General features: G+C 74.2%; 161 protein-coding genes, 3 tRNA genes, 5 pseudogenes and 1 riboswitch (1 of these 170 cut by a window edge). Of the genes and pseudogenes, 76 read left to right on the plus strand and 93 right to left on the minus strand.

What is annotated here, in order from left to right:
* The first annotated feature begins 288 nt into the window (after positions 1 to 288).
* A complete protein-coding gene (locus ACHZ99_RS15740; protein WP_420305225.1) occupies positions 289 to 1,662 on the plus strand; it encodes a helix-turn-helix domain-containing protein in 1,374 nt (457 codons plus the stop codon).
* Between the two features lies 1 nt (position 1,663).
* Here the strand turns inward: ACHZ99_RS15740 and cutA are convergent, their stop codons facing one another.
* From cutA to ACHZ99_RS15755, 3 genes are all read right to left on the minus strand, one after another.
* Positions 1,664 to 2,005, minus strand: a complete 342-nt coding sequence (gene cutA / locus ACHZ99_RS15745) for a divalent-cation tolerance protein CutA (RefSeq protein WP_420305226.1) — start codon at positions 2,003 to 2,005, stop codon at positions 1,664 to 1,666.
* Between the two features lie 38 nt (positions 2,006 to 2,043).
* The gene (locus ACHZ99_RS15750) at positions 2,044 to 3,000 is read right to left on the minus strand and encodes a pirin family protein (RefSeq protein ID WP_420305227.1); all 957 of its coding nucleotides are present in this window, start codon (positions 2,998 to 3,000) and stop codon (positions 2,044 to 2,046) included.
* A 78-nt stretch (positions 3,001 to 3,078) separates the two neighbouring features.
* The gene (locus tag ACHZ99_RS15755; RefSeq protein ID WP_420305228.1) at positions 3,079 to 3,612 is read right to left on the minus strand and encodes an SseB family protein; all 534 of its coding nucleotides are present in this window, start codon (positions 3,610 to 3,612) and stop codon (positions 3,079 to 3,081) included.
* A gap of 145 nt (positions 3,613 to 3,757) precedes the next feature.
* Between ACHZ99_RS15755 and ACHZ99_RS15760 the strand changes: the two genes are divergently transcribed.
* Positions 3,758 to 5,584: an acyl-CoA dehydrogenase gene (locus ACHZ99_RS15760; RefSeq protein ID WP_420305229.1), complete on the plus strand. Its 1,827-nt coding sequence runs from the start codon at positions 3,758 to 3,760 to the stop codon at positions 5,582 to 5,584.
* A gap of 154 nt (positions 5,585 to 5,738) precedes the next feature.
* Here ACHZ99_RS15760 and ACHZ99_RS15765 read toward each other — a convergent pair whose 3' ends face one another.
* Positions 5,739 to 6,683 (minus strand): sulfotransferase family protein, encoded by a 945-nt coding sequence (locus ACHZ99_RS15765; protein WP_420305230.1) that lies wholly within the window; start codon positions 6,681 to 6,683, stop codon positions 5,739 to 5,741.
* Between the two features lie 170 nt (positions 6,684 to 6,853).
* On the opposite strand from ACHZ99_RS15765, the gene ACHZ99_RS15770 reads away from it, so the two are divergent.
* Positions 6,854 to 8,269 carry a M18 family aminopeptidase gene (locus ACHZ99_RS15770; protein ID WP_420305231.1) on the plus strand — a complete coding sequence of 472 codons (1,416 nt, stop codon included), beginning with the start codon at positions 6,854 to 6,856 and terminating at the stop codon, positions 8,267 to 8,269.
* Between the two features lie 138 nt (positions 8,270 to 8,407).
* Here ACHZ99_RS15770 and ACHZ99_RS15775 read toward each other — a convergent pair whose 3' ends face one another.
* Positions 8,408 to 9,154 (minus strand): hypothetical protein, encoded by a 747-nt coding sequence (locus tag ACHZ99_RS15775; RefSeq protein WP_420305232.1) that lies wholly within the window; start codon positions 9,152 to 9,154, stop codon positions 8,408 to 8,410.
* Between the two features lie 70 nt (positions 9,155 to 9,224).
* Here ACHZ99_RS15775 and ACHZ99_RS15780 point away from each other — a divergent pair, with 70 nt between their 5' ends.
* Positions 9,225 to 9,788: an ArsR/SmtB family transcription factor gene (locus ACHZ99_RS15780; RefSeq protein WP_420305233.1), complete on the plus strand. Its 564-nt coding sequence runs from the start codon at positions 9,225 to 9,227 to the stop codon at positions 9,786 to 9,788.
* Here ACHZ99_RS15780 and ACHZ99_RS15785 read toward each other — a convergent pair.
* Genes ACHZ99_RS15785 through ACHZ99_RS15795 form a run of 3 tightly spaced genes read right to left on the minus strand, consistent with a single transcriptional unit; the run spans position 9,785 to position 12,849 of the window.
* On the minus strand, positions 9,785 to 10,084 hold the full coding sequence (locus ACHZ99_RS15785; RefSeq protein WP_420305234.1) for a hypothetical protein: 300 nt from the start codon (positions 10,082 to 10,084) through the stop codon (positions 9,785 to 9,787). The genes ACHZ99_RS15780 and ACHZ99_RS15785 overlap by 4 nt on opposite strands.
* A 46-nt stretch (positions 10,085 to 10,130) precedes the next feature.
* Complete coding sequence (locus ACHZ99_RS15790) at positions 10,131 to 12,023, minus strand: NHL domain-containing thioredoxin family protein (RefSeq protein WP_420305235.1); 1,893 nt, start codon at positions 12,021 to 12,023, stop codon at positions 10,131 to 10,133.
* 43 nt (positions 12,024 to 12,066) lie between these two features.
* Positions 12,067 to 12,849, minus strand: a complete 783-nt coding sequence (locus ACHZ99_RS15795; protein WP_420305236.1) for a nitrilase-related carbon-nitrogen hydrolase — start codon at positions 12,847 to 12,849, stop codon at positions 12,067 to 12,069.
* A gap of 132 nt (positions 12,850 to 12,981) precedes the next feature.
* On the opposite strand from ACHZ99_RS15795, the gene ACHZ99_RS15800 reads away from it, so the two are divergent.
* Both ACHZ99_RS15800 and ACHZ99_RS15805 read left to right on the plus strand, forming a co-directional pair.
* Positions 12,982 to 13,806 carry a maleylpyruvate isomerase family mycothiol-dependent enzyme gene (locus ACHZ99_RS15800; RefSeq protein WP_420305237.1) on the plus strand — a complete coding sequence of 275 codons (825 nt, stop codon included), beginning with the start codon at positions 12,982 to 12,984 and terminating at the stop codon, positions 13,804 to 13,806.
* Between the two features lie 180 nt (positions 13,807 to 13,986).
* Positions 13,987 to 14,967 (plus strand): annotated as a pseudogene (locus ACHZ99_RS15805) (rod shape-determining protein); the annotation flags it as partial.
* Between the two features lie 81 nt (positions 14,968 to 15,048).
* On the opposite strand, the gene ACHZ99_RS15810 reads toward ACHZ99_RS15805, so the two are convergent.
* The 5 genes from ACHZ99_RS15810 to pdhA (ACHZ99_RS15830) all read right to left on the minus strand — a co-directional run bounded on the left by ACHZ99_RS15810 (position 15,049) and on the right by pdhA (ACHZ99_RS15830) (position 21,310).
* Positions 15,049 to 16,377: an MFS transporter gene (locus tag ACHZ99_RS15810; RefSeq protein WP_420305238.1), complete on the minus strand. Its 1,329-nt coding sequence runs from the start codon at positions 16,375 to 16,377 to the stop codon at positions 15,049 to 15,051.
* On the minus strand, positions 16,374 to 17,036 hold the full coding sequence (locus tag ACHZ99_RS15815) for a GntR family transcriptional regulator (RefSeq protein WP_420305239.1): 663 nt from the start codon (positions 17,034 to 17,036) through the stop codon (positions 16,374 to 16,376). Before ACHZ99_RS15815 ends, ACHZ99_RS15810 begins: the two co-directional genes overlap by 4 nt.
* A gap of 126 nt (positions 17,037 to 17,162) precedes the next feature.
* A complete protein-coding gene (locus ACHZ99_RS15820) occupies positions 17,163 to 18,899 on the minus strand; it encodes a dihydrolipoamide acetyltransferase family protein (RefSeq protein WP_420305240.1) in 1,737 nt (578 codons plus the stop codon).
* A gap of 21 nt (positions 18,900 to 18,920) precedes the next feature.
* Complete coding sequence (locus ACHZ99_RS15825; RefSeq protein ID WP_420305241.1) at positions 18,921 to 19,901, minus strand: alpha-ketoacid dehydrogenase subunit beta; 981 nt, start codon at positions 19,899 to 19,901, stop codon at positions 18,921 to 18,923.
* A gap of 2 nt (positions 19,902 to 19,903) precedes the next feature.
* Entirely contained in the window at positions 19,904 to 21,310 is a 1,407-nt protein-coding gene (gene pdhA, locus ACHZ99_RS15830; RefSeq protein WP_420305242.1) for a pyruvate dehydrogenase (acetyl-transferring) E1 component subunit alpha, read from the minus strand.
* A 353-nt stretch (positions 21,311 to 21,663) separates the two neighbouring features.
* Here pdhA (ACHZ99_RS15830) and ACHZ99_RS15835 point away from each other — a divergent pair, with 353 nt between their 5' ends.
* Entirely contained in the window at positions 21,664 to 22,344 is a 681-nt protein-coding gene (locus ACHZ99_RS15835) for a response regulator (RefSeq protein ID WP_420305243.1), read from the plus strand.
* 127 nt (positions 22,345 to 22,471) lie between these two features.
* Here ACHZ99_RS15835 and ACHZ99_RS15840 read toward each other — a convergent pair whose 3' ends face one another.
* The gene (locus ACHZ99_RS15840) at positions 22,472 to 24,130 is read right to left on the minus strand and encodes a protein kinase domain-containing protein (RefSeq protein WP_420305245.1); all 1,659 of its coding nucleotides are present in this window, start codon (positions 24,128 to 24,130) and stop codon (positions 22,472 to 22,474) included.
* A gap of 371 nt (positions 24,131 to 24,501) precedes the next feature.
* On the opposite strand from ACHZ99_RS15840, the gene ACHZ99_RS15845 reads away from it, so the two are divergent.
* Positions 24,502 to 26,226, plus strand: coding sequence for a protein kinase domain-containing protein (locus tag ACHZ99_RS15845; protein WP_420305246.1), 1,725 nt, complete (start codon positions 24,502 to 24,504; stop codon positions 26,224 to 26,226).
* A gap of 161 nt (positions 26,227 to 26,387) precedes the next feature.
* On the opposite strand, the gene ACHZ99_RS15850 is transcribed toward ACHZ99_RS15845, so the two are convergent.
* The 9 genes and pseudogenes from ACHZ99_RS15850 to pdhA (ACHZ99_RS15890) all read right to left on the minus strand — a co-directional run bounded on the left by ACHZ99_RS15850 (position 26,388) and on the right by pdhA (ACHZ99_RS15890) (position 38,108).
* The gene (locus ACHZ99_RS15850; protein ID WP_420305247.1) at positions 26,388 to 26,951 is read right to left on the minus strand and encodes a bacterial proteasome activator family protein; all 564 of its coding nucleotides are present in this window, start codon (positions 26,949 to 26,951) and stop codon (positions 26,388 to 26,390) included.
* Positions 26,952 to 27,054: 103 nt separating this feature from the next.
* Positions 27,055 to 27,651, minus strand: a complete 597-nt coding sequence (locus ACHZ99_RS15855; RefSeq protein ID WP_420305248.1) for a GNAT family N-acetyltransferase — start codon at positions 27,649 to 27,651, stop codon at positions 27,055 to 27,057.
* A 1,417-nt stretch (positions 27,652 to 29,068) separates the two neighbouring features.
* Entirely contained in the window at positions 29,069 to 30,046 is a 978-nt protein-coding gene (locus ACHZ99_RS15860; protein WP_420305249.1) for an NAD(P)H-quinone oxidoreductase, read from the minus strand.
* 413 nt (positions 30,047 to 30,459) lie between these two features.
* Positions 30,460 to 31,488: pseudogene (locus ACHZ99_RS15865) on the minus strand (potassium channel family protein); the annotation flags it as partial.
* Positions 31,485 to 33,392, minus strand: coding sequence for a molybdopterin molybdotransferase MoeA (locus tag ACHZ99_RS15870; RefSeq protein ID WP_420305250.1), 1,908 nt, complete (start codon positions 33,390 to 33,392; stop codon positions 31,485 to 31,487). The pseudogene ACHZ99_RS15865 and the gene ACHZ99_RS15870, both read right to left, overlap by 4 nt.
* Entirely contained in the window at positions 33,389 to 34,303 is a 915-nt protein-coding gene (locus ACHZ99_RS15875; RefSeq protein ID WP_420305251.1) for a DUF6457 domain-containing protein, read from the minus strand. Before ACHZ99_RS15875 ends, ACHZ99_RS15870 begins: the two co-directional genes overlap by 4 nt.
* A gap of 33 nt (positions 34,304 to 34,336) precedes the next feature.
* Complete coding sequence (locus tag ACHZ99_RS15880; protein WP_420305252.1) at positions 34,337 to 35,833, minus strand: dihydrolipoamide acetyltransferase family protein; 1,497 nt, start codon at positions 35,831 to 35,833, stop codon at positions 34,337 to 34,339.
* Positions 35,833 to 36,870 (minus strand): alpha-ketoacid dehydrogenase subunit beta, encoded by a 1,038-nt coding sequence (locus tag ACHZ99_RS15885; protein WP_420305253.1) that lies wholly within the window; start codon positions 36,868 to 36,870, stop codon positions 35,833 to 35,835. The genes ACHZ99_RS15880 and ACHZ99_RS15885 overlap by 1 nt, the downstream gene beginning before the upstream one ends.
* Positions 36,867 to 38,108, minus strand: coding sequence for a pyruvate dehydrogenase (acetyl-transferring) E1 component subunit alpha (gene pdhA / locus ACHZ99_RS15890; protein WP_420305254.1), 1,242 nt, complete (start codon positions 38,106 to 38,108; stop codon positions 36,867 to 36,869). The genes ACHZ99_RS15885 and pdhA (ACHZ99_RS15890) overlap by 4 nt, the downstream gene beginning before the upstream one ends.
* Before the next feature lie 161 nt (positions 38,109 to 38,269).
* On the opposite strand from pdhA (ACHZ99_RS15890), the gene ACHZ99_RS15895 reads away from it, so the two are divergent.
* Entirely contained in the window at positions 38,270 to 38,800 is a 531-nt protein-coding gene (locus tag ACHZ99_RS15895; RefSeq protein ID WP_420305255.1) for an Lrp/AsnC family transcriptional regulator, read from the plus strand.
* Positions 38,801 to 38,828: 28 nt separating this feature from the next.
* Here ACHZ99_RS15895 and ACHZ99_RS15900 read toward each other — a convergent pair whose 3' ends face one another.
* The gene (locus ACHZ99_RS15900; protein ID WP_420305256.1) at positions 38,829 to 39,443 is read right to left on the minus strand and encodes a TetR/AcrR family transcriptional regulator; all 615 of its coding nucleotides are present in this window, start codon (positions 39,441 to 39,443) and stop codon (positions 38,829 to 38,831) included.
* Between the two features lie 92 nt (positions 39,444 to 39,535).
* Here ACHZ99_RS15900 and paaN point away from each other — a divergent pair, with 92 nt between their 5' ends.
* A complete protein-coding gene (paaN, locus tag ACHZ99_RS15905) occupies positions 39,536 to 41,257 on the plus strand; it encodes a phenylacetic acid degradation protein PaaN (protein ID WP_420305257.1) in 1,722 nt (573 codons plus the stop codon).
* Positions 41,258 to 41,298: 41 nt separating this feature from the next.
* Here paaN and ACHZ99_RS15910 read toward each other — a convergent pair whose 3' ends face one another.
* From ACHZ99_RS15910 to ACHZ99_RS15920, 3 genes are read right to left on the minus strand one after another with little or no spacing between them, the layout of a single operon-like run.
* Positions 41,299 to 42,093, minus strand: a complete 795-nt coding sequence (locus ACHZ99_RS15910) for a TrmH family RNA methyltransferase (RefSeq protein ID WP_420305258.1) — start codon at positions 42,091 to 42,093, stop codon at positions 41,299 to 41,301.
* Positions 42,094 to 42,153: 60 nt separating this feature from the next.
* Positions 42,154 to 43,542 carry an HTTM domain-containing protein gene (locus tag ACHZ99_RS15915; protein WP_420305259.1) on the minus strand — a complete coding sequence of 463 codons (1,389 nt, stop codon included), beginning with the start codon at positions 43,540 to 43,542 and terminating at the stop codon, positions 42,154 to 42,156.
* The gene (locus ACHZ99_RS15920; RefSeq protein ID WP_420305260.1) at positions 43,539 to 44,312 is read right to left on the minus strand and encodes a DUF5819 family protein; all 774 of its coding nucleotides are present in this window, start codon (positions 44,310 to 44,312) and stop codon (positions 43,539 to 43,541) included. The genes ACHZ99_RS15915 and ACHZ99_RS15920 overlap by 4 nt, the downstream gene beginning before the upstream one ends.
* 163 nt (positions 44,313 to 44,475) lie before the next feature.
* On the opposite strand from ACHZ99_RS15920, the gene paaA reads away from it, so the two are divergent.
* Both paaA and paaB read left to right on the plus strand, forming a co-directional pair.
* Positions 44,476 to 45,519: a 1,2-phenylacetyl-CoA epoxidase subunit PaaA gene (gene paaA, locus ACHZ99_RS15925; protein WP_420305261.1), complete on the plus strand. Its 1,044-nt coding sequence runs from the start codon at positions 44,476 to 44,478 to the stop codon at positions 45,517 to 45,519.
* A gap of 350 nt (positions 45,520 to 45,869) precedes the next feature.
* Entirely contained in the window at positions 45,870 to 46,121 is a 252-nt protein-coding gene (paaB, locus tag ACHZ99_RS15930; protein ID WP_344290532.1) for a 1,2-phenylacetyl-CoA epoxidase subunit PaaB, read from the plus strand.
* Between the two features lie 34 nt (positions 46,122 to 46,155).
* Here paaB and ACHZ99_RS15935 read toward each other — a convergent pair whose 3' ends face one another.
* Positions 46,156 to 47,367 (minus strand): RNA-guided endonuclease InsQ/TnpB family protein, encoded by a 1,212-nt coding sequence (locus tag ACHZ99_RS15935; RefSeq protein ID WP_420305655.1) that lies wholly within the window; start codon positions 47,365 to 47,367, stop codon positions 46,156 to 46,158.
* 179 nt (positions 47,368 to 47,546) lie between these two features.
* Between ACHZ99_RS15935 and paaC the strand changes: the two genes are divergently transcribed.
* From paaC to ACHZ99_RS15950, 3 genes are read left to right on the plus strand one after another with little or no spacing between them, the layout of a single operon-like run.
* Positions 47,547 to 48,320 carry a 1,2-phenylacetyl-CoA epoxidase subunit PaaC gene (paaC, locus tag ACHZ99_RS15940; protein ID WP_420305262.1) on the plus strand — a complete coding sequence of 258 codons (774 nt, stop codon included), beginning with the start codon at positions 47,547 to 47,549 and terminating at the stop codon, positions 48,318 to 48,320.
* On the plus strand, positions 48,314 to 48,913 hold the full coding sequence (gene paaD, locus ACHZ99_RS15945; RefSeq protein WP_420305263.1) for a 1,2-phenylacetyl-CoA epoxidase subunit PaaD: 600 nt from the start codon (positions 48,314 to 48,316) through the stop codon (positions 48,911 to 48,913). Before paaC ends, paaD begins: the two co-directional genes overlap by 7 nt.
* Entirely contained in the window at positions 48,910 to 50,016 is a 1,107-nt protein-coding gene (locus ACHZ99_RS15950) for a 2Fe-2S iron-sulfur cluster-binding protein (RefSeq protein WP_420305264.1), read from the plus strand. Before paaD ends, ACHZ99_RS15950 begins: the two co-directional genes overlap by 4 nt.
* Before the next feature lie 46 nt (positions 50,017 to 50,062).
* On the opposite strand, the gene ACHZ99_RS15955 is transcribed toward ACHZ99_RS15950, so the two are convergent.
* The 13 genes and pseudogenes from ACHZ99_RS15955 to ACHZ99_RS16015 form a co-directional block, all read right to left on the minus strand.
* Positions 50,063 to 50,407 carry a rhodanese-like domain-containing protein gene (locus ACHZ99_RS15955; RefSeq protein ID WP_420305265.1) on the minus strand — a complete coding sequence of 115 codons (345 nt, stop codon included), beginning with the start codon at positions 50,405 to 50,407 and terminating at the stop codon, positions 50,063 to 50,065.
* Positions 50,408 to 50,448: 41 nt separating this feature from the next.
* The gene (locus tag ACHZ99_RS15960; protein ID WP_420305266.1) at positions 50,449 to 51,312 is read right to left on the minus strand and encodes a hypothetical protein; all 864 of its coding nucleotides are present in this window, start codon (positions 51,310 to 51,312) and stop codon (positions 50,449 to 50,451) included.
* Positions 51,313 to 51,421: 109 nt separating this feature from the next.
* Entirely contained in the window at positions 51,422 to 51,997 is a 576-nt protein-coding gene (locus ACHZ99_RS15965; protein WP_027756533.1) for a TerD family protein, read from the minus strand.
* 331 nt (positions 51,998 to 52,328) lie between these two features.
* Positions 52,329 to 53,840, minus strand: coding sequence for an FAD-dependent monooxygenase (locus tag ACHZ99_RS15970; RefSeq protein ID WP_420305267.1), 1,512 nt, complete (start codon positions 53,838 to 53,840; stop codon positions 52,329 to 52,331).
* Complete coding sequence (locus ACHZ99_RS15975; RefSeq protein ID WP_420305268.1) at positions 53,833 to 59,874, minus strand: beta-ketoacyl synthase N-terminal-like domain-containing protein; 6,042 nt, start codon at positions 59,872 to 59,874, stop codon at positions 53,833 to 53,835. The genes ACHZ99_RS15970 and ACHZ99_RS15975 overlap by 8 nt, the downstream gene beginning before the upstream one ends.
* A gap of 8 nt (positions 59,875 to 59,882) precedes the next feature.
* Positions 59,883 to 61,106: a beta-ketoacyl reductase gene (locus ACHZ99_RS15980; RefSeq protein ID WP_420305269.1), complete on the minus strand. Its 1,224-nt coding sequence runs from the start codon at positions 61,104 to 61,106 to the stop codon at positions 59,883 to 59,885.
* Positions 61,107 to 61,899: 793 nt separating this feature from the next.
* Positions 61,900 to 69,720 (minus strand): annotated as a pseudogene (locus ACHZ99_RS15985) (type I polyketide synthase); the annotation flags it as partial.
* The gene (locus tag ACHZ99_RS15990) at positions 69,717 to 76,301 is read right to left on the minus strand and encodes a type I polyketide synthase (protein ID WP_420305656.1); all 6,585 of its coding nucleotides are present in this window, start codon (positions 76,299 to 76,301) and stop codon (positions 69,717 to 69,719) included. The pseudogene ACHZ99_RS15985 and the gene ACHZ99_RS15990, both read right to left, overlap by 4 nt.
* A 61-nt stretch (positions 76,302 to 76,362) precedes the next feature.
* A complete protein-coding gene (locus tag ACHZ99_RS15995) occupies positions 76,363 to 87,123 on the minus strand; it encodes a type I polyketide synthase (protein WP_420305270.1) in 10,761 nt (3,586 codons plus the stop codon).
* Between the two features lie 74 nt (positions 87,124 to 87,197).
* Positions 87,198 to 100,061: a type I polyketide synthase gene (locus ACHZ99_RS16000; protein WP_420305271.1), complete on the minus strand. Its 12,864-nt coding sequence runs from the start codon at positions 100,059 to 100,061 to the stop codon at positions 87,198 to 87,200.
* Positions 100,062 to 100,211: 150 nt separating this feature from the next.
* Complete coding sequence (locus tag ACHZ99_RS16005; RefSeq protein ID WP_420305272.1) at positions 100,212 to 101,492, minus strand: cytochrome P450; 1,281 nt, start codon at positions 101,490 to 101,492, stop codon at positions 100,212 to 100,214.
* 54 nt (positions 101,493 to 101,546) lie between these two features.
* Positions 101,547 to 102,839, minus strand: a complete 1,293-nt coding sequence (locus tag ACHZ99_RS16010; protein ID WP_420305273.1) for a cytochrome P450 — start codon at positions 102,837 to 102,839, stop codon at positions 101,547 to 101,549.
* A gap of 406 nt (positions 102,840 to 103,245) precedes the next feature.
* A tRNA-Leu gene (locus tag ACHZ99_RS16015) sits at positions 103,246 to 103,329 on the minus strand.
* A gap of 364 nt (positions 103,330 to 103,693) precedes the next feature.
* Here ACHZ99_RS16015 and ACHZ99_RS16020 point away from each other — a divergent pair.
* The 7 genes from ACHZ99_RS16020 to ACHZ99_RS16050 all read left to right on the plus strand — a co-directional run bounded on the left by ACHZ99_RS16020 (position 103,694) and on the right by ACHZ99_RS16050 (position 111,948).
* Positions 103,694 to 104,581, plus strand: a complete 888-nt coding sequence (locus ACHZ99_RS16020; protein WP_420305274.1) for an FhaA domain-containing protein — start codon at positions 103,694 to 103,696, stop codon at positions 104,579 to 104,581.
* 10 nt (positions 104,582 to 104,591) lie between these two features.
* Positions 104,592 to 105,098 (plus strand): FHA domain-containing protein FhaB/FipA, encoded by a 507-nt coding sequence (locus ACHZ99_RS16025; protein WP_420305275.1) that lies wholly within the window; start codon positions 104,592 to 104,594, stop codon positions 105,096 to 105,098.
* A gap of 26 nt (positions 105,099 to 105,124) precedes the next feature.
* A complete protein-coding gene (locus tag ACHZ99_RS16030; RefSeq protein ID WP_420305276.1) occupies positions 105,125 to 106,672 on the plus strand; it encodes a PP2C family protein-serine/threonine phosphatase in 1,548 nt (515 codons plus the stop codon).
* An 88-nt stretch (positions 106,673 to 106,760) separates the two neighbouring features.
* Positions 106,761 to 108,101, plus strand: coding sequence for an FtsW/RodA/SpoVE family cell cycle protein (locus ACHZ99_RS16035; protein ID WP_420305657.1), 1,341 nt, complete (start codon positions 106,761 to 106,763; stop codon positions 108,099 to 108,101).
* Positions 108,098 to 109,555, plus strand: a complete 1,458-nt coding sequence (locus ACHZ99_RS16040; protein WP_420305277.1) for a peptidoglycan D,D-transpeptidase FtsI family protein — start codon at positions 108,098 to 108,100, stop codon at positions 109,553 to 109,555. The genes ACHZ99_RS16035 and ACHZ99_RS16040 overlap by 4 nt, the downstream gene beginning before the upstream one ends.
* Before the next feature lie 301 nt (positions 109,556 to 109,856).
* Positions 109,857 to 111,803: a Stk1 family PASTA domain-containing Ser/Thr kinase gene (pknB, locus tag ACHZ99_RS16045; RefSeq protein ID WP_420305278.1), complete on the plus strand. Its 1,947-nt coding sequence runs from the start codon at positions 109,857 to 109,859 to the stop codon at positions 111,801 to 111,803.
* Positions 111,804 to 111,875: 72 nt separating this feature from the next.
* A tRNA-Ala gene (locus ACHZ99_RS16050) sits at positions 111,876 to 111,948 on the plus strand.
* Positions 111,949 to 112,092: 144 nt separating this feature from the next.
* Here the strand turns inward: ACHZ99_RS16050 and ACHZ99_RS16055 are convergent.
* Positions 112,093 to 112,749: a hypothetical protein gene (locus ACHZ99_RS16055; RefSeq protein ID WP_420305279.1), complete on the minus strand. Its 657-nt coding sequence runs from the start codon at positions 112,747 to 112,749 to the stop codon at positions 112,093 to 112,095.
* Between the two features lie 453 nt (positions 112,750 to 113,202).
* Here ACHZ99_RS16055 and ACHZ99_RS16060 point away from each other — a divergent pair, with 453 nt between their 5' ends.
* Entirely contained in the window at positions 113,203 to 114,333 is a 1,131-nt protein-coding gene (locus ACHZ99_RS16060; RefSeq protein ID WP_420305280.1) for a ricin-type beta-trefoil lectin domain protein, read from the plus strand.
* Between the two features lie 83 nt (positions 114,334 to 114,416).
* On the opposite strand, the gene ACHZ99_RS16065 is transcribed toward ACHZ99_RS16060, so the two are convergent.
* The gene (locus ACHZ99_RS16065) at positions 114,417 to 115,241 is read right to left on the minus strand and encodes a DUF5324 family protein (RefSeq protein ID WP_420305281.1); all 825 of its coding nucleotides are present in this window, start codon (positions 115,239 to 115,241) and stop codon (positions 114,417 to 114,419) included.
* A gap of 181 nt (positions 115,242 to 115,422) precedes the next feature.
* Between ACHZ99_RS16065 and ACHZ99_RS16070 the strand changes: the two genes are divergently transcribed.
* Positions 115,423 to 115,944, plus strand: a complete 522-nt coding sequence (locus ACHZ99_RS16070; protein ID WP_420305282.1) for a peptidylprolyl isomerase — start codon at positions 115,423 to 115,425, stop codon at positions 115,942 to 115,944.
* Between the two features lie 125 nt (positions 115,945 to 116,069).
* Positions 116,070 to 116,969, plus strand: a complete 900-nt coding sequence (locus ACHZ99_RS16075) for a rhomboid family intramembrane serine protease (protein ID WP_420305283.1) — start codon at positions 116,070 to 116,072, stop codon at positions 116,967 to 116,969.
* A 297-nt stretch (positions 116,970 to 117,266) separates the two neighbouring features.
* On the opposite strand, the gene crgA is transcribed toward ACHZ99_RS16075, so the two are convergent.
* Positions 117,267 to 117,524, minus strand: coding sequence for a cell division protein CrgA (gene crgA, locus ACHZ99_RS16080; RefSeq protein WP_420305284.1), 258 nt, complete (start codon positions 117,522 to 117,524; stop codon positions 117,267 to 117,269).
* Positions 117,525 to 117,652: 128 nt separating this feature from the next.
* Between crgA and ACHZ99_RS16085 the strand changes: the two genes are divergently transcribed.
* From ACHZ99_RS16085 to ACHZ99_RS16115, 7 genes are all read left to right on the plus strand, one after another.
* Positions 117,653 to 118,414, plus strand: coding sequence for a DUF881 domain-containing protein (locus ACHZ99_RS16085; RefSeq protein ID WP_420305285.1), 762 nt, complete (start codon positions 117,653 to 117,655; stop codon positions 118,412 to 118,414).
* Positions 118,415 to 118,495: 81 nt separating this feature from the next.
* Positions 118,496 to 118,744 carry a hypothetical protein gene (locus ACHZ99_RS16090; RefSeq protein ID WP_420305688.1) on the plus strand — a complete coding sequence of 83 codons (249 nt, stop codon included), beginning with the start codon at positions 118,496 to 118,498 and terminating at the stop codon, positions 118,742 to 118,744.
* Positions 118,741 to 119,427: an aminodeoxychorismate/anthranilate synthase component II gene (locus ACHZ99_RS16095; protein WP_420305286.1), complete on the plus strand. Its 687-nt coding sequence runs from the start codon at positions 118,741 to 118,743 to the stop codon at positions 119,425 to 119,427. The genes ACHZ99_RS16090 and ACHZ99_RS16095 overlap by 4 nt, the downstream gene beginning before the upstream one ends.
* A 1,130-nt stretch (positions 119,428 to 120,557) precedes the next feature.
* Entirely contained in the window at positions 120,558 to 121,958 is a 1,401-nt protein-coding gene (locus ACHZ99_RS16100) for a class E sortase (protein WP_420305658.1), read from the plus strand.
* A 41-nt stretch (positions 121,959 to 121,999) separates the two neighbouring features.
* Positions 122,000 to 122,809 carry a class E sortase gene (locus tag ACHZ99_RS16105; RefSeq protein ID WP_420305288.1) on the plus strand — a complete coding sequence of 270 codons (810 nt, stop codon included), beginning with the start codon at positions 122,000 to 122,002 and terminating at the stop codon, positions 122,807 to 122,809.
* Between the two features lie 181 nt (positions 122,810 to 122,990).
* Positions 122,991 to 123,536, plus strand: coding sequence for a DNA-binding protein (locus ACHZ99_RS16110; RefSeq protein ID WP_420305289.1), 546 nt, complete (start codon positions 122,991 to 122,993; stop codon positions 123,534 to 123,536).
* Positions 123,537 to 123,555: 19 nt separating this feature from the next.
* Positions 123,556 to 125,244, plus strand: a complete 1,689-nt coding sequence (locus tag ACHZ99_RS16115) for a protein kinase domain-containing protein (protein WP_420305290.1) — start codon at positions 123,556 to 123,558, stop codon at positions 125,242 to 125,244.
* Positions 125,245 to 125,252: 8 nt separating this feature from the next.
* Here the strand turns inward: ACHZ99_RS16115 and ACHZ99_RS16120 are convergent, their stop codons facing one another.
* Complete coding sequence (locus ACHZ99_RS16120; protein WP_420305291.1) at positions 125,253 to 126,770, minus strand: hypothetical protein; 1,518 nt, start codon at positions 126,768 to 126,770, stop codon at positions 125,253 to 125,255.
* Between the two features lie 477 nt (positions 126,771 to 127,247).
* Positions 127,248 to 127,382 carry a DLW-39 family protein gene (locus ACHZ99_RS16125; RefSeq protein ID WP_018838829.1) on the minus strand — a complete coding sequence of 45 codons (135 nt, stop codon included), beginning with the start codon at positions 127,380 to 127,382 and terminating at the stop codon, positions 127,248 to 127,250.
* Between the two features lie 171 nt (positions 127,383 to 127,553).
* Between ACHZ99_RS16125 and ACHZ99_RS16130 the strand changes: the two genes are divergently transcribed.
* Entirely contained in the window at positions 127,554 to 129,026 is a 1,473-nt protein-coding gene (locus ACHZ99_RS16130) for an MFS transporter (RefSeq protein WP_420305292.1), read from the plus strand.
* Positions 129,027 to 129,090: 64 nt separating this feature from the next.
* Here the strand turns inward: ACHZ99_RS16130 and ACHZ99_RS16135 are convergent.
* From ACHZ99_RS16135 to dnaA, 9 genes are all read right to left on the minus strand, one after another.
* A tRNA-Ile gene (locus tag ACHZ99_RS16135) sits at positions 129,091 to 129,164 on the minus strand.
* 68 nt (positions 129,165 to 129,232) lie between these two features.
* Positions 129,233 to 130,057, minus strand: a complete 825-nt coding sequence (locus tag ACHZ99_RS16140) for a DUF3566 domain-containing protein (protein ID WP_420305293.1) — start codon at positions 130,055 to 130,057, stop codon at positions 129,233 to 129,235.
* A gap of 3 nt (positions 130,058 to 130,060) precedes the next feature.
* A complete protein-coding gene (gene gyrA / locus ACHZ99_RS16145; protein ID WP_420305294.1) occupies positions 130,061 to 132,697 on the minus strand; it encodes a DNA gyrase subunit A in 2,637 nt (878 codons plus the stop codon).
* A gap of 83 nt (positions 132,698 to 132,780) precedes the next feature.
* Complete coding sequence (gyrB, locus tag ACHZ99_RS16150) at positions 132,781 to 134,913, minus strand: DNA topoisomerase (ATP-hydrolyzing) subunit B (protein WP_420305295.1); 2,133 nt, start codon at positions 134,911 to 134,913, stop codon at positions 132,781 to 132,783.
* 291 nt (positions 134,914 to 135,204) lie between these two features.
* Positions 135,205 to 135,816: a DUF721 domain-containing protein gene (locus ACHZ99_RS16155; protein WP_420305296.1), complete on the minus strand. Its 612-nt coding sequence runs from the start codon at positions 135,814 to 135,816 to the stop codon at positions 135,205 to 135,207.
* The gene (gene recF, locus ACHZ99_RS16160) at positions 135,813 to 136,946 is read right to left on the minus strand and encodes a DNA replication/repair protein RecF (protein ID WP_420305297.1); all 1,134 of its coding nucleotides are present in this window, start codon (positions 136,944 to 136,946) and stop codon (positions 135,813 to 135,815) included. The genes ACHZ99_RS16155 and recF overlap by 4 nt, the downstream gene beginning before the upstream one ends.
* A 90-nt stretch (positions 136,947 to 137,036) precedes the next feature.
* Positions 137,037 to 137,915 (minus strand): phosphogluconate dehydrogenase (NAD(+)-dependent, decarboxylating), encoded by an 879-nt coding sequence (gnd, locus tag ACHZ99_RS16165; protein ID WP_420305298.1) that lies wholly within the window; start codon positions 137,913 to 137,915, stop codon positions 137,037 to 137,039.
* A gap of 55 nt (positions 137,916 to 137,970) precedes the next feature.
* Positions 137,971 to 139,110: a DNA polymerase III subunit beta gene (dnaN, locus tag ACHZ99_RS16170; RefSeq protein ID WP_420305299.1), complete on the minus strand. Its 1,140-nt coding sequence runs from the start codon at positions 139,108 to 139,110 to the stop codon at positions 137,971 to 137,973.
* 907 nt (positions 139,111 to 140,017) lie between these two features.
* Positions 140,018 to 142,027, minus strand: a complete 2,010-nt coding sequence (dnaA, locus tag ACHZ99_RS16175) for a chromosomal replication initiator protein DnaA (protein ID WP_420305300.1) — start codon at positions 142,025 to 142,027, stop codon at positions 140,018 to 140,020.
* A 369-nt stretch (positions 142,028 to 142,396) separates the two neighbouring features.
* Here dnaA and rpmH point away from each other — a divergent pair, with 369 nt between their 5' ends.
* The 9 genes from rpmH to ACHZ99_RS16220 all read left to right on the plus strand — a co-directional run bounded on the left by rpmH (position 142,397) and on the right by ACHZ99_RS16220 (position 149,037).
* Positions 142,397 to 142,534: a 50S ribosomal protein L34 gene (gene rpmH, locus ACHZ99_RS16180; RefSeq protein WP_027741629.1), complete on the plus strand. Its 138-nt coding sequence runs from the start codon at positions 142,397 to 142,399 to the stop codon at positions 142,532 to 142,534.
* A gap of 15 nt (positions 142,535 to 142,549) precedes the next feature.
* Positions 142,550 to 142,918: a ribonuclease P protein component gene (gene rnpA, locus ACHZ99_RS16185; RefSeq protein WP_420305301.1), complete on the plus strand. Its 369-nt coding sequence runs from the start codon at positions 142,550 to 142,552 to the stop codon at positions 142,916 to 142,918.
* Complete coding sequence (gene yidD / locus ACHZ99_RS16190) at positions 142,915 to 143,199, plus strand: membrane protein insertion efficiency factor YidD (protein ID WP_420305302.1); 285 nt, start codon at positions 142,915 to 142,917, stop codon at positions 143,197 to 143,199. Before rnpA ends, yidD begins: the two co-directional genes overlap by 4 nt.
* A 3-nt stretch (positions 143,200 to 143,202) precedes the next feature.
* A complete protein-coding gene (gene yidC, locus ACHZ99_RS16195; protein ID WP_420305303.1) occupies positions 143,203 to 144,507 on the plus strand; it encodes a membrane protein insertase YidC in 1,305 nt (434 codons plus the stop codon).
* Positions 144,508 to 144,563: 56 nt separating this feature from the next.
* The gene (locus ACHZ99_RS16200) at positions 144,564 to 145,079 is read left to right on the plus strand and encodes a protein jag (RefSeq protein ID WP_420305659.1); all 516 of its coding nucleotides are present in this window, start codon (positions 144,564 to 144,566) and stop codon (positions 145,077 to 145,079) included.
* Positions 145,080 to 145,177: 98 nt separating this feature from the next.
* Positions 145,178 to 145,906 (plus strand): 16S rRNA (guanine(527)-N(7))-methyltransferase RsmG, encoded by a 729-nt coding sequence (gene rsmG, locus ACHZ99_RS16205; protein ID WP_420305304.1) that lies wholly within the window; start codon positions 145,178 to 145,180, stop codon positions 145,904 to 145,906.
* Between the two features lie 239 nt (positions 145,907 to 146,145).
* Positions 146,146 to 147,189, plus strand: coding sequence for a ParA family protein (locus ACHZ99_RS16210; protein WP_420305660.1), 1,044 nt, complete (start codon positions 146,146 to 146,148; stop codon positions 147,187 to 147,189).
* The gene (locus ACHZ99_RS16215; protein WP_420305305.1) at positions 147,186 to 148,295 is read left to right on the plus strand and encodes a ParB/RepB/Spo0J family partition protein; all 1,110 of its coding nucleotides are present in this window, start codon (positions 147,186 to 147,188) and stop codon (positions 148,293 to 148,295) included. The genes ACHZ99_RS16210 and ACHZ99_RS16215 overlap by 4 nt, the downstream gene beginning before the upstream one ends.
* Positions 148,296 to 148,419: 124 nt before the next feature.
* On the plus strand, positions 148,420 to 149,037 hold the full coding sequence (locus ACHZ99_RS16220; RefSeq protein WP_420305306.1) for a GNAT family N-acetyltransferase: 618 nt from the start codon (positions 148,420 to 148,422) through the stop codon (positions 149,035 to 149,037).
* A 130-nt stretch (positions 149,038 to 149,167) separates the two neighbouring features.
* On the opposite strand, the gene trxA is transcribed toward ACHZ99_RS16220, so the two are convergent.
* From trxA to ACHZ99_RS16255, 7 genes are all read right to left on the minus strand, one after another.
* On the minus strand, positions 149,168 to 149,527 hold the full coding sequence (gene trxA, locus ACHZ99_RS16225) for a thioredoxin (RefSeq protein ID WP_420305661.1): 360 nt from the start codon (positions 149,525 to 149,527) through the stop codon (positions 149,168 to 149,170).
* Between the two features lie 12 nt (positions 149,528 to 149,539).
* Positions 149,540 to 150,517 carry a thioredoxin-disulfide reductase gene (trxB, locus tag ACHZ99_RS16230; RefSeq protein WP_420305307.1) on the minus strand — a complete coding sequence of 326 codons (978 nt, stop codon included), beginning with the start codon at positions 150,515 to 150,517 and terminating at the stop codon, positions 149,540 to 149,542.
* A 120-nt stretch (positions 150,518 to 150,637) separates the two neighbouring features.
* Positions 150,638 to 151,609 carry a hypothetical protein gene (locus ACHZ99_RS16235; protein WP_420305308.1) on the minus strand — a complete coding sequence of 324 codons (972 nt, stop codon included), beginning with the start codon at positions 151,607 to 151,609 and terminating at the stop codon, positions 150,638 to 150,640.
* Positions 151,606 to 152,292, minus strand: a complete 687-nt coding sequence (gene sigM, locus ACHZ99_RS16240; RefSeq protein WP_420305662.1) for an RNA polymerase sigma factor SigM — start codon at positions 152,290 to 152,292, stop codon at positions 151,606 to 151,608. Before sigM ends, ACHZ99_RS16235 begins: the two co-directional genes overlap by 4 nt.
* A 33-nt stretch (positions 152,293 to 152,325) precedes the next feature.
* Complete coding sequence (locus ACHZ99_RS16245) at positions 152,326 to 154,131, minus strand: protein kinase family protein (RefSeq protein WP_420305309.1); 1,806 nt, start codon at positions 154,129 to 154,131, stop codon at positions 152,326 to 152,328.
* 110 nt (positions 154,132 to 154,241) lie between these two features.
* The gene (gene murJ / locus ACHZ99_RS16250; RefSeq protein ID WP_420305663.1) at positions 154,242 to 156,959 is read right to left on the minus strand and encodes a murein biosynthesis integral membrane protein MurJ; all 2,718 of its coding nucleotides are present in this window, start codon (positions 156,957 to 156,959) and stop codon (positions 154,242 to 154,244) included.
* 48 nt (positions 156,960 to 157,007) lie between these two features.
* Positions 157,008 to 159,398, minus strand: coding sequence for a DUF6049 family protein (locus ACHZ99_RS16255; RefSeq protein WP_420305310.1), 2,391 nt, complete (start codon positions 159,396 to 159,398; stop codon positions 157,008 to 157,010).
* Between the two features lie 214 nt (positions 159,399 to 159,612).
* Here ACHZ99_RS16255 and ACHZ99_RS16260 point away from each other — a divergent pair, with 214 nt between their 5' ends.
* A complete protein-coding gene (locus tag ACHZ99_RS16260; RefSeq protein ID WP_420305311.1) occupies positions 159,613 to 161,073 on the plus strand; it encodes a CCA tRNA nucleotidyltransferase in 1,461 nt (486 codons plus the stop codon).
* Positions 161,074 to 161,142: 69 nt separating this feature from the next.
* Here the strand turns inward: ACHZ99_RS16260 and ACHZ99_RS16265 are convergent, their stop codons facing one another.
* From ACHZ99_RS16265 to ACHZ99_RS16275, 3 genes are all read right to left on the minus strand, one after another.
* The gene (locus ACHZ99_RS16265; protein WP_420305312.1) at positions 161,143 to 162,486 is read right to left on the minus strand and encodes an MFS transporter; all 1,344 of its coding nucleotides are present in this window, start codon (positions 162,484 to 162,486) and stop codon (positions 161,143 to 161,145) included.
* Between the two features lie 103 nt (positions 162,487 to 162,589).
* The gene (locus ACHZ99_RS16270; protein ID WP_420305313.1) at positions 162,590 to 163,672 is read right to left on the minus strand and encodes an inositol-3-phosphate synthase; all 1,083 of its coding nucleotides are present in this window, start codon (positions 163,670 to 163,672) and stop codon (positions 162,590 to 162,592) included.
* 47 nt (positions 163,673 to 163,719) lie between these two features.
* Complete coding sequence (locus ACHZ99_RS16275) at positions 163,720 to 164,382, minus strand: PadR family transcriptional regulator (protein WP_420305314.1); 663 nt, start codon at positions 164,380 to 164,382, stop codon at positions 163,720 to 163,722.
* A gap of 410 nt (positions 164,383 to 164,792) precedes the next feature.
* On the opposite strand from ACHZ99_RS16275, the gene ACHZ99_RS16280 reads away from it, so the two are divergent.
* Together ACHZ99_RS16280 and ACHZ99_RS16285 are read left to right on the plus strand one after the other, a co-directional pair.
* Positions 164,793 to 167,498 (plus strand): transglycosylase domain-containing protein, encoded by a 2,706-nt coding sequence (locus tag ACHZ99_RS16280; RefSeq protein ID WP_420305315.1) that lies wholly within the window; start codon positions 164,793 to 164,795, stop codon positions 167,496 to 167,498.
* Between the two features lie 102 nt (positions 167,499 to 167,600).
* On the plus strand, positions 167,601 to 169,169 hold the full coding sequence (locus ACHZ99_RS16285; RefSeq protein WP_420305316.1) for a glycosyltransferase family 87 protein: 1,569 nt from the start codon (positions 167,601 to 167,603) through the stop codon (positions 169,167 to 169,169).
* On the opposite strand, the gene ACHZ99_RS16290 is transcribed toward ACHZ99_RS16285, so the two are convergent.
* The 3 genes from ACHZ99_RS16290 to ACHZ99_RS16300 form a co-directional block, all read right to left on the minus strand.
* A complete protein-coding gene (locus ACHZ99_RS16290) occupies positions 169,166 to 170,197 on the minus strand; it encodes an alanine racemase (protein WP_420305317.1) in 1,032 nt (343 codons plus the stop codon). The two genes, ACHZ99_RS16285 and ACHZ99_RS16290, sit on opposite strands and share 4 nt — an antisense overlap.
* An 85-nt stretch (positions 170,198 to 170,282) precedes the next feature.
* Positions 170,283 to 171,401 (minus strand): lipid II:glycine glycyltransferase FemX, encoded by a 1,119-nt coding sequence (locus ACHZ99_RS16295; RefSeq protein ID WP_420305318.1) that lies wholly within the window; start codon positions 171,399 to 171,401, stop codon positions 170,283 to 170,285.
* A 178-nt stretch (positions 171,402 to 171,579) separates the two neighbouring features.
* Positions 171,580 to 171,885: a hypothetical protein gene (locus tag ACHZ99_RS16300; RefSeq protein ID WP_420305319.1), complete on the minus strand. Its 306-nt coding sequence runs from the start codon at positions 171,883 to 171,885 to the stop codon at positions 171,580 to 171,582.
* Positions 171,886 to 172,179: 294 nt separating this feature from the next.
* Between ACHZ99_RS16300 and rpsF the strand changes: the two genes are divergently transcribed.
* The 4 genes from rpsF (at position 172,180) to rplI (ending at position 173,917) form a co-directional block, all read left to right on the plus strand.
* Positions 172,180 to 172,470, plus strand: a complete 291-nt coding sequence (gene rpsF, locus ACHZ99_RS16305; protein ID WP_018838796.1) for a 30S ribosomal protein S6 — start codon at positions 172,180 to 172,182, stop codon at positions 172,468 to 172,470.
* Between the two features lie 69 nt (positions 172,471 to 172,539).
* Positions 172,540 to 173,142, plus strand: coding sequence for a single-stranded DNA-binding protein (locus ACHZ99_RS16310; protein ID WP_420305320.1), 603 nt, complete (start codon positions 172,540 to 172,542; stop codon positions 173,140 to 173,142).
* Positions 173,143 to 173,214: 72 nt separating this feature from the next.
* Positions 173,215 to 173,451 carry a 30S ribosomal protein S18 gene (gene rpsR / locus ACHZ99_RS16315; protein WP_018838794.1) on the plus strand — a complete coding sequence of 79 codons (237 nt, stop codon included), beginning with the start codon at positions 173,215 to 173,217 and terminating at the stop codon, positions 173,449 to 173,451.
* 19 nt (positions 173,452 to 173,470) lie between these two features.
* Complete coding sequence (gene rplI / locus ACHZ99_RS16320) at positions 173,471 to 173,917, plus strand: 50S ribosomal protein L9 (protein ID WP_420305321.1); 447 nt, start codon at positions 173,471 to 173,473, stop codon at positions 173,915 to 173,917.
* Between the two features lie 228 nt (positions 173,918 to 174,145).
* Here the strand turns inward: rplI and ACHZ99_RS16325 are convergent, their stop codons facing one another.
* Complete coding sequence (locus ACHZ99_RS16325; protein WP_420305322.1) at positions 174,146 to 175,519, minus strand: MATE family efflux transporter; 1,374 nt, start codon at positions 175,517 to 175,519, stop codon at positions 174,146 to 174,148.
* 503 nt (positions 175,520 to 176,022) lie between these two features.
* Here ACHZ99_RS16325 and dnaB point away from each other — a divergent pair.
* Entirely contained in the window at positions 176,023 to 178,260 is a 2,238-nt protein-coding gene (gene dnaB / locus ACHZ99_RS16330) for a replicative DNA helicase (RefSeq protein ID WP_420305664.1), read from the plus strand.
* Between the two features lie 178 nt (positions 178,261 to 178,438).
* Here dnaB and ACHZ99_RS16335 read toward each other — a convergent pair whose 3' ends face one another.
* Positions 178,439 to 178,762, minus strand: a complete 324-nt coding sequence (locus ACHZ99_RS16335) for a hypothetical protein (protein WP_420305323.1) — start codon at positions 178,760 to 178,762, stop codon at positions 178,439 to 178,441.
* Positions 178,763 to 178,877: 115 nt separating this feature from the next.
* On the opposite strand from ACHZ99_RS16335, the gene ACHZ99_RS16340 reads away from it, so the two are divergent.
* The 3 genes and pseudogenes from ACHZ99_RS16340 to ACHZ99_RS16350 all read left to right on the plus strand — a co-directional run bounded on the left by ACHZ99_RS16340 (position 178,878) and on the right by ACHZ99_RS16350 (position 180,251).
* Positions 178,878 to 179,180 carry a hypothetical protein gene (locus tag ACHZ99_RS16340; RefSeq protein WP_420305665.1) on the plus strand — a complete coding sequence of 101 codons (303 nt, stop codon included), beginning with the start codon at positions 178,878 to 178,880 and terminating at the stop codon, positions 179,178 to 179,180.
* Between the two features lie 205 nt (positions 179,181 to 179,385).
* Positions 179,386 to 179,487 (plus strand): annotated as a pseudogene (locus ACHZ99_RS16345) (transcriptional regulator); the annotation flags it as partial.
* Positions 179,488 to 179,732: 245 nt separating this feature from the next.
* Entirely contained in the window at positions 179,733 to 180,251 is a 519-nt protein-coding gene (locus ACHZ99_RS16350; RefSeq protein ID WP_420305324.1) for a YfbM family protein, read from the plus strand.
* A 142-nt stretch (positions 180,252 to 180,393) separates the two neighbouring features.
* Here ACHZ99_RS16350 and ACHZ99_RS16355 read toward each other — a convergent pair whose 3' ends face one another.
* From ACHZ99_RS16355 to ACHZ99_RS16370, 4 genes are read right to left on the minus strand one after another with little or no spacing between them, the layout of a single operon-like run.
* Positions 180,394 to 181,113 (minus strand): ABC transporter permease subunit, encoded by a 720-nt coding sequence (locus ACHZ99_RS16355; RefSeq protein WP_420305666.1) that lies wholly within the window; start codon positions 181,111 to 181,113, stop codon positions 180,394 to 180,396.
* Positions 181,114 to 181,134: 21 nt separating this feature from the next.
* Positions 181,135 to 182,046 (minus strand): ABC transporter ATP-binding protein, encoded by a 912-nt coding sequence (locus ACHZ99_RS16360; RefSeq protein ID WP_420305325.1) that lies wholly within the window; start codon positions 182,044 to 182,046, stop codon positions 181,135 to 181,137.
* Positions 182,043 to 182,966, minus strand: a complete 924-nt coding sequence (locus ACHZ99_RS16365; protein WP_420305326.1) for an ABC transporter permease — start codon at positions 182,964 to 182,966, stop codon at positions 182,043 to 182,045. The genes ACHZ99_RS16360 and ACHZ99_RS16365 overlap by 4 nt, the downstream gene beginning before the upstream one ends.
* A complete protein-coding gene (locus ACHZ99_RS16370) occupies positions 182,956 to 184,020 on the minus strand; it encodes an ABC transporter ATP-binding protein (RefSeq protein ID WP_420305327.1) in 1,065 nt (354 codons plus the stop codon). The genes ACHZ99_RS16365 and ACHZ99_RS16370 overlap by 11 nt, the downstream gene beginning before the upstream one ends.
* 293 nt (positions 184,021 to 184,313) lie before the next feature.
* On the opposite strand from ACHZ99_RS16370, the gene ACHZ99_RS16375 reads away from it, so the two are divergent.
* From ACHZ99_RS16375 to ACHZ99_RS16405, 7 genes are all read left to right on the plus strand, one after another.
* The gene (locus tag ACHZ99_RS16375; RefSeq protein ID WP_420305328.1) at positions 184,314 to 185,222 is read left to right on the plus strand and encodes a M24 family metallopeptidase; all 909 of its coding nucleotides are present in this window, start codon (positions 184,314 to 184,316) and stop codon (positions 185,220 to 185,222) included.
* A complete protein-coding gene (locus ACHZ99_RS16380; RefSeq protein WP_420305329.1) occupies positions 185,219 to 186,988 on the plus strand; it encodes an SDR family oxidoreductase in 1,770 nt (589 codons plus the stop codon). The genes ACHZ99_RS16375 and ACHZ99_RS16380 overlap by 4 nt, the downstream gene beginning before the upstream one ends.
* Positions 186,989 to 187,252: 264 nt before the next feature.
* On the plus strand, positions 187,253 to 188,224 hold the full coding sequence (locus ACHZ99_RS16385) for a MerR family transcriptional regulator (RefSeq protein WP_420305667.1): 972 nt from the start codon (positions 187,253 to 187,255) through the stop codon (positions 188,222 to 188,224).
* A gap of 55 nt (positions 188,225 to 188,279) precedes the next feature.
* Complete coding sequence (locus ACHZ99_RS16390; RefSeq protein WP_420305330.1) at positions 188,280 to 189,503, plus strand: hypothetical protein; 1,224 nt, start codon at positions 188,280 to 188,282, stop codon at positions 189,501 to 189,503.
* 56 nt (positions 189,504 to 189,559) lie between these two features.
* The gene (locus ACHZ99_RS16395; protein ID WP_420305331.1) at positions 189,560 to 190,627 is read left to right on the plus strand and encodes a CobW family GTP-binding protein; all 1,068 of its coding nucleotides are present in this window, start codon (positions 189,560 to 189,562) and stop codon (positions 190,625 to 190,627) included.
* Positions 190,628 to 190,734: 107 nt separating this feature from the next.
* Positions 190,735 to 191,226 carry a hypothetical protein gene (locus ACHZ99_RS16400; RefSeq protein WP_420305332.1) on the plus strand — a complete coding sequence of 164 codons (492 nt, stop codon included), beginning with the start codon at positions 190,735 to 190,737 and terminating at the stop codon, positions 191,224 to 191,226.
* 40 nt (positions 191,227 to 191,266) lie between these two features.
* Complete coding sequence (locus ACHZ99_RS16405) at positions 191,267 to 192,160, plus strand: LLM class flavin-dependent oxidoreductase (RefSeq protein WP_420305333.1); 894 nt, start codon at positions 191,267 to 191,269, stop codon at positions 192,158 to 192,160.
* On the opposite strand, the gene ACHZ99_RS16410 is transcribed toward ACHZ99_RS16405, so the two are convergent.
* Complete coding sequence (locus ACHZ99_RS16410) at positions 192,157 to 193,134, minus strand: serine hydrolase (RefSeq protein ID WP_420305334.1); 978 nt, start codon at positions 193,132 to 193,134, stop codon at positions 192,157 to 192,159. The two genes, ACHZ99_RS16405 and ACHZ99_RS16410, sit on opposite strands and share 4 nt — an antisense overlap.
* On the minus strand, positions 193,131 to 194,114 hold the full coding sequence (locus ACHZ99_RS16415) for a LysR substrate-binding domain-containing protein (RefSeq protein ID WP_420305335.1): 984 nt from the start codon (positions 194,112 to 194,114) through the stop codon (positions 193,131 to 193,133). The genes ACHZ99_RS16410 and ACHZ99_RS16415 overlap by 4 nt, the downstream gene beginning before the upstream one ends.
* An 87-nt stretch (positions 194,115 to 194,201) precedes the next feature.
* Here ACHZ99_RS16415 and ACHZ99_RS16420 point away from each other — a divergent pair, with 87 nt between their 5' ends.
* Positions 194,202 to 195,845 (plus strand): penicillin-binding transpeptidase domain-containing protein, encoded by a 1,644-nt coding sequence (locus tag ACHZ99_RS16420; protein WP_420305336.1) that lies wholly within the window; start codon positions 194,202 to 194,204, stop codon positions 195,843 to 195,845.
* Positions 195,846 to 196,018: 173 nt separating this feature from the next.
* The gene (locus ACHZ99_RS16425) at positions 196,019 to 196,867 is read left to right on the plus strand and encodes a Cof-type HAD-IIB family hydrolase (RefSeq protein WP_420305337.1); all 849 of its coding nucleotides are present in this window, start codon (positions 196,019 to 196,021) and stop codon (positions 196,865 to 196,867) included.
* 37 nt (positions 196,868 to 196,904) lie between these two features.
* Here the strand turns inward: ACHZ99_RS16425 and ACHZ99_RS16430 are convergent, their stop codons facing one another.
* The 5 genes and pseudogenes from ACHZ99_RS16430 to hisC all read right to left on the minus strand — a co-directional run bounded on the left by ACHZ99_RS16430 (position 196,905) and on the right by hisC (position 206,567).
* The gene (locus ACHZ99_RS16430) at positions 196,905 to 198,575 is read right to left on the minus strand and encodes a GAF domain-containing protein (RefSeq protein ID WP_420305338.1); all 1,671 of its coding nucleotides are present in this window, start codon (positions 198,573 to 198,575) and stop codon (positions 196,905 to 196,907) included.
* Positions 198,572 to 202,428 (minus strand): annotated as a pseudogene (gene cydD, locus ACHZ99_RS16435) (thiol reductant ABC exporter subunit CydD). The gene ACHZ99_RS16430 and the pseudogene cydD overlap by 4 nt, the downstream one beginning before the upstream one ends.
* Before the next feature lies 1 nt (position 202,429).
* Positions 202,430 to 203,527 (minus strand): cytochrome d ubiquinol oxidase subunit II, encoded by a 1,098-nt coding sequence (gene cydB / locus ACHZ99_RS16440; protein ID WP_420305339.1) that lies wholly within the window; start codon positions 203,525 to 203,527, stop codon positions 202,430 to 202,432.
* A 16-nt stretch (positions 203,528 to 203,543) separates the two neighbouring features.
* On the minus strand, positions 203,544 to 205,076 hold the full coding sequence (locus ACHZ99_RS16445; protein WP_420305340.1) for a cytochrome ubiquinol oxidase subunit I: 1,533 nt from the start codon (positions 205,074 to 205,076) through the stop codon (positions 203,544 to 203,546).
* Positions 205,077 to 205,433: 357 nt separating this feature from the next.
* The gene (gene hisC / locus ACHZ99_RS16450) at positions 205,434 to 206,567 is read right to left on the minus strand and encodes a histidinol-phosphate transaminase (RefSeq protein WP_420305341.1); all 1,134 of its coding nucleotides are present in this window, start codon (positions 206,565 to 206,567) and stop codon (positions 205,434 to 205,436) included.
* A gap of 394 nt (positions 206,568 to 206,961) precedes the next feature.
* On the opposite strand from hisC, the gene ACHZ99_RS16455 reads away from it, so the two are divergent.
* The 4 genes from ACHZ99_RS16455 (at position 206,962) to ACHZ99_RS16470 (ending at position 211,074) form a co-directional block, all read left to right on the plus strand.
* On the plus strand, positions 206,962 to 208,056 hold the full coding sequence (locus tag ACHZ99_RS16455; protein WP_420305342.1) for a LacI family DNA-binding transcriptional regulator: 1,095 nt from the start codon (positions 206,962 to 206,964) through the stop codon (positions 208,054 to 208,056).
* A 294-nt stretch (positions 208,057 to 208,350) separates the two neighbouring features.
* Positions 208,351 to 209,358 carry a metallophosphoesterase gene (locus ACHZ99_RS16460; RefSeq protein WP_420305343.1) on the plus strand — a complete coding sequence of 336 codons (1,008 nt, stop codon included), beginning with the start codon at positions 208,351 to 208,353 and terminating at the stop codon, positions 209,356 to 209,358.
* 177 nt (positions 209,359 to 209,535) lie between these two features.
* Positions 209,536 to 210,363, plus strand: coding sequence for a hypothetical protein (locus tag ACHZ99_RS16465; protein WP_420305344.1), 828 nt, complete (start codon positions 209,536 to 209,538; stop codon positions 210,361 to 210,363).
* A 72-nt stretch (positions 210,364 to 210,435) separates the two neighbouring features.
* Positions 210,436 to 211,074 (plus strand): HAD family hydrolase, encoded by a 639-nt coding sequence (locus tag ACHZ99_RS16470; protein ID WP_420305345.1) that lies wholly within the window; start codon positions 210,436 to 210,438, stop codon positions 211,072 to 211,074.
* Here the strand turns inward: ACHZ99_RS16470 and ACHZ99_RS16475 are convergent.
* The 6 genes from ACHZ99_RS16475 to ACHZ99_RS16500 form a co-directional block, all read right to left on the minus strand.
* Positions 211,071 to 211,598 carry an NUDIX hydrolase gene (locus ACHZ99_RS16475; protein WP_420305346.1) on the minus strand — a complete coding sequence of 176 codons (528 nt, stop codon included), beginning with the start codon at positions 211,596 to 211,598 and terminating at the stop codon, positions 211,071 to 211,073. The genes ACHZ99_RS16470 and ACHZ99_RS16475 overlap by 4 nt on opposite strands.
* Before the next feature lie 159 nt (positions 211,599 to 211,757).
* Positions 211,758 to 212,453 carry a WGxxGxxG family protein gene (locus ACHZ99_RS16480; protein WP_420305347.1) on the minus strand — a complete coding sequence of 232 codons (696 nt, stop codon included), beginning with the start codon at positions 212,451 to 212,453 and terminating at the stop codon, positions 211,758 to 211,760.
* Between the two features lie 143 nt (positions 212,454 to 212,596).
* The gene (locus ACHZ99_RS16485; protein WP_420305348.1) at positions 212,597 to 213,796 is read right to left on the minus strand and encodes a cystathionine gamma-lyase; all 1,200 of its coding nucleotides are present in this window, start codon (positions 213,794 to 213,796) and stop codon (positions 212,597 to 212,599) included.
* A complete protein-coding gene (locus ACHZ99_RS16490; RefSeq protein ID WP_420305349.1) occupies positions 213,793 to 214,713 on the minus strand; it encodes a fructosamine kinase family protein in 921 nt (306 codons plus the stop codon). Before ACHZ99_RS16490 ends, ACHZ99_RS16485 begins: the two co-directional genes overlap by 4 nt.
* 47 nt (positions 214,714 to 214,760) lie before the next feature.
* Entirely contained in the window at positions 214,761 to 215,282 is a 522-nt protein-coding gene (locus ACHZ99_RS16495; protein ID WP_420305350.1) for a low molecular weight protein-tyrosine-phosphatase, read from the minus strand.
* A 56-nt stretch (positions 215,283 to 215,338) separates the two neighbouring features.
* Positions 215,339 to 215,713: a phage holin family protein gene (locus ACHZ99_RS16500; protein ID WP_420305351.1), complete on the minus strand. Its 375-nt coding sequence runs from the start codon at positions 215,711 to 215,713 to the stop codon at positions 215,339 to 215,341.
* A 57-nt stretch (positions 215,714 to 215,770) separates the two neighbouring features.
* On the opposite strand from ACHZ99_RS16500, the gene ACHZ99_RS16505 reads away from it, so the two are divergent.
* Positions 215,771 to 216,088 (plus strand): cupin domain-containing protein, encoded by a 318-nt coding sequence (locus ACHZ99_RS16505; RefSeq protein ID WP_420305352.1) that lies wholly within the window; start codon positions 215,771 to 215,773, stop codon positions 216,086 to 216,088.
* 125 nt (positions 216,089 to 216,213) lie between these two features.
* Positions 216,214 to 216,438, plus strand: coding sequence for a DUF5326 family protein (locus ACHZ99_RS16510; RefSeq protein WP_420305353.1), 225 nt, complete (start codon positions 216,214 to 216,216; stop codon positions 216,436 to 216,438).
* A gap of 75 nt (positions 216,439 to 216,513) precedes the next feature.
* Here ACHZ99_RS16510 and ACHZ99_RS16515 read toward each other — a convergent pair whose 3' ends face one another.
* A complete protein-coding gene (locus ACHZ99_RS16515) occupies positions 216,514 to 217,845 on the minus strand; it encodes a YibE/F family protein (protein WP_420305354.1) in 1,332 nt (443 codons plus the stop codon).
* A 73-nt stretch (positions 217,846 to 217,918) separates the two neighbouring features.
* A riboswitch (TPP riboswitch) is annotated at positions 217,919 to 218,050 on the plus strand.
* Here ACHZ99_RS16515 and thiC point away from each other — a divergent pair.
* Positions 218,043 to 219,812: a phosphomethylpyrimidine synthase ThiC gene (thiC, locus tag ACHZ99_RS16520; RefSeq protein WP_420305355.1), complete on the plus strand. Its 1,770-nt coding sequence runs from the start codon at positions 218,043 to 218,045 to the stop codon at positions 219,810 to 219,812. Its footprint overlaps the riboswitch before it by 8 nt.
* 30 nt (positions 219,813 to 219,842) lie before the next feature.
* Here the strand turns inward: thiC and ACHZ99_RS16525 are convergent, their stop codons facing one another.
* Entirely contained in the window at positions 219,843 to 220,595 is a 753-nt protein-coding gene (locus ACHZ99_RS16525; protein WP_420305356.1) for a glutamine amidotransferase-related protein, read from the minus strand.
* A 76-nt stretch (positions 220,596 to 220,671) separates the two neighbouring features.
* Here ACHZ99_RS16525 and ACHZ99_RS16530 point away from each other — a divergent pair, with 76 nt between their 5' ends.
* From ACHZ99_RS16530 to ACHZ99_RS16545, 4 genes are all read left to right on the plus strand, one after another.
* Positions 220,672 to 221,571, plus strand: coding sequence for a LysR family transcriptional regulator (locus tag ACHZ99_RS16530; protein WP_420305357.1), 900 nt, complete (start codon positions 220,672 to 220,674; stop codon positions 221,569 to 221,571).
* Between the two features lie 248 nt (positions 221,572 to 221,819).
* Positions 221,820 to 222,671 (plus strand): hypothetical protein, encoded by an 852-nt coding sequence (locus ACHZ99_RS16535; protein WP_420305358.1) that lies wholly within the window; start codon positions 221,820 to 221,822, stop codon positions 222,669 to 222,671.
* Between the two features lie 35 nt (positions 222,672 to 222,706).
* A complete protein-coding gene (locus ACHZ99_RS16540) occupies positions 222,707 to 223,159 on the plus strand; it encodes an ASCH domain-containing protein (protein ID WP_420305359.1) in 453 nt (150 codons plus the stop codon).
* A 332-nt stretch (positions 223,160 to 223,491) separates the two neighbouring features.
* The gene (locus ACHZ99_RS16545; RefSeq protein WP_420305360.1) at positions 223,492 to 224,265 is read left to right on the plus strand and encodes a GNAT family N-acetyltransferase; all 774 of its coding nucleotides are present in this window, start codon (positions 223,492 to 223,494) and stop codon (positions 224,263 to 224,265) included.
* A 171-nt stretch (positions 224,266 to 224,436) separates the two neighbouring features.
* On the opposite strand, the gene ACHZ99_RS16550 is transcribed toward ACHZ99_RS16545, so the two are convergent.
* Entirely contained in the window at positions 224,437 to 225,045 is a 609-nt protein-coding gene (locus ACHZ99_RS16550; RefSeq protein WP_420305361.1) for a Repetin, read from the minus strand.
* Positions 225,046 to 225,339: 294 nt separating this feature from the next.
* Between ACHZ99_RS16550 and ACHZ99_RS16555 the strand changes: the two genes are divergently transcribed.
* A complete protein-coding gene (locus tag ACHZ99_RS16555; protein WP_420305362.1) occupies positions 225,340 to 226,821 on the plus strand; it encodes a VWA domain-containing protein in 1,482 nt (493 codons plus the stop codon).
* Positions 226,822 to 226,911: 90 nt separating this feature from the next.
* On the opposite strand, the gene ACHZ99_RS16560 is transcribed toward ACHZ99_RS16555, so the two are convergent.
* Entirely contained in the window at positions 226,912 to 227,808 is an 897-nt protein-coding gene (locus tag ACHZ99_RS16560; protein ID WP_420305363.1) for an alpha/beta fold hydrolase, read from the minus strand.
* Between the two features lie 99 nt (positions 227,809 to 227,907).
* Here ACHZ99_RS16560 and ACHZ99_RS16565 point away from each other — a divergent pair, with 99 nt between their 5' ends.
* Positions 227,908 to 228,576, plus strand: a complete 669-nt coding sequence (locus ACHZ99_RS16565) for a winged helix-turn-helix transcriptional regulator (protein ID WP_420305364.1) — start codon at positions 227,908 to 227,910, stop codon at positions 228,574 to 228,576.
* Positions 228,577 to 228,811: 235 nt separating this feature from the next.
* Here the strand turns inward: ACHZ99_RS16565 and ACHZ99_RS16570 are convergent, their stop codons facing one another.
* Positions 228,812 to 229,285 carry a MarR family winged helix-turn-helix transcriptional regulator gene (locus ACHZ99_RS16570; protein ID WP_420305365.1) on the minus strand — a complete coding sequence of 158 codons (474 nt, stop codon included), beginning with the start codon at positions 229,283 to 229,285 and terminating at the stop codon, positions 228,812 to 228,814.
* Positions 229,286 to 229,353: 68 nt separating this feature from the next.
* Here ACHZ99_RS16570 and ACHZ99_RS16575 point away from each other — a divergent pair, with 68 nt between their 5' ends.
* Positions 229,354 to 229,731 (plus strand): cupin domain-containing protein, encoded by a 378-nt coding sequence (locus ACHZ99_RS16575; RefSeq protein WP_420305366.1) that lies wholly within the window; start codon positions 229,354 to 229,356, stop codon positions 229,729 to 229,731.
* Here ACHZ99_RS16575 and ACHZ99_RS16580 read toward each other — a convergent pair.
* Positions 229,688 to 230,686: the 3' portion of an MFS transporter gene (locus ACHZ99_RS16580; RefSeq protein WP_420305367.1), read on the minus strand. It continues 423 nt past the right edge of the window; only the last 999 of its 1,422 coding nucleotides appear in the window; its start codon lies off the right edge, out of view; the stop codon is at positions 229,688 to 229,690. The genes ACHZ99_RS16575 and ACHZ99_RS16580 overlap by 44 nt on opposite strands.

Here is a 230,686-nt window from a genome sequence, read left to right on the forward strand (position 1 = left end):
TGACCAGCTCCGACAGCACGGACACCGCCTCGAACTCCAGCTCGTCCATGCCCCAGCCGGCCAGGGTCTTACGCAACTGCGACCGCGCCAACGCCACACATCGGCGATGCCGCCGCCAATGCCACACCACGACTTGCCTGTCTACAAGTGTCTGACGACGTTGCATGGTCGACAGGATGGAAGAGACGGCGCCGGTCTCGATTCCCAGCGAGCGGGATACCCACGGTGGGTACACTCTGACAGTTGAACGACTGATCGTTCCGCAGCGACAGATGTCAGGGAAGTCGCATGTCAGACCACATGTCGCCAGCCGCCTTACCGGCGCGTGTCCTTAACCGCGCCGATGTTCGAGCCGCCTTGCAGTGCCATGATTTCGGCGAGGTCTTCAAGCTGGCTCGGCAATGGGGCGGAATCAGCTTCGTAAAGATCGCGGATGCCTGCGGCATCAAGCCCGAGCGGGTGGGGAAACTGGCCCGCGGCGAAGGTGCGGTCACCTCCTACGAGAAGATCACGCGCATTGCGGACGCACTTGCCGTTCCTGGTCACCTTGTCGGTCTGGCACCACGTCCGTGGGAGCAGGCGCAACCCGTTCCAGAGTCGGCCAGGCAGCAGGAGCGCTCGCCGGTCGCTCCCGAAGCGTCAAGCGCGGTGGGTGTCTCACGGCCCTCCGGGGCGGCAGGAGCCGATCAAGAAGGAGACGACGTGCAGCGGAGGACGTTCCTCGCAGCGACGGGACTCACCGGAGTCGCCGGCATGCTCCCCGAGGGCAGTTCGGGGACTCGTCTCGGGCAGCGGGAGGTGGATTGTCTCAGGGCGCGCTCTTCCCGGCTCCGCCGCCTGGACGACGTCCTCGGAGGAGTGGACACCCGCCACGTCTACCGCGCCGAGTTGGACGCCACCGTCCGCCTGATGCGCTGTGGCAGTTACTCGGAGACAACCGGCAAGCAGTTGCTCACTGTCGTCGCCGAACAGGCGCAGCAGGCGGGTTGGGCCGCCTTCGACGCCGGTGACCAGCGGGAGGCGTCTCTTCTCTACCGTCGCGCGTACGGAGCCGCCAGGGACGCGGGCAACGCGGCTCTGGAGGGCAACGCTCTTGCCTTCCTCGCCTACCAGCAGGTCAGTAGCACAGGGTCGGGTGTGGCCACCGCGGTCGCGTCGTGCAGGGCCGCGGGACCCGACGTGCCCCCCACGGTCCGAGGTCTGCTCTACGAGCGCCGGGCCTGGGCTCATGCTCGTGCCGGAGAGGCGGTGGAGACAGAACGTGCGCTCGCCCAGGCAGAAGCCGCCCTGGGCAGCAATGCCGACACGGCGGGGCCCGAGTGGGCATCCTGGGTCGACGCGCGCGAGCTGCAGATCATGAAGGGACGCTGCTGGGCAGAGTTGCGCCGTCCGCTGCGTGCCGTTCCCGAGCTGGAAGCCGCGCTTGCCGACTTCGACGACGCGCACGCTCGGGACAAGGCCCTCTATCTCTCCTGGCTCGCTCACGCGTACCTGGACGCCGGGGAGGTCGAGCAGTCAGCGAAGGCGATCGGCAGAGCCATCGGCCTCTCCGCCGGGGTCGGCTCAGTCCGTCCCCGGCAGCGTGTCCGCACCTTCCTGACCCGTCTGCACCCGCACCGCCACTCGGAGGCCGTCGCCGAGGTGCTGCACCGGGCGGTATAGCTCAGGCCGGCCCGTCGGCGGGTTCCTCTGCCACGGTTCGCCGTACCCAGTCCAGGTAGGGCCGGGAGCCTGTCGTTATCGGGATGGTGGTGACCTCCGGGTTGTTCCATGGATGGCGCTCCAGCAGATGTGCTTCAAGCGCCGGGTAACGGTCCGCGGTCGTCTTGAAGATCACCTGCCATTCCTCACCCTCCCCGAACTCACCGAGGTGCCAGAACAGCGCCGCCACCGGACCGACCACCTGCACGCCTGCCGCCAGCCGCGCCCGCGTCGCGCTCCGGCCCAGCGCCACCGCTGCTTCGCGAGTCCCGGTTGCCGTGTAGACCTGTACAAAGTCGCCCATGTCCCGAGGCTAACGACTCGTCGTCGACCGCCGGGAGGTCAGAGCGCGTCGGCCGGGATCGTGCCGAGGCGGCCGGACTTGAAGTCCTCGAAAGCCTGGGCCAGTTCGGCGTGGGTGTTCATCACGAACGGGCCGTACTGCCTCATCGGCTCCCGGATCGGCAGCCCGCCCAGCAGGACCACCTCGAAGTTCTCGCTGCGCGAGTCCTGCGCGGGGGCCGCGCGGACCGTCAGGGACTCGCCGGGGCCGAAGACCACCGCGTCGCCCGCGCCGAAGGGGCGGGCCTCGGTGCCTGCCGTGCCGGTGCCGGCGAGGGCGTAGGCGAGGGCGTTGAAGTCCGGGCGCCAGGGGAGGGTGGCCTCGGCGCCGGGGGTGAGGGAGGCGTGGATCATCGTGATGGGGGTGCGGGTGGCGCCGGGGCCGGTGTGGCCGTCGACGTCGCCGGCGATCACGCGGAGGAGGGCGCCGCCGTCGGGGGTGGTGAGGAGCTTCACGTCGCCGCCGCGGAGGTCCTGGTACTTCGGCGGGGTCATCTTGTCGCTGCGCGGCAGGTTCACCCACAGTTGCAGGCCGTGGAAGAGGCCGCCGCTGACGACCAGCTCCTCCGGCGGGGTCTCGATGTGCAGCAGGCCGCTGCCCGCGGTCATCCACTGGGTGTCGCCGTCGGTGATGACTCCGCCGCCGCCGTGGGAGTCCCGGTGCACGAACGTGCCGTCGATGATGTACGTCACGGTCTCGAAGCCGCGGTGCGGGTGCCAGGGCGTGCCCTTCGGCTCTCCGGCCGCGTAGTCGACCTCGCCCATCTGGTCCATCATGATGAACGGGTCGAGGTGGGCGTAGTCGATGCCGGCGAAGGCGCGGCGGACCGGGAAGCCCTCGCCCTCGAAGCCGGCCGGGGCGGTGCCGACCGCCCGCACGGCGCGGGCCTCGGCGCCCGGCGGGGGCGCGGAGACGCGGGGCAGGAGCAGCGGGTTGTCGGCGGTCACTGCGGGCATGGGGCCTCCTCGGTGGGTCCACCCTCCCGGGTGGTTGAGGGTTAAACGACCCCGCGGGTGCCGCTCATTCCCCGCCGCTCAGCCGTACATGCGGCGCATCGCGAAGTCGACCATCTCCTCGACCGCCTTCGCGTCCACGACCATGCGGTGCTCGCCCTCGATGTCGAGCACGAAGCCGTAGCCCGTGGGCAGCAGGTCGATGACCTCGGCACCGGTGACGGTGAAGTACTTCGACTCCCGGCCCGCGTAGCGGCGCAGCTCCTTCAGGGAGCTGAAGAGCGGGATCACCGGCTGCTGGGTGTTGTGCAGGGCGAGGAAACCGGGGTTGTCGCCGCGAGGGCAGTAGATCTTGGAGGTGGCGAAGATCTGCTGGAAGTCCTCGGAGCCGAGGGTGCCGCCGGTGAACGCCTTGACCGCGTCGGCCAGGGACGGCGGGGCGGGCTGGGACGGCTCGGGGTAGAGGGGCTGCTCGGCGTAGCCGCCGGGGGCGGGCTGGTCGTACGGCCCGGGGGGCGGGGCGGCGTACCGGTGCCCCTGGGGGTGACCGGGCGGGGGACCCTGGGGGTGGCCCTGCGGGGTCCCGTAACCGGCGGACTGGTCGTAGCCGTACATGCCTGCAAGCCTAGCCGCGCCACCGGGCCCGCGGCGGGGACTCCGCCAGTCGGACGGATGTGACAAGACGAGGGTTGCGTTTTATTACTGGCGGGTAGCACTATGGGTGGTCGCTGACCCCTTTTGCCTGATACGGAGCCTGCGCATGGGCCACTACAAGTCGAACCTCCGGGACATCGAGTTCAACCTCTTCGAGGTGCTGGGCCGCGGCGACGTCTACGGCACGGGCCCCTTCGAGGACATGGACGTCGAGACCGCGCGGAGCGTGCTCACGGAGATCGCCCGGCTGGCGGAGAACGACCTGGCCGAGTCCTTCGCCGACAGCGACCGCAACCCCCCGGTCTTCGACCCGGAGACGCACACCGCCGCCGTCCCCGCGTCCTTCAAGAAGTCGTACGAGACCTACATGGACGCCGAGTGGTGGCGCCTGGGCCTGCCCGAGGAGATCGGCGGCACGGCGACGCCGTCCTCGCTGATCTGGGCGTACGCCGAGATGGTGCTGGGCGCGAACCCCGCCGTGTGGATGTACGCCTCCGGGCCGGCCTTCGCCGGCGTCCTCCACGACGAGGGCACGGAGGAGCAGCGCCAGGCGGCGAAGCTGATGGTGGAGCGGCGCTGGGGCTCGACGATGGTGCTCACCGAGCCGGACGCCGGCTCCGACGTGGGCGCGGGGCGCGCGAAGGCGCTGGAGCAGGAGGACGGCAGCTGGCACATCGAGGGGGTGAAGCGCTTCATCACCTCCGGCGAGCACGACATGGCGGAGAACATCGTGCACTTCGTGCTGGCCCGCCCGGAGGGCGCCGGGCCCGGCACGAAGGGGCTGAGCCTGTTCATCGTGCCGAAGTACGACTTCGACTGGGAGACCGGCGAGCTGGGCGAGCGCAACGGCGTCTACGCCACCAACGTCGAGCACAAGATGGGCCTGAAGGTCTCCAACACCTGCGAGCTGACCTTCGGCGACCGCCACCCGGCCAAGGGCTGGCTGCTCGGCGGGAAGCACGACGGCATCCGCCAGATGTTCAAGATCATCGAGTTCGCCCGGATGATGGTCGGCACGAAGGCCATCGCCACCCTCTCGACGGGCTACCTCAACGCGCTGGAGTACGCCAAGGAGCGCGTCCAGGGCCCGGACCTGGCGCAGTTCACCGACAAGACCGCGCCGCGCGTGACCATCACGCACCACCCGGACGTGCGCCGCTCGCTGATGACGCAGAAGGCGTACGCGGAGGGCATGCGCGCCCTCGTCCTCTACACCGCCTCCGTCCAGGACACGATCCAGGTCCGGGAGGCCGCGGGCGAGGACACGTCGGCGCAGCACGCGCTGAACGACCTGCTGCTGCCCATCGTCAAGGGCTACGGGTCGGAGAAGTCGTACGAGCTGCTGGCCCAGTCGCTCCAGACCTTCGGCGGCTCCGGCTACCTCCAGGAGTACCCGATCGAGCAGTACATCCGGGACGCGAAGATCGACACGCTCTACGAGGGCACCACCGCCATCCAGGGGCAGGACTACTTCTTCCGGAAGATCGTCCGCAACCAGGGGCAGGCGCTCACCTCGCTGGCCGAGGAGATCAAGAAGTTCCTGGCCGAGGCGGTGGGCGGGGAGCAGCTGGCCGCCGCGCGGGACGAGCTGGCCAGGGCGGCCGTGGACCTGGAGGCGATCGTCGGGGTGATGCTGGCGGACCTCGCGGAGACCGAGAAGGACGTGAAGTCCCTCTACAAGGTGGGCCTCAACACCACCCGGCTGCTGCTCGCCTCCGGCGACGTCGTGATCGGCTACCTGCTGCTCAAGGGCGCCGCGGTGGCGGCGGAGAAGCTGCCGACGGCCGCGCAGAAGGACGTGGCGTTCTACCAGGGGAAGATCGCGGCGGCGCGGTTCTTCGCGCGGAACGTGCTGCCGCAGGTCGGGATGCAGCGGTCCCTGGCGGAGAGCACAGACCAGTCGCTGATGGAGCTGGACGAGGCCGCATTCTGAGGCGGGACCCGCCGGCGTGACGGGTACGGGTCCGTGCCGTGCGGGGCGGGTGACGTACGGGTCGTGCCGTACGGATCGTGAGGTCCCGGGGCCGCTCGGCCCCGGGACCTCTGTCGTGCCTGGTCCGCGACCCGGGTGGGGCGGGGCGGCAGGTTCAGCGGTAGCCCCAGGCGGCGGCGTACTCCGCGAGCCGCGGCGACATGCCGTCGGGACTCTCCCCGAACGTGCGGGCCGACTGGATCCGGCCGGACTTGATGTTGGCGCTGCGGTCCCCGAAGTTGGGCCGGAACCTGCCGTGGTCCTGCTCGCCGTACTCCAGCATCGAGTCCTCGAACTCCACGTCCAGATACGCGCAGACGCCGCGCATGACCCGCTCCGGGTCGGCGGTCAGGTCCTCGTACGTGAGCGTGTGGCCGTCGAGCGTGGTGCGGGCCCGCTCCAGCGGCTCGAAGTACTTCAGCGCGTTCGCCTCCAGCTGGGCGCGGGTGGCGGTGTTGGACCTGCGGTTCTCCAGCGAGGTGACGACGCCCTCGGGGTGGCGCAGCAGGAACAGGAACTTCGCCCGCGGCCAGGCGTGCTTGAGCCGCTCCCAGGCCCAGACGTTGCCCGGGGTCTTGTCGACGACGACGTCCTTGCCGCTGCGCTCCAGCTCCAGGTGCAGCACCCGGTCCCACAGCACGTGCTCCAGCTCCGCCTTGTCCAGGCCCAGTTCGAGCATGGACTGGTCGGAGAAGCCGGGGGTCAGGTCCACCCCGACGGTGCGCAGGTGCAGCTCGTGCGGCGCGCGTATGCGCGAGTGGCTGTTGAGCAGCATGCGCAGCAGCGTGGAGCCGGAGCGTACGGGGGCGAGCACGAACACCGGCGCCTCGACCTGCCGGGGCACGACCGCCACCCCGTACTCCGGCTCGACGGTCTTCTTCGGCGGGCGCGAGCGCTTCGGCCCGGCCTTCGCCGGCGCCTGCTGCGGCGTCGCCGCCTCGGGCGACGTCCGCGCGGCCGGGACCGCCTCCGCTCCCGGGCCCTTCAGCTGCCGCGGCGGCCGGAGCGCCTCGCCCAGCAGCCGGGCCCTGCGCCTGATGCCCGTGTTCACGACTCCCATGGGGTCACTGTCACCCTTCGCTCGTACCGTGGCCTGTCCGTCACTCCCCCCGTGCGGACGGCCGGCACCTCGTTGGCAACAGGCGTCACACACCCGGAAGAACGTAAGACAACGATTCGGCAAAGGCAATGGCTCAATTCCGCTTCACCCCCACGTCTTAGGCTTTGGACATGATGACCGCACCCCCGCCCCGGTTCGACCGCGGCCACACCGACGACCTGGCCGGCTACCTCACCGCCTCCCCCACGCCGTACCACGCCGTTGCGGAGGCCGCCCGACGGCTGGAGAAGGCCGGTTTCACGCAGCTCCACGAGACCGACGCCTGGGACGCGACGGCCGGCGGCCGCTACGTGCTGCGCGGCGGCGCCCTCATCGCCTGGTACGTGCCGGAGGGCTGCGCCCCCGAGACCCCGTTCCGGATCGTCGGCGCCCACACGGACTCGCCGAACCTGCGGGTCAAGCCGGTGCCGGACACGGGCGCGCAGGGGTGGCGGCAGATCGCCGTGGAGGTGTACGGCGGGACCCTGCTGAACACCTGGCTGGACCGGGACCTGGGGCTGGCGGGCCGGCTGACGCTGCGGCCGGGCGCGGCGCGCGCGGGCGCGGGCGCGGATGCGGCGGGCACGGATGCGGCCGGCGCGGGTGCGGGTGGCACGGACGCGGCGGCCGGCGCGGGTGCGGGCCGGGTCGGCGTGGGCGGCGAGACGCGGCTGGTCAACGTCGACCGCCCGCTGCTGCGCGTACCCCAACTGGCCGTCCACCTCGACCGGGGCGTCAACGCCGACGGCCTCAAACTGGACAAGCAGCGCCATATGACTCCGATCTGGGGCCTCGGCAACGCACGCGAAGGCGACCTCGTCGAGTTCCTCGCCGGGGAGGCCGGGGTCGCGCCCGGCGACGTCCTCGGCTGGGACCTGATGGTGCACAGCGTCGAGCCGCCCGCCTACCTCGGCCGGGACCGCGAACTGCTCGCGGGCCCCCGCATGGACAACCTCCTCTCCGTCCACGCCGGCGTCGCCGCCCTCGCCGCCGCGGCGACGGCGGACACCCCGCCGACCGCGATCCCCGTGCTGGCGGCCTTCGACCACGAGGAGAACGGCAGCCAGGCCGACACCGGCGCGGAGGGCCCGCTGCTCGGCAACGTCCTGCGCCGCACCGTCGCCGCCCGCGGCGGCTCGTACGACGACACCGCCCGCGCCCTCGCCGGCTCCGTCTGCCTCTCCTCCGACACCGGCCACGCCGTCCACCCGAACTACCCCGAGCGCCACGAGCCGGGCCACCGCCCGATGCCGAACGCGGGCCCGATCCTGAAGGTCAACGTCAACCAGCGCTACGCCACGGACGGCACCGGCCGCGCGCTCTTCGCCACCGCCTGCGAGCGGGCCGGGGTGCCGTGGCAGTCGTTCGTCTCCAACAACGCGATGCCCTGCGGCACGACGATCGGCCCCATCACGGCGGCCCGCCACGGGATCACGACGGTGGACATCGGGGTGGCGATCCTCTCGATGCACTCGGCGCGGGAGCTGTGCGGGGCGGACGACCCGCACCTGCTGGCGGGCGCGCTGGCGGCGTTCCTCACGGAGTGAGCCGGGCGGGCCGCCTCCTTGCGTAGGTCGGGTGGTGGCCCGGGTCTCGGTCGCGGCCCGCGCGTGCGGGTGCCGGTGCGGGTGCGGGGCGCGGGGGTCACGTGAGCGGCTTCGGGCCGGACCGCCGCCCGCGGGGCGTCACGCGTACTGCCTGATGGCCACCGTCGCGTCGAGTTCGAGCCGGTTCTCCCCCGCGGGCGCCGGCAGGTCCAGCACCCGGTCCAGGATCCCGCCCCCCAGGCGCCCGCAGCCGTCGGTGCGCGGAGCGGCGAACTCCGCGTCCGCGGCGCCGAAGGAGACCACCGTCGGGTCCTCGGATATCACCTCTGTCGGGCGGGTGTCCTTGAGCACGAGGTGGACGGGCCCGGTGGCCGCGCCGCCTATCGAGCAGCCGCGCGGGAGCAGCGGACCGCGGACCGCGAGGGTCAGGTCCAGCTCCCCGCGGCGCTCGTCGTCGGACTGGAAGTCGGCATAGCCCCCGTACCGCGGCGTCAGCGTCAGGGGCGTCCCGCCGACCCGTATCGGCTCGGCCGTCATCTCCCCGAACACCTGGGCGAACTCCCCGTCGACCCGGCCCTCCGCGAACGTCAGCGTCATCGGCCGGTCGATCGGCTCGTCCACCCGCCCCACCCGCAGCCGCCCCGTCGCCCGCATGACCTCGCACCGCCACGTCCCGGGGTCGGCGCCCGCGGGCAGCTCGTCCACCGCCGGACAGGCGCCGAAGTCGAACCCGGAAGCGGGCCCGGAGGCGGGGCCGGGCGGCTTCGCGTCCGCGGCGGCGGGGGCGGCGCCCGCGGTGAGCACGGCGAGCAGGGCGGTGAGCGCGGCGGCCGCGGCGCGGGCGGGGCCCGTTCCGTACGACCGGCGCTTCCAGTTCTTCGTCATGCCCGACAGCATTGCAGAGATTTCTCTGCATAGAAAGCTCTGCAAAGAAACCTGTGGATAAACTGCGGCCATGACGGACGAGCGGCGCAAGGTCAGCAGCCCGGAAGCCCTCAAGGCGCTCGCGCACCCCCTGCGGCTGCGCATCCTGCGCCACCTCTCGGTGCACGGCCCGGCGACCTCCACGACGCTCGCGGCGGCGCTGGACGAGAACACCGGAACGCTCAGCTACCACCTGCGCATGCTGGAGCGCGGCGGTCTCATCGAGGACATCCCGGAGCGGTCGGCGGGCCGCGAGCGCTGGTGGCGCGGCGTGCCGGGGCTGGACATCCGCCGCCCGCCGATGGAGGACGTCACGGCGGGGGAGCGGGCGGTCATAGCGGAACTGGACCGGCTGCGCGGGGCGGAGGACCTGGAGCTGGCGCGGCGGTTCGCGGCGGGGCAGGCGGACGGGGAGGGGGGAGAGGAGGGCTGGCTGCGGGGGTCACGCGGGCTGAGCCATCTGACGAAGGAGCAGCTGGACGCCTTCCACGACGATTACCTGAAGCTGCTGGCGAAGTACCGCCGCACGCCCGAGGACGCGGAACCGGGCGCGCGCCCGGTGCACCTGCGGTGGTTCGGCATCCCGGCGGACTAGGAGGCGGCGGGCTCCTCGGGCAGGCGGTCGGCGAGGGCCTGGACGGCGGCCAAGACGGTGGCGAAGCCATTGGTCACCTTGGCGTCAAGCGCGTCGATCCGCTCACTCTGCTCCAACTGCGTCTCGCGCAAAGCCTGCAGCGACTTCCGGTGCGCCCGCATTTCGAGCCTCAGATCCGCGACGTCCCGATCGTTTATGGCGACCATCGCCTGGGCCTGCGACATCCGGTCGTGGACGGCGTCCACGCGGGCCTCCAGGGTCTCCACGCGACTGCGAAGCTCATCGCGCTCACTCATACGGCCTAGCCTATCTGGCCTGCACCGATGCAGGGTCGTTTCTCCACTAAGCACCTGGTTCTTCCTTTTCCTCCCCCTCGTCCAGCCCTGCCAGGATCAGCGCCAGCCGCCCCGTCCCCGACTCCGTGACCCGGATCGGCACGCCCCAGTCCTGCTGGTGGACGTGGCACGCCGGGTACTCCACCGACGGGTCGTCGTCGCAGCTCGCCGCCATCGCCGAGACGTGCAGCACGCCCTCCCCCGGGCCGTCCGCCGACAGCGCCACCTCCCGGCTCAGGTCCGTGCCCGGGCCCTCGCCGGCCGTCAGCAGCGACGGCGGGGTCGCGCTCACCAGCAGGCGGGTGGCCGGGCCGTAGCGGGTGTCGAGCTTCTGGCCCGGCGGGGCGTGGAAGACGACGTCCAGCGACAGGGTGCCCGGCGCCACGTCCGTCGTCGCGCGCCGCGTGCGGTGCGCGACCGGGGTGACCTGGACCGCCTCCTCCGGCAGCCGGAGGCGGGTCAGGCGGTGGCGGGCGGACTCCACGACGACGATCTCGTCGCCGTCCACCACCGCGTCCGACGGCTCCCGCAGGTCGGTCGCCAGGGTGGTCACGGCGCCGGTGGCGGGGTCGTAGCGGCGGAGGGCGTGGTTGTACGTGTCGGAGACCGCGACCGAGCCGTCCGGCAGGGCGGTGACGCCCAACGGGTGCTGCAACAGCGCCTCACCGGCCGGGCCGTCGCGGTGGCCGAAGTCGAAGAGCCCCGTGCCGACCGCCGTGTGCACCCGCGGCGGCCCACCGCCCGGCCCGCCGTCCGGCCCGCCGCTCTGCCCGCCGTCGCGCTCCAGCCAGCGCAGCGCCGACGTCTCCGCGTCCGCGATCCACAGCCGGTCCGCCGTCGCCGCCAGCCCCGACGGCTGCGCGAACCACGCCTCCGCCGCCGCCCCGTCGACCAGTCCCTCGTTCGTCGTGCCGGCCGCCGCCTCGACGGTGCCGGTGGCCGGGTCGTACGTCCACAGCTGGTGGACGCCCGCCATCGCGATCCACAGCCGCCCGTCGAACCACGCCACGTCCCACGGCGACGACAGGTCGACCTCCCGCGCCCGTCCCGACGCCGGCGCGCCCTGCCACCACTGCCGCCCGGTCCCCGCCAGCGTCGTCACCGACCCGGTGCCGAGGTCGACGGCGCGGATCGCGTGGTTCACGGTGTCGGCGACCGCCACCGACCCCGCCGGGGCGCCGGCGTCCGGCGGGAGCAGCGCCAGCCCCTGCGGCTCGTTGAACCGGGGCTCCGTACCGTCCGCGAACCCCCGCTCCCCGCTCCCGATCCGCCGCACCACCGTCTCGCCGTCCGGCTCCAGTTCCACCAGCCGGTGCCGCGTCGTGTCCGACACGAGCAGGTTGCCGGACGGCAGCCGCAGCGCCTTCCCGGGGAACCGCAGATGGGTCGCCACCGGCTCCGGCGCCACGTACGGCCCGTCCCCGCGCCGCAGCGTCCCCTTCGCCGCGTGCTCCGCCTCCAGCTCCGCGACCAGCCGCTCGATCGCGTGTACGTGTCCTTCCCCGGCGTGCTGCGCGACGACGTACCCCTCGGGGTCGACCACCACCAGCGTCGGCCACGCCCGCACCGCGTACTGCTTCCACGTCGTCAGCTCCGGGTCGTCCAGCACGGGGTGGTGCACGCCGTAGCGCTCGACGGCGTCCACGACGGCCGCGTGCTCGGCCTCGTGCACGAACTTCGGCGAGTGCACGCCGACGACGACCACCGTGTCCCGGTGCTTCTCCTCCAGCTCGCGCAGCTCGTCCAGGACGTGCAGGCAGTTGATGCAGCAGAACGTCCAGAAGTCGAGGATCACCACGCGGCCGCGCAGCGCGGCGAGGCTCAGCTCGACCCCGCCGGTGTTCAGCCAGCCGCCGCTGCCGGTCAGCTCGGGAGCCCGGACCCGGGCACGTTTCGCCATGAGCAGAGCCAACCACACCGCGGCGCCGGCCATTCCCCCCGCGCTACGGCCGTCCCAGCACCCGGTCCCGCAGCGCCGGGAACTCCGCGCGCGTCTTCGTCACCCGCGCCGGGTCCAGCTCCGCGCGCAGGACCTCCTCCCCCTCGCCGGCCTCCGCGAGGATCTCGCCCCACGGGTCCACGACCATGCTGTGCCCCGCCTGCACGACCCCGCCGTTCGTGCCGGCCGTGCCGCAGGCCAGGACGTACGCCTGGTTCTCCACCGCGCGCGCCTGCGCCAGCAGCCGCCAGTGCGCGCGGCGCTTCGCCGGCCAGCCGGCCGGGACGGCGAAGACCTGGGCGCCGCCGTCGGTCAGGGCCCGGAACAGCTCGGGGAAGCGGAGGTCGTAGCAGGTGGCGAGGCCGACGACGGTGTCGCCGAGGGGGGCGGTGACGACCTCGTCGCCGGCGCCCAGGAGGACCGCCTCGCCGCGGTCGAAGCCGAAGCGGTGGATCTTGCGGTACGTACGCGCCAGGGTGCCGTCCGGCGCGTACAGCAGGCTCGTGTTGAACAGCGTCCCCGAGGCGTCGCGCTCCACGACCGACCCCGCGTGCAGCCATACGCCCGCGTCCCGGGCCGCCGCCGCCATCGCCGCCGCGGTGGGGCCGTCGAGGGGCTCGGCCGCGGCCGCGAAGTCGTCGAAGGCGAACGCGCCCACGTGCCACAGCTCCGGCAGCACCACCACGCCGGAGGCGGCCTCCGCGCGGACGAGCGCCGCCGCTCTGGCCCGCCGGCCTGCCACGGTTTCGTCCGGGTCCACCCGGAACTGGATCAAAGAAGCGCGCACTTTACCACCGCTCCCGTCCCACGTCGTCTGCGTCGCCGCACAATCGTCGCCCGAAAGCACTGCCGGGGCGCCCGTGCGCAGCGTAACTTAGGGCCTGCCGTGCATCCCGCGAACGATCCCGTGAGGGGTAGTGTGACCGTCCACTCCAGCCTCCAGCCCTCCGTCGACGCCTGGGTCCACTCGGCCGAGGCCATATCCGAACTCGTGGCACCGCTCTCCGAGGGGGAGTGGAGCGGCCGCAGCGGACTCCCGGGGTGGTCCGTGCGGGACGTCGTCTCCCACATCATCGGCGCCGAGTGCGAGGCGCTCGGCGACCCGCGGCCGATCCACAACCTGCCGGCCGACCTCGTGCACATCACCGGCGAGAAGGCGCGCTACGTCGAGGTCCAGGTCGACGTGCGCCGGCACCACACCGCGCCGGAGATGACCGCCGACCTGGAGTACACGCTGATCCGCCGCCGGCGTCAGCTCCGCGACGACAAGCGCGCGCCGGACACCAAGGTGCGCGGCGCGTTCGGCGAGGAGGTGACCCTCGCGGAGGCCCTGCGCTACCGGGCGTTCGACATCTGGGTGCACGAGCAGGACATCCGGCGCGCGCTCGGCCGCCCGGGGAACATCGACTCGCCCGGCGCCCTCGTCGCGCGCGACGAGCTGCTGGCGCGGCTGCCGGGGGTGGTGGCCGGGGACGCGGGCGCGAAGCCGGGGTCGGTCGTGGTGGTGGACGTGACGGGCCCGGTGGAGTTCATGCGGACGGTGCGGGTCGACGAGGAGGGACGCGGGTCCGTCGACGGCAGCGTCTCGCTCGGGCCGACGGTGACGCTGACGACGGACTGGGAGACGTACCTGTGGCTGGCGACGGGCCGGCTGCGGGCGGCCGCGGCGGCGGACCGGGTGAAGGTGGAGGGGGATCCGAAGCTGGCGGAGGCGGTCCTGCGGCACTTCACGGTGACGGCGTAAGGGAGCCGGTCCGGCGGAGGCGGCGCGGGGCGGGCCCGCGGGTGCCGGGCGTGCGGTACGCCCCGCGCCCCCCGGGTACGGCCTGCGCCCGGCCGCCGTCCTCACCCGTAAGGGCGCAGCCCTCATCCGACCGGCACAGCCCAGGGGGCGGCCCGCGCCCGCCCGCCCCAGGCTGATCGTGTGAGTATCAGCCAGGAACAGCTTCTCCGCTGCAGCGTCGCCGTCGACATCGGGGCCACCCGCACCCGCGTCTACCTCAAGGGCACCGGCCTCGTCGTCGACGAGCCGAGCGCCGTCGCCATCAACGCCCGCACCGGCGCCCTGGTGGCCGTCGGCGGCCAGGCCGAGGCGATGACCGGCCGCACCCCCGCGCACATCCGGGTCGCCCGGCCCGTGGGGCCGAACGGCATCACCGACATCGAGATGGCCCAGCGCATGCTGCGCCACCTCATCCACGCCCGGGTCCGCCGCTCCTGGCGCTTCCACCCGGCGCTGCGGGCCGCCGCCTGCACCCCGCACGACGCCGAGCCGCTGACCCAGCGGGCGATGATCGACACGCTCGCGGGGCTGGGCGCGCGGCGGGTGATGCTCGTCGACACCCTGATCGCCACGGCGGTGGGCGCCGGGCTGCCGGTGCCGGCGGCGGAGGGCACGATGATCGTCGTGTGCGGGGCGGCGATGACGCAGATCGCCGTGCTGTCGCTGGGCAACGTGGTCGCCGCCGAGAAGGTGCCGGTGGGCGGGGAGGCGGTGGACCGGGCGCTGGTGGAGCACCTGCGCATCAACCACGAGGTGATGCTCCGCAGCCACACCGTCGGCCGGGTGCACCGCGAGCTGTCGCTCGCCGGCGCGCAGGGCACGGCGCTGCTGGAGGTGCAGGGCCGCGACGTGGTCTCCGGGCGCCCGCGCGCGGTGCAGGTCGACCCGGCGGCCGTCGAGCAGGCGGCGGGCGCGCCGATGCTGGCGGTGCTGGACGGGATCCGCTCGGTGCTGCGGCGGTGCCCGCCGGACCTGGTGGCGGACATCGGGGACCGGGGGATCGTGCTGGCGGGCGAGAGCGCGACGATGCCGGGCCTGGAGACGATGCTGCGTACGTCCGTGGGGCTGCCGGTGCACATCGCGGAGCGCCCGGACGTGGCGGCGGTGGTGGGCCTCGGCTCCAGCACCGTCGTCGCCGGCGGCGCAGGGCAGCCAGACGGCGGACGTGGCCACGGAGGTCGCGACGGACTAGGCGTCGCCGTCCTACGCCGGTACGTGGACGGCCGACACCCGGCTCGCGACCAGACGTTCGCGCTCGCGCCGGTGGGCCCGCCCGCGCAGCCGGAGGATCTGGCTGATCCCGACGGCCTGAAGGACGAAGATGCTCGCGAACGCGACCCCGTAGCGGTCCCCCGTCGCGTCCAGCAGCAGCCCCACCGCCAGCAGGGTGGTGACGGACGCCGTGAAGCCGCCCATGTTGACGATGCCCGACGCCGTGCCCAGCCGCTCCGGCGGGTTGGCCGGCCGGGCGAAGTCGAAGCCGATCATCGACGCCGGCCCGCACGCCCCCAGCACGCAGCACAGCGCCACCAGCAGCCACCCCGGCGCGTGCGCTCCCGGCCAGGCCAGCACCGTGCCCCACACCGACGCCGTCGCGGCCACCGTGCCCAGCGCCAGCGGCAGCCGGGCGGCGTGGTGCCGGGCGACGAGCTGGCCGTAGACCAGGCCGACCGCCATGGTGGACAGCACCAGCAGCGTCAGCAGCTCGCCCGCCTCCGCGCGGCTCACGCCCTGCGCCTCGACGAGGAACGGCAGCCCCCACAGCAGCAGGAAGACCATCGCCGGGAACTGGGTGGTGAAGTGCACCCAGAAGCCCAGCCGGGTGCCCGGCTCCCGCCAGGCGGCGCGTATCTGGCCGCGGATGCCGGTGTGGTGGTCCTCGGGGGGCGGCGGGACGTAGTCGCGGGGCTGGTCCCGCAGAAAGAGCAGCACCAGCACGAGCATCAGCGCGCCGGCCGCCGCGCTGCCCGCGAAGGTCGGCGTCCAGCCGAACTCCTGGAGCAGCCGGGAGAGCAGGAGCGTGGAGACGAGGTTGCCCGCCATGCCGACGAGCCCCGCGAGCTGCGCTATCAGCGGCCCGCGGCGGGCGGGGAACCAGCGGGCGCCGAGCCGCAGGATGCTGATGAAGGTCATCGCGTCGCCGCAGCCGAGGAGCGCGCGGGAGGCGAGGGCCGTGCCGTACGTGCCGGAGAGCGCGAAGCCGAACTGCCCCGCCGTGTACAACACGATGCCCATCGCCAGCACCCTGCGGGTGCCGAGCCGGTCGACGAGGAGGCCGACGGGGATCTGCATGCCGGCGTAGACGAGGAGCTGGAGGATGGAGAAGCCGGAGAGCGCGGAGGCGCCTACGTCGAAGCGCTCGGCGGCGTCGATGCCGGCGACGCCCAGGCTCGTGCGGTACGTGACGGCGACGAAGTAGACGGCGACGCCGAGGCTCCACACGGCGGCGGCCTGGTAGCCGCCGGGCGGGTCGCCGGGCAGCGCGGGGGCGCGGCCGCGGCCCGGATCGCCGCCCGCGCCGGCGGCGGTCACCGCGCGTCCCCGCGCAGCAGGTCCCGTACGGAGGCGACGTGGCCGTGCACCGCCTCGGCGGCCGTGTCGGCGCTGCCGCTGCGCAGCGCGCGGAGGATCTCGGCGTGCTCGGCGAGCGAGCGGTGCATGCGGTCGGGCTGGGCGTTCATGAGGGCGACGCCCATGCGGAGCTGGCGGTCGCGGAGCTGGTCGTAGAGGCGGACGAGGATGTCGTTGCCGGCGTTGCGGACGATTGTGGCGTGGAAGCACCGGTCGGTGGCGGCCGCGGCGGCGCGGTCGTCGGCCTCGACGTGCCGGCGCTGCTCCGCCAGCAGCTCTGCGAGCCGGGTGAGCAGCGGGCCGGGCGCGGGTACGGAGCGGCGGGCGGCGTGCTCCTCGACGAGCATCCGGGTCTCGACGACGTCGGCGATCTCCTGCGCGGAGACGGGCAGGACGAAGGCGCCCTTCTTCGGGTACAGCTCCAGCAGCCCCTCGGCCTGCAACCGCAGCAGCGCCTCGCGCACGGGGGTGCGGGAGACGCCGACGGCGTCGGCGAGCTCGCCCTCGGTGAGCATCGTGCCGCCTTCGTAACGCCGGTCCAGCACGCCCTGCTTGACGTGGGCGTAGACGCGGTCGGCGGCGGGGGCGGGCTTGGCCGGGGCGGTGGGGCTCGCGGGCATGCGCACAGCATAGATACAACACGTATGCGTACGCTCCACCGTCCGCGATACGGACAGCGGGCTTCTCGGTACAGACGCGTACGCCCCCGGCACCCGTCCGGGTGCCGGGGGCGTACGGACGTACCGTCAGCTCCAGGTCATCAGCCGCTTCGGGCGCTCCAGCACCGCGGCGATGTCCGCGAGCACCTTCGAGCCCAGCTCCCCGTCGACCAGCCGGTGATCGAAGGACAGCGCGAGCGTCGTCACGTACCGCGGCTTGACCTTGCCCTTGTGCACCCACGGCTGCTGCTTGATCGCGCCGAAGGCGAGGATCGCCGGCTCGCCGGGGTTGAGGATGGGGGTGCCGGTGTCGACGCCGAAGACGCCGACGTTGGTGATGGTCACCGAGCCGCCCTGCATCGCCTCGGGCGTCGTCTTCCCCTCGCGGGCGGTGCTCACGAGCCCGGCCAGCTCCGTGGCCAGCTCGGGGAGCGTCCTGGCGTGCGCGTCCTTGATGTTCGGCACGATCAGGCCGCGGGGGGTGGCGGCGGCGATGCCCAGGTTCACGTAGTGCCTGCGGACGATCTCCTGGCGGTCCTCGTCCCAGGCGGAGTTCACCTCGGGGTTGCGCCGGATCGCGAGGAGCAGCGCCTTCGCGACGAGGAGCAGCGGGTTGACCCGCAGCCCGGCGAGGTCGGGGTCCTCCTTGAGTTCGCGGACGAGCTTCATCGTGCGGGTGACGTCGACGGTGACGAACTCCGTGACGTGCGGCGCGGTGAAGGCGCTGGTGACCATCGCCTGTGCGGTGGCCTTGCGGACGCCCTTGATGGGGATCCGGGTCTCCCGGGCGGCGGTCTCCGCGGTCGCGGGGACGGGGGCGGGGGCGGGGGCGGGGGCCGGCGTGGGCCGCGGAGCCGGTTCCACGGGCTGCGCGGGCGCGGCCGGCGCCGGGGCCGCGGCGGCGTGGACGTCGTCGCGGGTGATGACGCCGCCGTCGCCGGTGGGCACGACGGCGGTCAGGTCGACGCCGAGGTCCTTGGCGAGCTTGCGTACCGGCGGCTTGGCGAGCACGCGGCCGCCTGCGGTGCCGCCTGCGGCGGGCGCGGCGGGTGCCGCGGCGGCGGCTGCGGCCGGAGCGCCGCCGGGTCCCGCGGGACCGCCGGGCGCCTGCGGCGCCGGCGGGGCCTGGGCCGGCGCGGCGGCGCCGTGGCCCGCCGGGACCGTGCCCGCCGGCGCCGTGCCCGCCGGGGCCGTGCCCGCCGGGGCCGTGCCCGCCGGGGCCGTGCCCGCCGGGGCCGTGCCCGCCGGGGCGCCGGGCGCCTGCGCCGCCGCCGGCGCCGTGCCGTTCAGTTCGCCCTGGATCGCCGCGGATGCCGCCGCTGCCTCAGCGCCCGCCTGCGGCTTGCGCGGCCGGCGCTTCGTCGAGCTCTGCGCCACGCCGTAGCCGACGAGCACCGGCTCCCGCTTGGCGCCGCCGGCGGCGGCGGTGTCCCCGGCCTCCGGTTCGGACGAGGTTCCGCCGGCGCCCGCCGCTCCGGCCGCAGGCCCGGCGCCCGGGGCGGCCGGAGGCTCCTCCGGTCCCGCCCCGCCGTCCGCGGGGACACCCGCGGCCCCGGCATCCGCGGCGCCCGGCTCCGGGTCGACGGCGATGATCGTCGTCCCGACGTCGACCGTGTCGCCCTCCGCGTACCGGATCTCCCGCACCACCCCGTCGAACGGAATGGGCAGCTCCACCGCCGCCTTGGCCGTCTCCACCTCGCAGACCACCATGCCGTCGTGCACGGCGTCGCCCGGCTGGACGTACCACTTGAGGATCTCCGCCTCCGTCAGGCCCTCGCCCACGTCGGGCAGCCGGAACTCGCGGAGGCCCGCTGTGTTGCTCATGGTCACGGACACGCTCCCTCTTCAGTACGCCAGCGCGCGGTCGACGGCATCGAGCACCCGGTCCAGGTTCGGGAGGTACTCCTCCTCCAGCCTCGCCGGCGGGTACGGCGCGTGGAAGCCGCCGACGCGCAGCACCGGGGCCTCCAGATGGTAGAAGCACCGCTCCGTGATGCGCGCGGCGATCTCCGCGCCGGAGCCGTAGAAGACCGGGGCCTCGTGCACGACGACCAGCCTGCCCGTCTTCTCCACCGACCGCTGCACGGTGTCGAAGTCGATCGGCGACATCGACCGCAGGTCCACGACCTCCAGCGACGTGCCCTCCTCGGCCGCCGCCGCGGCGACCTCCAGACACGTCTTCACCATCGGCCCGTACGCCGCGAGCGTGACGTCCGTGCCCTCCCGCGCGACCCGCGCCTCGTGCAGCGGGCCGGGGATCGCGGAGGTGTTGACCTCGCCCTTGTCCCAGTAGCGCCGCTTGGGCTCGAAGAAAATCACCGGGTCGTCGCTGTGGACGGCCTGCTGCAGCATCCAGTAGGCGTCCGCGGGCGTCGAGGGCGAGACGCACTTCAGCCCCGCCACGTGCGCGAACAGCGCCTCCGGCGACTCGCTGTGGTGCTCCACCGCGCCGATGCCGCCGCCGTACGGGATGCGGATGACGACCGGCAGCTTGACCGTGCCCAGCGCCCGCGCGTGCATCTTCGCGAGCTGCGTGACGATCTGGTCGTACGCGGGGAAGACGAACCCGTCGAACTGGATCTCCACCACCGGCCGGTAGCCGCGCAGCGCCAGCCCGATCGCGGTGCCGACGATGCCGGACTCGGCGAGCGGCGAGTCGATGACCCGCTCCTCGCCGAAGTCCTTCTGCAGCCCGTCGGTGACGCGGAAGACGCCGCCGAGCTTGCCGACGTCCTCGCCCATGACGAGGACCTTCGCGTCGTCCTCCATGGCCGTGCGCAGGGAGGCGTTGATCGCCTTGGCCAGCGCCATCTTCTCGATCGCCATGGTCAGTGCCCCTTCCCGGCGGCGGCGCCCGCCTCGTCGGCAACGTCCGCGTGGTCCGCGAAGGACGCCTGGTAGGCCGCGTACTGCGTGCGCTCCTCGTCGACGACCGCGTGCCCGTCGGCGTAGATGTTCTCGAAGATGGCCATCGGGTCCGGGTCCGCCATGGTCCGGATGGCCTCGCGCACCCGCCGGGCCAGCGCGTCGCTCTCCTCGTCGAGCGCGGCGAAGAACGCCTCGTCGGCGAGCTCCTCCCGCTCCAGCAGGATGCGCAGCCGCAGGAGGGGGTCCTTGGCCTCCCAGGCGGCGCGCTCGTCGTCGCGGCGGTAGCGGGTGGGGTCGTCGGAGGTGGTGTGGGCGCCCATGCGGTACGTGTACGCCTCGACCAGCATCGGGCCCTGGCCGGAGCGGGCGTGCTCCAGCGCCTTGCGGGTGACGGCGAGCACGGCGAGGACGTCGTTGCCGTCGACGCGGACGCCGGGGAAGCCGTAGCCGGCGGCGCGCTGGTAGAGCGGGACGCGGGACTGGCGCTCGGTGGGCTCGGAGATGGCCCACTGGTTGTTCTGGCAGAAGAAGACGACCGGGGCGTTGTAGACGGCGGCGAAGGTGAACGACTCGGCCACGTCGCCCTGGCTGGAGGCGCCGTCGCCGAAGTACGCCACGACGGCGGAGTCGGCGCCGTCCTTGGCGACGCCCATCGCGTAGCCGGTGGCGTGGAGCGCCTGGGAGCCGATGACGATCGTGTAGAGGTGGAAGTTGTTGCCGTTCGGGTCCCAGCCGCCGTTGTTCACGCCGCGGAACATGCCGAGCAGCAGCGTCGGGTCCACGCCGCGGCACCAGGCGACGCCGTGCTCGCGGTAGGTGGGGAAGACGTAGTCGTCCTCGCGGGTCGCCCGGCCGGAGCCGACCTGGGCGGCCTCCTGGCCCAGCAGCGAGGGCCACAGGCCCAGCTCGCCCTGGCGCTGGAGGGTGACGGCCTCGGCGTCGAAGCGGCGGGTGAGGACCATGTCGCGGTAGAGGCCGCGGAGCTCCTCGGGGGTGGGGTCGACGGCGTAGTCGGGGTGCTCGACGCGCTCGCCCTCGGGGGTGAGGAGCTGCACCAGCCCGGTGTCGTCGGCGGCGGGCATCGCCGTGGCCGAAGCCGTGGGGTGGGCGGCCGTCGCCCGGGCCGCCGTCTTCGCCGGGGCCCCGCCGGGGGCCTTCTTGGCGGTCTTCCGCGCGGGGGCCTTCTTCGCGGGGGCCTTCTTGGCCGCCGGCTTCGCGGTCTTCTTGGCGGCGGCCTTCTTCGCGGGCGGCTTCCCGCTCGCGGGTGCCGCTGCCTTCTTCGCGGCCGCGCTCGCGCCTCCGCCGTCGCTCCCGCTGGTGCGCTTGCTGCTGCGGCGCGGTTCGCGCGCGGCAGTGCTCTCGGTCACGGTCTCTCCTGACGTCTCTCCGGCCCCCGGGATCGCCGGTGGCCTTCGGGTCCCCCGCGGCAGCGGAGGGCGGCTCACCCGGTTCCCAGGTGCACGGGGTGGGTGCACCAAGGGGGGTCGGGTGTGACAGGCGCCCGGCAATCCTTCCCACTGGCAGGCACGTTACACAGTGGTCCGCTGCTTCGCGATCCGTCCTGACCTGCGGTTTTGCTTTGATTTCCTAGTAATGCAGGGCCGGGCGCGCCGTCGTCGGCAGCAGGTCCACTGGTCACAGCCTCGCAGGCTGCCGGGACACTGGCACGTTATCCCGGCGGCCGTGAGCGCGGGAAGACCCGGTATGTGAGACTGGGGCCGTGGGCATAGACGGAAAAATCACCGTATTCCTACTCGATGACCACGAAGTGGTGCGTCGGGGAGTGCACGAGATGCTTCAGGCCGAGCCGGACATCGACGTCGTCGGCGAGGCCGGCACGGCGGCCGACGCGCTGGTCCGCATCCCGGCGGTGCGGCCGGACGTGGCGGTGCTCGACGTCCGGCTGCCGGACGGCAGCGGGGTGGAGGTGTGCCGGGACATCCGGTCCCGGGACGAGAGCATCAAGTGCTTGATGCTCACGTCGTTCTCCGACGACGAGGCGCTGTTCGACGCGATCATGGCCGGGGCCTCGGGATACGTCCTGAAGGCCATCCGGGGCAACGAGCTGCTGACGGCCGTACGGGACGTGGCGGCGGGAAAGTCGCTGCTGGACCCGGTGGCGACGGCGCGGGTGCTGGAGCGGCTGCGCGACGGGGGACGCGGGCGGGACGACGAGCGGCTGGCCGGGCTGACGGACCAGGAGCGCAGGATTCTCGACCTGATCGGCGAGGGGCTGACGAACCGGGCGATCGGGGAGCGGCTGCACCTGGCAGAGAAGACGATCAAGAACTATGTGTCGAGCCTGCTGTCGAAGCTGGGCATGGAGCGCAGGTCGCAGGCGGCGGCGTACGTGGCGCGCAGGCAGGCCGAGCAGCAGGGCGGCGGCGAGCGGGAGGGGTAGACGGAACAGGCGGGACACCGGGCCGCCGCCCGGGGGCAGGACCGCCGCCCGGGACCGGGCCCCACCCGGAGCCGGGAACGCCGCTCGGGGCGCCCCGGCGCGGGCGGGAGCGGCCCCGGGGCCGGGGTCAGCCGTCGGTGCCGGCGCCGCCGTTCGCCACGTTGCCGTCGACGGTCTCGCCTCCGGCGCCGCCGCCGGCGGGGTCGCCCGTCGTCTCGCCGGTCGTGTCGGTGCCGTCGATGTCGCCGCCCTCGGCGTCCCCGGTGGTCTCGCCCGTCTCGCCGCCGCCGACGTCGCCGCCGTCGCTGGTGCCGCCGCTGTCCTCGCCCGTCGTACCGCCGCCGACATCGCCCGGCTCGGACGGCGAGCCCGTGGGGCTTGAGGAGTCGGTCGGCAGGTCCGTCGGCGAGTTGGTCGGCGGCGGTTCCTCGGTGTCCTCGTACGTGGGCTCGTCGTCCTCGTACGTCGGCTCTTCCTCCGTCGGCGGCGGCTCCTCCTCCTCCGTCTCCTTGTCCTTCGTGGGAGACGGCTTCTCCGACGACGACGACGGCGGCACCTTCTTCGGGTTCTCCTCCTCGCCGCCGCTCATCGCGAACGCCACGCCCAGCACTATCGCGATCAGCGCCAGCGCGGCCACCGCCCACACCTTCCCGCGCCCGCGACCGCCCTGCCGCGGCCCCGGGTCGAACCCGCCGTCGTCCGGCCCGCCGGCCCGGAGCAGCGGCTGCTGCGGGGTGTCGCCGCCCGCCGAGGCCAGCGCGGCGGTGGCCGCGGTGGCGCCCACGGCCGGGGTGCCCATCGGGGGCGTACCGCCGACGGAGACCGCGCCGGTGTCCCACGTGCCCGTGTGCGGGCCGACGTCGCGCAGCATGCGCAGCGCGTACTGCAACAGGCCGAGCATCTCGTCGGCGGTCTGGAAGCGGTCCTCCGGCTCCTTGGCCAGCGACCGCATGACCAGGCCGTCCAGCTCCGGCGGCGCGTCCGCGCTGATCCGGGACGGCGGCACGGCGTTGTCCTGGGCGTGCTGGTAGACGACGGACAGCGGGGTCTCACCGACGAACGGCGGCCGGCCGGTCAGCAGCTCGTACAGCAGGCAGCCGACGGCGTAGAGGTCGGAGCGGGTGTCGACGGCGCGGCCGAGCGCCTGCTCGGGGGAGAGGTACTGCGGGGTGCCCATGACCATGCCGGTCTGGGTCATGGTGGAGGCCGCGCCGTGCAGCGCGCGGGCGATGCCGAAGTCCATCACCTTCACCGCGCCGGTGGTGGTGATGATGACGTTCGCGGGCTTGATGTCGCGGTGGACGATGCTGTGCTGGTGGCTGTACGCCAGCGCCTCCAGCACCCCCGAGATGATCAGGAGCGCCTGGTCGGGCGGCGGGATCTCGGCGCCGGTCAGCAGCTCCTTGATCGTCCGGCCCTCGACCAGCTCCATGACGATGTACGGCACGGTGCCGCCGGCGACCTGGTCCTCGCCCGAGTCGTACACGGCGACGACCGCGTGGTGGTTCAGGCCCGCGACCGACTGCGCCTCGCGCGTGAAGCGGGCCTTGGAGACCGGGTCCTCGGCGAGGTCGCTGCGCAGCAGCTTGACCGCCACCTCGCGGCCGAGGCGCACGTCCTCCGCGGCGAAGACCTCGGCCATGCCGCCGCGGCCGAGGCGGCGGGTGAGGCGGTAGCGGCCGTCTCCGACGAGCCCGCCCACGCCCCAGTTCTCCGGCGAGTCGGCCATACCGCCGCGGCCCGGCCCCTTCGCCGACGGCTCCTCGGGGGGCTCCGTCTGTGACATCAGTTCCTCGCCGTGGTTCGGTCTCGTCGTCGGTTCGTCGTCGTCTGCACCGGCGTCCGCGTCGTTGTCTTCGCATCCATCCGGTAGGGGCACGCTACCTCGTGCCTCCGACTCACCGGGTCCGCTGAACGGAACATGCAACCGGGTCGGGGGGTTCGTACGCAAATCCCGGGCGGGGGGCGTGCGAGAGGGGCGCAGGCGGGGGCGCATGGCGCCGGTGGGAGTGAGCTTGGGCATACCGCGGCGGGTAAAGGGGGTGCAAAGGGACGCGGCAAGGGGGCAGGTGGTCACGGAACGGGCAAGCCGCTTGACCTCTCCTCTACCTGAGGCAGACTTTCAGCATCAAGTCGGCACCCGGGGGAGAATTCAGCATGACCGAGCACGGCGGCGGCCAGGACGACTACGCCGGTCGATCCGTGGGGGGCGGCCGCTACCGGCTCCTCGACCTGCTGGGCACCGGCGGCATGGCCTCCGTCCACCTCGCCCACGACACCGTGCTGGACCGCCAGGTCGCGGTGAAGACCCTGCACACCGAACTCGGCCGCGAGGACTCCTTCCGCGAGCGCTTCCGCCGCGAGGCCCAGGCCGTCGCCCGGCTGTCCCACCCGAACGTCGTCTCCGTCTTCGACACCGGCGAGGACCGCCTCGCCGGCGCCCCCGGCGAGGCCGGCGGGCCCGTGCCGTACATCGTCATGGAGTACGTCGAGGGCCGCCCGCTGCGCTCGGTGCTCGACGAGGACGTGGCGCGGTTCGGCGCGATACCGACGGAGAAGGCGCTGCGGATCACCGCCGACGTGCTGGCCGCGCTCGACGCCAGTCACGAGATGGGGCTCGTCCACCGCGACATCAAGCCCGGGAACGTCATGATGACGCGCCGCGAGCAGGTCAAGGTGATGGACTTCGGCATCGCGCGCGCCGTGCAGTCCGGCGTCACGTCGATGACGCAGACGGGCATGGTCGTCGGCACCCCGCAGTACCTCTCCCCCGAGCAGGCGCTGGGCCGCGGCGTCGACGCCCGCTCCGACCTGTACTCGGTGGGCGTGCTGCTCTTCGAGCTGCTGACCGGGCGGCTGCCGTTCGACGCGGACTCGCCGCTGGCGATCGCGTACGCGCACGTGCAGGAGCAGCCGCCGGCGCCGTCCGCCATCAACATGACGATCCCGCCGGTGGTCGACGCGCTGGTGGCGCGGGCGCTGGCGAAGAACCCGAACGACCGGTTCGGCAGCGCCGAGGAGATGCGCGAGGAGGTGCGCCGGGCGGGCGGGATGACGCCGCCCGGCGCGATGCCGTCCGTCGTCGGCGGCGACCACGCGCGCGACTCGGGCGCGGGCGTCGGCTCGGCGGTGTTCCCGCCGGTCAACCCGTACCAGTCGCAGCCCCCGGCCGGGGGCGCCGCGACCCCGTACCAGCCGATGCAGCAGGGCGGCTTCGGCCCGGCGCAGCCGGGGGCGGGGACGGGGGCACCGATGGGGCCCGGGGTGCCGGGGCAGCCTCAGCACGGCGGGTTCTCCACGCCCCCGCCGTACACGATCAGCCCCGCGCCGCACGGCGGCGTCCCCCACGCCGGACCGGGCGGCGGCGGGGGCGGCACCGGGGGCGGAGGCAACCGGAACCAGGCCGTCATCGCGCTGACGGCCGTCGTCGCCGTCGTGGCGGTGGCCGCGGTCATCCTCGTCATCGCGCTCAGCGGCGGCGACGACGGCGGCCAGCCCCAGGCCAAGCAGAGCACCCCGACGCAACAGAAGGACCCCACCACCGAACCGGGCGCGGACAGCGGCGGAAGCGACGGCGGCCAAGGCGACGACTTCATCCCGCCGGACCGCTCCCGCACCATCGACAAGACCCGCTGCACGGACCCGCTGACCGACCCCCAGAACGAGAACCTGGTCCGCGTCCCGGACTTCACCTTCAAGGACTACCAGTCGGTGCGCGAGTGCCTGCGCGCGGCGCAGTGGTCGTACGAGGTGGACGAGGAGCCCGACGAGCTGTGGGGCAAGGACACGGTGCTGGAGCAGAACTTCGACAACTTCGACGACTACTTCGACCCGTCGAAGGACAAGATCGAGCTGGTCATCGCGTCGGGGCACCCGGAGTAAGGCGGTCCGGAGCAGCCCGCCCGGAGGGCAGCGGGCCGGAGCAGGGCGGCGGGCCGGCTCCGTACGGGCGGACCGCGCGGGGGCGCATTGCGCGGGGCGCGTATCCGGTACGGAACCGGCCCGGGTGGGACAGGTGACTACCCGATCGGACGGTCGATCGCTCAGAGGTACGGGCCGCCGGTACGGCCCTGCTCCGGACCGGCCTCGCCCTGCTCGTCGCCGCCGAGGCCGCCGGGCGGCAGCGCCCGGCGCATCTGCTCCAGCTGCGCCCGCGCCGCCATCTGCTGCGCGAACAGCGTGGTCTGGATGCCGTGGAACAGCCCTTCGAGCCAGCCGACCAACTGCGCCTGCGCGATGCGCAGCTCCGCCTCGGTCGGCACGGTCTCGTCGGTGAACGGCAGCGTCAGCCGGTCCAGCTCGTCGATCAGGTCGGGCGCGAGACCGTCCTCCAGCTCCTTCACCGAGCTGGCGTGGATCTCCCTCAGCCGGGCGCGACTCGCCTCGTCGAGGGGCGCGGCCCGTACCTCCTCCAGCAACTGCTTGATCATGCTGCCGATGCGCATGACCTTCGCAGGCTGCTCGACCTTGTCCGTCAGCGGGATCTCGCGGGCCTCCTCGTCCGCGCCGCCGTCGGCCGACGCGACTGTCCCGCGTGCCATGCCGTCGGGTCCGACCACCACCACCTGGGGGGTCTCCGGCGGACGCTCGTTGCTCGGAGTATTCATGCGCCCATTGTCGCGCACGGGTCCGGGGGCGGGACGCCCGGGATCTTGAGCGGTGGGGAGAGGGCGGGGAGGAGGTGCGGAGGGGTCGGGTCGGACGGCTGCTTCAGGGGTCACTCCGGGTGCTGCCCCGAGGGCGGAGGTCCAGCATGCAGAAGACCTTGTCGTAGCGGCGCTCCCCGACGGCGACGAACCCGGGGAGACGGCCGTACTCGGTGAAGCCGAGCGAGCGGTAGAGGCGGAGGGCGGCGGCGTTGTCGCCGCGGGCGTCGAGGGTGAGGACCTCGATGCCCGCCGCCCGCGCGTCGGCGACCAGCGCGGCCGTCAGCGCCCGGCCGACCCCGCGGCCGTGCGCGGCGGCGGCCACCGCGAGCTTCTCCAGGTCCGCGTGGGGGCGGTGGGTCGGGCGGGCGTAGCGGAGCCAGTAGCCGAGGCCGACGAGCCGGTCGTCGAGGTACGCGGCCCGCAGGGCGGCGTCGCCGGCGCGGGCGGCGGCGAGCACGTCGTCGAGGAGCGCGGCCACGTCCGCGGGGGTCGGCGGGTCGACCCAGCCCAGCGCGGCGCCGTCGCGGACGAGCGCGGCGAGGAGGCGGTGGGCGGCGGCGGGAAAGCCGGCGGCGAGGCGGGGCGCGGCGGCGAGGGCGGGGGCGTCGAGGACGGCGGGGGTTTCGGTGGGGGCAGGCGGGGGTGTGGCCGGGTCCATTCGCGCAGGGTAGCGGGGCGGTGCGGGGTCAGGTGCGGGCCGGGGGCGGCGGCGGCCGGGGCGCGGGGCGGGCGGGGCGCTGCGGGTGGGTCAGTGGCGGCGGAGGCGTAGGGCGATGTATGCCAGGCCCAGGCCGGTGAGGGCCATGCCGGCGCCTAGGGGCAGGACGCGGTCCGCCGCGCCGGGGGTGTGCCGCGAGGCGCGGTCCGTGGCGGCGCCGGCCTGGGCGTCCGGGACGAAGGTGAGGCTCTGCGCGGGGTCCGGGGTGTGGTCGGTGCCGGGTACGGGGGCGTTGCTGCTGCGGTACGGGCCGGGGGCGCGGTCGCCGGGGTGCGGGTGGTCGTTGCGGTGGGGGGACGCGGTGCCGGGGTGGCGGTCGGCGTCACGGTGCTTCCCGTGGGGGGTCGGGGTGGCGGCGGGGGAACGGTCGGAGCCGGGTGGGCGGGGGCGGCGGGGTGGTCGGGGTGGGCGGAGTGGTCCGGGTGGTCCGGGCGGGGGCTTCGGGCGGTGTCGGGGGGCCGGGGCGGGGGTGCGGCCGGGGTCGGGGGTTGGGGGCGGGGCGGGGTGGGGGGTGCGGGGCGGTCGGCGCGGGGTGGGCCGGGGGCGGGTGCGCCTCGTCCGCCGGGCGCGCCGGGTGCGGTGGCGTGGGGCGGTGGCGTGGGGCGCTCGGGGCGGGGCGGGGCGGGGTGCGGACCGCCGGGGTGGCGGCGGCCCTCACCGGCGCCGCTGCCGGCGAGGCCGCCCGGGGGGCGGCGGCGGTCGGCGTCGCCGTCGGCGTCGTGGGCGAGGTCGCGGGCCCGGGCGCTGCCGACCGCGGCGGCCGGGGGCCGGTCGGCGACGTCGCCGGGGCGGTCGTCTGCGGCGCCGGGGCCGCCGTCCGCGGCGGCGGTGTATCCGGCCGGGGTCACGCGGTGGCCCGCCGCGTCTCCGGGACGCCCGCCTGTGCCGGCGGGGCCACCGACCGCGGCGTCACGGCCACCGGCCCCGGCGCCGGGGCGGCCGTCCGCGTAGCTCGCCGTGGCGACGCGGTGTCCGGCCGCGTCGCCGGGGCGCGGGCCGTCACCGGGAACGCCGACCGCCGCGCCACGGCCACCCGTCGCGGCACCGCGATGCGCACCGGTCTCCGCGCCGGGGATGTGCGCCGCGGCGCCCTGTCCGTACACCGGCGTTCCGCGCTTCCCGTACGTCGCCGCCCCCACGGCCCCGTACGCCGCCGCCTCCTCCTGCGACACCGGCAGCGCCTGCCCCACGACCACCGCCAGCACCCCGGCCGCGAGGCGCAGGCGACGTGCGAGAGCAGCCACGGCGAGGGCCCTTCCGTGCGGGCAGTGCTGACGTGACCACAGTCACATACATCACCAGACCGGACATTCGGGACTACGCCGACCGGTGCCCCGCGCCCCCGCGGCGCCTCGCCTCACGTCGTCAGCAGCAGCTTCCCCACGTGCGCACTCGACTCCATCACCCGGTGCGCCTCCGCCGCCTTCCGGACCGGCAGCGTCCGGTCCACGATCGGCCGCACCCGGTCCGCCTCCACCAGCGGCCACACGTGCTCCCGCACCGCCGCCACGATCGCCGCCTTCTCGCCCGGCGGGCGCCCCCGCAGCGACGTCGCCGTGATCGCCCCGCGCTTCGCCAGCAGCGCGCCGAGGTTCAACTCCCCCTTCACGCCGCCCTGGAGCCCGATCACCGCGATCCGGCCGTTGACCGCCAGCGCCTTCACGTTCTGCGCGAGGTACTGCGCCCCGACGATGTCCAGGATCACGTCCGCGCCCGCGCCCCCGGTGGCCGCCCGCACCTCCTTGACGAAGTCCTGCTCCCGGTAGTTGATCAGCACGTCGGCGCCCAGCTCGCGGCAGTACTCCAGCTTCTCCACGCTGCCCGCCGTCACCGCCACCCGGGCGCCGATCGCCTTGGCCAGCTGCACCGCCATCGTGCCGATGCCGCTGCCGCCGCCGTGGACGAGCAGCGTCTCGCCGGGGCGCAGGTGGGCGATCATGAAGACGTTCGACCAGACCGTGCACGCCACTTCGGGCAGCGCGGCGGCGGTCACGACGTCGTGTCCGCGCGGTACGGGCAGCAGTTGCCCGGCCGGCACCGCGACCCGCTCCGCGTACCCGCCGCCGGCCAGCAGGGCGCACACCTCGTCGCCGACCTGCCGGCCCGCCACCCCCGCGCCGAGCGCGGCGATGCGGCCCGCGCACTCCAGTCCGGGGTACGGGGACGCGCCGGCGGGCGGTTCGTAGAACCCCTGGCGCTGGAGCACGTCCGCGCGGTTGACGCCCGCGGCGGCGACGTCGACCAGCACTTCGCCTTCCGCCGGCACCGGGTCGGGAACCTCGGCCCAGACGAGCGAATCGGGGCCGCCGGGCTCTGAGATGGTGATCGCATGCATGCCCCGGACGGTACCCGTCTTTTCCGCCGTTGCACCGCGCGGCCGGCGTACGCCACCCGGCCCCGGCCGCGGCTTGTTGACCGTCCGCCCGGGCATCCGCGGGGAGGTGCCGTGCGGCGGCGGCCGGCGAGCCGGTGGCCCTCGCCGGGTGGCAGCACCGGCGACGCCCCCGTACGCTCCTACTCCGCGTCGCGCCCGCCGCCCCGGTCGTCCTCCCCCGGGCCGCGGTCGTCGTTGCGGTTCCGGCCGCGCGGACGGTCCGTACCGCCGCCCGGCTCGTCGTAGCCCCCGAAGCCGCGCGCGTCCCTGGCGCCCCGGTGGTCGCCGATGTCGTCGTAGTCCCGGTTGCTGCGCTCCCGGCGGCCGCCGAGGTCCCAGCCACCCTCGCGGGTGACTATGCGGTCCTTCTCCGGGGTCTTCGCCGGCCCGGCCGCCCGGCTGATGGTGATCAGCCGGTCCGTCATCTCCAGCCGGCCGACGTCCTGGTCGTCGTACGCCATCAGCCGGTGCCCGCGCTTGACCGCCACCACCAGGTCCTCCGTCTCGCGCGGCAGCAGCCCGGCCTCCGCCTTGGTCGCCGGGCGCTCGGTGAGGTCGAGGCCCGAGCCCTGCACGATCAGGTCCTCCAGCACCGTGCCGGCGCTGGGGCTCAGCACCGACAGGCCGAGCAGCCGGCCGGCGGCGCTGGAGCTGGTGATCACGGCGTCCGCGCCGGACTGGCGCAGCAGCGGCGCGTTCTCCTCCTCGCGCACGGCCGTCACGATCTTCGCCCGCGGGTTCAGCTGCCGGACCGTCAGCGTCACCAGCACCGCCGTGTCGTCGCGCTGCGGCGTGATGACGAACTGCGCCGCCCGCTGTCCTTCGGCGCGCAGCAGCACGGTGGAGCGCGTCGCGTCGCCGACGACGCCGACGTAGCCGTCGGCGTTCGCCGCCTCGACGACCTTGCTGCTCGGGTCGATGATCACGACCTGGCCCTTCTCCAGCCCCTTGGCGCGCAGTGTCTGGAGCGCCGAGCGGCCCTTCGTGCCGTAGCCGACGATGACGGTGTGATCGCGCAACGCGGACCTCCAGCGATCGAGCCGCCACTGGTGGCGGGTGCGTTCGGTGAGCACCTCAAGGGTGGTGCCGACGAGGATGATCAGGAAGAGCACGCGCAGCGGGGTCACCACCAGCACGGTGGTGAGCCGGGTGCCGTGGGAGACGGGGACGATGTCGCCGTAGCCGGTGGTGGAGAGGGAGACGGTGGCGTAGTACGCGGCGTCCAGCAGGCCGACCTCGCCGTCGGCGTTGTCGCTGTAGCCGTCGCGGCCGAGGTAGACGATGAAGACGGCGAGCGCGAGGACGAAGAGCGCGGCGAGGATGCGGCCGCCGACCTGGCGCAGCGGGGCGCGGGGGCGGCGGGGCAGGGCGACGTGGTGCGCCAGGTGGTCGGGGTATCTCACGCGGGGCCTGCCGGGGCGGCGAGGGATCCGGGGGTTCCGGGGGCGGCGGTCCAGGGGAGGCGGAGGAACCGTACGGGGACGCCGGCGCGGGCGCCGCCGGGCGGGACGACCGCGAGGGCGTCGGCGGCGGCGAGGCCGCGGAGCATGGCGGGGCCGGTGAAGTGGAGGGGGCGGGCGGAGGGGTACGCCGCGGGCTGCCCGGGGGGCTGCGCCGCGCGGGTGCGGCTGGGGGCGGCGTGCTGCCCGGGGGCCTGTGCCGCGGCCGCGTGTCCTCCCCCCGCCTCCACTGCCACCGGCACCAGCCGGGTGTCGGTGGGGTGTCCCTTCGCGTCCGCGGCGAGCACCGCCTCCGGCGGCTCCGGCACGGGCGCGCCGCCGAGCACCCGCACCAGGGGCTCGGCGAGCGTCAGCAGCCCGGAGACCGCCGCCAGCGGGTTGCCGGGCAGCCCGACGACGTGGGCGCCGGTCGGCAGCACGGCGAGCAGCATCGGGTGGCCGGGGCGTACCGCGACGCCGTCGACGAGCAGGTCGGCCTTGAGGCGGCGCAGGGTGCCGTGGACGTGGTCGACGGGGCCCGCGGCGGTGCCGCCGGTGGTCACGACGACGTCCGCGGTGGACGTGGCGACGGCCTCGTACAGCGCCTCCGCGTCGTCCCCGAGGCGCCGCGTGACGAACGGCTCGGCGCCGCACGCCCGCAGCCACGGCTCCAGCATCGGGCCGAGCGCGTCCCGGATCCGGCCCTCCCGGGGCAGCCCGCGGTGCAGCAGCTCGGCACCGAGCACGAGCACCTCGACGCGGGGCCGGCGGACGACGCGCAGGTCGTCGTGGCCGGCGGCGGCGGCGAGCCCGAGGACGGCCGGGGTGACGCGCTCGCCGGCGGGCAGCAGTTCGACGCCGGCGCGGCACTCCTGGCCGCGGGGGCGGATGTCCTGGCCGGTGCGGACGTCGTGGGCGGTACGGGCGCCGGGGGCGCCGGGGGTGCCGGGGGTGCGGGGGGCGGCGGTGGCGAGGAGGGTGCCGTCGTCGCGGAGTTCGGCGTGCTCGGAGCGGAGGACGCCGGTGGCGCCGGGCGGGACGCGGGCGCCGGTGGCGATGCGTACGGCGTGGCCGTCGGGCAGCGGGGGGTGGGCGTCGTGGCCGGCGAGGATGCCGTGGCCGGCGGCGTCGAGCCGCCAGGGGCCGGGGCCGGCGACGGCGTAGCCGTCCATGGCGGAGGTGTCGAAGGGCGGCAGGTCGGCGAGGGCCGCGAGCGGTTCCGCGAGCACCTGCCCGTACGCGGCCGCCACCGGCACGGCGACGGCGGGCAGCCGCCGCCCGGCCCGTACGGCGACGCGGCGGGCGGCGTCCCAGGAGAGCCCGCGGGGATCGCGGGAGTCGCGGGGCGGGCGGCGGGCGGAGGTACGCCCGTCGAGCCCGAGCGCCACGTCCAGCGGGTCGCCGTCGCCACGCCGCCCTTCGGGGGCGCGGCGGGAGGCCGTAGGTGCCGCCGAGGGGTCAGGCCGCTCCACGGGGCGGCGGTGTGCCCCGTCGCGCACCTCGCGGGCGGCGTCGCGGTCCGCGCCTGGCCGCGGCCCGCTACCGCGGCGTGGCGGCACCGACGCATCCGGGGCCGCGCCAGTGCCGTCCTGGTCCGTCAGCGCCAGGGCGTCGCCGGACCCGTCCGTCGACGGCGCTCCCGCCGCGCCGGCGTTTCCCCGCCGCGGTGCCGCCGGCGGGGGCGGGTCGGCGAGGGTGAAGGCGTCGCCGTAGGTGGCGGCCAGGTCGCGGGGTTCGTTGGCCAGCGCCAGCGCGTCCGCGAACTCGTCGCCGCGCGCCCCGGCTTCGCCGTCGCCGCCGCGCCGGGCGCCGTCCTCCGCGCCGCCCGTTCCGCGGGCGCGCCGCTCCCCCCGCCGACCCGGTGTCATGGCTGCGGCCGGCCCTCCCCGGCCGTCTCTTCCGCCCACCGCTCGGTCAGCGCCGTGACCTTGCGCGCCGCCTCCGCGACCGCCTCCGGGCCGCCGCCGGCCCGCCCCGCCGCGTAGCCGACGAGGAACGTGGTCAACGGCGCCGCGGGGCGCGCCACCCCGTGCGCGGCGTCGCGCGCGAGGTCGAGCAGCACACGGGTGTCGACCTCGGTGTCGAGGCCGAGTTCTTCCTTGACCGCTGCCAGCCATTCATCCAGCACGTGCCCATGCTCCCTGATCCGGTCCCTGGCCGTGGCCAGATCCTCCCAGGTGTCGCAGTCGAACGTCTCACCGGCGCCCGGCCGTACGAGCCGCAGCTCCGCCGTGAGCAGCCGCAGCGGCAGCCCGGCGAGCCCGCCGGGACCGCCGTACTCCACGGCCAGCAGCGCCGTGCCGCGCCGCAGCGACTCGCCCCGGTAGGCCGCGACCAGCGGCTGGTCGCGGCCGGTGCCGTCCACGAACATCGCCCCGTCCACGTCGTCGCCGGCCGCCGCGAGGGCGCCGAGGAGGGTGCGTACGGCGGCGGCGTCCAGGAACGGCAGGTCCCCGGAGAGCAGCACGACGGTGTCGGCCGAGGTCAGCGGCAGCGCGGCGGCCAGCGCGGCGACGGGGCCGCCGCCGGGCGGCGCCTCGCGGGTCCACGTCACCGGGTGGACCGTGGGGCGCCGCGGCCCCACGACGACGGTCCGCCCGGCGCCGCGGCACGCGCGCAGCACCCGGTCCAGCAGGGTCCGCCCGCCGACGCGCAGGGCGGTCTTGTCCACCCCGCCGAGCCGCTGCGAGGCGCCCCCGGCGAGCACGACGGCGTCGTACGCCCCGGGCGCCTCCGCGCCGGGGTGCGCCCCGGGTCCCGTGCCGCCGGACTCCTCCATGGCACGGGACCCTACCGGCTCCTCCCCGCTCCGCTAGAGCGCCCTGAGCAGCACCGCCGGGTGCTCGACGCAGTCGGCCACGTACCGCAGGAAGCCGCCCGCCGTGCCGCCGTCGCACACCCGGTGGTCGAAGGTGAACGACAGCTGCACCACCTGGCGGACCGCCAGCTCGCCGCCGTGCACCCACGGCTTCTCCGCTATCCGCCCCACGCCGAGCATGCCCGCCTCGGGGTGGTTGAGGATCGGCGTGGAGCCGTCGACGCCGAAGACGCCGTAGTTGTTCAGCGTGAACGTGCCGCCCGTCAGCTCCGCGGGCGTCAGCGTGCCGGCCCGCGCCGCCTCCGTCAGCCGCGCCATCTCCGCGGCGAGCCGCTCGGCGCTGAGCGCGTGCGCGTCGCGGACGACCGGGACGACCAGCCCGCGGTCCGTCTGCGCGGCGAAGCCGAGGTGCACGGCGGGCAGCCGGACTATCTCCCGGTCCCGCACCGTCGCGTTCAGCTCGGGGAAGCGGGCGAGCGCGGCGGTGCAGACGCGGGCGAGCAGCGCGAGCAGGGACACCGGCGGACGGTCGCCCGCGGCGGCGTTCATGGACCGCCGGGCCGCCAGCAGCTCCGTCGCGTCGGCGTCGACCCAGCAGGTGACGTCGGGGATCTCGCGCCGGCTGCGGGACAGCTTGTCGGCGATGGCGCCGCGCACCCCGCGCAGCGGCACCCGCTCGGCCCCGGCCGGTACGGGTCCGGCCACGGCGCCCGCGGGTACGCCGGGGGCGGCGGCCGCGCCGGCGGCGGCGGTACGTCCCGCGGCCCCGGCCCGTATCGCCGCTTCGACGTCGGCGCGCAGGATCAGCCCGCGCGGCCCGCTGCCGGCGACCGCGCGCAGGTCGACCCCGGACTCCCGGGCGATCCGCCGCACCAGCGGCGAGATGACCGCCACCGGCCCGTCCGCCGCGCGCTCCGGGGCGGCCGCGCCCGGCGCCGCCGGCCCGTCCGCGCCGGTACGAACCGGACCGCCGTCGGCCGCCGCGCGCCCGGCGCCGGCGTCCGGCCTCCGCACACCGTCCACGCCGGTGCCCGCCGGGCCCTCGCCGGGCCCGCCCGGCACCCGGGCCCGGCCGCGGCCGCGGCCCGCCGGGCCGCGCCTCCGCCGCCGCGTGCCCGCGGCACTCGTGCCGTAGCCGACGAGGACGTTGCCGGAGCCGCCCGTCTCCTCACCGGCGAACTCCGCCGCGTCCCGCGCCTCGGCCACGGCGCCGCCGGCCGCACCGCCCACGGCGCCGCCCACGGCACCGTCCACCGCGACCGTGACCAGCACCGAACCCACCGGCACCTCCGTGCCCGGCTCGCCGTGGCGGGCGGTGACCACGCCGGCGTACGGACACGGCACCTCGACCATCGCCTTGGCCGTCTCCACCTCCACCACCGGCTGATCGACGGCGATGACGTCGCCGACGTCCACCAGCCAGCCGACGATCTCGGCCTCCGTCAGGCCCTCCCCGAGGTCGGGCAGCGCGAACTCGCGCACCTCCGGCATCAGCCGCCCTCCGTCCACTCGGCCTCCCACTGCAGCCGCGAGACCGCGTCCAGCACGCGGTCCACGCCCGGCAGGTGGTGCTTCTCCAGCATCGGCGGCGGATACGGGATGTCGAGGCCGGCGACGCGCAGCACCGGCGCCTCCAGGTAGTGAAAGCAGCGCTCGCCGATACGGGCCGCTATCTCGCCGCCCGGGCCGGCGAAGCCGGGTGCCTCGTGGACGACGACGGCCCGGCCCGTGCGCCGTACGGACGCGACGACCGTCTCCTCGTCGAACGGCACCAGGGAGCGCAGGTCGACGACTTCGAGGTCCCAGCCCTCCTCCCGCGCGGCCTCCGCGGCCTCCAGGCAGACCGGCACGGACGGGCCGTACGTGACGAGCGTCGCCGTCGTGCCGGGCCGGCGCACCACCGCGCGGCCGATGCCCGGCACCTGCTCGGGCCGCTCCGGGTCCCAGCCGGCCTTTGACCAGTACAGCCGCTTGGGCTCCATGAAGACCACGGGGTCGTCGGAGGCGATGGCCGCGCGCAGCAGCCCGTAGGCGTCGGCGACGGTGCCGGGAGTGAGCACGTGCAGCCCGGGGGTGGCCATGTAGTACGCCTCGGAGGAGTCGCCGTGGTGCTCGACGCCGCCGATGCCGCCGCCGTACGGGACGCGGATGGTCAGCGGCAGCGGGGTGGCGCCCCGGGTGCGGTTGCGCATGCGGGAGACGTGGCTGACGAGCTGCTCGAACGCGGGGTAGCCGAAGGCGTCGAACTGCATCTCCACCACGGGCCGCAGCCCGTACATCGCCATCCCCACGGCGGTGCCGAGGATGCCGGCCTCGGCCAGCGGGGTGTCCGCGCAGCGGTCCTCGCCGAACTCCTCGGCCAGGCCCTGGGTGATGCGGAAGACGCCGCCGAGCTGTCCCACGTCCTCGCCCATGACGTGAACGGCGGGGTCGGCGGTCATGGCGTCGCGCAGCGCGCGCGTGAGGGCCTGCGCCATGGTGGCGGGCTTGGCCCCGGCCGCGGTGCCGGCGACGGCGGTCGTGGTCATCGGCCCTCCTCCCCGGCCCGCTGCCGCGCCGTCCGCCCCGGAGCCGGCCCGGCCTCCGGGCCGGCCTCCGGGCCGTCCTCCGCGCCGTCCTCCAGCTCGGCCGCAAGCTCGGCGCGCAGCAGGCTCTCCTGGGCGCGGAGCTGCTGCGTCGGCTCGGCGTAGACGTGGGTGAAGAGGTCCACCGGGTCCAGCTCGGCGTCCTCGTGCAGCCGCTCGCGCATGCCCGCGGCCAGCTCCTCCGCCGCCGCGCGGGCCGCGGCCACATCCGCCTCGTCGAGGAGCCCGCGGCCGGTCAGCTCGCGCTCCAGCAGCGCGACGGGGTCGTGGTCGCGCCAGGGCTCGATCTCGCCCTCCGGCCGGTACCGGGTGGCGTCGTCGGCGTTGGTGTGGGCGTCCATGCGGTACGTGACGGCCTCGACGAGCGTCGGGCCGCCGCCGCCCCGGGCGCGCTCGACGGCCTCGGTGAGGACCTCGTACGCGGCCACCACGTCGTTGCCGTCGACGAGGCGGCCCGGCATCCCGTACCCCACCGCCTTGTGGGCGAGGGAGGGGGCGGCGGTCTGCTTGGCGAGGGGGACGGAGATGGCGTAGCCGTTGTTCTGCACGAGGAAGACCACGGGGGCCCGCCAGACGGCGGCGAAGTTCAGCGCCTCGTGGAAGTCGCCCTCGCTGGTGCCGCCGTCGCCGACCAGGGCGAGGGCGACGACGTCGTCGCCCTTGAGCTGGGCGGCGCGGGCGACGCCGACGGCGTGCGGGAGCTGGGTGGCGAGCGGGGTGCACAGAGGCGCGATGCGGTGCTCCGCGGGGTCGTAGCCGGTGTGCCAGTCGCCCCGGAGGAGGGTGAGGGCCGCCACCGGGTCGACGCCGCGGGCGACGACGGCGAGCGTGTCCCGGTAGCTGGGGAAGAGCCAGTCCTGCGGGCGCAGGGCGCGGGCGGCGGCGACCTGGCAGGCCTCCTGGCCGGTGGTGGACGGGTAGACGGCGAGGCGGCCCTGCTTGGTCAGGGTCGTCGCCTGTTCGTTGTACCGCCGGCCGGTGACCAGGGCGCGGTACAGCTCGCGCAGGAGTCCGGCGTCGGCTTCCTCCACGGCCCCGCGGGCCGTGTCCCCGGCCGCGGAGGCGCCGAGCACGCGGTACGGCTCGGGGTCCGGCAGCAGGGGCGCCGCGTCGGTGCGCGGCTGCCAGGCCGGCGGGGGCGCGGGGTGGTAGGCGCGGCCGGACTGCTCCAGAACCGTCATGACGTCCACCTCCTTGTGGGCGTGGTTGAGACCTCGTGTGCTCCCTACCGATTGTTCGGTTGACGGCACAATTTGGCTACAGGGAACCCCGGCCTGTGGACAAACGGTTCTCCACAGCTTCCAATACCGGCAGGGCGTCCAGCCAGGGGAGGCGGTAAGGCATGGCGGAAGAACAGTTGGCCAACGACACCCCCGACCTGCCCGCCCCCGCCCCCGCGGCGCCCGCGCCGCGGCCCCCGGCCCGCCCCCTCGACGCCGTCGACCGCGAGATCATCGGCATCCTGCGCGCCGACGGCCGCGCCTCCGTGCGCTCCGTGGCCGAGCGGGTCCACGTCTCCCGCGCCAACGCCTACGCCCGCATCAACCGCCTCATCGACGACGGCGTGATACGCGGCTTCGCCGCCCGCATCGACCAGGAGCGGGCGGGGCAGGGGACGTCCGCGTACATCACGCTGAAGATCGTGCAGAACACCTGGCGCACCGCGCGCCGGCAGCTCGAACGGCTGCCGGGCGCGGCGCACATCGCGCTGGTGGGCGGGGATTTCGACGTGCTGCTGCTGGTGCACACGGAGGACAACCGGGCGCTGCGGGACCTGGTGCTGACCCGGATCCAGGCGATCCCGGAGGTGCTCTCGACGCGCACGCTGCTGGTCTTCGAGGAGACGGACGTGCAGAACGACCTGCCGGGCTGAGGGGTACGGGGCCGGGGCCCCGGCCCCGTCAGGTCCGCAGCCCCGCGAAGGCCAGCGCCACCACCGCCGCCGCGACCTCGTCGTCGTCGTGGGCGGTGCCCGCGCGGGGGCGGTACCACTCCGCGATCGAGTTGATCATCCCGAAGAGCAGCCGCGTGGCCAGCCGGACGTCCACGTCCGCCCGCAGGTCGCCGTCCGCCGCCGCCTCCTTGAGCAGCGCCGCCACCCGGGCGTCGAACTCGCGCCGGCGCTCCATGGCCCAGCGCTCCGTCTCGGTGTTGCCGCGCACCCGCAGCAGCAGCGTGACGTACGGCAGCTCCGCCATCAGCACCCGCGTCGTGCCCCGGGCGACGGCCTCCAGCCGGTCCACGGCCCGGCCGGTGCGCGCGGGGGGCTCGTCGAGGACGCCGAAGAGGCCGTCGAGGGCGCGGCTGACCGCGCGGTGCAGCAGCTCCTCCTTGCCCCTGACGTGGTGGTATATCGAGGACTTGGAGATGCCCGCGGCGCGGGAGAGGTGTTCCATCGACGTGCCGTCGTACCCCCGCTCCAGAAAGACCTCGACGGCCACGGCGAGGAGCGTCTCGGGGGTGTACGTGTCCCGTTTCGCACCGCTCTGCGCGCCTGTCCGCCTGCTCTCGGCCACTTATCCACAGCCTCTCTTGTCCCGACCGATCATTCGGTTACTCTATCCGCGAAGCCCGATGTCCGCCCAGCTCGACGAGGAGTTGGTTTTGCATGACCGCCCCGGCCGACCCCGCAGCCGCCGGCGCCGCCGCGCCCGGCACCCTGACGCCCGACGCGCTCGCCGAGAAGCACCGCCCGACCCTCGACCAGGCGCTGGACGCGATCCGCACCCGCGCCTTCTGGTCGCCGCACCCCGAGCACCCCAAGGCGTACGGCGAGAGCGCCCCGGCGGACGGGCAGGCGGCCTTCGAGGCGCTGCGCGGCACCCGCCTGGACCTCGGCCAGCCCGGCACGGACGGCTGGGCCGGGGACGAGGTCTCGCCGTTCGGGGTGGAGCTGGGGATCACGTATCCGCACGCCGACCCGGACGTGCTGCTGCCCGCGATGCGGGCCGCGACGGGGGCGTGGCGGCAGGCCGGGCCCGAGCTGCGCGCGCTGGTCTGCCTGGAGATCCTGGCCCGGATCAGCGCCCGCACCCACGAGTTCGCGCACGCGGTGATGCACACGTCCGGCCAGGCCTTCATGATGGCCTTCCAGGCCGGCGGGCCGCACGCGCAGGACCGCGGCATGGAGGCCGTCGCGTACGCCTACGCGGAACAGAGCCGCACACCGCTGGTCGCCGAGTGGTCCAAGCCGCAGGGCAGGCGGGACCCGCTGGAGCTGCGCAAGACGTTCACGGCCGTGCCGCGCGGCGTCGCGCTGCTCGTCGGGTGCAACACGTTCCCGACCTGGAACGGCTACCCGGGCCTGTTCGCCTCCCTGGCCACCGGGAACGCGGTGCTGGTCAAGCCCCACCCGCGCGCCGTGCTGCCGCTGGCCCTCACGGTGCAGGCGGCCCGCGAGGTGCTGACGGAGGCCGGGTTCGACGCGAACCTGGTGTGCCTGACCGCCGAGCGGGACGGCGAGGGCGTCGCGAAGACGCTGGCGCTGCGCCCGGAGGTCCGGATCGTGGACTACACCGGCTCGTCCGCCTTCGGCGAGTGGCTGGAGGCCAACGCCCGCCAGGCCCAGGTCTACACGGAGAAGGCCGGCGTCAACACGGTCGTGGTCGACTCCACCGACGACTACCGCGGAATGCTCGCCAACCTCGCGTTCTCCCTCTCGCTGTACAGCGGCCAGATGTGCACCACCCCGCAGAACCTGCTGATCCCCCGGGAGGGCATCGACACCGACCAGGGCCACAAGTCGTACGACGACGTGGTCGCCGGCCTCGCCGCCGCGGTCGACAAGCTCCTCGGCGACGACGAGCGGGCCGCCGCGCTGCTCGGCGCGATCGTCAACCCGGGCGTGCGGGAGCGGTTGGAGGCCGCCGCCGGGCTCGGCGAGGTCGCCCTGGCGACGCGGACGGTGGTCCACCCGGAGTTCCCCGGCGCGACGGTGCGTACGCCGGTGATCGTCAAGCTGGACGGCGCGAAGCCGGAGGCCGAGGCGGCGTATCTGGAGGAGTGCTTCGGCCCGGTGTCGTTCGCCGTCGCGGTCGACTCCACCGGAGCCGCGGTGGAGCTGCTGCGGCGCACGATCCGCGAGAAGGGCGCCATGACGGTCGGGGCGTACACGACCTCGGCGGAGGTGGAGCGGCTGATAGAGGAGGCGTGCCTGACGGAGCCGGCGCAGCTGTCCTTCAACCTCACCGGCGGGGTCTACGTGAACCAGACCGCGGCCTTCTCCGACTTCCACGGCTCCGGCGGCAACCCCGCGGCGAACGCGGCGCTGACGGACGGGGCCTTCGTGGCCAACCGGTTCCGGATGGTGGAGGTGCGGCGCCCGGGGTAGCGCCGAGCGGCGCGGGCCTCGCCGGACGCCGCCGGGCCCGTTCAGCGGGCTCCGGGGGCGGCCGGGCCGCTGTCCCCGGACCGGTCCGCGTCCCGGGACCAGTGGTAGAGGGCCATGGCGACGCTGGTGGCGAGGTTGTAGCTGGAGACCTGCGGGCGCATCGGCAGCGAGACGAGCCGGTCCGCGCGCGTGCGCAGGTCCGCGGAGATGCCGTGCCGCTCGGAGCCGAAGGCGAGGAGCGCGTCGTCGGGCAGCCGCAGGGTGCGCAGGTCCGCGCCGGCGGGGTCGAGGGCGTAGAGCGGGCCGGGCGCGGCGGCGGGCAGCTCGTCGACCGGCAGGCGCGCGACGGCGGTGGCGTAGTGCAGCCCGGCGGCGCCGCGGACGGCGTTGGGGTGCCAGGGGTCGGTGTCGCCGGTGGTGACGACGCCGGTGACACCCACGCCGGCGGCGAGGCGGACGACGGCGCCGACGTTGCCGAGGTTGCGGGGGCGGTCGAGGACGACGACCGGCGCGGTGCGCGGCGCGCGCAGCGCGGCGAGGACCGCCGCGGGGTCGGGCCGGCCGGCGAGGGCGGCGACGCCGGTGGGGTGGCGCCGGGGCACCAGCTCGCGCAGCTCCCGGTCGGGCACCTCGACCAGGAGGCCGTCGAGGCGGCCGCGGAGGTCGGGCGCCAGGTCGTCGGCGAGGGCGAGCGCGTCGGCGCGGGAGGCGGTGACGGCGATCCGCACGCGGGCACCGAAGCGCAGGGCGTGCTTGAGGGCGTGAAAGCCGTCGAGCAGCACGACCCCGTCGTCGGCGGCGGCCGCGCGCCACCGTCGTAGGACGTCGCCGTTCATGCGCCGAGCGTACGCGTGCGCCCCCGGCGGAGGCCCGGCCGGGGTCGGGCCCCGCCGGCCTCAGGCCCGGTGGGCGTCCGCGCGGGTGTCCGGGGGATCCGCCTGGGCCGGGATCCCCGGATCCGCGGGGTCCGCCGGGTCCGCCGGATGCGCGCGGTCCGCCGGGTCCGCGGGCGCGGCGGGCGTCTTCGGGGGCCGCCCCGGCGGGGACCCGCCGGGGACGCGGCCGAGGAGCAGGTTCTTCAGCCCCGTGACCTTCGCGCCCGCCCACACCAGCGCGACCGTGGGCAGGAACACCAGGTCCGCCGAGATCATCGCCGCCGAGAAGAACGGCAGCCCCATGATCAGGGCGATCGACGCGTGGTCGATGATCATGACGGTCAGCAGCACGTTCTTCAGCCGCCGGTTGAAGAGCGTGAACGGGAAGGCGACCTGCACGATGACGGTGCCGTAGGACAGCAGCATGATCATGGTCCCCTGGTCCGCCATGAAGTCGGCGAGACCGGGCCAGGGGGTGAAGTAGTCCAGCTTCAGCGGGTAGTAGACCGCGGTGCCGTCCTGCCAGCGCGAACCCTGGACCTTGTACCAGCCGGCGGTCGCGTAGATGAAGCAGACCTGCGCCATGATCACGAGCAGTCCGGCGTTGTGCGCGAGGTTCGCCAGCACGTCGCAGACCGTCCGCGGCTCGTCGGACGTGGCGCGCTGCGCCGCCCACCACACCGCGTTCGCGACCCACAGCCCCCAGAAGATCAGCGACCAGCCCCAGCTCAGATGCCCCAGCACGGTGACCACGAACAGCGCGCCGCCCAGCACCGCCCACAGCAGCACCCCGGCGAGGTCCCGCGGCGCCCCGCCGCCCGGCTTCCCGCGCTCCGCCTGCCGCCGCGCCCGGCGCGCGTCCAGCGACCACACCTGGCCGCAGCGCGTGACCACCAGGTACGTGGCCATCAGGTGAATGACGTTGTCCCCGCCGTCGCCCATGAAGATGCTGCGGTTCTGCAGCGACAGCACACCGATCATGAATAGCACGGACGCCGTCCGCGTCCGCCACCCGACCAGCAGCATCGCGCTGGCGGCCACCGCGAGCAGATAGACGATCTCGAACCAGAGGTCGCTGCGCGACCACATCAGCAGCGTGAACGCGTCGGTGTCGTCGATCAGCCGCTTGCCGAGGTCGAAGCTCCACGGCCCGTCCGGTCCGTACAGCTCGTGCCGGTGCGGCAGTTCGCGCAGCAGGAAGCAGAGCCAGGTGAACGCGAAGCCGATGCGCACGATCGCGGTCTGGTACGGGCCGAGCGTCCGCGTCGTGACGTGGGTGAGTCCCCGGGTGAGGGCGTCCTCGAAGCGCCGGCGCAGCTCGCCCGCCGAAGGGATCTTCGGAGGCGCGGGAGGCGCGGGAGGCGTGGTGTGGGTGGGGGGCGTGGGGGGTGTGTGCGGTGCCGAGGTCACTGGGCCCTCTCCTCCCACACCGCGCGGTCGCTCTCCATCAGGTCCTCCGCCGTGATGATCCACCAGGGCAGTTGGCGGTAGACCGGGGCGGTCTCCCACTGCTCGTCGCTCCACGGCGGCGGCGCGACGCGGTGGCTCGCCTGCCGGAGCTGGATGCGTTCGACCCGGCCGTCGTTCAGCACGGGCCCCAGGCGCCGCATCACGATGCGCTTGACGTAGTCCTCGGCGAGGTCGGCGCGGTCGGAGACGGCGCGGTTGTCCTCGTCGTGGGTGTCGGTCCAGTAGTCCCAGCCGCGGCGCAGCTCGTTCTGCACGGTGTGGCTGGGCGCCGGGTTGCCCTTGATGTCGTCGTGGTCCATGGCGGTGAGGTCGACCCAGCCGGTCTCCTCCGTGCTGCCGTCGCGCATCTCCAGCCGGACGCGCACCTCGACGTGGATGTTGGTCTGGAGCGGGTTGGGCGCGAACAGCCGCCAGTTCTGCTCGAACTCGGGGAAGACGATGCGGTCGATCGTCTCGTCGTGCTTCGTGCTGAGCGTGTTCGCCGGCGCGACGTGCAGGAAGCCCGCCCCCAGGTGCACGGTGACGAGGCCGACCAGCACCGCGATGGCCAGCGCGACGACGACGCGCGACAACGGCGACAGCCCGGCGACGCCGAGCGCCGGCCGCGGCGCCGCCTCCGGCTCTGCCCCGTGCTCTGCCTCAGCCCCCGCGGCGCCCCCGCCGGCGCCGGGTATGCCGGCGCGGCTCTCGTCCGGCTGGCGCGATTCCATAACCCCCGGGCTCCCGTCTCCTCCGGTCCTTAGGACCGGCACGCTACCCACCCCGACCGCCTCCGCGCAGGGTGCGGGGGCAGAAACCGACCTTGACAGGGTAAGGCCGGTCGAGGAGCATGGAACCGAACGATCGGTCGGTCGGGAGGGTGTGGGAGCCGAGATGCCGGAGACGATCACCGAAAGGGACGGCGGGCCCGGAGCCGGGACGGGTTCCGAACCTCTAAGGAGTGCGGATACGGGCACGCGGGGAGCGGCAGCGGAGCCCGAGGCCGCGTTCGACGCGAAGATCGCCGCGGACGAGCGCATCGAGCCGCGCGACTGGATGCCCGACGCCTACCGCGCGACGCTCGTGCGCCAGATCGCCCAGCACGCCCACTCCGAGATCATCGGCATGCAGCCCGAGGCGAACTGGCTGACGCGCGCCCCCTCCCTCCGCCGCAAGGCGATCCTGCTCGCCAAGGTGCAGGACGAGGCCGGGCACGGCCTGTATCTCTACAGCGCCGCCGAGACCCTGGGCACCGGCCGGGACGAGCTGCTGGACAAGCTGCACGCCGGCCGCCAGAAGTACTCCTCGATCTTCAACTACCCCACCCTCACCTGGGCCGACGTCGGCGCCATCGGCTGGCTCGTGGACGGCGCCGCGATCATCAACCAGGTGCCGCTGTGCCGCTGCTCCTACGGCCCGTACGCGCGCGCCATGGTCCGCATCTGCAAGGAGGAGTCCTTCCACCAGCGCCAGGGGTACGAGCTGCTGCACACCCTCGCGCACGGCACCCCCGAGCAGCACGCGATGGCCCAGGACGCCGTCGACCGCTGGTGGTGGCCGTCGCTGATGATGTTCGGCCCGCCCGACGACGAGTCGGCGCACTCTGCGCAGTCCATGGCCTGGAAGATCAAGCGGCACTCGAACGACGAGCTGCGCCAGCGCTTCGTGGACATCTGCGTGCCGCAGGCCGACATCCTGGGCCTGACGCTCCCGGACCCGGACCTGCGGTGGAACGAGGAGCGCGAGCAGCACGACTTCGGGGCCATCGACTGGACGGAGTTCAAGGAAGTGCTGCGGGGGAACGGACCGTGCAACGAGCAGCGGCTCGACCGCAGGCGGCAGGCGCACGAGGACGGCGCGTGGGTGCGCGAGGCCGCCGCGGCGTACGCCGCGAAGCGGGCGCGCGGGGCCGCGGGGCCCGGGGAGGCGGCGGCATGAGCGCGGGTTCGCCTGCGGCGGGCGCGGCGGGGTCGGATGCGGGTGCGGCTGCCGACGCGATGACGGGCGCAGGTACGGACGCGGGGCCGAGCGCGGGGCATGGCGCAGACCCGGGCGCAGTCCCCGGCGCGGGGACGGGCGCAGACCCCGGCGGGGACGCAAGCCCCGGCGCGGGGACGGGTCCCGGCGGGGACACGGGCCGCGGCGCGGGGACGGGGACGGCCTCCGGCGCGGGCACAGGCCCCCACGGAGGGACTGTCACAGGGCACGGCACGGACGCCGGGCGGGCGACGGGGGAGGGGGCTTCGGTCGGCGCGGCGGGGTCGGGCTGGGCGTTGTGGGAGGTGTTCGTGCGCAGTCGGCGTGGACTGTCGCACGTGCACGCCGGCTCGCTGCACGCCCCGGACGCCGCCATGGCCCTCCGCAACGCCCGCGATCTCTACACCCGCCGCCAGGAGGGCGTCTCGGTGTGGGTCGTGCCGTCCGCCGCGGTCACCGCCTCGTCGCCCGACGAGAAGGACCCGTTCTTCGCACCCGCCGCCGACAAGCCCTACCGCCACCCCACGTTCTACGACCTGCCCGAGGGGGTGCGGAACCTTTGACTGCTCGCCTCCCTGGGGGGAGGGGATTCCTGGCTCAGGCTGCCTGCGGGAGCAGCGCCCCCGGAGGTCTTATGCCCTCAGCACCAGCCGGGGTCAGACCAGCCCGGACCAGCATCACGCGGGCGGAGTTCTTGTCCCTGGGGGACACGACTGCGCACACGGTGCAGGTGTAGGTACGTTCCGAAAGAGGGAGTGCGTGCTTGGTTCTCGCTCCGCACGAGGCGCAGTCCATGGTGGTGTGCGCCGGGTGTACGAGGCGGATGTCCCGCCCGTGCTTGCGGCCCATCTCGACCAGGGCCGCCTTGGTGGCGCCGATGGCAGCGTCCGCCGCCTTACGCGCCAAGGTACTCCTCGCCAGGAACTTCGGCCGGAAGTCCTCGACGGCGATGGCGTCGTGGTCGCGCACGACCTTCTTCGCCCACTTGCGGGCGGTGTCCTGCCGCTGCCTGGCGATTTTCTGGTGCAGCTTCGCGGTCTGCCGCTTCGCCGCACGGTAGCCCCTGGACGCGGCCTGTCCCCGGGCGGGACGGCGCCGGGCCATCATCCGCTGGTAGCAGGCCAGCTTCTGCGCGGCGTTCTTCCCGTGCTGCGCGTGCGGCAGGTCGTGGGCGTCGGATGTGGTGGTGGCGGTCTCCCTCACACCCCAGTCCACGCCGATCACACGGCCGGTCTCCGGCAGCGGCCGCACCTCGGCCGCGACGACGAACGACGCATACCAGTGCCCCACCGCATTCCGGTACACACGCACCGACGACGGGACAGCGGGAAGTTCACGGGACCACACCACGGTCAGGTCGATTCCGCCCGCGAGGCACAGGCGACCGTCCTTCAGCCGGAAGCCCCGGGCGGTGTAGTTCAGGCTCGGACCGGCGTCGCGCTTCTTCTTGTGGCGCGGCATGCCCGCACGCTGCCGCATCGGAAGTCGCTTGCCGACGTCTTTGAGCGCCTTGGAGCGGGACTTGGCGAAGTCCCGGATGGCCTGCTGCTGCGGCACCGAAGCGCCGTTGCGCAGCCACGGCGTGCGGGCACGGGCCTCGGTCAGCATCTTGTCGAGCTGAGCCGGGCCGCACGTCAACCTGTCCCCGGGATACGCCTTGTTGTGGGTGTGCACAGCGCGGGATCTGGCAACGCACTCGTTCCAGATCCACCGGCACCGCCCCCACTCGGCCAGCAGCGCCGTACGGGCGGCGGGCGACGCACGAAGCCTGTAGGTGTATCGGGCACGCCCAGCGTCCCCCGACCTCATATCCGCCACCACACACGTCAACCTACCCGGGAGGACTGACAAGTGGACCCGCATATCCACTCCGAGCTGACGCGGACGCCGTTCCGCCCTGGCGGCGGAACGGCTGTTTCTCCCCCGCTGACGCAGAAGCTCCGATTCCTCCCCGGCCTGAAATCCGGGGAATCCTCAAAGGAGAACCCGTGAACGCCGCCCCGGACCCGACCACGGCGGACCCGACCACCGCCGACCCGACCGTCTCCGCGGCGGCGCTGGCGCTCGGGGACGACGCCCTCGTCCTCTCCCACCGGCTCACGGAGTGGACGGGCAACGCGCCGGTCCTGGAGGAGGAGGTCGCCCTCGCGAACATCGCGCTCGACCTGCTCGGCCAGGCCCGCACCCTGCTGTCCCTCGTCGGCGACGAGGACGAGCTGGCGTTCCGCCGCGAGGAACGCGCCTTCCGCAACGTGCAGTTGGTCGAGCAGCCCAACGGCGACTTCGCCCGCACGATCGCCCGCCAGCTGTACTTCTCCGTCTACCAGGAGCTGCTGTACGGGCAGTTGGCGGGGCACGGCGAGGCGTCGCCGTCCTCGCCGCTGGCGCCGCTCGCGGCGAAGGCCGTCAAGGAGGTGGCGTACCACCGCGACCACGCCGAGCAGTGGACGCTGCGCCTCGGCGACGGCACCGAGACCTCGCACGCGCGGATGCGGGCCAGTCTGGACGCGCTCTGGCGGTACACGGGCGAGCTGTTCCGGCCCGTGGAGGGTCTGGCGGTGGACTGGGCCGGGCTGGAGGCGGCGTGGCTGGAGACCGTGGGCGAGGTGCTGGATCGCGCCACGCTCGCGCTGCCCGAGGGCCCGCGCGGCACGGGCTGGTCGGCGGGCGCCGGGCGCGAGGGCGTGCACTCGGAGCCGTTCGGGCTGATGCTCGCGGAGATGCAGCATCTGCACCGCAGCCATCCGGGGGCGACATGGTGACGGACGCGGAGACCCCGGCGGGCGCGGGTGCCCTCGCGGGCAGCCCGCTGGAGGAGCGGCTGCGGGAGCTGGCCGGCAGCGTCCCGGACCCGGAGCTGCCGATGCTGACGCTGGCGGAGCTGGGTGTGGTGCGCGGGGTGCGCAGGACCGGGGCGGCGGCGGTGGAGGTCGAGCTGACGCCGACGTACACGGGATGCCCGGCGGTGGAGACGATGGCGGAGGACATCGAGCGGGTGCTGCGCGAGCGCGGCGGGGTGGCGGAGGTGCGCGTACGGCGCGTGCTGGCGCCGGCGTGGACGACGGACGACATCACGGCGGAGGGCCGCCGCAAGCTTGCGGAGGCGGGCATCGCCCCACCCCGCACGACCCGCCCCCCGGGCCCGGTCCCGGTCGCCCTGGGCCCGCGCCGCGACCGGACGAGCGGGCCGGGCGCCGCCGCGGGCGCCTCGGGCGGTGACGCAGCCGTCGCCTGTCCGCGCTGCGGGTCCGGCGACACCGAGCTGCTCTCGCCCTTCTCCTCCACGGCCTGCAAGGCCCTCCGCCGCTGCACCGCCTGCCTGGAGCCCTTCGACCACTTCAAGGAGCTCACGTGACCTCCGCCGCCGCACCCCGGGGGCACGCCGTCTTCCACGACCTCAAGGTCGCCGACATCCGCCGCCTCACCGACGACGCGGTCGCCGTCACCTTCGCCGTGCCGCCCGAGCTGCGCACCGCCTACGGTTTCCGCGCCGGACAGCACGTCGCCCTGCGCATCCCCACCGGCACCGACGGCGGCGCCAGCGACCGCCGGACGTACTCGATCTGCTCCCCCGAGGACGCCGCGCCCGCCGAGCTGACCGTCGGTGTCCGCGAGGTCGCCGGCGGGGCCTGCTCGCCGTACGTGAACCAGCGGCTGGCGCCGGGGGAGACCCTGCCCGTGCTCACCCCCGCCGGCCGGTTCGGGCTGCGCGGCGCCGCCGTCCCCGGCGGGCGCTACGGGGCTGTGGTCGGCGGCAGCGGCATCACGCCCGTGCTCTCGCTCGCCGCGACGCTCCTGGGGCGCGATCCCGCCGCCCGCTTCTGCCTCGTCCGCAGCGACCGGACCGCCGACTCCGCGATGTTCCTGGAGGAGGTCGCCGACCTCAAGGACCGCTATCCCGACCGGCTCCAGGTCGTGCAGTCGCTCAGCCGCGAGGAGCAGCAGGCGGGGCTGCCCGCCGGGCGGCTGGACGCGGAGCGGCTGGCGGAGCTGCTGCCCGCGCTGCTGCCGGTGGCGGAGGTCGAGGGGTGGTTCCTGTGCGGGCCGCTGGGGCTCATCCAGCAGGCGGAGCGCGGGCTGCGGGCCCTGGGCGTGCCCCGCGGCCGGATCCACGAGGAGGTCTTCCACGTCGACGACGCCCCGGTGGCCGCGCCCCCGCCCGCCGGGGCCGCCGCGCCCGAGCACAGCACGCTCACCGCCACCCTCGCCGGCCGCTCCGGCAGCTGGCCGCTGCGCCCCGGCGAGAAGCTGCTCGACGCGGTGCTGCGGGCCCGGCCGGACGCCCCGTACGCGTGCAGGGGCGGCGTCTGCGGTACGTGCCGCGCGTTCCTGGTCCGCGGCGAGGTCCGGATGGACCGCAGCTACGCGCTGGAGCCGGACGAGCTGGCCGCCGGCTACGTGCTGGCCTGCCAGTCGCACCCGGTGACGGAGCAGGTGGAGCTGGACTTCGACAGGTGACCCGGCTGGGCCGGGCGGGCCGCCCGGGCCCGGCGGGCCGTCCGCGTCAGAGCACGTGGCCCGCGGCGCCCGTGTCGTCCACGACGGGCCGCCCGGCGGCGGCCCACGCCTCCATGCCCCCGTCGACGTTCACGGCGTCCAGCCCCTGCTGCGCGAGGTACATCACGACCTGCGCCGAGCGCCCGCCGGAGCGGCAGATCACGTTGATCCGGCCGTCCTGCGGCGCCGCCTCCGTCACCTCGCCGAAGCGGGCGGTGAACTGGCTCATCGGGATGTGCAGGGCGCCCTCGGCGTGGCCTGCCTGCCACTCGTCGTCCTCGCGGACGTCCAGCAGGAAGTCGGCCTCCGCCAGCTCGCCGACGCCGACCGTGGGTACGTGACCAAAGCTCATGTCCCCGACGCTACCGGACCGCCGCCCGGCCCGGTGCCCGCTCAGCCGCGGGCCAGCTCCGCCAGCTGAGCTTCCTTCTCCTCGACCCGCGCCAGCAGCTCCTCGGCGATCTCCTCCAGCAGCCGGTCCGGGTCCTCGGGCGCCAGCTTGAGCATCTGGCCGATCGCGCCCTCCTCCAGCTGCTTCGCCACCGACACCAGCAGTTCCTTGCGCTGCGCCAGCCACTCCAGCCGCTCGTACAGCTCCTCGTTGCGGGTGCGCCGGGGCTCCTCGGGCGCGGGCCCGGCCTCCCACTCCGCCTTGAGGGCGGTCAGCTCCGCCACGTCCCCCTTGGCGTACGCGGTGTTCACGCGCGCTATGAACGCGCCGCGGCGGTCGGCCTCGTGCTCGTCCTGCGCGAGGTCGGGGTGGGCCATGCGGGCCAGCTCGCGGTAGAGCCGGCGGGCCTCCTCGCTGGGCCGGACCCGCGGCGGCGGCGACACCGGCCGGCCGGTGAGCATGTCGGCCGCCTCCGGGGAGAGCCCGTCGGAGTCGAGCCAGCCGCCGAACAGCTCCTCGACGCCGGGCATCGCCATCACCAGCGCCCGCGCCTCGTCGGCCCGGCGCTTGTCCTCCGGGTCGCCGGTGCGCTCGGCCCGGGCCTCGGCGATGAGGGCGTCCAGCTCGTCGAGGCGGCTGTACATGGGGCCGAGGCGCTGGTGGTGCAGGCGGGAGAAGTTGTCGACCTCGATACGGAACGTCTCGACGGCCACCTCGAACTCGATGAGGGCCTGCTCGGCCGCCCGCACGGCCCGCTCCAGCCGCTCGGCGCCGGCCTCGGCCTCGGCGGCACCGCCCCCGGCGTGCTCGTGCGCGTGCTCGTCGTCGGGGGTGGTCTGCTCGGCGGGTTCCGCGGGTTCCGTCACCCCGCCAGCGTAGAGGGTGGGCCCGGCACCGGCCCGGTCCGTCCCGTAAAACAGCGGGACCCGCCGGCCCGAAGGCCCGCGGGTCCCGTCACACCTGCCGGTGACCGGCTCAGACGTTGACGCCGAAGTCCTGCGCGATGCCGCGCAGCCCCGAGGCGTACCCCTGGCCGACGGCGCGGAACTTCCACTCGGCCCCGTGGCGGTACAGCTCGCCGAAGACCATGGCGGTCTCGGTCGAGGCGTCCTCGCTGAGGTCGTAGCGCGCGATCTCGGCGTTGTCGGCCTGGTTGACGACGCGGATGAACGCGTTGCGCACCTGGCCGAAGCTCTGCTGGCGGCTCTCCGCCTCGTAGATCGACACCGGGAAGGTGATCTTGTCGATCTCGGCGGGCACGCCCGCGAGGTTGACCTTGACCTGCTCGTCGTCGCCCTCACCCTCACCGGTGAGGTTGTCGCCGGTGTGCTCGACGGAGCCGTCGGGGCTCTTCAGGTTGTTGAAGAAGATGAAGTGCTGGTCCGAGGACACCTTCCCGTCCGCGCCGAGCAGCAGTGCGCTCGCGTCGAGATCGAAGTCCGCACCGGTGGTGGAGCGCACGTCCCAGCCGAGGCCGACGACGACGGCGGTGAGCCCCGGCGCCTCCTTCGTCAGCGAGACGTTTCCACCCTTAGCGAGGCTGACACCCATGACTTACCCTGCCCCAATCCGGCGCGGGCCGCGCCGCTTGACAAACATTGCTGGGCCCGGCTGACCGCGGCACCCACCGGGTGCAACGAGCACCCCGGGACCTCGGTTCCCGCCAGCTTACGGCGACGAATCGGACCTCGTGCCCTTGGGTCTACCACCTTCGCCGATCAGGCCGGAACCCCCCGGGCGGGGCGTTACGCCGTCCGGGCGTTTCACGTGAAACATCCGGCCCCGTCCCCGAGCCCGCCCCGCCCCCGTCCGGACCGCTCAGCCACCTCCCTGACCTGCGCTTTCCGCCGTACGGCCCGTACGCCCCCGCGTCGCGCCCCCGCTACGCGCCGCCCGCGACGACCCGGGCGAGAAGTGACTCGACCTCGGCAAGCCGCGCGCCGCCGCGGCCGGAGGCGGCGACGAACCCGTCCGGGCGCAGGAGCAGCCAGCCCGCCTTCCGGCGGGCGACGTGGGCGTGGGTGACGACGTCCGGGTGGCGGGCGGCCAGGGACTCGGCGGCCGACCGCAGGGGAGAGGTGCCCGCGGGCCCCAGGGTGAGCAACCGGAAGCCGTCCGCCCCGGAGTCCGGGCCGCCGTCCAGGCCCGGGTCCGCCGCCGGGACCCAGGCCGGTGTGCGGCTGCCCGGGGCGGGCAGCCCGCGGGGCGGCTTGGGCGTGGGGGCGCCGAAGAGCACGTCGGGGTAGCGGGTCAGGTGCCCCGCCAGCATGGGCGCGTACCAGCGGCGCAGCGTGCCGGTGGCCTGCATCAGGGCCCAGACCCCGTTCCGTACCCGGGAGGCGAAGGGCCCCGCGGCGGCCTGCCGGATCATGCGGCCCGTGGTCGCCACGACCTGCTCGGCGACGGCCCGCCGCTCGGTGGTGTAGCTGTCGAGCACCGCCGGGGACAGGGTGCCGTGGATCACGCCGGCCAGCTTCCAGGCCAGATTGCGGCCGTCCTGGATGCCGAGGTTGAGACCCTGCCCGCCGACGACGGAGTGGACGTGGGCGGCGTCGCCGGCGAGGAAGGCGCGCCCGGAGCGCAGCGTCTTCGCGATGCGCTCCTGGCTGGTGAAGGAGTCGATGGAGGTGGCGGAGACGTAGCGCAGGCCGGCGGGGGCGCGTTCGTCGAGCATCCGCTGCACCGCCTCCCGCGTCATCGGCATGTCGGGCGGCACCGGGCCGGAGATCCGGACCAGGCCCCCGGGCAGCGGCGACAGCAGGACGGCGCCCTTGTGGCCGAGGAAGTACTGCACCGCGTCCCGGCCGAAGTCGCCGGTCACCTCACCCTCCGCCAGCACGAACGTCATCGGCACGCTGCCGCCCTCGAACGGGACACCGAGCTGCTGCCGCACCGTGCTGCCGACGCCGTCGGCGCCGATCAGCCAGGGGGCGGTGACGGTGCCGGTGCCGTCCGGGCCCTCGGTGGCGAGGGTGACCCCGTCGTCCGCGGTCTCGACGCCGGTGACGCGGACCCCGTACTCGACCCGGCCGCCGAGCTTCTCCAGCACGCCCAGCAGCAGCCGGGTGGTCTCCTGCTGCGGCAGCACCAGCGGCTCGTTCGCCTCGCCGAGCGCGACGCGGAGCGTCTTGCCGTCGGGCATGTGGTACGCGAGGGCGGCGGGCCGCACGCCGCGCGCCAGCGCGTCGTCGAGCATGCCGAGCCCGCGCAGCACGTCGAGCGTCGGCGGCCACAGCAGGACGGCGCGGGAGCCGGTGTGCGGCTCGGCGTCGGCCTCCAGCAGCCGGACGGGGACGCCGAGCCGCAGCAGCTCGCAGGCGATCACCAGGCCGCAGGGGCCGGCGCCGACCACGACGACGGGGTCTTCCGTGGGGCGGTCCTGGTCGTTACTCATCGTTCGCTCTCCAGACGTTGCTCAGCCACGCGCTCACGGCAGTGGCCGTCGTCGAGGCGTGGTCCTCGATCAGAGTGAAGTGATCGCCCGGTACGACGACCTCGGTGTGCGGCAGCGGCCACGGCACGGGCCGGGCGGGGATCGGCCGCTCCGCCGCAGCCAGCAGGGTGGGGACGGCGGTAGGGGCCGGGTGCAGGGTGTGGAGCAGTTCCAGGTAGCGGGCCATGGCGGTGAGCCGGGTGTCGTCGATGACGTCCGCCCGGGCGGCGAGGCCGTCGAGGAGCTCCGGGTGTTCCGCCGGGCGGTACGCCGTCAGCGGGCGGCTGTCGAGCAGCACCACGGCGGCGGCGCCCAGCCGTTCGGCGAGCGCGTGGCAGAGCAGCCCGCCGGAGGAGTACCCGACGAGGGCGAACGGCTCGCCGTCCGCCGCGCGGCGGACCGCGGCGGCGAGGGTGTCGAGCAGCGCGGGGAGGGTCGCGGGGAGCGGTTCGTCGGCGCGGAAGCCGGGGAGGGGCAGCGCGGCCACCCGGTACGCGGCGTCGCCGTCGCCGGTGCGGTCGCCGGTGTCGGTGTCGGTGTCGGTGTCGCGGAGCGCGGCGGCGAGCCGGGCGAACTGGTGGGGCCCGGACGCCGCCAGCGCGCTGGGCAGCGCGATCAGCAGCGGTCCGGCGGAGTCGACAACGGCGTCGGCGGTGAGGTCGACGGCCGCGGTGAGCGCGCCCGGGTCGTCCGGGCCGGTGAAGACCGTACGGAACGAGGCCGCCCGGCCCAGCAGGTCGGCGAACTCCCGCGTCCGCCCCTGCGCCAGCGCGCTCCGGAACATCGCGGGCAGGAGGCCGCCGCCCGAGTCGTGCGCACCGGAGGAGGCGGGGGACAGGTCGGCGTACAACTGGTCGGTGAGCGCGGCCAGGTCGGGGTTCCGGGTGAGCACGGCCGCGGGGAGCCGGGCCCCGGTGGCGCTGTTGAGGCGGTTGCGGAGCTCGACGGTGGTGAGCGAGTCGAAGCCCAGCTCCAGCAGCCCCCGGTCGGGCAGCGCCGCGGGGTCGGCGTGCCCGAGCACGGCGGCGGCCTCGGCCCTGACCAGGTCGGCCAGCAGCGCGCGCAGCTCGTCGCCGGTGGCGTCCGCGAGCCGCTGCCGCGGCTCGGGCCGGGCGGTGTCACCGGTCCGGCCTTCGGGACGTACGGGCAGGTCGGAGACCAGCTCGGCGAGCAGCGCGCCGGACCGGGCCGTGCCGTACGAGGCCGCGAACCGCTCCCGGTCGAGGTCCGCCACCACCGCGCCCCCCTCGTCCTCGGCCACCGCCCACCGCACCCCGTGCAGCATCTCCGCCGGCCCCAGCAGCCCGAGCCCGGCGCGGGCGAACCGCGCCTCCCCCGCCCCGGCGCTCCCGCTCCACGGCCCCCAGGCGACCGACGTGACCGGCGGCCCGAGGGCCGACCGCACCCCCTCGCCCAGCGCCTCCATATGCGCGCACCCGGCCGCGTACGCCCCCTGGCCGACGCCCCCGAACGTCGCGGCGACGGACGAGAAGCACACCAGCGCCTCCAGCGGCCGCCCCGCCAGCTGCGCCAGCAGCGCGCCGGCGCCCTCGGACGCCGCGAGTCCGGCCGCCAGCCGGGCGGGCGTGAGCCGGTCGACCGGCACGTCTCCGGGCGCGGCGCCGGTGTGCACGACGGCGGTGAGCGGCCGGTCGGCCGGCAGGTCCGCCAGCGCCTCGTCGAGGTCCGGGGCGGGGTCGAGGGCCGTGGCCGGGATACCGGCGGCGGTCAGCTCCGCCGCCTCCGCGTCCGTACGCGCCCGGGTGCCGCCGGCGAGCAGCACGTGCGCGGCACCCCCCTCCGCGAGCAGGCGCGCCGCCGCGCCGCGCGGGCTGTCGTCGGCGCCGGCGACGAGTACGGTGCCGCGCGGCCGCCAGGCGGGGGCGGGGGTGGCGCGGTCTGCGGAACGGCCGGGGCGGGCGGAGCGGCCGGAGCGGGCGGGGACGAGGCGGCGCACGAAGGTCCCTGCGGGGCGCACGGCAAGTTCGTCCTCGCGGGGTTCGGCCGCGGGACGCTCGGGCCCGGCCGCGCGGGCGAGGGCCAGCGCCTCGGCCAGACCGGCCCAGGGTGCGGCCGCGGGCACGTCCTCGCCCGGCGGGTGCGCCGGCGGGAGATCCGCCCCCGGCGCTTCCTCCCCCGGCGCTTCCTCGCCCGGCAGGTCCACGAGGCCGCCCCACTGGGCCGGGTGCTCGTGGCCGACGGCCCGGCCCAGCCCCCAGACCGCGGCCTGGTCCGGCCGCGGGGCCCCGTCCTCCGGGCCCACGGCGACGGCTCCCCTGGTCACGACCCACAGCGGGGCGTCGAGCGCGGCGTCGGCCGCGCCCTGCGCCAGCGCGAGGGTGGCGGACATGCCGTGGGTGAGGAAGGGCTCGCCGGGCGGCCCCGACCCGTCGAGGGCGAGCAGCGAGAGCACACCGGCGCCGCCGGTCGGCGCGGCTTCGCGGAGCCGCGCGGCGAGCGAGGCGCGAGTGACGGTGGCGGTGTCGACGCGCAGCAGGCGGCAGCGCGCGCCGCGGGCGGTCAGGGCACGTACGAGGGCGTCGGCCGCGGGTGCGTCGGCGGCGGGCGCAGGCGCGTCAGCGTCGGCCGCGAGCACGTCAGCGTCGGGCGCGGGCGCGTCGGCGTCGGCTGCGGGGGCGTCTGCGTCGGGCGCGGGCGCGGAGGCGGCGGCCGTGGAGGCGGTGGCCACGGCGGTCACGGCCCGCGCGGCGGCCGCCTCGGGGCCGGGCTCGGCGGTGGCAGCAGCGGGGCCGTCAGCGGTTGCGGGCCCGGCCGTAGCGCCCGCGTCGACGGCTCCGGCGGCGACCGCACCAGCACCGGCACCGGGCCCGGCGTCAGGCGTGGCCTCCGGCTCGGGGGTTGGGCCGCCCGGGGCCACCACCAGCCAGTCGCCGTCGACACCTGGCCCGTCCCCCGCGCCCGCCGCCGCGCGCCACACCACTCGGTACCGCAGCCGCTCCTGCGCGGCGCTCTCCCGGCCCTGCGCCCGCCACTCCGCGAGCGCGGGCAGCACCGCGTCCAGGGCCGCCGGTTCCACGCCGACCGCCTTCGCCAGGGTCCGGGTGTCCTTCTCCGCTACGTAGTCCCAGAACCGGTCCTCCGGCCCCGTGTCCCCCGTCCCCTTCGTCGCCGGGGTCAGCCAGAACCGCTCCCGCCGGAACGGGTACGTCGGCAGCTCCCGCCGCCGCGCGCCGGTGCCCGCGAACAGCGCCGGCCACGCGACCGGCAGCCCCGCCGCGTACGCCTCCCCCAGCGCCGTGAGGAACCGGTCCGCGCCGCCGTCGTCGCGCCGCAGCGAGCCCAGCACGGCCGCGTCCGGTCCCGCGCCCTCCGCGTCGAGGACGTCCTGCACCGCGCCCGTGAGCACCGGATGGGCGCCCACCTCGATGTACGCCCGGTGCCCCGCCGCCGCCAGGGCGGCGACCGCCGCCCCGAAGCGGACGGTGCTCCGCGCGTTGCGGTACCAGTACGCGGCGTCCAGCTCGGCGGTGTCGTACGGCTCCCCGGTGACCGTCGAGACGAACCGCACCCGCCCCCGCCGCGGACGGATGTCCCGCCACCCCGCCAGGAGTTCGGCGCGCAGCGGTTCGATCTGCGGGGAGTGCGCGGCGAAGTCCACCCGTACCCGCCGGGCGTCGATCTCCTCGGCGCCCAGGGCCGCCAGCAGCTCGTCCAGCGCGTCGGTCTCCCCGGAGACCACGACCCCGCCCGGCCCGTTGACCGCCGCGACCGTCAGCCGGTCCGCCCAGGGCGCGAGCCGTGCGGCCGCGGCGTCCTCGGGCAGCGGTACGACGGCCATGCCGCCCCGCCCCGCGAGCCGGTGCAGTACGGCGCCGCGGTGGGCGATCACGGCGGCGCCGTCGTCGAGGGACAGCCCGCCCGCGACGACGGCCGCGGCGACCTCGCCCTGCGAGTGGCCCACGACGGCCGCGGGGCGTACGCCGCACGCCCGCCACAGCTCGGCGAGCGCCACGGCGACGGCCCACTGCGCCGGCTGGACGACGTCGGCGCGCTCCAGGGCGGGGCCCTCGGCGTGCCGGAGTACGTCGCGGAGCGACCAGTCGACGTGGGGCGCGAGTGCCTTCTCGCAGGCGTCGATGTGCGCGGCGAAGACCGGGGAGGCGTCGAGGAGTTCGCGGCCCATGCCGGCCCAGTGGGATCCGCCGCCGCCGAAGAGGAACACCGGGCCCGGGCCGGCGGCGTCCTGCCGCGCCTCGCCCCGTACGACGCCCGCCGCGGGCCGGCCCTCGGCCAGGGCCCGCAGGCCGGGCGCGAAGCCGTCCGCGTCGGCGGCGGTCAGCACGGCCCGGTGCGGGAACGCCCGGCGCCCGGCGGCCAGCGTGAAGCCGGTGTCCAGCGGCGGGGTTTCGGCGCCGGCGGGCCGGGCGGACAGCTGGGCGTGCAGGCGGGCGGCCTGGGCGCGCAGGTCGTCCTCGGTACGGGCCGACAGCGGCCACGGCACCGCGGGTCCGGCAGCGGCGCCGATCACGAGCGGGGCCGTACCTCCGGCGCCACCGTCCTCCGCTGCCGCCGGCTCGTCCGCCGTCTCGTCCGCCGGCGCCTCCTCCACGATCAGGTGCGCGTTGGTCCCGCTCACCCCGAACGCCGACACCCCCGCCCGGCGCGGCCCGTCCCCCGCCGGCCACTCCCGCCGCTCCGTCAGCAGCCGCACGTCTCCCGCCGCCCAGTCGACGTGCGGCGTCGGCTCGTCCACGTGCAGCGTCGCGGGCAGCTGCCCGTACCGCATCGACTGGACCATCTTCATGATCCCCGCGACCCCGGCCGCGGCCGCCGTGTGCCCGAAGTTCGACTTCAGCGAGCCCAGCCACAGCGGCCGCTCCGCCGCCCGCCCCCGGCCGTACGTGGCGAGGAGCGCCTGCGCCTCGATCGGGTCGCCGAGCCTGGTGCCCGTGCCGTGCGCCTCGACCGCGTCCACGTCCCCGGGCGCCAGCCCGGCGGCGGCGAGGGCGGCGCGGATGACGCGCTGCTGCGAGGGGCCGTTGGGGGCGGACAGGCCGTTGCTGGCGCCGTCCTGGTTGACGGCCGAGCCGCGGATCACGGCCAGCACCGGATGGCCGTGGCGCCGCGCGTCGGACAGCCGCTCCAGCAGCAGCATCCCCACGCCCTCGCCCCACGCGGTGCCGTCCGCCGCCGCCGCGAACGACTTGCAGCGCCCGTCCGGCGCCAGCCCCCGCTGCCGGCTGAACTCCACGAACCCGGCCGGCGTCGCCAGCACCGTCACCCCGCCCGCGAGCGCCAGCTCGCACTCCCCCGCGCGCAGCGACCCCACGGCGAGGTGCGTGCTCACCAGCGACGACGAACACGCGGTGTCCACCGTCAGCGCCGGGCCCTCCAGGCCCAGCGTGTACGACAGCCGCCCGGACAGCACGCTCGCCGCGTTGCCCGTCATCACGTAGCCCTCGACGCGGTCGGCGGTCGTCGTCGTGAGCATCCCGTAGTCCTGGCCGCTGGTGCCGACGAAGACGCCGGTGCGGCTGCCCGCGAGGGCCGAGACGTCGATCCCCGCGCGCTCGACGGCCTCCCACGCCGTCTCCAGCGTCAACCGCTGCTGCGGGTCCATGGCGAGGGCCTCGCGCGGCGAGATGCCGAAGAAGTCCGCGTCGAAGTCGCCCGCGTCGTACAGGAAGCCGCCGTGCCGGACGTAGCTGGTGCCCGGGTGGTCGGGGTCGGGGTGGTACAGCCCGTCCAGGTCCCAGCCACGGTCGGCGGGGAACCCGCCGACCGCGTCCCGCTCCGCGGCCAGCAGCTCCCACAGCCCCTCGGGGGTGTCGGCGCCGCCGGGGAAGCGGCAGGCCATGCCGACGACGGCGACGGGCTCGCGGTCCCGCCCGCCGTCCCCGCCGTGCCCCTCGCGCCGCTCACGCCGCTCGGCCTCGTCGAGCCGGCGCAGCGCCTCGTGCAGGTCGACGGTCACGCGCTCCAGGTACTCCCGGAGGCGCTTCTCCTGGCCGGTGGTCTGGCCCGTGGTCGCCATGGCGGTCCTCATTGGTGGCCGCGGCCGGGCCCGAAGGCGCCCAGCCGCTCGTCGATGAACGCGAACAACTCGTCGTCGGTGAACCCGGCCACGGCCTCCGCGACCTCCGGGCGCGAACCGTAGGCCGGCACGTACGCGCCCTCCGGCGCCTCGCCGCCCGCCCCGCCCGGCAGCTCGCCGGACAGGAACTCCGCGACGGCGGCCGGCGTCGGGTGGTCGAAGACGAGGGTCGACGGCAGCCGCAGCCCGGCCGTCTCACCGAGCCGGTTGCGCAGGGAGACGGCGGCGAGCGAGTCGAAGCCGAGGTCCTGGAAGGGCCGGTACGGGTCCACCGCCTCCGCGCCGGGATGGCCCAGCACCTCGGCCGTGGCCGTACGCACCAGGGCGAGCACCTCCGCCGCGCGTTCCTCCGGGACCAGCGCCGCCAGGCGGGCCGCGAGGGCGGAGCCGCCGGTGTCGTCGGTGCCGCCGGCCGCGTCGGCGGCGTCGTCGCCGAGTCCCAGCGCGGCAAGGAGGGGGTTGGGGCGTACGGACGCGAAGACCGGCGCGAGGCGCGCCCAGTCGACGTCCGCGACGGCGACGCCCGTCTCGTCGTGGTCCAGCACCTCCTGGAGCGCCGCGAGCGCTGATCCGGTCGGCAGCCCGCCCAGCCCGCGCCGCGCCAACTGCTCCTGCCGGTCGGCATCGACGGCGCCGTCCGGCGCGCCCACCGACACCTCCGCCCACGGCCCCCAGGCGACCGACGTGCCCGCCAGCCCGGCCGCGCGCCGGGCGTGCGCGAGCGCGTCGAGGTACGCGACACCCGCGGCGTGCGCACCCTGCCCCGCGCTCCCCCAGACGCCGGCGACGGAGGAGAAGAGGACGAACGCGTCCGGGGCCAGGCCGAGTTCGACGGTCAGCTCGTGGAGCAGCCGGGCGCCCCCGGCCCGTACGGACACGGAGTCGGCGAGATCGTCAGGGGTCAGGTCGGCGAGCGGGGACCAGGTGTCGGCCTCGGCGGTGTGGATGACGGTGGTGAGGGGCCCGCCGGTCGGGAGGGAGGTCAGGAGGGCGCGTACGGCGTCGCGGTCGCGGAGGTCGGTGTCGGAGACGGTGACGGCGCCCGCGCCGAGTCCGGTCAGCTCGGCGGTGAGCCGCTCGGTGTCGTCCGGCCCGGCGCCGTGCGGGTGGCGGGTGAGGAGGAGGTGGTCGGCACCGGCGCGGGCGAGGTGGCGGGCGACGAGCAGGCCCATGCCCGTCGTGCCGCCGGTGACCAGCGACGTGCCGCGGAAGTGGTACGTCGCGGGCGGCGGGCCGGCGTGCGGGGCACGGGTGAGGCGGGGGACGTACGCGGCGTCGCCGCGGACGGCGAGCTGGGTCTCGTGGGTGCGGTCGTGGGTGGCGAGGTGGTGGACGAGGCGGGCGTAGTGCTCCGGGCCCGGGTCGGCGGGCAGGTCGACGAGCCCGCCGAAGCGCTCGGGGTGTTCGAGCGCGGCGACCCGGCCGAGGCCCCAGGTACCGGCCTGGTCGGGGTCGGGCGGCGGGTCGTCGGGGGCGGCGTGGACGGCGTGGGTGGTGAGGGTCCACAGCGGCACGGGGGCGGGGTGCGGGCGGTGGAGGAGGCGGAGGGTGGCGGCGGGGGCGGGGTCGAGGTTGAGGACGCCGGTGAGGGCAGGGCGGTCGGGGTCGGGGTCGGCGTCGGGGTCGGGGTCGGTGGTGACGGTCGCGCCGGCGCCTTCGAGGGCGGCGACCAGGCCGGGAGGCGGCGGCGCGGCGGCGGGGGTGTGGAGGAGCCACGTGCCGGTGAGGGCGGGCGGATCGGTGGGCGGGGGGAGCGCGTGGGGCTGCCAGGTGAGGGTGTAGCGCCAGGAGTCGAGGGTGGCGCGGGTGGCGGGCACGTCGGGCGGGGTGAGCCAGTGGTGGTGGTGCTGGAAGGGGTAGGTGGGGAGGTCGGTGAGGTCGGGCCGTGGGGAGGAGGTCGGGCCAGGTGGGGGTGGTGGCGTGGTGGGTGTGGAGGGTGGCGAGGGCGGTGAGGAGGGTGTGGCGCTGGTCGCGGGTACGGCGCTGGAGAGGAACCGTCAAGGCGGGGGTCTCGGTGTCGCCCAGGCATTCGGTGGCCAGGGTGGTGAGCGCGGCGTCCGGCCCGGCCTCCACGTATGTGGTGACGCCGGCGGTGCGGAGGGTCTCGACGGCGGCGGCGAAACGGACCGGTTCACGGACCTGGCGGACCCAGTACTCCGGATCCGTCAGCCGGTCGGTGTCGGTGGTGAGGGGGATACGGGGCGGGTGGAAGGTCAGGGTCCGTACGACCTCGCGAAACGGATCCAGCATCCCGTCCATGTGCGGCGAGTGGAACGCATGACTGACATGCAGCTCACGCGACCGGAACTCCTCCGCGACCACCCGCGCCGCCTCCGCGTCACCCGAGATCACGGTGGTGGTCGGGCTGTTGACAGCGGCGATCGTCACGCCCTCGGTCAGAAGCGGCGTGACCTCTTCCTCGGAGGCCCGTAGGGAGACCATGACGCCGGTGTCCGGCATCTCCTGCATGAGCCTGGCCCGGGTGGTGACCAGCAGCGCGGCATCCGCGAGATCAAGAACACCCGCGCAATGCGCCGCCGCTATCTCCCCCACCGAATGCCCCGCCAGCCAATCCGGCGTGACACCCCACCCCTCCAACAAACGGAACAGAGCCACTTCGAGAGCGAACAGCGCAGGCTGCGCATAGCGCGTTTGCCCCAGCGCCTCGCCTCCCACGACCTCGCGCAACGGGCGATCGAGATGCGGGTCCAAGGCCGCGACGACCTCGTCCCACGCCTCGGCAAAGGCCGGGAAGGCTTCGTACAACTCCCGGCCCATCCCCGGAAACTGACTCCCCTGCCCCGTGAACAGGTACGCCACCTTCCCCGCCACCGGCACGGCCTCCGGGCCCACGACCAGGTTCGGGTGCGCGCCGCCCCCGGCCAGCGCCGCCAACGCCGCCGGATCGGAATCGAGCACCACCGCACGGTGTTGGTGGTCGGCCCGTGCCGTCGCCAGCGTGTACGCGACGTCGGCCGAGTGGAGTTCGGGCTGCGCCTCCAGGTGGCGTACGAGGCCCGCGGCCTGGGCCGTCAGCGCGGCCGGCGACCGGCCGGACAGCGGCCACAGCAGTGCCGAGGGACGCGACGGGGCCCGGTCGTCCGGGGCCTCCGCGGCGTGTTCCAGGATCACGTGCGCGTTCGTGCCGCTGATCCCGAACGACGAGATCGCTGCCCGCCGCGGCCTGTCCACCTCCGGCCACGGCCGCCGTTCGGTCAGCAGCCGGACCGCGCCCGACTCCCAGTCCACGTGCGGGGTCGGCTCGTCCACGTGCAGCGTCGCGGGAAGCTCCCCGTGCCGCATCGCCTCGACCATCTTGATGATCCCCGCGACCCCGGCCGCCGCCTGCGCGTGCCCGATGTTCGACTTGACGGACCCCAGCCACAACGGCCGATCCTCCGAGCGGTCGCGCCCATACGTGGACAGCAGCGCCTCCGCCTCGATCGGGTCGCCCAGCTCCGTCCCCGTACCGTGTGCCTCCACCGCGTCCACGTCCCCCGGCGTGAGGCGGGCGCTGTCCAGAGCGGCGCGGATGACGCGCTGCTGGGACGGCCCGTTCGGCGCCGTGAGCCCGTTGCTCGCCCCGTCCTGGTTCACCGCCGTGCCCCGCACGACCGCCAGCACCCGATGACCGTGCCGCCGGGCCGCCGACAGCCGCTCGACCACCAGCACCCCGACACCCTCGGCCCACCCCGTACCGTCCGCCCCCGCCGCGAACGACTTGCACCGGCCATCCGCCGCCAGCCCACGCTGGCGGCTGAACTCCACGAACGTCCCCGGACTCGCCATCACCGTCACGCCACCCGCCAGCGCCATCTCACACTCGCCCGAACGCAACGACTGCGCCGCCAAGTGCAACGCCACCAGCGACGACGAACACGCCGTGTCCACCGTCACCGCCGGCCCCTCCAGCCCGAACGCGTACGACACCCGCCCCGACGCCACGCTGCCGGTGTTGCCCGTGCCCACGTAGCCCGCGACCTCGTCCGGCAGCTCCGGGAGCCAGGCCGCGTAGTCGTGGTACATCAGGCCCGTGAACACACCGGTCGCTCTGCCCCGCACCGCCCCCGGGTCGATGCCCGCGCGCTCGAACGCCTCCCAGCTCGTCTCCAGCAGCAACCGCTGCTGCGGGTCCATGGCGAGGGCCTCGCGCGGCGAGATGCCGAAGAAGTCGGCGTCGAAGGCGCCGGCGTCGTGCAGGAAGCCGCCGTGTCGCGCGTAGCTGGTGCCGGGGTGGTCGGGGTCGGGGTGGAAGAGGGTGTGGAGGCCCCAGCCGCGATTGGTGGGGAAGCCGCTGATCGCGTCCCGGCCCGTGGCGACGAGCTGCCACAGCTCCTCGGGCGAGGTGACGCCGCCGGGGTAGCGGCAGGCCATGCCGACGATGGCGACGGGGTCGTCCTCGACGTCCGCGGTGGGCGGTGGTGCGGCGGGCGCGGACTCGGACTCGGCGCGGTCGCCGAGGAGTCGGGTGCCGAGGTGGTCGGCGAGGGCGCGGGGGTCGGGGTAGTCGAAGATCAGGGTGGGGGGAAGGCGCAGGCCGGCCGTGTCGGCGAGGCGGTTGCGCAGCTGCACGGCGGTGAGCGAGTCGAAGCCGAGGTCCTTGAAGCCGCGGGTGGGCTCGACCGGGGTGTGGCGCGGGTGGCCGAGCACGGCGGCCACCTCACGCGCGACGAGGTCGAGCAGGGCTTCTTCGCGTTCTTTCGGGCCGAGTCCGGCGAGCCGGTCGGCGAGTCGCCCGCCCGCCGCGTCGCCGGGGGCCCGGGAGGCGCGGCGCGGGGCGGCGGTGGCGGGGACGAGGGCGCGCAGCGGTGGGGGCAGCGTCGCGTCGGCGGCGCGGGCGCGCAGGGCGGGGGGATCGAACCGTACGGCGGCGAGGGCCGGCGCCGGGTCGCGGGTCGCGGCGTCGAAGAGGGCGAGGGCCTGCGGGGTCTCCAGCTGGAGCAGGCCGTTGCGGGCCATCCGCGCGAGGTCGTCGGCCGTCAGGTGGGCGGTGAGGCCGCTGGTCTCGGCCCACAGGCCCCAGGCGATCGAGCGGGTACGGGGCCGGTGGTGGGCCAGCGCGTCGAGGAACGCGTTGGCGGCGGCGTAGTTGGCCTGGCCCGGGGTGCCGAGGGCGGCGGTCGTGGAGGAGAAGAGGACGAACGACACGTCCGGGAGCCCGGCGGTGGCCCGGTGGAGGTTGAGGGCGGCGTCGACTTTGGGGGCGAGGACGGTGTGCAGGCGTTCCGCCGTGAGGTCGGTGATCAGCGCGTCGTCGAGGACGCCGGCGGTGTGGACGACAGCGCGGAGAGGGTGGGCGGGGTCGATGCCGTCGATCAGCGCGCGGGTGGCGTCGGGGTCGGTGAGGTCGCAGGCGGTGAGGGTGACGGTGGCGTCGACGGCCAGGGCGGTCAGGTCGTCGCGGAGGCGGGCGGCGTGGGGGGCGCGGTCACCCTGCCGGGAGACGAGGCGGAGGTGGCGTACGCGGTGGTGGGTGAGGAGGTGCCGGGCGATCAGGCCGGCGAGGGTGCCGGTGCCGGTGACGAGGACGGTGCCGTCGGGGTCGGCGGCCCAGTCGGCCGGCGGGCGGTCGGCGTCGGAGGCGGAGTCGGAGTCGGGCCCGGGTGCGGAGCCGGGGTCGGGGTCCGGGGCGGGGCGGTGGCGGGTCAGGCGGGGGGCGGTGAGTTGTCCGTCCCGCAGCGCCAGGTGCGGCTCGCCGGTCGCCAGTGCCGCGGCGACATGGCCCAGGTCCGAGGCGGAGTCCAGGTCCAGCAGTACGAACCGGCCCGGGTGCTCCGACGCCGCGACCCGTACGAGCGCCTGAACCGGCGCCCGTACCAGCTCCGGCACCGCGCCCCCGGCCGACACCAGCACGAGCCGGGCGTCGGCGAGACCGTCCTCCGCCGCCCAGGACCGGACGAGGGCCAGGGCGTCCGCGCAGGCCGCGTGCACGGTCGCCGCCGCCTCGGGGTCCCGGTCGCCGGCGGCGAGGGGCGTGAAGACCGCGTCGGGCGGTGCGGCCCGGCCCTCCGCCACGGCGGCGGAGAGCTCGTCGAGACCGGGGAAGACGGGCCCGTCGAAACCGGCCCACGGCGCGGTGCGCAGCGCCGCCCAGCGGCCCGGCTCCGCCCGCGGAGCGCCGGGCAGCGGGACCCACTCCGTACGGAACAGCATGTCGCCCACCCCGGCCGCCGCCCCGGCCGTCGACCCCGCCTCGGGGGCGACGGCGCGCAGCGTCAGCCGTGCCGCGGAGACGACCGGCTGTCCGGCGGGGTCGGCGGCGTGGAGGGCGACGGCGTCGGTTCCGGCGGGCGTGAGGCGTACGCGCAGGGTGGTGGCGCCGGTGGCGTGGAGACGTACGCCCGACCAGGCGAAGGGGAGGCGCACGGCCGCGTCGTCCGCGCCGGGCGGGGCGGCGAGGACGAGGGCGTGCAGGGCGGCGTCGAAGAGCGCCGGGTGGACGCCGAAGGCGTCGGCGTCGGCGAAGGCGTCGTCGGGGAGGGCGACTTCGGCGTACAGCTCGTCGCCGTCGGCCGCGCGCCAGAGGCGCCGGAGGCCGCGGAAGGTGGGCCCGTAGCGGTAGCCGCGCTCGGCCAGGGCTTGATACGAGCCGGTCAGCTCTACGGCGCGGGCGCCGGCCGGCGGCCAGACGGCGGGCGCGGTGCCGGGGTCGGGATCGGGTTCGGGGGTGCGGCCGAGGGTCCCCTCGGCGTGGCAGGTCCACGGCGCGGGGTGGGCTTCGGCGTCGGCGGCCGGGCGGGAGTGGACGCTGACGGGCCGGCGGTCGTCGCCGTCACCCGCGCCCACGGCGACCTGGATGTCGAGCGCGCCGGTCGCCGGGACGCGCAGGGGGACGGCGAGGGTCAGCTCGTCGACGTGGCCGCCGCCGAGCTGCTGCGCGGCGTGCAGCGCCAGCTCGACCAGCGCGGTGCCGGGGAGGAGGACGGTGCCGGACACGGCGTGGTCGGCGAGCCAGGGGTGGGTGGCGAGGGAGAGGCGGCCGGTGAGGACGAGGCCGTCGGCGGTGGCGTCGGCGAGTTCGACGACGGCGCCGAGGAGGGGGTGCGCGGTGGGGCCGAGGCCGGCGTGGGAGACGTCGGCGGGGGTGGCGGGCGAGGTGAGCCAGTGGTGGTGGTGCTGGAAGGGGTAGGTGGGGAGGTCGGTGAGGCGGGCCGCGGGGAGGAGTGTGGGCCAGTGGGGGGTGGCGGCGTGGTGGGTGTGGAGGGTGGCCAGAGCGGTGAGGAGGGTGTGGCGCTGGTCGCGGGTACGGCGCTGGAGGGGGACGGTCAGGTACGGGGTGTCGGTGTCGGCCAGGCACTCGGTGGCGAGGGTGGTGAGGGCGGCGTCCGGCCCGGTCTCCACGTAGGTGGTCACGCCTGCGGTGCGCAGCGCGGCGACGGCGTCGGAGAAGCGGACCGGTTCCCTGACCTGACGGACCCAGTACTCCGTGTCGGTGAGGCGTTCGGTGTCCGTCGTCAGCGGAATCCGCGGGGGGTGGAAGGTCAGCGTCCGTACGACCTCGCGGAACGGGTCCAGCATCCCGTCCATGTGCGGCGAGTGGAACGCATGACTGACATGCAGCTCACGCGAACGGAACCCCTCCGCGACAGCCCGCGCAGCCTCCGCATCCCCGGAAATGACCGTGGTGGTCGGACCGTTGAGGGCGGCGATCGTCACGCCTTCGGTCAGAAGCGGCGTGACCTCTTCCTCAGAAGCCCGTAGGGAGATCATGACGCCGGTGTCCGGCATCTCCTGCATGAGCCGCGCCCGGGTGGCGACCAGCAGCGCGGCATCCGCGAGATCAAGAACACCGGCGCAGTGCGCCGCCGCTATCTCACCGACCGAATGCCCCGCCAGCCAGTCCGGTGTGACACCCCACCCCTCCAGCAACCGGAACAGAGCGACTTCGAGAGCGAACAGCGCGGGCTGGGCGTAACGCGTTTGCCCCAGCGCTTCCCCTTCCACGACCTCGCGCAGCGGGCGATCGAGATGCGGGTCCAGGGCTGCCACGACCTCGTCCCACGCCTCGGCGAAGGCCGGGAAGGCTTCGTACAACTCCCGGCCCATCCCCGGGAACTGACTCCCCTGCCCCGTGAACAGAAACGCCGTGAGATCCCGCGCCGACGCGACGTGCCCCGGCCGCTCGGACTCGCCGTCCGCCACCTCCCGCAGCTGCCGCACCAGCGCGTCCCGGTCCTCGGCCATGACCACCGCGCGGTGGTCGAGCGTCGCCCGCGTCGTGGCCAGTGAGCGGGCCAGGGAGGCGAGGTCCGGTTCGTCCGGCCGCTTCTCGACGTGTTCCAGGAGCCGGGCCGCCTGGGCCCGTAGCGCGGCGTCGGACTTGCCCGACAGCGGGATCGGCAGCAGCGCCCCGCGCTCGGGCGACGGCACCGGGTCCGGCGCCGACGCGTCCGCCGGGGCCTGTTCCAGCACCACGTGGGCGTTCGTGCCGCTGATCCCGAACGACGACACCCCCGCCCTGCGCGCCCGGCCCGCCTCCGGCCACGCCCGCGCGTCCGTCAGCAGCGCGAGCGTGCCCGCCGACAGGTCGACGTGCGGCGACGGCTCGTCGACGTGCAGCGTCGCGGGAAGCTCCCCGTGCCGCATCGCCTCGACCATCTTGATGATCCCCGCGACCCCCGCCGCGGCCTGCGCGTGCCCGATGTTCGACTTGACGGACCCCAGCCACAGCGGCCGGTCCGCCGCCCGCCCCTGCCCGTACGTCTCCAGCAGCGCCTCGGCCTCGATCGGGTCGCCGAGCGGGGTGCCCGTGCCGTGCGCCTCGACGGCGTCGACGTCCCCCGGGCCCAGGCCCGCGTTCTCCAGTGCCGCCCGGATGACGCGCTGCTGGGACGGCCCGTTCGGCGCCGTCAGCCCGTTGCTCGCGCCGTCCTGGTTCACGGCCGTGCCCCGTACGACCGCCAGCACCGTCCGGCCGTTCCGCCGCGCGTCCGACAGCCGCTCCAGGGCCAGCACGCCGACGCCCTCGGCCCATCCCGTGCCGTCCGCCGCCGCCGAGAACGACTTGCACCGGCCGTCCGGCGCCAGCCCCCGCTGCCGGCTGAACTCCACGAAGACGCCCGGGCTCGTCATCACCGCCACGCCGCCCACCAGCGCCGTCTCGCACTCCCCGGCGCGCAGCGCGCTCACCGCCAGGTGCAGCGCGACGAGGGACGACGAGCACGCGGTGTCCACCGTCACCGAGGGGCCTTCGAGCCCGAAGACGTACGACACGCGCCCCGACTGCACGCTCGCCGCGATGCCCGTCAGCCGGTGTCCCGCGACCTCCGGCACGGTCTCGTGGAGCGCGGGGCCGTAGTCCTGCCGTACGCCGCCCACGAAGACGCCGGTCGCGCTGCCGCGCACCGACGCCGGGTCGATACCGGCCCGTTCGAACGCCTCCCAGCTGGTCTCCAGCAGCAGCCGCTGCTGCGGGTCCATCGCCAGCGCCTCCCGCGGCGAGATCCCGAACAGCTCGGCGTCGAAGTCCCCCGCCCCGTCGAGGAACCCGCCCTCGCGTACGTAGCAGGTGCCGGGCTTGTCGGGGTCGGGGTCGTGCAGGGCGTCGAGATCCCAGCCGCGGTCGGTGGGGAAGGCGGTGACGGCGTCGCGGCCGGCGGCGACGAGGTCCCACAGGTCCTCCGGCGAGCCGACGCCGCCGGGGAAGCGGCAGGCCATGCTGACGATGGCGATCGGCTCGCGCGCGGCCTCGACGAGGCGCTGGTTCTCGCGCTTGAGCTGCTTGCCTTCCCGCAGCGACTTCCGCAGGGCCTCGACGAGGTTCTCGGTGGACGGCGCGCCGCTCATCGCATATCACCCGGGTCGGAATCGGCATCGGAGTCGGAGTCGGAGTCGGAGTCGGAGTCGCTCAAGGCCATGTCGATCAGGCTTTGTGCGTCGAGGGAGTCAAGGTCGAGGTCGTCCGCGTCGTCGTCCGCCACGCCGCCCGTCCCGTTGGCCGTCTGGCCGTCCGTCTCGCCGGGCTGCGCGGTCGGCGCCAGCGCGAGCAGCGCGTCCAGCAGCCCGGCCTCGCGCAGCCGCGCGGGCGTCAGGCGCGCGAGCGCGTCGCGTACGGCGGCGTCGTCGGCCGGCGACGGCCCGCCGCCGCCCGGTTCCTCGGGGGTGGGTGTGAGCAGTGCCGCCACGTGCTCCGCCAGCGCCCGCGGCGTCGGCCGGTCGAACAGCAGCCCCGCGGGCAGCCGCAGCCCCGTCGCCCGCGCCAGCCGGTTGCGCAGCTCCACCGAGGTCAGCGAGTCGAACCCCAGCTCCGCGAACGCCTCGTCCGGCGCCAGCGCCCCGGCGTCGACGTACCCGAGGACCGCCGCCGACTCCGTACACACCAGGTCGAGCACCGCCGCCCGCCGCTCCGTCGCGGTCAGAGCGGCGTCGGCGAGCCGCCGCGCGAGTGCCCCGCCCCCGGTCGGCGCCCCGGCCCCGGCCCCTGCCCCGGGCCCCGCCCCGGCTCCGTCCCGTACGGGCCGACCGCCGCCCGGCGCCCCCGCGGGCACCAGCCCGCGCAGCAGCGCCGGCACCTCGCCGCCCGCCTCCCGCAGCGCCGCCGGGTTCAGCCGGACCGGCAGCACCACCGGCTCCGCCCCCCGCAGCGCGGCGTCGAACAGCCGCAGCCCCTCCGCCGCCGACAGCGCCCCCGACCCCGCGCGCGCCAGCCGCGCCCGGTCCGTCTCGCCCAGCCCGGCGTTCATCCCGCCCGGCTGGTCCCACAGCCCCCACGCCAGCGACACCGCCGGCAGCCCGCGCGCCCGCCGGTGCCGGGCGAGGGCGTCGAGGAAGGCGTTCGCCGCCGCGTAGTTGGCCTGCCCCGGCGCGCCCAGCGTGCCCGCCGCCGACGAGAAGAGCGCAAACAGCGCCAGGTCGGCGTCCCGCGTCAGCTCGTGCAGCGCCCACGCCGCGTCCGCCTTCGGCGCGAGTGCGGTACGCAGCCGCTCCGGCGTCATCGACGCCAGCACCCCGTCGTCCAGCACACCCGCCGCGTGGACGACGCCGGTCAGCGGGTGCGCCGCGGGCACGGCGGCGAGCAGCGCGGCCAGCGCCTCCCGGTCGGCCACGTCGCAGGCGGCGACGGTCACCGCGGCGCCCGACTCCTCCAGCTCCGCGACGAGTTCGGCCATGCCCGGCGCCGCCGCGCCGCGCCGCCCGGCGAGGAGCAGGTGGCGTATCCCGTACGCGCCGACGAGGTGGCGGGCGACCAGCCCGCCCAGCGCCCCGGTGGCGCCGGTGACCAGCACCGTGCCGTCCGGGTCCGGCGCCCGCGGCACGGTGAGCGCGACCTTCCCCCGGTGCCTCGCCTGGCTCAGATGGCGGAACGCCTCGTCCGCGGCGCGCACGTCCCAGACCGTCAGCGGCGGCAGCGTGAGGGCGCCGCGGTCGAACAGCGCCAGCACCTCGGCGAGCATCTCGGCGATGCGCTCCGGCCCGGCTTCCATCAGGTCGTACGCCGCGTAGTCCACGCCGTCGTACGCGGCCCGCACGGCTTCCGCGTCCCGGATGTCGGTCTTGCCCATCTCCAGGAACCGGCCGCCGGGCCGCAGCAGCCGGAGGGAGGCGTCGACGAAGTCGTGGGCGAGGGAGTTCAGTACGACGTCGACTCCGCCGCCCGCGGCGCTTCCGCCGCCCGCGGTGTCGCGGAAGGCGGCCTCGAAGTCGAGCGTGCGGGACGAGGCCACGTGGTCCGCCGGCAGCCCCAGCGCGCGCAGCGCGGCCTGCTTGCCGGGGCTCGCCGTGCCGTACACCTCGGCACCCAGATGCCGGGCGAGCTGCACGGCCGCCGTGCCGACGCCGCCCGCCGCCGCGTGCACCAGCACCGACTGGCCCGGCTTGAGGGCGGCGAGGTCCACCAGGCCGTAGTAGGCGGTGAGGTAGACGACGGGGACGGTGGCGGCCTGCCCGAAGGACCAGTCCGGGGGCATCGGCGCGAGCAGCCGCCGGTCGGCCGTCGCGAGGGGGCCGGCGGCGCCCCGCACCATCCCGAACACCCGGTCCCCGGGCGCCAGACCGACCACGTCGGGGGCGGTCTCGACGACGACCCCCGCGGCCTCGGCGCCGATGGTCACCTCGCCCGGGTACATGCCGAGGGCGCCCAGCACGTCGCGGAAGTTCAGCCCGGCGGCGCGGACGGAGAGCCGCACCTGCCCGGGCGCGAGGGGCGCGGCCGCCTCGGGGGCGGGGAGCAGCGCGAGGTGGTCGAGGGACCCGGGCTCGGTCACGTCGAGGCGCCAGGGCGCGGTGTCGTCGCGCGGTACGAGCGCGGGGGCGGCGGCGCGGGCGAGGCGCGGCGCGAGGGGCTCGCCGGCGCGGAGGGCGAGTTGCGGTTCACCGGCGTCCACGGCATTCGCGACGGCGGCCGGAAGGGCGCCGAGCGACTCGGCGGTGCCGTCGGTGTCGACGAGGAGCAGCCGCCCGGGGTGCTCCGCCGCCGCGGCACGCACGAGGCCCCAGACGGTCGCGGCGGCGAGGTCCGGGTCCTCGTCGGCGGCGACGGCGACGGCGCGCCGGGTGAGGACGACCAGGCGGGCGGCGGCGAACCGGTCGTCGGCCAGCCAGGCGTTGACCGCCGCCAGCACACGGGCCGCGACGGCGTGCGCGGCGGCGGGCACGGGGGTGGCGGCGGTGGCGTCGGTCGCTTCGGTGGCGACGGTGAGCACGAGCAGGTCCGGCGGCTCGGGCAGGGCGGCGGGGTCGGTGGCGGATACGGCACGGGTGCCGGCGGGCAGCGCGGCGAGGAGGTCGTCGAGGCCGGGCGTGGGCGTCGCGGGGTCGAGGACGGCCCAGGTGGGGGCGGCCGTCTCGCCGGTCTCGTCGGCGGGGGGTAGCGGTGCCCAGGTGAGCCGGTGAAGCGAGTCGGTCTCGGCGGCCGGCACGGCCAGCGGGCGGAGCAGCAAGGACCCCACGCTGACGACGGGTCGGCCGGTCGCCGGGTCGGTCGCGTCGAGCGCGACGGCGTGGGCGCCGGTGGGGACGATACGTACCCGAAGGCTGCCGGCGTGCGGGCCGTGGAGCCGGACGTCCGACCAGCTGAAGGGGAGATACCCGGTGTCGTCCTGCGCGTCGCCGGTGAGGGCGACGGCGTGGAGGGCGGCGTCGAAGAGCGCGGGGTGGAGCGCGAAGCGCTCGGCGCCGGGGGCGGCGCCCGCGGGGTCCGGGGTGTCGCCGCCGCCGGGGAGAAAAACCTCGCCGAGGATCTCGTCGCCGTGCCGCCAGGCGGCGCGCAGCCCCCGGAAGGCGGAACCGTAGCGCAGGCCGGCGGCGCCGAGCCGGTCGTACAGCTCGGTGAGCGGTACAGGCGTGGCGCCGGGCGGCGGCCACGCGGCGGGCGCCGGGGGCGCGGTCGTCCCGGTGGCACTGGCGGTCTCGGTCACGGTGCCGTGGGCGTGCCGGGTCCACGGCGCGGGAGGGCCGTCGTCACCCGCGGGGCGGGAGTGGACGGCGACCTCGGTGCCGTCGACGGTGACCTGCAACTCGACGGCGCCGGTGGCCGGGAGGGCAAGGGGGGCGGTGAGAACGAGTTCGTCCAGGGCGGCGCGGCCGGTGTGCCGGGCGGCGTGGAGGGCGAGTTCGAGGAACGCGGTACCGGGGAGGAGCACGGTCTGCCCGACGGCGTGGTCGGCCAGCCAGGGGTGCGTGCGGAGGGACAGGAGGCCGGAAAAGACCGTCGCCCCGTCGCGCTCGGCGAGCTCGACGGCGGGCCCGAGGAGCGGGTGGGTGCCGGCGGTGGCGGCGGGCGGGGGTGCGTCGAGCCAGAGGCGTTGGCGTTGGAAGGGGTAGGTGGGGAGGTCGGTGAGGTGGGCCGTGGGGAGGAGGGAGTGCCAGGTGGGGGTGGTGGCGTGGTGGGTGTGGAGGGTGGCGAGTGCGGTGAGGAGGGTGTGGCGCTGGTCGCGGGTACGGCGCTGGAGAGGAATGGCCAAGCTGGGGGTGTCGCCGAGGCATTCGGTGGCCAGGGTGGTGAGCGCGGCGTCCGGCCCGGCCTCCACGTACGTCGTCACCCCGGCGGTGCGGAGGGTCTCGACGGCGGCGGCGAAGCGGACCGGTTCGCGGACCTGGCGGACCCAGTACTCCGGATCCGTCAGCCGATCAGTGTCGGTGGTGAGGGGGATGCGCGGGGGGTGGAAGGTCAGGGTCCGTACGACCTCGCGGAACGGGTCCAGCATCCCGTCCATGTGCGGCGAGTGGAACGCATGACTGACATGCAGCTCACGCGCCCGGAACCCCTCCGCGACCACCCGCGCAGCCTCCGCATCACCCGAGATCACGGTGCTGGTCGGGCTGTTAACGGCGGCGATCGTCACGCCCTCGGTCAGAAGCGGCGTCACCTCTTCCTCCGTGGCGTCCAGCGACACCATCACGCCGGTGTCGGGCATCTCCTGCATGAGCCGCGCACGGGTGGTGACCAGCAGCGCGGCATCCGCGAGATCGAGCACACCCGCGCAGTGGGCAGCCGCTATCTCACCGACCGAGTGCCCCGTCAGCCAGTCCGGTGTGACGCCCCACCCTTCCAGCAGCCGGAACAGAGCCACTTCGAGAGCGAACAGCGCAGGCTGCGCATAGCGCGTTTGCCCCAGCGCCTCGCCTCCCACGACCTCGCGCAACGGGCGATCGAGATGCGGGTCCAGGGCCGCGACGACCTCGTCCCACGCCTGGGCGAAGGCGGGGAAGGCTTCGTACAACTCCCGGCCCATGCCCGGGAACTGACTCCCCTGGCCGGTGAACAGGTACGCCACCTTGCCCGCCACGGGCACGGTCTCCGGGCCGGTGACCAGGTTCGGGTGCGCACCGCCCTCGGCCAGCGCCGCCAACGCCGCCGGATCGGAATCAAGCACCACCGCACGGTGCCGATGCCCCGACCGGGACGCGGCCAGCGTGAACGCGACATCCGCCGGGTCCACCCCCGGGTGACGCTCCAGGTGCGCCGCCAGCCGCGCGCCCTGCGCGGCCAACGCGCCCGGTGACCTGCCCGACAGCGGCCACAGCACGGCCCCCGTACCCTCCACCGCCGCCTCGGTCGCCTCGGCGGGGGCCTCCGGGGCCTGTTCCACGATCACGTGCGCGTTCGTGCCGCTGATCCCGAACGACGACACCGCCGCCCTACGCGCCCGACCCGCCTCCGGCCACGGCCGCGCCTCCGTCAGCAGCCGCACCGCGCCCAAGTCCCAGTCCACATGCGGCGTCGGCTCGTCCACGTGCAGCGTCGCGGGAAGCTCCCCGTGCCGCATCGCCTCGACCATCTTGATGATCCCCGCGACACCCGCCGCCGCCTGCGCGTGCCCGATGTTGGATTTGACCGACCCCAGCCACAAGGGCCGGTCCTCCGACCGCCCCTGCCCGTACGTCGCCAGCAGCGCCTCCGCCTCGATCGGATCGCCCAGCTCCGTCCCCGTACCGTGCGCCTCCACCGCGTCCACGTCCGACTCGGCCAGCCCGGCGTTGACCAGCGCGTCGAGGATGACGCGCTGCTGCGACGGCCCGTTGGGTACGGTCAGCCCGCTGCTCGCGCCGTCCTGGTTCACGGCCGAGCCGCGCACCACCCCCAGCACCGTCCGCCCGTTCCGCCGCGCGTCCGACAGCCGCTCCAGCAGCAGCAGCCCCGCGCCCTCCGCCCAGCCGGCGCCGTCGGCCGCCGCCGCGAACGACTTGCACCGGCCGTCCACCGCCAGCCCGCGCTGCCTGCTGAACTCCACGAACGTGTCCGGCGTCGCCATCACCGACACCCCGCCCGCCAGCGCCAGCCCGCACTCCCCGAGGCGCAGCGCGTTCACCGCCAGGTGCACCGCCACCAGCGACGACGAACACGCCGTGTCCACCGTCACGGCCGGGCCCTCCAGCCCGAACGTGTACGCCACCCGACCCGTCGCGACGCTGCCCGCGCTGCCGCTGCCGACGTACCCCTCCAGCTCCGCGGGCAGTTCTCCCAGTCGCGCGCCGTAGTCGTGGTACATCAGGCCGGCGTAGACGCCGGTCGCGCTGCCGCGCAGCGACGCCGGGTCGATGCCGGCGCGTTCGCACGCCTCCCAGCCGGTCTCCAGCAGCAGCCGCTGCTGCGGGTCCATCGCCAGCGCCTCCCGCGGCGAGATGCCGAAGAAGGCGGGGTCGAAGTCGGCGATGTCGGGCAGGAAGCCGCCGCTGCGGGTGTACGTCGTGCCGCTGCGCTCCGGGTCCGGGTCGTAGAGCGCGTCGAGGTCCCAGCCGCGGTCGGTGGGGAACGGGCCGACGGCGTCGCCGCCGCGGGCGACCAGCTCCCACAGCCCCTCGGGGGTGTCGGCGCCGCCCGGGAAGCGGCAGGCCATGCCGACGATCGCGATCGGCTCGCGCACCCGGTCCTCGGCCTCGCGCAACCGCTGCCGGGCGTCCTGGGCGTCGGCGATGGCGCGCTTCAGGTAGTCGCGGAGCTTGGCTTCGTTGTCGGCGCCCGGTGCGGGGGCGGTGCGGTCTGCCATGTCAGGAGTTCCCCAGGTTCTCGACCAGGTCGAACAGGTCGTCGTCCGTCGCGGCGTCGAGGTCGCCGCGGCTCTCCGGCTCCGCCGCGTCCGGACCGGGGCCCGCGCCCGGGTCCTGCGCCGCGTCGTGCCAGCGCGTCAGCAGGCTCCGCAGCCGTACGGTGATGCGGCCGCGGTCGGCGCCGAGGGCGGAGGCGCGCCCGGCGAGCGCGGTCAGGCTCTCCTCCAGCCGGTCCAGCTCGCCGAGCAGGGCGTGCGCGGGGTCGGCCGGGCCCAGGTCGAGGCGTTCCCGCAGGTGTTCGGCGACCGCCGCGGGGGCGGGGAAGTCGAACACGAGGGTGGCGCGGAGCCTGGTGCCGGTGGCGCGCTGGAGGCGGTTGCGCAGTTCCATCGCGGTGAGGGAGTCGAAGCCGAGGTCCTTGAAGCCGCGTTCGGCCTCGACCTGGGTGAGGTCGGCGTGGCCGAGCACGTCGGCCACCTGGCCGCGTACCAGCTCCAGCAGGGCGGCTTCCTGTTCGTCCTCCGGGAGCGCGGCGAGGCGCGCGACCAGGTCGGGCGCCGCTTCGGCGGTGGCGGGGGCCGCCGCCGCGGCCGGCGTCTGGACCAGGCGCCGCAGCAGGGCGGGCAGCTCCCCGGCGGCGGCCATGGCGCGCAGCCTGGCCGGTACGAGCCGTACGGGAGCGAGCGCGGGCGGCATCGGGTCCGCGGGCGGCGCGGTGAGCGCGGCGTCGAGGAGCGCCAGGGCCTCGGCGGTCGCCAGCGGGGCGACGCCCGTACGCGCGATCCGCGCCAGGTCCGCCGCGTCGAGCGCGGCGGTGATGCCGGAGGCGGACTCCCACAGCCCCCAGGCGAGCGAGGTCGCCGGCAGTCCTGCCGCGCGCCGGTGGTGGGCGAGGGCGTCGAGGAAGGCGTTGGCGGCGGCGTAGTTCGCCTGGCCGGCGGAGCCGCCGGTACCGGCGAAGGACGAGAACAGCACGAACGCGACGGGCGGGCCCGGCAGTTCGCGGGTCAGCTCGTGCAGCGCCCAGGCGCCCGCGGCCTTCGGCGCGAGCACCCGGTCGACGGCCTCGGGCGTGAGCGAGTCCACCACGCCGTCGTCCGTCGTGCCCGCCGCGTGGACGACAGCGGTCAGCGGGCGGTCGGCCGGGATCTCCGCGAGCAGGCGGGCCAGCGCCTCCCGGTCCGCCGCGTCGCAGGCGGCGACGGTGACATCGGCGCCCAGCTCCGTCAACTCGGCCGCCAGCGCCTCCGCGCCGGGCGCCGCCGATCCGCGGCGGCCGGTGAGCAGCAGCCGCGTCGCGCCGTGCGCGGTGACCAGGTGCCGGGCGACGAGTGCGCCGAGCGTCCCGGTGCCGCCGGTGATCAGGACCGTACCGTCGCCGAACCCGGGCGCGGCGGCCGGCGGCCCCTCGCCGCCGGCGGAGTCCGGGCGGGGGTGGGCGCGTACGAGACGGGGGACGCGCGGCGCACCGCCCCGGAGGGCGAGCTGCGGCTCACCGGAGGCGACGGCGGCGGGGAGGGCGCGCCGCGACTCCTCGCTGTCGTCGGTGTCGACGAGGACGAGGCGGTCGGGGTGCTCCTCCTGCGCGGAACGTACGAGGCCCCAGACCGGCGCGTGGCGCAGGTTCGGCGACTCGTCGCCGAGGGCGACGGCGTTGCGGGTGACGACGGCCAGGCGGCGGTCGGCGTTCTGCTCGTCGGCCAGCCAGGTCTGGAGCGCGTGCAGGGTGCGGAGGAGGACGGCGCGGGTGTCGGCGGGTACGTCGGCCGGTTCGGAGTCGCCGTCCTCCACGACGAGGAGGGGAAGGTCGTCGTCGCTCGCGGCGGCGGTACGGGTGCCGGGGTGGGCGGGCGGCGCCGACCACTCGACCCGGTAGAGCGAGTCCGCGCGGGTGCGCAACTCGGCGACGGGCAGGGGGCGCAGGGTGAGCCGGGAGACGGAGACGGCGGGGGTGCCGTCGCCGTACGTGGCCTCCAGCGCGACCGCGTCGGGGGCGACGGGGGTGAGGCGGGCGCGGAGGGTGGCGGGGGCGGCGGCGGAGGCGGTGGTGGCGGGCGGGTGGAGTCGGGCGCCCTGAAAGGTGAAGGGCAGGCGGGGGGTGCCGGTGTCGTCGGTGCCGCCGGTGTGGCCTTCGTCGGCGTCGGCGACGAGGCCGATCGCGTGCAGGGCGGCGTCGAGCAGGGCCGGGTGCACGGCGAACGCCTCGGCGTGGCCCGCGTGGTCGGGGAGGGCGACCTCGGCGAGGATGTCGCCGCCGTGGCGCCAGGCAGCGCGGAGCCCCCGGAAGGCGGGCCCGTAGGTGAGGCCGGAGACGTCGAGGTCCGCGTAGAGGGAGGTGAGGGAGAGGGGGGTGGCGTCCGCCGGTGGCCAGGCGGGGGTGGGGGAAGAAGGGGCGGGGTCGGCCGCCGGGGGCTGCGGGAGGACGGTGGCGGTGGCGTGCTTGGACCACGGGTCGCCCCCGGCCGGACCGTCGTGCGGGCGGGCGTAGACGACGATGGTCCGGCGGTCGTCTTCCGCCGGGCCACTGACCGTCACCTGGAGATCGACGGCGCCGTCGTCGGGCACGGAGACGGGCGTGGTCAGGGCGAGTTCGTCCAGGTGGGTGCATCCGGCGAGGCGGCCCGCGTGCAGGGCGAGTTCGAGGAGCGCGGTCCCGGGGAGGACGACGGTGCCGGCGACGGCGTGGTCGGCGAGCCAGGGGTGGGTGCGGAGGGAGATCCGGCCGGTGAGGAGGAGGCCGTCGTCGTCGGCGCGTTCGACGGGCGGGCCGACGAGGGGGTGGGATGCGGGCTCGGTAGCGGTGATGGGGGTGGCGTCGAGCCAGAGGTGCTGGTGCTGGAAGGGGTAGGTGGGGAGGTCGGGCAGGTGGGCGGCGGAGGGCGGGGCGGAGGTGGTGAGGGCAAGCCCGTGGGCGTGTGCGTGGGCGCGTGCGTGCGCGAGGCGGTGGGGGGTGTCGTCGTTGCGGTGGAGGGTGGCGTGGGTGACGGCGTCGGTGTCGGTGGTGTCGATGGTGTCTTCGACGGCGGTCAGCAGGCCCGGGTGGGGGCTGGGTTCGAGGAAGTGGCCGAAGCCGTCGGCGAGGAGCGCCTGCACGGTCTGGTGGAAGCGGACGGGCGAACGCAGGTTGGTGAACCAGTAGTCGGCCGTGAGGGAGGTGGTGTCGACCGGCGAGGCGGTGACGGTGGAGTAGAACGGAATGCTGGCGGCCCGCGGCTCGATGCCCTCAAGCCGCGCCGCGAGGTCCGCTTCGAGAGGCTGGACCAGGGGGGTGTGGGAGGCGTACGTCACGGGCACCCGGCGGTGCCGGATGTCGTTGCGTACGCAGTGCTTCTCCACCGTGTCCAACGCGACCGCTGGCCCTGCGACGACCACAGATGCGGGCCCGTTGTACGCGGCGATGGACACCTCGGCGGCGACACCGCAGGCGTCGAGAAGTCCGTCCGCAGCGTCCTCGTCCAGCGCGACCGACAGCATCCCGCCGGTCCCCGCGAGCGCGGTCAACGCCTGCGAACGCTGCGCCACGATCCGTGCCGCGTCCTGAAGGCTCAACGCGCCCGCGATGTGCGCGGCGGCGATCTCGCCCTGGGAGTGTCCGATCACCGCGTCCGGACGTACGCCGTGGTGCTCCCACCAACGCGTCAAGGCCACCATCACCGCCCACAGCGCGGGCTGCACCACCTCCACCGGCTCCAGCACCGAAGGCTCATCGCTGGACAGAACCTCAAGCAGATCGAAACCGGTGTGCGGAGCCAGCGCCTCGGCGCACTCGCCCAGCGCCCGGGCGAACACCGGCGATTCATCGAGGAGCCGCGCCCCCATCCGCACCCACTGCGACCCCTGCCCCGGAAAGACGAACACCGTCTTCCCCGGCACCACCTCACCCAGCACCACACCCTCGTGCGGCACCCCCGCACCCAACGCCGCCAGGCCCGCAACCAACTCCCCCCGCTCAGCACCCACCACCACCGCGCGGTGCCCGAAACGGGCCCGGGTGCTCAGCGCGTCGGCGATACCGGCGGTCGGCACGTCCGGGTGGTCGGCCAGATGCGTGTGCAGCCGGGCTGCCTGGGCTCGTAGCGCCGCGGGCGTGTGGCCGCTCAGCGGCCAGGAGACGACCCCCGACGTCGCCGGGGGTGAGGGCTGGGGCTCGTCGGCCTGCTCCAGGATCACGTGCGCGTTCGTGCCGCTCACCCCGAAGGACGACACCGCCGCCCTGCGCGGCCGCTCCACCTCCGGCCATGCCCGCGCCTCCGTCAACAGCGCCACACCACCGGCGCCCCACTCCACATGCGGCGTCGGCTCATCCACATGCAACGTCGCAGGAAGCTCCCCGTGCCGCATCGCCTCGACCATCTTGATGATCCCCGCGACCCCCGCCGCCGCCTGCGCATGCCCGATGTTCGACTTCACCGACCCCAGCCACAACGGCCGATCGGCCGCCCGCCCCTGCCCGTACGCAGCCAGCAGCGCCTCCGCCTCAATGGGGTCGCCCAGCGTCGTGCCCGTGCCATGCGCCTCCACCACGTCGACATCCCCCGGACCCAGCCCCGCGTTCTCCAACGCCGCCCGGATCACCCGCTGCTGCGACGGCCCGTTCGGCGCCGTCAGCCCGTTACTCGCGCCGTCCTGGTTCACCGCCGTGCCCCGCACCACCGCCAGCACCCGGCGCCCCTTGGCCCGCGCCACCGACAGCCGTTCCAGGACCAGCACGCCGACGCCCTCGGCCCAGCCCGTGCCGTCCGCCGCCGCCGCGAACGACTTGCACCGGCCGTCCGGCGCCAGCGCCCGCTGGCGGCTGAACTCGATGAACGCCTGGAGCGCCGACATCACGGTCACCCCGCCCGCGAGCGCCCGCTCGCACTCGCCCGCGCGTATCGACTGCGCCGCCAGGTGCAGCGCGACCAGCGACGACGAACACGCCGTGTCCACCGTCACCGCCGGGCCCTCCAGCCCGAACGTGTACGCCACCCGACCCGTCGCCACGCTGCCCGCGCTGCCGTTGCCCAGGTACGGCTCCAGGTCCGCCGGCGGCCGGCTCACCCGGGCCGCGTAGTCGTGGTACATCAGGCCGGTGAACACGCCGGTCCGGCTGCCGCGCGCCGACTCCGGGTCGATTCCGGCCCGTTCGAACGCCTCCCAGGTCGTCTCCAGCAGCAGCCGCTGCTGCGGGTCCATCGCCAGCGCCTCCCGCGGCGACAGGCCGAAGAACCCCGGGTCGAAGTCCGCCGCCCCGTGCAGGAAGCCGCCGGACCACACCGACGACCGCCCGGCCCGGTCGGGGTCCGGGTCGTACAGCTCCTCCGGGTCCCAGCCCCGGTCGGCCGGGAACTCCGAGATCGCGTCGCGGCCCGCCGCGACCAGCTCCCACAGTTCCTCCGGCGAGCCGACGCCGCCCGGGTAGCGGCAGGCCATGCCGACGATCGCGATCGGATCGTCGTCCGCCGCCACCGCCGCGGTCGCGACCGCAGACGCGGCACCGGCCCCCGCCTCCGCGCCCAGCCCGAACCCGGTGAGCAGGAAGCCCGCCAGCGCCGTCGGGTTGGGGTAGTCGAAGACCAGGGTCGCGGGCAGCCGCAGGCCCGTCTCGCGTGCGAGGCCGTTGCGCAGCTCGACGGCCATCAGCGAGTCGAAGCCGAGGTCCCGGAACGCCTGCGTCTCCGGCACCGATCCCGGCGACTCGTGTCCGAGCACGGTCGCGGTCTGCGTACGCACCAGGTCCAGCGCCGCCGCCGCACGCTCCGCAGCGGGCAGGGCGGCGAGCCGCTCCCGCAGTTCCGGTGCCGCCGCCCCGCCCGCCGCGGCCGGAGCCGCCCGCCTGCCGGGCGTACGGACCAGCCCCCGCAGCACGGGCGACAGCGCGCCGCCCGCGTCGGCGAGCGCGGCCGGGTCGAGCCGTACGGGCAGCAGCACCGGCTCGGCGGGCGCCTCCGGCGCCGGGCCCGGCCCGGCGGCGGCCGCGGCGCACGCCGCGTCGAACAGCGCCAGCGCCTCCGCGTCACCCAGCGGCGCGACCCCGGAGCGCGCCATCCGCGCCCGGTCCGCCGCCCCCAGCCCGGCGGTCATGCCGGAGGCGGACTCCCACAGCCCCCAGCCGAGGGACACCGCCGGCAGCCCGTTCGCCCGCCGGTGCCGGGCGAGGGCGTCGAGGAAGGCGTTCGCGCCCGCGTACGCGCCCTGCCCGGCGCCGCCGAGGACGGAGGCGGCGGAGGAGAAGAGGACGAAGGCGTCGAGGGGGAGTTCGCGCGCGTGGGTCAGCTCGTGGAGGTTGAGCGCGCCCGTCACCTTGGGGGCGAGGACGCGGTCGAGCTGCTCGGGTGCGAGCCCGGTGAGCAGCCCGTCCTCGACGACGCCCGCCAGGTGGACGACGGCGGTCAGCGGGTGGTCGGCGGGGATGCCGTCGAGGAGCCGGGCGACGGCGGCGCGGTCGGCGACGTCGCAGGCGGCGACGGTGACGGTGGCGCCGAGGGCGGTGAGTTCGGCGCGCAGCGCGGCGGCGCCGGGGGCGGCCGGGCCGGTGCGGCCGGCGAGCAGGAGGTGGCGTACGCCGTGCTCGGCGACGAGGTGGGTGGCGACGAGCCCGGCGAGGGTGCCGGTGCCGCCGGTGACCAGCACGGTGCCGTCGGACCGCCACCGCGGGCCGGACGGCGTGCCGGTGGGCGGCTCGGCGGGGGCGGAGGGCCGGTGCCGTACCAGGCGGGGCGCGGAGAGGCGGCCCGCGCGGAGGGCGAGCTGCGGCTCACCGCAGGCGAGGGCCCGCCGTACGGTACGGACCGAGCCCTCCGCGTCGTCGTCCACATCGACCACGACGAACCGTCCCGGCGCCTCTGCCTGCGCCGACCGCAGCAGCCCCCAGACGGGGGCGGTGGCCAGGTCGGGTACGTCGCCGGGGCCGGCGGCGACGGCGCGGCGCGTCAGCACCGCGAGCCGCGAACCGGCGGCCGCCGCGCGGTCGTCGGCCAGCCAGGTGCGTACGACGTCGAGGGCGCGGTGGAGCGCTGCGGTCGCGTCGGGTGCGGCGGGGAAGGGGAGGACGACGGTCGGGGGCAGCTCGGGCAGCGCGGCGACGTCCGCGATGTCGGTGATCTCGGCGATGTCGTCCGCGTCCGGTACGTCCGTAGCCGGTACGTCCGCGTCCGGTGCGGCCGCGTCCGCCGCCACCGGGGTCCAGTCCAGCCGGTACAGCGAGTCCGCCGCCGGGCGCCCGAGCCGGCCCGCGTCGAACGGCCGGGTCACCAGGGCCTCCACGGACGCGACCGGCTGCCCGAGCCCGTCGGCGACCGCCACCGACACGGCGTCCGGCCCGGCCGGGGCCAGCCGCACCCGTACCGCGGAAGCGGCGACCGCGGTCAGGTGCACGCCGCCGAAGGAGAACGGCAGCCCCGCCCGCTCCGGCTCCCGGCCCGCCCCGAGGCCGAGCCCGATGCCGTGCAGGGCGGCGTCGAGCAGCGCCGGGTGAATGCCGAAGCGCTCGGCGTCGGCGGCGGCCGCCTCGGGGAGCGCCACCTCCGCGAACACCTCGTCGCCGCGCCGCCACGCGGCCCGTACGCCGGTGAACGCCGGCCCGTAGGACAGGCCGAGGGCCGCCAGCCGCGGATACAGCCCGTCCACCGCAACCGGCTCGGCCCCGGGCGGCGGCCAGGCGGAAAAGTCGGGGCGAGCGGTCACGGGAACGGGAGGGAGGGCGGCGAGGCGGCCGGAGGCGTGCTCCGTCCAGGGGCCGGGGGCCGCCACGCCCGCGGAGTCGGGGCGCGCGTGGATGCGTACCTCCCGCCGCCCCTCCGCGTCGGCCTCCGCCACCAGCACCTGAACCTCCACGGCCCCGGCCTCCGGCAGCACCAGCGGCGCGTGCAGCGTCAACTCCTCGACGGCCGACGCCTCGTCGCCGAGGCGCGCGCCCGCGGCGAGCGCCAGCTCGACGTACGCGGTGCCGGGGAGGAGGACGGCGCCGGACACGGCGTGGTCGGCGAGCCAGGGATGGGTGCGGAGGGAGAGGCGGCCGGTGAGGACGAGCCGGTCGCCGTCCGCGGGGCGGGTGACGGTCTCGACGAACGGGTGCGCGTCGCTGCCGGGGAGGGCGGTGCCGGGGGTGAAGGGCGGGAGCCAGTAGTCCTTGTGCTGGAAGGGGTAGGTGGGGAGGTCGGTGAGGCGGGCCGTGGGGAGGAGGTCGGGCCAGGTGGGGGTGGTGGCGTGGTGGGTGTGGAGGGTGGCCAGGGCGGTGAGGAGGGTGTGGCGCTGGTCGCGGGTACGGCGCTGGAGAGGGACGGTCAAGCTGGGGGTGTCGCCGAGGCATTCGGTGGCCAGAGTGGTGAGCGCGGCATCCGGCCCGGCCTCCACGTACGTCGTCACCCCGGCGGTGCGGAGAGTCTCGACGGCGGCCGCGAAGCGGACCGGCTCACGGACCTGGCGGACCCAGTACTCCGGGTCGGTGAGGCGTTCGGCGTCCGTCGTCAGCGGAATCCGCGGCGGGTGGAAAGTCAGGGTCCGTACGACCTCGCGAAACGGATCCAGCATCCCGTCCATGTGCGGCGAGTGGAACGCATGACTGACATGCAGCTCACGCGACCGGAACTCCTCCGCGACCACCCGCGCCGCCTCCGCGTCACCCGAGATCACGGTGGTGGTCGGGCTGTTGACAGCGGCGATCGTCACGCCCTCGGTCAGAAGCGGCGTGACCTCTTCCTCGGAGGCCCGTAGGGAGACCATGACGCCGGTGTCCGGCATCTCCTGCATGAGCCTGGCCCGGGTGGTGACCAGCAGCGCGGCATCCGCGAGATCAAGAACACCCGCGCAATGCGCCGCCGCTATCTCCCCCACCGAATGCCCCGCCAGCCAATCCGGCGTGACACCCCACCCCTCCAACAAACGGAACAGAGCCACTTCGAGAGCGAACAGCGCAGGCTGCGCATAGCGCGTTTGCCCCAGCGCCTCGCCTCCCACGACCTCGCGCAACGGGCGATCGAGATGCGGGTCCAAGGCCGCGACGACCTCGTCCCACGCCTCGGCAAAGGCCGGGAAGGCTTCGTACAACTCCCGGCCCATCCCCGGAAACTGACTCCCCTGCCCCGTGAACAGATACGCCACCTTCCCCGCCACAGGCACGGTCTCCGGGCCGGTGACCAGGTTCGGATGCGCGCCGCCCTCGGCCAGCGCCGCCAACGCCGCCGGGTCGGAATCGAGCACCACCGCACGGTGCCGGTGCCCCGACCGGGACGCGGCCAGCGTGAACGCGACATCCGCCGGATCCACCCCCGGGTGACGCTCCAGGTGCGCCGCCAGCCGCGCGCCCTGCGCGGCCAGCGCCGCCGACGACTTCGCCGACAGCGGCCACAGCACGGCACCCGTACCCGCCACCGCCGCCTCGACCGCCTCGACCGGTGCCTCCGGGGCCTGTTCCAGAATCACGTGCGCGTTCGTGCCGCTGATCCCGAACGACGACACCCCCGCCCGCCGCGGCCTGTCCACCTCCGGCCACGGCCGCCGCTCGGTCAGCAGCCGCACCGCGCCCGACTCCCAGTCGACGTGCGGCGTCGGCTCCGCCGCGTGCAACGTCCTCGGCAGTTCCCCGTGCCGCATCGCCTGGATCATCTTGATGATCCCCGCGACCCCCGCCGCGGCCTGCGCGTGCCCGATGTTGGATTTGACCGACCCCAGCCACAACGGCCGATCAGCCGCCCGCCCCTGCCCGTACGTCGCCAGCAGCGCCCGCCCCTCGATCGGGTCGCCCAGCTCCGTCCCCGTGCCGTGGGCCTCCACCGCGTCCACGTCCCCCGGCGCCAGGCCCGCGCTGTCCAGCGCCGCCCAGATGACCTGCTGCTGGGCCGGGCCGCTGGGCGCGGTGAGGCCGTTGCTGGCGCCGTCCTGGTTGACGGCCGTGCCGCGTACGACGGCCAGCACCCGGTGTCCGTTGCGCCGCGCGTCCGACAGCCGCTCCAGGGCGAGGACGCCCACGCCCTCCGCCATCCCCATGCCGTCCGAGCCGGCCGCGAACGCCTTGCACCGCCCGTCCGCCGCGAGCGCGCCCTGCCTGCCGAACTCCACGAACGTGCCCGGCGTGTACATCACCGTCGCCCCGCCCGCGAGCGCGAGGTCGCTCTCGCCGGAGCGCAGCGACTGCGCCGCGAGGTGCAGCGTCACGAGGGACGTGGAACAGGCGGTGTCGACCGTGACGGCCGGACCCGACAGGCCGATGCTGTACGCGATCCGGCCCGACGCCACGCTCGCCACCGAGCCGGTGACGAGGTGCCCTTCGACCGACCCCGGCGCGTACTCCAGCGGGGCACCGTACTCGTGGTAGTTCCGCCCGACGAAGACCCCGCCCTTCGCCTCCTCCACCTGCGACGGGTCGATGCCGGCGCCCTCCAGCGCGGCCCACGCGGTCTCCAGCAGCAGCCGCTGCTGCGGCTCCATCGCCAGCGCCTCGCGCGGCGCGATGCCGAAGAACTCCGCGTCGAAGCCGGCGACGTCGTCGAGGAAGCCGCCCTCCCGCACCGCCGTCGTACCGCCCGGGCCGGGGCCGAAGAGGCGTTCCAGGTCCCAGCCGCGGTCGGTGGGGAACGGGCCGACCGCGTCGCGCTCCTCGACGAGCAGGCGCCACAGGTCGTCGGGGGACGCGACGCCGCCCGGGAAGCGGCAGGCCATGCCGATGACCGCGATCGGCTCGGCGGCCCGGTCCTCGACCTCCTGGAGGCGTCGGCGGGCCTTGCGCAAGTCCACGGTGACCCGCTTGAGGTAGTCCCGGAGCTTGGCTACGTCCTCGGCCATGGCGCGTCCTTCACGTCGTGCGGTGGCCCGGCCGTAGGGCCGGGGGCGGCGGCGGTGGGCATGGGGTGCACGCCTCAGCCGTCGCGGAGTTCGCGGTCGATGAGGTCGAACATGTCCTCGTCGCTGACGAGGTCGAGCACGTCGTCGTCCTCGTCGTCCTCCCGCGGTGCGTCGCCCGTCGGCGCGGGGGCCGCCGGGTCGAGGGCGCCCAGCAGGGTGCGGAGGCGGGCGGCGATCTCCGTACGCTCCGGGGCGTCCACCCCGTGCGCGGTGACGGCGGCCTCCAGGCGGCCGAGTTCGGTGCGTACGGAGGCGGCGGGTGGGGGGTCGCCGCCCGGTCCGGCGGCGGCTTCCGCGGCGAGTTCGGTGGCGAGGAGGCGGGCGACGGCGAGCGGGTGGGGGTGCTCGAAGACCAGGGTGGCGGGCAGCCGCAGGCCGGTCGCCTCGCCCAGCCGGTTGCGGAGCTCGACGGCGAGTAGGGAGTCCACGCCGCGCTGCCGGAACGGGGTCTTGTCGGTGCTGTCCGGCGTCGCCTCGGTGCCGGGGCGCTGCCCGAGGACGGCCGCGAGGCAGCTGTTGACGACGGCCAGCAGCTCCTTCTCGCGCTCGTCGGGCTCCAGCCCGGCCAGCCGCGGCGCGAGCGGGGACCGCGGGGGCGCGTCCGGTACGGGGCCGTTCTCCGCCCGGTGCTCCGGCGGGCGCTGTTCGGCGGCGATCTCCGCGAGCAGCGGGCTGGGCCGGGCGGAGGTGAAGACGGGCAGGAACCGTTCCCAGTCCACGTCCGCGAGGGCGACGAAGGTCTCGTCGTCGTCGAGGGCCTGCCGGAGGCCCGCGAGCGCGGTCCCGGGATCGAGCAGCGGGAGGCCCTGCTTGCGCAGGAACTCCGGGTCGACGGCGTCGGGCAGCGTGTCGCTGCCCCACACCCCCCAGGCCACGGACGTCGCCGGGAGCCCGCGGGCGCGGCGCTGCTCGGCGAAGGCGTCCAGCCAGGCGTTGGCCGCCGCGTACGCCCCGTGGTCGCCGCTGCCCCACACGCCGGCGATGGACGAGAAGAGCACGAACGCCTCGACCGGGTGGTGCGCGAGGAGTTCGTCCAGGTGGCGCGCGCCCGCGACCTTGGGCTGCACCACCTCGTGAAACTCCTCCACGGTGAGGGCGTCGAGGGAGTTGAGCCGCATCGCCGCCGCCGCGTGGATCACCGTCCCGATCCGGTGCCCGGCCGCGTCGAGGCGGCGTACGAGATCCGCGACCGCGGCCCGGTCGCCGACGTCGCAGGCGGCGACGGTGACCTCGGCGCCCCTGCCCTCGACCTCGGCGACCAGCGCGGCGACGCCGTCCGCCGCCTCGCCGCGGCGGCTGACGAGAACGAGCCGCTCGGCGCCGGCGTCGACCAGCCACCGGGCGATGTGCGGGCCGAGGGCGCCGGTGCCGCCGGTGACGAGGGTGGTGTGGGGGAAGCGGTAGCCGGTGGCACCGGGGGGAGGCGCGGGGCTGGGGGCGCGGACGAGGCGGGGGGTGTGGGCGGCGTGGTCGCGGATGGCGAGGTGCGGCTCGTGGTCGGGCCGGTGCGGAGCGGCGGCCACGTGGTGAACGAGGCGGGCGTAGTGCTCCGGGCCCGGGTCGGCGGGCAGGTCGACGAGCCCGGCGAAGTGGCGGACGTACTCCAGCGCGGCCACCCGCCCGAGCCCCCAGGCGGCGGCCTGGTCGGGGTCGGGGGGCGGGTCGTCGGGGGTGGCCCGTACGGCGTGGGTGGTGACGGTCCACAGGGGGACGGCGGGGTGCTGCCCCCGGCGGTGGTGGAGGTGGGTGAGGGTGGCGGCGGGGTCGGGGTCGAGGTTGAGGACACCGGCCGGGCCGGGGTGGCCGGGGTCGGTGGTGACGCTCGCCCCGGCGCTTTCGAGGGCGGCGACGAGCGCGGGCGGCGGGGCGGCGTGGGGCGGAAGGAGGAGGAGCCAGGTGCCGGTGAGCGCGGGCGGCGGCTGGTCGGCGGGCGGGGTGTGGGTGCGCCAGGCGACCCTGTAGCGCCAGGAGTCGAGGGTGTGCGGGAGAGAGCGGGTGGGCTGGGGCGGCGCGAGCCAGAGGTGCCGGTGCTGGAAGGGGTAGGTGGGGAGGTCGGTGAGGCGGGCCGCGGGGGCGGGGCCGGTGGTGACCGGGAGGCCGTGGGCGTGTGCGTGGGCGCGTGCGTGGGCGAGGCGGTGGGGGGTGTCGTCGTTGCGGTGGAGGGTGGCGTGGGTGACGGCGTCGGTGTCGATGGTGTCGATGGTGTCTTCGACGGCGGTCAGCAGGCCCGGGTGGGGGCTGGGTTCGAGGAAGTGGCCGAAGCCGTCGGCAAGGAGGGCTTGGACGGTCTGGTGGAAGCGGACGGGCGAACGCAGGTTGGTGAACCAGTAGTCGGCGGTCAGGGTGGTGGTGTCGACCGGCGCGGCGGTGACGGTGGAGTAGAACGGAATATCGCCGTCCCGGGGCTCAATGCCCTCAAGCCGCGCCGCGAGGTCCGCTTCGAGGGGCTGGACCAGGGCAGTATGCGAGGCGTACGTCACGGGCACGCGCCGGTGCCGGATGTCGTTGCGTACGCAGTGCTTCTCCACCGCATCCAACGCCGAAGCCGGTCCGGCAACGACCACGGCCGCAGGCCCGTTGTACGCGGCGATCGACACCTCGGCGGCGACGCCCGCTGCGTCGAGCATCGCGGCGGTGTCGTCCTCGTCCAGCGCGACCGACAGCATCCCCCCGGTCCCCGCGAGCGCCGTCAACGCCTGCGAACGCTGCGCCACCACCCGCGCCGCATCCTCAAGACTCAACGCACCCGCCACATGCGCGGCGGCGATCTCACCCTGCGAATGCCCGATCACCGCGTCCGGACGTACGCCGTGGTGCTCCCACCAACGCGTCAAGGCCACCATCACCGCCCACAGCGCAGGCTGGACCACCTCCACCGGCTCCAGCACCGAAGGCTCATCGCTGGACAGGACCTCAAGCAGATCGAAACCGGTGTGCGGAGCGAGAGCTCGGGCACACTCGGCCAGCGCCTCGGCGAAGACCGGGGACTCCTCCAGCAGCCGCGCACCCATCCGCACCCACTGCGACCCCTGCCCCGGAAAGACGAACACCGTCCCGTCCGGGATCCCGGCCCGCCCGGTCACCACCCCCGCATGCGGCACGCCGCCCGCCAGCGCCTCCAGCGCCGCCAGCGCTTCCGACCGGTCCGCGCCGACGACCACCGCGTGCCGCGTCAGCCGCGCCCGTGTCCGCAGCGCCGCCGCGACCTCCGCCGGCTCCAGCTCCGGCCGCTCCGCCCACCAGCCGTGCAGCCGCCCGGCGTACGCGCGCAGCGCCTCGTCTCCCTGCGCGGAGAGCGGCACGCCCACCGGTTCGGCGGCGGGCCCGGCCGCCGGGGCTTGGGGCTCGGGCTCGTCGGGCTGCTCCAGGACCACGTGCGCGTTCGTGCCGCTCACCCCGAACGACGACACCGCCGCCCTACGCGCCCGGCCCACCTCCGGCCACGCCCGCGCCTCCGTCAACAGCGCCACACCACCGGCGTCCCACTCCACGTGCGGCGTCGGCTCGTCCACGTGCAGCGTCGCGGGCAGTTGCCCGTGCCGCATCGCCTCGACCATCTTGATGATCCCCGCGACCCCCGCCGCGGCCTGCGCGTGCCCGATGTTCGACTTCACCGAGCCGAGCCACAACGGCCGATCCTCCGAGCGCTCGCGCCCGTACGTGGACAGCAGCGCCTCCGCCTCGATCGGATCGCCCAGCGTCGTGCCCGTGCCGTGCGCCTCCACCGCATCGACATCCCCCGGCCCCAGCCCCGCGTTCTCCAACGCCGCCCGGATGACGCGCTGCTGGGACGGCCCGTTCGGCGCCGTCAGCCCGTTGCTCGCCCCGTCCTGGTTCACCGCCGTGCCCCGCACGACCGCCAGCACCCGATGACCGTGCCGCCGGGCCGCCGACAACCGCTCGACCACCAGCACCCCGACACCCTCGGCCCACCCCGTACCGTCCGCCCCCGCCGCGAACGACTTGCACCGGCCATCCGCCGACAGCCCACGCTGGCGGCTGAACTCCACGAACGTCCCCGGACTCGCCATCACCGTCACGCCACCCGCCAGCGCCATCTCACACTCGCCCGCGCGTATCGACTGCGCCGCCAAGTGCAACGCCACCAGCGACGACGAACACGCCGTGTCCACCGTCACCGCCGGCCCCTCCAGCCCGAACGCGTACGACACCCGCCCCGACGCCACGCTCGCCTGGGTCCCGGTCAGGACGTGCCCCTCGACTCCCTCGGCGGCGGCGTCCACCCCCACCGCGTAGTCGTGGTACATCAGGCCGGTGAACACGCCGGTGCGGCTGCCGCGCACCGCGCCCGGGTCGATGCCCGCGCGCTCGAACGCCTCCCAGCTCGTCTCCAGCAGCAACCGCTGCTGCGGGTCCATCGCCAGCGCCTCCCGCCGCGACAGCCCGAAGGGGTCGGGGTCGAAGTCGCCGGCGCGGTAGAGGAAGTGACCGGCTCGCGTGTGCGAGGTGCCCGGGCGGTCGGGGTCCGGGTGGAAGAGCGCGTCGAGGTCCCAGCCCCGGTCGGTCGGGAAGGGGCCGAGTCCTTCGCGGCCCTCCGTCACCAGCGCCCACAGGTCCTCGGGTGACGCCACGCCACCCGGGTAGCGGCAGGCCATGCCCACGATGACCACCGGGTCGTCCGCGGCCCCGCCGCCGGTGTCGCCGCGCTCCGGCGCGCCCTCGGTTTCGGCGCCGAGGAGGAAGGTGGTGAGGGCCTGCGGCGTGGGGTGGTCGAAGGCCAGGGTCGTCGGGAGGCGGCGGCCGACGGCATCGGCGAGGCGGTTGCGCAGCTGCACGGCCGTCAGGGAGTCGAAGCCGAGGCTCTTGAACGTCTGGCCGGGTTCGATCGGCGCCGGTGAGTCGTGGCCGAGCACGACGGCCGCCTGTTCCCGTACGAGCTGGAGGGCCGCCCGCTCCCGCTCCGCCGGCGGCAGGGCCGCCCAGCTCGACGCGGCCGTGCCGTCCTCCGCCCGCGCGCCCGCGCCCGCGGCCGTCCGCCGCCGGGCCGGCGGACGGACGAGGTCCCGCAGCACGGCCGGTACGGTTCCGTCCTCGCGGCCGTCGAACGCAGGGAGGCTGAGGCGGGCGGCGATCAGGTGCCGTTCGTCGTCCGGCGCGGCGGGAGCGGTCGTGGCGGCGTCGAAGAGCGCGAGGCCGTGGTCCGTGGCGAGCGGGGCGACGCCGTTGCGGGCCATGCGCCGGATCTCCGCGTCGCCCAGGTGCCGGGTCATGCCGCTGGCCTCGGCCCACAGGCCCCAGGCGATCGAGCGGGTACGGGGCCGGTGGTGGGCCAGCGCGTCGAGGAACGCGTTGGCGGCGGCGTAGTTGGCCTGGCCCGGGGTGCCGAGCGTGGCGGTCGTGGAGGAGAAGAGGACGAACGACACGTCCGGGAGCCCGGCGGTCGCCCGGTCGAGGTTGAGGGTCGCGTCGACCTTGGCGGCCAGGACCGCGTCCAGGCGTTCCGCCGTGAGGTTGGTGACCAGGGCGTCGTCGAGGACCCCGGCGGCGTGGACGACGGCCGTCAGCGGGCGCGCCGCGGAGGCGGCCTCGACCAGCTCGCGGGTGGCGTCGGCGTCGGTGAGGTCGCAGGCCGTGACGGTGACCGTGGCGCCGAGGGCGGTCAGTTCGGCGCGCAGCGCGTCGGCGTTCGCCGCGCGGGGGCCGCGGCGGGAGACGAGATGGAGGTGGCGTACGCCGCGGCGGGTCACCAGGTGCCGCGCGAGCAGGGCGCCCAGCGTGCCCGTACCGCCCGTGACGAGGACGGTGCCGTCGGGGTCGAAGAGCGGGACGGCGGGGTCCGGGTCCGGCGCGGGGGTGTGGCGTACGAGACGGGGCGCGGCCGGGCGTCCGGCGCGGAGGGCGAGTTGCGACTCGCGCGTGGCGAGCGCCGCGGGCAGGGCGGCGGCGGAAGCGGGGTCGTCGTCGAGGTCCGCGACGACGAACCGGCCCGGGAACTCCGACTCGGCGGAGCGCAGCAGCCCCCACAGGGCGGCGCCCGCGAGGTCGGTGACCCGGTCGCCGGGGGCGGCGGCCGTCGCGCCGCGGGTCACGAAGACCAGCCGGGAGCCGTCGAAGCGCTCGTCGGCGAGCCATGCCTGCACCAGCTCCAGCGCGCGGGCCGCGTACGCGCGTACGGAAGCGGCGTCGGCGGCGGGCGCGGTCGCGGGCGGGCGGAACACCGCGTACTCCGGGGCCGGGACGGGCAGGGAGGCCAGGTCGGCGAGGTCGGCCGGACCGGCGATGTCGACGTGTTCGACGCGATCGGCCGCTTCGTGCGCGAGCGGCTGCCACGCCACCCGGTACAGCCCGTCCCGCCGCGCCGCGCCGCGCAGTTGCTCCGCGGCCACCGGCCGCAGCGACAGCCGGTCCACGGTGACCACCGGGTCTCCGGCGGGGTCGGTGACGGCGAGCGCCAGGGCGTCGTCACCGAGGGGGGAGACGCGTACGCGGAGGGCGGTCGAGCCGGTCGCGTGCAGCCGTACGCCGGACCAGGAGAACGGCAGCAGGGTGCGGTCGTCCGGCGCGCCGAGAAGCACCGCGTGCAGCACGGCGTCCAGCAACGCCGGGTGCACACCGGCCCGTTCGGCGTCGGCCGCCGCCTCCGCGGGCAACTCCACCTCGGCGAACACGGCGTCGCCGGGGCGGTCGCCGCGCCAGAGCCGCCGAAGGCCCTGGAACACGGGCCCGTAGTCGTAGCCGCGGGCGCCGAGGCGCGGATAGCCGTCCGCGAGGTCGACGGCGGAGGCGGTGCCGGGAGGCGGCGGCCAGGGCAGGTCGGCCGCGGGCGGGGCGGCATGCGGCGTACGGGACAGCACGCCCTCGGCGTGCGCGGTCCACGGCGCCTCGTCGTCGGCGGCCGGGCGGGCGTGCACGCCGAGGGTCCGCCGGCCCTCGGCGTCGGGCGCGGCCACGGTGACCTGGAGCCGGGTGGCGCCGGTGGCGGGGAGAAGGAGGGGGGCGGAGAGGGTCAGCTCGTCCAGGTGGTCGCAGCCGACCTGGTCGGCGGCGCGCAGCGCCAGCTCCACCATCGCCGTGCCGGGGAGGAGGACGGTGCCGGCGACGGCGTGGTCGGCGAGCCAGGGGTGGGTGGCGAGGGAGATGTCGGCGGTGAAGAGGGTGCCGCCCGAGGCGGCGAGGGGCACGGGGTTCTGGAGGAAGAGGTGGCGGCCGGCGGCGGGAGCGGACCGGCGGGTCGGCGCGAGCCAGAGGTGCTGGTGCTGGAAGGGGTAGGTGGGGAGGTCGGCGGCGGGCGCGGGGGCGGTGCCGAGGGAGACGGCGAGGCCGTGGGCGTGGGCGTGCGCGAGCGCGTGGGCGAGGCGGCGCGGCGAGTCGTCGTCGCGGTGGAGGGTGGCGTGGGTGACGGCGTCGGGGGCGGTGTCTTCGACGGCGGTGAGGAGGCCGGGGTGGGGGCTGGGTTCGAGGAAGTGGCCGAAGCCGTCGGCGAGGAGGGCTTGGACGGTCTGGTGGAAGCGGACCGGCGAGCGCAGGTTGGTGAACCAGTAGTCGGCGGTCAGGGTGGTGGTGTCGACCGGCGCGGCGGTGACGGTGGAGTAGAACGGAATATCGCCGTCCCGGGGCTCAATGCCCTCAAGCCGCGCCGCGAGGTCCGCTTCGAGAGGCTGGACCAGGGCAGTATGCGAGGCGTACGTCACGGGCACGCGCCGGTGCCGGATGTCGTTGCGTACGCAGTGCTTCTCCACCGCATCCAACGCCGAAGCCGGTCCGGCAACGACCACGGCCGCAGGCCCGTTGTACGCGGCGATCGACACCTCGGCGGCGACACCGGCCGCGTCGAGCATCGCGGCGGTGTCGTCCTCGTCCAGCGCGACCGACAGCATCCCCCCGGTCCCCGCGAGCGCCGTCAACGCCTGCGAACGCTGCGCCACCACCCGCGCCGCATCCTCAAGACTCAACGCACCCGCCACGTGCGCGGCGGCGATCTCACCCTGCGAATGCCCGATCACCGCGTCCGGACGTACGCCGTGGTGCTCCCACCAACGCGTCAAGGCCACCATCACCGCCCACAGCGCAGGCTGCACCACCTCCACCGGCTCCAACACCGAAGGCTCATCACTCGACAAGACCTCAAGCAGATCGAAACCGGTGTGCGGAGCGAGAGCTCGGGCACACTCCGCCAGCGCCCGCGCGAAGACCGGGGACTCCTCCAGCAGCCGCGCACCCATCCGCACCCACTGCGACCCCTGCCCCGGAAAGACGAACACCGTCTTCCCCGGCACCACCTCACCCAGCACCACACCCTCGTGCGGCACCCCCGCACCCAACGCCGCCAGGCCCGCAACCAACTCCCCCCGCTCAGCACCCACCACCACCGCGCGCCGGTCGAACTCCGTGCGGCCGGTCAGCGCCGCCGCCACCGCGGCGGCGGGCAGGTCGGGGTGCTCCTCGACGTGGTCGCGCAGTCGGTCGGCGTGGGTGCGTAGCGCCGCCGTCGTCCGGGCGCTCAGCGGCCAGGAGAGCACCCCGGACGTCTCCGGGGCCCGGGGCTCGGGCTCGTCGGGCTGCTCCAGGACCACGTGCGCGTTCGTCCCGCTCACCCCGAACGACGACACCGCCGCCCTACGCGGCCGCTCCACCTCCGGCCACGCCCGCGCCTCCGTCAGCAGCCGCACCGCGCCCGAGTCCCAGTCCACGTGCGGCGTCGGCTCGTCCACGTGCAGCGTCGCGGGAAGCTCCCCGTGCCGCATCGCCTCGACCATCTTGATGACCCCGGCGACACCCGCCGCGGCCTGCGCATGCCCGATGTTCGACTTGACCGACCCCAGCCACACCGGCCGGTCCTCCGCCCGTCCCCGCCCGTACGTGGACAGCAGCGCCTCCGCCTCGATCGGGTCGCCCAGCTCCGTCCCCGTGCCGTGCGCCTCGACCGCGTCCACGTCCCCGGGGTCCAGACCGGCACCGGCCAGCGCCGCGCGGATCACGCGCTCCTGCGACAGGCCGTTGGGCGCGGTGAGGCCGTTGCTCGCGCCGTCCTGGTTGATCGCCGTGCCGCGTACGACCGCCAGCACCCGGTGTCCGTCCCGCCGGGCGACCGACAGCCGCTCGACCACCAGCACCCCGACGCCCTCGGCCCACCCCGTGCCGTCCGCCGCCGCGGAGAACGGCTTGCACCGGCCGTCCGCCGCCAGCCCGCGCTGGCGGCTGAACTCCACGAACATCCCGGGCGTGGACAGCACCGTGACCCCGCCCGCGAGCGCCCGCTCGCACTCGCCCGTACGCACCGACTGCGCCGCCAGATGCAGCGCCACCAGCGACGACGAACACGCCGTGTCCACCGTCACCGCCGGGCCTTCGAGGCCGAGGGCGTACGCGATCCGGCCCGAGGCGACGCTCGGGGTGGTGCCGGTCAGCACGTACCCTTCCGGGCCGTCCGCGGCCTCGTGCATGCGCGGCCCGTAGTCCTGCGCGGTGGCGCCCACGAACACCCCGGTGCGGCTGCCGCGCAGCGCTCCGCCCGCGAGGCCCGCGCGCTCGAACGCCTCCCAGCTCGTCTCCAGCAGCAACCGCTGCTGCGGGTCCATCGCCAGCGCCTCCCGCGGCGAGATCCCGAAGAACTCGGCGTCGAATCCGGCGGCGTCGGTGAGGAAGCCGCCGTGGGCGGTGTACGAGGTGCCGGCGCGGTCCGGGTCCGGGTCGTGGAGGGCGTCGAGGTCCCAGCCGCGGTCGGCGGGGAAGCCGCCGACGGCGTCGCGTTCGTCGCGGACGAGGCGCCACAGGTCGGCGGGGGAGCCGACGTCGCCGGGGTAGCGGCAGGCCATGCCGACGATGACGACAGGGTCGTCGTCCGCCGCCGGGGCCGGGGCCGGGGCGGCGGGCAGGCCCGGCCGGGGCTCGGTGCCGGCGGCGGAGGTGTGCAGCCAGGCGGCCATGGCGGCGGGCGTCGGGTGGTTGAACAGGGCGCCGCTGGGGAGGTGCACGCCGGTTGCGGCGGTGAGGCGCCGGCGGAGTTCGACGGCGCCGTACGAGTCGAGGCCGAGGTCGCGGAAGGCGGTCTCGGTGCTGACGGCGGTGGCGGTGTCGTAGCCGAGTGCGGCGGCCGTGTGGGTCCGTACGAGATCGGTGAGGCCGGCGAGGTCGGCAGGCGACCCGCCGGTCTCCGCCGCCGGCTCGGCCGCAGGCACGACCGGCACCTCTGCCCCGTCCGCCCCGTCCGGCGCCTCCGGTGCCGTGGCCGGGCGGGCCTCCGGCGTCCCGCCCGTCCAGTGGCGTCGACGCTGGAAGCGGTACGTCGGCAGGGTCACCCGCCGCGTGCCCGCGTCGGCGAAGAACGTGTCCCAGTCGACGTCGGCGCCGCGCACGTGGAGTTCGCCGAGGGTGGTGAGGAGGGAGCGGTCCTCGGCGACCTCGCGCCGCAGCGCGGGGGCGATCAGCACCTCGGGCCCGTCCCGCAGGCAGTCCCCGGCGAGGCCGCTGAGCGTGGCGCCCGGGCCCGTCTCGACGAACGCCGTCGCCCCGCCGTCGCGCGCCGCCCGCGCGCCGTCGAGGAAGCGGACGGGTTCGCGGACGTGCCGTACCCAGTAGTCGGGGGTGCACAGCTCCGCGGCGGTGGCCGGGGCGCCGGTGAGGTTGGAGACGACCGGGATGCGCGGCGGGTGGTAGGTGAGGCGTTCGGCGACCCGCCGGAAGTCGTCGAGCATGCCGTCCATGTGCGGGGAGTGGAAGGCGTGGCTGACGCGCAGGGCGGTGGTCTTGCGGCCGCGCGCCGCCCAGGCGGCGGTCAGGGCCCGTACGGCGTCGGCGTCGCCCGACACGACGGTCTCCGCGGGCCCGTTGAGCGCGGCGATGGCCAGCCGGCCGCCGGTCTCCCGCTCGTGCGCGGCGAGGGTGGCGCGCAGTTCGGCCTCGCCCGCCTCGACGGCGGCCATGGCGCCGTCCGCGCGGCACGCCTGCATGAGCGCGCCGCGGGCGGTGACGAGCGCGGCGGCGTCGGCGAGGTCCAGGACGCCGGCGAGGTGCGCCGCCGCCAGTTCGCCGACGGAGTGGCCCACCAGCAGGCCGGGGGTGACGCCCCAGCGCTCCAGCAGGCGGCTGAGGGCCACTTCGACGGCGAAGAGCGCGGGCTGGGTGCAGGAGGTGCGGGCGAGCTCCTCGGCGTCGCCGAAGACGACGTCGCGGAGCGGGCGCGCCATCGGGAGGTGGGGGTCGAGGGCGGCGCAGACGGTGTCGAACGCCTCGGCGTAGGCCGGGAAGGTCTCGTACAGCCCGCGTCCCATACCCGCGCGCTGGCTGCCCTGCCCGGAGAAGAGGAACGCGACCCGCGGCGGCTCGGCGGCGGCCACCCCGCGCAGCACGTGCGGCGCCTCCCCGCCCGTCGCCACGGCGGCCAGGCCCGACAGCAGCGCGTCGCGGTCCGTGCCCAGCACCACGGCGCGGTGTTCGAACGCCGTGCGGGTGGTGGCCAGCGAGCCCGCCAGGTCCGGCAGCCCGCCGCCCCCCGCGTCCGCCCCGTCCGCGCCGTCCGCGTACGCCGTCAGCGCCTCCGCCTGCGCGCGCAGCGCGCCCGCGCTGCGGCCCGAGACCTGCCACGGCAGCGTGCCGTACGACCCGGCCCGCCCTCCGCTCCGCTCGGGCTCCGGCGGCCGTCCGGCCAGCACCACGTGGCAGTTGGTGCCGCCCATGCCGAAGGAGCTGACGCCCGCGACGAGACGTTCCGCCCCGGGCCGCGGCCACGGCCCCGCGGTGCCGCGCACGCGCAGCTTCAGCTCGTCCAGCGGGATCTCCGGGTGCGGCCGGTCGAAGTGCAGGCTGCCGGGCAGCTCCCGGTGCGCGAGGCTCAGCAGCGCCTTGATGAGCCCGACGGCGCCGGCGGCGCCCTCCAGGTGCCCGATGTTGGTCTTCACCGAGCCGACGACCAGCTCCTCGCCGGCCGGCCGCCGCGCCGTCCCCAGCGCGGCGCCGAGGGCCGCCGCCTCGACGGGGTCGCCCACGGGTGTGCCGGTGCCGTGGAGTTCGACGTACTGCGCCTCGCCCGGGTCGACGCCGGCGTCGGCGTACGCGGCCCGGATGACGCGCTCCTGCGCCGCGGGGTCGGGGGCGCTCGGGGTGCGGCCGGTGCCGTGGCCGAGGGCGCTGCCGAGGATGACGCCGTGCACCGGGTCGCCGTCGGCGAGGGCGGCGGCCAGCGGCTTGAGGACGACGATGCCGCCGCCCTCGCCGCGTACGTAGCCGTTGGCGCGGGCGTCGAAGACGCGGCAGCGGGCGTCGGCGGCGTCCGGGGACAGGGCGCCGAAGAGTTCGGCGGCGGCGAAGCCTTCGGGGAGGAGGTTGAGGTGCACGCCGCCGGCGAGGGCGAGGGCCGACTCGCCGGCGAGGAGGCTCCGTACCGCCAGGTGCACGGCGGCCAGGCCGGAGGACTGGGCGGTGTCCACGGCGAGGCTGGGGCCGGCGAGGCCGAGGAGGTGCGACAGGCGGTTGGCGGTGGCGGCGCGGCTGAGGCCGGTGGTGCTGTGCGCGGTGAGGGTGCCGGCGGCGTGCTGGAGGCGGGCGTAGTCGTCGGCCATCGAGCCGACGAACACGCCGGTGCGGCTGCCGCGCAGCCGTCCGGGCCGTAACCCCGCGCTCTCCAGCGCCTCCCAGGACAGTTCGAGCGCGAGGCGCTGCTGCGGGTCGACGGCGGCGGCCTCGCGCGGCGACATGCCGAAGAACGCGGCGTCGAACGCGTCGACGTCGTCGAGGAAGCCGCCGTGGGCGCCGGCGGGCAGGCCGCGTCCGGCGGGCGGCGGCGTGATCGCGTCGACGCCGTCGCGGAGCAGCCGCCAGAAGGCCCCGGGGTCCGCCGCCCCGGGTACGCGGCAGGCCATGCCCACCACGGCGATCCGGCCGTCGGCCGGGACGCCTCCACTACCTCTTCTCTCGCTCATGACTCCCCCGTACGATCCGGCGGGTGCGCGCGGGTGCGCCGCGGGCGCGGGGCGTCGCCGCTCCGTGCCCGGCCGTGGCTCGCCGCCGCGCCGCCGCGCCGCCTGCTGCGTGGCGCGTAGTGCGTGGTGCCCGGTGGCCGAAAAGTCCGTTCAGCGCGCCGGGGCGACGCGCACGGGCAGCTCCTTCAGCCCGCGCGTGATGATGTACGGCGCCCGGGGCGGCGACGTCGTCTCCAGCTCCAGGTCCAGCCCGGCCAGCGTGGCGAACGCGACCTGGGCGGCGAGCCGCGCGATGGGCGCGCCGACGCAGAAGTGCACGCCGAGCCCGAAGCCGAGGTTGCGGCCGGCCGGCCGGGACAGCACCAGCGCGTCGGGGTCCTCGTACACCTCGGGGTCGCGGCTGGCGGCCCCGATCAGCAGCATCACCTGCTCGCCGGCGGCGATCGGCTCGCCCGCGACCTCGGCGTCCGCCAGCGCGACGCGGGAGATCATCTGGCCGGGCGGGTCGTAGCGCAGCATCTCCTCGACGGCGGCGGGCACCTCGTCCGGGTGCGCGCGCAGCCACGCCAGCTGCTCGGGGTGCTGGAGCAGGGCGAGCATGCCGTTGCCGATCAGGTTCACGGTGAGCGCGAACCCGGCGGACAGCAGCAGGGTGAGGGTGACGACGAGCTCGTGGCCGGTGAGCTTGCCTTCGGTGTCCTCGGCGGCGACCAGTTCGCTGATCAGGTCGCCGGTGGGCGCGGCGCGGCGCTCGTCGGCGAGCTGGCCGAAGTACTCGTACAGCTCGGCCCGGGCGCTGTCGCGGCGGGCGACCTCGTCGGGGGTGAGGAAGAGGCTCGGGTCGAGGCCGTGGGCGATGTCGGCGGAGAGCGCCTGGAAGCGCGCATGCTTCTCCGGCGGCACGCCGAGCAGCTCGCCCAGGAGGATCGCGGGCAGCGGCAGGGCGACCGCGGATATGAGGTCGACGGTGCCGCCGTCGGCCTCGGCGACGGCCGACTCAACCAGCTCGGCGACCACCTCGCCGGCCCGCTCGCGCAGGGCGTCGACGCGGCGGGCGGAGAACGCCTGGCCGACGAGCCCGCGGATGCGGGTGTGGTCGGGCGGGTCCATGAAGATGAACGGGCGCACGGTGGTGCCGTCGGGCCCCTGGCTGAAGTGCTCGGCGACGGTGGCGCCGTCGCCCCAGCCGAACCGGTTGTCGCGCAGCACCGCGGAGATCCCGGCGTGCCCCGGGACGACGACCAGCCCGAGCGGCGTACGGGTCACCGGGCCCTGCTCGCGGATCTTGCGGTAGACGGCGTACGGGTCGGCGTGGAAGGCCGGGTCGAAGGGGTCGAAGGGCAGCAGCTGGGTGAGGATCGCCGGGTCGATGCCCGCGTCCTCCGCGTCCTGGGCGCCCGCCTGTTCCTCGTGGGCTGGTGTTTCCGGCATGACTCGATTGCTCCCCGTTGTGGTGGTGATGTGCCGTTGTGCGGTGGTGGGGGGTCAGTCCGTACGGGCCGGAACCAGCTCGACGGGCATGCGCAGGATGACGGTGTGCTTGTTGCTCGGCGCCCAGGTCACCTCGCCGTCGATCCTGATCTCCGCGACCCGGTCGAGGAGCTCCTCCAGGAGCACCCGCATCTCGATCCGCGCCAGCTGCTCGCCGAGGCAGGAGTGCGTGCCGTGGGCGAACGCCAGGTGCGGATTGGGGGAGCGGCGGATGTCGAAGGCCGTCGGGTCGTCGAAGACGTCGCCGTCCCGGTTGCCCGAGGCCCACCAGAAGGTGACCTTCTCGCCCGCCTTGATCTCGGTGCCGCGGAAGACGGTGTCGCGGGTGGCGGTCCGCCGGTTGTACGGGGTGGGGGTGGACCAGCGCAGCATCTCGTCGATGGCGCCGGGCAGCAGGGAGCGGTCGGCGCGGAGCGCCTGCCACTGCTCGGGGTGCTGGGCGAGGGCGAGGATGCCGGTCGCCAGCGCGTTCCGCGGCGGCTCGCTGCCGGCGATGAGCACCAGGCAGAAGAACGCCTCGCGCTCGTACTCCGAGAGCGGGTCCACCCCGCGGTCCCCGGGGATGTCGCCGTGCGCGAGCACGGACATCAGGTCGTTCGCCGGCGGGCCGGCCTCCGCGCGCTTCCGCGCGATCAGCTTCTTGCTGTACTCGTACATCGCGTACTGGGTCTCGGTCGCGGTCTTGTTGACCGTGCCCGAGAGCCGCTCCTCGAACCCGGCGAGGGTCTCGCCCCACTCCAGGAGCTGCGGCATGTCCGCCTCGGGCGCGCCCAGCACCTTCCCCACGCACTCGATGGTGTACGGGGCGGTGACGGCCGGCTGGAAGTTCACCCGGCCCTTGGCGAGGGCCTGCCCGACGAGCCGGGCGGCCACCTCGCGCCACTCCGGTAACCGCGCCTCGACGGCCTGACGCGCCACGGGCGGGCTGACCAGGTCCTTGAACAGCTGGTGCCGCGGGTCGTCCTGCATGTTGATCAGGCTGCCGGCGTGGACGCCGGGCTTGAGGTCGTCGATGTGCGTCCCGCCGCCCTCGCGGCCGCCGCCGCCCTTGGAGGAGAACACCGGGTCCTCGGCCGCGGCCTTCAGGTCCGCGTGCCGGGACAGGACCCAGAAGCCCTCGCCGTCGACCGTGGTCCCCGGCGGGTGCCACAGCACGGGCGCCTCGTCGCGGAGGCGGACGAACACCTCGTGCGGGAAGCCGTCGGTGAACAGCGCCTGATCGGTGAGATCGAAGCCGTTCAGCACCGCCGGCAGCTCCGTGGCCGCCCGCGACTCTTGCCCCGTCATTTCACTCCTCCCAGCGGCCAACCCGCGTGGCCGCCACCCCGTTTGAGACGTCGTCAGTGAAATCGAGCACGAGTCTGCGCGACCTCGTCTCACGCTGTCAATCAATTACGTTTGGTAGTCGACCGCCCCGGAAAGGGACAATCGAGACGTCGTTCCGGCGCGCGGCACGGCGCGCCGGAAGGGGCGTGCACGCCGGCGTACGGAGGCCGCCCGGGCGGCGCACGATCCCGTACGGACACCGCCCCCACCTGCGCGATCCCCCGCGCGGCCCTGGGCCCGGAGCCGCCGCCCGCCACCGCCGGGACGGGCGCTTTTCGCCCACAACGACAAACCCCCGCGTCGGATCTCTCCGAAGCAGGGGTCTGGTCGATCTCGTCGGGGCAATGACACTTACTTGCCCGCTGTGTGCGCGAGGGGGGAGTTGAACCCCCACGTCCTTTCGGACACTGGAACCTGAATCCAGCGCGTCTGCCTATTCCGCCACCCGCGCAAAGGGTGTGCCGTACGCGACCCGCTGGGCCGCCCGGCGTCGTGCTGACACGAGGAAGCCTAGCACGCTGTTCGGACCCGGATCACATCCGTTTTGCCCGCACCGCGACCGCTCGGGGCCCGCGGTGCGGGACACTGGGAGGAGCCGCCCGTACCATCCCCAGTGGACGCCTGGGCGGACGGTGGAGAAGCCCGGCCGGACAGTCGGCCGGACAGGTGCGAGGCAGGTGTGAGAGAGGACACCGCGTACCGGCGGCGGGGACCGGGAACCAGTCCATTCCCCCGCGCGTGGATACGATCAGCGTGCAGTACGAGCAGCATGTTCGAGGGCCCGGCGGGAAGGCCCGGAGGAAGGGAGGTGCCCCGTGGGAGTACTCAAGCGCTTCGAGCAGCGTCTGGAGGGTCTCGTCAACGGCACCTTCGCCAAGGTGTTCAAGTCCGAGGTGCAGCCGGTGGAGATCGCCGGCGCCCTGCAGCGCGAGTGCGACAACAACGCCACGATCTGGAACCGTGAGCGGACGGTCGTGCCCAACGACTTCATCGTGGAGCTGAGCGCCCCCGACTACGACCGGCTCGCGCCGTACTCCGGCCAGCTCGGCGACGAGCTGGCCGCCATGGTGCGCGACTACGCGCAGCAGCAGCGCTACACCTTCATGGGCCCGATAAAGGTGCACCTGGAGAAGGCGGAGGACCTCGACACCGGCCTCTACCGCATCCGCAGCCGCACCCTGGCGGGCAGCCACTCCCAGGCGCCCGCGGGCCGCCGGCCCGCCGCCGGCGCCCCGCCCGCGGCGCCGGCGCCGCCGCCCGGCCCCGCCGGGCCCGGCGGCTACGGGTCGCAGCCGACCGACTACGCCGCCTACGGCCGCCCGCCGCAGCCCCACCGGCCGCCGCCGATGCCCGCGGCCCCGCCGCCGGGGGCGCCCGCCGGCGGCCCGCCCGCCGGCCCGCCGCCCGGGGGCCCGCGCCGGCTGCGGCACTGGCTGGAGATCAACGGGGTGCGGCACCAGATGACCGGGCAGTCGCTGGTCCTCGGGCGCAGCACGGAGGCCGACGTCCGGATCGACGACCCCGGCGTCTCCCGCCGGCACTGCGAGATCCGCGCCTTCGACGGCGGCGCGATGGTGCAGGACCTCGGGTCCACGAACGGCATCGTGGTGGACGACCAGCACACCCAGCGCGCTACGCTCCGCGACGGCTCACGCATCCGCGTGGGCAGCACCAACGTCCTCTACCGGCAAGCCGAAGGGTGAAGCGGGGCCGATGTCAGAGCTGACCCTGACGGTCATGCGGCTGGGTTTCCTCGCCGTACTGTGGCTGTTCGTCATCGTCGCCGTACAGGTCATCCGCAGCGACCTGTTCGGCACCCGGGTCACCCGGCGGGCGGCGGCCGCCCAGGACCGCCCGCCGCCGCGGCCGCAGGCGCCCCCGCAGGACGCCCGGGGCGGCCGCGGCGGGCGCCGGGGGCAGCGCGGGGCGCCGACCAAACTCGTCGTCACCGAGGGGTCGCTCACCGGCACCACCGTCACCCTCCAGGGGCAGACCATCACCCTGGGTCGGGCGCACGATTCGACAATCGTGCTGGACGACGACTACGCCTCCTCGCGGCATGCCAGGATCTATCCGGACCGTGACGGGCGTTGGATCGTGGAGGACCTGGGTTCCACCAACGGCACGTACCTCGACCGGACCCGGCTCGTCTCGCCGGTGCCGATCCCGCCCGGCGCACCGATCCGGATCGGCAAGACCGTCATCGAGCTGCGGAAGTAGAAGACCATGACCGGAGGGCGGGCACCATGCGGATGTACCCGGAGCCGACCGGCGAGGTGCGCATGAGCCTCTCTCTGCGCTTCGCCGCCGGGTCGCACGAGGGCATGATCCGTGACCACAACGAGGACTCCGGCTACGCCGGCCCCCGGCTCCTCGCCATCGCCGACGGCATGGGCGGCCAGGCCGCCGGCGAGGTCGCCAGCTCCGAGGTCATCTCCGTGATGGTCGCCCTGGACGAGGACGTCCCCGGCTCCGACCTGCTCACCGCGCTCGGCGGCACCGTGGAGCACGCCAACGAGCGGCTGCGCCGCATGGTCGAGGACGACCAGCGCCTGGAGGGCATGGGCACCACGCTCACCGCCCTGCTGTGGACGGGCCAGCGCCTCGGCCTGGTGCACGTCGGCGACTCCCGCGCGTACCTCCTGCGCGACGGCGCGCTGACGCAGATCACCAAGGACCACACCTGGGTGCAGCGGCTCGTCGACGAGAACCGCATCACCGAGGAGGAGGCCACCACCCACCCGCAGCGCTCGCTGCTGATGCGCGCGCTGGGCAGCGGCGACCAGGTCGAGCCCGACCTGTCCATCCGCGAGGTGCGCGCCGGCGACCGCTACCTGGTCTGCTCCGACGGCCTGTCGTCCGTGGTCAGCCACGAGACGATGGAGAACACCCTCGCCGGCTACGCCGGGCCGCAGGAGACCGTGCAGGAGCTCATCGAGCTGGCGCTGCGCGGCGGCGGCCCGGACAACATCACCGTGATCATCGCCGACGTCCTCGACGCCACCGACGACGACACGATGGCCGGCCGGCTCAACGACGCGCCCCTGGTCGTCGGCGCCGTCGCCGAGAACCAGCACCAGATCGACACCGCCGGCATGCAGACCCCCGCCGCCCGCGCCGCCGGCCTCGGCCGCCCCGCGCCGCCGCAGGCGGGCGGCTTCGGCCCGGCCGAGGAGGGCGGCGACCCGTACGGCCTGTCGTACAACGACGAGGACTTCGTCAAGGCGCCGCCGCGCTTCAAGTGGCTCAAGCGCGGGCTGCTGCTCGCCGTGGTCCTCGGCGGCCTGGGGTTCGGCGGCTACAAGGCGTACGACTGGACGCAGTCCCAGTACTACGTCGGCACAAAGGACGACCACGTCGCCGTCTACCAGGGCATCGACCAGAAGCTCGCCTGGATGAGCCTGTCCTCCGTCCACGAGGACCACCCCGACATCGAGCTGAAGTACCTCCCCACGTACCAGCAGAACCAGGTCGAGGAGAACATCGCCGAGGAGAACCTCGACGACGCCCGGGCCAAGGTGGCGGACCTGCAACAGCAGGCCGAGGTGTGCCGCACCGTCGCCGAGGACAGGGCCGCCGCCGCCCGCGAGCAGGAGGCGGAGCGGCGCCAGCAGGAGCAGCAGAAGCAGAACCCCGACGAGCAGAACGCGCAGAACGAGCAGAACCCCGACAAGCAGGGCGAGCCCGGGAGCGACGGGGACCGGCCGGGCGACGACAAGTCCGAGACCCGGGCGCCGGGTGCCTCGTTGTCCGAGGCAGAGCAGAAACTGGCGAAGCAGTGCCCGAAGCAATAACCCGTGGGGGGGCCGACCGCTCGTGAGCAGCCACACCAGCACGATCAGCTCGGTGGCGGCGCCCAGCCGGCGCAACACCGAGCTGGCGATGCTCGTCTTCGCCGTGCTGATCCCGGTCTTCGCCTACGTCAACGTGGGGCTGGCCAAGGACGACTCGGTCCCCGCCGGCGTCCTCGGATACGCCGCCGGCCTCGGCTGCCTGGCCGCCGTGGCGCACCTGGTGGTACGGAAGTTCGCCCCGTACTCCGACCCGCTGCTGCTGCCCATCGCGACCCTCCTCAACGGCCTCGGCCTGGTGCTGATCTGGCGTCTGGACCAGGAGCCCAGCCTGACCACGGACGCGCTCGGCGGCCCGATGGCGCCCGGCCAGCTGATGTGGTCGGCGGTCGGCGTCGGCCTCTTCGTCGCCGTGCTGCTCTTCCTCAAGGACCACCGGGTCCTCCAGCGGTACACGTACATCTCGATGGCCGCCGCGCTGGTCCTGCTGATCATGCCGATGGTGCCGGGCCTGGGCGCCGAGGTGAACGGCGCGCGCATCTGGGTCAGCATCCCGGGCCTCGGCTCGTTGCAGCCCGGTGAGTTCGCCAAGATCGTCATCGCGGTCTTCTTCGCCGGCTACCTGATGGTCAAGCGGGACGCGCTGGCGCTGGCCAGCCGCCGCTTCATGGGCCTGTACCTGCCGCGCGGCCGCGACCTCGGCCCCATCCTGGTCATCTGGGGCCTCAGCCTGATGATCCTGGTCTTCGAGACCGACCTCGGCACCTCGCTGCTGTTCTTCGGCCTCTTCGTGGTCATGCTGTACGTGGCCACCGAGCGCACCAGCTGGATCGTCTTCGGCCTGCTGCTGTCCGCGCTCGGCGCGGTCAGCGTGGCCTCCGTCAACAGCCACATCGGCGACCGCGTCGACAACTGGCTGGACCCGCTCGCGCGCAGCCCCGTCAACGACGGCGTGACCGAGACCGCCCAGGCGATGTACTCCTTCGGCTCCGGCGGCCTCTTCGGCGCCGGCCTCGGCCAGGGCTACTCCCGCCTCATCGGCGGCATCGCCACCAAGAGCGACTACATCCTCGCCACCGTCGGCGAGGAGCTGGGCCTGACCGGCCTCATGGCGATCATCGTCCTCTACGGGCTCCTCATCGAGCGCGGCATGCGCACCGCGCTCGCCGCCCGCGACCCGTTCGGCAAGCTCCTCGCGGTCGGCCTGTCCGGCGCGTTCGCGCTGCAGTGCTTCGTCGTCGCCGGCGGCGTCACGGCCCTCATCCCGCTGACCGGCATGACGATGCCGTTCCTCGCCCAGGGAGGCTCCTCGGTCATCGCCAACTGGGCGCTGGTCGCGATCCTGCTGCGGATCAGCGACACGGCGCGCAGACCCGCGCCGGCCCCCGCGCCCTCACCCGACGCCGAGATGACCCAGGTGGTCCGCACATGAACAAACCACTCCGCCGCGTCGCCGTCTTCTGCGGGCTGCTCGTGATGGCCCTCCTCGTCCGGGTCAACTGGGTGCAGTTCGTCGAGGCGGACGAGCTGCGCACGCACCCGGACAACCGGCGCGTGGCCATCGAGCGCTACGCCCACCCCCGCGGCAACATCATCGTCGGTGACAAGGCCGTCACCGGATCGACCGAGACCTCGGGCAGCGACTTCAAGTACAAGCGCACCTACAAGGACGGCCCGCTGTGGGCCCCCGTCACCGGCTACGCCTCCCAGGCGTTCGGCGCCAACCAGCTGGAGAAGCTCTACGACGGCATCCTCACCGGCAACGACGACCGGCTGTTCTTCAACCGGACGATCGACATGATCACCGGCAAGGACAAGAAGGGCGGCAACGTCGTCACCACCCTCGACCCGAAGGTGCAGAAGGCCGCGTTCGAAGGGCTGGGCGACCGCAAGGGCGCCGTCGCCGCCCTGGACCCGGAGACCGGCGCGATCCTCGGCCTGGCGACGAGCCCCAGCTACGACCCGTCCTCGTTCGCGGGCAACTCCAACGAGGACTCCAAGAACTGGACCTCCCTGAACGAGGACGAGGACAAGCCGATGCTCAACCGGGCGCTGCGCGAGACGTACCCGCCCGGCTCCACCTACAAGGTCGTCACCGCCGCGGCGGCGCTGGAGAGCGGCGAGTACGACATGGACGAGCCGACCGGCGCCCCCGAGGTCTACAAGCTGCCGCTGACCACCGACAGCACCCTCGGCAACGAGGTCCAGGGCGTCTGCAAGGACGCCACCCTGCGCGTGGCACTGCAGTGGTCCTGCAACTCGGTCTACGCGATGATCAGCGACAAGCTCGGCAACGAGGCCATGATCGAGATGTCCGAGGAGTTCGGCTTCGGCAACCCCGAGCTGGACACCCCGGTCCGCGCCGCCGAGAGCGTCTATCCGGAGATGGACCGCCCGCAGAACGCCATGGGCGGCATCGGCCAGGCGTCCAACCGGGCCACCCCGCTCCAGATGGCGATGGTCGCCGCGGCCGTCGCCAACGACGGCGAGCTGATGAAGCCGTACATGGTCGAGAAGCTCGTCGCGCCGAACCTCAACGACATCGAGGTCACGCAGCCCGAGACCCTCAGCGAGCCGGTCTCCGGCGAGAACGCGCAGAAGCTCCAGCAGATGATGGAGACCGTCGTCGAGGAGGGCACGGGCTCCAACGCCCGGATCGACGGCCTCACCGTCGGCGGCAAGACCGGTACCGCGCAGCACGGCATCGACAACCGGGACCTGCCGTACGCCTGGTTCATCTCGTACGCCAAGGACCCCGACAGCGGCGAGCAGATCGCCGTCGCGGTCGTCGTCGAGGACGCCAGCGCCGACCGCGACGACATCTCCGGCGGCGGCATCGCGGCGCCGATCGCCAAGAGCGTCATGGAGGCCGGCCTGGGGCGGTGAGCCCCGGCGGCCGGCGGGGAACGAAGGGGTGAGGAACACGGAAGGCGGGGAGTGTCACCCGGGGGGTGCCGGGAACGTGCGGGGAAAGTGCCGGGAACGTGACCCCGGGAGGGGAACCGCGGGGCGGGTCCCCGGCGTCCCCGGAGAGCGGCCGGGATACCGGTCGCGTATCGGCTGACGGTCTCGCCGGAAGGGTGTCATCCGCGCCCGGTACGGTATGCCGAGCAGCACGAGCCGGACACCCCGTGCCGACGCTCCACTTCGGCGCGGGAGCAGGAACGGAAGAGGGCTGGGAGAAGCTATGGAAGAGCCGCGTCGCCTCGGCGGGCGGTACGAGCTGGGCCAGGTGCTCGGCCGCGGCGGCATGGCCGAGGTGTACCTCGCCCACGACACCCGCCTCGGCCGGACGGTCGCGGTCAAGACGCTGCGCGCCGACATGGCCCGCGACCCCTCGTTCCAGGCCCGCTTCCGCCGCGAGGCCCAGTCCGCCGCCTCCCTGAACCACCCCGCGATCGTCGCCGTGTACGACACCGGCGAGGACTACATCGACGGCGTCTCCATCCCGTACATCGTCATGGAGTACGTGGACGGCTCCACGCTGCGCGAGCTGCTGCACTCCGGACGCAAGCTGCTGCCCGAGCGCTCGCTGGAGATGTGCACCGGCATCCTCCAGGCGCTGGAGTACTCGCACCGCAGCGGCATCGTCCACCGCGACATCAAACCGGCGAACGTCATGCTGACGCGCACCGGCCAGGTCAAGGTCATGGACTTCGGCATCGCCCGCGCGATGGGCGACTCCGGCATGACGATGACGCAGACCGCCGCGGTCATCGGCACCGCGCAATACCTCTCCCCGGAGCAGGCCAAGGGCGAGCAGGTCGACGCCCGCTCCGACCTGTACTCGACGGGCTGCCTGCTGTACGAGCTGCTGACCGGCCGGCCGCCGTTCGTCGGCGACTCCCCGGTGGCCGTCGCGTACCAGCACGTGCGCGAGGAGGCGCAGCCGCCCAGCGCGTTCGACCCCGAGGTCACCCCGGAGATGGACGCCATCGTGATGAAGGCGCTCGTCAAGGACCCGGACTACCGCTACCAGAGCGCCGACGAGATGCGCGCCGACATCGACGCCTCCCTGGAGGGCCTGCCGGTCGCCGCCACCGCCGCGATGGGCGCCGCCGGCTTCCCCGGCGACACCCCCACCACCGCCATGGCCCCGCAGAACGGCTACGGCACCACGATGCTGCCGCCCGCCCGCGACGACGACGGCGGCATGGGCTACGAGGAGCGCGGCCCGGGCCGCCGCCGGCAGCAGAAGCGCAGCGGCGCGACGTCGACGGTGCTGCTGATCCTGGCCGGCATCCTGGTCCTCGTCGGCGCCATCTTCATCGGCAAGTCCCTCTTCGGCGAGAAGTCGGACAACGCGGTCGAGGTACCGGACGTCGTCGGCGAGAAGTTCGCGGACGCCAAGAGCGACATGAGCAACCTCAAGCTCACCCTTGAGAAGAGCGGCGAGGAGCGCTGCGACCAGCCCAAGGGCGCGGTGTGCAGCACCAACCCGCCGGCCGGTGAGGAGGTCGAGCGGGGCTCGACCGTCGAGGCGATCGTCTCCAAGGGCTCCGGCGTCGAGAAGGTCACCGTCCCGGGCGTGGAGGGCCTCAGCGCCGACGAGGCCGAGGACACCCTGCGCGACGAGGGCTTCGACGTCGAGCAGGAGGAGCAGGAGTCCAGCGAACCGGAGGACGAGGTCCTGGACCAGGACCCGGCGGGCGACACCAAGGCCCCGCAGGGCTCGACGGTCACCCTCACCGTCGCGGTCGCCCCGGAGGAGACCGAGCCGGCGGTGATCAACGTCCCGAAGGTCGACGGCCTGTCGTACGAGGACGCCAAGGCGACCCTGGAGGGCCAGGGCTTCGCCGTCCAGCGCACGGACCAGGAGACCGCCGACGCCGCCCCGGAGACGGTCCTCACCCAGACCCCGGAGGCCGGCACCGCGGCCTCGGAGGGCGACACGGTCACCCTGACGGTGGCCATCGAGCCGGCGGAGCAGCAGCTCACGATGCCGTCCGACCTGGTCAACAAGTCGGTCGCGGACGCGCGCGCCCAGTTGCAGTCCATGGGCCTGGTCGTCGAGTTCGTCCCCGGCTCCCCGACGGACGACGAGGCGATCGTGTTCGCGCACAACCCGCCGGCCGGCCAGCCGGTCACGGCGGGCGACACCGTGACGTTGGCCACGCGCCCGGGCGGCGACTAGGCCGGGGGCGGGGGCCCGTAGATCACCGCGATGCGAGCGCCCCCGCCGAACGGGTAGGCTGGGTGCCGCTTCGGGGCCTTAGCTCAGTTGGTAGAGCGCTGTCTTTGCATGGCAGATGTCAGGAGTTCGACTCTCCTAGGCTCCACAGAGCTGCGTAGCAGGTGAGCGGCGTAGAACGCCCCCCGGAAGGGATCTTCCGGGGGGCGTTCCCATGATCGGAGTCCACGTCGCCGTCCGGCCCCCGGGCGCGGGAGTGCAGCGGGCGGCCCGCGGGGCGTGGCGCGGCAGGTCAGCCGGTCCAGCCGCCGGTGAAGTCGGAGCTGAGCTGGGCATCGCAGATGTTGTAGCTGCCGGAGGCGTGTGCCTCGTCGGTCTCGCCGCCGATCGTCACTGAGCAGTAGATGTCGCCGCTTCCGTTGAGCTGGGCGAAGACGTTGAAGAACATGTCGTCGTCCCCGTTGACCGGCAGCTCAGCCTCGAACTTGCCCTTCCACGTACCGTCGCGGGTGTCGCTGTCGCTGCCGTACGTGACGTTCACGCCGTCCGGTGCCTCGCCCCAGACCTTGAACACCGCGGTGTCGTCCGCGGGCTCGGGCTCCTCCTTCGGCTCCGGCTTGTCCTCGGCCGGCTCCGGCTTGTCCTCGGCCTTGCCGCCCGGCTGCTCCTGCTTCGGGTCGGCGGGCGCGTTGTTGGCGGTGTCGGAGGTGCCGTTGTCCTCGTCGCTCCCGCCGCCGACGGCCGCGCCGATGACGCTGATGACGACGATGACCGCGATGACGCCGATGACGGAGAAACCGATGATCTTCCCCTTGTCGCGCTTCGGTGGCGGCGGCGGGGTGTAGTAGCCCTGCGGCGGGTAGGGCTGCTGGCCGTACGGCTGCGTGGGCTGCTGCGGGTAGCCGTAGCTCGGCTGGTTCGGCTGTCCGGGCTGCTGCGGGTGCGTCATGTGGTGATCCCCCCTGATGGTGGTGAGCGTCGGGACATTACGGGGGTGTCAGGTGTGTCAGGTATGGGCCGGTCGGCCCTATCCGGAGTGAGCGCTTCAGCCCTTCTTGGGCTTGCCGGCGGGCGATGGTGGCCGCCGCGGCCGGCGACGTACACGGTGCCCGCCTACGCGCGAGTCCGCGGTGTACGGCGCGGAGGCGCACCGCGTCATCGCTCGCGCCCGGCCCGTCACCCGCCGCGGGCGGAGCTAAGGACGGGGACCCCTCGGGACTGATTCCCGGGGGCCTTCGTGATCGGCGTTCCCGTGGAGTCCGCGCCGTGGGTGGCGAAAGTCCATGGACAGTGCGGCCGGAGTCCGCTGGTATGAGTGCTGACCGGCAGCTGCCGCAGGACGGGCGGCACCTTCGCCCAGGAAATGTCATGTTCATGCAATTCCCACCCCACGAGGAGGAACATGTTCAGGGCAATGAGGCGGGTCGCGGTGTTCGTCGCCATGATCGCGTTCGCGCTCACGGTGGCCGCGCCCCCCGCGCAGGCCGGCGAGACACCGGGGACCTACTCGCACTGGAACTTCGACGGGACGACCGGGCTGTCCGACGTCGCGTACGGGGTGACGGTCGAGCAGCATCCCGGGCAGCAGAGCCAGATCTACTGGTCGAACCAGGTGAGCTGGGTCGACGGGCCCGGCGGCTACGCGGGCATGCAGACCAACGCCCGGGCCGACTCCAACCTGTTCCTGTTCTCCGTCTGGGACACGTCCGAGGCCCGGCCCGGTTCGGAGGGCAGCTGGTGCCTGCGGTTCGGCGGCGAGGGCGAAGGGATGAGCTGCCGGATGTGGCACAAGTGGACGCCGGGGCACACCTACCGCTTCCACTACCGCGCCGAGGGGTCCGGCTGGTGGGGGATGACCGTCACCGACACCGCCACCGGCTCCTCGTTCAAGCTCGGCAGCATCCGGGTCGGCTCCGACCGGATGAGCCCGTCCTCGGTGAGCTGGGTGGAGTACTACCGCTGGAGCGACTCCCGGTCCTCGTGCCAGACCGAGCCCTACTCACGCGCCCGGTTCGACGCCCCGACGGGCAACGACGGGACGGTGACCGCACGGCTGTCCGGCACCAAGGCCAACACCTGCCCCGGTTTCCCCGATGACGGCGCCGCGGTCACCGCGGCGGGCTCCGGTGCCCGGCACACGCTGGGCATCGGCAACTCGGTGATGGGGCCGATCACCGGCGCCGCGGACAAGTGCGCCGACGTCGCGTCCGACGGATCGGTGGTCCTCTGGAGCTGTCACGGGGGCGGCAACCAGGCGTGGGTGATGTCCCAGGACGGCGCGATCCGCGCCAAGGACTTCTCCTGCCTCGACATCGACGGCGCCGGCACCGCCGACGGCACGCGGGTGATCAGCTGGGACTGCCACGCCCGCGCCAACCAGCAGTGGCGGGCGGAGAACGGCGCGCTGGTCAACCCCGCCACCGGCAAGTGCCTCGACACCGAGAACGGCGCCACCGCGGACGGCACCCGGCTGGTCATCCGGACGTGCGACGGTTCCGCCACCCAGCGCTGGACCGCCCCCGCCCGTCCGTAGCCCGCCGTCCGGCAGCGCCCCGCAGGGCCCCGTCCCGGGCCCTGCGGGGCTTCCGCGTTCGCGTACGGCGGAGGGCGCCCGGCTCAGAGGTCGTCTTCGCGCTCGTAGTAGGCGCGGCTCGTGTCCGTCGGGTCGCCCGCCTCCGAGCGGGCCGTGCCGCCGCCCTCGGCGTCCATGTCCGCCGCCGCCTGGCGGGCCTGGGCGTCCGGGTCGGGGCCGGCGTCGGCGCGGTCGATGCGGGTCTCGCGGTCCAGGTACTCGGTGTCGTCGACGATGCGGGTGGTGGAGGCGTCGGCGTCGGGTTCGGTGGCGTCGTCGGGTTCGACCATCCAGTCCGGGTTCACCTGGCGGTCCCACCAGCGCCAGGCGACGACCGCCCCGGCGCCAAGCGCGCCGACGACGACGGTGCCCTTGGCCGTACGGCCGACGACCTCGCGGCGGTGCCGCTTGCGCGCCAGCTCGCCGATCTCCTCCGGGCTCACCTCGCCCTTCAGCGCCGACAGCGCGGCCGTGCCGCGGGCGGCGGCCTCGCGGGTCGCGGGCGCGGCGGCGGCCTTCGTGGCCGCCGCGGCGGCCTTCGTCGCCGCGGCGGCGCCGACGATGCGCGGGGTGGCGTACGCCGCCGCCTCGCGCGCGCGGCGCGCGGCGTCGCCGGCGGTCCGGTCGAGTTCGTCGGGCATCGCCCGGCGCACCTTCTTCATCCGGGGTGCGACGTGGGCGCCGTACGCCACCTGGGCGCTCTCGGCCAGGTCGGAGACCTTCGGGCCGAGGCGTTCACGGGCCTCGTGGGCCAGCTGCGTGTACTGGTCCCGGGCGGAGGCGGCGTACGGGGCCACCACCCCGGCCGCGTGCTGCACGCTGTGCTTCGCCGTGCCAGTGGCCGGGCGCGTGCCGTTCTTGCGGGTCACGGAACTTACCTCCTCGCGAAACGGTGGCACTGTTCGCCTGTCCACCTGAGTACAGATCATGCCCGGCTTCGCCCGACTCGGCATGTTCTGCTACATCCCTGACTTGCCGGGATGCGGCAGATCGCGCGCGCGGGCGTGCGAGGATCGGGGGACGCAAATGATTCCGTAAGGAAGGCACATCGTGGCTGAGCAGCTTTACGCCACCCTGAAGACGAACCACGGGGACATCGAGGTGCGGCTCCTGCCGGACCACGCGCCGAAGACGGTGAAGAACTTCGTGGAGCTCGCCACCGGCGAGCGCGAGTGGACCCATCCGGCGACGGGCGCGGTGTCCCGCGACAAGCTGTACGACGGCACCGTGTTCCACCGCGTCATCAGTGGCTTCATGATCCAGGGCGGTGACCCGCTGGGCAACGGGACCGGCGGCCCCGGCTACGAGTTCGGCGACGAGATCCACCCGGACCTGTCGTTCGACCGGCCGTACCTGCTGGCGATGGCGAACGCGGGCCCCGGCACCAACGGCTCGCAGTTCTTCATCACCGTGGCGCCCACCGCCTGGCTGACGGGCAAGCACACCATCTTCGGCGAGGTCACCGACGAGGCGGGCAAGAAGGTCGTCGACACGATCGTGGCGGTGCCGACGGAGCGGGACCGCCCGAAGACGGACGTGGTCATCGAGTCGGTCACGGTCACGCGGCGCTGAGCCGAGCCGAGCCGAGGGAACCTGAGCGCTCCGCCCGTCGTACCACCGGCAGGGGGCACGGCGGGCGGAGCGCCGCGGCGGGGCGGGACGGGGCGGGCGGAGAACAGAGGGGACGCGGGTAGCTGATGGACCAGGCACCGGGAGACGGCGTGGGGAAGCCGGCCGGGGAGAGCGGGCTGCCCGGCTGCTACCGGCACCCGGACCGCGAGACCGGCGTGCGCTGCACGCGCTGCGACCGGCCCATCTGCCCGGAGTGCATGATAAGCGCGTCGGTCGGCTTCCAGTGCCCCGACTGCGTCCGCGGCGGCTCCGGTACGGGCCACGCGCCGGACGCCAGCGCGCCCCGTACGCTCGCGGGCGGCGTCACCTCGGCCGACCCGCGGCTGATCACGAAGATCATCCTGGGTCTCAACCTCGCGGTCTTCCTCGCCGTGCTCTCCGGCGGCGACCGGGTCACCGACCCGCTGATCCTCGTCGGGAAGGCGTTCTTCACCTACGACGGCTCGCTCGAAGGCGTCGCGGAGGGCGACTACTACCGGCTGCTCAGCTCCGTCTTCCTGCACGAGGCGGTCGCCCACATCGCGCTGAACATGCTGGCGCTGTGGTTCCTGGGGCCGCCGCTGGAGGCCGCCCTCGGCCGGCTGCGGTTCGTCACGCTCTACCTGCTCTCCGGCCTCGGCGGCAGCGCGCTGTTCTATCTGATCGCCGCGCCCAACGACGCCGCCCTCGGCGCCTCCGGCGCCATCTTCGGCCTCTTCGGCGCCACCGCGGTGCTGATGCGCCGGATGAACTACGACATGCGGCCCGTGCTGGTGCTGCTGGCGATCAACCTGGTCTTCACCTTCACCTGGTCGGGCATCGCCTGGGAGGGCCACATCGGCGGGCTGGTGATCGGCACGGCGGTCGCGTACGGGTTCGTGCACGCGCCCCGCGAGCGGCGGCTGCTGGTGCAGCGGGCGGTGGCGGCGGGGGCGCTGCTGGCGGTCGTCGCGGTGGTCGTGATCCGCACCGTGCAGCTGACCTGACGATCGGCGTAACCCGCGGGCCGCGGGCGCGTTGAGAGGGTGGGCAAGCAGCCACGCCCGAAGTTGTCCACAGGTAGTCAGCGATCCTGTGCGTACCGTGGGGACAGCCGTTCGATATCGAACACGTCTGCGTTTTCCTTGGCAGGACGGGGGATCACCGCTGGTCCGGACGGTGTACCGCGGTCAGACCGGCGTCAACCGCGCTGAGGTTATCCACAGATCTTCTGCTTTCTGCACAGCTGTGGATGACCTGTGGATAACTCTGTCCACGGCGGGCCGCCGAGCGTGCCGGCGGCGCTACTTCCACTGCGTCGAGACGACGAACCCGGCCAGGATGAAGCCGAAGCCGACGACGATGTTCCAGTTGCCGATGGCGTCCAGCGGCAGGTCCCCGGTCGTGACGTAGAACACGACGATCCAGGCGAGTCCGATGACGAACAACGCCAGCATCAGGGGCGCCACCCAGCTCCGGCCCGAGCCGGACAGCTTGAACTCACCCGACTTCGGCGGCGGCGGGGTGTAATCGGCCTTCTTGCGGATCCGTGACTTCGGCACGAGGGACTCTCCTGTCGACGCTGCGGTTTCGGGCCTGTCGGGGAGGCCCCGAGCCGCGGGGGCGGCTCCTTCCCCGGGCGTGTCCGTTAGCGTAGTCCTTCCACCGGGGGTAAGGAGACAAGGGTACGGTGACCAATTCCGCACAGCGGCCCCGTATGCGGCTCCGTATCAGGCCCGCGCGGCTGTTCACCTTCGCCGCCTTCGGGCTCGCCGGGCTGATCTTCTGGACCAGCTTCAACACCGCGCAGGGCACCAACCTGCGCACCGACGCCTCCATGCTCCGCCTCACCGACCTCATCCACGAGCGCGACCGCGCCAACCAGCGCCTCGACGGCGACAACGCCTCCCTCCGCGAGGAGGTCGACGCCCTCGCCGAGCGCGACCACGGCGCCGGCACCGCCCCCGGCAAGCGGCTGCGCGAGGTGAAGCGGGCCGCCGGGGCCACCCCGGTCAGCGGCGCCGGGCTCACCGTGACGCTCACCGACGCCCCGCCGGACGCCACGGCGCTCATCCCCGGCGTGCCGGAGCCGACGCCGGACACCCTCGTCGTGCACCAGCAGGACCTCCAGGCCGTCGTGAACGCCCTGTGGGCGGGCGGCGCGGAGGGCATCCGGGTCATGGACCAGCGGCTGATCTCCACCAGCGCGGTGCGCTGCGTCGGCAACACCCTGATCCTCCAGGGCCGGGTGTACTCGCCCCCGTACAAGATCACCGCCGTCGGCGACCGCCAGGACCTCCAGGCCGCCCTGGACGCCGAGCCCGCCGTGCAGAACTACAAGCGCTACGTGGAGGCGTACGGCCTCGGCTACGAGGTCGACCCGCACGACTCGGTGCGGCTCCCCGGCTACGCCGGCACCACCGACCTGCACCACGCCCGCCCCGTGGAGTGAGCCGGCCGCCCGCCGGGGAGACACCGTGACCGGTGGCACGTGGGAAGCCCACCGCCTCGGGAGGCGCGGGTCGTTAGTCTGGTGACTCGTACGGACGAATTCGACAGCGAGCACGGGCACATACGGACAACGGCGAAGATCGGCGAAGAGGGACGCATGTACGGCTGGATCTGGCGGCATCTGCCGGGCAACGCGCTGGTGCGGGCAGTCATCTCGCTCGTCCTCGTGCTCGGCATCGTCTTCCTGCTCTTCCAGTACGTGTTCCCCTGGGCCGAGCCGCTGCTGCCGTTCAACGACGTCACCGTCGACGAGGGAGCCGCCCCGCGATGAGCGCGCGCATTCTGGTCGTGGACAACTACGACAGCTTCGTCTTCAACCTGGTCCAGTACCTGTGCCAGCTCGACGCCGACTGCGAGGTGCTGCGCAACGACGAGGTGACGCCGCGGCACGCGGACGACGGCTTCGACGGCGTGCTGCTCTCGCCGGGCCCCGGGACGCCCGAGCAGGCCGGGGTGTGCGTCGAGATGGTGCGGCACTGCGCGGAGCGCGGGCTGCCGGTCTTCGGGGTCTGCCTCGGGGTGCAGTCGATGGCGGTCGCGTACGGCGGCGTCGTCGGCCGGGCGCCGGAGCTGCTGCACGGCAAGACCTCGCCGGTGACGCACGGCGGCGCGGGAGTGTTCGCCGGGCTGCCGTCGCCGTTCACGGCGACGCGGTACCACTCGCTCGCCGTCGAGCGGGAGACGCTGCCGGACGAGCTGGCGGTCACGGCGGAGACGGACACCGGGCTCGTGATGGGCCTGCGGCACCGGGACCTGCCGGTGGAGGGCGTGCAGTTCCACCCGGAGTCGGTGCTGACGGAGTGGGGCCACCGGATGCTGGCGAACTGGCTCGTGGAGTGCGGCGACGCCGGGGCGGTCGCACGGTCCACCGGGCTGGCGCCGGTGACGGGCGGGCCGGCGCCGGCGGGGCGGTTGGCGCCGGCGGGCGGCGGGTCGGCCGGGACCCCGGGGTGACCGACACCCGGCCGGGCGGCGGCGCCCCGGAGCGCGCGGAGGAGCGCGCGCCGGGGCGCGAAGCGCGTCACCGCGGCTACCCCGACCCGAGCGCCCCCGTCCAGCCACCGGACGCCGCCGACCCGCACTCCGGCGGCGGCCGCCCGCCGCTGCCGCGCCGCGAGGCGGGCGGCCGCGGAGCGGGTGCGGCGGGCGGCGGCAGCGGGCCGGGGGACGGCTTCGGGGCGTACGAACCGGGGGCGGCGGGGACGACCGGGGCACCCGGAGGGCCCGGAGCGCCGGACGCCCGGACCGGCGGTTACGGCGCGGGGCCCGGCGGCCACGCCCCGGAGGGCGCCCGCTACGGCGCCGGTACGGGCGGGCCGGACCCGCTGGAGCAGGGCCACCTGCCGGAGTACGCCCACCGCAACCCGCTCCGCGGCGACCCCCTGCCGCCGCAGCGGACCGGCGGCGCGGAGCCGCGGGCGGAGCAGCAGTACGACCCGCGGGGCCAGGCCCCGCCGCCGGGCGCCGGTTACCCGCCAAACACGCAGCACCCGCAGCACCCGCAGCACCCGCAGAACATGCACAGCCCGCAGGGTCCGCACAGCCCGCAGACGCACGTCCCGCGGCAGGAGCCCGCGCACGCGGACGACCTGCGCCCGCGCCCGCTGGAGCCCCGCCCCGACTCACCGGCCTCCCCGACCTCCGCGGTGTCCCGCTGGTTCCGTCCGCACACCCCGCCGGACACCCCCGGCGGCGGTACCGCGCCCGGCGACCACGCGCCCCCGGACGGCGGCCCGCACCTCTACCGCCCCGACGGCGACCACGGCGCCCCCGGCGCCCCCGGCGCGGCTGCCGCCGCGGACGGCCGCACGCCCTCCGGGTACGCCGCCCGGAGCCCTGCCCCGCGGAACGACCCGGCACCGGCCCCCGGTCGCCCCGGCCCGCCCGCGCCGGATCCCGGAGCCGGGCCCGGGGCCCCCGGCCGGGCGGCGATGGTGCCGCGGGAGGGGACCTCGGCGCAGTACCCCGCGTCGACCTACGAGGGCGGCCCGCAGCCGTCGCCGTACGCGGAGGCGCCGCCGGCGGCCGCGTACGGGGAGACCACCCCGGCGTACGACCAGCAGCCGGCCTCGTACGCCCCCGGGATCCTCGGCTACGACCAGGCCCCCGCCGACCCCCTGGGCGCCCCGCGCCCCGCGGCGACCGGCGACCCGCTGACCGACCCGCTCGGCGATCCCCTCACCGACCCGCTGACCGACCCCCTCGGCGCCGCCCCGGCACCGCGCGGCGACCGTACGCCCCCCGCCGGGGACCCCCTCACCGACCCACTCACCGACCCGCTCCCCGGCGCCACGTCCGCGCCCGCCTCCGCCCCGCGCCGGCACGCCGGCCGGCCCGCCGTCGAGGAGCAGCGGCCGTACCCCGCGCCGACCCACGGCCGCCACGCCGGCGGCACCGCCGCGACCCCGCCGCCCGCGCACCCCGCCCCGGCCGACCCCTCCCCCGGCCCCGCCGCCGGCCACCGCGACCCGTCCCCGTGGGGCGACCTCTCCGCCGCGGCCCACGCAACGGCCGGCCCCGGACCGGGCGGCCCCGCGACGGCCGACCCCGCGCCGCCCCGGCACCCCGACCGGACGGCCGACCCGGCCCCCGGCCCGGCAGCCGACCCCGACGCCGACCAGCGCCTCACCTGGGGCACCGCCCCCACCACCCGCCGCCGCGGCATACCCGGCGACGACCGCGCCGAAGGCCGCGGCGACCGCGAGGACCGCACCGTTCAGACGATGTCCCTGAACGTCGCCCGCGCCCTCGGCACCCGCATGTCCGCCCGCAAGGCCGCCCGCGCCGCGAAGCAGCAGCGCACCGTGCTGATCAGCCGGATCACCGGCGAGGCGTTCATCACCCTCGGTGTGCTGATGCTGCTCTTCGTCGTCTACCAGCTGTGGTGGACGAACGTACTCGCCAACCGCGAGTCCCGGCAGGAGGCGCAGCAGCTGGAGGAGCAGTGGAGCCGCGGCGAGGGGCCGGGCAAGGAGGACGCCCGCGACCCGGGGGCGTTCGAGGCGGGCGAGGGCTTCGCCATCATGCACATCCCGTCCCTGGACGTGAACCGCCCGGTGGCGCAGGGCATCGACAAGGAGAAGGTCCTGGACCGCGGCCTCCTCGGCCACTACGCGGAGGGCGACCTCAAGACCGCGATGCCGTGGGACGAGAAGGGGAACTTCGCGGTCGCCGGGCACCGCAACACCCACGGCGAGCCCTTCCGCTACATCAACAAGCTGGAGCCGGGCGAGGAGATCGTCGTCGAGACCAAGGACACCTACTACATATACGAGGTGGCCAACACGCTCCCGTCGACGTCGCCGTCGAACACCGACGTGATCAATCCCGTGCCCGAGGGCTCGGGGTTCACCGAGCCGGGCCGCTACGTCACACTGACGACCTGTACGCCTGAGTACACGTCCAAGTACCGGCTTATCGTCTGGGGCAAGATGGTCGAGGAGCGTCCGCGCAGCGAGGGCAAGCCGGACGCGCTCGTCGACTGAGCGGGACGGCGGTACAGCGGGACGGAACGAACGGGGATGCGGTGGCAGCGACGGACGACGAGCGGGACGTGCCCGGCGGGCCCGCGGCGGAGACCGGTGGCGACGAGGCCGCGCCCGCGGCCGCGCCGCCGGCCGCGCCGCCGGCCGGCCGCCGCGCCGCCGGGCGGCGCGGCCTCGCCGCTACCGTCGTCAGCCTCTTCGGCGAGGTCCTGATCACCGTCGGCGTCCTCATGGCGCTCTTCGTCGTCTACTCCCTGTACTGGACGAACATCCAGGCCAACCGCGAGGCCGGGCGCATGTCCGACGACCTCCGCGACTCCTGGGAGCAGACCCCGGACGACGGCAAGCCCCGCCCGGTGACCATCGGCGACCTCAAGGGCGGCATCGGCTTCCTGCACGTCCCCGCGATGGAGGAGAACATCCTCGTACGGAAGGGCACGGCGACCGACGACCTCAACAGGGGCGTCGCCGGTTACTACACCGAGCCCGTGAAGTCGGCCATGCCCTGGGACCGCCGCGGCAACTTCTCGCTCGCCGCGCACCGCGACGGCCACGGCGCCAAGTTCCACGACATCCACGACATCGACGAGGGCGACCCGATCGTCTTCGAGACGAAGGACCGCTGGTACGTCTACAAGACGTACGCGATCCTCTCCGAGACCTCGAAGTACAACACCGGCGTGCTGAACAAGATCCCCGAGGAATCCGGGAAGACCGAGCCCGGCCGGTACATCACCCTCACCACGTGCACCCCGATGTACACCTCCCAGCACCGCTACATCGTGTGGGGCGAGCTGGAGCGCGTGGAGCGCGTCGACGAGCAGCGCACCCCGCCGCCCGAGCTCTCCTGAACGCGCCGGACACGCCCCCGTACGGCCCCCGCGAGTGGCACGCGTAGACCCGCGCGGACATGGAGGAACGCGTCCCGCTTATCTCACCGCCCCGAGGTCTGTCTGGGCGCGGTCCCGCTCCGTAGGATGCAGTTCGCAAGCGCGAATCTGGACTCGGGGACATCTGGGGAGGCCGCACGGCATGGGAGCTCCACGGCAGGACACCAGCGAACGCGCACGAGAGCTACAGCGAAGCTGGTACGGCGAACCGCTGGGCGTGCTGTTCCGGCGACTGATCGACGATCTCGGTCTCAACCAGGCACGGCTGGCCGCCGTGCTCGGTATCTCGGCGCCGATGCTGTCGCAGCTCATGAGCGGACAGCGGGCGAAGATCGGCAACCCGTCGGTAGTGCAGCGCGTACAGGCACTGCAGGAGCTGGCGGCGGAGGTGTCGAGCGGCAGCGTCTCCGCCGCGGAGGCGGCGGAACGGATGGAGGGCATCCGCAAGAGCGCGGGAGGGGCGGTGCTGGGCACCGCCCAGACGCAGTCGTCGACGGGGTCGACGACGGTCCGCCGGGTCGTACGGGAGATCCAGTCGCTGCTGCGCTCGGTGGCGGCGGCCGGTGACATCATCGACGCGGCGGACCGGCTCGGGCCGACCCATCCGGAACTGGCGGAGTTCCTCCGGGTGTACGGCGCCGGCCGCACCGCCGACGCGGTGGCACATTACGAAGCGCACCAGTCGTAAAAGGGGCGGGCACGGCAGCATGGGTGAGGTCTTCGCTGGGCGGTACGAGCTGATCGATCCGATCGGCCGGGGCGGGGTGGGCGCGGTCTGGCGCGCCTGGGATCACCGGCGGCGGCGCTATGTGGCGGCCAAGGTGCTGCAGCAGAGCGACGCGCACACGCTGCTGCGCTTCGTCCGCGAGCAGGCGGTACGCGTCGACCACCCGCACGTGCTGGCGCCCGCCAGCTGGGCGGCGGACGACGACAAAGTGCTGTTCACGATGGACCTGGTGCGCGGCGGCTCACTGGCCCACCTGATCGGCGACTACGGACCGCTCCCGCCGCGGTTCGTCTGCCTGCTGCTCGACCAGCTGCTGGCGGGGCTGGCCGCGGTGCACGGCGAAGGCGTCGTGCACCGCGACATCAAACCGGCGAACGTGCTGCTGGAGGCGACCGGCACCGCCCGGCCGCACCTCCGGCTCTCGGACTTCGGCATCTCCATGCGCAAAGGCGAGCCACGGCTGACGGACACCAACTTCGTCGTCGGCACCCCCGGCTACTTCGCGCCGGAACAGATGCTCGGCGCGGAACCCGACTTCCCCGCGGACCTGTTCGCGGTGGGGCTGCTCGCGCTGTACCTGCTGTCCGGGGAGCGTCCGGACAGCGAAGCGCTGGTGAAGACGTTCCTGAACCACGGTGTGCCGCCGGCCCCGGCGGGGGTGCCGGATCCGCTGTGGCAGGTGCTCGCGAGCCTGCTCCAGCCGGACCCGGACGCGCGGTTCAAGACGGCGACGGGAACGCGGAAGGCGCTGGCGGAGGCGGCGGAGCTGCTGCCGGAGCTGGATCCGGCGGAGGAGCCGGTGGAGGTGTTCGACCAGCTGGGACCGCTACCGGCGGGCTTCGGGCCGACGGGCCCGGAGCGGCCTCAGCGGCCGGAACGGCCGGACGGGGCGGAGGGGTACGGCGGCGAGGATCGGCCGGGCGCGGGTCAGGTACCGGGCGTAGGTCCGGTATCGGGCGCGGGTCCGGGTCTCGGCGCGGGTCCGGTACCGGGCGCAGGTCCGGGTCTCGGCGCGAATCCTGTACCGGGCACAGGTCCAGGTCTCGGCGCGGGTCCGGTACCGGCCGCGGGTCCAGGTCTCGGCGCGAGTCCGGGCCCCGGCGCGGGTCCGGTATCGGGCGCAGGTCCAGGTCTCGGCGCAAGTCCGATACCGGGCACAGACCCGGGTCTCGGCGCAGGCCCGGGCCCTGCCGCAGGTCCAGGTCTCGACGCAAGTCCGGGCCCGGACGCGGCTTCTGCCGGTGGTACGGATCCCGCCGCAACACCCGCCCCGGCGGGGCCCGCGGGCGCGCCCGGCCTCGCGGGCGCCGGCGCGCCCGGCCCGGCGTACGCCCCCGGCGCCCCCGGCGTCACAGGCACCACCGGGCACGTACCCGCGCCCGCGGGGCCCGGCACCGAGCCGCCGCCCCCGCAGGGACCCGCCGAGGCGACCAGCTACGGCATCGCACCGCCCGCGGCGGCGCAGCCGCCGACGCCGACCCCCACCGCTCCGTACACAACCGCCCAGCCGCATCCCCAGCCGCACCTCCACCCGCCGCACCCGGCCCACCCGCCGGGCGTCGGCGGGGCGCCGCGGCGACCGGGGCCGCCGGCAAAGGTGGCGGTCCCGGTGGCCGTGCTCGCCGTGCTGCTGATCGCGGCCGGCGTCTGGGCGCTGGCCACGGGCTGACGCCCCCGCTAGCGCCGCCAGTTCTGCTGCGGCCCGGGCGGCGGGTACCCCTCCCCGTACGGCTGCCCGCCCTGCGGGGCGCCGTACGGCCCGCCCGGCTGCGGCGGCCCGTCCGGGTACACCCCGGGCGCCGTCCGCGTGTCCTCGCCGGCCACCCGCGGCCCCGCACCCGGCCCCGCACCCGATCCCGGCCCGGGACCCGCGCCCGGCGCCGCCCGGCGCCGCGCCAGCAGCGTCCACAGGCCCAGGCCCGCCAGCAGCACCACGCCCGCGCCGATCCCGGCGATCGCCAGGATCGTCCTCCCGGCGCCGTCGCCGTCCCCGTCCTCGTCGGCCGGCCTGCCCGCCGCGGCCGTGTCCCGGTCCTCGTCGGTGACGCCGAACCCGGCCGCCGCGGCGTCCCCGTCGTAGACCGGGCCCTCCTTCGGCTCGCCCGTGACCGTGGTGCGCAGCACCACCGGCACGCCGCCCCCGGCGGTGAACTCGCCGACCTCGTCGGTCACGGTCACCGCGAGGTAGTACCACCCGGCGACGCCGGTGTTGCCGATGCCGGGCAGGTACCTCTGGTAGCGGTTCTCGTACGCGATGGGCGGGGCCCCGAGCGGAGCCGCGGCCGGCTCGTCGCCGTAGTAGCTCTGGGCGTACGAGCCGACGTGCCCGCGGGCCGGGTCGTAGAAGTCGAGGCCCACGCCCCGGGAGGCGTAGTCGGAGGGGTCGGTGACCCGGGTGGTGCCGAACTCGGCGGTGAGGAAGAGCTGCTGGCCCCAGTCGAGCGGTACCCGGTAGAAGTGCGTGTCGCCCGGCTTGATCCGGTCGGACCACACGCCCTGGTCGATGCCCACCGCGTCGTTGAAGCCGGTGCCGCCCGTGCGCGGCTCGGCCTTCGCCGTCGGCGGGGGCGGCTGCTCGGTGGGGAGGGACTCGGGCTCCGGCGGGGTGGTGGAGGCGGCCTTCGCCAGCGGCGGTTCCTCCATGAAGCGCAGTTCGAGCACCCAGTCCTCGGGGCCCCCGGTGGCCTCGCCCTCGCGCGTGACGGTGAAGTCGTAGACCCCGGCCTGCTGGCACTCGCCGTCGGGCTGGATCAGCCGCCGGACGTGGTTGGCGATGGGGCGCGCGGCGTTGTCCTCGTCGAACTCGACCCGGGACGTCATGCCGCACGGCGTGCCGTCCTTGGCCGCGAGGGCGAGTTCGATGCCGTCGTTGCCGTCCACCTTGGTGCCGGGGCGGGGGACGGCGACCGCCGAGACCCAGGCGGTCGACTTCGCGTCGAGCGTGACGCTGTAGTAGAGCTGCTCCTCCGGGCCGATGGCGTCCGTGTACGTCTTTCCGGCCGCCAGCCGCCCGCCGTTCGCGCTGCTCGCGGAGCCCTCGACGGGCTCGGCGTCCGCCGCGATCCGGTACTGGCCGGCGTCGACCGGCGAGTTCGCCGGCGCGGCCGACGCAGCCGCCGCTCCGGGCAGGAGCGCGGCCAGCGCACCCACCGCCACCGCCACGGCCGGCACCGCGCTCGTTCGCGTCCTCACCATCCACCCCTCATGCCGTTGCCCCCGTCTCCGGTATCGCGGCGGCCCGCCCGCGGTTCCGTACGACCACGAAAGCGGACCCCGCGCCGGGGAGCAGCACGCCCCCCGCGATCCTGCCGCCCAGCGGGAGGAGCCGACGGGGGTGGTGCCCTTCGGCTTCACATCTGCTACGGCTTCCTGGATGCGGGCCCGGTCCAGCTCCTCGACGGGGATGGCGAGACGGGCGTCGTGCGGTCGGCGAGCGCCGCGGGTCGCACCGGTGGGCACGGTCCCCCTGGCATGGCCCCCGCGTTCTCCGCCATGTGCTCATGCACCGCAAAGCGTGTGCAGCAGCAAATAACAGAGGGTCTGCGTCACGGTCGGGCCACAGCGCCCCGGTCATGCCGAAGCCCCAGCCGCACCGCCGCGTTCACGGCGGGGCCGGGGCAGGGCCCGGGGCCGGCCCGGCGCACGGGCGGCCCCGATCGGGTCTCTCGCGTCTCAGACGCCCGAGGAGGAGGGCACCGAGTCGGTCGCCTCCGTCCACAGGTCTTGCTCGGCACGATCCGCCTGGATCTGGCGGTACACGAGAAGCCCGCCCAGAGCGGCCAATGCGATCAGGAACAGCTTCTTCACCGCGCTACCTCGTCCTTCCGGAAACATGGACTACGAAGCCCGATGATACACAGCACGTACGACACCGGAGCCGCCCTCGAACCGGACCCGCGCACTAGGACCAAGGTCCCCGGCCGGGTTCCGTCCGGCGCCCGATCCGCGGCGGGCCGCCCCGCGCGCACGATGACGGTCATGACGACGACCGACACCACCGACAAGACCGGCGGCACCCCCGCCCCACCCACCCGTACCACCGCCGCACCCGCCGGCGCCGCGCCGCCGTCCCGCCTGTGGCCCGTGCTGCTGGCCTCGTACATCGGGCAGTTCCTCGTCGTCCTCGACGTCTCCGTCGTCAACGTCGCCCTGCCCAGCATGCGCGACGGCCTCCACCTCAGCGGCGGCGCCCTGCAGTGGGTCGTCAACGGCTACGCCCTCACCTTCGCCGGCTTCCTGCTGCTCGGCGGCCGGCTCTCCGACCTCTTCGGCCACAAGCGCGTCTACCTCGCCGGCCTCACCCTCTTCGCGGGCGCCAGCCTCGCCGGCGGGCTGGCGCAGAGCGACGCCGTCCTCATCTCCGCCCGCGCCGCCCAGGGCATCGGCGCCGCGTTCCTCGCGCCCGTCACCCTCTCCCTGCTCACCCGCGCCCTCCCCGAGGGCGCCGCCCGCACCCGCGCGATCGCCGCCTGGACCGCGGTCGGCGCCGCGGGCGGCGCCACCGGCGGGCTCATCGGCGGCGTGCTCACCGACCTGGCGTCGTGGCGCTGGGTGCTGCTGATCAACGTGCCGGTCGGCGTCGCCGTCGGCGCCGTCGTCCTGCTGTGGCTGCGCGACACCCACCGCGACGCCGACCGCCCCGCCCTCGACCTCCCCGGCGCCGTCCTCGTCACCGGCGGTGTCGGCGCGGTGGCGTACGGCATCACCGAGACCGAGTCCGCGGGCTGGTCCTCCGGCTCCGCGCTGCTGCCGCTGCTGGCCGGGCTCGCCGCGCTGGCGGGCTTCGTCGCCGTGGAGGCGCGGACGGCGCAGCCGCTGATGCCGCTGCGGCTGTTCCGGATCCGCGCGGTGGCCGTCGGCAACGTCGTGACGCTCGTCAGCATGGTCGGCGCGTTCGCCATGTGGTACTTCCTCACCCTCTACATGCAGACCGTCCTCGACTACAGCGCCATCCGCACCGGCCTGGCCTTCCTCCCGCACACCGCCGCCCTGGTCCTCGCCTCCCAGCTCGCGCCCCGGCTCACGGCCCGCTTCGGCAGCCGCACGATGACGGTGGCGGGCGGGCTGCTCACGGGCGGAGGCTTCGTGTGGCAGTCGGCGGTGCTCGACGCGGACGGCACGTTCACGTCCGCGATCCTCGGCCCGGCGCTGCCGATGGCGGCGGGCATCGCGATCCTCATGGCGCTGCTGACCGACGTCTCCACCTCGGGCGTCGGCGAGCAGGACGCCGGCGGCGTCTCCGGCCTGGTCAACACCTCCCGGCAGATCGGCGCGGTGCTGGGCCTGTCGATCCTGGGCACGGTCGCCGCCTCCGCCGCCGACCACGGCACCCCGGAGGACGGCTACGCCCGCGCCTTCCTGGCCGCCGGCCTCATCACCGCCGCGTCGATGCTCCTGGTCCCGCTCCTCCCCCGGGCACGCCGCGCCACCAGCGGGCGCGCACCCGCCTAGGAACCCCGGCGGAAAACCCGAAGGGCGCCCCTCGCAACGAGGAGGCGCCCTTCGACGTTTCCGGTGCGGCTACCAGGACTTGAACCTGGGGCCTCATCCTTATCAGGGATGCGCTCTAACCGACTGAGCTATAGCCGCGCGCTGCACAGAGATTACCCCACCGCGGAGCCCGGGCCCAAATCGCCGGGGGCCGTCCGCGAGCGGCGCTACTCGTCCTCCGCCAGCGTGACCTCGATGCCGCCGACGAAGCCCGCGGAGAGGTTGTAGATGAACGCGCCCAGCGTCGCCAGCGCCGTGGCGAGGACCACGTCGATCAGCGCCACCACCGCCGTGAAGGCGACCACCCGGGGCAGCGAGAGGAACGACTCCAGGTCGAAGCCGGCCGACTCGTCCGAGCCGGTGGCCTCGCTGATCGTGCCGCCGACCGTGCTGAAGACGCCCATCGCGTCCAGCACCATCCACAGCACCGTCACCGCCACGATCGTGCAGATGCCGAGCGCGATGGAGAGCAGGAAGCTGACCTTCATCACCGACCACGGGTCGGCCTTCGCGATCCGCAGCCGCGCCTTGCGGGTGCGGGGCACCGTACGGGCGCCGGTGCGCGACCTGCGTACGCCGGCGGCCGTCTGGTGCGCCTGCGGCTGGCCGTTGCCCGGCGGGGGGCCCTGGCCCTGCTGCTCGTACGCCTGGCCGCCGTGCACGGCCGTGGGCGCCCCGGCGGCGCCGGGGGCCGTGCCGGGCGGCGGGGTGTACGCCTGCGGCGGGTGGTGGGGCGTCGGCGGGGCGGTGGGGGCGGCGGTCGGCGGGGGCATCGGGCCTTCGGGGGCGCTGTCGTACGTGTACGCGTGGCGCTGGGGGTCCGCCTCGGGGCCCCCGGGGCCCGCGGAGCCGGTGGCGCCGCGTCTGCGTCCGCGCCGGCCGCCGCGCCCGCCGGCGCCGGCGCCGGTGCCGTCCGGACCGGGCGGGGGGTCCGGCTGCGCGTACCCCTCGGCCCCTGCCGGACCGGCACCGGCGCCCGTGGCTCCACTCACGACCTACTCCTCGCCTTCACCGTCCGCGGTGGGGCCCGTGACCCCGGCGGCCGTGCTCCCGGCTGCGTCGGCGGCGTCCGCTGCTTCGGCGGCGTCGGCGGCCTCCTCGACCTCTTCCGCCTCCCGGCCGGCTTCGGCGTTCCGCGCGATGCCGACCACCGCGTCCCGCTTCCCCAGGTTGATCAGCTGGACGCCCATGGTGTCACGGCCCGTCTCGCGGACCTCGTCGACCCGCGTACGAATCACGCCGCCGCCGAGCGTGATGGCGAGGATCTCGTCCGGCTCCTCCACCACCAGCGCGCCCACCAGCGAGCCCCGGTCCTCCACCAGCTTCGCCGCCTTGATGCCGAGCCCACCTCGTCCCTGAACGCGGTAGTCGTCCACGTTTGTACGCTTCGCGTACCCGCCGTCGGTGGCGGTGAACACGAACGTACCGGGCCGCACGACATTCATCGAGAGGAGTTCGTCCCCCTCTCGGAAGCTCATGCCCTTCACACCGGAGGTGGCGCGGCCCATCGGGCGCAGCGCCTCGTCCGTTGCGGTGAACCGGATCGATTGGGCCTTCCTGCTGACGAGCAGCAGGTCGTCCTCGGACGAGACCAGCTCGGCGCCGATGACCTCGTCCGGCGAGCCGTCGGGCATCTCGCGCAGGTTGATCGCGATCACGCCGCCCTGCCGGGGCGAGTCGTAGTCCTTGAGGACGGTCTTCTTGACCAGCCCGGCCTTGGTGGCGAGCACCAGGTACGGGGCGGCCGCGTAGTCCCGGATCGCCAGGATCTCGGCGATGTGCTCGTCGGGCTGGAACGCCAGCAGGTTCGCGACGTGCTGGCCCTTGGCGTCGCGGCCGGCGTCCGGCAGCTCGTACGCCTTGGCGCGGTAGACCCGGCCCTTGTTCGTGAAGAACAGCAGCCAGTGGTGGGTGGTGGAGACGAAGAAGTGGTCGACGATGTCGTCCTCGCGCAGCCGTGTGCCGCGTACGCCCTTGCCGCCGCGCTTCTGGGCGCGGTAGTCGGTGGACTTCGTCCGCTTCACGTAGCCGCCGCGGGTGATCGTGACGACGATGTCCTCCTCGGCGATGAGGTCCTCGATGGACACGTCGCCGTCGAAGGGCACGAGCTGGGTGCGCCGGTCGTTGCCGAACTTGGCGACGAGCGCCGCCAGCTCGTCGCTGATGATCTGCCGCTGCCGCTCGGGGGAGGCGAGGATGGCGTTGTAGTCGTTGATCTTCGCCTGGAGGTCGTCGTGCTCCGCGGTGATCTTCTGCCGCTCCAGGGCGGCCAGCCGGCGCAGCTGCATCTCCAGGATCGCGTTCGCCTGGATCTCGTCGATCTGGAGCAGGTCCATCAGGCCGGTGCGCGCCACGTCGACCGTCTGCGAGGCGCGGATCAGCGCGATGACCTCGTCGATGGCGTCGAGGGCCTTCAGCAGGCCGCGCAGGATGTGCGCGCGCTCCTCGGCCTTGCGCAGCCGGAAGGTGGTGCGGCGGACGATGACGTCGATCTGGTGGTCGACCCAGTGGCGGATGAAGGCGTCCAGCGAGAGGGTGCGCGGCACGCCGTCGACGAGCGCCAGCATGTTGGCGCCGAAGTTCGTCTGCAGGTCGGTGTGCTTGTAGAGGTTGTTGAGCACGACCTTCGCGACGGCGTCCCGGCGCAGCACGATGACCAGCCGCTGGCCCGTACGCGACGAGGTCTCGTCCCGGACGTCGGCGATGCCCGTCAGCCGGCCGTCCTTCACGCCGTCGGCGATCTTCTGCGCGAGGTTGTCCGGGTTGACCTGGTACGGCAGCTCGGTGACCACCAGGCACTGCCGGTCCTGGATCTCCTCGACCTCGACGACCGCGCGCATCGGGATCGAGCCGCGGCCGGTGCGGTACGCCTCCTCGATGCCCTTGCGGCCGACGATCAGCGCGCCGCTGGGGAAGTCGGGGCCCTTGATGCGCGCCAGGAGCGCTTCGAGCAGCTCGTCGTTCGACGCCCCGGGGTGCTCCAGGTACCACTGCACCCCCTCGGCGACCTCGCGCAGGTTGTGCGGCGGGATGTTCGTCGCCATACCGACCGCGATCCCCGCCGAGCCGTTGATCAGCAGGTTCGGGAAGCGGGCGGGCAGGACGGTGGGCTCCTGGGAGCGGCCGTCGTAGTTGTCCCCGAAGTCGACGGTCTCCTCGTCGATGTCGCGGAGCATCTCCATGGCCAGCGGCGCCATCCGGCACTCGGTGTACCGCATGGCCGCGGCCGGGTCGTTGCCGGGGGAGCCGAAGTTGCCGTTGCCGTCGACCAGCGGCATGCGCATCGACCACGGCTGGGCCAGCCGGACCAGCGCGTCGTAGATCGCGGAGTCGCCGTGCGGGTGGTAGTTGCCCATCACGTCGCCGACGACGCGCGCGCACTTGAAGTAGCCGCGCTCGGGGCGGTAGCCGCCCTCGTACATCGAGTACAGCACGCGGCGGTGCACGGGCTTGAGGCCGTCGCGGATGTCGGGCAGCGCACGCGAGACGATCACGCTCATCGCGTAGTCGAGATAGCTGCGCTGCATCTCCGTCTCAAGCGAGACGGCGTCCACGCGCAGCACGGTGCCGCCGTCGTCGCCCTCGCCGTCCGGCTGCGGGTCGGGAGTCTGGGGAGTGAGCTCGTCGGCCATTGCGGGTCTTTTCTACCTTTGCGTAGAGGGCTCGAAGGAGGTCGGTCGCGCTCCCGGGCGGGACCACCCGGGCTCCGGCCGGCTCAGATGTCGAGGAAGCGGACGTCCTTGGCGTTGCGCTGGATGAACGACCGGCGCGCCTCGACGTCCTCGCCCATGAGGACCGAGAACAGGTCGTCGGCCGCGGCGGCGTCGTCGAGCGTCACCTGGCGCAGCACGCGGTGCGCGGGGTCCATGGTGGTGACCCGCAGCTCCTCCGCGTTCATCTCGCCCAGACCCTTGAAGCGCTGGATCGAGTCGTCCCGGATCCGCTTGCCCTGCGAGCGGCCCAGCTCGATCAGCTGGTCCCGCTCGCGGTCGGAGTACGCGTACTCGAACTCGTCCCGGGTCCACTTGATCTTGTACAGCGGGGGCTGGGCCAGGAACACGTGCCCGCCCTCGATCAGCGGGCGCATGAAGCGGAACAGCAGCGTCAGCAGCAGCGTCTGGATGTGCTGGCCGTCGACGTCCGCGTCGGCCATCAGCACGATCTTGTGGTAGCGCAGCTTGTCGAGGTCGAAGTCCTCGTGGATGCCGGTGCCGAACGCCGAGATCAGCGCCTGCACCTCCTGGTTCTGCAGCACCCTGTCGATGCGCGCCTTCTCCACGTTGAGGATCTTGCCGCGGATCGGGAGGATCGCCTGGTACCGCGGGTTGCGGCCGGACTTCGCCGAGCCGCCGGCGGAGTCGCCCTCGACGATGAAGATCTCGCACTTGGACGGGTCGTTCGACTGGCAGTCGCTCAGCTTGCCCGGCAGCGACGCCGTCTCCAGCAGCCCCTTGCGCCGCGTCAGGTCGCGGGCCTTGCGGGCCGCCACGCGGGCCGTGGCCGCCTGGATGGACTTGCGGACGATGTCCGCGGCCTCGTTCGGGTTCCGGTCGAGCCAGTCCACCAGCTGCTCGTGGGTGACCTTCTGCACGAAGGTCTTCGCCTCCGTGTTGCCCAGCTTGGTCTTCGTCTGGCCCTCGAACTGCGGCTCGCCCAGCTTGACCGAGATGATCGCGGTCAGGCCCTCGCGGATGTCCTCGCCGGTGAGGTTGTCGTCCTTCTCGCGCAGCAGCCGGCGGTCGCGCGCGTACCGGTTGACCAGGCCGGTGAGCGCCGCCCGGAAGCCCTCCTCGTGGGTGCCGCCCTCGTGCGTGTGGATCGTGTTGGCGAAGGAGTACACGCCCTCGCTGTACTGCGTGTTCCACTGCATGGCGATCTCGACGGAGAGCTTGCGCTCGGTGTCCTCGGCCTCGAAGTCGATCACCGACGGGTGCACCGGCTCGCCCTTGCGCGAGTTCAGGTGGCGTACGAAGTCGGAGATGCCGCCCTCGTAGTGGTACGTGACGCTGCGCGCCGTGTCCTCGTCGGCGTCGCCGGCGGTGTCCGCGCCGGAGGTCTGCTTGGCCGCCGCCCGCTCGTCGGTCAGCGTGATCGACAGGCCCTTGTTCAGGAACGCCATCTCCTGAAAGCGGCGGGAGAGCGTCTCGAACGAGTAGTCCGTGGTCTCGAAGACGTCGGGGTCCGCCCAGAACGTGACCGTCGTGCCGGTCTCGTCCGTCTTCTCGCCCTTCGCCAGCGGCTCGGTCGGCACGCCCAGCTTGTAGTCCTGCGTCCAGCGGTGGCCCTCGGTCTTGATCTCCACCGCCAGCCGCGTCGACAGCGCGTTGACGACGGAGACGCCGACGCCGTGCAGCCCGCCGGAGACCGCGTACCCGCCGCCGCCGAACTTGCCGCCCGCGTGCAGCACCGTCAGCACGACCTCGACCGCCGGCTTGTTCTCCGAGGGCACGATCCCCACCGGGATGCCGCGGCCGTTGTCGACGACGCGCACCCCGCCGTCCGCGAGCAGCGTCACCACGATCGTGTCCGCGTGGCCCGCCATCGCCTCGTCCACCGAGTTGTCCACGACCTCCTGGACCAGGTGGTGCAGGCCGCGCTCGCCGGTCGAGCCGATATACATGCCCGGGCGCTTGCGTACGGCGTCGAGGCCCTCCAGGACCGTGATGGCATTCGCGTCGTACGCCGCGTCCTCGACGGACTCCGCCTCCGCGCGGGCGCGGGCCCGTTCGGCGGCCGCAGCGGCCGCCTCCGCGGCGCCGTCGGCGCCGGGAGGCACGTTCTCGCTGGCAGGGATGTTGTCGTTGGGGTTGCCGGAATCGGCCACGAAGCGCCCTTTCTGGCACAGCACGGGCCACTCTCCTGGCTGAGCGGGAGCGGCCGCGTCGTTGTTGGTCGGCGTGTTCCGCAAGTGGGCGGGTTGCTCTCAGTCTACCGGTAGCCCACGACAGAATGGCGGTTTGCCGGTGCCTGAACCCGCATGTGGCGCCCTGAACATCTGCCCACCGAGGGGGGCTGCACACACCGGGGCCTGTGGTGGCTCTGAGCGCCACTCAGCGCTTTGGCGCGTCAACCATGAGCTACTGTGACCGACCTCACTCCATCACAGGTTTATCGCGGGGGTTCCTCAGAACGTACGTGCCTACCCGTACGTGTCCCCGGGGCCCCGGCTGCCGGGCGCGCGCAGCGGCCCGAAGCGCCGCCCGCCGCCGCCCGGACCCACCACTTTGATCAGCTTGACGGTGCCGTGGCCCAGCTCCTCGTTGAGCCGCGCCACCAACTGCGGCGCCAGCAGCCGCAGCTGCGTCGCCCACGCCGTCGAGTCGCACGCCACCACGAGTACCCGCTCCTGCTCGTCGTACCGCTCGGGCGCGCAGTGCTGCGCCACCTCGGGGCCGACGAGCTGCGGCCAGCGGCCCATCACCCCGCCCACGGCCGCCGGCGCCTCCCAGCCGCGCTCGGTGATCAGCCGGCTCACCGCGGCGCCCAGCGGCAGCGGATCGCGGCCGTCGGCGCGGGCACCCGAGCGCAGGCCGCCGCCGCGGCGGGCCTGCCGGCGCTGCTGCGCGGCCGCGCCCCGCGCGCGAGCCTCCGCGCGCGCCGCGCGCAGGGCGACGCGCGCCAGGTCGACGCCGGAGGGCTCGGGCGCGGCGGAATCAGGGGCCCCGGGAGCCGCGGGGGCCTCGGGGTCCGCGGGCGGGCCGGGCCGCTCGCCGCCTCCGGGCCGCCCGGGACGTACCGGCTCCTCGCTCACGCCCGCTCCACCCGCCCCTCGGCCACCGTGAACCGCGCCCCCGCCAGCACCTCCGGCACGTCCTCGGCCACCGCCGCCGTCACCAGCACCTGCTCGCCGGGCGCCACCAGCTCCGCCAGCCGCTCCCGCCGCCGTACGTCCAGCTCCGCGAAGACGTCGTCCAGCACCAGCACCGGCTCCCCGCCGCCCTCGCCGCGCAGCAGGTCGTACGACGCGAGCCGCAGCGCCAGCGCGTACGACCACGACTCCCCGTGCGACGCGTAGCCCTTGGCGGGCAGCTCGCCCAGCTTCAGCACCAGGTCGTCGCGGTGCGGGCCCACCAGCGTCACGCCCCGCTCGATCTCCTGCTTGCGCGCCTCCGCCATCGCCTCCAGCAGCAGCCCGGCGAACTCCTCCCGCGTCCGCGCCTCCGCGAACCGCCCGTCCGCCGGCGACCGGTACTCGAAGGCCGCGGGACCGCCGCCCGGCGCCAGCTGCTCGTACGCCTTGTCCACCAGCGGCTGCAACACCGCGATCAGCTCCAGCCGGTGCGCCAGCAACTCCGCCCCGGCCCGGGCCAGATGCTGGTCCCACACGTCCAGCGTCGACAGATCGAGCTGCCGGCCGCCGTGCCGCCGCGCCATCGCGGCCGTCTTCAGCAGGGTGTTGCGCTGCTTGAGCACCCGGTCGTAGTCGCTGCGCACCCCCGCGAGCCGCGGCGCGCGCGCCGTGATCAGGTCGTCGAGGAAGCGGCGGCGCTGGTCCGGGTCGCCCTTGACCAGCGCCAGGTCCTCGGGCGCGAACAGGACGGAACGCAGCACGCCCAGCACGTCGCGCGGGCGCACCTGGGAGGAACGGTTCAGCCGCGCCCGGTTCGCCCTGCCCGGGTTCAGCTCCAGCTCCACCAGCTGCTGCCGGCCGTCCTGCGTCACCGCGGCCCGCACCACCGCCCGCGGCGCGCCCACGCGCACCAGCGGCGCGTCCGCGGACACCCGGTGGCTGCTCAGCGTGGCGAGGTAGCCGACGGCCTCGACCAGGTTCGTCTTGCCCTGGCCGTTCGGCCCGACGAAGGCCGTCACCCCCGGGTCGAGGGCCACCTCCGCCCGCTCGTACGAACGGAAGTCGGCCAGCGAGAGATGAGACACGTGCATGGCCCGACGCCGACCTCCCCAGGCACCTAGGGCCGGGCCCTCACCGGCCCGGCGAACACCCGGCCGGCGCCTTCGCCGGCCGTCCGCAGGCTACTTCTCCTCCTTGACCGCGTGGCCACCGAACTGGTTCCGCAGCGCGGCGATCATCTTCATCTGCGGGGAGTCGTCCTGGCGGGACGCGAAGCGGGCGAACAGCGACGCCGTGATCGCCGGCAGCGGCACCGCGTGGTCGATCGCCGCCTCCACCGTCCACCGGCCCTCGCCGGAGTCCGCCGCGTACCCGCGGAGCTTGTGCAGGTGCTCGTCGTCGTCGAGCGCCCGGACCGCCAGGTCCAGCAGCCAGGAGCGGATCACGGTGCCCTCCTGCCAGGAGCGGAACACCTCGCGCACGTCGGTGACCGAGTCCGCGGCCTCCAGCAGCTCCCAGCCCTCGGCGAACGCCTGCATCATCGCGTACTCGATGCCGTTGTGGACCATCTTCGCGAAGTGCCCCGCGCCGACCTTGCCGGCGTGCACGGCGCCGTACTCGCCGGGCGGCTTCAGCGCGTCGAACACCGGCTGCACCCGGGCCACGTGCCCGGCGTCGCCGCCGTACATCAGCGCGTAGCCGTTCTCCAGGCCCCACACGCCGCCGGAGACGCCGCAGTCGACGAAGCCGATGCCCTTCGCGCCCAGCTCCGCGGCGTGCTTCTCGTCGTCCGTCCAGCGCGAGTTTCCGCCGTCCACGAGGACGTCGCCGGGTTCGAGCAGCTCGGCCAGCTCGTCCACGGTCGACTGGGTGGCGGCGCCCGCCGGGACCATCACCCACACCACGCGCGGGGCGGGCAGGGCGTCCACAAGGGCCCGCAGGCTGTGGACATCGGCGATATCCGGGTTGCGGTCGTACCCGACGACGGTGTGCCCCGCGCGCCGGATGCGCTCGCGCATGTTCCCGCCCATCCGGCCGAGACCCACAAGACCGAGCTCCATCACTGCCCCTTCGTCCAGCTGTGCGTCATATCCGCTCCGAGCCTACGCCGGGACGTCAGCCGCTCAGCCGCACGGGCATGATCAGGTACTTGTACGCCTCGTCCGCCTCGGCGTCGAGCGCCGGCTTGCCGCTGAGCAGCGCCGGCTTCGTCGCCGTCGTGAACGACAGCTGCGCCGCGGGCGAGTCGATGGCGCTCAGCCCGTCGAGCAGGAACACCGGGTTGAAGGCGATCGAGATGTCGTCGCCCTCCAGCTGCGCGTCGACCCTTTCCACAGCCTGTGCGTCATCGCTGGACCCGGCCTCCAGCGTCAGCACGCCCTGCTCGAAGCTCAGCCGCACCGGGGTGTTCCGCTCGGCCACCAGCGCCACGCGCTTGACGGCCTCGACGAACGGCGCGGTCTCGATGACCGCCACCGAGTTGAACTCGGTGGGGAACAGCGTGCGGTACTTCGGCAGGTCGCCCTCGATCAGCCGCGTCGTGGTCCGCCGCCCGGCGCCCTCGAAGCCGATCAGGCCCTCGCCCGCGCCGGCGCCCGACAGCGCGAGGGTGACGACGTCGCCGCTGGTCAGCGACTTGGCCGTGTCCAGCAGCGTCTTGGCGGGGACGAGCGCCACCGAGGAGGCGTCGGCGGTCTCCGGCTTCCACAGGAACTCGCGGACCGCGAAGCGGTACCGGTCCGTCGACGCCAGCGTGACCGTGTCGCCCTCGATCTCGATCCGCACCCCGGTGAGCACCGGCAGGGTGTCGTCCCGGCCGGCGGCGATGGCGACCTGCGCGACGGCGGAGGCGAAGACCTCGCCGGAGACCGTGCCGGTCGCGGTGGGCATCTCCGGCAGCGCCGGATACTCCTCCACAGGCAGGGTGTGGAGTGTGAACCGCGAGGAGCCGCAGACCACGGTCACGCGGACGCCGTCGGTGGAGATCTCCACAGGCCGGTTGGGAAGCGCGCGGGAGATGTCGGCGAGCAGCCGGCCGGAGACCAGGACCGTGCCGTCCTCCTCCACGTCCGCCGCCACGGAGACGCGGGCGGAGACCTCGTAGTCGAAGCCGGAGAGGCTGAGCGTCCCGCCGTCCGCCGCGTCCGCCTTCAGCAGCAGTCCGGCGAGGACCGGCGCGGGCGGCCGGGCCGGGAGGCTGCGCGCAGCCCAGGCCACCGCCTCCGCGAGTACGTCGCGCTCCACCCGGATCTTCACGGAGACCGCCTCCTGGTGCTCTCGGCCCTTGCCGACTCGGTTGGTGTGGGGGACCAGTCTGACGCACACCACCGACACGAGGGGCGGGTCGGGGTCAACTCGTCGCAGCCGGCTCGGGAGGCGGTCGGGCCGAGTTGTGCACAGCACCCGCTTCGAAGCGGATTCCGAGCTAGATACGTGTAGAGGTAGTAGTAGGGCCTGTGGATACGGTGGATAAGCCCGTCCGCGCAGGTCAGCCCGCATTTTTTGCCCACAGGCGGGTTGGGGACGAGAAGTGGAAAACCCGTGGTTCCTGTGGACGGCGGCCGGCTGTGCACAGGCCGTTCACAGGGAGGGGCCACTTAGCCACAGGTCCGTCCCCAGAGTTACCCCGGTTTCTGCACAGCCAATCCTGCCCCTCGATGTGACGGCTTTCACTCGGTCCGGTGAACGGGCGCGTTGCGTTGCCGAACAGTGGACAACGTTGTGGACAGGCTGTGTACAGAGCGGGGTTTTCTGTGGGTGAGTGGTCCTCGGCGGTGGACAGCGCTCGGCGCCGTTTTCGGCGGCCGTCGACGTCCACAGCCTGTGGGCGACCGGCGCCCACAAATCCACACGCGGGTGAGCTGGGCGGACCCGAGTTGTTCAGATCGCGTCCACACCCCCCGGTGGGTAACTCGGCGGTCCCCAGGGTGTGGACGGCCGACGGAGCGCCTCCTTGTGGAGAAGTGCCTGTTCAGACCCGGGAATCGAACAGCGGGCAAGGGCTCGGCCGTTCGGGTCCGTCCGCGGGGGCCGGACGCGTGGGCGCCGCGCGCCGTGGGAAGGCAGCAGAAACCAGGGATCCGCCGGGAGGCGGGGCGGGAGAGGGCCGAGCCGTGGGACGGGAGAGCGGCCGGAACGGCTGCGGGAGCGGCGGCGGGGCCGCTCAGCTGTTCTTGATGCGGTTGGTCAGCTCGGTGACCTGGTTGTAGATGGAGCGCCGCTCGGCCATCAGCGCCCGGATCTTGCGGTCCGCGTGCATGACGGTGGTGTGGTCCCGGTTGCCGAACTGGGCGCCGATCTTCGGCAGGGACAGGTCCGTCAGCTCCCGGCACAGGTACATGGCGATCTGGCGCGCGGTGACCAGCACGCGGCTGCGCGAGGAGCCGCAGAGGTCCTCCACCGTCAGGCCGAAGTAGTCGGCGGTGGCGGCCATGATCGCGGCCGCGGTGATCTCCGGGGCCGCGTCCTCCCCGCCGGGGATGAGGTCCTTCAGCACGATCTCGGTGAGCCCGAGGTCGACCGGCTGCCGGTTGAGCGAGGCGAAGGCCGTGACCCGGATCAGGGCGCCCTCCAGCTCGCGGATGTTGCGGGAGATCCGGGACGCGATGAACTCCAGCACCTCGGGCGGCGCGTTCAGCTGCTCCTGGACCGCCTTCTTGCGCAGGATCGCGATCCGGGTCTCCAGCTCCGGCGGCTGCACGTCGGTGATCAGGCCCCACTCGAAGCGGTTGCGGAGCCGGTCCTCCAGGGTGATCAGCTGCTTGGGCGGCCGGTCGCTGGAGAGCACGATCTGCTTGTTGGCGTTGTGCAGCGTGTTGAAGGTGTGGAAGAACTCCTCCTGCGTCGACTCCTTGCTCGCGAGGAACTGGACGTCGTCGACCAGGAGGATGTCCATGTCGCGGTAGCGCTTGCGGAACGTGTCCGCCTTGCCGTCGCGGATGGAGTTGATGAACTCGTTGGTGAACTCCTCGGAGCTCACGTAGCGCACCCGGGTGCCGGGGTAGAGGCTGCGGGCGTAGTGCCCGATGGCGTGCAGCAGGTGCGTCTTGCCCAGGCCGGACTCGCCGTAGATGAACAGCGGGTTGTACGCCTTGGCCGGGGCCTCGGCGACGGCGACCGCGGCGGCGTGCGCGAAGCGGTTCGAGGCGCCGATGACGAAGGTGTCGAAGAGGTACTTCGGATTCAGCCGCGCCGTCGGCTCGCCGGGGCCGGTGGCCGGGGCGGGCTGGGCGGCGAGCGGGCCGGGCGCGCCGCTGGGCGCGGGCAGCTCGACGTTGCCCATGGCCTGCACGAGCGGGGGCGGGATCGGGGCGCCGGAGGGGCCCGGCCCGCCGGGGTGCCCGCCCGGGTGGCCACCGGGGTGGCTCCCGGGATGGGCGTACCGGTCGTGGGCGGGCTGCTGCGCGAGCTGGTCGTGGGCCGCGTAGTAGTCCGTGCCGTCGGCGCCGCCGACGGCGTCCGGCTGGGCCCCGGGCGGGCCCGGGTGGTGGTCGGCGCGGGGCCAGGCGGCCGGCGCCGGGCGCGGCTGGGCGTACTCGGGGTACGTCGGCGCGGCCGTGGGCAGGTGGTCGTCCGCGGGGGCCGGGCGGCTGTACGCGTCGTACGACGGCTCGGGCAGCGGACTGCCGTGGGGCTGGTGCGTCTGGTGCGCGGGCTGCTGGGGGGCGGCGGTGTGGGGCAGGGGAAGGTGTGGGGCGGAGTGCGCGGCCTGCTCGTGGGCCGGCGGCTGCGGATTCTGCGGCTGCGCCCCCTGGGGGGCGTGGGGAGCCTGGTGCGCGTGGGACGCGTGGCCGGCGGGCTCGGGGCCCGGCTGCTGCTGGGGCGCGGACTGCGCCTGCCGCGGATGCGGCTGCTGCGGCTGGGCGGGCTGCGGCTGCATCTGCTGCGGCTGGGCCGGCTCCGGCTCGCCCGGGCTGACGGTCACGGCCAGGCCGATGGGCTGGCGGCAGGCGTGGCTCAGGGCCTCGGTGATCTTGGAGGAGAGGCGGCCCTCGAAGACGCCCTTGGCGTACTCGTTGGGGACGGCCAGCACCGCGGTGCCGGCGACGAGGACGAGCGGCTGGCAGTCCCGGAGCCAGCGGTGGTCCTTGGCCTCGATGCCCTGGTCGTCGGCGAGCAGCCGGTCGAGCACGCGTGGCCAGACTGCGGCGAGATCGGCAGGCAGGTCGGCCACGGGGCACGCTCTTTCAGGTCATGGCAGGTCACGAAGGTGTGATCTCGGGACGGGTGGGACGGATCCGCGCAAGGGTCGGAAGTCCAGCCACGGTAGTCACGCCGAGCTGCACCATTCAAGTCGTTGTCCACAGGCTGTGCACAGTGTCCTGGGGCGTGTCGGGCGCCCGGGGCCGGTTTGACCGCATGGCGCCCGCCCGCGTACCGTGTCGAGGTCGAGATGTCGACGGCTGCTGCCGCCTGCCTCCGATCAGTCTCAGGCCGCGACAGTGATCATGTCACGTGTCGGGCGATGACGAGCGGCTCGAGGGCGCACGGTGGCAGCCGTTCGGCGCCTATCCACCCGAGACAACTCTCCTGGAGCCCCCGAGTGAGCAAGCGCACTTTCCAGCCGAACAACCGCAAGCGTGCCAAGACGCACGGCTTCCGGCTGCGTATGCGTACCCGCGCCGGCCGTGCCATCGTCACGGCCCGTCGCAACAAGGGTCGCGCACGCCTGTCCGCCTGACCCGCTGGTGTGCTCGTGCTGCCCGCTGAGCACCGGCTGCGGCGGCGCGAGGACTTCGCCCGAGCGGTACGCCGCGGGCGGCGGGCTGGGCGCCCGCTGCTCGTCGTGCACCTGAAGGGCGGCGGTGACCCGCATGCCGCCGGGGAGGACGCCTCCCCGCCGCGTGCGGGTTTCGTCGTCAGCAGGGCCGTCGGACCGGCGGTCGCACGCAACCTCGTCAAGCGTCGCCTGCGTCATCTCATACGCGATCGGTTGGATCAGCTGCCCACAGGTAGCCTGGTGGTCGTACGGGCGCTGCCTGGCGCCGCGGAGGCCGGCTTCGACCGGCTGCGCGATGACCTGGACGCAGCGCTGGGGCGGTTGCTGGGAAGGGCGCCGCGATGAAGTATCCGCTGCTTTGGTTGATCAAGTTGTACCAGTGGACCATCAGCCCGCTGCTGGGGCCGGTCTGCAAGTACTACCCGTCGTGCTCGCACTACGGCTATGAGGCGATCCGGCTGCACGGCGCGGTCAAGGGCACGGGCCTGACCGCCTGGCGCATCCTGCGCTGCAACCCGTGGTCGCTCGGCGGGGTCGATCATGTTCCGCCCCGCAAGCATCCGGTCTGGCACCAGCGGCTGCGCAGCCGGCTGGGCAAGACGCAGCCCAACGCCCAAGGAGCCTGATTCGTGGACACGATCCTCGAGCCTCTCTATATCGCCGTTTCCTGGATCATCGTCCAGTTCCACTCACTGTTCAGCCTGGTCTTCGACGAGGCCAGCGGCTGGGCGTGGGGGCTGTCCATCGTGGCGCTCGTGGTCGTGATCCGGATCGCGCTGATCCCGCTGTTCGTGAAGCAGATCAAGGCGACCCGGAACATGCAGGTGCTCCAGCCGAAGATGAAGGCGATCCAGGAGCGCTACAAGAACGACAAGCAGCGCCAGTCCGAGGAGATGATGAAGCTGTACCGGGAGACGGGTACCAACCCGCTCTCGAGCTGTCTTCCGATCCTCGCCCAGTCCCCCTTCTTCCTGGCGCTCTTCCAGGTGCTGAACAAGATCGCCGGCAACAACGAGGTCGGCGTCCTCAACGCCACCCAGGTCGAGCAGGCCCGTGAGGCCCACGTCTTCGGCGCGCCGATCGCCGCGAAGTTCATGGACAGCGCGAGCAAGGTGGAGAGCCTCGGCTCCACGCTCGCCGACGTGCGCGTCGTCACCGTCATCATGATCATTCTGATGTCGGGGTCGCAGTTCTACACGCAGCGCCAGCTGATGACGAAGAACGTCGACCTGACGGTCAAGACGCCGTTCATGCAGCAGCAGAAGATGCTGATGTACATCTTCCCGATCATGTTCGCCGTCTTCGGCATCAACTTCCCCGTCGGCGTCCTGATCTACTGGCTGACCACCAACGTGTGGTCCATGGGCCAGCAGATGTACGTGATCAAGCGGAACCCCACCCCCGGCAGCAAGTCCTACGCGCACCTGCTGGAGCGCATGCAGAAGCACCTCATCGCCCACTCCGGCGTCCGCGGCCGCCGCGACCGCTACGTCATCAAGCAGCTGGTGGCCAAGGGCAAGGACCGCAACGACGACGAGAAGAAGTTCGTCTCCGCGCTGGCCAAGCACGACCTCCTGCCCCAGGCGGACGGCACGGTGGTCAAGAGCGAGACGCCGCTCGCGGACGCCAAGCCGGGCGGCGGCGAGCCCGGCCGGCGGCAGCAGCCTAAGCGCCAGTCGAAGTCCCGGCGCCGCACCCACGCCTCGGGCGGCGCGGGCCAGCGGCAGGACGGTGACGGCGGTGACGCGGAGCCCGCGGACAAGAAGCCCGCGGACACCAAGCCTGCGGACAAGAAGCCCGCGTCGAACGCCGCGAAGAAGAAGACGGGCGGATCCTCCGGCAGCGGAGGTTCGGGGTCGGGCGGGAACGCCCGCAACGCGAAGTCCGGTCAGCGCAAGGGGCCGCAGCGGCCCAAGCACCCGTCGAAGAAGTAAGAAGGAGCCCCCACGTGACGGACACCGCTTCCGCGACCGGCGAGGCCGGTTCGGAGATCGAGGCCCAGCCCGAGCAGACCGAGGCCACGGCCGAGGACGTCCTGACGCGGCTGGAGCAGGAAGGCGAGATCGCCGCCGACTACCTGGAGGAGCTGCTCGACATCGCGGACCTCGACGGCGACATCGACATGGACGTCGAGGGCGGCCGGGCCTCGGTGTCGATCATCGGCGAAGGGTCGTCGGACCGCCATCTGCAGAAGCTGGTGGGGCGCGACGGCGAGGTCCTGGAGGCGCTCCAGGAGCTGACCCGGCTCGCCGTGCACCGGGAGACGGGCGACCGCAGCCGGCTGATGCTGGACATCGCGGGCTTCCGGGCCCGTAAGCGGGCGGAGCTCACCGAGCTGGGCACCGACGCCGTGGCGCGGGTGAAGGAGAGCGGCGAGCCGGAGAAGCTGCGGCCGATGTCCCCGTTCGAGCGCAAGGTGGTGCACGACGCGGTGAAGGCCGCCGGGCTGCGCAGCGAGTCGGAGGGCGAGGAGCCCGAGCGGCGCGTCGTCGTGCTCCCGGCCTGATCTGGTCGTACGTGTTCCACCCCGGGCCGGTCGGCTGATCCGGCCGGCCCGGACCGCTCCCCCGTCACCTGCCGTCGCTCCAGCGAGAGGACGTCCCCGTGTCCGATGTTGCGGAACCCCCGCCGGTACCGGAAGCCGCCGACAAGGTCTTCGCCGGTGCCCTTCCGGACGCGGTGCGCTACGCCGAGCTGCTGGCCGACACGGCGGTGACCCGCGGGCTGATCGGCCCGCGGGAGGTGCCCCGGCTGTGGGAGCGGCACCTGCTGAACTGCGCGGTGCTCGGTGAAGTGGTGCCCGAAGGCGTCGCGGTCTGCGACGTCGGCTCGGGCGCGGGGCTGCCGGGGATTCCGCTGGCGCTGGTCCGCCCCGACCTGCGGATCACGCTGCTGGAGCCGCTGCTGCGGCGGACCCGCTTTCTGCAGGAGGTCACCGAGCTGCTCGGGCTGGAGCAGCAGGTGACGGTCGTCCGCGGCCGGGCCGAGGAGGTCCTCGGCACGCTGGAGCCCGTCCATGTGGTCACCGCCCGTGCGGTGGCCCCGCTGGAACGGCTGGCCGGCTGGGGTGTCCCGCTGCTGCGCCCGTACGGGGAGATGCTGGCGCTGAAGGGCGAGAGCGCCGAGGACGAGCTGCGCGCCTCGAAGGCCGCGCTGCACAAGCTGGGCGTCACGGAGACGGAGATCGTGCAGGTCGGGGGCGAGGTGGTGGACCCGCCGGCGACCGTGGTACGGGCCGTGGTGGGCGAGAGCCCCGGGGGTGTGCGCTTCGCCGCCAAGCGGGCACGGGCCGCTCGCAAGGGCGGGCGCGGCGGGCGCGGCCGGCGCCGTTAGTCTGCTCGTATCCGAAAGAGGGCCGATCGGTCCATTAAAGCCGCCTACCGTACATACACCGGAGTGTCGCTGCGATGGTGCCCCCGGGGCTGTGCATCGTGTTTCACGTGAAACATCGTTCGTTGCTCCCCGGGATCCTCAGCCGAGGACGCGGTGCCGCGGAGGCCCGCAACTCGGCTGTGGATAACAAGGAATCATCCACAGGAGAACGGGCCTCGCTGGTTCGCGACCCCGAAAGCATGGCAGGCTCTGTGCAGTGCGAGTCTGAAGTCGAGGAGAGTGAATCCTTGCGGTCCGACGCCAATGTCGCGGGACCGATGGCCGATCCGGTCCCCGGTCCCCGCTCCGAATCGGCGGATGTTTCACGTGAAACACCGCCTCCGATGGACGACACTCCGATCGGCCGTGCCGCTCAGCTCGCCGTAGAGGCGCTCGGGCGGGCCGGTCAGGGTCTGCCACGCCCTGAGCAGACCCGCGTGATGGTCGTCGCCAACCAGAAGGGTGGGGTCGGCAAGACCACCACCACGGTCAACCTGGCGGCATCGCTGGCCCTGCACGGGTCCCGGGTGCTGGTCATCGACCTCGATCCGCAGGGCAACGCGTCGACCGCGCTGGGCGTGGACCATCACGCCGAGGTGCCGTCGGTCTACGACGTGCTGGTGGAGGCCAAGCCGCTGGCCGAGGTCGTGCAGCCGGTCCCCGATGTCGAGGGGCTGTTCTGCGCGCCGGCCACGATCGATCTCGCGGGCGCGGAGATCGAGCTGGTCTCGCTGGTGGCGCGGGAGAGCCGGCTGAAGCGGTCGATCGACGCCTACGAGCAGCCGTTGGACTACATCTTCATCGACTGCCCGCCCTCGCTCGGCCTGCTGACCGTCAACGCCATGGTGGCGGGCAACGAGGTGCTCATCCCGATCCAGTGCGAGTACTACGCGCTGGAAGGGCTGGGCCAGCTGCTGCACAACGTCGACCTGGTGCGCGGGCACCTCAACCGGCGGCTCCACGTGTCGACGATCCTCCTCACGATGTACGACGGGAGGACGCGGCTGGCCTCCCAGGTGGCGGACGAGGTCCGCGGCCACTTCGGCGCCGAGGTGCTGAGGACCAGCATCCCGCGCTCGGTGCGTATCTCCGAGGCACCGAGCTACGGGCAGACGGTCCTCACGTACGATCCGGGGTCGAGCGGCTCGCTCTCCTATCTGGAGGCGGCCCGTGAGATGGCCCTGCGCGGCATGCCCGGGCAGGGCGACGCTCATCACGAGCAGCACGACGGAGGGGCTCAGTGACGGAACGACGCAGAGGACTGGGCCGCGGTCTGGGGGCGCTGATCCCCGCCGCACCCGCTCCCGCCGATGACTCGGGACCGCTGGTCGGCGGCGCCACCATGTCGCCGGGAGCGGTGCCGGTCATAGTGTCGGAGCGGGCGGCCGAGCCCGAGACCCCGGACTACGAGGAGCAGCAGCCGCCGCCGGAGACCGCCTACGAGGCGCCGGCGCCGCCGGCCGTCGAGGCTTCCGTGGACAGCGGCGAAGTGGCCGGTGCGCACTTCGCCGAGGTTCCGCTGGACGCCATCACGCCGAACCCGCGGCAGCCGCGCGAGGTGTTCGACGAGGACTCCCTCGCCGAGCTCGTCACCTCCATCCAGGAGGTCGGGCTCCTCCAGCCGGTCGTCGTCCGCCTGCTGGGCCCGGACCGCTATGAGCTGGTCATGGGTGAGCGCCGCTGGCGTGCCTGCCGCGAGGCCGGCATGGAGCGGATCCCCGCGATCGTCCGAGCCACGGACGACGAGAAGCTCCTCCTGGACGCCCTGCTGGAGAACCTGCATCGGGCACAGCTCAACCCGCTGGAAGAGGCGGCCGCCTACGACCAGCTGCTGCGTGACTTCGAGTGCACGCACGACCAGCTGGCCGACCGGATCGGCCGGTCACGTCCCCAGGTCTCCAACACGCTGCGGCTGCTGCGGCTCTCCCCGCCGGTGCAGCGGCGGGTGGCGGCCGGGGTGATCTCCGCGGGCCATGCGCGGGCGCTGCTGTCCGTGGAGGACGCGGGCGAGCAGGACCGGCTGGCACACCGCATCGTGGCCGAGGGGCTGTCGGTGCGGGCCGTCGAGGAGATCGTGACCCTGATGGGGTCGGAGCCCAAGAGCGGGCGCCGCCCGAAGGCGCCGCGGGCCGGGAACCGGATGTCTCCGGCGCTGACCGATCTGGCGTCCCGGCTCTCCGACCGCTTCGAGACCCGGGTGAAGGTCGACCTCGGCCAGAAGAAGGGGAAGATCGTCGTCGAGTTCGCCTCGATAGAGGATCTGGAGCGGATCCTCGGCTCGATGGCCCCCGGAGAGGGCCGGGTGCTGGAGAAGAAGCTGACCGACGAGGAAGCCGACGAGGACGAGTAGCCACTCGCCTCACCGACCCCGACGAGACAGGCCGCGGAGTGAATCCGCGGCCTGTTTTGTCGTCTCCGGATACGATGCATACGGGTATCGAGCGGGATGCCGGTGAAGGAGGGGATCGGGCTCCATGGGGCGCAGGTTCGTACCGCTCACCCTGGACAACCTCCCGGACGTCCCCAAGCGCTGCCGCTCGTGTGTCTTCTGGGAGCTGGACCCTGTCAGCGGTGAGGCGGCCGTCAAGTCCGGCCGACCCGAGCTGGAGAAGGAAGCCTGGATCTCCTCCGTGCTGCTGGAGTGGGGATCCTGCGGCCGGGTCGTCTACGTCGACGACGTGCCGGCCGGGTTCGTGATGTACGCCCCGCCCGCCTATGTGCCCCGCTCGCTCGCCTTCCCGACAAGTCCGGTGTCGGCGGACGCCGTCCAGCTGATGACCGCGTGGCTGAACCCGGGATACCAGGGGCAGGGGATCGGCCGGACCATCGTCCAGACCGTCGCGAAGGATCTGCTGCGCCGGGGTGTGAAGGCCGTCGAAGCCTTCGGGGACGCGGCCTGGAAGGAACCGGCGTGTGTGCTGCCGGCGGACCTGCTGGTGTCGGTCGGCTTCAAGACCGTACGGCCGCACCCCCGCTATCCCCGGATGCGGCTGGAGCTGCGCTCCGCGATCTCCTGGAAGGAGGACGTGGAGCTGGCGCTCGACAAGCTCCTCGGTGCCGTGCAGAAGGATCCGGTGCTGCGCCCGCTCTGATACGGGCGGGCCGGTCGCGGGGCCGCACGACGAAGGGCCCCTCCCCTCGGGGACGGGCCCTTCGTATGTCCGCGTCTGCGGTGGACGCTCCGCGCTCACGCCGATGTTTCACGTGAAACGGGGGCGCTTCTCAGGCGAGGAACTCGTTCAGGTCGCGCTCCAGAGCGGTCTTCGGCTTGGCGCCGACGATGGTCTTCACGACCTCGCCGCCCTGGTAGACGTTCATCGTCGGGATCGACATGATGCCGTACTTCGCGGCCGTTGCCGGGTTCTCGTCGATGTTGAGCTTGACGATGGTGATCTTCTCGGGGTTCTCCTCGGCGATGGCCTCCAGCGACGGGGCGATCTGGCGGCACGGACCGCACCAGGCGGCCCAGAAGTCGACCAGTACAGGCTTCTCGCTCTTGAGGACCTTCTCCTCGAAGTCCGCATCGGTTGCGGTCACCGTGGCACCGGCCATGGCGTACTCCTTACGTCGTTGTGCGTTGATGGCTGCTCGGCCTCAGACGGCGTCTGCGACCTTCTCCGGCTCCGCCGTCTTCTCCTGGTCGGCGATCGCGGCGAGGTAGCGCTCGGCGTCCAGCGCCGAGGCGCAGCCCGTGCCGGCCGCGGTGACCGCCTGCCGGTAGGTGTGGTCGACGACGTCGCCCGACGCGAAGACCCCGGCGAGGTTGGTGCGCGTGGAGGGGGCGTCGACCGTGAGGTAGCCCTCCCCGTCGAGCTCCAGCTGTCCCTTGAACAGCTCCGTGCGCGGGTCGTGTCCGATGGCGATGAACAGACCCGTGACCGCGATCTCGGACTCCTCGCCGGTCCGGGTGTTCCGCAGGGTCAGACCGGAGAGCTTGTCCCCGCCGTGGATGGCGGCGACCTCGTTGTCCCAGATGAACGAGATCTTCGGGTCGGCGAAGGCCCGCTCCTGCATCGCCTTGCTGGCTCGCAGGCTGTCCCGGCGGTGGACCACCGTGACGCTGCGGGCGAAGCGGGAGAGGAACGTCGCCTCTTCCATCGCGGTGTCGCCGCCGCCGACGACCACGATGTCCTGCTCGCGGAAGAAGAAGCCGTCGCACGTGGCACACCACGAGATGCCCCGGCCCGACAGCTCGTCCTCCCGCGGCAGCCCCAGCTTGCGGTGCTGCGACCCCGTGGAGACGATCACGGTGCGGGCGCGGTGCACGGTGCCCGCCGTGTCCGTGACGGTCTTGATGTCGCCGGTGAGGTCGACGGACACCACGTCGTCGGGTACGAGCTCGGCGCCGAAGCGCTCCGCCTGGGCCCGCATGTTGTCCATGAGGTCCGGCCCCATGATCCCGTCGCGGTATCCCGGGTAGTTCTCCACGTCCGTGGTGTTCATGAGGGCGCCACCGGCGGTGACGGCGCCTTCGAAGACCAGCGGCTGCAGCGCGGCGCGGGCGGTGTACAGCGCGGCGGTGTACCCCGCCGGCCCCGAGCCGATGATGATCACGTTGCGAACGTCGCTCACGGACTCTTCCTTGTCTACGACCGGCTGCCTGAAGGAGCGGGGACCGGTGACGTCCTGTCCCTCACACCCCACCCAACGGATCCTAAGGGTCGGACATTCCCGAGGCGGGATGGGCGCGGCTCAGGGGCGTCGGAAGGTGTCGCGCCGCAGGAGCTCGCCCGGCCGGTCCGGGGAGGCGGTGCAGGAGGAATCCACCACGTAGGCGTCCACTCGCTGTGGGTCGCCGCGGTGCGGTAGCACGACGACGTACGCGGCAGTTCCCTCGTACGTGTCGGTCTTGGCCGCGAGCGGGGCCTCCGAGCGGCTGATTGCGGCCCGTACGCACTCGGGCAGCCGGCGAGGGTCTTCCTTGAGCATGAAGCTCTCGTCCTCGCTGCCGTCCGCGCCCTCGCCGGCGTCGTCGCTCTCCCGGACCTGGGGCTGCTGGAGCATGCCGAGGACGTGGGATTCGAGGGAGTCCGCCCGCAGCGGCGCCTGGCCGCCGCCCGGGGCGGCCTCCGGGGCGCCCTTGCGGGTGTCCTGCTGGGAGGCGGACACCTCGTTCTTGCCGCCCGCGTCCCCGCCGCTCTCCGGGAGCTGGATGAGCAGGACGCTCAACGTGACGAGCGCGGCCGCCCCGGCGGTGCCGAGGAGGACGCGCGGCCAGCGTCGTGCCCGTCGGCCGGGGCCGGTGGGGTCCGCGCGGTGGCCGGCGGGGCGACGGTGCGAGCGGCTCGGCCGTGTTTCACGTGAAACAGACTCGCGCGGCGCGGGTACGGCGGGGTCCGGCGTCGCGGTTTCACGTGAAACATCGGCGGCGCCGGCGAGGGCGGCGGCCGACGTAGCGTCGGCGCCGCCTGTCTCGGCCGCCAGTGCGGCGTCGATACGTTCCGCGATCTCGGCCGGCATCGGGGCGGGGTCGGGGAGGCCGCCGAGGAGTCCGCGTACGCCGTCGAGCGCGTCGAGGGTCTCGCGGCAGGCGGGGCACTCGTCGAGGTGGCGGTGGAGCTTCTGGCTGCCGGCGGGCGACGTCAGGCCCTCGGCGAGGTCGGCCAGCTCGTCGACCTCCGGGTGCCCGTCGTCGGCGCCGGAGGGCCGCGGGGTCTGCGTCACGCTTCCTCACCTCCGCCCTTCGCCGCGCGTACGTCGTTCTGCTCTGCCGTCGGTGGGACGGATGTCCCCGGCGCCGGGTTCCGTCCGCCCGGTCCGGAGCCGGCGGTGGACAGCCGCAGATGACGTACGAGAGGAAGGAGGCGGGCGCGCCCGCGGGCGCAGCGACTCTTCACGGTACCCGCGGGCACGCCGAGGATGTCGGCGGCTTCCGCCACGGGGTAGCCCTCCATGTCCACGAGGACCAGGGCGGCCCGCTGCTCCGCGGGCAGGGTCGCCAGCGCCCGGTGGAGCTCCCGCCCGGTGTCCTGCCGCTCCGCGGGCGCCTCGGCGGACTCCTCCGGCTCCAGCAGCTGCTCGAAGTGCTCGGTGTCCGCGACCGGTGCCGCGCGGCGGCTGGCGGCCTTGCGGGCCCGGTCCAGGCAGGCGTTCACGGTGATGCGGTGCAGCCAGGTGGTGACGGCGGACTGGCCGCGGAAGGTGTGCGCCGCGCGGAACGCCGACAGCAGCGCGTCCTGGACGGCGTCCGCGGCCTCCTCGCGGTCGCCGAGGGTGCGGATCGCCACGGCCCAGAGGCGGTCCCGGTGGCGTCTGACGATCTCGGCGAAGGCCTGCGGGTCCTCCCCGGCGACATGGCGGGCGAGGAGCGTGCGGTCATCGACGTCGCCGCCGTCGGCGTCTTCCAACGCCAACCCCTCCCCTGGTCGTGTGCCGCGTGGTCAGCTCCGAATCTTGATGTCGGAGATCTTGCCACGGAAGTTCCCCTCGGCGGAGGGCGGAATCTCCGTGAGCCACAGCAGAACGTACTGGGTGACGACCGGCTTGGTGGGCTTGAGCGTCAGATTGGTGCCGTCCGCGGCGTCGAACTCCTCGAAACCGGCGAGCTCCGTCGGCATCGTCCCGGTGTCCCGCGGGGTGGCCATGGCGGTCACGTCGGTGTCGCCGATGAGGGACACCTGGACGCTGCCGACGCGCTTGGCCTCACCGAGGTCCAGGATCAGCCCGACGCCCTCCTTGAGGTTCCCGAAGACCTCGCTGGTGTACCACTTGGTCTCCCAGTAGCTCTGCGGGTCGGAGTCGTAGGCCGCGGGGACGCTGCTCGGGCTCTCGCTGCCGGTGCCGTACGGGTCGAAGTCCCGGGCGCCCTCGATCGCCACCGGCTTGCCGCCCGCCTGACGCCCGGCGCCGCCGCCGGTGCCGCCGCCCCCGGGCTCCGCCGCCGCGTTGCCGGAGTCGCCGCCGCGGCCGTCGTGGTTGATCAGGGCGTCGGCGAGCTGCCAGCTGCCCAGGGCCAGCGCGACGATCAGCAGCACGGACACGCACCACTTCACGGCCTTCCCGGTACGCCCCGGCAGCGTCGGCGGGGCGGGCGGCCGGGCGGCGGCGCCGGCGGCCGCGACGGGCCCGCCCGGGCGGCCGCCGCTCTGCGCGTAGCCCTGCTGATACGCCGTCTGCTGGTACGCCGCGGGCCGCGGGTACTGCGGCTCCGGCGGGCGGATGCGGGGCAGCTCGGCGGCCGCGGTGCTCAGCTCGGCGGGCGTCGTACACGGCCGGACGTGCGCCGCGGCGGCGGGGGAGCCGGCCGCGAGCGCGCGCATGGCCAGCTCCGACAGCCCGCGGTGCACCCCCGCACGCACCTGGTCCGGGGCGATGAGGCCGACGTGCTTGGGCAGGCCCGCCAGCCCGTAGGCATCGCCCTCGTACGGCCAGCGGCCCGTCAGCGCGGCGTACAGCAGGGCGCCGATGGCCTCGGTGTCCGCGCCCTGCGGGTCGTCCGACTCGGTCCCGTACAGCGCGGCGTGCACGGACAGCCCGCGGATGCGCCACTGCCCGCTGCCGGTGCGCAGCACGGCGGACGGCGTCAGCCTGAGGTGCGCGAGGTCCTTGCGGTGGGCGGCGGCCAGCGCCTGGGAGACCTGCGTGACGAGTTCGTACGCCTCGTGCGGCTCCAGCGGGGCGCCGCCGACGAGCAGCGTCGACAACTCGGTGGCGTCGGGGAGCCATTCGTGGACCACGTAGACGACGCCGTCCTCCTCGACGGCGTCGAGGACCTGGACGAAGCGCGGGTCGCCGATGAGGGCCGCGGCGCGCGCGGCGTCGAGCACGGCGGCGGCGTGGGCGTGCCCGGCGGCCAGGACGTGCACGCCGACGGCGCGGCGCAGCTTCTCGTCGACCGCGCGCCAGCTGCTGAAGCCGTCGAGGCGGGTGACGCACTCCTCCAGGCGGTAACGCCGGGCGAGTTTGTGGCCGCTGTGCATGTCGACGGCCGGTGTCGGGGCCGGCGCGGCGGGCGGGGTTTCCTCGGCCGGGGCGGTGGCTGCCGGGGGTTCGGCGGCGGGGTCGTCGGCCGCCGGGTCCTCCGCGACCGGTGTCCCGGTGGCGGGTGTCCCGGTGGCCGGGTCCTCGGTGGCCGGGGCCTCCGCGGCGCCGGCCTGCTCTTCCGGGTCCGCCGCGTTCGTCTTCTCGGCCGCATCGCTGCGGTCGGCCGCCGAGCCGTCGACGGCTGCCGTGCTCCGTTCCGCCACCGCCGTTCCTGCCTCCCCAACTCTCTTGTCGTGCAGCCGCGCCAGACAATTGTGCTCACAGGCTCCCGTCATCCACGACACGTGGCGATGACGGAAGGTTGTGCCCCCGGTTACCGGCCGAGGCGGCCGCGGACCATCCCCATCATCGCGTTCAGCTCCTGGATCCGCATCCGCCGGGCCGCCACGTAGAACACCGCGCCCAGCACGAGCGCGCCGCCGACGATGGCCGAGAGGGACCCGGCGACGCCCTGCCCGAGCCTGTCCGTGACGGCATACGCGGTGGCGCCGCCGGCCAGCGCCGCCGGGATGCTGGCGCCCACGAGCCGGGCGTACGTGCGCACGACGTGGGCGCCGTCCAGGTCGTTGGTGCCCATGCGCTGTTTCAGCCGCCGCCAGGCGACGCCGACGCCGACCGTGTACGCGATGCCGTAGGAGGCGGCGAAGCCGATGACCGCGTGCCGGTCGGGCAGCACGAGGAAGCACATCGCCGAGCCGGACGCGAAGACCGCGGCGACGATCAGCGTGTTGTAGAACGGCGTGCGGGTGTCCTCATAGGCGTAGAAGCCGCGCAGCACGACGTACTGCACGGAGAAGGGGATCAGCCCGAGGCCGAAGGCCATCAGGACGTACCCGATCGACGTGGCGGCGTCGGTGCCGACCGCGGCGAACAGCAGGGTGCACATCGGGATGCCGAGCGCGACGAGCCCGAAGGCGATCGGCACGATGGCGACGGCCGAGGTGCGCAGGCCGTGCGAGATGTCGTCGCGCACCGCCGTGGGGTCGCCGTCGGCGGCGGCACGGGAGATGCGCGGCAGCATCGCGGCCATCACCGACACCGTGATGATCGCCTGCGGCATCTGCCAGATCAGCAGCGCGTTCTGGAAGGCCATGATGCCGGTGCCCGCGTGGCCCTCCTCGGAGGCGGACTCGCCGGCCCAGGTGGCGAGCTGCGTGACGACGAGCATGCCGGCCTGGTTGGCGAGGACGAAGAGGAACGTCCACTTGGCGAGCGTGGCCGCCTTGCCGAGGCCGTGGCCCTTCCAGTCGAAGCGCGGCCGGATCTTGAAGCCCGCCTGCCGCAGGTACGGGATCATCGCCAGCGACTGCACCACCAGGCCCAGCAGGGTGCCGACGCCCAGCAGCCGCACGCCCTCCGCCGGGATGGTGTCGACGCCCATCGTCGAGGAGTTGTGCGTGCCGTAGACCCAGAGGAAGAGGCCGAAGGTGGCGATGATGACGACGTTGTTGAGGACCGGGGTCCACATCATCGGGCCGAAGCTGCCGCGGGCGTTGAGGATCTGCCCCATCACCACGTGGATGCCCATGAAGAAGATGGTGGGCAGGCAGTACTGCGCGAAGGTGACGGCGACCTCGTTGGACTCCGGGTTGTCGGCGATCTTCACCGACATCGCGCGGATGAGCATCGGGGCGGCGAACACGGCGACCAGGACCATGCCGCCGAGGAGGACCGAGACGAGGGTCAGCAGCCGGTTCGCGTAGGCGGTGCCGCCGTCGGGGTCGTTCTTCATCGCGCGCACGAGCTGCGGGACGAAGACGGAGTTGAGGCCGCCGCCGATGGTGAGGATGTAGATCATCGTCGGCAGCGTGTACGCGACGGTGTAGGTGTCGCCGAGCACCGCGACGCCCAGGGCCGCGGAGATCACCAGCGTGCGCAGGAACCCGGTGATGCGCGAGACGAGGGTGCCGGCGGCCATGACGGCGCTGGACCGGGCGAGGCTCGCGACGCGGCCCCCGCGGGCGCGCTGCGGCGGCACGGGCGCGGGCTCGGCGGGCCGCGGCCGGGCGCCCGCCGGGGGCGGCTGCGGGGCGCGCTGGTCGCGGAAGAGGTGGGCGAAGGCGTCCGGCTCGGGCTGCGCGGGCTCGCCGGCGTGGGTGACGAGGTCGTCGACGCCGACGAACTGCGCGCCGTGGTCGCCGTAGCGGAGGTGCCGCGTGGGGCCGTCGGGCTCGGGCGCGGGCGGGTCCGCCCACACGCGGGGGTCCGGGCGGTAGTGCGGCGAGGGCGGCTGCTGGTACGGCGGCTGCGCTGGGGGCTGGCTGCCCGGGGGCGGCGGGGGGTGGGCGGCGTGGTCGTACAGCGCGTCGCCGAGGGGGTCGGTGCGCTGCTGGTAGGGGTCGGGGGCGTAGGCGTCCTGGAGGTACGGGTCCTGGGCGTGGGGCGGCGACGGGGCGCCCGCGGCCTGGGCGGGGTGGCCGTACGGGTGCTGCTGGTGACCCTGCTGCTGGTGGCCCTGCGGCTGCTGCGGCTGCTGCGGGTGGTGCGGGGCGCGGGGGTCGCGCGGGGGGTACGGGGACCGCGGGTCGTGCGGCGCCTGCGGGCCGGCGGCGTACGGGTCGGCGGGCGCGGGCTGCGCGTACGGGTCCGGGCCCGGCTGGGCGGGACGCCCGTACGGGTCGGGCGCGTACTGGCCCTCCTGCTGCCCGTAGTACTGCTGGTGGCCCTGCTGCTGGTGCCCCTGCTGCCCCGGCTGTGCGTACGGGTCGGGAGCGGCGGGGTGGCCGTAGTGGCCGGGGTCGCCCTGCGGGTACGGGTCGGCGGGCGGCGGCAGGTAGAACCCGCGGGTGTACGTCGCGTACGGGTCCTGGGCCCCGGCCGCGTACGGGTACGGGTCGGGCGTGTACTGACCGGCGTACGGGTCGGGGGCGTACGGGTCGGGCGCGTACTGATCGGCGGCGTACGGGTCGGCGGCGTACCGCGGGTCGGCCGGGGGCTGCTGCTGGGCAGGAGGGGGTGGCGGGCCGGCGGGCGGCGGGCTCGCGGGATCGCCGGTGCCCGGACTGCGGTCACCGTCGTACGGCGCGTTCATCGACACCCCACAAGGGTCATGGCCGGCCTGGAAACGGCCTGGTCGCTCTCACCGCTCCACTCTCTCACTGGCACCCGACCGGGCACCGCTTTCCGTGTCGGTGTCGCCGGCGCGCCCGCCGCCGGTGAGGTGCGTACCGGATGCCTCCTTCTCGGCTTCCCCGGTATCGCCGTCGCTACCGGTTTCCGCGTCGCCCGGGCCTCCGTCGCCCGGGCTCCCGTCGCCCCCGCCGTCCCCGTCGCCGCCGTCGCCGCCGTTCGCCTCCGCCCGCCGGTCGGCGCGCTTGCGCTGCGTGTACATCCGCACCCCGGCGAGGACGAGCAGCAGGATCCCGGCGCCGATGACGAGCAGCACCGTGGAGGTGATCGACGTCACGTCCACCTGGAAGGTCTTCTTGCCGCCGAACGGCTTGCCGTCCTCGGTGAAGAGCTGGGCGGTGATGGTCACCGGGCCGCTGGCCCGCGCGGAGGCCTCGAACTTCACCGACGTGCTGTGGCCGCCCGCCACCTCGATGGACTGCGTCTCCTCCTCGATCCGCAGCCGGCTGGGTGCCTCCGACGTCAGCCGCAGCTCCAGCCCGCGGACGTTCTGCACGAGGTTGTTCTGCACGGTCACCGGGATCGTGCCGCTGTTGCCGGAGAGCGTGAGGTCGGACTTGTCGATGAGCTGCACCTCGGACGTGATGTCCGCCAGATAGTCCTGCACCTCGCGGCGGAACGCCTCCGCCTCCGCCTTGCGGCCGCGCCACTGCGTGGACATCTCGCGCCGCAGCGCGTTGCCGAACGGCACGGTCACCCGCCGGCTGTCGTCGAGGATGTCGGAGAACATGTCGAGCTGCTGCCCGGTGTCGCGGATCCGCTCGAACGCCTCGCGCGGGATCTCCTGCTTCCGCAGCCGCTTCGGGTACGCGCCGGTGCCCGGCACCGTCCGGTTGGCGGCCGGGTCCGGCGGCTCCACGGCGGCGCTGCTGAGGTTCAGCGGCGTCATCCACGTACTGGTGTCGAGGTCGCTGATCGCCTCCGCCATCGCCTGCGCCTGGCCGAGCGTGGGCGTGCGCTGCGGCGCGACGACGAGGCTCCGCTGCATGTTCGGCTGCTGCTGGGTCGTCACGAGCGTCTGGGCGAGGAACTCCTGGATCGCCAGGGAGAACGTCTCCGCCCGGCTCATGTCGCCCTCGAAGGCCCGGGAGAGCTGTGCGTCGGCCACCACGGCGGTCTGGCCGCCGCCGATGGGGCGGGCCGCGGTCGGGGTGTACGGCAGGCCGTTCTCGCCCATGCTGTCGCTGCGGGCGAGGATCCACTGCGCCCCGGCCGCGCCCGCGACGCCGACGACGCGCCGGTCGATCGCGCCCTCCGCGGGCCAGGCGACGTCGGTCTCCGGCTCGGTGTTCAGGACCGACTCGACGGTCGTACGGGCCAGGGCGGTGGCGTCGCCGAGCTGGTCGAGGGTGCCGGAGACCTTGCGGCCGCGGTGGGCGATGGCGGCCAGGTCGGGGTCGCCGAAGGGCAGCGCGACGACCTCGCGGCCCTTGACGGCCTGCTGGAGGTCGGCCAGCCACTGCCGGGCGGTCTCCTGGCCCTTGCCGGGGACGGTCTCGCCGTCCGCGGTGGTCACGTTGTACGGCTCCGCCATCGCGGCCGCCGTGACCAGCAGGTCCGGGTCGATCACCCAGGTCACGGGCAGCTCCTCGCCGAGCGCGACCATCTGCTGCAACCGCCCGCCGGGCTCCATCTGCTCCAGCAGGCCGTCGCCGGCGAGCACCGGGGTCTGCTCCTCGTCCGCCTCGGTGCGCGCGGTCAGCTGGGGGGTGGCGACGAGGGGCCAGACGAAGGTGAGCCGGGTCTTCGTGGCCAGGTTGTCCGGCTGCCAGGGCAGGAAGGTGTGCTCGATGCCGAGCACCTGCTCGTAGCCGGCGTCCGCGGAGGTCCCGCTGAAGGAGACGGCGAGCTGGTACACGCCGGGGGCGTCCAGCGGCAGCCGGTCCACGGGGATCGTCAGGCTGAAGTCGCGGGTCATGCCGGGCGCGAGGTTCTTCAGCTCGCGGGTGCCGGGGCCGTCGATCTCCGCCCCGTCGTACGCCGGGTCCCAGCCTGTCTTCCGGGCGGCGGCGGTGACCGCGCTGCGGCTGGTCAGCGGCCCGCTGAGGCGCAGTGCGACGTGCGGGTCGGCGATCCGGGCGTCGGTCCTGTTGGTGACCGTCCCGGAGACCGTGAGGTCGTCGCCGCCGGAGGGGACGGAGGGGTCCAGGTAGTCCACGGACACGTTCACCGAGCGGGAGCCGGACGGCTGCGCCCGCGCCTCGCCGGCCGCCGGCAGCTGGACGAGCGCGGCCGGCAGCAGCAGCGCCACGAACAGCAGGGCGGCCGGCAGCCGCCGGTGGGCCCGGGGACGGACCCGGGAGCCGCCCGGGGACCCGGTGGAATGTGCCAGCTCGGCCACGCGTTCGCCCGTCCTCGTTGTCCTCGTGCCCGGCCCGCGGCCTTGTGCCGCCTGCCTTGGACCCCGATGGTAACGAGGTGCGGGGCGCCCGGTGGCGGGGACCGCGTCAACCCCCCGGTGCCCGTGCACCCGATCGGCACCCGGGCAGGACGGAGGCGCCGCGGAGGGTGGGCAGTGACGGTCCCGCGGCGCGCGGGCCGTACTCTGTTCTGTTGTGCCGAATGCCCGCGAAGACCACCGAGCCCAGCAGGCCACGCTCAGCCGTGCCCAGCGCAGCGCCGTCAGCGAACTCCTGCGCGTCTCCCCCGTCGCCGACGACCTGGCGCACCGCTTCCGGGCCGCCGGCGCCCGGCTGGCGCTGGTGGGCGGCTCCGTCCGGGACGCGCTGCTCGGCCGGCTCGGGAACGACCTCGACTTCACCACCGACGCCAGGCCGGAGCGGGTGCTCGACATCGTGCGCCCCTGGGCCGACGCGGTGTGGGAGGTCGGCATCGCGTTCGGCACGATCGGCTGCCGCAAGGGCGACCTGCAGATCGAGATCACCACGTACCGCTCCGAGGCGTACGACCGGACGTCCCGGAAGCCGGAGGTGTCGTACGGCGACTCCATCGAGGAGGACCTCGTCCGCCGGGACTTCACGGTCAACGCGATGGCTGTGGGGCTGCCCGAGAAGGAGTTCGTCGACCCGCACGGCGGGCTGGACGACCTGGCGGACCGGGTGCTGCGCACCCCGGGCACCCCGCAGGAGTCCTTCGGCGACGACCCGCTGCGGATGCTGCGGGCCGCGCGGTTCGCCGCGCAGCTGGGCTTCGAGGTGGCGCCGGAGGTCGTCGCGGCGATGACGGACATGGCCGGGCGGATCGAGATCGTGTCCGCCGAGCGGGTGAGGGACGAGCTGAACAAGCTGCTCCTCTCCCCCCGCCCGCGCCTGGGCCTGCAACTGCTCGTCGACACCGGCCTGGCCGCCCACGTGCTGCCGGAGCTGCCGGCGCTGCGCCTGGAGCGCGACGAGCACCACCGGCACAAGGACGTCTACGAGCACTCCCTGATCGTGCTGGAGCAGGCCATCGCGCTGGAGGAGAACGGGCCCGACCTGGTCCTGCGGCTCGCGGCGCTGCTCCACGACATCGGCAAGCCGCGCACGCGCCGCTTCGAGAAGGACGGCCGGGTCTCCTTCCACCACCACGAGGTCGTGGGCGCCAAGATGACCAGGGCCCGGATGACGAAGCTGAAGTACTCGGGCGACCAGATCAAGGACGTCTCCCGGCTGGTCGAGCTGCATCTGCGGTTCCACGGGTACGGCACCGGCGAGTGGACGGACTCCGCGGTGCGCCGCTACGTGCGCGACGCCGGGCCGCTGCTCGACCGGCTGCACAAGCTGACCCGCTCCGACTGCACCACCCGCAACAAGCGCAAGGCGCTGGCCCTTCAGCGCGCCTACGACGGGCTGGAGGAGCGCATCGCCCGGCTACAGGCGCAGGAGGAGCTGGACGCGATCCGGCCGGAGCTCGACGGCAACGAGATCATGGAGATCCTCGGTATCGGTCCCGGGCCGGCGGTCGGCGGTGCGTACCGGCACCTGCTGGAGCTGCGGCTGGAGCACGGGCCGATGGGGCGCGAGGCCGCGGTCGAGGCGCTGCGGGCGTGGTGGGCGGAGCAGAACCCGGCGGGCTAGCCGCCGGTGGGCTGGCCCCCGGCGGGACGGGGCTCCGGCGGGATGACTCCCGGCGACGCCCCCGCGCGCTCATGTTTCACGTGAAACATGAGGCTCGGCGCCGCCGTCCAGGGGGGCGGGGCGTCCCCCGGTTCCCTCCTCCGCGGGGGCCGGTTTCACGTGAAACATCGACAAGGCGACGCCCGCGTAGATCATCGCGACGCCCGCCACGAGCACCGTCGAGCGCCCGTCCGCGGGCAGCAGCACCGCCGCGGCCGCCGCGGCGCCCACGAAGGCGATATTGAAGAGCATGTCGTAGAGGGAGAAGACCCGGCCGCGGTAGGCGTCGTCCACCGACGACTGCACCACCGTGTCCGTTGTGATCTTCACGCCCTGGGTGGTGACCCCGAGGACGAACGCGGCGACCAGCAGCGGCGCCGGTGCGAACGACAGCCCCAGCGTCGGCGTCAGCACCGCCGCCAGCGCCGCGCACAGCGTCATCCAGCCGGTCCGGCCCAGCCGCGTCACCAGCCACGGCGTGAGCACCGCCGCGACGAAGAACCCCAGCCCCGACAGGCCGACGGCCACCCCGAGCAGGGCCATGCCCTCGTCCTCGTCGTCGCTCCAGGCGTAGCGGCACAGCATCAGCAGCATCACGGTCAGCGCCCCGAAGCAGAAGCGCATCAGCGCCATCGCCGACAGCGCCCGCGCCGCGTCGCGCCGCTCGCCCAGATGGCGTACGCCCGCGGCCAGGCCCCGCGCGGTGCTCGCGACCGCCGCGGCGATCCGCGGCAGCACCAGCTCCGGGTCCGGCCCCAGCGACCCCGGCGCCATCCGCAGCGCCGACAGCCCCGCGCCGAGATACAGCCCCGTGCCGACCAGCACGGTCGCCGCGTCCGCCGTGCTCCCGTCGGGCCCGGCCAGCCCGACGAGGAAGGCGACGCCGCCGCCGGCGGTCGCGGCCAGCGTGCCCGCGGTGGGCGACAGCGAGTTTCCGACCACCAGCTGCTCCTGGGTATCCACCACGCGCGGCAGCGCGGCGGAGAGCCCCGACAGCACGAAGCGGTTGACGGCGGTGACGGAGAGCGCGGACAGATAGAACAGCCAGTCCGGCACCCCGGCCAGCAGCAGCGCGGCGGTGCCCGCGGCGAACCCGGCGCGCAGCAGGTTCCCGTACAGCAGCACCTGCCGGCGCCGCCAGCGGTCCAGCAGCACGCCGGCGAAGGGGCCGATCACGGAGTACGGCAGGAGCAGCACGGCCATCGCGGAGGCGATGGCCGTGGGGGAGGTCTGCCGCTCCGGGGAGAAGACGACGTAGGCGGCGAGCGCCACCTGGTAGACGCCGTCGGCGCCCTGGGAGAGCAGCCGTACGGTCAGCAGCCGGCGGAAGCCGGGCAGCCGCAGCAGGCTGCGGAGGTCGCGGACAACGGGCATGGCGTTCAGCATCACATGCCCAGGGGCCCCGGGCTGCAGCCCGGGGCCCCTGGGACGGCGAGTCCCGCCGACGGTGGCCGGTGGTGGTGGCCGGTGGTGGTGCTTAGCGCTCGACCTCGCCGCGGATGAACTTCTCCACGTTCTCCCGCGCCTCGTCGTCGAAGTACTGCACCGGCGGGGACTTCATGAAGTACGAGGACGCCGAGAGCACCGGGCCGCCGACGCCCCGGTCCTTGGCGATCTTCGCGGCGCGCAGCGCGTCGATGATGATGCCCGCGGAGTTCGGCGAGTCCCAGACCTCCAGCTTGTACTCCAGGTTGAGCGGCACCTCGCCGAAGGCGCGGCCCTCCAGGCGCACGTACGCCCACTTGCGGTCGTCCAGCCACGCGACGTAGTCGGAGGGGCCGATGTGCACGTTGTGCTCGCCCAGCTCGCGGTCCGGGATCTGGGAGGTGACGGCCTGGGTCTTGGAGATCTTCTTGGACTCCAGCCGGTCGCGCTCCAGCATGTTCTTGAAGTCCATGTTGCCGCCGACGTTCAGCTGCATCGTGCGGTCCAGGATGACGCCCCGGTCCTCGAAGAGCTTCGCCATGACGCGGTGCGTGATGGTGGCGCCGACCTGCGACTTGATGTCGTCGCCGACGATCGGCACGCCCGCCTCGGTGAACTTGTCCGCCCACTCCTTGGTGCCCGCGATGAACACCGGCAGGGCGTTGACGAAGCCCACGCCGGCGTCGATGGCGCACTGCGCGTAGAACTTCGCGGCGTCCTCGGAGCCCACCGGCAGGTAGCAGACCAGCACGTCGACCCGGCGGTCCCGCAGCACCTGCACGACGTCGACCGGCTCCTCGGCGGACTCCTCGATCGTCTCGCGGTAGTAGCGCCCGAGGCCGTCGTGCGTGTGGCCGCGCTGCACGGTCACGCCGCTGTTCGGCACGTCGCAGATCTTGATGGTGTTGTTCTCGCTCGCCCCGATGGCGTCGGCGAGGTCGAGGCCCACCTTCTTGGCGTCGACGTCGAACGCCGCGACGAACTCGATGTCACGGATGTGGTAGTCGCCGAACTGGACGTGCATCAGCCCGGGCACCCGGCTGGCCGGGTCGGCGTCCTTGTAGAACTCGACGCCCTGCACCAGAGACGCGGCGCAGTTGCCCACGCCGACGATGGCTACGCGAACCGAACCCATTGACGGTTGCTCCCTGTTGTTCGTTGAGGCCGTGCCGGAGCAGGGCCTCAGTTGGCGGTGTCGTCGGACGGATCCGGCCGGGTGCTGTCCCGGTCACGGGGCAGGCCGCCCGTCTCTCGTGAACCGGCGTCCCCCGAAGGGCGCTCGTCGCGCCCCGCCCGTTCGCTCTCGATCAGCTCGGTCAGCCAGCGCACCTCGCGCTCGACGGACTCCATCCCATGCCGCTGAAGTTCCAGGGTGTAGTCGTCGAGCCGCTCGCGCGTGCGCGCCAGTGACGTGCGCATCTTGTCCAGCCGCTCCTCCAGCCGGCTGCGCCGGCCTTCGAGCACCCGGACCCGTACGTCCCGCGACGTCTGGCCGAAGAAGGCGAAGCGGACGCCGAAGTGCTCGTCCTCCCACGCCTCGGGCCCGGTCTGGGCGAGCAGCTCCTCGAAGTGCTCCTTGCCCTCGGCCGTCAGCCGGTAGACGATCTTGGCGCGCCGGCCCGCCAGCGGTCCGGCGGGACCGTCCTGCGGCGCAGGGGCGGTCTCCTCCGTCAGCCATCCCTGTGCGACGAGAGTCTTCAGACAGGGGTAGAGGCTGCCGTAGCTGAACGCGCGGAACACCCCCAGCGAGCTGTTGAGCCGCTTGCGCAGCTCGTAGCCGTGCATGGGGGACTCGCGGAGCAGGCCGAGGACGGCGAATTCCAGGACGTCGGAACGCCTGCCCATCGCCGCCTCCTCCCGTGCCGCGGATGTCCCGCGTGGTGGTACCGAGCCGTGTGTCCCATCGATGTGTCGTACCGATGTGTCGTGATGATGTATCGACCCGATACATCCCGACGATAGAACGGCCCTCGGGCAGCGGCAAGCGGGGGTGGTGTGAACGGCGTCACATCGACGGGTCAGGGGGCGCCGAAGTGTCCGGTATAGCGCGTAATACCCGGCGCAAAGCGGTCAGCGGCGGTGCGTACTCTGTTCCGCATGCTGTCTGACGGGAACCGGGAGCGGCGTGCGGACGTCTTCGTCCTCGGTACAGTGCGGCTGGTTGCCAGAGGACAGAGGACCGGTCGTGCGTCGGGGGGACCGGCTGACAGTACGCGCCCACAGGCGATGCCACCTGTTCGAGGAGTAGTCCCTTCATGAGCGAGCACCGACGCAAGCCGCCGAACAGCGGCCGCGGAGGAGGCCGTCACGGCGCGCACTCCGGCCGGCACGGGGCACCGGGCGCGGACGGGGGCTACGGAGGCGGCCACCGCGCCGGCGGCGGCGGCCGCCGCCGCGCCCCCGGCGGCAACGCGGGCGCGGGCGCCGGGACAGGAGCCGCCCACGGCGGCAGCGACGGCGCCGGCCGCAGCTACTCCGCCGCCGGCGGCTACGACGGCCCGCGCCGCAGGCGCCGCCCCGAGCCGCCGCGCAAGCGGTTCATCGACTACCCCCGCTCGAACCACACCGGCCTGCGCCGCTGGCTCCCCTCCTGGAAGCAGGTCACGGGGCTGTGCGTGGCCGGCTTCGGCCTGCTCGTCGGCCTGTTCTTCCTCGGCTACATGCTGGTGAACGTGCCCGACGTCGCCGCCGCCGCCAAGGCGCAGAACAACGTCTACTACTGGTCCGACGGCACCCAGATGGCCACGTACGGCGGCGAGCGGAACCGCCAGATCGTCGACCTGGAGGACATCCCCCGGGAGATGCAGAACGCGGTCATCGCCGCGGAGAACGCCACCTTCTACTCCGACCCGGGCATCGACCCCAAGGGCATCACCCGCGCCATCCTCAACATGGCGGGCGGCGGCTCCACCCAGAGCGGCTCGACCATCACCCAGCAGTACGTGAAGAACGCCATGCTCAACGACCAGTCGCAGACGCTCTCGCGCAAGGTCAAGGAGCTGTTCGTCTCCATCAAGGTGGGCGCGAAGGTCGACAAGAACGAGATCCTCGCCGGCTATCTCAACACCGCGTACTACGGCCGCGGCGCCTACGGCATCCAGGCCGCCGCCCAGGCGTACTTCCGCGTCGACGCCGAGAACCTCAAGCCCGACCAGTCCGCCTTCCTCGCCGCCGTCCTCAAGGGCCCCGACCTCTACGACCCGCAGGGCGGCTCCGTCCCCGGCGCCACGCCGGAGGCCAACCGCGCGCGCGCCGAGGAGCGGTGGGCGTGGATCCTCGACCGGCAGACCGAGGTCGAGCTGGACGGCAAGAAGATGATGACGCCCGCCGAGCGGGCCAAGTACGACACGTTCCCCAAGATCGAGAAGTACAACCCCAGCTCGGGCCTGACGGGTCAGAAGGGCTATCTCGTCGAGACGGCCAACAGATACGTCATGAAGACCTCCGATATCACCAAGGAGCAGCTGTCCCGCGGCGGCTACCGGATCTACACGACCTTCGACAAGAAGAAGGTCGCGGAGATGGCGAAGTCGGTCGACGACGCCCGCAAGGAGTACCTCGACCCGAAGGAGCGGGACCACGACAAGCACGTCCAGTTCGGCGGCGCCTCGGTCGAACCGGAGACGGGGAAGATCGTCGCCCTGTACGGCGGCGCGGGCTTCGACAAGGACCACTTCACCAACAACGCCGACACCCTCGGCGTGCCCGTCGGCTCCACCTGGAAGCCGTTCGTCCTCGCGTCCGCCTTCGAGAACGGCACGTACCTGAGCGACGGCCGGCCGATCTCGCCGGAGAGCAAGTACAACGGCAACAACAACATCATCATCCGGAACCAGAACGGCGACCCGATGCCCGGGCCGGACGGTGAGGACTTCCGGCAGGTCAACGAGAGCGATTACCCCTACGGCTACGTCACGCTGGAGAAGGCGATGGGGTTGTCCATCAACACCCCCTTCGTCCAGCTGGGCATCGATACCGGCCTCTCGAACGTGCACGACGTGGCGACGTCGGCGGGCATCCTCGAAGAGTCGATGCCGAAGCCCGAGGATCTCGACGCGTCGTTCTCGCTCGGTACCTCGACCCCCAGCGCCATTCGCATGGCCAGCGCCTACGCGACCTTTGCCGCCTCCGGCGAGCACATCGAGCCGTACTCGGTGACAAAGGTGATCAAGGGGGGCAAGGAGCTGTCGGGGTACGACGAGCACTCCACGGAGCGCGGCATGGACGCCAACGTCGCCGACAACGTCACCAAGATTCTCAACGAGCAGGTGGTGAACGGCAACTACGGGGAGCTGGGCGAGGGCACAGGCGCCGCCGCACAGGATCTGGGGCGTCCGGCAGCCGGGAAGACCGGTACTACCGACGAGAACAAGTCGGCCTGGTGGGTGGGCTACACCCCGCAGCTGTCGACGGCCGTCACCCTCTTCCGCACCGACCCGCGGAGCGAGAGCCAGAAACTGCTCTCCATGAACGGGACCGGCGGGTTCGACTCCATCCACGGTGGTGCGATCCCGACGGAGATCTGGACCAACTACATGAAGGCCGCCCTCAAGGGCGAGGACGTGGAGCAGTTCCCGGAGCCCGCGCCGCTCGGCGAGATCGTCGACGGCGGCGGCGTGCCCGACCCCTCCCCGACCGAGGAGGTCGACCCCGAGCCGTCGCAGACCGAGCCCACCGAGGAGCCGGACGACCCGACCAGCAGCCCCCCGCCGTCGACGTCGCCGCCGCCCAGCCAGACGTGCGCGCCGTGGGACTACGAGTGCCAGACCGGAGGTGCGACGGACGGCGGCCAGAACGGCAGCGGCGAGACGACCGGCGAGACCGACACCGGCGGGGAGACGACGGGGGAGACGAGTACCGGCGAGACGACCGGGGACACGTCCAGCGACGGCGGCTGGAACAACGGCGGCAACGGCAACGGGAGCACCGACGGCGAGGACGGCGGCGGAGTGATCCCATGACGTCCGCCGCCCCGCCCCGTGCCCCGTACGCCGCGCCCCCGGCCCCGTACGGCGTGCCCTGACGCCCGCCGGCGCCCCGCTCCCGTACGGCAGGATGGCCCCATGACGAGCGTGGACCACGACCCGGCCCGGCGGCCGGCCGCCGCCGGGGCGCCGGACGGGCCGCCCGTGGCGCCGACCCGGCACGACGAGATCGCCGCGCGCGGCAGCGAGGTCCTCGGCGGTCCGCTCGGCCGCCGGGTGCTGTTCGGCGCCTCCTGGTGGACTCCCGTACGGGTCGTCGCGCTCGTGGCGATCGGCATGTTCGCGCTGGGGATGGTGCAGAAGTACCCCTGCTACGACGGCGCCTGGTTCTCCGGCGCCAACGCCCAGTACACCCGCGCCTGCTACTCCGACATCCCGCACCTCTACCAGGGCCGCGGCTTCGCCGACGGCCTCACCCCGTACTTCGACAAGATCCCGCCCGAGGTCTCGGGCGGGATGGAGTACCTGGAGTATCCGGTCCTGACCGGGCTGTTCATGCAGGTCGCCGCCTTGTTCACGCCGGGCGGCGACGACCTCGTGCACCGCGAGCAGGTCTACTGGCTCGTCAACGCCGGCATGCTGATGGCCTGCGCCGCGGTCGTCGCCGTCTGCGTCGCCCGTACGCACCGCCGGCGGCCCTGGGACGGCCTCCTCGTCGCCCTCGCGCCCGCGCTCGCGCTCACCGCGACGATCAACTGGGACCTGCTCGCCGTCGCCCTCACCGCCGCCGCGATGCTCGCCTGGTCCCGCGGCAGACCGGTGGCCGCCGGGGTGCTCCTCGGCCTCGCCACCGCCGCGAAGCTGTACCCGGCCCTACTGCTGTGGCCCCTGCTGCTGCTCTGCCTGCGCGCCGGACGACTGCGGCAGTTCGGCGGCACGGCCGCCGCCACCGCCGGCGCCTGGCTCGTCGTCAACCTGCCCGTGATGATCGGGGCGCCGGACGGCTGGGCGAAGTTCTACACGTTCAGCCAGGAGCGGGGGGTCGACTTCGGCTCGTTCTGGCTGATCATCTCCCAGCGCTCCGGCGAGCCCCTGGACGACGCCAACATCTACGCCATCGCCCTCATGGCCCTCGGCTGCCTCGGGATCGGCGCGCTCGCGCTCACCGCGCCGCGCCGCCCGCGCTTCGCGCAGCTGGCGTTCCTGGTCGTGGCGCTGTTCATCGTCACCAACAAGGTCTACTCGCCGCAGTACGTCCTGTGGCTCATCCCGCTCGCCGCCCTCGCCCGGCCGCGCTGGCGGGACTTCCTCGTCTGGCAGTTCTGCGAGGTCGCGTACTACCTGGGCATCTGGCTCTACCTCGCCTACACCAACGGCGGCGAGGACGCCAAGGGCCTGCCCCCGGACGGCTACCACGTGGCCATCGCCGTGCACCTGCTCGGCACGCTGTACCTGTGCGCGGTCGTCGTCCGCGACATCGTCATGCCGGACCGCGATCCCGTACGCCGCCTCGGCGACGACGACCCCGGCGGCGGCGTCCTGGACCGGGCGCCGGACGTGCGGGTGCTCGCCGAGGCGGGGCACGGGCGGCACGCGGCGGGCGTACCGGGGCCTGTGGGGGCGCGGGGAGCGCCGGGCGCGCCGGGGGCTTCCGGGGCGCCGCCGGGGGCGCTGAGGGTGCGGTGGGGAGCGGAACGGGCGCGTTAGCGCTCCACCACCCGGTCCGGCTGCGTCGTCGTGTGCCGCAGGTGCGCGACCATCTCGTCGCCCTGCGTAGGCGCCGACGACTCCGCCGGCAGGAACAGGATCGACACCTGCATGTGCGGCGGCTCCGCGAACCAGCGCTGCTTGCCCTCCCAGACGAACGGCGACAGGTTGCGGTTCACCGTCGCCAGCCCCGCCCGCGCCACGCCCTTCGCCCGCGGCGTCAGCCCGTGCATCGCCTTCGGCGCCTCCAGCCCCACGCCCTGCGACGTACCGCCCGCGACCACCACCAGGTGACCGTCGCCCGAGACCCGCTGCTGCCGGTAGCCGAAGCGGTCGCCCTTCGCCACCCGCGTGACGTCCAGCACCGTGCCGCGGTACTCCGTCGCCTCGTGGTCCCCCAGCCACAGCCGGGTGCCGATACGCGCGCGGAAACGCGTCTGCGGGAACTGCCGCTGCAACTGCTCGAACTCGTCCGGCCGCAGATGGCTGACGTACATCGTGTGCAGCGGCAGCCGCGCCGCGCGCAGCCGGTCCATCCACGCGATGACCTCGTCCACCGCGCTGGTGCCGTCCGTGCGGTCCAGCGGCAGGTGGATCGCGAAGCCCTCCAGGGTCACGTCCGACAGTAGCGACGCGACCTTGGGAAGGTCCTCCTCCGTCACCCCGTGCCGCCGCATCGAGCTCATCACCTCGATGACGACCCGGGCCCCGACCAGCCGCCCCACCGCGTCCACCGACGCGACGGTACGGATCACCCGGGTCGGCAGCGGCACAGGCTCCTCGGTCAGCTGGTACGGGGTGAGGACCAGCAGGTCGCCGCTGGCGAAGTCGCGCGCGCGCGCCGCCTCGTACACCGTGCCCACCGCCAGCGGACCCGCCCCCAGCCGGGCGGCCTCGGCGGCCAGGCGCTCAAGGCCGAAGCCGTAGCCGTTGCCCTTGCAGACGGGGACGAGACCGGGGAACTGCTCCAGAACATGCTGCTGGTGTGCGCGCCAGCGCGCGGAATCGACGTAGAGCGTGAGCGGCATGGCGGTCGGTGTACCTTCCTTCGCGGTGTCGGGGGCCCTGTCCTTCGCGCGCGAGTCCGCAGCTTCACGCGCAAGTCCGCCGTGGTCAGCGGCGGGACATGTAGATGTCGAGAGCCTTGTGGAGCAGCTTATTCAGTGGGTAGTCCCACTCGCCCAGATACTCGGCAGCCTGCCCCCCCGTGCCCACCTTGAACTGGATCAGCCCGAAGAGGTGGTCGCTGTCGACGAGCGCGTCGCCGATGCCGCGCAGGTCGTAGACGTGCGCGCCGGCGGCGTGCGCGTCCTTCATCATCTGCCACTGGATGGCGTTCGACGGCCGCACCTCGCGCCCGTGGTTGGCGGAGGCACCGTACGAGTACCACACATGGCCGCCCACCGTCAGCATCGTCGTCGCGGCGAGGCACTCGCCCTGGTGGAGCGCGAAGTAGAGCCGCATCCGGCCCGGCTCCTCGGCGTTGAGCACCTTCCACATGCGCTCGAAGTAGCCCTGCGGGCGCGGCCGGAACTTGTCGCGCTCGGCGGTGATCTCGTACAGCCGCTGCCACTCGCCGAAGTGCTCCAGGCCCCCCTGCACCACCTCGACGCCCGCCTTCTCGGCCTTCTTGACGTTGCGCCGCCACAGCTGGTTGAAGCCCTTGAAGACGTCGTCCAGGGACCGCCCCGCCAGCGGCACCTGGAAGACGTAGCGCGGCTGTACGTCCCCGAAGCCCGCGCCGCCGTCCTCGCCCTGCTGCCAGCCCATCCGCCGCAGCCGCTCGGCGACCTCGAACGCCTGCGGCTCGACGACGTCGGCGTTCACGTCGCGCAGCCGCTTGACGTCCGGGTCGGCGATGCCCGCCTTGATCGTCTGCGCCTCCCAGCGGCGGATGATCACCGGCGGGCCCATCTTCACCGAGAAGGCGCCCTGCCGCTTCAGGTGCGCCAGCATCGGGTGCAGCCAGGCGTCGAGGTTCGGCGCGTGCCAGTCGATGACCGGGCCCTCCGGCAGATACGCCAGATACCGCTTCACCTTGGGCAGCTGCCGGTACAGCACCAGGCCCGCGCCCACCTGCCGGCCGTCGGCGTCGAACCAGCCCAGGTTCTCCGCGCGCCACTCGGACTTCACATCCGCCCACGCCGGCACCTGGCAGTGGCTCGCGGCCGGCAGACTGCGGACGTACGCCAGATGCTGCTCGCGGCTGATGGGCTGCAGGGTCAGGCTCATGGCGGCGCTCCTCGTGCTGCGGCGGGTTGCCGACTGCGGCAGGCTTCTCGCGGGTGAAGCCTACTGCGGGCGCGCTCGCCCCCAGGGGGGAAGGCCCGGGAAGGCCGCAAGCCGCCGCGCCGCGCGTAGGGGCGTGGACGCGGCGGGCGTACGAGCCCGTACGTACCGTCCCGACGTGCTAGAGCGAGAAGCCCCCGTTCGCCATCGCCAGGAAGAAGCCGAGCCCGGCCGCCCCCAGCCCGAGGAGCATCGGGAACCGCTCGCGGGTGGTCGCGGAGATCATCTGGCCCCACCCCCCGGTGACGATCCCGATCAGCCCGGCCCACGTCGCCGGCACGTGCAGGCCGTCCCACTGCGCCAGGACGAGGGAGAGGGCGCCCACCACGAGCGTGATGGCGAGAAGAGTGTCCTGAGCGACATGACGTTCGCCGTCGCTGGCGAAGAGGCCGATGTTGCGCTGCGGGGGCTGTACTGCCTGAGGCATAGGGCACCTCCATGCCCGTATGGCGGCGCGGGCTCCAGAGTCGTACGTGACGCCGCTCACACCCGATGTGTACAGATTGCCGGGAATCGAGGCCGGATTTCAACCGGAAGGGCCGCTGCGGGTACTGTGTACGGTCTGTAGCGGAGTCCGCCCAGGCCATCCCCCCGCTCCGGCGCCGGTCCCGGCGCCGCGGCCCCGGGTTGTCAGTGCCGGGCGCTACCGTTGCGACGCAATGAAGAACCTCCTGCCACGGAGAGACCGTGGCCGCCGAGTCCAGAGGAGGTGGGTTCCACAATGCGTCACTACGAGGTGATGGTCATCCTCGACCCCGATCTTGAGGAGCGTGCAGTCTCCCCCTTGATCGAGTCCTTCCTGTCCGTGATCCGTGAGGCCAAGGGCAAGGTGGAGAAGGTCGACACCTGGGGCCGTCGTCGTCTCGCTTACGAGATCAAGAAGAAGCCCGAGGGCATCTACTCGGTCATCGACATCCAGGCCGAGGCCGATGTCGTCAAGGAGCTCGACCGGCAGATGAACCTCAACGAGTCGGTGCTGCGGACCAAGGTCCTGCGCCCCGCGATCCACTGACGACCACCGACGAGCAGACCGAGTAACGAGCAACCGCACCACCCGGCAGCAACCGCGAGAGGTCAAGACATGGCAGGCGAGACCGTCATCACCGTCGTCGGAAACCTGACCGATGACCCCGAGCTGCGCTTCACGCCGTCCGGCGCGGCCGTCGCGAACTTCACGATCGCGTCGACGCCCCGGATGTTCGACCGCCAGACGAACGAGTGGAAGGACGGCGACCCGCTGTTCCTCCGCGCCTCGATCTGGCGTCAGGCGGCGGAGAACGTCGCCGAGTCGCTGACGCGCGGCACGCGTGTGGTCGCCCAGGGCCGGCTCCGCCAGCGTTCGTACGAGACCCAGCAGGGCGAGAAGCGGACCGTGGTGGAGCTGGAGGTCGACGAGATCGGCCCCGCGCTCCGGTACGCCACCGCCAAGGTCACCAAGACCACCGGCAGGGGCGGCCAGGGCGGCGGCTTCGGCGGCGGTGGCCAGCAGGGCGGCCAGGGCGGCAACAGCTGGGGCGGCAACCCCGGCGGTGGCCAGGGCGGCCCGGGCGGCGGCCCGCAGGGCGACCCCTGGGCGACGTCCGGCGGCGGTCAGCAGGGCGGCCAGGGCAACAGCTGGGGTGGCAACTCCGGCGGCGGCCAGGGCGGCCAGGGCGGCGGTTACTCGGACGAGCCCCCGTTCTGACCCCGGGATCCCCGGGGTGTGGCGGGCGTGCTCGGACACCACACTTCTTGATCACACTGGAGCAAAGACATCATGGCGAAGCCGCCTCCGCGCAAGCCGAAGAAGAAGGTTTGCGTCTTCTGCAAGGAGAAGATCTCCTACGTCGACTACAAGGACACGAACCTGCTGCGGAAGTTCATCTCCGACCGCGGCAAGATCCGTGCCCGCCGGGTCACCGGCAACTGCACCCAGCACCAGCGCGACGTCGCCACGGCCGTGAAGAACAGCCGTGAGATGGCGCTGCTGCCCTACACCTCGACCGCGCGCTGACAGGGAGGGTGAGCGAAGCATGAAGATCATCCTCAAGGGCGAGGTCACCGGCCTCGGCGCCGCCGGCGACGTCGTCGAGGTCAAGGACGGGTACGCCCGCAACTACCTGATCCCGGGCGGGCTGGCCATCCGCTGGACCCGCGGCGGCGAGAAGGACGTCGAGCAGATCCGCCGCGGCCGCAAGCTGCGCGAGATCGCCTCGGTCGAGCAGGCCAACGCCGTCAAGGCGGAGCTGGAGGGCGTACGGGTACGCCTGGCCACGCGCGCCGGCGCCAGCGGCCGGCTCTTCGGCGCCGTCACCCCGGCCGACATCGCCACGGCGATCAAGAAGGCCGGCGGCCCGGACGTCGACAAGCGGCGCATCGAGCTGTCCGCGCCGATCAAGAGCCTCGGCGCCCACCAGGTGTCCGTGCGGCTGCACCCCGAGGTCGACGCCAAGGTCGGCGTCGAGGTCGTGGCCGACTGACGCGCTGAAGCCGACGCCCGACGGGCCGCACCCTCGCGGGGGTGCGGCCCGTCGGCGTACGGGAGCGTGGCGTGTACGGGAGCGTGGCGCGTACGGGAGCGTGCCGCGTACGGGAGCGCGCCGCGTACGGGGACGTACGGCACCCGGGCCCGCGGCGGGTCCGTACGGGCCGGCGCCCGGCCCGCGCCCCGCGCCCCGGGCTCCGCGCCCCGTCCCACGCGCCCCGGCCTACGCCCGCACGGCGCCCGTGACCAGCCACCGCCCCGACCGCGCGCGCAGCCACAGCGTCGCCAGCCGGGTCAGCATCATCAGCCCCATCGACCACCACAGCGCCGTCAGCCCCCCGCCCAGCGCCGGCACCGCCAGCGCCACCGGCGCGAAGACCGCCAGGGTCAGCAGCATCGCCCAGGCCAGGTACGGCCCGTCGCCCGCGCCCATGAGCACCCCGTCGAGCACGAACACCACCCCCGCCAGCGGCTGCGTCACCGCGACGACCAGCAGCGCCGGCAGCAGCACGCCGTGCACCCCGGCGTCGTCCGTGAACAGCGGCAGGATCAGCGGCCGGGCGGCCACCACCAGCGCCCCCAGCACCGCGCCGGTCGCCACCCCCCACCACACCATCCGCCGGCACGCCTCCCGCGCCCCGTCCACGTCCCCCGCGCCCAGGTAGCGGCCGATGATCGCCTGCCCGGCGATCGCTATCGCGTCCAGCGCGAACGCCAGCAGCGACCAGATGCTCAGCACCACCTGGTGCGCCGCGACCGACTCGTCCCCGAGCCCCGCCGCCACCGCCGTCGCGATGAGCAGCACGGCGCGCAGCGACAGCGTCCGGATCAGCAGCGGCACCCCGGCCCGCGCGGAGGCCCGGATGCCGGCCGGGTGCGGCCGCAGTCCGGCGCCGTGCCGCCGGGCGCCGCGTACGACGACGGCCAGGTACACCGCCGCCATCCCCCACTGCGCGAACACGGTGCCCCAGGCGGAGCCGGCGATGCCGAGCCCGGCGCCGTAGACGAGCGCGACGTTCAGCACGGCGTTGGCGGTGAACCCGCCGATCGCGACGTACAGCGGCGTGCGGGTGTCCTGCAGCCCGCGCAGCACGCCGGTGGCGGCGAAGACGACGAGCATGGCCGGGATGCCGAAGGCGCTGACGCGCAGATACGTGGTCGCGTGCGGGGCGGCGGTGGCGGAGGCGCCGAAGAGGTCGACGAGGGCGGGCGCCGCCGGCACGGTGCCGGCCACGAGCACGGCGCCGAGCAGGGCGGCGAGCCAGATGCCGTCGACGCCCTGCCGGATGGCGGCGCGCAGGTCGCCGGCGCCGACGCGGCGGGCGACGGCCGCGGTGGTGGCGTACGCGAGGAAGACGAAGACGCTCACCGCGGTGGTGAGGAGCGCCGCGGCCACCCCGAGGCCGGCGAGCTGCGGGGTGCCGAGGTGGCCGACGATGGCGCTGTCGGCGAGCACGAAGAGCGGCTCGGCGACGAGGGCGCCGAAGGCCGGGACGGCGAGGGCGACGATCTCGCGGTCGTGCCGCCGGCGGGTGCGGCGCCGCTGCTCGGCGGGCGTGCCGGGCTCGGCGGCGGCGGGCGCGGGGGCGTCGTGCATGCAGCAAATCTAATAGTCCACAGGTAACAGACGCAATAGTCTTTCGACTCTTACAACCCGACGCGTACGGGATGATCATCACCGTCGCCCGCCACGCCCGTGGCCCGGAGCGGGAAGTTTTTCTCCTCCACCGGCGGTGGACGGAGAAGCGGCAGGTCAAACGAGTGATCGCGGACTGATCGTGTGCTTGTCCACAGCACTGTCCCCCGGCTCGTACACAGCTTTCCCCAAGTAATCCACAGGTTGGCGAACGCTTTCCACACCCCCTGTGGATAGCGCAATTGGCCGGAGCCCGCCGCGGACCTACGGTGGACCCTCCCCCTGCCGACGGCGGCGCCCCCGCACCGCGGACCGGGGGGCGGCCGACGCGCCGTAAGCGGAACGCCGCGGACGAATTGTCAGCGGCGTGCCGTAAGAAAGAGGGGCGCCCTGAGAGGTCCGCCGCGAGGCGGGTGGGAGGAGGTGGGGCGGCCGTGTCCGAGCACCAGAACTATGTGGACACCATGCCCGGGGACGCCCGTCCACCGCGCGGCGAGGCGGACCAGCAGGTCCCCGAGGACCCCTGGGGCCCCGGCGCCCCCGCCGCCTTCGAGCGCGTACCGCCGCAGGACCTGGACGCCGAGCAGTCCGTCCTCGGCGGCATGCTGCTCTCCAAGGACGCCATCGCCGACGTCGTCGAGGTCCTCAAGGGCCACGACTTCTACCGCCCGGCCCACGAAACCGTCTACACCGCGATCCTCGACCTCTACGCCCGCGGCGAGCCGGCCGACCCCATCACCGTCTCCGCCGAGCTGACCAAGCGCGGCGAGCTCGCCCGCGTGGGCGGCGCGTCGTACCTCCACACCCTCGTCCAGTCCGTCCCCACCGCCGCCAACGCGGAGTACTACGCCGAGATCGTCCACCAGCGCGCCATCCTCCGCCGCCTGGTCGAGGCCGGCACGCGCATCACCCAGATGGGATACGCCGCCGACGGCGAGGTCGACGACATCGTCAACTCCGCCCAGGCCGAGATCTACGCCGTCACCGAGCAGCGCACCGCCGAGGACTACCTCCCCCTCGGCGAGATCATGGAGGGGGCCCTCGACGAGATCGAGGCCATCGGCTCCCGCAGCGGCCAGATGTCCGGCGTCCCCACGGGCTTCACCGACCTCGACTCCCTGACGAACGGGCTGCACCCCGGCCAGATGATCGTCGTCGCCGCCCGCCCCGCGATGGGCAAGGCCCTGGCCCTCGACACCCCGCTGCCCACCCCTACGGGCTGGACGACGATGGGCGAGGTCCGCCCCGGCGACCTCCTCCTCGCCGCCGACGGCTCCCCGACCCGCGTGGTCGCCGCCACGGAGGTCATGACGGGCCGCCCGTGCTACGAGGTCACGTTCGACGACGGCACCGCGATCGTCGCCGACGCGGACCACCAGTGGGTGACGGACACCCGGGCGTCCCGCCGCTCCCGCCGCACCCCGGCCGCCGTCCGGACGACCAAGGAGATCGCGGAAACCCTCCGCTGCGCGAACCTGGCGGACCACCGCCTCAACCACTCCATCCCGCTCACCGCCCCCCTGGCCCTCCCCGCACGCCCCCTCCCGGCGGACCCGTACGCCCTCGGCACCCGTCTCGCGGACGACCCGGGCGACGCCCGCATCCCCCAGGACTACCTGCGCGCCTCCGCCGACCAGCGCAGGCAGCTGCTCGCCGGCCTGCTCGACACCGCCGGCACGGTCACCCGCACCGGCTCGGTCCGCTTCACGACGACCGGCAGGGCACTCGCCGAGGACGTCCGCGAGCTGCTGACGAGCCTCGGCCACCGCTGCCGCACACACCACCCCGACGAGCCCCCGGGGACCCACACCGTCAGCTTCACCACCCCCGACGACGTCTTCCGGCTGGAGCCCGCCCGCCGCGCCCACGCGACGCGCCGGAAGCCCGCCCGCCCGCGCCACCGCTTCGTCACGGACGTACGCGAGGTGCCCGCCGTCCCGGTCCGCTGCGTCCAGGTCGAGCACCCCGACCACCTGTACCTGGCCTCCCGGTCGATGGTGCCGACGCACAACAGCACCCTCGCCCTGGACTTCGCCCGCGCCTGCTCGATCAAGAACAACCTGCCCAGCGTCATCTTCTCGCTGGAAATGGGCCGCAACGAGATCGCGATGCGCCTGCTCTCCGCGGAGGCCCGCGTGGCGCTGCACCACATGCGCTCCGGCAGCATGACGGACGACGACTGGACCCGCCTCGCCCGCCGCATGCCGGAGGTGACCGGCGCCCCGCTGTACATCGACGACTCGCCGAACCTGTCGATGATGGAGATCCGGGCCAAGTGCCGCCGCCTGAAACAGCGCAACGACCTCCAGATGATCGTCATCGACTACCTCCAGCTGATGCAGACGGGCGGCTCCCGCCGCCCGGAGAGCCGCCAGCAGGAGGTCTCCGAGATGTCCCGCAACCTCAAGCTCCTCGCCAAGGAACTGGAGGTCCCGGTGATCGCCCTGTCCCAGCTCAACCGCGGCCCCGAACAGCGCACGGACAAGAAGCCGATGGTCTCCGACCTGCGCGAAAGTGGATCGATCGAACAGGACGCGGACATGGTCATCCTGCTGCACCGGGAGGACGCGTACGAGAAGGAGTCCCCGCGCGCGGGTGAGGCGGACCTCATCGTGGCGAAGCACCGCAACGGCCCCACGGCGACGATCACGGTGGCGTTCCAGGGCCACTACTCCCGCTTCGTGGACATGGCCCAGACCTGACCGCAGGGCCTGTAGGGTCCCAGATTTCGCTGCACAGGCTCACGTCTGACTGCATATCGACTGCACTCATGAAGCGGACGTGAGACAAGTAGGTCGGCGCGTTCACTCTCTCGGGCTACTTGGTTCCAAGCTCAGGCATCTGCTCGCGAGGGTGGGCAGCCGCAGGCACCAGGTCGTGTCAGCCCTGATGGTGAGCGTCATCGGCCTTGAACTGCCAGCCGATGTTGTTCCACATGAAGCCGTCCTTCCAGTCCGCCTGGCCGGCCGCCCAGCCGAGCATGGCGACCAGGACCTTCTCCTGGGAGATGGTCCTCGTCTGATAGTGCTCGGCCGCGACGCCGTCCCGGAATTCGAGTTGGTACGTGTTGTCGTCACGAAGCAGCACCTGGACATACCAACTGCCCCTCATGTCCTCCTCCGCGCGTTCCAGGATCAGATGCGCGTTTCCGTGCTGGAGGTTGGCCAGCATCCTGCCTATCGCCGGCTTCGAGGGCCTCTTCACCACGCGGCCCGCCTCATCAGTTGCCATCAGCATGGCGTGATCCTCCAGCACGGCTCTGACATCGACCCGGTGAGCAGACCGAAGACTCCGCCATCATGGCCTGGTGACGACATGGATGCGCTGCCACTGGGACGAGGAGGACATCTGGTTCTACTTCGAGGTCGACGCCGAGGGTTGGGTGACCCGGCAGATCGAGCTCCAGGGCCCTGCACTGACCCCGATCGCAGCGGCCTCCCTCAGTGAATGGCAGCAGGCTCAGGATGCAGGCCGCCTCGATGAGTACGACAACAGGTTCGGGATCACAGCTGAACTGCCCGTCTCGGAATGGGAAGGCCACGACCCCGAGGAGCTGGCCTTCGACCAGTTCGAGGAGATCTGGGGCGCCGCCCGTCGGGAGATCACAGCCCGGCCGTCGTGACTTCTGACCCGGGCCATGAGGAAATGCCACCCGTCCTGAGACAGGCGCAGGCGGACACGGCGTGAGACAGCCCGAGAACCCGCTGGTCAGCGCGATGCCCTATGACATGAGCCGCGAGATCCTCCAGGGCCGCAGGCCCGCATTCGAGGACAGCGCAGTGGGGCGAACTCCCGCCTGATCGTCCACTCGTCGTGGTGGCTCTGGCCGGGGCAACCTCGCCGGGGTCTCCCCGTCCGTCCTGGAAGCCGTCGCCCGCGCGCTCCAGCTCGATGACGCCGAGCGCGCCCACCTGCTGAACCTGGCCCGGTTCCGGTTCTCGCCCCGGTCACCCGGCGCTTTTCCCCCGCCCGGGACCGGTTCGCCGGCATGTGCGTTCCGCCCCGGCGCCAGGATGGCGTTGTGCGGCTTCACGTCCCGGTGCACCGGGGCCTACCCGACCGGCGCCGGCCGGCGCGACGCGGACCTGAGCGCCGCCGTCCTCACCACGCACCGGTAGCGGGCGCGCAGGGCTGATCGGCGGCTGTTGTCAGAGCCCGCCCCTACGATCCGGCTATGAGCATGATCGGAGAGTACGCGCGGGTCACGCCGGCCGAGCTCGATCGGGTCGTCCGCGACCCCGACTGGGGAGAGAGCTTGGTCTTCGACCTCATGGAGGCCGAGGACGAAGCCGGGAGCGAGGCGGAGCCCGACGGCTTGGGCGCGGCGCGCTTTCTGGACACGGACAAGGCCTGGGACACCCTCGGCTACCTGCTCCGCCGCGTCGACTTCCCGGTGAACGTCGTCCACGGCGAGGAGCCCATACCCGGGGCCGAGGACTGGGGGTACGGGCCACCGCGCTATCTGACGGTCGAGCAGGTGCGGACAGCCGCACGGGAACTCGCGGCGACCGACTTCGGCCGGCTGGTGCGCGGCGTGACCCCGGCGGACCTGGTACGAGCGGAGGTCTATCCGTGGAGCGCGGGGGAGGACGGCGAATGGTTCGACTTCGTACAAGGCCGCTACGGGGCTCTCGTGTCGTTCTTCCAGTCGGCGGCACGCGAGGGTGACGCCCTGCTGGTGTGGCTGGGCTAGGGGCCAGGGGCCGGATTGCCGGGCCGGCCGGGCGGGACACCTGCCTCGGGGGACGGGACGGGACCGCCGTGCGGCGGCGACGCCTCCGGCTGACGGCGCCGGCCGCCTCGTGCCGCCGCGCGACCGGCGCCGCCGCCGCCCGTTACTCCTCGCCCGCCAGCGTCAGGGACCGCAGCCGCTGGGCCGCGAACCACGTCGCGCCCGCCGTGACCACCGCCAGCAGCACCGTCGCCACCGGCAGCGCCACGTCCGACACCAGGTGGCCGCCCTGGCCGATCTTCTCGCCCACCGCCAGCGCCCACTGCTGGATGCTCAGCGTCTGCACGCCCTCGACGAGGCTGCCGAGCAGGGCCTCCCACACCAGCGCGTAGACCAGTCCGAAGACCACCGCGTGCCGCGAGACCGTGCCGAGCATCAGGAAGAACGCCGCGTACGCCACGGACGCGACCGCCGCCGCCAGCGCGTACGCGACCGCCAGGCGGCTGCCGTTGCCGCCGAGGATGAACCCGGCGACCAGCGTGGGGACCGCCGAGAAGGCGGCGGTGATGCCGATGGCGACGGTCAGCTTGGTGAGGATGATCGTCGGTCGCGGCACGGGCTTCGCGAGGAGGTAGACGATCGAACTGTCGTCGATCTCCGGGCCGATGGCGCCGGTGCCGGCGATGACGCCGATCAGCGGCACCATCGTCGCCAGCGCGAAGCCGCCGAGCACGCCGGCGGTGACCTCGTCGTCGGCGCCGACGAGGGCGCGTACAACGATCGCGATGACGACGAGCAGCGCGGGCAGCAGGAGCAGGATGAGCGCCCGGCGGCGGCCGAGTACGGCCCGCCAGGTGAGCCGGGCGACGGTGGGGTGGTACAGCATCGCGTTCTTCGCTCCTTCTCAGGCCGCGACCAGGTACGAGAAGACGGATTCCAGGGACTCGTCGGACGGCGAGACCTCGTAGAGGCGGATGCCGTGGTCCCTGGCGACGCGCGGCAGCAGTTCGGTGAAGCGGGCGAAGTCGACGGCCTGGACGTGCAGTATGCCGTCGCGCTGGTCGAGTTCGAGGCCGGCGGTGGACGGGTCGGCGATGAGCGCGGAGGCGAGCGCGCGGTCGTCGCTGGAGCGTACGGCGTAGTGGTGCGGGCGGTCGGTCATCAGCCGGCGGATCTTGCGGAAGTCGCCGGAGGCGGCGTGCCGGCCGGCGACGATCACCTCGATGTGCGCGGCGAGCTGCTCGACCTCCTCCAGGATGTGCGAGGAGAACAGCACGGTACGGCCGGCGGCGCCCATTCTCCTGAGGAGATCCATGAGGTGCATGCGCTGGCGCGGGTCCATGCCGTTGAACGGCTCGTCGAGGAGCAGCACGTCGGGCTCGTGGACGAGCGCGGAGGCCATCTTCACGCGCTGCCGCATGCCCTTGCTGTACGTGCCGATGCGGCGGTTCTGCGCGTACTCCATCTCGACCGTGGCCAGCGCCTTCCGGGCGGCGTCGGCGCCGAGGCCGTGCAGCTCGGCGTTGGCGAGGACGAACTCGCGGCCGGTGAGGAAGTCGTACATCGCCTCCCGCTCGGGGACGAGACCGATGTGCTTGTAGACCTGTTCGTTGCGCCAGATGCGGACGCCGTCGAGGGTGACCGCGCCGGTGGAGGGGGCGAGGAAGCCGGCCATCATGTTGATGAGGGTCGACTTGCCGGCGCCGTTGGGGCCGAGGAGGCCGGTGACGCCCGGGCCGATGGCCATGGTGACGTCGTTGACGGCGACGACGTTGCCGAACCAGCGGGAGACGCTGTCGATCCGGATGGTGGTCACAGCCCGGCCTTTCGGTAGCGGCGCAGCAGGAGCAGGTAGCAGCCGGCGGTGACGGCGAGCGCGAGCAGCAGCGCGGCCGTCCCGGCCGCGGTGGACGGGTCGACGGGTTCGGGGGCGGCGGTGGCGGGGGTGGCGCCGAGGAACGTCGACTGGACGTTGTCGACGAGGCCGATGGGGGAGAAGAGCGCGAACCAGCCGATCGCGTCGAGGTTGTCCTGCTCCCAGGCGATGCCCTGCAGCGCGCTCACGGCGCCGAACGGCACGGTGAACGCGGCGATGACGGCGGCGACGCCGAAGCCGCGGCGCGGGGTGAGGGCGGCGATGGCCAGCCCGATGCCGGCGAAGAGCAGCGACAGCAGGGCGACGGAGACGAGCGCCTGGGCGAAGCCCTTGGTCTGGTCGGTGAAGTCGAACTTCCCGAGGAGCGCGCCGATGTAGAGGACCACCAGGGGGGTGGCGGTGAGGATGAAGAGCGCGGAGGCCATCGCCCCGTACTTGGCGGCGACGTAGTCGACGCGCTCGATGGGGCGCGAGAAGTACAGCGGGACGGTCCGGAACCGCAGGTCGCGGGAGACGGCCACGGGGGCCTGGGCGGCGATGAAGAGGAAGATGACGGGCTGGAGGAAGATCGCGTAGTCGGTGTACTCCAGCGGGAGTTCGTCCATGTTCGTACCGATGGCGACCGCGACGACGATGAGCGCGACCAGCGCCATGATGCCGAAGAGGAGCGCGGGCGGCACCTTGGACTTGGCGGAGCGGCCGAGGCCGTAGGCGGCGCGCAGGGACTGGGTGAACAGGGAGCGGCGGGCGTAGCCGCGGCCGAGGCGGGGGCCGTCGTAGTGGCGGTAGCCGATGTCGTGGATGACGTCGGTGGCCGCCGGGGGTGCGCCGGTGCCGGGCGCGGGCGCGTCAGTGGGCATGAGGACTTCCTGCGGTGTCGGTCGCGGGCTCGGTCGCGGGCTCGGTCGCGGGCTCGGTCGCGGTGTCGGGGGCGGTGTCGCCGGGGGGCTCGGTGGCGGCGGTGCCGTGGGGCGCGCTCGCCGGGTCGGCGTCGTCGTCGGCGAAGATCTCCGCGATGCGGTGCCGGCGCTGCTCCATGCGCACCAGCCCGAGCCCGAGCCCGGCCACCGCGTCCCGTACGACGTCGTACGTGCCCTCGTCCGCGGCGTCGACGTACAGCAGCCGTCCGTCCGCGGTGGCCCCGACGCCCGCGCCGGCGAGCGCCTTGCGCAGGGTGGCGGTGCCGTCGGGGTGGGCGTCCGTGTCGGTCACCTCGACCGCGAGGGTGGCGGTGGTTTGCGTGAAGTCGCTGGTGGAGCTGGAGCGCAGCAGCCGGCCGCCGTCGATGACGACGACGTGGTCGCAGGTGCGCTCCAGCTCGCCGAGGAGGTGCGAGGTGACGAGGACGGAGATGCCGAAGTCGGTGTGGACGCGGCGGATGAGGCCGAGCATGTCGTCGCGGCCGACGGGGTCGAGGCCGTTGGTCGGCTCGTCGAGGAAGACCAGCTGGGGGTCGTGCACGAGGGCCTGGGCGAGCTTGACGCGCTGCTTCATGCCGGTCGAGTAGCCGCCGATGGGGCGGTAGCGCTCCTCGTACAGGCCGACGTGGCGCAGGGTGTCGGCGGTGCGCTCGCGGGCGGCGGTGGCGGGCAGGCCGGACATGCGCGCCATGTGGACGACGAACTCCGTGGCGGAGACGTCGGGCGGCAGGCAGTCGTGTTCGGGCATGTAGCCGACGCGCTCGCGGATGGTGGCGGCGGTGGCGCTGCCGGCGGCCACGTCGAGGCCGAGCACGGCCGCGGAGCCCTCGGAGGCGGGCGACAGCCCGAGCAGGATCTTGATCAGCGTGGACTTGCCGGCGCCGTTGGCGCCGACGAGGCCCGTGACCCCGGAGCCGATGTCGAGGGTGAGCCCGTCGAGCGCGGTGACCCGGGGGAACCGTTTGCTCAGATTCTCGGTGGCGATGACTGTCACGCTGCACGACGGTAGTGGTGCGGGGCGGGGCGGGCGTCAGCCCTGGCGATGGTTGGCGGGTACGACCGGGGAGTGACGGACCCGTAGGGGGAGAGGGCCCGGAACCCTGAGGTTACCGAGGGTATCCACAGGGCGACGGCGGGCATTGACGGAGCCAGGGGGCGATGTCACAGTCATTGGTGTCAGCTTTGTGGGGCGGGAGCAGGACCGGAAGCGGGAGGGGCGGACTCATGACACGCAGCGGGTCCCCGGCGGGGCCGCAGGGGGCGCAGGGGTTGCGGCGGTTGCCGGGGTTGCAGGGATTCAGAAGCGTGCAGCGCCTGGCGTACGAGTGCGCGGAGGCGGTGGCGGCGCAGCTCCGGCCGGGGGTGACGGAGCGGGAGGCGGCGCGGATGCAGCGGGAGTGGCTGCGCGGGCGCGGCGTGCGGGACTGGTTCCACCTGCCGTTCGCCTGGTTCGGCGACCGGACGGCGTTCGCCGGCTTCCGGGTGCCGCTCCAGTTCTTCCCGACCAACCGGGAGCTGGCGCCGGGCATGCCGTTCATCCTCGACCTCGCGCCGGTGTCCGGCGGATATACGGCCGACGTGGGCTATTCCGGCTGCCTCGGGCCCAACCCCGTGCACGACCGGCTGACGCGCGACCTGCGGGTGCACCGCGAGCTGATCCTGCGCGAGGTCCGCGAGCGCCGCCCGCTGCGGGAGATCTACGAGGACGTGGAGCGGCTGATGGTCCGCCAGGGCTATCACAACCGGCACCGCGCGTATCCGTTCGGCGTCATCGCGCACAAGGTCGACCAGGTGCGGGAGCGGCGCTTCGCGCCGCACGTGTTCGGGTTCGGCACGCAGAGCCTCAAGGGGCTGGCCAAGGACGCCCTGCGCGGGCACCGCGAGGGCTGGTCGCCGCTCTGGAGCCCGTACCGGTTCTCGGACCACCCGCCGCGGCCGGGCCTGTGGGCGGTCGAGCCGCACCTGGGCTTCCGGGGCACGGGGGCGAAGTTCGAGGAGCTGCTGGTCGTCACCGACTCGCGGGACGCGCAGGAGAGCGCCTTCTGGCTGGACGACGACCTGCCGCATGTGCGGCGGTGGGCGGAGGCCGACGCGGACCGGGAGCCGGAGACGCCGGGCAAGGAGACGCCGGAGAACCGGACGCCGGAGAACCGGACGCCGGAGAAGGAGACGTCGGAGAAGGGGTGGGTGGCATGAGCGGGACGGGCGGCGCCGCCGTGCGGGAGCGGTGGGTCAGCACGGGCGGGGTCGAGCTGTGCGTGGCGGAGCTGGGGGACGCCGGACAGCCGACGGTCGTGCTGCTGCACGGCTATCCGGACAGCAAGGAGGTGTGGTCCAAGGCCGCGTCCCGGCTCGCCGAGCGGTTCCACGTCGTGCTGTACGACGTCCGGGGCCACGGCCGCTCCACCGCGCCGAAGCCGCTGAAGGGCGGGTTCACGCTGGAGAAGCTCACGGACGACTTCCTCGCCGTCGCCGACGCCGTCAGCCCGGACCGCCCGGTGCACGTCGTGGGGCACGACTGGGGCTCGGTGCAGGGCTGGGAGTTCACCACGGTCCCGCGCACCGAGGGCCGCATCGCGTCGTTCACCTCCCTCTCCGGCCCGTCCCTCGACCACTTCGGGCACTGGATCAACGCCCGGCTGCGCCGCCCCACGCCGCGGCGGGCGGGCCAGCTGCTCGGCCAGACCGCCAAGTCCTGGTACGTGTACCTGCTGCACACCCCCGTGCTGCCCGAGCTGGCCTGGCGCGGCCCGCTCGGCGCGCGCTGGCCGGCGATCCTGCGGCGGCTGGAGAAGGTTCCCCACGACGGCTATCCGACGTCCTCGCTGGGCGACGACGCGGCGCACGGCGCCTGGCTCTACCGCGACAACGTCCGGGCCCGGCTGCGCCGACCCCGCACCGACGCCTACGCGCACGCGCCGGTGCAGCTCATCACCCCCGCCGGCGACTTCTTCCTCTCCCCGAGCCTCTACGACGACCTCGACCGCTGGGTGCCGCGGCTGCTCCGGCGCACCATCGACGCCCGGCACTGGGCCCCGCGCACCCGGCCCGACCAGCTCGCCGAGTGGATCGGCGAGTTCGTGCGGGCGCACGAGGACGGCGGGCCGACGGCCGAGATCGTGCCGGACGGACCGTACGCCGACCGGTTCGGCGGGCGGCTGGTGCTGATCACCGGCGCGGGCAGCGGCATCGGCCGGGCGACGGCCTTCGCCTTCGCGGAGGCCGGGGCGCGGGTGGTGGCGGCGGACATCGACGCCGAGGGCGCGGCCACGACCGCCGAGCTGTGCCGGATGATCGGCGCGCCGGAGGCGTGGGCGGAGACGGTGGACGTCGCGGACGAGGGGGCGATGGAAGAGTTCGCGAAGCGGGTGGCCGCGTCGTACGGGGTGGTGGACGTGCTGGTGAACAACGCCGGGATCGGGGTGTCGGGCCCGTTCCTCGACACCTCGGTGGCGGACTGGCGCCGCGTGCTGGACGTCAACCTGTGGGGTGTCATCCACGGCTGCCGGCTCTTCGGCAGACAGATGGCCGAGCGCGGCCAGGGCGGGCACATCGTCAACACCGCCTCGGCCGCCGCGTACGCGCCGTCCCGGGTCCTCCCGGCGTACTCGACGTCGAAGGCCGCGGTGCTGATGCTCTCCGAGTGCCTGCGCGCGGAGCTGGCCGGACGGGGCATACGGGTCTCGGCCGTCTGCCCCGGCTTCGTGCACACCGGCATCGCCGCCACCACCAGGTTCACCGGGGTCTCGGACGAGGAGGAGAAGCGACGGCAGAAGAGCGCCCACCGCCGGTACGGGCAGCGCGACTACCCGGCGGAGAAGGTCGCCGACGCGGTGCTGCGGGCGGTCGTGCGCAACCAGGCGGTGGTGCCGGTCACGCCGGAGGCGCGGGGGTCGCGGCTGCTGGCCAGGTTCGCGCCGCGCGCGCTGCGGGCGATAGCCAGGGTGGAGCCGAAGCTTTAGCCGGCAGCCGGCAGCCGGCAGCCGGCAGCCGGCAGTCGGCAGTCGGCAGTCGGCAGCCGGCAGCCGGTCCCTTCCCCGCTCGCCCTGTCCCCCATCCCCCGGCCCCCGGCCCTCGTCCCCCGTCCCTCGTTCCCCCCGGGGCCTACGGGCCCGCCGCCCCCTCCGTACGCGACCGGAACCACCCCGCCTTCCAGGAGCCCCACCGTGAGCACCGAAACCCCCCTCCCCGACGCGGAGCACGACGCGAGAACGCCACGCCCGGCACTGTCCGGCCGACCGGAGCGGCGGCCGGACGGCGAGTACCGGATCGAGGATCTGGCGCACGCCAGCGGCACGACCGTGCGGAGCATCCGCGCGTACGCCGACCGCGGGCTGCTGCCGCGGCCCGAGCGGCGCGGCCGGACGAACGTCTACGGCGACGAACACCTCGCCCGGCTGGGCCAGATAGCCGGGCTCCTCGACCGCGGCTACACCCTGGCGTCGATCAAGGAGCTGCTGGAGGCGTGGGACGCGGGACGCGGGCTGGGCGGGGTGCTGGGCCTGGTCGCCGAGGTGCAGGGGCCGTGGAGCGACGAGGAGTCCGGGCGGCTGACCCGGGCGGAGCTGGCGGAGCTGTTCGGCGGGGCGGCGGACGAGGCAGCCGTCGAGGAGGCCGTCGAGCTGGGGGTGCTGGAGCGGGTGCCGGGGGACCCGGAGGTGTTCCTCGTGCCCAGCCCGCAGCAGCTCACGGTCGCCGCCGAACTGCACGCCGCGGGGGTGCCGTTCGCCGCGATCACCGGCCAGCTGCGCGAGCTGCGGCTGCGGGTGGAGGAGATAGCCGCGGGCCTGCTCGACTTCACCGCCGAGCACGTCTTCCAGCGCTATCTCGACCACCCCCCGTCGGAGGCGGAGGCGACCGAGGCCGCGGGGCTCGTGCGCCGGCTGCGCCCGCTGGCGCAGCAGACGATGGACGTGGAGCTGGCCCGGGCGATGCGCACCCTGGCCACGCGCCAGCTCGACGAGCACCTCTCCGGCCCGCCCGCGCCGGCGGCCGCTGCCGCCGCCGCACCGGCGACGGTGCCGGTGGGCCTGCCGGCGGCCACGGTGGCGGCGGTCCGCGAGCTGGTGGGCCCGGCGGCGACCGCGGAGTTCGTCGCCTCGGCGGCGGAACGGGAGGTCCACAAGCGCCGCATGGACTCCCTGGCGGAGGGCCGCGGCGCGGAGCGGGACGTCGCGGGGGGAGCCGCGGTCTCTTGACCCTTCGTTACCCGCGGGTCACGCTGGCCCAGCCGCAACCGGGAGGAGAACACCCATGCGCAGACGCAGCTTTGTCCGAGGGTTAACGGTCACGACCGCCGCCACCGGGCTCGGTCTCACCGCGGCCGGCAACGGTTCCGCCGCCGCCCCCGCTCCCGCCGCCGTGCCCACCGCCGGATCCGCCGGAGCCGCCGTACCCGGCGGGGCCGTGCGGGCCCGCGGTGCCGGGTGGCGGGAGGTGCCCGTACCGGCCGGTGAACCCGCCGCCCTGCTCAGCGCCGTCGCCGCCGCCGGGCCCGACCTCGCCTGGGCCGTGGGCGAGGAGGCGCGCGACGGCTCCATCTCGGGGCGGCCCCTGGCCCGTACCTGGGACGGCTCCGCCTGGCGGGCCACGGACGTCTCGCACCTCGCGTTCGCCGGCAGCATCCGCAGCGTCGCCGCCACCCCGCTCGGCACCGGCGACGCCGACGGCGCGGTCGCCGCCTGGGCCGTCGGCTACGACCGCGCGGGCGGCGACCACCTCCTCGCCTGGGACGGCTCCACCTGGCGTGAGCACGACTTCCCCGGGGTCGGCCAGTCCGGCGTCGAGCTGTGGGCCGTCGCCGTCGCCCCCGACGGCACCCTCCGCATCACCGGAACCCGCGGGGACGGCTCCCGCGTCCTGCGCTCCGAAAACGCCGCCGGCACCCGCTGGAGCTGGTCCCCCGCGCTGCCGACGGCCGACGACAGCGCCCCTAGCCTGTGGAACGTCCACGTCGACGGCGCCGGTGACACGTGGGTCTCCGGCGGCCTCGTCGTCGCCCGCTACGACGACCGCTCCTGGGACGTCCTGCCCGGGCTCTTCGGCCTGCGCCTGTCCGTCACCGACCTGCTCCCCACCGCCCCGGACGACATCTGGCTCACCGGCCACGACTACGGCGCCGGCGGCCCGCCCGGCAAGCCCCCGTCCGTCGTCCTGCGCCACTACGACGGCGCGGCGTGGACCGACGTCGAGGCTCCCTTCACCGTCGGGTCGCTCGGCGCCATCGCCGCCGACGCCGCCGGGCGCCCCGCCCTCATCGCCGGCTGGGACTTCTGGGACGGCACCAGCGCCCACTACCTCCGCTGGGACGGCGAGCGCTGGCGGAGCGAGCGCGGCCCGGCCGCGGCGGAGGGCGTCACCCCCCTGATGTCCGCGCTCGCCCCCATACCCGGCACGGCCGGGTTCTGGTCGGCGGGCACCACCGCGACGGCCCCGTTCCCGCCCGCCCAGGCGCGGATCGAGCGCTACGACGCCTGACGGTCCCGCCCTCTACGCTGGACGCCGGCGGAAACGGACGGTGTGGAGGGTGGCCGGTGGGCAGCGGACGGATTCCCGTCGTCGTACTCGCGGGGTTTCTGGGCTCCGGCAAGACCACCCTCCTCAACGGGCTGCTGCACGGGCGCTCGCGGACCCGGATCGGCGCCGTCGTCAACGACTTCGGCAGCATCGAGGTCGACGCCATGGCCGTCGCCGGCCAGGTCGACTCGATGGTCTCCCTCGGCAACGGCTGCCTGTGCTGCGCCGTGGACACCGCCGAGCTGGACACCTACCTCGACCGGCTCGCCGGCACCGGCCGGATCGACGTCATCGTCATCGAGGCCAGCGGGCTTGCCGAGCCGCAGGAACTCGTGCGCATGGTGCTGGCCAGCGAGAACGACCGCATCGTGTACGGGGGGCTGGTCGAGGTGGTGGACGGCGCCGAGTTCGCCGCGACCCGGGAGCGGCACCCGGAGATCGACCGCCATCTCGCCGTCGCCGACCTCGTCGTGCTCAACAAGACCGACCGGACCGACGACGGCGAACTCCGCCGGGTCCGGGAGGCGGTCGGGGAGCTGAGCCCCGGTACGCCGGTGGTGGCGACGGCGTACGGGCGGGTGGCCCCGGAGCTGTTCTTCGACCCGGTGAGCGGCGGCGACGGCCCCGGCCCGGCCGCCGCGCCCCGCGCCCGCCAGCTCTCCTTCGCCGACCTGGCCCCGGAGGGCGGCACCGCCGACGACCACCGCGCCCATCTCCACGCGTCCTACGAGAGCGTCGAGTTCACCACCGACCGGCCCGTCAGCCCCCGCCGGCTCCTGGACTTCCTCGACACCCGCCCCGCCGGCCTCTACCGCGTCAAGGGCTTCGTCCACTTCGGCGTCCCCGGCCACCCGCAGAAGTACGGGCTGCACGCGGTCGGCCGCTTCCTGCGCTTCCGGCCCGCCCCCTGGGGCCGCGGCGAGGAGCGGGCCACGCGGCTGGTGCTGATCGGTTCGGGGATCGACGCGGACGCCGTACGCGAGGAGCTCGACGCCTGCCGCGGGCACTCGCCGCAGGACGCGGGCGAGGACGCGATGTGGGGGGTGCTGCGGTACGTGGACGGCGGCGAGGACCCCGCTGCGTAGCGCCGGCCCCCGAGTCCGGAGCCGTGGTCTCCCGGTAGTTGCCGGCGAACGCCTCCCGGGCGGAGCACTCGGGCCCCCTCCCTGGATCCGGCGGCTACTCTCCGCCCATGACTGCGTACCGCGGATGGATCTTCGCGACGGTTGCCGCGCTGGCGGTGGCGGGCTGTTCGAGCGCGCCGGACGACGAAGCCTCGAAATCCGCTCGGGCCTCGTCCAGCTCCCCGGCGCCCGGTTCCCCGGCCGCGAAGCCGCGCGCCACCCCCGTCTCGGCCTTCTGCCGTGACCTGGATCCCTACAAGGTCAGTGTCGTCGCCTTCCAGGCCGACGTGACCAGGTCGCTCCGGGGCGAGCCGCTGGACATCGGGGACCTGAGGCGGCGGGCCGCCGCCCTGGAGACCATGGGCGACGGGATGGAGGCCGGCGTGCCGCCGGACATCGCCGGGTCCTTCGGCACGGTGCGCAGGTCGATCGACAAGTCGGCGAGCAAGTTGACGCCGGTGGCGAAGGTCCGCGACCTTGTCGACACGATGAGCAGCGAGCGGGTCTCTCTCGCTGTCAACGATCTGGTCGCCTACGAGTGCGGCGCCGGGGCCGGGTGACGGGGCCGCCGCCCGCGGGGGCAGGCCGTAGGGTCGCCGTATGCGACTGAGCACCCTCATCCTGCCCATCCGGCGGTGGCACTCCGGCGGCCGTGCGCAATGGCAGCGGGCGGAGGAGCTGGGCTTCTCCACCGCGTACACCTACGACCACCTCTCCTGGCGCACGTTCCGCGACGGCCCCTGGTTCGGCGCCCTGCCGACGCTGACGGCCGCCGCCACCGCCACCGAGCGGCTGCGCCTCGGCACCCTCGTGACCTCGCCGAACTTCCGGCATCCGGTCACCCTCGCCAAGGAGCTGATCACGCTGGACGACGTGTCCGGCGGCCGGATGACGCTGGGCATCGGTGCGGGCGGCTCGGGATTCGACGCGACGGCGCTCGGGCAGCAGCCGTGGCCGGTGCGGGAGCGGACGGAGCGGTTCGGGGAGTTCGTACCGCTGCTGGACACCCTGCTGACGCAGGACACCACCTCCTACGCGGGCACCTACTACTCGGCGCACGAGGTGCGGATGATCCCCGGCTGCGTGCAGCGGCCGCGGCTGCCGTTCGCCGTCGCCGCCACCGGGCCGCGCGGGATGCGGCTGGCCGCGCGGTACGGCCAGGCCTGGGTGACGACCGGCGACCCGAAGACCTCCGCGACCGGCACCGCCGCCGACTCCCTCGCCGCCCTCCGCGTCCAGGCCGACCGCCTCGCCGAGGCCGGGGCCGCGGTGGGCCGGGACACCGCGGCGATGGAGAAGGTGCTGCTCGCCGGCTTCACCCCGGACCGGCCGCTGGAGTCGCTCGACGCCTTCGTCGACTTCGCCGGCAGGCACGCCGCCCTCGGCTTCACCGAGATCGTGCTGCACTGGCCCATCCCGGACTCCGTCTTCGCCGCCGACGAGCGCGTCTTCGAGCGCATCGCCACCGAGGCCCCGGCGCAGCTGGGCGCCTAGCCGGTACGGAGCGCGTCCACGGCCAGGCGGGCCGTGGTGCCGATCACCGCGTCGGCCGCCGGGAGGGTGACGGCGGTGGCGGCGGCGCGGGTGCAGACGGCGACCGCGTACCGGCCGCCGTCCGGGTACTCGACGACGCCGATCTCGTGGCGCAGCGTCGGCAGCGTGCCGGTCTTGCCGCTGACGCGCACGTCGTCGAAGGGGAAGCCGGAGGCCAGCCGGTGCCCCCAGGTCTGGGTGCCCAGCGTGCGGCGCAGCTCGGCGGCGTACGCGCCGGTGCACACCTCGTCGCGCCAGACGGCGGCGAGGAGGGCGGTGAGTTCGCGCGGGGTGGAGCGGTTCGTACGGGCCGGGTCGAGGGCGCTGAGGCGGGCGACGCCGGCGGGGTCGAGGAGGGCGGCGGCGCCGTCGTCGCCGGCGTCCTCGGCGAGTGCGGCGTGGAGGTCGCGTACCTTCTGCACGGCGGTGGTACGGGTCAGCCCGAGCCCGGCCATGGTGCGGTTGACGGCCTCGATGCCGACGGTGTCCCACAGCACGTCGGCGGCCGCGTTGTCGCTGACGGAGACCGCGAGCACGGCCAGGTCGCGCAGCGAGAGGCGGGCGGCGTCGCGCATGGCGCCGAGCCCGGTCGGGCCGGAGGTGCGGCCGGCGGCGGGGATGTCGACGGCGGTGGTGAGGTCGAGGCGGCCGTGTTCGGCCTGGCGGTAGAGGGTGGCGAGGAGGCACACCTTGTGCACGCTGGCCGTGCTGACCGGGGTGTCGGCGGCCACGGCGACCTCGGCGCCGGTGTCGATGTCGCGCGCGTGCAGCCGGCCGGTGACTCCGGCGTCGGCGAACGCCCGCCGGATGCGGGACCTGGGGACGCGGTGGGCCGCGGCCGCCCGGTCCTCCGCGGGCCGCTCTCCAGGCTGCTCGCCGGGCTGCTCGGGGCCGGGCGCCGGCCGGGGCGGCGGCTGGGACGGGGGCGGGGTCACAGCGGGAACTCCGATGCGGGGCGGGGGTGGACGGCCGCGGCGCGGGCGGGGCGCATGCCCGCGTGGTCCCGCATCGCCTCGCGCGCGGCCTCCGCGAAGCGGGCGACGGCCGGGTTGTGCCCGTCGGCCGGCCACGCCGCGGACGTACGCCAGCCGATCGGGTCGCCGGCCAGCGGGCGCCACACCGTACCGGGTCCCGGGGCCGTACGCGGCAGCAGGGCGACGGCGCCGGGTGCGCCACCGCGCTCCCCGGCCGCGCCGGAGAGGACGAGCGCGCGCGTGAAGTCGCCGCCGGGCGCCTCGTGGACGGCGGCCGGGGTGCAGCCGTGCCGGGCGCAGGCGGTGAGCACCTCGTCGTGCAGCGCGGGGTCGTCGGCCCGCGGGGTGAGGACGAGCGCGCGTCCGCTCAGGTCGGCCGCGGTGAGCCGCCCGCCGTCCGCCGTGGCGAGGGCGAGCGGGTCGGCGGCGGCGAGGAGCGCGCCGAGCGGCTGGTGGAGTACGGGCCCGAAGGCGAGCCCGGGGGCGGGGCAGGGGTGCCGTACGACGCCCGCGTCGAGCGTGCCGGCGGCCAGCTCGCGCGCCTGCGCGGTCGTCGTCAGCTCGCGCAGCTCCAGCTCGCCGCCCGGGGACCGCGCGCGGTAGCCGGTGATGAGCGCGGCGACGGCCGCCGGCCCCAGGTGCGGCGGCACGGCGGCGCGGAGCGTACCGGCGGCGCCGCTGCCGATCCGGGCCACGGCCGCGGTGAGCCGGTCCGCGGCGGCGAGCACCTGGTCGGCCTCCGTCAGCACGAGCCGGCCGGCGGGGGTGAGCGCCGTGCCCTGGCTGCCGCGGTCGAAGAGCCGCACGCCCAGCTCGCGCTCCAGCCGGCGGATGCGCTGGGACAGCGACGGCTGCGCGATGCGCAGCCGCTCCGCGGCGCGGCCGAAGTGCCCTTCCTCGGCGACCGCCCTGAAGTAGCGCAGATGCCGGAGAAGGTCCATGAACAGTGAGGATAGTCAATCGGCTATCGGATTGATGAGCATATTGGTCTTGGACTGGCGGCGGTGGCGGCTGATCTGCTGTCCGGCATGACAGGACATGGGGTGGGGTACGGCGAGGGCGTCGTCTACGGCGGCGTACGCGATCGGCGTCCGCGCCCGCGCGCGCGGCGCAGGCGGCGGCGCGGGCCCGTGCTGGCGGCGGTGGCGCTGGTGCTGGCCGGCGGCGGGTACTGGGCCTGGGGCGCGGACGGCGGCGAAGACGGCGGCGGGGCCGCGGACCCGGGGGCGCGGCGCACGGCCGAGCGGTTCCTCGACGGCTGGGCCGCGGGACGGCTGGGCGCGGCGGCCCGGCTGACGGACTCCCCGGCCGAGGCCGAGCGGATCCTCGCCAGCTTCACCGAGGGCCTGGAGATCGAGGACCCGAAGCTGACCGCGGGCGAGGCGCGGGCCGACGGCGACGACGGGGCGGAGGTGACGTACACCGCGAAGATGCCCGTGCGCGGCCTCGGCACCTGGACGTACGACGCGACCCTGCCGCTGGCCCGCGCCGGCGACGGCGACGCCTGGCGGGTGCGGTGGGAGCTGGCGGCGGTGCACCCGAAGCTGACGGAGACGGAGAAGTTCCGGCTGGTACGGGAGGAGTCGGCGGAGCTGGACGCCGTCGACCGCGACGGCGCCGCCGTGTCCGCCGCCGACCACCCGTCGATGGCCGGCGTGCTCGGCCTCGGCGGCGGGCGGCCACAGGGCGCGGTGCAGGTCGTCGACCGGCACACCGGCGAGGTGCGGAGCACGGAGGCGCGCTTCGGGCCGCGGCGCGGCGCGGGGGACGGGCCGGTGCGTACGACGGTGGACGCGGAGCTCCAGGGCGCCGCCGAGGAGGCGCTGGCGCGGCACGCCGACGGGCGCAACGCGGGGCTCGTCGCGCTGGACATGGACAGCGGCGAGGTGCTCGCCGCGGCCAACTCGCCGGCCACCGGCTTCAACCGGGCCTTCCAGGGCACGTACGCCCCCGGCTCCACCTGGAAGGTCGTCACGACCGCCGCGCTGCTGAACAAGGGTGCGGTCAGCCCCGGGACGACGGTGGACTGCCCCAGGTACCTGACGGTCGGCAAGCGGTTCCACAACGTGGAGACCTCCGAGATCCCCGGCGCGACCTTCCGCGAGGACTTCATCCACTCCTGCAACACCGCCTTCGTCGCGCTGCGCGACTCCCTCGGCGACGAGGAGATGACGGAGTTCGCGCGCCGGTACTTCGGCATCGGCGAGGTGTGGCAGACCGGCGTGCCGTCCTTCGACGGCGAGGTGCCGGTGCCGCGGGACGAGACGGAGAAGGCGGCGGCGCTCTTCGGGCAGGGGCGGCTGCGGGCGAACCCGCTGGTGATGGCGTCGGTGACGGCGACGGCGGCGACGGGGACGTTCCGGCAGCCGGTGATCGTGGCGGGGCAGGAGCCGACGGCCACGGCCGAGCCGCTGCCGGACGGGGTGGTCGAACAGCTGCGGGCGCTGATGCGGGACACGGTGACCGAGGGCAGCGCCCAGGTGCTCGCGGGGCTGCCGGGGGACGTGGGGGCGAAGACCGGGACGGCGGAGGTGACGGCGACCGGGCCGAACAACGGGTGGCTGGTGGCGTACCGCGACGGGGTGGCGGTGGCGTGCGTGGTGGAGGACGCGGAGAGCGGGTCGGGGGACGCGGGGCCGGTGGTGCGGGAGGTGCTGGCGGCGGTGGGGTGAGGGGGCGTACGGGTACGCGCCCGGCCCGTGCCCGTGCCCGTACTCGCGCCCGCGCCGGCGCTCCCCGCGCCCGGGTCCACGCGCTCCCGCACTCCCACGCGCGCGTACTCCCGCGCCCGCCGTCCCGTACACCTGTGCGGCGGCCTTCGGCGGGCGTACGCGATGATGGCCGGGTGACCGCCTCCTTCTTCCCGCCCGCCGCCGACGCCCGCCCCCGCCCCCGGCTCATCGCCACCGACCTCGACGGCACCCTCCTGCGGGACGACAAGACCGTCTCCGCCCGCACGGTCGCCGCGCTCGCCGCCGCGGAGGCGGCGGGGCTGGCCGTGGTGTTCGTCACGGGACGGCCGGCCCGCTGGATGGACGCGGTCGCCGAGCACGTGCACGGGCACGGGATGGCCATCTGCGCCAACGGCGCCGCGGTCGTCGACCTGCACCGCGGCGGTGCGCTGTCCGAGGTCCGCCCGCTGCCGGTCCCCGACGCCCTCGCGGTGGTCGCGTTCCTGCGCGGCGCGGCGCCGGGGACGGCGTTCGCGGTCGAGCACACCGGCGGCTTCGGCCGCGAGAAGGGCTACTCGATGCACCGGGAGCAGGGGGAGGTCGCCCCGGTGGAGAAGCTGCTCGCGGACGACGCGGAGCGGGCGGGGGACCCGCTGCTGAAGCTGCTGGCGTTCCACCCGAGCCGCGGGGCGGACGAGTTCCTGGGCGCGGCGCGGGCGGGGGCGGGGGCGTACGGGGAGTTCACGCGGTCGACGCCGAGCGCGCTGCTGGAGGTGAGCGGGCGGGGCGTGAGCAAGGCGAGCACGCTGGCGCGCTACTGCGGGGCGCGCGGGGTGTCGGCGGCGGAGGTCGTCGCCTTCGGCGACATGCCGAACGACATCGAGATGCTGACCTGGGCCGGTACGTCGTACGCGATGGCCAACGCGCACCCGGAGGTCCTGGCGGCGACGACGGACCGCACGGCGGCCAACGAGGAGGACGGGGTGGCGGCGGTCATCGAGCAGCTGCTGCACGGAGCGTGACGCGCCGGGCCGTCCCCGTACCCGTACCCCTGCCTTCTTACGCCGCCGCCGGCTCGCCGCCCGCCGGCTCCAGCGGCACCTCCCAGAACAGCGACGTCCCCCCGCCGCAGTCCCCCAGCCCCGGCCCGTACGACGCCTGCCCGCCCAGCTCCTCCGCCCGCCGCTCGATGTTCCGCAGCCCGCTCCGCCGCCCGTCCGGCGCCAGCCCCCGCCCGTCGTCCGCCACCGTCAGCCGCACCGCGTCCCGCCCGTCCGGCAGCTCCGCCGTCGCGTCGACCACCACCCCCACCTGTCCCGCCCCCGCGTGCCGCGACGCGTTCGACAGCCCCTCGCGCAGCGCCGCCAGCAGGTTCCGCAGCACCCGCTCGTCCACCACCCGCTCGTCCACCGCGCCCACGAAGCTCGTCGACGGCTGGAACCCCAGCGGCGCCGCCGCCGTCGCGACCTCGCGCAGCACCAGCGCCCGCAGCCCCGTCGGCGCCTGCTCGGGCTCCTGCTGCAACGCGTAGATCGTGGCGCGGATCTCCTCGATCGTCGTCTCCAGCGCGTCGACCGCCGCGTCGATCCGCTCCCGCACCTCCGGCGCCCGCTCCAGCCGCTTCGCGCCCTGCAACTGCATCCCGGTCGCGAACAGCCGCTGGATCACCAGGTCGTGCAGGTCCCGGGCGATCCGGTCGCGGTCCTCGTACACCGCCAGCCGCTCCCGGTCCCGCTGCGCCTCCGACAGCACCAGCGCCAGCGCCGCCTGCCCCGCGAACTGCGTCGCCGACTGCTTCTCCGCCTCCGTGTACAGCCGCCCGCCCGGCGCCCGCGGCAGCGACAGCGCGCCGACCACACGCTTCCCGCTCCGCAGCGGCAGCAGCATGCACGGCCCGAACCGCTCCGCGACCTCGCTCACCACCCGCGGGTCGGCGGCGGCGTCGTCGAGGAACACCTCCTTGCCCGCCAGGAGCGACCGCACGGTCGGGCTGTACGACGGCAGCACCATCCCCACCAGGTCCCCCACCCCCTCCCCGGCGACCGCCGAGACCTCCAGCCACTGCGCCCCGCGCACGCCGCGCCCCCCGCGCTCCCGGCTGCCGCCGCCCGGCGTCCGCGGCAGCATCACCACCCCCGCCATCGCGTCCGCGAGCGCCCGCGCCTGCTCCGCGATCACCCCCAGCGCGCCCCGCGCGTCCGCGCCCGACAGCAGTGCGGTCGTGACCGCGTGCGCCCCGTCGATCCACCGCTCCCGCTGCCGCGTCTCCCGGTGCAGCCGGGCGTTGCCGATCGCGATCCCGGCCTCGGTCGCGATGACCCGTACGAGGTGCAGGTCGGAGTCCTGGAACCGGCCGCCGCCGCGCTTCTCCGACAGGACGAGGTCCCCGAAGTACCGTCCGTCGACGTCGATCGGCACCGTGAGCGTCGTACCCGGCGCGTCCGGGATCTCGTCGATACGGGCCCGGTCCACCTCGTCCACGCCGTACGACGCGAACTCGTCCAGGTCCCCGCTCTGCTCGTCGATCACCACGATCGACGCGTACCGCGCCCCCGCCAGCTCCGCCGCCGTCTCCGCGATCACGTCGAGGGTGGGGTGCAGCTGGAAGCCGGTGCCGATGGAGCGCATGGCGGCGAGCAGCTGGGTCACGCGCTCGGTCAGCTCACTGGAGGCGCCCTGGAGCCCGCGGGTGGCGCGGGCGGCGGCGTCCATGGAGTCGGCGGCGGTCATGTCCTGAGGGTAATAAGCGGCTCTCGTTCGGGAAAGTCGGAAATATTCTCTACGGGCCATGCCCCCCGCTCCGCGCCGGCACCCGGCTCCGCCGCCCGCTCCCGCAGCAGCGTGCGCCGGAACGGACCCTCCGCCTCCGCCAGCTCCGCGTACGAGCCGCGCTGCACCACCCGCCCCCGCCGGAGCACCACGATCTCGTCCACCGCGGCCAGCCCCGCCAGCCGGTGCGTGATCAGCACCGTCGTCCGGCCCTCGGTGGCGGCGAGCAGGTCGGCGGTCAGGGCGTCGGCGGTGGGGAGGTCGAGGTGCTCGGCGGGCTCGTCGAGGACGAGCACGGGGAAGTCGGCGAGCAGCGCGCGGGCCAGCGCGAGGCGCTGGCGCTGGCCGCCGGAGAGCCGGGCGCCGTGTTCGCCGACCGGGGTGTCGAGGCCCCGGGGCAGGGTGTCGACCCAGTCGAGGAGGCGGGCGCCGGCGAGGGCGGCGCGGAGCTCGGCGTCGGTGGCGCCGGTGGCGGCCAGGCGGAGGTTCTCGCGGAGGGTGCTGTCGAAGAGGTGGGCGTCCTGGGCGCAGAGGCCGACGAGGCGGCGTACCGCGTCGGGGTCGTGGCCGAGGGCGTCCGTTCCCCGCAGCCCGTACGTACCCGCCACCGGATCCAGAAACCGCAGCAGCACGTGCGCCAGCGTCGTCTTCCCCGACCCCGACGCACCCACCACCGCGACCCGCCGCCCCCGCGTCAGCCGCAGGTCGACGCCGTCCAGCGCAAGCCCGGCCTGCCCCGGATACCGCGCCGACACCCCCGTCAGCGCCACCGGGAACGGATCGGCCGGCGGCCGCCCCGTCCCCTCCCGGACCGGCGGCGGCGCGGCGAGGATCTCGTCGATCCGCGCCGCGCTGCGCCGCACCCGGGCACGCTGCTGCAACGCCAGCGGCATCCCGTTCACCGCCTCGAACGCCGCGAGCGTCCCCAGCACCACCGTCCCCAGCCAGACCCCGGGCAGCCGCCCGTCGGCCACGGCCTGCGCCCCGGCCGCCGCCGCCCCCGCCACCGTCAGCCCGCAGACCAGCGCAGACAGCCCGGCGCCGAGCGCGAGCGCGGCGGCGCTGCGGGCGGCGATACGGGTCAGCCGGCGGTCGGCGTCGCGCAGCGCGGCGAGACGGCGCGGCAGGGCACCGGCGACGGCGAGCTCCGCCGTACCGGTGAGGACGTCGACGACCTGCGTGGCGAGCGCCGCCCGCGCCGGCGCGAGCCGCGCCTCGGTGCGCCGGGCGGTGGCGGCCGCCAGCAGCGGCACCCCCACCCCCGCGGTCAGCAGCCCGGCGGCGAGCACGGCGCCGGCCTCGGGCAGCAGGACGGCGGCGGCCACCACGGACGCGGAGCCGACGAGGGCGGCGGCGGAGACGGGCAGCAGCCAGCGCAGGTAGCGGTCCTGGAGGGTGTCGGTGTCGGCGACGAGCCGGGTGAGGAGGTCGCCGCGGCGGTGCGGGGCGAGGCCGACGGGGGCGAGGCGTTCGAGCCGGGTGTACACCGCGACGCGGAGGCCGGCGAGGATCCGTAGCACGGCGTCGTGGGAGACGAGGCGCTCGGCGTAGCGGAAGACGGCGCGGCCGATGCCGAAGGCGCGGGTGGCGGTGACGGCGACCATGAGATACAGCACCGGGGGTTGCTGGGAGGCGCGCGAGATGAGCCACCCGGAGACGCCCATGAGCCCGACCGCGCAGGCGAGGGCGAGCGCGCCGAGCAGCGCGGCGAGCGCGAGGCGGCCGCGGGCGGTGGTGCGGTGGAGGACGCTGCGGCGGGGGCCGCGGCCGGGTCCGTACGGGCCGGGGCCGGGCGGGTCGCCGCCGGCGGCGCCCTCGTCCCGTACGGCGACGGCCGCGGGGGTGCCGGGGCCGGGTCCGTGGCCAGGTCCGGGGCGGGGTCCGCGGAGCGGGCCGGGGCCGGGGTTGTTCCGGTACGGCCTCCCGCCAGCCGTACCACCCGGTCCGCCACCGCCAGCAGCGCCGGCCGGTGCGCCACGAGCAGCACGGTGCGGCCCCGGGCCAGCCGGGCGACGGCGGCGGTGACGGCTGCCTCGGTGTCGCCGTCGAGGGCGGCGGTGGGCTCGTCGAGGAGGACGACGGGCCGGTCGGCGAGGAACGCGCGTGCGAGGGCGACCCGCTGCCGCTGGCCGGCGGAGAGGCCGGCGCCCGCCTCGCCGAGTTCGGCGGCGGGGTCGAGGTCGCCGGCGGCGGCGTCGCGGAGGGCCCGCGTGACCTCGGCGTCGGTGGCACCGGGGCGTGGGAGGCGGACGTTGTCGGCGATCGTGCCGGCGAACAGCGCGGGCCGCTGCGGCACCCAGGCGACCTGCGCGTGCCAGGTCGCCGGGTCGAGGGCGGCGAGGTCGCGCCCTCCTATGAGGACCCGGCCGGCGGCGGGCCGTACGAGGCCGAGGAGGGCGGCGAGCAGCGTCGACTTGCCGGCGCCGGAGGGACCGGTCAGCGCCACGGTCTCGCCGGGGCGGACGGTGAGGTCCGTACGCGGGAGGGAGTCCGCGGTCCGGCCCGCGTGCCGTACGACGAGGCCGTCGAGGACGAGGTCGGCGCGGCGGGCGTCGGGGCAGGCGGCGCCGGAGCCGTCCGGGCTGTCAGCGGGGGCGCCTACCCTGGGGTGGGAGTGCGGGGCTGGTGGGTGGGCGGCGTCCGCAGTGGTCTCCGAGCCCTCCGAGCTGTCCGAGCCCTCCGAGCTGTCAGTGGGGCGGCCTACCCTGGGGCGGGAGTGCGGGGTCTCCCGGGTCTTCCCGGCTTCCAGGACGGCGAACACCCGGTCCGCCGCCGCCAGGCCCTCCGCCGCGGCGTGGTAGTGGGTGCCGACCTGGCGCAGCGGCAGGTACGCCTCCGGCGCCAGGATGAGGACCACGAGCCCCGTGTAGAGGTCCAGTTCGCCGTGGACCAGCCGCATGCCGATCGTGACCGCGACCAGCGCGACCGAGATCGTCGCCAGCAGTTCCAGCGCGAAGGACGACAGGAACGCGATCCGCAGCGTGCGCATCGTCGCCCGCCGGTAGTCGGCGGTGATGGTGCGGATGTTGTCGGCCTGCGCCTTCGCGCGGCCGAAGACCTTGAGCGTCGGCAGGCCGGACACCACGTCGAGGAAGTGGGCGGACAGCCGGGACAGGGTGCGCCACTGGCGGTTGGTGGCCGTCTGAGTGGCCCAGCCGATGAGGACCATGAAGACCGGGATCAGCGGCAGCGTGCCGGCGATGATCGCCGCGGAGACCCAGTCGTCGGTGACGATGCGCGCCAGCACCGCCGCCGGGACGACGACGGCGAGGCCGAGCTGGGGCAGGTAGCGGGCGAAGTAGGCGTCGAGGGCGTCGATGCCGCGGGTGGCGAGCGCCGCCAGCTCCCCGGTGCGCCACTCCTCCTCCCCGCTCGCCTCCCGGGCACCCACGCCCGCCGTGCCCCCACCGGCCGGCCCGCCGGACCCGTCCGCGCCCGCGGCGGCGCCGCCCGCGACCTCGCCCTCGCCCACGGCCCCGCCCGTGCTCCCGGCTCCGTCCCCGACCCGTACCGCCTCCGTCAGCAGCCGCATCCGCAGCTCCGACTTGACCGCCGCGCTCGACCGGTGTGCCGCCAGCTCCGTCAGCCAGCTGACCACGGCCCGCCCCACCGCCACCGCCGCCAGCAGCAGCAGCGGCGTACGCAGACCGGCCGCCGACAGGCCGTCCTCGAAGGCGCCGACGACGATCTCCGCCATCAGCACCGCCTGCGCGATGACCAGCCCCGCCCCGGCCGCGCCCAGCGCGACCGTGGCGGCCAGGAACAGCCGGGCGGCGCGGGCGTACCGGAGCAGCCGCGGATCGACGGGCTTCATGTCACCGCCCCGTCCCGTCCGCGCCCCCGGCCCCGTCGCCGCCCGCGCCGCCCGCGTCACCCGCGGCGTCCCCACCGCCCGCGGCGGCCGCCGCCGTGTGCGCCTCCGGCGCGAGGTGCTGCGTCCCGATGCGCTTGCTGAACACCCAGTACGTCCACCCCTGGTACAGCAGCACCACGGGCGTCGCGATCCCCGCGCACCAGGTCATGATCTTCAGCGTGTACGGCGTCGACGACGCGTTCTCCGCCGTCAGGCTCCACTCCGGGTCCAGCGACGACGGCATCACGTCCGGGTACAGCGCCAGGAAGAACGTCGCGACCGTGGCGACGATGGTCACCCCGGAGTAGACGAACGACCATCCCTCCCGGCCCGCCGCCACCGCGCCCACGGCGCAGAACAGCGCGGCCACCGCGACGACGAGCGTCACCAGGCTCCGGCCGTCGCCCGTGTCCGACTGGAGCCACAGCAGGAAGCCGAGCGCCAGCGCCACCGTCGCCGTACCGAGCACGGCCGCCAGCCGGCGCGCCCGCATCCGGATGTCGCCCACGGTCTTCAGCGCCGTGAACACCGCGCCGTGGAAGGTGAAGAGGAAGAGCGTCACCAGCCCGCCCAGCAGCGCGAACGGGTTGAGCAGGTCGAAGACGTCGCCCACGTACTCCTTGTCGGGGCCGATCTTCACCCCGCGCACGATGTTGGCGAAGGCGACGCCCCACAGGAACGCGGGCAGCAGCGAGGCCCAGAAGATGGCGAGTTCCCAGTTGCGCTGCCAGTGCTCCTCCGGCCGCTTGGCCCGGTACTCGAAGGCCACGCCGCGGATGATCAGGCAGACGAGGATGAGCAGCAGCGGCAGGTAGAAGCCGGAGAACAGGGTGGCGTACCAGTCGGGGAAGGCCGCGAAGGTCGCGCCGCCCGCGGTGAGGAGCCAGACCTCGTTGCCGTCCCAGACCGGGCCGATGGTGTTGATGAGCACGCGCCGCTCGGCGCGGTCGCGGGCCAGCACCCGGGTGAGGACGCCGACGCCGAAGTCGAAGCCCTCCAGGAAGAAGTAGCCGGTCCACAGGACGGCGATGAGGACGAACCAGACGGTGTGCAGTTCCATGGCGTGATCTCCGTTCTCAGTAAGAGAAGGCCATGGGCCGGTCGGAGTCTTCGCGGTCGTGGCCGCCGATCTTCGTCGGCGGGTTGCGGTCGGACTCGGTGAGTTCGGGCGGCCCCGCCTTGACGTACTTGATCATCAGCTTCGCCTCGATGACGGCGAGGGCCGCGTACAGCAGGGTGTAGACGCTCAGCGACGTGATGACCTCGGCCTGCGAGACGCCGGGGGAGACGGCGGAGGAGGTGGGCAGGACGCCGTAGACGACCCAGGGCTGGCGGCCCGTCTCGGTGAAGATCCAGCCCCAGGCGTTGGCGATCAGCGGGAAGAGGAGGGTGAGCAGGGCGAGGCGCCAGTACCAGCCGCCGAGGCGCTCGCCGAGTTCGCGGTCGCGGGTGAGGGCGAGTCGGGGGACGTCGTCCTCGCCGGTACGGAGCCGGTCGGCGAGCCAGAAGCGGCGGCGGGTGAGCCAGAGGCCGAGGACGCCGAGGCCCAGGGACGTCATCCCGAAGCCGATCATCCAGCGGAAGCTCCAGTACGCGAGCGGGATGTTGGGCCGGTAGTCGCCGAGGCCGAACTTCTCGTCGTACTTCTCCTTCATCGCCTCGTTGGTGGGGTTGATGCCGGGGACCTCTTCGGAGAAGTTGTCGTGCGCGAGGAAGGACAGCACGCCGGGGACCTCTATGGCGACCCTGTTGTGGCCCTTGTCGACGTCGCCGATGGCGAAGAGGGAGAAGGGCGCCGGCCCTTCGGTCTCCCACAGGGCCTCGGCGGACGCCATCTTCATCGGCTGCTGCTCGTACATGATCTTGCCGAGCCGGTCGCCGGTGAACGCGGTCAGCAGCCCGGCGACGACCAGCGTCAGCAGCCCCAGCCGCAGCGAGCTGCGCATGACTGCGATATCACGAGGTCGCCGGCGGCGCATCAGGTGGTACGCGGCGATGCCCACGACGAACGCGCCGCCGGTGAGGAAGGCCGCGGTGATGGTGTGGGCGAACTGCGCGAGGGCGGTGTTCTGGGTGAGGACGTGCCAGAAGTCGGTCAGCTCGGCGCGGCCGGACTTCTCGTTGATGCGGTAGCCGACGGGGTGCTGCATCCAGGAGTTGGCGGCGAGGATGAAGTACGCGGAGAGCACGGTGCCCGCCGCGACCATCCAGATGCAGGCCAGGTGGATCTTCTGCGGCAGCCGGTCCCAGCCGAAGATCCACAGCCCGATGAAGGTGGACTCGAAGAAGAAGGCGATCAGCGCCTCGAAGGCGAGGGGCGCGCCGAAGACGTCGCCGACGAAGCGGGAGTAGTCCGACCAGTTCATGCCGAACTGGAACTCCTGGAGGATGCCGGTCACCACGCCCATGGCGATGTTGATCAGGAAGAGTTTGCCCCAGAACTTCGTCGCCCTGAGGTACTTCTCCTTGCCCGTGCGCACCCAGGCGGTCTGCAGCCCGGCGACGAGGGAGGCGAGGGAGATCGTCAGGGGGACGAAGAGGAAGTGGTAGACGGTGGTGATCCCGAACTGCCAGCGCGCCAGGGTCTCCGGGGCGAGTGCCTGATCCACGTGGGCTCCTCTCCGCGAGCACGGACACGGCACTGACGATGATCCACGCGCCGGTCGGCCCGGTCGGGCCGTGGCGGCATGGCATACGGGCGTAAAAGCCCACGAACAGCACCGCTCGTGAATGAGTTCACATTCACAAGAGCTAGTCTGACACACCCGATTCCGGGTCTGTCCCAGGGGTCCCCTACGTCTGGATCTGCCCCGGTGGGGGCGGGTAACGGGCCGTCGGGAGAGCGGCGCTCCACACCGAGAGCAACGCTCTCGCCCGGGTGTGGGTACGGGTACGGAAACGGAAGCGGCGGCCGCCACCGCGACCGCCGCTCCCCGCTCTCTTCCGCCCCGCTTCGTCCCGCGCTCCTACAGCTTCTTGCGGAACTCCTCCGCCACCGCCAGCAGGATGTCGTTCGCCTCCGGCTCGCCCACCGACGCCCGCACCCCCTCGCCCGCGAACGGCCGCACCACCACACCCGCCGCCTCGCACGCCGCCGCGAAGTCCACGCTCCGCTCCCCCAGCCGCAGCCAGACGAAGTTCGCGTGCGTCTCCGGCACCGTCCAGCCCTGCGCCAGCAGCCCGTCCCGCACCCGCGTGCGCTCCGCGACCAGCGCCGCCACCCGCTCCAGCAGCGCCGGCTCGCTCCGCAGCGACGCGATCGCCGCCTCCTGCGCGATCTGGCTCACCCCGAACGGCACCGCCGTCTTCCGCAGCGCCGCCGCCACCGGCTCGTGCGCCACCGCGAAGCCGACCCGCAGGCCCGCCAGCCCGTACGCCTTGCTGAAGGTGCGCAGCACGCAGACGTTCGGCCGGTCCCGGTAGACGTCGAGGCCGTCCGGAATCCCGCCGTCCACGCCGTCGTCCCGGACGAACTGGCAGTACGCCTCGTCCAGCACCACCAGCACGTCCTCCGGCACCCGGTCGAGGAACCGCTCCAGCTCCCCGCGCCGCACCGCCGTGCCGGTCGGGTTGTTGGGGGTGCAGACGAAGATCAGCCGGGTGGCGCCGGTCACCGCGCCCGCCATCGCGTCCAGGTCGTGCCGCTCGTCCGCGGTGAGCGGCACCCGCACCGACCGGGCGCCCGAGATCTGGGTGATGATCGGGTACGCCTCGAACGACCGCCAGGCGTAGATCACCTCGTCGCCCGGCCCGGCCGTCGCCTGGAGCAGCTGCTGCGCCACGCCCACCGACCCCGTGCCCGTGGCGACGTGCTCCGGCGGCACGCCCAGGCTCTCGGCGATCTCGGCGGTCAGGGCGGCGCACGCCATGTCGGGGTAGCGGTTGAAGCCGCCGGCCGCCGCCACCGCCGCGTCCAGCACGCCGGGCAGCGGCGGGTAGGGGTTCTCGTTGGACGAGAGCTTGTACGCCGCGGCGCCGGAGCCCGGCGCCGCGGCCGGCTTGCCGGGCTTGTACGTGGGGATGCCCTCCAGCGCCGCCCGCAGCCTGGGCGCCGCGGGGGTGCTGGAAGTCCTGGGAGTCGGAGTTCTGTCGTTCGTCACCGCGGTCCTCCTCGACCGAGCCCGTAGCCTGTGGACACCCGTACCCGGGCGCCGCACCCGCCGCGTACGTAGGGGGCGCGTCCACCCTGGCGCGCACGGGTGGCGGGCGCCATGGCGCGCATCACCCGTGAAGGTGACTGAAACCTCTTCGAGACCTTCGTACCATGCCAGGTACCAAGGACCTTGCGCCATGGACCTGGGGTCGGCCGTGGGGCAACCGCGTGTCGTTCCATGGTCGTTTGACGGTTTCGCTCCTGCAGAATCGTGCCTGTCAGTTACGGTTCGGATTCTCCCGCAATCGAGCCATCCGAGCCCTACTATCAGCTCGCGATGACAAGCCTGACTATTGCGGCTTGCACGGGGGACCACGTACGGGCTTGAAGAAAGAAGGCGCATGACCGGCTCGATCCAACCGCAAGTGAGCCGGCCGCCCAGCCGCAAGCTGGCGCGGGCGGGAATCCGGGATGTCGCCGCCGCAGCGGGCGTCTCGATCACCACCGTCTCCGACGCGCTCAACGGGAAGGGCAGGCTGCCGGAAGCGACCCGCCGGCACGTCCGCGAGGTCGCCGACCGCCTCGGCTACCGGCCGTCGGCGGCCGCCCGCGCCCTGCGTACCGGCAGGTCGGGGCTCATCGGATTAACGGTGACGACGTACGGCGAAGAACCGTTCACCTTCACCGAGTTCGCGTACTTCGCCGAGATGGCCCGCGCCGCCACCTCCGCCGCGCTCGCCCGCGGCTACGCGCTGGTGATCCTCCCCGCGACCTCGCGGCACGACGTCTGGTCCAACGTCGCCCTCGACGGCACCGTCGTCATCGACCCGGCCGAGGGCGACCCCGTCGTCAGCGAGATCGTCCGGCAGGGCATCCCCGTCGTCAGCGACGGCCGCCCCGGCGGCTCCCTGCCCGTGACCGCCTGGGTCGACAACGACCACCAGGCCGCCGTCATCGGCCTGCTCGACCACCTCGCCGACGCCGGCGCCCGCCGCATCGGCCTGCTCACCGGCACCAGCACGGACACGTACACCCGGCTGTCCACCACCGCGTACCTCACCTGGTGCGAGCGCGTCGGCCAGGACCCGGTCTACGAGTCCTACCCCGCCCACGACCCGCGCGCGGGCGCCGTCGCCGCCGACCGGCTGCTCGCCCGCCCCGACCGCCCGGACGCCGTCTACGGCCTCTTCGACCCCAACGGCACCGACCTGCTCGCCGCCACCCGCCGCTACGGGCTGCGGGTGCCCGACGACCTGATGCTCGTCTGCTGCAGCGAGTCCCCGGGCTACGCCTCTACCGACCCGCCGATCACCACGCTGTCGCTGAAGCCGCGCCGCATCGGCACGGCCGTCGTGCAATTACTGATCGACGCCATCGAGGGCGTGGACGCCGGGCGGCCCATCGAACAGGTCATACCGACGGACCTGATCGTGCGGGCGTCCTCGCAGCGCCGCCCGCCGCGTACCGTCGTCAGCGCCCCGCGCCGGCCGGCGTAGCGGGCGGGGCCGCGGCCCCCGGGCCGTCCCGTGCCCGCGCCCGCCCGCGGCCCCCGCCCGTCACCCCCGCCTTCCGTGCCCCGTTTGCCCGGTTCTGGTGGTGCGCCGGGAGCTCTCTTCCGCAGCCGGAGCCAATTGGCGGCCCCTGGTACCGCACAAGCTGCGACAGGCATTTCTATGATGGGCGCACGCACACCGCGGATCTCCTCCACCTGTGCGGGGGGAGCGGCACCTGGCCCCATGGCGGCCCGGTCGTGTCCCGGTGGGAGAACGGCGAGGCGGTGGAGGGGTTCGATGCAACAGGGGGCCGGTCAGACGCCGGGGCTGCGGACCACGGCAGGGGTGCCCGCCGGGACGGCGCCCCCCGTCCCCGCGGCACCGGCCGCCGGCGGCGGCGCGGCGGCCTACGGCGACGACGGGTACACCCCGACCCAGGCCGACCTGCCGGTGATCAGGCCCGGCGAGAGCGGCGGCTACGGCCCGCTGTACGTCGTCGGTGACGTCCACGGCTACCTCGACGAGCTGCGCGCCGCCCTGCGCGCCCAGGGCATCGTCGACGAGTCCGACCGCTGGATCGCCGGCAACACCCGCGTCTGGTTCCTCGGCGACTTCACCGACCGCGGCCCCGACGGCATCGGCGTCATCGACCTCGTCATGCGGCTGTCCGCCGAGGCCGCCGCCGCCGGCGGCTACTGCAAGGCGCTGATGGGAAACCACGAGCTGCTGCTGCTCGGCGCCAAGCGCTTCGGCGACACGCCGGTCAACTCCGGCGCCGGCACCGCCTCCTTCCAGGCCGCCTGGCTGCTCAACGGCGGCCAGCGCACCGACATGGAGCGGCTGGAGGACGTCCACCTTCAGTGGATGGCGCGGCTCGACGCCATCCACGAGGAGGACGACCACCTCCTGGTGCACTCCGACACCACCGCGTACCTCGACTACGGCGAGTCCATCGAGGGCGTCAACGACACCATCCACGACATCCTCGCCCGCTCCGACGCGGACGAGGTCTGGGACCTGTTCCGCAAGTTCACCAAGCGCTTCGCCTTCCGCGACGAGGAGACGGGCCCGCCGGCCGTGCGGGAGCTGCTCGCCCGGTACGGCGGCGGGCGGCTGGTGCACGGGCACAGCCCGATCCCGTATCTGCTCGGCGAGGTGCCCAGCGAGGACACCGACGGCGAGGAGCGCGGCGCGGCGGTCCAGGGCCCGCACATCTACGCGGACGATCTCGCCATCGCCATGGACGGCGGGGTCACCATGGCCGGAAAACTGCTTGTCGTGCGACTTCCGCTGGTCGGACGCTAGCGGACTTCCGTCTGGCATGCTCTAATACGGAACCTCCTTTTCTGAAAAGACACTTATCCGCCATACGTGAAGCGCTCTACCATCGGTTATAGGCTCTGTCCGCTCAGGGCCTAGCGCCGCAGGCACGCTCCGTCCCCGCTTGCCTTGTTGCCTGCCCATCCGGGGGAGCACAAGCACATGACCAGTGCGTCGCATCTGCTGACGGAGGACCGCCCGGACTTCGAGCGGCTCCTCGACTCCGCGCTGCACAGCGCCGAGTACACCGTCGGCGCCGGCCGCGGGCGGCCGCTCAACCCCGAGCAGCTGCGCACCATGGCCCTCGGCGCCATGACGGCGATTTCGGCGTGCGCGTCGGCCGAATACGACCGTTACGTACGGCTGCGAATGGAGCTGCGCCGGCCCTCGGCCGGCGGCGAGGGCATCCGCCTCACCGGCGCGAGGGGCGGCGGCCAGGGCGGCTCCAGCGCGGGGGTGGCCGCGGCGGCGGCGGTGCTGGTGCCGGTGCTCGCCGGCACGGCGGCGCTGATCTTCCTGCTCGTCGGCTACCTGCTGAGCATGATGGACCCCGAGCCGTCCGTGGCGTCCTCGATGCGCCAGGCGGGCTGGATCTTCGCCCTCCTCGCGGTCGCCGCCATCGTCATCGCGATGATCGCGCTGCTGCTGGCGGCGCTGCGCAACGGCGCGACGTCCATCAGGGCCGCGGCCAGCCGGGAGTTGACCGACCAGGTCGACGAAGCCCGCGAGGAGTGGCGCACGGCGCTGCTCGAACGCGGCATCCAGCCCTTCCTGGAGGAGGCCCTCGCCGGCGGCGAGGTCGGCGGCTCCGGCGGGGCGTTCCCCGCGGTGCGTACGGACCCGGCCGGCACCCGCACCCCGCGCCTCGGCTACTCCCGCCCGGCGTTCTCCAGCCCCGACGAGGGGACGTCGGCGAACGACGGACCGGGCTACTCCAGCCCGGACTTCACCAGCCCCGACTACGGCGGCCCCGAGCACGACCCGGACTGACGCTCCACGCGCGCGTGGAGCGTGGCAAGTAATCGTTTGTCCCCGGCCCCGCGCACGTCCTAGCCTCACGCCATGTCCCGGCTGCACATCTTCGACATGGACGGCACCCTGCTGCACGGCTCCTCCGCGAACATCGAGATGGCGCGGCAGCTGGACCTGGTCGCGGAGTTCCGCGCGCTGGACGCCGCGTTCAGCTCCGGCGAGATCGACACGTACGACTACGCCGAGCGCGCGCACGGCATGTGGAGCAGCCTCACGCCCGAGATCCTGGCCCGCGCGTTCGCGGGCGCGCCCTGGCTCGCGGGGATACGCGAGGTGTGGGCCGACATCACCGCGCGCGGGGAGCACTGCGCGGTGATCTCGCTGGCGCCCGGGTTCTTCGTCGAGCGGCTGCTGGAGTGGGGGGTGCACGCGGCGCACGGTTCGCGCTTCCCGGCGCTGCCGTTCCGCGAGCCGGTGGACATGGCGGGCATCCTGGGGCCGTCGGACAAGGTGCGGATCACGGATGTGCTCTGCGCGCGGTACGGGCTGACGCGGGCGGACTGCGTGGCGTACGGGGACTCGATGTCGGACACCGACCTGTTCGCCGTGGTGCCGCGGTCGGTCGCCGTGAACGCCGACCACCACGTGAGCGGGCTGGCCTCGGACGCGTACAGCGGGCGGGACCTGCGCGAGGCGTACGCGCTGACGCGTAGACGAGCGGGGAGCTAACCGAAGTCGTCCGCGAGGACGGCGAGGACGCCCTCGATGTTCTTGACGAGAAACGCGCGCAGGCTCGGCGGGACGACGTCGACGGAGTCGACGCCCTCGCGGGTGAAGGGGACGCGCACGGTCTCGTACTCGCCGCGGGGCTCGTCGACCTCGGGGCCGTGCCGGCGGGTGAGGTCCATGGACACCAGGCGGCAGGCGAAGAAGTGCTGGACCTTGACGCCGTGTTCGCCGGCGGGGGTGCCGGGGGCGTCCGGGTCCTCGGGGGCCGCACGGTCCTCGGGCTTCTCGGGGACGGTGTCGACGAAGACCGGCACGACCCGCGTGACGCGGGCGCCCAGCTCCTCGTCGACCTCGCGGTGCAGCGCGGCGACGACGGAGGCGTCGCCGGGCTCCACGCCGCCGCCGGGGGTGATCCAGTAGGGCTCGTGGCCCGGTTTGGTGCGTTTGATGAGCAGCATCTCGTCGCCGTCGAGGAGGACGGCGCGGGCGGTGCGCTTGACCACCGGCCGGTGGGACACGGTCATGGGATGTATGTGGCACGCGGGACGGCGGCCGAAACCCGCGGGGAGGCGCGTGCCGCGGGAGCACCCCCGTCCCGCCGCGCCGGGCGCGCGCCACGTGCGCGGCGGTGCGGCGGGACGGGCGGGAGGGGCGGGGGCGCGCGGCGTCACCGGCGCCTTCCGTCAGCGGCGCTTGCCGTCGTCGCCGCGGTCGGCGCGGTGCGCGGGGTCGTCCGTGTCGTAGACGCGGTGGGTGGTGCCGCTGCGGTCGGTGCCGGGCATGCTCTCGTGCGCGGTGCCGCCGGTGATGTCGCTGTGGCCGGTGTGATCGGTGTGACCGGTGCGGCCGGTGCGGTCGTCGGCGGTGCCGGACGTACGGGACGCGGACGTACCGCCGGAGGTGCCGGAGGTGCCGCCCTTCATGCCGGACGAACCGGAGGCGCCGGACGCGCCGCCCGACGTGCCGGAGGTGCCGCCGGGCATGTCGTGCTTGCCGCCCGGCATGTGGTGCTTGCCGCCGCCCGCGCCGCGCATGTCGTCGCCGGTGCCGCTCGCGTGGGTGCCGCGGCCGCGGTCCGTTCCGTAGTCGCGGCGCGTGCCGGTGGTCTGGGCGGCGCGGTTGGTGACGTCGTTGCGGGTGGTCCTGGTGTCGGCCTTCCCGGACTTCTTCGCCAGCCCGGCGAGGCCGAGCAGGCCGGCGAGGCCCAGCCAGCCCCAGTTGCTCGCGCTGTCGCCCTTCGGGCCGCGCGGGCCCTGCTCCTGCTGGACCGTGCTCTGGGGGCTGTCCGCCGGGACGGCGGCGGTCTGCGCGCTCGCGCCGGTCAGGGGGGCCAAGGCGAGTATCGCGGCCGCGCCCAGTGTTGCGGCGATCTTACGCATGGTGTGATCTCCCTTGAGAGCCGTGCCGACGGGCGTGAAGAACGCGGCTCTCGACCCGCGTGCCCGCGGCTCCCCCACACACCATGAACCCACGCATCGACGCTTTACGCGAGTTTTACGGCTTTTGCCCGACTTGCGGCGGCTCAGCGGGTGAGGGCGTACGCGAGCGCTTCACGCAGGTCAGCGACCAGGTCGGCGGTGTCCTCGACGCCCGCCGAGAACCTGACGAAGCCCTCCGGCACCGCGTCCCCGCCCCACCGCCCGCGCCGCTCCGCCGTCGAGCGCACGCCGCCGAAGCTCGTCGCCTCGTCGACCAGCCGCGCCGCGCCGAGGAACCGCTCCGCCGCCGCCCGGTCCGGCAGCGTGAACGCCACCACGCAGCCGTAGCGCCCGGCCCGCATCTGGCGCGCGGCGAGCGCGTGCGCCGGGTCGGACGGCAGGCCGGGGTGGCGTACGTCCCGTACCCCCGGCGTGGCGCTCAGCGCCTCGGCGACGGCGCGGGCGTTCGTCGCCTGGCGGGCGGTGCGCAGCTCCAGGGTGGCCAGCGAACGGTGCGCGAGCCACGCCTCCATCGGCCCGGGGATCGCGCCGGCGGTCTTGCGCCAGGTGCGCAGCCGGCGGGCGAGCGCGGCGTCGCGGGTGACGGCGTAGCCGAGGAGGACGTCGCCGTGGCCGGTGAGCGCCTTGGTGCCGCTGGCGACGGAGAGGTCGGCGCCGAGCTCCAGGGGGCGCTGGCCGAGGGGGGTGGGCAGGGTGTTGTCGACGGCGACGAGCGCGCCGGCGGCGTGGGCCGCGGCGGCGAGGCGGCGGATGTCGCACACGTCGAGGCCGGGGTTGGACGGGGTCTCCAGCCAGAGGAGGCGGGCGCCGTCGAGGAGTTCGCCCTGGGCGTCGCCGGCGGTGGGGGCGGTGCGTACGTCGGTGCCGTGCTCTTCGAGGAGGGCGCGGAGGCCGCCGGGGACGAGGTTGTAGCCGTCGGCGGGGAGGACGACGTGGCCGGCGCCGGGGCCCCGGGTGCCCGGGGCGGTCATGAGCACGGCGGTGATCGCGGCCATGCCGGAGGCGAAGGCCACCGCCTCGGCGGGGGCGCCGGGCGACTCCAGCTCGGCGAGGGCGGCTTCGAGGCGGGTCCAGGTGGGGTTGGCGTCGCGGCCGTAGTCGTAGGGGGCGCCGGCGACGTCGCCGGGGAGGTGGTAGTGGGCGGCGAAGACGGGGCCGGGGAGGGCGGGTTCGTACGGCTCGGGGTCGGGGAGGCCGGCGCGCACCACGCGGGTGGCGTCGGCGGGGGGCGGGGTCCCGGGAGCGTCGTCCGCGGCGTCGGACGGGGTGTCCTCGTACGTCATCGGTCGGCTCCTTCCAGGGCCGCGCGCGCCGCGGCGCCGCACTGCGCGCCGTAGCCGGCGCCGAACAGCGCGGCGTGCACGAGCAGATGGTGCAGCTGGTACAGCGGCACCCGGCCGCGGCGGCCGGGCAGCGGCCGCACCTCCTTGTACGCCCCGAGCAGCCGCCCGAGCTGCGGGCAGCCGAACAGCTCCAGGAACGCGAGGTCCACCTCGGGGTGGCCGCCCTGCGCGGCGGGGTCGATGAGGTGCGCGCGGCCGCCGGCGGCCCACTGCACGTTGCCCGACCACAGGTCGCCGTGGATGACGGCGGGCGGCTGCGGCGGGCCGGTGACCTGGTCGATCACGGCGCAGAGGCGTTCGACGGCGCGGGTGTCGGCGGGCGTGAGGGCGGCGTTGTCAGTGGCGAGGCGTAGAAAGGGAAGCAGCCGGTGCTCGGCGTAGAAGCCGGGCCAGTCATCGGGGGAGGCGGGCGTATGTGCGGCGTGCTCGGGCGGTGGTTCCGCGGGCGCGGGGGCGGCCGGGGCGGTCTGCGGGGACGGCAGCGGCAGCGAGCCGATGTAGGCGGGCCAGGGGGTGCCGTAGGCGGCGGCGGGGGTCGCGTGCAGCGCGGCGAGGTCGCGGCCCAGCCGCTCGGCCTGCGCGGGGGTCGCCGGGCCGGGCTCGATCCACTCCAGCAGGATCAGCCCGGGCTCCTCGCCGAGGACGGCGGGGACGGGGGCGGTGCCGGTGCCCGCCAGCAGGCGCAGGCCGTGCGCCTCGGCGGCGAAGAAGTCGGCGGGGGCGCGGTCCCGGGTCTTGGCGAAGACGCGGCGGCCGTCGCCGAGTTCGAGGCGGTGCGCGGCGGAGATGTCCCCGCCGCCGACGCGGCGCGCGGCCCGTACGGGGGCGCCGGTGAGCGCGGCGGCGCGCTCCTCCACGGTGCGGGGGCCGCCGTATCGCGGGGGCGGGCCGGCCGCCGGGCCGGTCACGGACGGGCGGCGAGTTCGTCGCGTACGGCCTGGAGCAGCCCGTCCGCGGCGGTCTCGATCAGGTCCAGAGCCTCCTCGAAGCCGCCGGTGCCGCCGTAGTACGGGTCCTCGACGTCGGTCAGGTCGAGGTCGGGCGCGAAGGAGAGCAGCAGCCGCACCTTCTCGGCGTCGACGGGAGTCGGCGCGATCTTGAGCAGCCGGCGCACGTGCCCGCTGTCCAGGCCGAGGACGAGGTCCCGTCCGGCGAACCAGTCGGGCGTGAACTGCCGGGCGGTGTGCTTCAGCTCGTAGCCGTGCTGCGTGAGCACGGCGGCGGCGCGCGGGTCGGCGGCCTCGCCGACGTGCCAGCCGTCGGTGCCGGCGCTGTCCACCTCGATCACGCCGTCGAGCCCCGCCTCCGCGACCCGGGCGCGGAAGACGGCCTCGGCCATCGGCGAGCGGCAGATGTTGCCGGTGCAGACGAAGCAGACGCGGAAGGGCGCGGGGCGGGGGCGTTCGCTCGTTCCCATGCGCTCCATCCTGCCTCAGCCCGGGCGCCGGCGCCCGGTGCCGGCGGCCACGTTCCGTACCCGATTCAGTCCCGGTCCAGGGCCATGCTCGTCGCCCACGAGACGATGCTGATCACCAGCCCGCCGAGGACCGCCGTCCAGAACCCCTCCACGTGGAAGCTCAGGTCCGCCTCGTCGGCGATCCAGGAGGTGAGCATCAGCATCAACGCGTTGATCACGAGCGTGAACAGCCCGAGGGTCAGCAGCAGCAACGGCAGCGACAGCAGCTGCACGAGGGGCTTGACGACGAAGTTCACGACCCCGAAGATCAACGCGACCAGCAGCAGCGTGACGGCCTTGTCGGCGTTGTCGTCGCCGGTCAGGCCGATGTCGGGGATCAGCCAGACGGCGACCGCGAGGGCTGCGGCGTTGGCCAGGGTCTTGATGATGAAGGTCTTCATGGGTGCGATCGTTCCAGAGGTAGTCGGGAGCACCATGGACGCGGAGGATGAAGCACGATGAAGGCATTCCGGCTGGACGAGCTGGAGGCGGAGCGCCGCGCGAACGACGGAGCGTACCTCCAGTTCCTGCGCGAGCGGAACATGTCGGTCGGCTTGTACGCGCTGGACGCCGGCGCCCCCGATCCGCAGCAGCCCCATCGCCAGGACGAGGTCTACGTGATCATGAGCGGCCGCGGCTCCGTCACCGTCGGCGACGAGACCCAGCAGGTCGGCAGGGGCTGCGTCGTCTACGTACCGGCGGGTGTCCCGCATCGTTTCCACCACATCACCGAGGATCTCCGGGTGCTGGTGGTCTTCTCTCCACCCGAGGCGTGAATCAGTCCCTCAGGGATGCCTCAGGGTTCGTTCCGGGGCGGACCGGGGCCGGGGGCACTCCCGTCCGGCCGCCCGGCGACCTAGCATCGTAGGCACCGGGACAACCCCGGCGTACCGGAGGAGGAATGACAGTGTCCGTGAAAGAGATCACCGCGGGACTGCCGTGGTGGGTGACGTGGGTGCTGATCCCGGCGATCGTGCTGGTGGTCTTCGGCAGCATGATCATGTGGGTGGTCGGGGTCATCATCGGCCTGCTGTTCAAGGTGCTGCTGGCCGCCGCGCTGATCGCGGGTGCGATCTTCCTGGTGCGGAAGTTCATGACCGCGTCGTCGTCGAAGAACGACTGGTAACCCGCCGCCGCACCGCACGCCGCTCGCCGCGCACTGCGCACCGCACGCCGCTGCCGCACCTCCGCGCCTCCGGCGCTACGTCCGGCGCCGCCGACCGCCGCCGCCCCGGCGGCGGGCGCCGCCCTCGCCGGGAGCCGCGGCAGCGCCGGAGCCCGTACCCGCCCGGCCCTCCGCCCCCGCCGGGCGGCGGTCGGCCGAGACGACGAGCGCCGCGAGCCCCGTCGTCAGCGGCACCGAGGCGACCAGCCCAACGCTGCCCACGAGGGTCCGTACGATCTCCTGGGCGACGAACTCGCTCGTCGCCACCGAGCCGACGCTCTGGTCGGCGATCGTGAACAGCAGCAGCAACGGCAGCGCCGCCCCCGCGTACGCGAGGACCAGCGTGTTCACCACCGACGCGATGTGATCCCGCCCGATCCGCATCGCCGACGCGTACAGCTTCCGCCACGGCGCCGACGGGTCGGCCCGCCGCAGCTCCCACACCGCCGACGCCTGCGTCACCGTCACGTCGTCGAGCACCCCGAGGGAGCCGATCAGCACCCCCGCCAGCAGCAGCCCGCTCATGTCGATGTCCGGGTACTGGGTGTGGATCAGCCCGGTGAAGTCGTCGGTGTTCCCCGTCAGCCTCGACCAGCCGACGAACAGCGACCCCAGCAGCCCGATCAGCAGCAGCGACGCCAGCGTGCCGAGCGCCGCCACCGAGGTGCGCACGTTGAACCCGTGACACAGGTACAGCGCGATCAGCATGATCGCGCTCCCGCCGACCACCGCCACCACCAGCGGATTCGACCCGTCAAGGATCGCCGGCAGGATGAACAGGATCAGGATCGCGAAGCTCACCGCCAGCGCCGCGAGCGCCGCCACCCCGCGCAGCCGCCCGACGACGACCACCGCGACCGCGAACACCAGCGCCAGCGCCGCCATCGGCACGCTGCGCACCACGTCGGAGACGGCGTACTGCAACTCCCGCGGCGCCTTCGGCGAGTAGGAGACGACGAGCTCCTGCCCGACGTCGTACCGGCGCGACGCGTCCGGCGCGACGACCTCGGTGAAGGTGCGCCCCGCGTGCTCGCCCGACGTCACCTCGATCGTCGCCTGCTCGCACACCGCGTCCTCGTCGAGCCGCGGCTCGTCCCCGCCGCCGCCCGGCTGCCCCGGCTCCTGGATCCGCGCGCCCACGTCGGCGCACTTCACCTCCTCGACCTTCGTGACCTTCGCCCGCTGCCGCTCCTGGTCGAAGCCGATGCCGCTGCGCTCGCCCGCCGGCTCGTCCCCCGGCCACAGCGCGATCAGCCCGGCGAACACCGCCAGCGCGAACGGGACGAGCACGGCCGCGATCACGGTACGCAGCCGGTGCGAGGCGGGCGGGGCGGGGGCACCGTGGTCGTGCCCGTGCGAATGCGTCACCGCCAGATCATCGCAGGAGCGCCCAAGGGCCCTCTTCCCCACCGGCGCGCACACCGGTTAGCGTGGTCCGCGAACTGCACACCGCGGGAGCTCGGAGCACCGGGCTGAGAGGGCGCTGACGGATCCGCATCCGGATCACAGCTGCGCCGACCGCCGAACCTGTTACCGGGTAATGCCGGCGTAGGGAGTGGGTCTCCATGACCGTTTCGGATGCACGTACGCCCGCCACCGCGGACTCCGCGAAGACCGCGGCCGGCTGGCACAAGGACCACGTGGAACACCCCGCCAGGCCCGACATCCGGGTCCCCGTGCGGCGCGTGCACCTCACGAACGGCCGGGACGTGACGCTGTACGACACGTCCGGGCCGTACACCGACCCGACCATCGACACCGACGTCCGCCGCGGGATCGCCCCGCTGCGCGACAACTGGATCATCGCCCGCGGCGACACCGAGGAGTACGCGGGCCGCCCGCCCCGCCCCGAGGACGACGGCCTCAAACACACCGCCCCCCGCGGCGGCTTGCGCAACCTCGACGCCGTCTTCCCCGGCCGTCCGCGCCAGCCGCGCCGCGCCCGCGGCGGCGCCGTCACGCAACTCGCGTACGCCAGACGCGGGGAGATCACCGCGGAGATGGAGTTCGTCGCGCTGCGCGAGCGCGTCGAGCCCGCCTTCGTCCGCGACGAGATCGCGGCCGGCCGCGCCGTGCTCCCCGCGAACGTCAACCACCCCGAGACCGAACCGATGATCATCGGGAAGAACTTCCTGGTGAAGGTCAACGCCAACATCGGCAACTCCGCCGTCACCTCCTCCATCGAGGAGGAGGTGGAGAAGATGACCTGGGCCACCCGCTGGGGCGCCGACACCGTCATGGACCTGTCCACCGGCCGCAACATCCACACCACCCGCGAGTGGATCCTCCGCAACTCCCCCGTCCCCATCGGCACCGTCCCGCTCTACCAGGCGCTGGAGAAGGTCGACGGCCGCGCGGAGGAGCTGACCTGGGACGTCTACCGCGACACCGTCGTCGAGCAGTGCGAACAGGGCGTCGACTACATGACGGTCCACGCCGGCGTCCTGCTGCGCTACGTCCCGCTCACCGCCCGCCGCAAAACGGGCATCGTCTCCCGCGGCGGCTCCATCATGGCCGCCTGGTGCCTGGCCCACCACCGGGAGTCGTTCCTCTACACCCACTTCGACGAGCTGTGCGAGATCCTCGCCTCGTACGACGTGACCTTCTCCCTCGGCGACGGGCTGCGCCCCGGCTCGATCGCGGACGCCAACGACGAGGCGCAGTTCGCGGAGCTGCGCACGCTCGGCGAGCTGAACCGGATCGCGAAGTCCCACGGCGTGCAGACGATGATCGAGGGCCCGGGCCACGTCCCGATGCACAAGATCAAGGAGAACGTGGACCTCCAGCAGGAGATCTGCGAAGAGGCCCCGTTCTACACCCTCGGCCCCCTGGCCACGGACATCGCCCCCGCCTACGACCACATCACCTCCGGCATCGGCGCCGCGATGATCGCCTGGTGGGGCACGGCGATGCTCTGCTACGTCACCCCCAAGGAACACCTCGGCCTGCCCGACCGCGACGACGTCAAGACCGGCGTCATCACCTACAAGATCGCCGCCCACGCCGCGGACCTCGCGAAGGGCCACCCCGGCGCCCAGGACTGGGACGACGCCCTGTCGGACGCCCGCTTCGAGTTCCGCTGGGAGGACCAGTTCAACCTGGCCCTGGACCCGGACACGGCGCGCGAGTTCCACGACGAGACGCTGCCGGCGGAGCCGGCGAAGACGGCGCACTTCTGCTCGATGTGCGGCCCGAAGTTCTGCTCGATGAAGATCTCCCACGACATCCGCCGCGCCCACGGCGCGACGGAGGAGGAGATCGAGGCGGGCATGACGGAGAAGTCGAAGGAGTTCGCCGCCGCCGGCAACCGCGTCTATCTCCCCGTCGCGGACTGAACCACCGGCACGCCAAGGCCCCGGCCGCCGCTACCCGGCGGCCGGGGCCTGCGCGCGCTTGAATCCGGCGGTTCGAGCGCGGGCGTGGTCGACGGCGGCCCCGGCCAGGCCGGTGATCAGAGGATGGGCCCGGCTGCCGTCGCCGTCGAGTTCGGGCTGGAAGAGCGTTGCCAGGAAGAAGGGGTGGCCGGGCAGTTCGGCGATGCGGACCTCGCCGGACTCGTCGGTGCCGGTGAAGGCCAGCCCGTGGGCGCGCAGGGTGTCCAGGTGGCGGGGGTTGGGCGCGTAGGCGCAGTGGTAGCGGGCCCGGGCACGGTCGGCTCCGACCAGGTCGGAGGCCAGTGAGCGGGGCGCGATGCGGACGACGCCCTCGTGGCCGACGAGCGAGCAGGCCAGCGGCACGATCACGGCGTCCTCGTCCGCGGCCTCCGGGGTGTTCTCGGCGTGGGCGGCGCGGTCCAGGCCGCAGACGGAGCGCGCGAACTCAAGCAGGGCGTGCTGGAATCCGCCGCAGGTCCCCAGGAAGGGGATGCCGTTCTCGCGCACCGTGCGGATCGCGGCCAGGACCCCGGCCTCGCTGCGATACGGGCTCCCCGGCAGGACCCACGCCGCGTCGAAGCCGCCCAACGTCGTCGCGTCGGCGTCCTCCGTGGCGATCCAGTAGGCGTCCAGGTCCCATCCCTCCCGGACGCGCAGGGCCTCCAGCAGGCCGGGGACACGGGCATGGGAGCGAACGGCGTCGGAGCGGTCGCCGACCAGCGCGATGCGTGCCGTGGAGTTCATGCTGCCCATCCTGCTGGCCGGCCCGTATCACGTCCAACGATGATTCCTGCACTCCGCATAAGTGATGCTGATGGCCATGGACACGCATCTGCTGCGCACCTTCGTCGCGGTTCTGGAGCACCGCTCCTTCTCCCAGGCCGCATCGGCCCTGGGCTACACCCAGTCCGCGGTCTCCCAGCACATCGCCGCACTCGAAGCCGACCTGGGCGCCAGACTGCTCGAACGCCGCCCCGTCGCCCCCACACCGGCCGGTACGCGGCTGATGGAGCACGCCCCCGCCCTGCTCCTGCGGCTCGATGCCGCCCGCGCCGACATCGCCCGCCTGCCCGACGCCCGGCCCGCCCGGCTGACCCTCGCCTGCTCGCCCGCCGCCCTCACCCCCGGCGTCGCGGAGGCCCTCGCCCAGCTGCACACGGCCACCCCCCTCCTGGACGTCGAAGTGCGGCTCCTGGCCGGGGAATCGGTGCTCGAAGACGTCCTCACCGCCCGCGCCGACCTCGGCCTCGTCGACGGCGTCGCCGCGCCCAGCGACCCGCTCCCCCTGCCCGATCTGGGCCCCACGACCACGCGCGCGGCAGCCGAGCAGCCGCTGGCCGTGCTCTTCCCCGCCGGTCATCCCCTGGCGAGGCGCCGCTCGGTCCGGCTCACCGACCTGACGCAGGCCCGGTGGATCGACGCCCCCGACACCGCCATCGCCCTGGACCGGCTGCGCGCCGTCTGCCGTACCGACGGATTCCGCCCCCGCCTCCGCCACCGGGGAACCGACCTGCACGGCCTCGCCTCCCTCGCCGCCGCCGGCCTCGGCCTCACCGCCCTCCCCCTGCCCCTGGCGGCCACGTTCCCCGGCGTCACGGCCGTCCCGGTCGAGGAACCCCGCCTGGTGCACCGCACGGAACTCATCCACACCGCCCACCCGACCGCGACCGCACAGCAACTGGCCGCTCTCATCCCCCACCCCGGGGAAGCCGCGCCCTGACCCCCCCGCCGAGCCAGGAAGGACCAGCCCGCGCGAACGCGCACCGGAACGAGCCCCTTGGATGAGCTGACGGACCGGTGGGGCGTCGTGGAGCGCAGCGGGATCGGTACGTGTGTGTGGGCCGTGCTGATCAGTGGCACGAGCGCGGAGTGATGCCGCGGGTGGGGGCGGTGCTTCGGCGACGTCGACCGGTGGCCGCGCGGGGATCGCGGTGGGGGCACCGGAAAACGGTGTGCCAGGCGGTGGTGGTGTCTCGTACGGTCGTGCGGGTGATGGTGCTGGTCGGTGAGCCGCGGAGGCTCGGGGTCCCCGAGTCCCGGGCGAGGCTCCGGTTTGCGGAGGGGGCGAAGCCGCCGGGGGCGTGGGCCGGCCTCAGGCTGGTCGTCGTCGACGACGAGCCGGCGTTCGAGCGCAGCTTCTGGTGCGGGACCTGCCCGTTCCTGTTCCGGCGACTTGAGGGCGCCCGTCAGACGCTGTCGTTGGACCATGTGCGGGAACGCCTCGCCCTTCGGCTCACCGAACCGGACGGCGCCGTCGTGGAGGCGTTCGCCGCGCTGCTTCCGGAGGGCGACTATCTGCCCCTTCTTCTGCGGATCGAGCCGAGGCTGACCGTGCCGGGGCAGGAGGGCGACTACTTCAGCCACGAACAGGTGGCCACCTGGGGCATCGACGGGTTCTGGGGCCTGCCGGAGTACCCGCACACCCCGTACTACCGCACGTTCGAGACCGCGGTCGACGACGCGGCGCACCTCTACGAGTTCGTGGTGCCGATGGTCCCGCCGACCTGGAACGAGCGTGACCGGGTCGAGGAGTACGCCGGGCAGATGCGGCGGGGGGCGGTGCCGACGGCGGTGGCCGTCTCGACCCTGGACCTGTGTCAGCCGGCGACGGACGACCGGTCGGCCGACTACTACGAGCACTGGGGGCTCACGCACTTCCTGCTCGACGGCCATCACAAGCTGGAGGCCGCCGCGTCGGCGGGACGTCCCGTGCAACTCCTGTCGCTCCTCGCCCTGGACGCGAGCGGGTCCCCGGCCCGCGACCACCGGAGACTGGCTGCCCTGCGCGCCCAGCAGCGCCGGAGCCGCGCCGCCGTGTGAGCCCGCCGGCAGCGGTGCACGCGTACGCTGGCGTCATGTCGGAAGCCGCGGAGCAGTTGCCTCCTTACGAGCTGGCCTTTCCGGGGCCGTTGCGTGACTCGCTGGTTGCCGCGGTGCTGTCCGGGGCGAAGACGGCGACGACGGGGTTGCTCGCGGCGTACGAGGCCGAGGGGGAGGTGCTGGCCGAGGTGGGGGACCGGGCGGCGTTGCTGGACTCGCGGGGCGAGCCGGTCGCCGTCGTCGAGGTCACGGAGGTGCGCGTGCTGCCGCTGCGGGAGGTCGACCTGCGGCACGTGCTGGACGAGGGCGAGGGCGACGAGACCGTCGCCCAGTGGCGGGCGGGGCACGAGGCGTTCTTCCACAGCGACGAGATGCGCGAGGTGCTCGGGGACCCCGGGTTCACGGTCGACGACGACACGCTGGTGGTCGCGGAGCGCTTCCGCGTGGTGGAACGGCTCGCGGCGGGCGGGCGGCCGCGGTCCGGGTGATTCGCGGGCGTGGCGGGGAATCGCGTTGCACGGGGGCGGTGGGCGTGAGAGGTTGGCGGCGTTCTGACGGCTTGCAGAACGCACTCGCCGGCGATGGCGTCCGGCGTATTCACGGTGAGGAACGAAGCCTTTGATTCCGGCGTCCGTCAGCGGCCGCCTTCGGCCCCGGGTGGCCGGACCGCTTCCGTAGCGGTCCCGTCGGCTCGTACCGCCGGTCCCGCCCGTCCCGTACGGCGGCCCCACGATGCCCGCGCGCGCTGTGCCGCGTGGGCTCTCTCGCCTGTTTGCGCTCCCAGAGACTTCGTGAGGTCGACATCACCGTGGCACTTTCCATGGACAACCGGGTTCAGCACTTCGCCGTCGCCCATCTCCGCCGCCGCCCCGACGTGGTCGAGACCGGCGGCTTCGTCGCCGGCTTCTCCCCCGGCACCGACAGCCCGTACCTCAACTACGCCACCCCGCTGCCCGGCGCCGTTCCCACGGGCAACGACGTCGCCGCGCTGGTCGGCACCTTCCGGGAGCGGGGGCTGCTGCCGCGGCTGGAGTTCGCGCCGGAGGCGGCGCCGGGGGTGGCGGCGGTGCTGCGGGCGGCGGGGTTTGGGACGGAGGCGGTGCACGAGTATCTCGTCTGCACCCCGGGCTCGTTCGCCGGCCGGCTGCCCGGTGGTGACGGCCCGCGGGTGGAGGTACCCGGCACGGACGAGGAGTTCCGGGCGCTGGACGCCGCGCTCGCCGAGGCGTTCGGCGGCGTGTTCGCCGCGTCGGCGGAGGGCGCGGCGCGGCTGCGGCGGCTGCAACGGGACGGCGGGGAGGTGCGTTTCGTACGGGCCGGGGACGGCGGGTGCGCCGGCGGCGCGACGTGCTCGCCGCCGGCCGAGGACACGGCGGAGCTGGCCGGCGTCGGCACCCGCCCGGCGCACCGGCGCCGGGGCGTCGCCGCGGCGGTGACCGCGGCGCTGACGGGGGCGATGCTCGACCGCGGAGTGGGGTCGGTGTGGCTGGAGTACTCGGGTGCGGGCTCCCGTCAGGTCTACACCCGCGTCGGTTACCGCCCCGGGGGCACCCGCCTGTACGTCTCGCTGCCCGCGCGGGCGGCGGCGGACTGACCCGGGCGCCCGGGGGCGGGCTGGGTGCCGGCTCGCGGCGGCGGCTCCGGGGCGGCTCCGGGGCGGCCCGGCGGCCGGGTGGTCCGGCGGCCCGGCCGCCGGACCCCGCGCGGGCTGCCGCCCGTCGCTCGGACGCTCACCCCGCCCCGCGCCGCGGGGCGGGGGCGCCGGTCAGAACTCCGGCCGCCAGGGCAGGACCCGGTAGTCGCCGGTGCCGCGCTTGACCTTCTCGAACGGTGCCGAACTGACGCACGGCGCCAGGTCCTTGTCCTCCACGGGGCTGCCGGTGCCGGCCCAGCTGTAGCCGAGGCGGTCGCGGTGCCCCTTGTCGTGGACGGTGACGCCGACGCGCAGGCCCTTCGCGCCCGGGAGGTCGGTGTCGGTGATGACGCCGGACACGACGGCCACCTTGCCGCCGGTGACGAGGCAGTCGACCTCGGCCTCGGCCCAGGCGCCCTCGCCGTTGAGGTAGTGGCTGAAGCGGAAGGTGCCCGTGGCCTTGCGGGGGTTGTCGTTGTGCTCGGCGGCGAGCCGGGCGTCGAAGGAGAACGTGATGTCGTCGCCGAGGGACCGGGTGAGCTTCGCGGTGCCGGTCAGCGCGGCGGCGTCCCGGCCGCGGTCGCGGTCGGCGCGGTCGTCGGCGACGGCGCCGCCGCCGTTGCCGGACCCGCCGCCGTTGTCGCCGTCGGCGGTGGCGGCGGCGGTGCCGGCGGTGGCCGTCACGAGCAGGGCGGCCGTCGCGGCGGCGACGCGGAGGCGGTTGCTGCGTACGTAGCGCACGGTGGTGTCTCCTTTGCTGCTGTCGTCCCGGGTGCTGCGGGTGCCCCGGGTGTGAGCAGCTTCGCCCGCGGCGGGCGTGCGGGGCGTCAGCCCGCGGCGGCAAGCGGCGTACGTCTACGGGCTGGCCCGCCGCCCGGCGCCGCTCCCTCCGCGGCATGACACCCTGTACCTGACCAGGGCAGAGCTCCTCCGTCCGCGGAACCACGACGGGCCGTCGGGAGTCCTCCCCGGAACCAGGGTGTGCCGCGCTCCGCCGCGGCCGCCGCTCGACCGCATCGGAGGGGGACCGATTCCATGGCCACCGGATCGCTCGGCAAAGGGGCCAACCTGCCCGTGGACGCCTCCGCGGTACGCGCCGAACTCAGCTGGTCGGAGGGGCCCGGCGTCCCCGACGTCGACGCCTCGGCGCTGCTGCTCACCGCGGCCGGACGGGTCCGCGACGACGGCGACTTCGTCTTCTACAACCAGCCGCAGCACACCTCCCAGGCGGTCACGCACCGCGGCAAGCGGAGCGAGGGCGGCCGGTTCACCGACTCCGTCGAGGTGCTGCTGGGCTCGCTGGAACCGGCCGTCGACCGGGTCGTGCTGTGCGCCTCGGCGGACGGCGGCACGTTCGGCCAGGTGCCCGGGCTGACGCTGCGGCTGCTGGACGCCGGTACGGGCGGCGAGCTGGCGCGGTTCGACATGGAGGCGACGACGGAGACGGCGTTCGTCGGCGGCGAGCTGTATCTGCGCAACGGCCGCTGGAAGTTCCGCGCGGTCGGCCAGGGCTACGCCTCCGGGCTCGCCGGCCTGGCCACCGACTTCGGCATCTCGGTCGACGACACGCCCCCGGACGAACAGCCCCCGCCCGCTGCCCAGCCCACCGCCCGGCCGGGGGCCCAGCCCGCGCCCGTCCCGCCGCCCGCCCCCGCGGCGCCGGCACCCGGCCCCGTACCCGCCGCCCCGCCGCCCGCGCCCTCGCCGCCCGCGCCGCCCGCGCCCACCGCGTCCGGGGGGTCCGGCGCGCCGCGCCTGGTCAAGGGCGAGGAGCGGCTGCCCGTCGACATGCGCAAGCGGCTGTCGATGCGCAAGGAGCAGGTGGCCCTCAGCCTGCGCAAGCACGGGGCCGCCGATATCTCCGCCCGCGTCATCCTGGTCCTGGACGCGTCCGGTTCCATGACCCACCTCTACGCGAGAAACGTCGTCACCGATGTCGTCGAGCGCATGGCCGCCGTCGCGACGCAGCTGGACGACGACGGCGCGATGCAGGCGTGGACGTTCGCCTCCCATCCGGCCCGGCTTCCGGACCTGCACCTGGGGGATCTCCCCGAGTGGCTGCGACTGCACGTGCGGGTCGGTCAGCTCGCCCTCTTCCGCCCCCGCAAGAAGCGCAAGGGCCTGGAGGAGGGTCAGGTCGACATGCGGACGGTCGGCATCCAGAACGAGGAGCAGAAGGTCATCGCCGAGGTCCGCGCCTACGTCCGCGCGAACCCGGCCCCCGTTCCCACGCTCGTGCTGTTCTTCTCGGACGGCGGGGTGTACCGCAACGCCGAGATCGAGAACGAACTGCGCCAGGCGGTCGAGGAGCCGATCTTCTGGCAGTTCGTGGGGCTGGGGAAGTCCGACTACGGGGTGCTTGAGCGGTTCGACACCCTCGCCGGACGCCGCGTCGACAACGTCGGGTTCTTCGCCGTGGACGACATCAGCGAACTGCCCGACCCGCAGCTCTACGACCGGCTCCTCTCCCAGTTCCCCGGCTGGATGACCGCCGCCCGCCACGCGGGCATCCTCTGACCGGCCCGCACCCCTCGACCCGGGCCATCGGGCCACCGGGCTGCCGAGCCGCCGGGTGGCCGGGCCGTGCCCGGCCGGGCCGTCCGCCGGTCAGCCTGCCGCCGCCTCCGTGTGCGTGACGAGCGCGGATATCACGGTGTCCCACAGCTCGGGCGGCGGCATCTGGTGCCCCATCCCGGGCAGCGGCACGAGGGTCGCCCCGGGGATCTCGCGGGCCAGCGCCTCTCCGTGGGCGTAGGGGAACAGCGGGTCGTGGGTGCCGTGGAGCACGAGGGCCGGCGCGGTGATGTCGCCGAGGGACAGCGCGGCCGGCTCCTTGTCGTCGCCGAGCAGCCAGTGGTTGGCGGCCGCGGCGGGGACGGGGCTGCGGTCGAAGGCGCGGCCGGCAATGCGACGTACACGCTGCTCGTCCACCGGGAGGGCGCCGGCGAAGGCGCGCTCACCGGCGAGGAAGTGGGCGATGACCGACTCGCGGTCCGACCAGTCGGGCCCGGGCTGCGGCTCCTCGAACGTCCGCGCCAGCTCCGCGCTCATCGGCGGCAGTTCGGGGCGGTCGGGGCCGCCCGGGGTCGCGGGACTGGTGGCGATCAAGGTCAGCGAGGCGACCCGGCCCGGATAGCGCGCCGCGATGAGCTGGGAGATCCCGCCGCCCATCGAGACGCCCACGAGGTGCGCGGAGTCGAGGCCGAGGGCGTCGAGCAGCCCCACCACGTCGGTGAGCAGGGCCTCACCGCCGTACGTCGGCGCCCCGACCGGGAACGTCGTGGACCGGCCCGTGTCCCGCGCGTCGAAGCGGACGACGTGCCGCCCGGCCGCGGCGAGGCGTGAGCAGAAGCCGTCCTCCCACCAGTCCATCGACGCCTCCGCGCCGCCGACCAGCAGGATCGGTGGATCGGCAGGGGCGCCGAACGCCTGCGTACAGATCTCGACGTCCCCGACCCGAACCAACCGCTCGGCCGCGGGCTGGACTTCTGCCGTGCCGTTCATGACGCGCCTCCCTCATCCGGTTTTCCCAAGCTACTACACTTACCGAAGTTTGTGCTACGTTTTTCGTAGCGAGAATGGAAAGCGGGAGGAGCAGGGGCGATGGCGAGGGGAAGCGGCGACGAGAGGCGGACGTACGGGCAGGCGTGCCCGATCGCCCACGCGCTCGACATGATCGGGGAGCGCTGGGCGCTGCTCGTCGTGCGCGAGCTGCGCCTGGGCCCGCGCCGTTACGCCGATCTGCAGGCCGCGCTCCCCGGCATCGGGCCCAGCGTGCTGGCGCAACGCCTGCGCGACCTGGAGCGGTTCGGTGTGCTCTCGCGCCGTACGCTGCCGCCGCCCGCCTCGGCGAAGGTGTACGAGCTGACCGAGTGGGGCAGCGAGCTGGAGCCGGTCTTCGCGGCGCTGCGCAGGTGGGGGCTGCGCTCGCCGGTGATACCGCTGGAGGGCGTGCTGACCTCCGACACCGTGCTCCTCGGGCTGCGCGCCTACTTCCAGCCGCAGCCGCACGCGGCGTGGTCCGCGAGCTACCGCATAGAGCTGGAGCGCGAGGTGTACCGGCTGGAGGTCGCCGACGGCGAGCTGGCGGCGGTGCGGCGCGGCGATGAGCCGGGGTCTCCGGACGTCGCGGTGACGACCGACCACGGCACGCTGCAGTCGGTGCTGTCCCACGAGCGCCCGCTCTCGGACGCGGTCGAGGCGGGGGAGCTGAGGGTCGAGGGCGACGCGGAGGTGATGGAGCGCCTGGTGGAAGCGGTGCAGCGGCGCTGATCCGGCTCGCCCGAGCGGCCGCGCGCCCGCGCGTTCGCCGGGCGGGTCAGCCGGGTGTGCCGCCCGGGTCGCCGCCGCCGAGTGCGTCGCGCGGGTGCAGCTCGTCGTGGCGCGCGGCGGTCGTGAGCGTGCGCCGGGCCGGGCTTCCTGGGCGTCGGGAGTGGACAGCGCCCGGCGTCCCGTCAGGGTGGCTTGACGCCACCGGGCCTGACGGGAGACGGGTGGCCCGTCCGGGTCACCAGACGGGGCGTAGCGGAGGGAGGTCGTCGCCGGCGAGGCCGTGGACGAGGCGGAGGAGTTCGGTGCGGAGGAGGGCGGTGTCGGCGCCGGTGCGGCGGGCGAGTTCGGCTTCGAGGTCGTGCAGGGCGCGTCCGGCGACGTCGAGGTGCCGGCGGGCGGCGTCGGTGAGGACGACGAGCCGGCGGCGGCCGCCGGCGGGGTGGTCGGTGCGGCGGACGTAGCCGCGGCGCTCCAGGTCGTCGACGAGCTGTCCGGCGGCCTGTTTGGTGATGCCGAGCCGGGCGGCCAGTTCGCTGCCGGTGGCGCCCTCGGCGCCGAGGATCTGGAAGGCCATGCCGTGTACGGGCCGCAGGTCGGGGTAACCGGCCGCGGCCACCCGCTCGTTGAACTCGGCCAGCACGAGCTGGAAGCCCATGCCGAGCAGGAAGAGCAGCTCGGGGGCCGGCGGGCTGTCGTCGTCGGGGGTCACGGGGACATCTTGACACGAGTGTGTAAAGTTCCTTTACTCAACCCATCGAGTAAAGGAGCTTTACACACATGAAGGTCATCACTCCCTCCCCCGACCGCACCGTCACCACCCCCAACGCCGCCATGGAGTCCCTCGCCACCCCCTCCCAGGGCAGCACCGCGCTCAGCACCTGGCGGGTGCGGATGGAAGCCGGCCGGTCCGGGCCCGTGCACGCCATCGACCGCGAGCAGGTGTGGCTGGTCGTCGCGGGTTCCCTCACCGTGACCAGCGACGGCCGCACCGAGACCGCCGCGGCCGGGCAGGCCGTGCTGCTGCCGCCCGGCGTGCCGCGGCGGCTCGCCGCGGCCGAGGGCGCCGGCGCGGTGGAGGCGCTGGTGGCGATGGAGGCCGGGGGCGTCGCCGTCACCGAGGACGGGCAGCGGCATCCGCTGCCGTGGGCGGAGTAGCCGGGGGCGGTGCGGCGGCGGCCGGTACGTCGGCGGAGGCGCCCGGGCCGGCCCGTACGCCGCCGTCCACGGCCCGTACGGCGCCGCCTTCGGCCCGTACGGCGCCGCCTTCGGCCCGTACGCCGCCGCCTTCGGTCCGTACGGGGCTGCCCGCCACCCGCACCGTCCGCGGGCCCGCCGCCGCGCCCGGGCCGCGGGCGCCCGCGCGGCGCTCCAGGGCCGCGGCGAGGACCGCGAGGGCCAGGCCGGAGGCGGCGAGGGCGGCGCCGATCCAGTTGGGGGCGGTGTAGCCGAGGCCGGCGGAGATGGCCAGGCCGCCGAGCCAGGCGGCGAGGGCGTTGCCGAGGTTGAACGCGCCGACGTTGACGGCGGAGGCAAGGGTGGGTGCGGCGGCGGCCTGGTCCAGCACCCGCTTCTGGAGCGGCGGCACGGTCGCGAAGCCGAAGAACCCGACGAGGAAGATGCTCACGGCCGCCCCCGGCTTGCTGTGCGCGGTGACCGTGAACAGCGCCAGCGTCGCGGTCAGGGAGCTGAGCGCGACGTACAGCAGCGGCATGAGCGCGCGGTCGGCGAAGCGCCCGCCGACCAGGTTGCCGCCGACCATGCCGAGGCCGAAGAGGGCGAGGAGCCAGGTGACGGACCCGTCGGCGTAGCCGGCGACGTCGGTCATCATCGGCGCGATGTAGGTGAGGGCGGCGAAGACCCCGCCGAAGCCCAGGACGGTCATGGCCATGGCCAGGAGCACCTGGGGGTGGAGGAGCGCGGCGAGTTCGCGCCTCAGGTCGGTGCCGGCGGAGGGTTTCCGCTGGTCGGGGGAGGCGTGGGGCTCGCGGGGCAGGTCCGGTACGAGCCTGGCCACGCCGGCCAGGCCGACGACCCCGATCGCGGCGACCGCGAGGAACGTGACCCGCCAGCCCACGGTCTGCCCGACGAGGGTGCCGCCGGGGGCGCCGAC

It is taken from the genome of Streptomyces sp. MAR4 CNX-425, assembly GCF_048656465.1.
GTDB lineage: Bacteria > Actinomycetota > Actinomycetes > Streptomycetales > Streptomycetaceae > Streptomyces.

Bases quoted from the DNA above. Each gene is read 5' to 3' on its own strand.
- ACHZ99_RS15740 (WP_420305225.1), top strand. From the start codon at position 289: ATGTCAGACCACATGTCGCCAGCCGCCTTACCGGCGCGTGTCCTTAAC.
- cutA (WP_420305226.1), bottom strand. From the start codon at position 2,005: ATGGGCGACTTTGTACAGGTCTACACGGCAACCGGGACTCGCGAAGCA.
- ACHZ99_RS15750 (WP_420305227.1), bottom strand. From the start codon at position 3,000: ATGCCCGCAGTGACCGCCGACAACCCGCTGCTCCTGCCCCGCGTCTCC.
- ACHZ99_RS15755 (WP_420305228.1), bottom strand. From the start codon at position 3,612: ATGTACGGCTACGACCAGTCCGCCGGTTACGGGACCCCGCAGGGCCAC.
- ACHZ99_RS15760 (WP_420305229.1), top strand. From the start codon at position 3,758: ATGGGCCACTACAAGTCGAACCTCCGGGACATCGAGTTCAACCTCTTC.
- ACHZ99_RS15765 (WP_420305230.1), bottom strand. From the start codon at position 6,683: ATGGGAGTCGTGAACACGGGCATCAGGCGCAGGGCCCGGCTGCTGGGC.
- ACHZ99_RS15770 (WP_420305231.1), top strand. From the start codon at position 6,854: ATGATGACCGCACCCCCGCCCCGGTTCGACCGCGGCCACACCGACGAC.
- ACHZ99_RS15775 (WP_420305232.1), bottom strand. From the start codon at position 9,154: ATGACGAAGAACTGGAAGCGCCGGTCGTACGGAACGGGCCCCGCCCGC.
- ACHZ99_RS15780 (WP_420305233.1), top strand. From the start codon at position 9,225: ATGACGGACGAGCGGCGCAAGGTCAGCAGCCCGGAAGCCCTCAAGGCG.
- ACHZ99_RS15785 (WP_420305234.1), bottom strand. From the start codon at position 10,084: ATGAGTGAGCGCGATGAGCTTCGCAGTCGCGTGGAGACCCTGGAGGCC.
- ACHZ99_RS15790 (WP_420305235.1), bottom strand. From the start codon at position 12,023: ATGGCGAAACGTGCCCGGGTCCGGGCTCCCGAGCTGACCGGCAGCGGC.
- ACHZ99_RS15815 (WP_420305239.1), bottom strand. From the start codon at position 17,036: ATGCCCGCGAGCCCCACCGCCCCGGCCAAGCCCGCCCCCGCCGCCGAC.
- ACHZ99_RS15820 (WP_420305240.1), bottom strand. From the start codon at position 18,899: ATGAGCAACACAGCGGGCCTCCGCGAGTTCCGGCTGCCCGACGTGGGC.
- ACHZ99_RS15825 (WP_420305241.1), bottom strand. From the start codon at position 19,901: ATGGCGATCGAGAAGATGGCGCTGGCCAAGGCGATCAACGCCTCCCTG.
- ACHZ99_RS15840 (WP_420305245.1), bottom strand. From the start codon at position 24,130: ATGTCACAGACGGAGCCCCCCGAGGAGCCGTCGGCGAAGGGGCCGGGC.
- ACHZ99_RS15845 (WP_420305246.1), top strand. From the start codon at position 24,502: ATGACCGAGCACGGCGGCGGCCAGGACGACTACGCCGGTCGATCCGTG.
- ACHZ99_RS15850 (WP_420305247.1), bottom strand. From the start codon at position 26,951: ATGAATACTCCGAGCAACGAGCGTCCGCCGGAGACCCCCCAGGTGGTG.
- ACHZ99_RS15855 (WP_420305248.1), bottom strand. From the start codon at position 27,651: ATGGACCCGGCCACACCCCCGCCTGCCCCCACCGAAACCCCCGCCGTC.
- ACHZ99_RS15860 (WP_420305249.1), bottom strand. From the start codon at position 30,046: ATGCATGCGATCACCATCTCAGAGCCCGGCGGCCCCGATTCGCTCGTC.
- ACHZ99_RS15870 (WP_420305250.1), bottom strand. From the start codon at position 33,392: ATGACACCGGGTCGGCGGGGGGAGCGGCGCGCCCGCGGAACGGGCGGC.
- ACHZ99_RS15875 (WP_420305251.1), bottom strand. From the start codon at position 34,303: ATGGAGGAGTCCGGCGGCACGGGACCCGGGGCGCACCCCGGCGCGGAG.
- ACHZ99_RS15880 (WP_420305252.1), bottom strand. From the start codon at position 35,833: ATGCCGGAGGTGCGCGAGTTCGCGCTGCCCGACCTCGGGGAGGGCCTG.
- ACHZ99_RS15885 (WP_420305253.1), bottom strand. From the start codon at position 36,870: ATGACCACGACCGCCGTCGCCGGCACCGCGGCCGGGGCCAAGCCCGCC.
- pdhA (WP_420305254.1), bottom strand. From the start codon at position 38,108: ATGACGGTTCTGGAGCAGTCCGGCCGCGCCTACCACCCCGCGCCCCCG.
- ACHZ99_RS15895 (WP_420305255.1), top strand. From the start codon at position 38,270: ATGGCGGAAGAACAGTTGGCCAACGACACCCCCGACCTGCCCGCCCCC.
- paaN (WP_420305257.1), top strand. From the start codon at position 39,536: ATGACCGCCCCGGCCGACCCCGCAGCCGCCGGCGCCGCCGCGCCCGGC.
- ACHZ99_RS15910 (WP_420305258.1), bottom strand. From the start codon at position 42,093: ATGAACGGCGACGTCCTACGACGGTGGCGCGCGGCCGCCGCCGACGAC.
- ACHZ99_RS15920 (WP_420305260.1), bottom strand. From the start codon at position 44,312: ATGGAATCGCGCCAGCCGGACGAGAGCCGCGCCGGCATACCCGGCGCC.
- paaA (WP_420305261.1), top strand. From the start codon at position 44,476: ATGCCGGAGACGATCACCGAAAGGGACGGCGGGCCCGGAGCCGGGACG.
- ACHZ99_RS15935 (WP_420305655.1), bottom strand. From the start codon at position 47,367: ATGAGGTCGGGGGACGCTGGGCGTGCCCGATACACCTACAGGCTTCGT.
- paaD (WP_420305263.1), top strand. From the start codon at position 48,314: ATGGTGACGGACGCGGAGACCCCGGCGGGCGCGGGTGCCCTCGCGGGC.
- ACHZ99_RS15955 (WP_420305265.1), bottom strand. From the start codon at position 50,407: ATGAGCTTTGGTCACGTACCCACGGTCGGCGTCGGCGAGCTGGCGGAG.
- ACHZ99_RS15965 (WP_027756533.1), bottom strand. From the start codon at position 51,997: ATGGGTGTCAGCCTCGCTAAGGGTGGAAACGTCTCGCTGACGAAGGAG.
- ACHZ99_RS15970 (WP_420305267.1), bottom strand. From the start codon at position 53,840: ATGAGTAACGACCAGGACCGCCCCACGGAAGACCCCGTCGTCGTGGTC.
- ACHZ99_RS15975 (WP_420305268.1), bottom strand. From the start codon at position 59,874: ATGGCGACCACGGGCCAGACCACCGGCCAGGAGAAGCGCCTCCGGGAG.
- ACHZ99_RS15980 (WP_420305269.1), bottom strand. From the start codon at position 61,106: ATGGGCCTGCTCGTCGCCCGCCACCTCGCCCGCGCCGGTGCCGACCAC.
- ACHZ99_RS15995 (WP_420305270.1), bottom strand. From the start codon at position 87,123: ATGGCCGAGGACGTAGCCAAGCTCCGGGACTACCTCAAGCGGGTCACC.
- ACHZ99_RS16000 (WP_420305271.1), bottom strand. From the start codon at position 100,061: ATGAGCGAGAGAAGAGGTAGTGGAGGCGTCCCGGCCGACGGCCGGATC.
- ACHZ99_RS16005 (WP_420305272.1), bottom strand. From the start codon at position 101,492: ATGCCGGAAACACCAGCCCACGAGGAACAGGCGGGCGCCCAGGACGCG.
- ACHZ99_RS16010 (WP_420305273.1), bottom strand. From the start codon at position 102,839: ATGACGGGGCAAGAGTCGCGGGCGGCCACGGAGCTGCCGGCGGTGCTG.
- ACHZ99_RS16025 (WP_420305275.1), top strand. From the start codon at position 104,592: ATGTCAGAGCTGACCCTGACGGTCATGCGGCTGGGTTTCCTCGCCGTA.
- ACHZ99_RS16030 (WP_420305276.1), top strand. From the start codon at position 105,125: ATGCGGATGTACCCGGAGCCGACCGGCGAGGTGCGCATGAGCCTCTCT.
- ACHZ99_RS16035 (WP_420305657.1), top strand. From the start codon at position 106,761: ATGCTCGTCTTCGCCGTGCTGATCCCGGTCTTCGCCTACGTCAACGTG.
- ACHZ99_RS16040 (WP_420305277.1), top strand. From the start codon at position 108,098: ATGAACAAACCACTCCGCCGCGTCGCCGTCTTCTGCGGGCTGCTCGTG.
- pknB (WP_420305278.1), top strand. From the start codon at position 109,857: ATGGAAGAGCCGCGTCGCCTCGGCGGGCGGTACGAGCTGGGCCAGGTG.
- ACHZ99_RS16055 (WP_420305279.1), bottom strand. From the start codon at position 112,749: ATGACGCACCCGCAGCAGCCCGGACAGCCGAACCAGCCGAGCTACGGC.
- ACHZ99_RS16060 (WP_420305280.1), top strand. From the start codon at position 113,203: ATGTTCAGGGCAATGAGGCGGGTCGCGGTGTTCGTCGCCATGATCGCG.
- ACHZ99_RS16075 (WP_420305283.1), top strand. From the start codon at position 116,070: ATGGACCAGGCACCGGGAGACGGCGTGGGGAAGCCGGCCGGGGAGAGC.
- ACHZ99_RS16095 (WP_420305286.1), top strand. From the start codon at position 118,741: ATGAGCGCGCGCATTCTGGTCGTGGACAACTACGACAGCTTCGTCTTC.
- ACHZ99_RS16110 (WP_420305289.1), top strand. From the start codon at position 122,991: ATGGGAGCTCCACGGCAGGACACCAGCGAACGCGCACGAGAGCTACAG.
- ACHZ99_RS16115 (WP_420305290.1), top strand. From the start codon at position 123,556: ATGGGTGAGGTCTTCGCTGGGCGGTACGAGCTGATCGATCCGATCGGC.
- ACHZ99_RS16120 (WP_420305291.1), bottom strand. From the start codon at position 126,770: ATGGTGAGGACGCGAACGAGCGCGGTGCCGGCCGTGGCGGTGGCGGTG.
- ACHZ99_RS16130 (WP_420305292.1), top strand. From the start codon at position 127,554: ATGACGACGACCGACACCACCGACAAGACCGGCGGCACCCCCGCCCCA.
- gyrA (WP_420305294.1), bottom strand. From the start codon at position 132,697: ATGGCCGACGAGCTCACTCCCCAGACTCCCGACCCGCAGCCGGACGGC.
- recF (WP_420305297.1), bottom strand. From the start codon at position 136,946: ATGCACGTGTCTCATCTCTCGCTGGCCGACTTCCGTTCGTACGAGCGG.
- gnd (WP_420305298.1), bottom strand. From the start codon at position 137,915: ATGGAGCTCGGTCTTGTGGGTCTCGGCCGGATGGGCGGGAACATGCGC.
- yidD (WP_420305302.1), top strand. From the start codon at position 142,915: ATGAAGTATCCGCTGCTTTGGTTGATCAAGTTGTACCAGTGGACCATC.
- ACHZ99_RS16210 (WP_420305660.1), top strand. From the start codon at position 146,146: ATGGCAGGCTCTGTGCAGTGCGAGTCTGAAGTCGAGGAGAGTGAATCC.
- ACHZ99_RS16220 (WP_420305306.1), top strand. From the start codon at position 148,420: ATGGGGCGCAGGTTCGTACCGCTCACCCTGGACAACCTCCCGGACGTC.
- murJ (WP_420305663.1), bottom strand. From the start codon at position 156,959: ATGAACGCGCCGTACGACGGTGACCGCAGTCCGGGCACCGGCGATCCC.
- ACHZ99_RS16265 (WP_420305312.1), bottom strand. From the start codon at position 162,486: ATGCCCGTTGTCCGCGACCTCCGCAGCCTGCTGCGGCTGCCCGGCTTC.
- ACHZ99_RS16270 (WP_420305313.1), bottom strand. From the start codon at position 163,672: ATGGGTTCGGTTCGCGTAGCCATCGTCGGCGTGGGCAACTGCGCCGCG.
- ACHZ99_RS16275 (WP_420305314.1), bottom strand. From the start codon at position 164,382: ATGGGCAGGCGTTCCGACGTCCTGGAATTCGCCGTCCTCGGCCTGCTC.
- ACHZ99_RS16280 (WP_420305315.1), top strand. From the start codon at position 164,793: ATGAGCGAGCACCGACGCAAGCCGCCGAACAGCGGCCGCGGAGGAGGC.
- ACHZ99_RS16285 (WP_420305316.1), top strand. From the start codon at position 167,601: ATGACGAGCGTGGACCACGACCCGGCCCGGCGGCCGGCCGCCGCCGGG.
- ACHZ99_RS16290 (WP_420305317.1), bottom strand. From the start codon at position 170,197: ATGCCGCTCACGCTCTACGTCGATTCCGCGCGCTGGCGCGCACACCAG.
- ACHZ99_RS16295 (WP_420305318.1), bottom strand. From the start codon at position 171,401: ATGAGCCTGACCCTGCAGCCCATCAGCCGCGAGCAGCATCTGGCGTAC.
- ACHZ99_RS16300 (WP_420305319.1), bottom strand. From the start codon at position 171,885: ATGCCTCAGGCAGTACAGCCCCCGCAGCGCAACATCGGCCTCTTCGCC.
- rpsF (WP_018838796.1), top strand. From the start codon at position 172,180: ATGCGTCACTACGAGGTGATGGTCATCCTCGACCCCGATCTTGAGGAG.
- ACHZ99_RS16310 (WP_420305320.1), top strand. From the start codon at position 172,540: ATGGCAGGCGAGACCGTCATCACCGTCGTCGGAAACCTGACCGATGAC.
- rpsR (WP_018838794.1), top strand. From the start codon at position 173,215: ATGGCGAAGCCGCCTCCGCGCAAGCCGAAGAAGAAGGTTTGCGTCTTC.
- rplI (WP_420305321.1), top strand. From the start codon at position 173,471: ATGAAGATCATCCTCAAGGGCGAGGTCACCGGCCTCGGCGCCGCCGGC.
- ACHZ99_RS16325 (WP_420305322.1), bottom strand. From the start codon at position 175,519: ATGCACGACGCCCCCGCGCCCGCCGCCGCCGAGCCCGGCACGCCCGCC.
- dnaB (WP_420305664.1), top strand. From the start codon at position 176,023: ATGCCCGGGGACGCCCGTCCACCGCGCGGCGAGGCGGACCAGCAGGTC.
- ACHZ99_RS16340 (WP_420305665.1), top strand. From the start codon at position 178,878: ATGCGCTGCCACTGGGACGAGGAGGACATCTGGTTCTACTTCGAGGTC.
- ACHZ99_RS16350 (WP_420305324.1), top strand. From the start codon at position 179,733: ATGAGCATGATCGGAGAGTACGCGCGGGTCACGCCGGCCGAGCTCGAT.
- ACHZ99_RS16365 (WP_420305326.1), bottom strand. From the start codon at position 182,966: ATGCCCACTGACGCGCCCGCGCCCGGCACCGGCGCACCCCCGGCGGCC.
- ACHZ99_RS16380 (WP_420305329.1), top strand. From the start codon at position 185,219: ATGAGCGGGACGGGCGGCGCCGCCGTGCGGGAGCGGTGGGTCAGCACG.
- ACHZ99_RS16390 (WP_420305330.1), top strand. From the start codon at position 188,280: ATGCGCAGACGCAGCTTTGTCCGAGGGTTAACGGTCACGACCGCCGCC.
- ACHZ99_RS16400 (WP_420305332.1), top strand. From the start codon at position 190,735: ATGACTGCGTACCGCGGATGGATCTTCGCGACGGTTGCCGCGCTGGCG.
- ACHZ99_RS16405 (WP_420305333.1), top strand. From the start codon at position 191,267: ATGCGACTGAGCACCCTCATCCTGCCCATCCGGCGGTGGCACTCCGGC.
- ACHZ99_RS16415 (WP_420305335.1), bottom strand. From the start codon at position 194,114: ATGGACCTTCTCCGGCATCTGCGCTACTTCAGGGCGGTCGCCGAGGAA.
- ACHZ99_RS16420 (WP_420305336.1), top strand. From the start codon at position 194,202: ATGACAGGACATGGGGTGGGGTACGGCGAGGGCGTCGTCTACGGCGGC.
- ACHZ99_RS16430 (WP_420305338.1), bottom strand. From the start codon at position 198,575: ATGACCGCCGCCGACTCCATGGACGCCGCCGCCCGCGCCACCCGCGGG.
- cydB (WP_420305339.1), bottom strand. From the start codon at position 203,527: ATGGAACTGCACACCGTCTGGTTCGTCCTCATCGCCGTCCTGTGGACC.
- ACHZ99_RS16455 (WP_420305342.1), top strand. From the start codon at position 206,962: ATGACCGGCTCGATCCAACCGCAAGTGAGCCGGCCGCCCAGCCGCAAG.
- ACHZ99_RS16460 (WP_420305343.1), top strand. From the start codon at position 208,351: ATGCAACAGGGGGCCGGTCAGACGCCGGGGCTGCGGACCACGGCAGGG.
- ACHZ99_RS16465 (WP_420305344.1), top strand. From the start codon at position 209,536: ATGACCAGTGCGTCGCATCTGCTGACGGAGGACCGCCCGGACTTCGAG.
- ACHZ99_RS16470 (WP_420305345.1), top strand. From the start codon at position 210,436: ATGTCCCGGCTGCACATCTTCGACATGGACGGCACCCTGCTGCACGGC.
- ACHZ99_RS16475 (WP_420305346.1), bottom strand. From the start codon at position 211,598: ATGACCGTGTCCCACCGGCCGGTGGTCAAGCGCACCGCCCGCGCCGTC.
- ACHZ99_RS16480 (WP_420305347.1), bottom strand. From the start codon at position 212,453: ATGCGTAAGATCGCCGCAACACTGGGCGCGGCCGCGATACTCGCCTTG.
- ACHZ99_RS16485 (WP_420305348.1), bottom strand. From the start codon at position 213,796: ATGACGTACGAGGACACCCCGTCCGACGCCGCGGACGACGCTCCCGGG.
- ACHZ99_RS16495 (WP_420305350.1), bottom strand. From the start codon at position 215,282: ATGGAGCGCATGGGAACGAGCGAACGCCCCCGCCCCGCGCCCTTCCGC.
- ACHZ99_RS16500 (WP_420305351.1), bottom strand. From the start codon at position 215,713: ATGAAGACCTTCATCATCAAGACCCTGGCCAACGCCGCAGCCCTCGCG.
- ACHZ99_RS16505 (WP_420305352.1), top strand. From the start codon at position 215,771: ATGAAGGCATTCCGGCTGGACGAGCTGGAGGCGGAGCGCCGCGCGAAC.
- ACHZ99_RS16510 (WP_420305353.1), top strand. From the start codon at position 216,214: ATGACAGTGTCCGTGAAAGAGATCACCGCGGGACTGCCGTGGTGGGTG.
- thiC (WP_420305355.1), top strand. From the start codon at position 218,043: ATGACCGTTTCGGATGCACGTACGCCCGCCACCGCGGACTCCGCGAAG.
- ACHZ99_RS16525 (WP_420305356.1), bottom strand. From the start codon at position 220,595: ATGAACTCCACGGCACGCATCGCGCTGGTCGGCGACCGCTCCGACGCC.
- ACHZ99_RS16530 (WP_420305357.1), top strand. From the start codon at position 220,672: ATGGACACGCATCTGCTGCGCACCTTCGTCGCGGTTCTGGAGCACCGC.
- ACHZ99_RS16540 (WP_420305359.1), top strand. From the start codon at position 222,707: ATGTCGGAAGCCGCGGAGCAGTTGCCTCCTTACGAGCTGGCCTTTCCG.
- ACHZ99_RS16545 (WP_420305360.1), top strand. From the start codon at position 223,492: ATGGACAACCGGGTTCAGCACTTCGCCGTCGCCCATCTCCGCCGCCGC.
- ACHZ99_RS16555 (WP_420305362.1), top strand. From the start codon at position 225,340: ATGGCCACCGGATCGCTCGGCAAAGGGGCCAACCTGCCCGTGGACGCC.
- ACHZ99_RS16560 (WP_420305363.1), bottom strand. From the start codon at position 227,808: ATGAACGGCACGGCAGAAGTCCAGCCCGCGGCCGAGCGGTTGGTTCGG.
- ACHZ99_RS16565 (WP_420305364.1), top strand. From the start codon at position 227,908: ATGGCGAGGGGAAGCGGCGACGAGAGGCGGACGTACGGGCAGGCGTGC.
- ACHZ99_RS16575 (WP_420305366.1), top strand. From the start codon at position 229,354: ATGAAGGTCATCACTCCCTCCCCCGACCGCACCGTCACCACCCCCAAC.